Origin of the sequence: Pseudomonas sp. StFLB209 (assembly GCF_000829415.1) — a bacterium.
GTDB lineage: Bacteria > Pseudomonadota > Gammaproteobacteria > Pseudomonadales > Pseudomonadaceae > Aquipseudomonas.
Map to the genome: position 1 here is coordinate 3,170,344 of NZ_AP014637.1, position 228,942 is coordinate 3,399,285.

Here is a 228,942-nt window from a genome sequence, read left to right on the forward strand (position 1 = left end):
TTCCAGATACGCGGCGACCGGGTCGCTGCTCTTGGTGCCGAGCTTCCAGGCCGGGTTCGGCGTGGTCGGGCCGAGGATTACGTCGACCTCGGCAAAGGCGTTCATGAAGTCGTTCTTGATCAGCCGGCGGATCTTCTGTGCCTTGAGGTAATAGGCATCGTAGTAACCGGCCGACAGCGCATAGGCACCGACCATGATGCGGCGCTGCACCTCAGGGCCGAAACCTTCGCCACGCGAACGCTTGTACAGGTCGGTGAGGTCTTTGGGCTCTTCGCAGCGATGGCCGAAGCGCACGCCGTCGAAACGCGACAGGTTCGAGGATGCCTCGGCCGGCGCGATGACGTAATAGGCCGGGATGCCGTGCTGCAGATTCGGCAGGCTGATTGGCTTGACCACGGCGCCGAGCTTTTCCAGCTCCTTGACGCTGTCTTGCACCAGTTGCGCAATGCGCGGGTCCAGGCCAGCACCGAAGTACTCTTTCGGCAGGCCGATGCGCAGCCCCTTGAGCGAGTCGTTCAGGGTCGCGCTGTAGTCCGGCACCGGTTCATCGATGCTGGTGGAGTCTTTCGCGTCGAAGCCGGCCATGCCTTGCAGCAGCAGGGCGCAGTCTTCAGCGGTGCGGGCCAGCGGGCCGCCCTGGTCGAGGCTCGATGCGTAGGCAATCATGCCCCAGCGCGAAACACGACCGTAGGTCGGTTTCAGGCCGGTGAGGTTGGTCAGCGCAGCAGGCTGACGAATCGAGCCGCCGGTGTCGGTGCCGGTGGTCGCGGGCAGCAGGCGCGCGGCAACCGCCGCTGCGGAGCCGCCGGACGAACCGCCGGGTACGTGCTCAAGGCTCCAGGGGTTTTTCACCGCACCGTAGTAGCTCGACTCGTTGGCCGAACCCATGGCGAATTCGTCCATGTTGGTTTTGCCCAGCGTCACGGTGCCGGCTTTGGCGAGCTTTTCCACAACCGTGGCGTCGTACGGCGCCCGGAAGTTGTCGAGCATGCGCGAGCCACAACTGGTGCGCACACCCTGGGTGCAGAACAGGTCCTTGTGTGCCAGCGGGGCACCGAGCAGTGCGCCGGTTTCGCCGGCAGCACGCCGGGCATCGGCGGCCTGGGCCTGGGTGATGGCCAGGTCTTCGGTGACGGTAATGAAGCTGTTGATCTGCGGGTCGAGCTTATTGATGCGCTCGAGCAGGTTGCGGGTCAGCTCTTCAGAGGAGAATTTCTTGTCGGCGAGTCCGCGGGCGATCTCGGCCAGAGTCATTTGATGCATGCAGGCGCTTTCCCTTACTCGATGACTTTCGGTACCAGATACAGGCCTTGCTCGACCGCTGGGGCGATGGCCTGGTATTCGTCGCGATGATTCTGTTCGGTGACGGCGTCTTCGCGCAGGCGCTGCGAGGCTTCCAGAGGGTGCGCCAGCGGTTCGATGCCGTTGGTGTCGACCGCTTGCATCTGGTCGACCAGGCCGAGAATGCTGTTCAGTGCTTCGGTGGTGCGTGGCAAGTCGGCATCGTCAAGGCCCAGGCGGGCCAGATGGGCGATCTTTTCCACGTCGCTGCGTTCGAGCGCCATGAGAATTCTCCAGTGGGGTGCGAAGGATCAGGGTCCATGCACTGATTGCGGAACACAACGGCGATTTTGCGGTCCTAGAACCTCAAACGCGCAGGGTCGTGCTCGGAAAAACAGCCAATTTAACATATTGGCTCCTTGCCCAAAATCCCTGTCGTTGTTAGAGTTTGCCGCACTTTTTTACCCACGCGTTCCCTAGGGTCCCCTTCCCATGTTCAAGAAACTGCGTGGCATGTTTTCCAGTGATCTTTCTATCGACCTGGGCACTGCCAACACCCTTATTTACGTGCGTGAGCGCGGTATTGTCCTGAATGAACCCTCGGTTGTTGCCATCCGCACCCACGGCAACCAGAAGAGCGTCGTCGCTGTAGGTACCGAAGCCAAGCGCATGCTGGGCCGTACTCCAGGCAACATTGCTGCCATTCGTCCGATGAAAGATGGTGTGATCGCCGATTTCAGCGTCTGCGAAAAGATGCTGCAGTACTTCATCAACAAGGTTCATGAAAACAGCTTTCTGCAGCCAAGCCCGCGCGTGTTGATTTGCGTTCCGTGCAAGTCCACCCAGGTTGAGCGCCGCGCCATCCGTGAATCGGCACTCGGTGCCGGTGCCCGTGAAGTGTTCCTGATCGAAGAGCCGATGGCCGCTGCCATCGGTGCCGGCCTGCCGGTTGAAGAAGCCCGCGGCTCGATGGTCGTCGACATCGGTGGTGGTACCACCGAAATCGCCCTGATCTCGCTCAACGGCGTGGTCTATGCCGAATCCGTACGGGTTGGCGGTGACCGTTTCGACGAGGCCATCGTGACTTACGTGCGCCGTAACTACGGCAGCCTGATCGGCGAATCCACTGCCGAGCGTATCAAGCAGGAAATCGGCACCGCGTTCCCGGGTGGCGAAGTCCGTGAAGTTGACGTTCGTGGCCGTAACCTGGCCGAGGGCGTGCCGCGTGCCTTTACCCTGAACTCCAACGAAGTGCTTGAAGCCCTGCAGGAGTCGCTGGCGACCATCGTTCAGGCGGTCAAGAGCGCGCTGGAGCAATCGCCACCTGAGCTGGCTTCGGACATCGCCGAGCGCGGCCTGGTGCTGACCGGTGGTGGCGCCCTGCTGCGCGACCTCGACAAGTTGCTGGCCCAGGAAACCGGCCTGCCGGTAATCGTTGCCGAAGACCCGCTGACCTGTGTGGCTCGTGGCGGTGGCCGCGCGCTGGAAATGATGGACAAGCACTCCATGGACCTGCTCTCCAGCGAGTGATTCGTCGGACGTGCGCCAGCCACTTTTTGGTGAGGGGGTGCTTACAAAGTCGGCGAACCAAGGCAATACAAGGCGAAATTGGCCGAAAAAGCGGAGTTTACTGTAGTAAATGAGCATTTTGAGGTCGATTTCAACGCAGTATCGCCGAGTGCAGCCATGTTGTAAGCATCCTCTTGCAGGTAGCCCTTGTGCGACCTGTGGGCGCGCCCAACGCGCTTTTCATCTGTCCAGGCTTCTCTTGCTCATGAACATCCGCCAAGCCAGGCCCGCACCTTCGAGCGAATGCCCGAAAGGAGTGGCCTATTAAACCGCTTTTCGCCAAAGGCCCTTCGCTGGGTGTGCGTCTGCTCGTGCTGGCGGTGCTGTCTGTAACGCTGATGGTGGTGGACGCCCGTTTCACCCTGCTCAAGCCGGTGCGCAGCCAGATGTCGCTGGTGCTGATGCAGGCTTACTGGGTCGTCGATTTGCCACAGCGTCTTTATCAGGGCGTTGCCTCGCAATTTGGCAGCCGCACCGAGCTGCTCGCCGAAAACGAGAAACTCAAGACTGAAGCCTTGCTGCTGCAAGGGCGCCTGCAGAAACTGGCAGCCCTGACCGAGCAGAACGTGCGGCTGCGCGAATTGCTCAACTCCTCGGCGCTGGTCAACGAGAAAGTCGAGGTGGCCGAACTCATCGGCATGGACCCCAACCCGTTCACTCATCGCATCATCATCAACAAAGGCGAGCGCGACGGTGTGTTCCTCGGCCAGCCGGTGCTCGATGCCCGCGGGTTGATGGGCCAGGTGGTCGAGTTGATGCCTTATACCGCCCGGGTCCTGCTGCTGACCGACACCACTCATAGCATTCCGGTGCAGGTCAACCGCAACGGCTTGCGCGCTATCGCCAGTGGTACAGGCAACCCGGAGCGTCTGGAATTGCGGCATGTGGCCGATACCGCTGATATCAAAGAGGGTGATCTGCTGGTCAGCTCTGGCCTGGGCCAGCGCTTCCCGGCCGGTTATCCGGTGGCGACGGTCAAGGAAGTGATTCACGATTCCGGGCAACCGTTCGCCATTGTGCGGGCGGTGCCTACTGCCGCTTTGAATCGCAGTCGCTACCTGCTACTGGTGTTTTCTGACGGGCGTTCGCCTGAAGAGCGTGCCGCAGAGGCGGCCCAGGCCCAGGAAAGCCTGGACAGAAGCGAAGCCGCGGTAGCGCCTGCGACACCTGCCACTTACGCGCCGGTGCTGTCGAACATTCCGGGGGCGTTGTTGCCGTTCTACCCAGGCCCTATACCGGGCCTTGCGGCGCCGGCCACGCACAGCACGCCGCAGCCGGCCAGCCCTGCGCCGGCCAGCAGTCGCCCGGCCGCCAGGCCGGCGGCGAGCCCACCGGCAGCGGCCCCCGCGAACAGAACACCGTCCACCTCCCGGGAGCCTATTGATGGTTAGTCATGTATCCGGGCGCAATGGCTGGGTGGTCTGGCTGACGTTCGCCATCGGCCTGTTGCTCAGTATCGTACCGTTGCCACAGTTCATGGAGTTCTTCCGGCCCATGTGGCTGGCGCTGTTGATGACCTTCTGGGCGCTGACCCTGCCGCATCGCATCGGCATGACCACCGCCTGGTTGCTGGGGCTGATGGAGGATGTGCTGTATGGCACCTTGCTGGGCCAGCATGCATTGATCCTGACGCTGATCACCTGTCTGGTCATGGCCTTGCAGCAGCGCCTGCGGATCTACCCGATGTGGCAGCAATGCCTGATCCTGCTGGTGGTCTATGGCGTCGCGCAACTGGCCCAGTTGTGGCTCAGCGCGCTGACGGGCAATCGCCAGCCGACCCTGACCCTGGTCCTGCCGGCGCTGGTCAGTGCCTTGCTGTGGCCATGGATCAGCTATGGCTTACGCGGGCTGAGCAAACGCTTGAAAATCAATTAAGCCAGGCGCTCCAGGCGGGGCGTCGCTGACAAGGAGACGTCCTCATGCCACCTGTGCTTTACCTGGCTTCCGGTTCACCGCGACGTCGTGAGCTGCTGACCCAGATCGGCATCCCTTTCAACGTGCTGAGCGCGCAGATCGACGAAAGCCCTTTGCCTGATGAGCCACCGGCCAGTTATGTCGAGCGTCTGGCGCGGGGCAAGGCGGCGGCCGGCCTGGCCTTGCTCGACCATGAGCCTGCCTGTGTCATGGGCGCTGACACGGCAGTGGTGCTGGACGGTCGAATTCTTGGCAAACCGCAGGATGAGGCCGATGCCCTGGCCATGCTGGCTGCCTTGTCGGGGCGTGAACACCAGGTACTCACCGCCGTGGCGGTGCTTGATCGGCAGCGCTGCGAAAGTCGGGTGGTGAGCAGTCAGGTGCGGTTCAGAGCGATCAGCGCCGACCAGGCGCGGGCTTATTGGTCCACGGGCGAGCCGCAGGACAAGGCGGGCAGCTATGCGATTCAGGGGCTGGCAGCCATATTTGTCGAGGCCCTGCACGGCAGTTATTCCGCGGTTGTCGGCTTGCCGTTGTGTGAAACAGCAGACCTGCTGGGGCTTTTCGGCATACCCTGTTGGCAAGGCCCGGAAGGTGAGCAGCCATGAGTGAAGAAATCCTGATCAATATCACCCCCATGGAGTCCCGTGTGGCGGTGGTCGAAAACGGTGTTCTGCAAGAGGTCCACGTCGAGCGCACCCAGCGTCGCGGCATTGTCGGCAATATCTATAAAGGCAAGGTCGTCAGGGTCTTGCCCGGCATGCAGGCTGCCTTCATCGACATCGGCCTGGATCGGGCAGCATTCATTCATGCCTCGGAAATCTCCCTGCGCGAAGGCTCGGCGGTCGAGCCGATCAGCTCGCTGGTGCATGAAGGCCAGAGCCTGGTGGTCCAGGTCACCAAGGACCCTATCGGCAGCAAGGGCGCACGCCTGACCACGCAGTTGTCCATTCCGTCGCGCTATCTGGTGTATATGCCGCGCACCGCGCATGTCGGCATCTCACTGAAGATCGAAGACGAGGGCGAGCGCGAGCGCTTGAAAAAGGTGGTCAGCGACTGCGTCGAGCAGGAGGGCATCAAGGAGGCCGGCGGGTTTATCCTGCGTACCGCTGCCGAAGGCGCCGGTGCCGACGAAATCCTCATGGACATCCGTTACCTGCGCCGCCTGTGGGATCAGATCGGCGAGCAGATCAAGACCATCAGCCCGCCCAGCGTCATCTACGAAGACCTGGGTCTGGCGTTGCGTACTTTGCGCGACCTGGTCAGCCCGCGGATCGAGAAGATCCGCATCGACTCGCGGGAAACCTTCCAGAAGACCGGCCAGTTCGTCACTGAACTGATGCCCGAGATCGCCGATCGCCTGGAGCACTACCCCGGCGAGCGACCGATCTTCGATCTGTACGGCGTCGAGGATGAAATCCAGAAAGCGCTGGAGCGCAAGGTGCCGCTTAAGTCCGGCGGCTACCTGGTGGTCGATCCGGCCGAGGCAATGACGACCATCGACGTCAATACCGGTGCTTTTGTCGGTCATCGCAACCTTGAAGAAACCATCTTCAAGACCAATCTGGAGGCGGCCACCGCCATCGCCCGGCAACTGCGCCTGCGCAACCTGGGCGGCATCATCATCATCGACTTCATCGACATGGAAGACGTCGAGCATCAGCGTCAGGTGCTGCGCACCCTGGAGAAACAGCTCGAACGCGACCATGCCAAAACCAACATCATCGGCATCACCGAGCTTGGCCTGGTGCAGATGACCCGTAAACGTACCCGTGAAAGCCTGGAGCAGATCCTTTGCGAGCCCTGCCACTGCTGTCAGGGGCGCGGCAAGCTGAAAACGCCGGAGACCATCTGCTATGAGATATTCCGCGAAATCCTGCGTGAGGCCCGGGCGTATCAGGCGGTCGGTTACCGGGTGCTGGCCAACCAGCGGGTCGTTGACCGCCTGCTCGACGAAGAGTCGGGCAATGTCGCGGAACTTGAAGCCTTCATTGGCCGAACCATTCGCTTCCAGGTCGAGTCAATGTATTCCCAGGAACAATACGACGTTGTGCTGCTGTAGGAGCGGCTTTAGCCGCGACACGCGGACCCGGTGGGAAGAGCCGGCCGGCGCCCCGGTCTGCTCGCGAAGAGGCCAGTAAAGTCACAGCATCTGCTGCGAATGTGCTGCCGTCTTCGCCAGCAGAGTTGCCTCCCACCTAGATTTGTGTGCTTAACCGAACAGTATTGGCTTTAGCCGCGAACACCCTGCAAACAACCCGCCCAGCGTATCGATGCGAGTAACGTGTGACCAATGAGCAAACCTCGGCCCCGACTGCACTGGCCTGTATGAAACAACCCCCCATGCGACGGATTTTCGTCTGATGGGGCGTGTGCCTGGCCTGTTGGCAACCCTGACGCGTTGGGGGTTGAGCCTGTGTGCCTTGCTGTTGGTCCTGGCGGCCTTGTACGTCAGCCTTGGCCGGCAACTGGTGCCCATGGTCGCCGAATACCGTGCCGATCTTGAAAGCCGGGTCAGCAGCGCACTCGACATGCCGGTCAGCATTGGCAGCCTGGAAGGCCGCTGGAGCGGCTTCGCTCCGGTGTTGCTGGCCCATGATGTGATGGTTGGCTCAGGCGGCAATCAATTGCGCCTCGATCAGGTGCGGGTGGTGCCGGCGCTGTGGGCCAGCCTCAAGGCCCGGACGGTGCGTCTGGCGCATCTGGAAGTCAGCGGTCTGCAAGTGGTGCTCAGCCAGGCCGAAGACGGTCAGTGGCGCTTGCAGGGGCTGCCGGTCAAGGACGACACCCCGACCGATCCGACGCAGGTTCTCAACAGCCTGCAGCAGGTCGCGCATCTTTCGCTGCTCGACAGCCAGGTCACGGTGCAGCCGTTCCAGGCCAACCCGCTGACGTTCACCTACGTCAACCTGAGTCTGGTCAGCGGCAGCTGGCAGCAGCGCCTGGACGCCCGTTTGAATCTGCCAGATGGCCAGCCGCTGGCATTGAACGTAAAGGCCCGCGTCGATGCCAGCCGCTGGCGCGAAGCCCAGGCCGATGTCTATCTGAGCCTGCCACAGAGTGACTGGGCCAAATGGTTGCCCGGCAACCTGACCCGTGACTGGCATCTGCACACCCTGAAGGCCGGTGGCGAGTTCTGGCTGGGCTGGGACAAGGGCACAGTGCAGCGTGCAGCAGTGCGTCTCAATGCGCCGCAACTGGAAGGCGGTTACCAGCAGCACAAACCTGCGCGCATCGACAATCTGGCGCTCAATGCCTGGCTGGCGCGCAACGATCAGGGGATCCGGGTCACCCTCGGTTCGCTGGCCATGAGTCTGGGCGAGCAGCGCTGGGAGAGTCGGGTGCAGGTCCAGCAGCATCAGGCCCGGCCCGGCAGCGAGAATGAGGAACGCTGGCATGTCGAGGCCGACCGTCTCGACCTGACCCCACTGACCCCGCTGCTTCAGGCGCTGGCACCGATGCCCGATGGTCTGCGCGAGGTGGTCAAGCGCCTGCAGGTCACTGGCGGGCTGCGCAATGTGTTGCTCGACTGGCGGCCGCAGGCCAGCGGTGACGAGCGGCTGAGCTTTGCCGCCAACCTGGACCGGGTCGGTTTCGATGCCTACCACGGCGCGCCGGCCGTCGGTAACGTCAGCGGGGCGATCAGCGGTGATCTGGGCAAAGGCGAGCTGCGTCTGGCCACGGATGACTTCATGCTGCATCTGGACCCGATTTTCGCCAAGCCCTGGCACTACCTCAAAGCCAACGCTCGCCTGACCTGGACCCTCGATCAGGAGCGTTTCACCCTGATTGCGCCGTACATCAAAGTGCTTGGCGAAGAGGGCAAGATCGCGGCGGATTTCTTGATCCGTATTCATCTCAAGCCCGGTCATGAAGACTATATGGACCTGCGCGTCGGGCTGACCGACGGCGACGGCCGGTTTACCGGCAAGTACCTGCCTGCCGTCCTCAGCCCGGCGCTGGACCACTGGCTGCGTACCGCTATTGTGGCGGGAGATGTCAGGGAAGGGTTTTTCCAGTACCAGGGCTCGTTGCACAAGGACGCCAGCGACACCGCGCGGGTGATCAGCCTGTTCTTCGATGTGGGCAATGCAACACTGGATTTCCAGCCGGGCTGGCCGTTGCTGACCGGCATCGACGGCAAGGTGTATGTCGAGAACAGCGGGGTGCGGATCAAGGCCAGCAAGGGCCAGCTGCTCGATACCCGGGTCAGTGACGTGCGCGTCGAGGTGCCGCATGCGCCCAAAGGGCAGCCCAGCCATCTGTTGGTAGACGGCAAGTTTGCAGGCAGCCTGGTCGACGGTTTGAAAATCCTCCAGAGCGCGCCGCTTGGTACGGCGGCGACGTTTGCCGGTTGGCAGGGGCAGGGGCCGCTCAATGGCAGCCTGAAACTGGACATCCCGCTGGAGAAGGGCCTGGAGCCGAAGATCCTGGTGGATTTTGCCAGTGAGGGCGCGCAACTCAAACTGGCCGACCCGGTGCTGGACCTGACCCAGCTCAAGGGCGAGTTCCGTTTTGACAGCGCGCGGGGGTTGTCTGGCAAGGGTATCAGTGCTCAGGCGTTCGGTCGTCCGGTTACCGCCGAGATTGCCGCTGAAGGCAAGCCAGGCGCGAACGTCACGCGCATCACTGCCAATGGGCAGATTGCCTTGAAGCGTCTCACCGACTGGCTGAGCTTTACCCAGCCGCTACCGGTGTCGGGCGATATTCCCTACCAGTTGCAGTTGCTGCTCGATGGCGCGTCGACGCCGCTGTCGATCACTTCAAGCCTGCAAGGATTGGCAGTGGATCTGCCGGCCCCGTTCGGCAAATCCCGTGATGAAGCCCGCCCCAGTGAATTGCGGATGACCCTGCAAGGCAGCGAACGGCGTTTTGATGCGGCCTATGGTGAGCTGGCCAATCTGGCCTGGGCGGCGCCGGCCAGCAACCCGGCACAAGGCCGTGGCGAGCTGTTTATCGGCCAGGGCGGCGCAGTGGTGCCCCAGGCCAAAGGCTTGCGGATTACCGGCAGCCTGGCGGAACTGGACCTCAGCCCCTGGCAGGACATTGCTCAGCGCTACAGTGGCAACGACCCCGGCGGCAGCGCCCGACAGACCCTTGGCGGTGTGGATCTGCAGGTCGGCAGGCTGACCGCCATGGGCACCACCCTGGACCAGGCGCGGGTTCAGTTGGAGCGCAATGCTGCCGCCTGGCGATTGTCGCTGGACAGTACCCAGGCCAAAGGCAGTGCGCTGTTGCCCGATGCCAAAAACGCGCCGATCGACATCGCCATGCAGTATGTACGCTTGCCAGCGCCCGATCCTGACGCGCCGGTGGTGGAGAACCCGCCTGACCCGCTGGTGGATGTTGACCCGCGCAAGATTCCGGCACTGAACGTCAATATCAACCAGCTGTTCCAGGGCCAGCAACTGGTCGGCGCCTGGGCGCTGAAAATCCGTCCGACGCCGACAGGCTTGCGCTTGAGCGATCTGAGCCTGGGGCTCAAGGGCCTGTTGCTGGAGGGCGAGGGTGGCTGGGAAGGCGCGCCAGGGGCCAGCAGCAGTTGGCTCAAGGGGCATATGGCGGGCAAGAATCTGGGCGATGTGCTCAAAGCCTGGAATTTCGCCCCGACCGTGACCAGTCAGACGTTCGATCTGGACATCGACGGGCGTTGGCCCGGCTCGCCAGCCTGGGTCGGTCTGAAGCGTTACTCCGGCAGCCTGGATGCGACGCTGCGCAATGGTCAGTTCGTCGAGGTCGAGGGCGGTGCGCAAGCGTTACGGGTATTCGGCTTGCTGAATTTCAACTCCATCGGCCGTCGCCTGCGGCTGGACTTCTCCGACCTGTTGGGCAAGGGCTTGAGTTACGATCGGGTCAAAGGTCTGTTGGTGGCCAGCGACGGTGTCTATGTGACACGCAAGCCGATCACCCTGACCGGTCCGTCGAGTAATCTTGAGCTGGACGGCACCCTGGATATGGTCAAGGATCGGGTCGATGCCAAGCTGCTGGTCACTCTGCCGGTTACCAACAACCTGCCGATTGCCGCGCTGATTGTGGGTGCACCAGCCATCGGTGGTGCATTGTTCCTGGCAGACAAACTGTTGGGCGATCGTGTAGCACGCTTTGCCAGCGTCCAGTACAAGGTCGAAGGTCCCTGGAAGGAGCCGAAGATCACCTTCGACAAACCGTTCGAGAAGCCTCAGTAACCGTATTGCCGGAAAGGACTCAGGAGCAAGCCATGACATTTGCCGTCATTCAGATGGTCAGCCAGAGCGACATTGCAGACAACCTGCGCCAGGCCCGGCGCTTGCTGGAGCAGGCCGCCGGGCAGGGCGCCCGGCTGGCGGTGCTGCCAGAAAATTTCTCGGCACTGGGCCGGCGTGACGCTGCCGCCATTGGGCGTGCCGAGGCGTTGGGCAATGGTCCCATCCTGCCATGGTTGAAACAGGCCGCCCGCGACCTCAGGTTATGGATAGTCGCCGGCACCTTGCCGTTGCCGCCCGAGGGGCAGCCCGAGGGCAAGGTCACCGCCTGCTCGCTGCTGATCGATGAACACGGCGAACAGGCCGCGCGCTATGACAAGCTGCACCTGTTCGATGTGGATGTTACTGACAATCGCGGGCGCTACCGTGAGTCTGATGACTATGCTCATGGAGCCAACGTGGTGGTGGCCGACACGCCGGTAGGCCGGCTGGGCTTGAGCGTATGTTACGACCTGCGCTTTCCCGAGTTGTACACCGCCTTGCGTGAAGCGGGCGCTGAGTTGATTACCGCACCTTCGGCGTTCACCGCCGTGACCGGTGCGGCGCACTGGGAGGTTCTGATTCGCGCCCGCGCGATCGAGACCCAGTGTTACCTGCTGGCAGCCGCCCAGGGCGGCGTGCACCCCGGCCCACGGGAAACCTGGGGCCAGGCCGCGATCATCGACCCTTGGGGGCGGGTGCTGGCCGAGCAGGACAAAGGCGAAGCCGTGCTGTTGGCGCAGCGCGACAGTGAAGAACAGGCGTCCATACGGGCGCGGATGCCGGTGTCCAGTCACCGGCGCTTTACAGTGCAGGACGCGGTGCGGCCTGCTTCGGAGTGAATATGAGTGACGTGTCCTCAGTCAGCGAACACCTTCTGGCCCCTGGCGGGTTGAGCCTGGATAACCTGCAAGCGGTGCTGGGCGAGCTGGCCGGGCCGGGAATCGACGCAGCCGATCTGTACTTCCAGGGCATCATTTCCGAGTCCTGGGCGCTGGAGGACGGTATCGTCAAGGAAGGCAGTTTCAACATGGACCAGGGCGTGGGCGTACGTGCCCAGTCGGGAGAAAAAACCGGTTTTGCCTACAGCAACGCCATCAATCTGGAAGCCCTGACGGCCGCCGCAGGCGCCGCCCGCTCGATTTCCCGTGCCGGTCAGCAGGGCCGGGTCCAGGCCTTCACTGCCCAGGATGTGACTCGCTTGTACGCGGCGGATAACCCGCTCGAAGTGCTCAGCCGTGCGGAAAAAGTCGAGTTGCTCAAACGCATCGACATCGCCACCCGGGCCCTGGACCCGCGCATTCAGCAAGTGTCGGTGAGCATGGCCGGGGTCTGGGAGCAGATTCTGGTCGCCGCCGCCGACGGTAGCCTGGCGGCCGATGTGCGGCCGCTGGTGCGCTTCAATGTCAGCGTGATCGTCGAGCAGAACGGCCGCCGCGAACGCGGTGGTCACGGTGGCGGCGGACGTACCGATTACCGCTACTTCCTCAATGAAGACCGGGCCATGGGCTATGCCCGTGAAGCGCTGCGCCAGGCGCTGGTCAACCTCGAAGCGGTGCCGGCTCCGGCTGGCACCCTGCCGGTGGTGCTCGGCTCGGGCTGGTCCGGTGTGCTGTTGCACGAAGCCGTTGGCCACGGTCTGGAAGGCGATTTCAACCGCAAGGGCAGCTCGGCCTACAGCGGCCGGATTGGCGAAATGGTTGCCTCCAAACTGTGCACCATCGTCGACGACGGTACCCTGGCAGGTCGCCGTGGTTCGCTGAGCGTCGATGACGAAGGCACCCCGACCCAATGCACCACCCTGATCGAGAACGGCGTGCTCAAGGGCTACATGCAGGACAAGCTCAATGCACGGCTGATGGGCGTGGCGCGCACCGGTAATGGTCGTCGTGAGTCCTACGCGCACCTGCCGATGCCGCGCATGACCAACACCTACATGCTTGGCGGGCAGAGCGATCCACAGGAAATCATCGCCTCGGTGAAAAAAGGCATCTACTGCGCCAACCTTGGCGGCGGTCAGGTCGACATCACCAGCGGCAAGTTCGTGTTTTCTACCAGCGAGGCGTACCTGATCGAAGACGGCAAAATCACTACGCCGGTCAAGGGTGCGACCCTGATCGGCAACGGTCCGGAAGCCATGAGCCGGGTGTCAATGGTCGGTAACGACCTGAAACTGGACAGTGGTGTCGGGACCTGTGGCAAGGATGGGCAATCGGTGCCGGTTGGCGTGGGGCAGCCGACCCTCAAGCTCGATGCGATCACTGTTGGCGGCACCGGAGCCTGAGAGCAGGGCAGGAAAGGACGGGAACTAACGCAGGCCGCGCTGCAGCTCGTCCAGCTCGCGAATGTACTTGAAGATCTTGCGGCTGGAGGCTGGCGGTTTGTTGCGTGCCACCTCGTGCTGGGCCTGGCGGATCAGCGAACGCAGCTGCTGGCGATCGGCTTCGGGGTACTCGACGACGAATTTTTCCAGGTCGCCGTCGTCACCGCCAATCAGCCGGTCACGCCAGCGTTCAAGGGCGTGAAAGCGCTCGTTGTACTGACGGGTCGAGCTGTCGAGCTGGTCCACCAGCGCCAGAATGGCCTCCTGGTCCTGATCGCGCATCAGCTTGCCGATGAACAGGATGTGCCGTTTACGGGCGGCGTGAGCCGTGTGCTTGTGGGCCTCGGCCAGGGCCTTGCGCAAGCCGTCGGTCAGCGGCAGCTTGTCGAGCAGGTCGGGTTTGAAGGTGGTCAGGCGTTCGCCAAGCTCGACCAGAGCCTGCATCTCGCGTTTTACCTGGGTTTTGCTTTTCTCCCCGTCGAGGGAGTCGTCGTAAGAATCAACCATGGGGGCCGTCCGCAAATAAACGGCGCCATGATAACCACTCGGGGGCCGCTTGTCCGGTCCGCTCGGTATACGGGCCGTGCCGAAAGCAGAATTTGATGGAGAAAGTCATGAGTGCAACCCAAAGCGTCGGCCCGCAGGCCTTGTCGGCCCTTGAGCAGCAGGTTGAGCAGATCATTGCCGAAGCCCGGCGTCAGGGCGCCACGGCCTGCGAAGTGGCGGTATCCGTGGACCAGGGGTTGTCGACCTCGGTGCGTCAGCGCGAAGTCGAGACTGTTGAATTCAATCGCGATCAGGGCTTTGGCATCACCCTGTATGTCGGCCAGCGTAAAGGGTCGGCCAGCACCTCGGCAGTCGGCCCTGAAGCGATCCGTGAAACCGTCGCCGCAGCGCTGGCGATTGCCGAACACACTTCCGAAGACCAAAGCTCCGGGCTCGCCGATGCGGCGTTGATGGCTCGCGAGGTAAAGGATTTCGACCTCTACCATGCCTGGGATATCACCCCGGAACAGGCCATCGAAAAAGCGCTGATCTGCGAAGCGGCAGCATTTGATGCCGACAAGCGGATCAAAAACGCCGATGGCACCACGCTCAATACCCATCAGGGCTGCCGTGTGTACGGCAACAGCAACGGCTTTATCGGCGGTTACGCCTCGACCCGGCATAGCCTGAGTTGCGTGATGATCGCCGAAGATGGCGGCCAGATGCAGCGCGATTACTGGTATGACGTCAACCGTCAGGGCTCTTTGCTGAGCGATCCGGTAAGCATTGGACGCAAGGCTGCCGAGCGCGCAGCCAGCCGTTTGGGAGCGCGTCCAGTACCCACTTGCGAAGTACCGGTCCTGTTCAGCGCCGAACTGGCCGGCGGGCTGTTCGGCAGTTTCCTGGGCGCGATCTCTGGCGGTAACCTGTACCGTAAGTCCTCTTTCCTTGAAGGCGCGCTGGGCCAGCGGCTGTTCCCTGAGTGGCTGACCATCGATGAACGGCCGCACCTGATGCGGGCAATGGGCAGCGCCTCGTTCGATGGTGACGGCCTTGCTACCTACGCCAAACCGTTTGTCGAAAATGGCGACCTTGTGTCGTATGTGCTGAGCACCTATTCAGGTCGCAAACTGGGTATGCCCAGCACCGCCAACGCTGGCGGGGTGCATAACCTGTTCGTCAGCCACGGCAGCGAAGACCAGGCGGCACTGATCCGGCGTATGGGTCGTGGCCTGCTGGTTACCGAACTGATGGGCAGCGGCCTGAACATGGTCACCGGCGACTACTCGCGCGGTGCGGCCGGCTTTTGGGTGGAGAATGGCGAGATCCAGTTTGCCGTTCAGGAAGTGACGATTGCCGGCAACATGCGTGACATGTTCAGGCAGATCGTCGCCGTTGGCAGCGATCTTGAACTGCGCGGCAACATCCGCACCGGCTCGGTCCTGATCGAGCGCATGACCGTCGCAGGTAGCTGATAAACCACCGGTAGGAGCGACCTTGGTCGCGAATCCTCCAGACGCCCCATGTTTAACGTCTGCTGAAGATTCGCGAGCAAGCTCGCTCCTACCGATGTTCCCTCCCGAGTCGCTGCATACCCGCTGCTTTTTCCCCCTGAAATATCTATGGCGCACTCAGGGGGTTGTCTTGATTCTTAATCTCATTCAATAATGACTATCATTTCTTGGCTGGATGATGGGTCATGGGATCAGTGCTGCATGAACTACCTTATCTGGAGAACTGGCGTGAGCTGGGTCTGCGGATTCGTTGTGCGTTTGATCCTGACGAGCCGCGCCTGATCGAGCATTACCTCGCCGAAGGGCGCTATCTGGCGCGCTTTACCGCCACCCCCAAAGCGCTGGTCGCGCAATCCACGTTCCGGCTGTTGCTGGACACCGCCCGTGACACCGTACTGCCGTGGCATTGGCGCTGCCTGTGCCTGGACCAGGCCTGGCGGCCGTTGCGCGATCTCAAACTGTTGGCTGCAACCCAGACACAGCGTCACCAGTGGGATGCCTGTGTGCATGAGCTGGCGACCTGTGTGCTGCAACCGTCAATTTCTCTGACTGAACTGGTGCAAGGATATTCCGATGAGTAATACCCGTATCGAACGCGACAGCATGGGTGAACTGCAGGTCCCGGCCGAGGCCCTGTACGGCGCTCAGACCCAGCGTGCGGTAGACAACTTTCCGATCAGCCAGCAGCGCATGCCCAAGCAGTTCATCCGCGCCTTGCTGCTGGCCAAGGCCGCTGCTGCCAAGGCCAACCTGGAGCTTGAACAGATCAGCGAAGGGCAGAGCAAGGCGATTGTTCAGGCCGTCAATGATCTGCTGGGCGGCGATTTCATGGTGCATTTCCCGGTGGACATATTCCAGACCGGCTCGGGCACCAGTTCCAACATGAACGCCAACGAAGTGATCGCTACTCTGGCAACGCGCATCCTGGGCGACACGGTCAATGCCAACGATCACGTCAACTGTGGCCAGAGCAGCAACGACATTATCCCCACCACGATCCACGTCAGTGCTGCACTGGCGCTGCATGAGCATCTGCTGCCAGCGCTCAATCACCTGCTGCAAGTGACCGAACACAAGGCCGGTCAGGTGCATCAGTACGTCAAGACCGGCCGTACTCACCTGATGGACGCCATGCCAGTGCGCATGAGCCAGGTGCTCAACGGTTGGGCCCAGCAAGTGCGCGCCAATGTCGAGCACTTGCAGGCGTTGCAACCGGCCCTGCAGTCACTGGCTCAGGGCGGCACGGCGGTGGGCACCGGTATCAACGCCCATCCGGAGTTTGCCAAGCGGTTCAACGCCCACCTCAGTGCACTGAGTGGCGTGAGCTTTACGCCGGGCAAGGACCTGTTTGCCCTGATCGGCTCGCAAGACACGGCCGTGGCCGTGTCGGGCCAGCTCAAGGCCACTGCCGTGTCGCTGATGAAAATCGCCAACGACCTGCGCTGGATGAATTCCGGCCCACTGGCGGGCCTGGGTGAAATCGAACTGCAAGCCTTGCAGCCCGGTTCGTCGATCATGCCGGGCAAGGTCAACCCAGTGATTCCTGAAGCGACCGCCATGGTGGCTGCTCAGGTCATCGGCAACGATGCAGCCATCACCGTAGCGGGCCAGTCAGGCAACTTCGAACTTAACGTAATGCTGCCGATCGTGGCTTCGAATCTGCTCAGCAGCATTGAGCTATTGGCCAACTCCAGCCGCCTGTTGGCCGACAAGGCCATCGCCAGTTTCAAGGTCAATCAGGAAAAACTGCAGGAAGCGCTGTCGCGCAATCCGATTCTGGTGACCGCGTTGAACCCGATCATTGGTTATCAGAAAGCCGCTGAAATCGCCAAGAAGGCGTATCAACAAGGCCGGCCGATCATCGATGTCGCGCTGGAACATACCGACCTGCAACGCAGCCAGCTGGAAGTGTTGCTCAACCCTGAAAAACTCACCGCTGGCGGTATCTGAGCCGGCGCTCTGGAGGTAGACCATGCAGCATTGGAAACGCATCATCGAACAAGCCAATCGCTGTTTCAATCTCGGCGAGTGGGTTGAAGCTCGTGAGTTATACCTCCAGGCCCTGGCGCTGGCCCAGGTGCTGTTCGAGCGCTGGGCCGACCCCGACGAAGCGGTCGCCGCCTACGTCATCTCGCACCACAATCTGGCCGATCTACACTTGAGCCTGGGGCAGCCTGAAGAAAGTGCCGAGTACCTTTGCGCGGTGCATCAACGGTTGTTACAGGCCATTCAGGATTCGCGTCTGCCCGAGACGCTGCGCCAGGCGGCGCTGCGCCATAGCAACAAGACCTACGCCGAGCTGTTGAGCTTCATCAGCGAACATGGCGAGTACCCGCGCACCAACAGATTGCTGAACAGCGCCGGCGAACACAGCCGTTCGTCGCTGCATCACCATTCAGCCACTGGCCAATACCAAGGAGTCCATTGAAATGACCTATAGCCTGCCTGCCTTGCCTTACGCCTACGATGCGCTGGAACCGCACGTCGATGCGCAAACCATGGAAATCCACCACACCAAACACCATCAGACCTACATCAACAACATCAACGCGGCCCTGGAGCAGCCTGAATACGCCCAGTACAAAGAACTGAGCGTCGAGGACCTGGTGCGCAAGATCGCCAGTCTGCCAGAGGCTCTGCGCCCGGTGGTCAAGAACCATGGCGGTGGCCACGCCAACCACTCGCTGTTCTGGACCGTGATGAGTCCTGAAGGTGATCGCGAGCCCAAAGGCGAGCTGGCCAGTGCCATCGATGCGCAACTGGGCGGCTTTGCAGCGTTCAAAGAGGCTTTCACCAAGGCTGCTACTGTCCAGTTCGGCAGTGGCTGGGCGTGGCTGAGCGTTACCCCGGAGAAAAAGCTGGTGGTCGAGCACAGCGGCAACCAGGACAGCCCGTTGATGCACGGCAATACGCCGATTCTTGGCCTGGATGTCTGGGAGCACGCTTACTACCTGAAGTATCAGAACAAGCGGCCGGAGTACATCGCTGCCTTCTACAACGTCATCAACTGGGCTGAAGTGGCGCGCCGTTACGCTGCTGCGCTGGCCTGATCAACCCTTTGAGTCCTCAAGGCACGTCATGAGTCTGGAAATGTCGGTTACCAATCGTGTTCGCCTGTTTCGTCTGGCCTTCGGAAGCCTGCTGCTTCTGGGAGGGATTGCCTTGCTGACAGTCCAGGCACTGGACTGGGTGACACGTCTGTCCCTGGCATAAAGCCTCAGGCGCCCTGTGCCAGGACAGGGTGGCTGTGGTGGTGGCGGTCTTGCAGACAATAAAAACGGGGCGCTTATGGCGCCCCGTTTTTGTGTCCGGCTTTGTCATGCGGCAGATTATTCGCCTTCATCAAAATAATTGTTGATCAGCGCTACCAGCCCTTCGAGTGCCTGATCTTCCTGCTCGCCCTCGGTGAGCAGGTGAATTTCGGTGCCCTTGCCGGCGGCCAGCATCATGACGGCCATGATGCTCTTGCCGTCGACCATGCTCTCTGGGGTGCGGCCAACCCGGATCTGGCAGGGGAACTTGCCGGCGACGCCGACGAACTTGGCAGCAGCGCGGGCATGCAGGCCCAGTTTGTTGATAATGGTGATTTGACGAGCGGGCATCGCTGTGGAAGTCCTTCAACTGAGGTCGCGGTGACGAACCTGAACGTTCTTGAGTGATTGTTGCAGGACCTGGCCCAGGCGTTCGGTCAGATAGACCGAACGGTGATGCCCGCCGGTGCAGCCGATGGCGACGGTCACGTAGGAGCGGTTACTGGCGGCAAACCGCGGCAGCCACTTGTTGAGATGGGCGAAGATGTCCTGAAACATTTCTTCCACATCGGGCTGGGCCGCGAGGTATTCGGCTACCACCGGATCAAGCCCCGAATGCTCGCGTAGCTCCGGCTTCCAGTAGGGGTTGGGCAGGCAGCGCACGTCGAACACCAGATCGGCGTCCACCGGCATGCCACGCTTGAAGCCGAACGACTCGATCAGGAAAGCCGTACCGGGCTCGGGCTTGTTCAGCAGGCGCAGCTTGATGGTGTCACGCAACTGATAGAGGTTCAGGTGTGTGGTGTTGATCTTCAGGTCGGCCAGATCAATGATCGGCCCCAGCAGTACGCTTTCGTCACGTATGGCTTCGGCCAGCGAGCGCTGCGAGTTGCTCAGCGGATGGCGTCGCCGGGTTTCCGAGAAACGTTTGAGCAGGGTAGCGTCGTCGGCGTCCAGATACAGCACATCACAGTGGATGTGCCGAGCGCGTACCTCATCGAGGATCTGCGGGAAGCGGGTGAGGTGGCTGGGCATGTTGCGTGCGTCGATGGACACAGCCAGCAGCGGCTCGCTTTGTTCGGTATTGAGCAACGCGCGTTCGGCCAGTTCAGGCAGCAAGCCTGCCGGCAGATTGTCGACGCAGTAGAAACCGTTGTCTTCGAGCATGTCGAGCGCGGTGCTCTTGCCCGAACCGGAGCGGCCACTGACGATGATCATGCGCATGCTCACCGGCCTTTCAGTTCATCCAGCACGGCGTGATGAAGCGCCTCACCGCTGTGTGCCGCGCGCAGGCGCTCACGCACTTCGGCGCGGTCGAGCATGCTGGCGATCTGGCGTAACAGCTCCAGATGTTCATCGGTGGCAGCTTCGGGAACCAGCAACACGAACAGCAGATCGACCGGTGCGCCATCGATGGCGTCAAAATCAACCGGTGCTTCCAGGTGCAGGACAGCGCTCACCGGCGCGCTGCAGGCGGCGAGGCGGCAGTGAGGAATGGCAATGCCGTTGCCAAAGCCGGTCGATCCGAGCTTTTCGCGGGCGACCAGACTCTCGAATACGGTTTGAGTATCCAGCGTAGGTACTTCGCGGCCAATCAGGTTGGCAATCTGTTCGAGTACGCGTTTTTTACTGCCCCCCGGCACGTTAACCTGGGAACGGCCGGGGGTCAGGATGTCTTCAAGTCGGATCATGGATTGGGTGTGTTAGCGAGCGGTCGCACCTTTGAGGATGCTTTGCTGCTTTTCCTTATGCTTGAGCAATTGTCTGTCGAGCTTGTCGGTGAGCAGGTCGATGGCGGCATACATGTCGTCATGCTCGGCGTTGGCCACGACCTCACCGCCATGGATGTGCATGGTGGCTTCGATTTTCTGTTTCAGTTTCTCGACGGTCATGGTGACCTGGACATTGGTGATCTTGTCGAAATGTCCTTCGAGTTTTTTGAGTTTGAGCTCCACATATTCGCGCAGGGGCTTGGTCACTTCCAGTTGATGTCCACTGATATTGACTTGCATACAGCTTTCTCCTTTGCCTGTGCATAAAGGGGCAGGTCGACTACCTGCCTCTGGAACGCTGTGGCGCTCACCCGGCATCGACCCCAAACGAGGTCGTGCCCGGTAGCCGGTCAGTCACATCAGCCGCTTGCGTTCGCTCGATGGCGCAATGCCCAGCGATTCGCGGTACTTGGCGACGGTGCGACGGGCGACCTGAATGCCTTGTGCTTCCAGTAAACCAGCGATCTTGCTATCACTCAATGGCTTTTTCTGATTTTCCGCAGCAACCAGTTTCTTGATGATTGCGCGGATGGCTGTGGAGGAGCATTCACCGCCTTCGGAAGTGCTGACATGGCTGGAGAAGAAGTACTTCAACTCGTAGATGCCACGCGGGGTATGCATGAATTTCTGGGTGGTGACCCGGGAAATGGTCGACTCGTGCATGCCAACCGCTTCGGCAATATCGTGCAGCACCAACGGCTTCATGGCCTCATCGCCGTATTCGAGAAAGCCGCGCTGGTGCTCGACGATCTGGGTGGCCACCTTCATCAGGGTCTCGTTGCGGCTTTGCAGGCTCTTGATGAACCAGCGTGCTTCCTGCAACTGGTTACGCATGAAGGTGTTGTCGGCGCTGGTATCGGCACGGCGCACGAAGCCGGCATATTGCGGGTTGACGCGCAGGCGCGGCACCGCTTCCTGGTTCAGCTCCACCAGCCAGCGGTCGGTGTCCTTGCGCACGATGACGTCCGGCACCACATATTCCGGCTCGCTGGATTCGATTTGCGAACCCGGGCGCGGATTGAGGCTTTGCACCAGCTCGATGACCTGGCGCAGTTCATCTTCCTTGAGTTTCATGCGCCGCATCAGTTGCGAGTAGTCGCGGCTGCCCAACAAGTCGATGTAGTCGCTGACCAAGCGCTGCGCTTCAGCCAGCCAAGGGCTCTTGGCCGGGAGCTGGCGCAATTGCAGGAGCAGGCATTCGCTGAGGGTGCGCGCACCGACACCGGCCGGTTCGAACTGCTGGATGCGGTGCAGGACGGCTTCGATCTCGTCGAGTTCGATGTCCAGTTCAGGATCGAAGGCTTCCAGAAGTTCTTCCAGAGGCTCTTCCAGGTAACCCTGGCCATTGATGCAGTCGATCAGGGTGACGGCGATCAGGCGATCGGTGTCGGACATCGGCGCGACATTGAGCTGCCACAGCAGGTGGCTCTGCAGGCTTTCACCGGCCGATGTGCGGGTGGTGAAGTCCCACTCGTCATCGTCGCTGCCGGGCAGGCTGCTGGCGCTGGTCTGGTAGATGTCTTCCCACGCCGTGTCGACCGGCAGCTCATTGGGAATACGCTCGCTCCAGTCGCCTTCTTCAAGGTTGTCCACGGTCGTGGCGGTTTCCTGGAAGCTTGGTTCCGGCTGTTCGCTGGCCGGCTTGTTTTCGATATTGTCCGCCATCGGGTCGGAATTATCGAAGTCGTCGCCTTCTTCCTGGCGCTCCAGCATGGGGTTGGATTCCAGCGCTTCCTGGATTTCCTGCTGCAGGTCCAGAGTCGATAGCTGAAGCAAGCGGATAGCCTGTTGCAGCTGCGGTGTCATCGTCAGCTGCTGGCCCATTCTCAAGACTAGCGATGGTTTCATGGCAGTTGCTCAACACCTTCATTCGCCGGCGCGGGGAGCGCCATCCACTACAGGGCATCGATAGCTGTCGTGGGAAAGTGTCGGCAGGTTGCCAGCCTCGGATGCAGTCATCGGACCTGGAGAGCGGGCTCGAAAACACGCATTTACCCGTAGCTGATTGGCTTGGGAAAAACCGTGACTTTCGAGTGCTTTCGTCTTGCCTTGGCTGCGCTCGCTACGCTTTCTCACGGCCTCTGATCGATGCCGCCTTTATTAAGCAAGTTATATGCCTGAATTCTAAAGACTTGCCTAGAGCATCAGGACAAATAATCTGTTGTCAACAGCCAGTGTGTAACCAAGGGAGGTCTACAAACGGAACTCGTGGCCCAGGTACACCTCTTTCACCAGCTGGTTGGCCAGGATGGTTTCTGCATCGCCTTCGGCAATCAACTGGCCGTCGTTGACGATGTAGGCGGTCTCGCAGATGTCCAGGGTCTCGCGCACGTTGTGATCGGTGATCAGTACGCCGATGCCCTTGGCCTTGAGGTGGTGAATGATCTGCTTGATATCACCCACGGAAATCGGGTCTACCCCGGCGAAAGGCTCGTCGAGCAGGATGAACTTGGGGGCCGTGGCCAGCGCGCGGGCGATCTCTACGCGGCGACGCTCGCCGCCGGAGAGGCTCATGCCGAGGCTATCGCGGATATGGGTGATATGGAATTCCTGCAGCAGGCTTTCCAGTTCGGCGCGGCGTGCGGCGGCGTCCAGTTCCTTGCGGGTTTCCAGGATCGCCATGATGTTGTCGGCCACGGTCAGCTTGCGGAAGATCGAGGCTTCCTGTGGCAGATAACCGATGCCGGCGCGTGCGCGACCATGCATGGGTTGGTGGCTGACATCGAGGTCATCGATCAGCACTCGCCCCTGATCGGCCTGGACCAGGCCGACGATCATGTAGAAGCAGGTGGTCTTGCCGGCGCCGTTAGGGCCCAGCAGGCCGACGATCTGTCCGCTGTCAATGGACAGGCTGACATCGCGTACGACCTGGCGGCTCTTGTAGCTCTTGGCCAGATGCTGGGCTTTAAGCGTCGCCATTTACTGGGCCTTCTGCTGCTGTTCGGGTTTCTTTTTCGGCTGGATGACCATGTCGATGCGCGGACGTGGCGCAGTGACCTGGCTGCCGGTAGCGCGGCCGGCACTGACCACCTGGCGCACAGTGTCATAGACGATCTTCTCGCCTTCTGACGTGTTGCCGTCGTTGATGACCTTGGCCTTGTCGATCAGCACGATGCGATCCTGTGCTGCGTAGTACTGGATGGTCACTGCATAGGCCTGGACGATGGGTTTGTCCACCGAAGGCTTCTGCTCGTAGTAGGCCAGGTTGCCGACCGAGGTGAACACGTCGACTTCACCCTGGGCGTTACGGGTGATGGTCACGGTGTTGCCGGTGATCTTCATCGAGCCCTGGGTGATGATGACATTGCCCTTGTAGGTGGCGATGCCTTTTTTGTCGTCCAGCTGCGCGTCATCGGACTGAATGTGGATCGGCTGATCACGGTCAGTTGGCAGGGACCAGGCGCTCGCGCTTCCCAGTGCTGCGCTCAGGCCGAGCAAGAAAGGAAGGGTTTTAACGAGCCTCATACTGTCCTCTTACTTTGGACAGCAGGTCCATCCTGCCGTCTTTCAAATATGCTTTCATCCCTACAGCCGTGCTGACACCGCCGCCGGCGTCGATTCTAACGGCTTGCTCGGTCTGCGCATATTGCTTCTGTGGGAATACAGTCATTCGACTGCTGGTAATGATGGTCGCGCGCTGCTTTTCATCGGTGCGTGCAACGCGAACGTTGTCGATCAGTTCGACCTGCTCGCCACCGGGCGATACTTCGCCGCGGGCGCTCTGCACGTGCCATGGAAAGGCCGTGCCACGGTACATGTTCAGGTCCGGGCGGGTCAGCAGGGTGACATCGCTGGCCTTGACGTGCTCGACCTTGTCGGCGGTCATCTCGTACTGCACCTTTCCGTCGGGCAGGTACTGTACGCTGCGCGCATTGATCGCGTAGTAGTCGATGGCAGTCTCGTCGGCCTTCACGGCAGGCTGGTCCATGAAGCTTTCCGGACTGACGTTCCAGTAGCCGACGGCGGCCAGCAGCAACGCCAGCACGCCAAGGATCAGGAAAGTACGAATCTTCTTGCTGAGCATAAGTGGTGTCTACAGATAGGCGGCATGGGCCGCTTCAAGGTTGTTCTGCGCTTCAAGAATCAGCTCGCAGAACTCGCGGGCTGCGCCTTCGCCACCGCGTGCTCGGGTCACGCCATGGGCGTGCTGACGCACGAAAGTGGCGGCATTGGCCACAGCCATACCCAGCCCTACGCGGCGAATCACCGGCAAGTCTGGAAGATCATCACCCAGATAGGCGACCTGTTCGTAACTCAGGTTCAGTTCAGCGAGCAGTTGATCAAGCACCACCAGTTTGTCTTCGCGGCCCTGATACAGGTGGGCAATGCCCAGATTCTTTGCCCTGCGCTCGACCACCGGGGTCTTGCGCCCGCTAATGATAGCCGTTGTCACGCCTGAGGCGATGAGCATCTTGATGCCCTGGCCGTCGAGGGTGTTGAAGGTCTTGAATTCGCTGCCGTCTTCCAGGAAGTAGAGGCGCCCGTCAGTGAGGACACCGTCCACATCGAAAATGGCTAACTTGATGCCTTTGCCACGCTGCAGCAGTTGCTCGGTCATTGCGTTGTTCTCCATTACATCACCCCCGCACGGACCAGGTCCTGCAGGTTGAAGGCACCCACCGGGTGGTCTTGCCCATCGACCACGATCAGTGCGTTGATCTTGTGGTCTTCCATGATCTTCAGCGCTTCTGCGGCGAGCATTTCGCCGCGTACGGTCTTGCCGTGTACGGTCATGACCTCGTCGATGATCGCCTCGCGAATGTCGGTGGCACGATCCAGGGTGCGGCGCAGGTCACCGTCGGTGAAAATCCCGGCCAGTTTGCCATCGGCTTCGACGATCGCGGTCATGCCCAGGCCTTTGCGGGTCATTTCCAGCAGGGCATCGCGCAACGAGGTGCCGCGCGCCACTTTGGGCAGGGTGTCGCCGCTGTGCATCACGTGTTCGACCTTGAGCAGCAGGCGCCGCCCCAGCGCACCGCCCGGATGCGAAAAGGCGAAGTCTTCGGCGGTAAAGCCACGGGCCTCCAGCAGTGCAACGGCCAGCGCATCGCCCATCACCAGTGCCGCCGTGGTCGAGGAGGTCGGCGCCAGGTTGAGCGGGCAGGCCTCTTGGGCGACATGCGCATTGAGATTGACGTCGGCGGTCTTCGCCAGCGTCGACTCAGGGTTGCCAGTCAGGCTGATCATAGTGATGCCCAGGCGCTTGATCAGCGGCAGCAGGGTCACGATCTCGTGAGTCGTTCCAGAGTTGGACAGGGCGAGAATGATATCGTCACGAGTGATCATGCCCATGTCGCCGTGGCTGGCTTCGGCCGGGTGGACGAAAAACGCCGGGGTGCCGGTGCTGGCCAGGGTCGCCGCGATCTTGTTGCCAATGTGTCCGGACTTGCCCATGCCGACCACCACAACCCGGCCCTTGCTGGCCAGAATCAGCTCGCAGGCGCGCACGAAATCGGCGTCGATGTGTCCCAGGAGACTGTCGATCGCGTCTATTTCGAGACGGATGGTGCGCTGTGCGGATTGGATAAGGTCGCTGGATTGGCTCATGTCTGGATCGGTCAGCCTGGGAAAAGGCGGCGATTATAGCGGTATTGTCGATCCGGCTCACGCTCTGATCGTCGCAGTCATTCTTTAACGATGAGTCGGCTCAAGCGACTCAGTGTCTTAAGTGTTGTAACGGCATGTGAGTACAGGCGGTGGACGTCGGTTCCGTACTTGGGTGGCACGCAGCAGCGGTGGTATAGTTCGCGGCTTGTCCGGCCCGCCAGTATCGACGCTCCCGGCGCGGAGCAGGCTCGGCAGGTGTGGCCGTATTGCAAGGAGTTCAGATGAGTGCCGATGACGCGTACGCGGTCGAATTGAAGGGTGTCACCTTCAAGCGCGGTGCCCGCAGCATTTTCAACAATGTTGATATTCGTATTCCCAAAGGCAAGGTCACCGGCATCATGGGGCCTTCCGGTTGTGGCAAAACCACCTTGCTGCGCCTGATGGGCGCGCAATTGCGCCCTGACGCAGGCGAAGTGTGGGTCAACGGCCAGAACCTGCCGCAGCTGTCGCGCGGCGATCTGTTCGATGCGCGCAAGCGCATGGGAGTGCTGTTCCAGAGTGGCGCGCTGTTTACCGACCTTGATGTGTTCGAGAACGTCGCGTTTCCTCTGCGTGTCCACACCGAGCTGCCAGACGACATGATTCGCGACATCGTACTGCTCAAACTGCAGGCGGTGGGGCTGCGCGGCGCTGTCGAGCTGATGCCCGATGAGCTGTCCGGCGGCATGAAGCGTCGGGTCGCGCTGGCCCGGGCGATTGCCCTCGATCCGCAGATTCTCATGTATGACGAACCGTTCGTCGGTCAGGATCCCATCGCCATGGGGGTTCTGGTTCGCCTGATTCGCCTGCTCAACGATGCGTTGGGCATCACCAGTATCGTGGTTTCCCATGATCTGACCGAAACCGCCAGTATCGCCGACTACATCTATGTAGTGGGTGACGGCCAAGTGCTGGGGCAAGGTACGCCGCAGGAGCTGCTGGCGTCGGACAACCCGCGCATCCGTCAATTCATGACGGGCGAGCCGGACGGTCCTGTGCCTTTTCATTATCCGGCAGCGGATTTTCGCGACGATCTTTTGGGGACGCGCTGATGCGCAACAAATCAATCATCGAGCGTGTGCGCCTGCTTGGGCGCGCAGCCATCGACGTCATCACCGTGCTGGGGCGTTCCGGCATCTTTCTGTTCAATGCCTTGCTGGGGCGCGGCGGTATCGGCGGCGGTTTTCAATTGCTGGTCAAGCAACTGTACTCGGTCGGGGTGATGTCGCTGGTCATCATCGTCGTCTCGGGCGCGTTCATCGGTATGGTGCTGGCGCTGCAAGGCTTCAGCATCCTGACCAAGTACGGTTCCGAACAGGCGGTCGGGCAAATGGTTGCCCTTACCCTGTTGCGTGAGCTGGCGCCGGTCGTGGCGGCGCTGCTGTTTGCCGGTCGGGCCGGCTCGGCGCTGACTGCCGAGATCGGCAATATGAAATCCACCGAGCAACTGTCGAGCCTGGAAATGATCGGTGTCGACCCGCTCAAGTACATCGTTGCCCCGCGACTGTGGGCCGGCTTTATTTCATTGCCGGTGCTGACCATGATCTTCAGTGTGGTGGGTATCTGGGGCGGCTCCTGGGTCGCCATCGACTGGCTGGGAGTCTATGAAGGTTCTTTCTGGTCCAATATGCAGAACAGTGTTTCTTTCACTGACGATGTGCTCAATGGCCTGATCAAAAGCGTCGTATTTGCCTTGGTAGTGACATGGATCGCGGTTTTTCAGGGTTACGATTGCGATCCTACTTCCGAAGGGATCAGTCGTGCCACGACCCGTACCGTGGTCTACGCCTCACTGGCGGTGCTGGGCCTGGACTTTATTCTGACCGCCTTGATGTTTGGAGATTTCTGATGCAAAACCGCGCCATCGAAACCGGTGTCGGACTGTTCCTCCTGGCCGGCATCCTGGCCTTGCTCCTGCTGGCCCTGCGGGTCAGTGGTCTGAGCGCCAGTGCGACCAGCGACACCTATAAACTTTACGCTTACTTCGACAATATTGCCGGTTTGACTGTCAGAGCCAAGGTAAGCATGGCCGGTGTCACGGTGGGCCGGGTGACGGCGATCGATCTGGATCGCGATACCTTCACCGGGCGCGTGACGCTGGAAATCCAGAAGTCGGTGGATAACCTGCCGACCGATTCCACGGCATCGATTCTGACTGCGGGCCTGTTGGGTGAGAAATACATCGGTCTGAGTGTAGGAGGGGACGAGGCCCTGCTCAAGGATGGCGGTACGATCCACGACACCCAGTCGTCGTTGGTGCTCGAAGACCTGATCGGTAAATTTCTGCTCAACACCGTGAGTAAAGAAGCCAAATGAGGAGCTTTTCCATGATCTCTATTTTGCGTCGCGGTCTGCTGGTCCTGTTGGCAGCATTGCCAATGCTGGCCAGTGCAGCGGCTGCGCCCTCTGCGCACGACCTGATCAAAGGCACTACGGATCAGTTGCTGGGCGACCTGTCGGCCAACAAGGAGCAGTACAAGGCCAACCCCAGTGCTTTCTATGATGCGCTCAACCGCATTGTCGGGCCGGTGGTGGATGCCGATGGCATTTCACGCAGCATCATGACCGTCAAGTATTCGCGCCAGGCCACGCCTGCGCAGATGCAACGCTTCCAGGAGAACTTCAAGCGCAGCCTGATGCAGTTCTATGGCAACGCATTGCTGGAGTACAACAACCAGGGCATCACCGTAGCGCCGGCCAAGGATGAGAGTGGCGAGCGCACCAGCGTCGATATGCAGGTCAAGGGCAACAACGGCGCGGTCTATCCGGTTTCCTACACCCTTGAGAAGATCAATGGTGAATGGAAAGTGCGCAACGTGATCATCAACGGCATCAACATCGGCAAGCTGTTCCGTGACCAGTTCGCCGATGCCATGCAGCGCAATGGCAATAATCTGGACAAGACTATCGATGGCTGGGCCGGTGAAGTGGCCAAGGCCAAGGAAGTCACCGACGAAGCTTCGCAGAAGGCGGCGCAATGACCGAGTCGGCGGTGCGTCTTGTCGGCGCCGGCGAGCTGCGTCTGGTCGGTGTGCTCGACTACAGCACCGGTCCGCAGTTGCGCAAGCAGGGCGCGGCGCTAATTCGTTCCAGCAGCCTGCCGACACTGGTCATTGATTGTTCAGGTGTCAGCCACTCCAGCAGCGTCGGCCTGGCGCTGCTGTTGGGTTTCATGCGTGATGCGCAAAGTGCAGGCAAATCGGTCAGCGTTCACTCCATGCCAGCGGACATGCGCAAGATCGCCGAGGTATCGGGCGCCAGTGCGCTGTTTGACAATCATTCTCCCGCATGACCTTTACAGCCCCCTGTCTGCGTAAACCCCGGGCGGGGTTCGCATAGCAGGGGCTTTTTTGTATCATGGCCGACCCGCGCGCACAGAGCGCCGATCGAGGTTAAGCATGCAGGCTGTCGAAGTAAAAAGCTTCCTTGAAGCAAAATTGCCCGGAATCAAAGTGGAAGTCGAAGGCGAAGGCTGCAACTTCCAGCTCAATGTCATCAGTGATGAGTTGGCTGCCCTGAGTCCTGTCAAGCGTCAGCAACAGATCTACTCCCATCTCAATCCCTGGATCGCTGATGGCAGCATCCATGCGGTTACGATGAAATTTTTCAGCAGCGCGGCCTGGGCCGAGCGCGCCTGACCCTACCGGTGTCGAGATTGCAATGGATAAATTGATTATTACCGGCGGCGTCCGTCTGGACGGCGAAATTCGTATTTCCGGGGCCAAGAACTCGGCGTTGCCGATTCTTTCTGCAACCCTGCTCGCCGATGGGCCTGTTACGGTCCAGAACCTGCCGCATCTGCACGACATCACCACCATGATCGAGCTGTTCGGTCGCATGGGTATTGAGCCGGTGATCGACGAGAAGCTCAGCGTCGAGATCGACCCGCGCACCATCAAGACCCTGGTCGCGCCGTATGAGCTGGTCAAGACCATGCGCGCCTCGATCCTGGTGCTCGGCCCGATGGTCGCCCGCTTCGGTGAAGCTGAAGTGGCCTTGCCGGGCGGCTGCGCCATTGGTTCGCGTCCGGTTGACCTGCATATCCGCGGCCTGGAAGCCATGGGCGCGATCATTGACGTCGAAGGCGGTTACATCAAGGCTCGCGCCCCGGAAGGCGGCCTGCGTGGCGCACATTTCTTCTTCGATACCGTCAGTGTGACCGGTACCGAGAACATCATGATGGCCGCCAGTCTGGCCAAGGGCCGCACAGTGCTGCAGAACGCAGCCCGTGAACCTGAAGTCGTCGACCTGGCGAACTTCCTGATCGCCATGGGTGCCAACATTCAAGGTGCCGGTACCGACACCATCACCATTGACGGTGTCGAACGTCTGCATTCGGCCACCTACAAGGTGATGCCGGACCGTATCGAGACCGGTACGTACCTGGTGGCTGCGGCAATCACCGGTGGCCGGGTCAAGGTCAAGGACACTGATCCGACCATTCTCGAAGCGGTACTGCTCAAGCTGCAGGAAGCGGGCGCCGAAGTGACCACGGGTGACGACTGGATCGAGCTGAACATGCATGGTCGCCGTCCTAAAGCGGTCAATGTACGTACCGCGCCGTATCCGGCGTTTCCGACCGACATGCAGGCCCAGTTCATCTCCCTCAATGCCGTTGCCGAAGGCACTGGCGCAGTGATCGAGACGATCTTCGAAAACCGCTTCATGCACGTTTACGAAATGCACCGCATGGGCGCGCAGATCCAGGTCGAAGGCAATACCGCGATCGTCACCGGCACCGAAGTGCTCAAGGGCGCTCCGGTCATGGCCACCGACCTGCGTGCTTCGGCCAGCCTGGTGATCTCGGCGCTGGTTGCCGAAGGTGACACGCTGATCGACCGTATCTACCACATCGACCGTGGTTACGAGTGCATCGAAGAGAAGCTGCAGTTGCTGGGCGCGAAAATTCGTCGCGTACCGGGCTGACCTGCACGGCCCCGATGTCTCAACCATCGGGGCCGTGGTTTGACGACTGCGAGATTTCCATTACCCGGTTGCGCACTGACGGCGTGTATCGGGTAAGCTCTGGGGCTTGCCGCCAGGGCATGAGCTTCCTGATAAGGACCCGAGTTTTCCCATGCTGACCATCGCACTGTCCAAGGGCCGTATCCTTGACGACACCCTGCCGCTTCTCGCTGAGGCGGGCATTGTGCCGACCGAGAATCCGGACAAGAGCCGCAAGCTCATCATTCCCACGACCCAGGACGATGTTCGTCTGCTGATCGTGCGTGCCACCGATGTGCCGACCTATGTCGAGCATGGCGCGGCAGACCTGGGCGTCGCCGGCAAGGATGTGTTGATGGAATACGGCGGCCAGGGTCTGTACGAGCCCCTGGACCTGAACATTGCCCGTTGCAAGCTGATGACCGCTGGCGCGGTAGGTGCTCCAGAGCCCAAGGGGCGGCTGCGGGTGGCGACCAAGTTCGTCAACGTCGCCAAGCGCTACTACGCCGAACAGGGGCGTCAGGTCGACATCATCAAGCTGTATGGCTCCATGGAGCTGGCTCCGCTGATCGGCCTGGCCGACAAGATCATCGACGTTGTCGACACGGGCAACACCCTGCGTGCCAACGGTCTTGAGCCTCAGGAAATGATCGCGACCATCAGCTCGCGTCTGGTAGTCAACAAAGCGTCGATGAAGATGCAACACGCCCGCATCCAGTCGTTGATCGACACCCTGCGCAAGGCTGTCGAGTCGCGACACCACGGCTGACCTGATCACGCGATATTGCATCGCGTCCAGCTATCCGTGTCATAGCCAGATTTCTCAGGTGCCAGCGCGGATAGCTTGGTAGCTTATGGCTCCTGAGCATCCGCCAATAACAGAGACCCTCGCTATGACCACGTCCACTGCAATACGCCGACTCGATGCTGCCGATGCGGATTTCGCCCGACATCTGGATCATCTGCTGAGCTGGGAAAGCGTGTCTGACGAATCGGTCAATCAGCGCGTGCTGGATATCATCAAGGCCGTGCGTGAGCGTGGTGACGCCGCGCTGGTCGAGTTCACGCAGCGCTTCGATGCCCTGCAAGCCGGCTCAATGGCCGACCTGATTCTGCCCCGCGAGCGTCTGGAACTGGCCCTGACCCGTATCACGCCTGCTCAGCGCCAGGCGCTGGAAGTGGCTGCCGAGCGGGTGCGTAGCTATCACGAAAAGCAGAAGCAGGACTCCTGGAGCTACACCGAAGCCGACGGCACGGTGCTGGGCCAGAAGGTCACGCCGCTGGATCGTGCCGGTTTGTATGTGCCAGGCGGCAAGGCGTCCTACCCCTCATCGGTCCTGATGAACGCGATCCCGGCCAAAGTGGCCGGAGTGGCTGAGGTGGTCATGGTCGTGCCGACCCCGCGTGGCGAGATCAACGAGCTGGTGCTGGCGGCTGCCTGTATCGCCGGTGTGGATCGGGTGTTCACCATCGGCGGCGCCCAGGCTGTGGCGGCGCTGGCCTATGGCACTGAAAGTGTACCGCCAGTCGACAAGATCGTCGGCCCCGGCAATATTTATGTGGCCACTGCCAAGCGTCACGTATTCGGTCAGGTCGGCATCGACATGATCGCCGGCCCCTCCGAGATTCTGGTGGTCTGCGACGGTCAGACCGATCCGGACTGGATCGCCATGGACCTGTTCTCGCAAGCCGAGCACGATGAAGACGCTCAGGCCATCCTGGTCAGCCCGGACGCTGAATTCCTCGACAAAGTGGCGGCCAGTATCGAGAAGCTGCTGCCGACCATGGATCGTGCCACCATCATCGAAACCTCGATCAATGGCCGTGGTGCGCTGATCAAGGTTGCCGATATGCAACAAGCCATCGACGTGGCCAACCGCATCGCCCCGGAACATCTTGAATTGTCGGTTGAAGACCCGCAGGCCTGGCTGCCGCAGATCCGCCACGCCGGTGCGATCTTCATGGGTCGTCACACCAGCGAAGCACTGGGTGACTACTGTGCCGGCCCTAACCATGTGTTGCCGACTTCCGGCACCGCCCGTTTCTCGTCGCCGCTGGGGGTTTATGACTTCCAGAAGCGTTCGTCGATCATCTTCTGTTCGCCGCAGGGCGCCTCGGAGCTGGGCAAGACCGCTTCGGTGCTGGCCCGTGGCGAATCGCTCAGTGGTCATGCGCGCAGCGCCGAATACCGTATTACCGATACCGGCTTCAAGCCCGGGCTTAGCGAGCAAGGCGAGTAAACATGAGCAAATTCTGGAGTCCTTTCGTCAAGAGCCTGGTGCCTTATGTGCCGGGCGAGCAGCCCAAGCTGAGCAAGCTGGTCAAGCTCAACACCAACGAAAACCCTTACGGCCCGTCGCCAAAGGCGCTCGAAGCCATGCGCGCCGAACTCGGCGATGGCCTGCGTCTGTATCCGGACCCTAACAGCGACCTGCTCAAGCAAGCAGTGGCGGCTTACTACAAGGTGCAGCCCAATCAGGTGTTCCTGGGCAACGGCTCCGACGAAGTGCTGGCGCATATTTTCTATGGTCTGTTTCAGCACGACCAACCGCTGCTGTTCCCGGACATCAGCTACAGCTTCTATCCGGTTTACTGCGGCCTGTATGGGATTGCCCATGAAACCGTAGCGCTGGACGAGCAGTTCCAGATTCGTGTGCACGATTATGCGCGGCCCAACGGCGGGATCATCTTCCCCAACCCGAATGCGCCTACCGGCTGCCTGCTGGCCCTGGAAGCCATTGAGCAAATCCTCAAGGCCAGCCCGGATTCAGTTGTGGTCGTGGACGAAGCCTACATCGACTTTGGTGGCGAGACCGCCATTAGCCTGGTGGACCGCTACCCGAACCTGCTGGTGACCCAGACCCTGTCCAAGTCACGTTCGCTGGCCGGACTGCGGGTCGGCCTGGCGGTCGGCCATCCTGATCTGATCGAAGCGCTGGAGCGGGTCAAGAACAGCTTCAACTCCTACCCGCTGGATCGTCTGGCGATCGTGGGCGCCACTGCGGCGTTCGAAGATCAGGCGCATTTCAATACCACCCGCAACGCGGTGATTGCCAGTCGCGAAGCCTTGGTCGAGCAGTTGCAGGGCAAGGGCTTTGAAGTTCTGCCTTCGGCAGCCAACTTCATCTTCGCCCGTCACCCGCAGCATGATGCCGCAGGCCTGGCGGCGAAAGTGCGTGAGCAAGGGGTTATCGTGCGGCACTTCAAGCAGGAGCGGATTGCCCAGTTCCTGCGCATTACCATTGGCACGCCAGAGCAGAACCAGGCGTTGCTGGATGCGTTGAGCGATATCTGAGTGTCATCGGCCTTGGCCGCGAACCAGCAGGTTCGCGGCCAAGGCCGACACGGGTTATTGCGCGTTGGCGGCCGGGGTGTGGGCCGGGGCTGGAGCCGGTGGTGGACGAATCCCCACTTCTGCGGTCAGGCGCAGTTCCTTGTTATTGCGCAGCACATTGATCGCGATCTTTTCCTTTGGTCGAGCGCGGGCCAGCTGATTCATGGCGCGACGTCCGTCGGTGGCCACTTCATCATTGATGCTCAGAATGATATCGCCCAGTTGCAGGCCGGCCTTTTGCGCCGGGCCGTCGCGAAATACCGCAGATACCACCACGCCCTGACGGCCTTTGAGGCCATAGGACTCGACCAGATCGGCGGTCAGGTTCTGTACTTCAATGCCCAGCCAGCCGCGGATCACCTGACCATGCTCGATGATCGACTTCATCACATCGATCGCCAGTTTGGTCGGGATCGAGAAACCGATGCCTTGCGAGCCGCGTGACTCGGTAAAAATCGCGGTGTTGATGCCGATCAGGTTGCCGTTGGCATCAACCAGTGCGCCACCGGAGTTGCCGGGGTTGATCGCCGCGTCGGTCTGAATGAAGTCTTCGTAGGTATTGAGGCCCAACTGGTTGCGCCCGGTGGCGCTGATGATGCCCATGGTGACGGTCTGGCCGACGCCGAACGGGTTGCCGATCGCCAGTGCAACGTCGCCGATGCGAATGTTGTCAGAACGGGCAATGGTGATGGCCTGCAGGTTTTTAAGATCGATCTTGACTACTGCCAGGTCGGTTTCCGGATCGTTGCCGATGACCCGCGCCACGGTCTCACGACCGTCCTTGAGTGCCACGATGATCTGATCGGCGCCACTGGTTACGTGGTTGTTGGTGAGGATGTAGCCTTCCGGGCTCATCAACACGCCAGACCCCAGGCTCGATTCCATGCGCTTCTGTTTGGGCTGGTTGTCGCCGAAAAAGCGCCTGAATTGCGGGTCTTCGAACAGCGGGTTGGCCGACTTGTTGATCAGCCGGGTGCTGTACAGGTTGACCACCGCCGGTGCGGCAGCGCTGACCGCGTCGGCATACGACGAAGGGCCCTGCACAATCTGGGTGGATTGCGGTGCCTGTTGCAAATTGACGTCCAGACTGGGCAAACCGACCCATTGAGGAAAACGCTGGATGACCAGCAGGGCGACCAATACGCCTGCGAGCAATGGCCAGCCAAAATAGCGCAGTGCCTTTAGCATTGAGAGAAGATCCTGGGAGTGACAGGCGCAGAATTTATTAGCCGGGCTGCGCCATAATGGCGGGCATTATACGAGCACCGCAGGCGCTGTCTCGTATTACTCACGCAATTTAAGGTATCTATGTTGTGCTGACCGCGATACCGAACCGTTCATCGAGGAATCTTTCATGGCCGTAGCCCTCACCACCCTGGTTGAAGAAGCCGATCGCTACCTCAACAGCGCCCGGATCCAGGACTATTGCCCCAACGGCCTGCAGGTCGAAGGGCGCCCACAGGTCATGCGTATTGTCAGTGGTGTAACCGCCAGCCAGGCGTTGCTCGATGCCTCTGTCGAGGCCCAGGCCGATCTGGTTCTGGTCCATCATGGTTACTTCTGGAAAGGCGAGAATCCCTGCGTGGTGGGGATGAAGCAACGTCGCCTGAAGACCCTGCTCAGGCATGACATGAGCCTGCTGGCTTATCATCTGCCATTGGACGTGCACCCGGAAGTGGGTAACAACGTGCAGTTGGCGCGGCAACTGGATATCACGGTCGAAGGGCCGTTGAATCCCGCTGACCCCAAGGTGGTGGGGCTGGTCGGCTCGCTGGCCGAGCCGGTCAGCGCCCGTGACTTTGCCCGGCGCGTCCAGGAGGTACTGGGCCGCGAGCCGTTGTTGATTGAGGGCGACCGGATGGTGCAGCGCGTCGGTTGGTGTTCTGGCGGTGGCCAGGGCTACATCGACCAGGCGGTGCTTGAGGGGGTTGATCTGTACTTCAGCGGCGAAGCCTCCGAGCAGACGTTTCATAGCGCTCAAGAGAACGGCATCAGTTTCATTGCCGCCGGCCATCATGCCACCGAGCGTTACGGCGTGCAGGCACTGGGTGATTATCTGGCGCGGCGCTTTGCGCTGGAGCACATTTTCATCGACTGTCCCAACCCGGTCTGAGCCGCGACCCAGAGCGTGATGGTCAGGCAACCGGCTCGCAGGTCCAAACCGGCGGCTATATGGTTAGATCGTTTCGATCTATTGTGCTCACTGAAGTGCGGTGGTCGTGCATGATAAAGTGCGCGGCTCGAATACGGCCCGCCGGCCGCCACTGGACCGGGTCTGCCATTAAACGCGCCTTGTCGCGCGTGGTTGGTGCAGGCCTGACCACAATACATGCAATCCGTGAGTAGCCATGGTTGACAAACTGACGCATCTGAAACAGCTGGAGGCGGAAAGCATCCACATCATCCGCGAGGTCGCCGCCGAGTTCGATAACCCGGTGATGCTGTACTCGATCGGCAAGGACTCGGCCGTGATGCTGCATCTGGCACGCAAGGCCTTTTTCCCTGGCAAGCTGCCGTTCCCGGTGATGCACGTCGATACCCAGTGGAAATTCCAGGAGATGTACAGCTTCCGCGACAAAATGGTCGAGGAAATGGGCCTGGAACTGATCACCCATGTCAACCCGGAAGGGGTTGCCCAGGGAATCAACCCGTTCACCCACGGCAGTGCCAAGCACACCGACATCATGAAGACCCAGGGCCTCAAGCAGGCGCTGGACAAGCACGGTTTCGATGCCGCCTTCGGTGGCGCGCGCCGCGACGAAGAAAAATCGCGGGCCAAAGAGCGCGTTTACTCGTTCCGCGACAGCAAGCATCGCTGGGACCCGAAGAACCAGCGCCCGGAGCTGTGGAACGTCTACAACGGCAAGGTCAACAAGGGCGAGTCGATCCGCGTTTTCCCGCTGTCGAACTGGACCGAGCTGGACATCTGGCAGTACATCTACCTCGAAGGCATCCCGATCGTGCCGCTGTACTTCGCCGCCGAGCGTGAAGTCATCGAGAAGAACGGCACCCTGATCATGATCGACGACGAGCGCATCCTCGAGCACCTGTCCGAGGAAGAAAAGGCCCGTATCGTCAAGAAGAAGGTGCGCTTCCGTACTCTGGGCTGCTACCCGTTGACGGGCGCCGTCGAGTCCGACGCCGAAAGCCTGACCGACATCATCCAGGAAATGCTCCTGACCCGGACGTCCGAGCGTCAGGGCCGTGTCATCGACCACGATGGCGCAGGCTCGATGGAAGACAAGAAACGTCAAGGGTATTTCTGAGTTTCAAGTTACAAGCGGCAAGCTGCAAGTGGAAGCAGACTGAGTAGCTTCTGGATTTTGTGGATTGCCGCTTGCATTGCGACGACGCCTGGAAAAGGCCGGCAGTGAACGACCAACAGAATTTTTGACTAGTTGTACGCCGACAAGCTTGCCGCTTGAAGCTTACAGCTTGGAGCTTGAATGCAATGAGCCACCAATCCGATTTGATCAGCGAAGACATCCTCGCTTATCTGGCGCAGCACGAGCGTAAAGAGCTGCTGCGTTTCCTTACCTGCGGTAACGTCGATGACGGCAAGAGCACCCTGATCGGGCGTCTGCTGCACGACTCCAAGATGATCTACGAAGACCATCTGGAAGCCATCACCCGCGATTCGAAGAAGGTCGGCACCACCGGCGAAGAAATCGACCTGGCGCTGCTGGTCGACGGTCTGCAGGCCGAGCGCGAGCAGGGCATTACCATCGATGTGGCCTACCGCTACTTCTCGACTGCCAAGCGCAAGTTCATCATTGCCGACACCCCGGGCCACGAGCAGTACACCCGCAACATGGCCACCGGTGCCTCGACCTGCGACCTGGCGATCATTCTGGTCGACGCCCGTTACGGCGTGCAGACCCAGACCCGCCGCCACAGCTACATTGCCTCGTTGCTGGGCATCAAGCACATCGTGGTCGCGATCAACAAGATGGACCTCAAGGGCTTCGACGAGCAGGTTTTCGAGTCGATCAAGGCCGACTACCTGAAGTTCGCCGAGGCGATCAACCTGACCCCGAGCAGCCTGCACTTCGTGCCGATGTCGGCGCTCAAGGGCGACAACGTGGTCAACCGCAGCGAGCGTTCGCCGTGGTACACCGGCCCCGCGCTGATGGAAATCCTCGAAACCGTCGAGGTGGCCGCCGACCGCAACTTCACCGACCTGCGTTTCCCGGTGCAGTACGTCAACCGTCCGAACCTGAATTTCCGTGGCTTTGCCGGCACCCTGGCCAGCGGCATCGTGCACAAGGGTGACGAAGTCGTGGTGCTGCCGTCGGGCAAGAGCAGCCGGGTCAAGTCCATCGTCACCTATGAAGGCGAGCTGGAGCAGGCCGGTCCCGGCCAGGCCGTGACCCTGACCATGGAAGACGAAATCGACATCTCGCGTGGCGACCTGCTGGTGCATGCCGACAACGTGCCGCCGGTCACCGACCAGTTCGACGCGATGCTGGTCTGGATGTCCGAAGAGCCGATGCTGCCGGGCAAGAAATATGACATCAAGCGCGCTACCAGCTACGTGCCGGGCTCGATTGCCAGCATCACCCACAAGGTCGATGTGAACACCCTTGAGCACGGCGCCGCCAGTGCGCTGCAGCTCAACGAGATCGGCCGGGTCAAGGTTGCCCTCGATGCCTCCATCGCCTTGGACGGTTACGAAAGCAACCGCACCACCGGTGCCTTCATCGTTATCGATCGCCTGACCAATGGCACTGTTGGTGCCGGCATGATCATCGCGCAACCGGTGTTGCCACACGGTGGTAATGGCCAGCACGGCAAGCAGGCTCACGTTTCTACTGAAGAGCGCGCCCTGCGTCTGGGCCAGCAGCCTGCCACTGTGTTGTTCAGCGGCCTTTCGGGCGCCGGCAAAAGCACTCTGGCCTATGCCGTGGAGCGCAAGCTGTTCGACATGGGCCGTTCGGTCTACGTGCTCGATGGTCAGAACCTGCGTCATGACTTGAACAAAGGACTGCCGCAGGACCGTGCCGGACGTACCGAGAACTGGCGTCGTGCCGCCCATGTGGCGCGCCAGTTCAACGAAGCCGGCCTGCTGACCCTGGCCGCGTTCGTTGCGCCGGATGCCGAAGGTCGCGAGCAGGCCAAGGCGTTGATCGGCAAAGAGCGTCTGGTGACGGTCTACGTGCAGGCTTCGCCAAGCGCCTGCCGTGAGCGTGACCCGCAGGGTTTGTATGCTGCCAATGGCGATAACATCCCGGGCGAGTCCTTCCCGTACGACGTGCCGCTGGACGCCGATCTGGTGATCGATACCCAGCGCGTGAGTGTGGAGGAGGGCGTCAAGCTGGTACTGGACGTGCTGCGTAGCCGCGGCGCGATCTGATGCCCTATTGAGGCCAGGTGAGAGGCTCTGCTGGCGAAGACTGTGGTACCTCCACCATTGATTCGCCAGCTGGCCACTCCCATCGTATCGCTGAAACGGCACCAAAGAAAAAGCCCCCGGCCTTGCGGCGCGGGGGCTTTTTCATAACGGCGTACAGGTTACTTTTTCAAACCGTAATGCTCATCCAGCATGCCAGGGGAGTTTGGCGATTTGGGTGCGTAGTCTTTGGGCGCTTCGGTATCGCGTGGCGGAGTCAGCCGATCGCGTGGTGCGTGATGCGCCTCTGGGTGCATGGCGGCCAGCAGACGTTGACGGGTCAGCTCGTCCAGCGCCAGGCGGTTGGCGCCTTCAGCGAGGTGCTCCTGGACTTCCTGATACTGCTGGGTCAGCTTCTGAACCAGATTAGCCGTGCTGTTGAAGTGAGTGACCACCTCGTTCTGATAGGTATCGAAACGCTCCTGAACCTCATCCAGCTGACGCTGGGTGCTGTTCGGAACGGTGTTGGGCAGCAGACGTGCGACCAGGAAACCAATGACGACACCGGCAACCAGGGCAAGAGTCGGCAACAACCAAACTAAGAGCGAGTGTTCCACGAGTCCTTCCTCTATAAACGGCTTTGCATTACGTTAACGGCTGGAACCTGCGCTGTATAGCCGCGACGCGTCGCCGATATGCCAGGCACAGACAATCAGCTAGACGAGTTTACCCATTTCGGGGTCACGGAGTTCTTCACCGCTATGCGCGAAACCCCTGTTTTCATTGACGGCCCGCAGGGCCAGCTCGAAGCACTTTATCAGGACCTGCCCGATGCGAAAGGTGTGGCGCTGATTTGCCATCCCAACCCGGTGCAGGGCGGCACCATGCTCAACAAGGTGGTTGCCACCTTGCAACGTGCTGCCCGCGATGCCGGCTTGAGCACCTTGCGCTTCAATTATCGTGGAGTGGGCGCCAGCGCCGGCACTTCAGTCGCTGGCGCCGAAGAAATCGACGATGCCCGCGCCGCCGCTCGCTGGCTGCGCACGCAGCAGCATGAGCTGCCGCTCACCGTGTTTGGTTTCTCCTTTGGTGGGTATGTCGCCGGATCGCTGTGCGGCGAGCTGGAGGCCCGTGGCGAGGCTCTGGAGCATGTGTTTCTGATCGCACCGGCGGTGTCGCGCTTCAAGGATCACGACGCCCTGCCGCAGCAGGCGCCGCTGACCGTTATCCAGCCTGACGCCGATGAAGTCATTGCGCCTGCGCTGGTGTATGACTGGTCGGCCGTGTTGCCGCGCCCCCATGAGCTGCTGAAAGTGGCAGAATGCGGACACTTCTTCCACGGCAAGCTGACGGATCTGAAGGATCTGGTCATGCCCCGGCTCTCGAATTGATGCACTTCACTGATTAAGCGACCTGCCATGACCACTCGTATCCTGACCGGTATCACCACCACCGGCACTCCTCATCTGGGCAACTATGCCGGCGCGATTCGTCCGGCGGTTGTCGCCAGCCGCCAGCCTGGCGCCGATTCGTTCTACTTCCTGGCCGACTATCATGCCCTGATCAAGTGCGACGACCCGCAGCGCATCCAGCGTTCGCGCCTGGAGATCGCCGCCACCTGGCTGGCAGCCGGTCTGGACCCTGAGCGGGTGACTTTCTATCGGCAGTCGGACATCCCGGAAATCCCCGAGCTGACCTGGCTGCTGACCTGTGTCGCGGGCAAGGGCCTGCTCAACCGTGCTCACGCCTACAAGGCGTCGGTCGACAAGAACGTCGAAAGCGGCGAAGACCCCGATGCTGGTGTGACCATGGGCCTGTTCAGCTATCCGGTGCTGATGGCGGCCGACATCCTGATGTTCAATGCGCACAAGATTCCGGTCGGTCGTGACCAGATCCAGCATGTGGAAATGGCCCGCGACATCGCCCAGCGTTTCAACCACCTGTTTGGCAACGGCAAGGATTTTTTCGCCTTGCCTGAGGCGCAGATCGAAGAAACGGTGGCCACCTTGCCAGGCCTGGACGGGCGCAAGATGTCCAAGAGCTACGACAACACCATCCCGCTGTTCAGCAGCGCCAAGGACCTCAAGGACGCCATCTCGCGCATCGTTACCGACTCGCGGGCGCCGGGCGAGGCCAAAGACCCTGACAACTCGCACCTGTTTACCCTGTATCAGGCGTTTTCCACCGCCGAGCAGAGCGCAGCGTTCCGTAGTGAACTGCTCGAAGGTCTGGGCTGGGGCGAGGCCAAGAGCCGTCTGTTCAATCTGCTCGAGGAGCAGTTGAGCGAACCGCGGGAGATTTACCAGGGCTTGATCGCCCGGCCTGCCGACCTGGAAGACATTCTGCTGGCGGGCGCGCAAAAGGCCCGTCGCACTGCCACGCCATTCCTTGAAACCCTGCGTGAAGCCGTGGGCCTGCGTTCGTTCCGTTCGGTGCAGCAGAGCGCCGACAGCGGTAAGAAAAAGGCCGTCAAGGCGGCACGCTTCGTGAGTTTCCGCGAGGACGACGGCAGTTTCCGTTTCCGCCTGCTGGCCGCTGACGGTGAGCAATTGCTGTTGTCTCGCGCTTTTGCCGACGGCAAGGCGGCCGGTGCGGTCAGCAAACAGCTGCAACAGGGCGGCGCGCTGGATATCCGTGCCGAGGCCGACCGTTTCAGCCTGTGGCTGGACGACGCCTGTGTGGCTGACAGCCCGGGGTTCAAGGATACCGTGGCCCGCGATGCGGCCATCGAAACCCTCAAGTCGGCATTGGCTCCTCAACAGGACTGATTGCCATTCCTCGGGGCCGTCGCTAAAGTGTCGGCCCGCTTTTATTGCCCTGCTGACCAATTATGACGCCCCTGGAACGATATCAAGCCGATCTGAAACGCCCGGACTTCTTTCATGATGCCGCTCAGGAAAACGCTGTGCGTCACCTGCAGCGCCTGTACGACGATTTGATTGCCGCCCAGAACAGCAAGCCCGGCCTGTTCGGCAAGCTGTTCGGCAAGAAAGAGCCGGAGATTGTCAAAGGCCTGTATTTCTGGGGCGGTGTAGGTCGGGGCAAGACCTATCTGGTCGACACTTTCTTCGACGCGCTGCCGTTCGAGCAGAAGATGCGCACGCACTTTCACCGCTTCATGAAGCGCGTGCATGACGAGATGAAGACCCTCAAGGGTGAGAAGAACCCGCTGACCGTGATCGCCAAGCGTTTCTCGGAAGAAGCGCGGATTATCTGCTTCGATGAATTCTTCGTGTCTGACATTACCGATGCCATGATTCTTGGCACGCTGATGGAAGAACTGTTCAAAAATGGCGTTTCGCTGGTGGCGACCTCCAACATCGTGCCAGACGGTCTGTACAAGGACGGTCTGCAACGGGCGCGTTTCCTGCCGGCCATCGCGCTGATCAAGCAGCATACCGAGGTGGTCAACGTTGATAGTGGCGTGGACTATCGTTTGCGTCATCTGGAGCAGGCCGAGCTGTTTCACTTCCCGCTCGACGAGGCCGCAGAGCAGAGCCTGCGCGCCAGCTTCAAGGCGTTGACGCCCGACTGTGCACAGACCGTCGAAAACGACGTGCTGATGATCGAAAACCGCGAAATCCGCGCCCTGCGTACCTGTGACGATGTCGCCTGGTTTAACTTCCGTGATCTGTGTGACGGCCCGCGCAGCCAGAACGACTACATCGAACTGGGCAAGATCTTCCACGCCGTGCTACTCAGCGATGTGGAGCAGATGAGCGTGACCACCGACGACATCGCCCGGCGTTTCATCAACATGGTCGACGAATTCTACGATCGCAACGTCAAGCTGATCATCTCGGCCGAAGTCGAGCTCAAGGACCTGTACTCCGGTGGTCGCCTGAACTTCGAATTCCAGCGCACCCTCAGCCGCCTGCTGGAGATGCAGTCCCACGAATTCCTGGCGCGGGCGCACAAGCCCTGAAAGCAGTCGCAAGCTTCAAGCGGTAAGCTGCAAGAAGGAGCAAGAGCCGCACACGGTCTGCCTTGTTTCTTCTTGCAGCTTGAAGCTCACCGCTTGTAGCTGCTTCTACGCCGCCTGCTGGAATTGCTGGCGATACTGGTTCGGTGAAAGCTCTGTGTGCTGGCGAAACAGGCGGGCGAAGAAACTGGCGTCGTCGTAGCCCACTTCGTAGCTGATGGTCTTGATGCTCTTGCGCGTGGCCGAGAGCAGTCCTTTGGCTGTTTCGATGCGTAGCCGTTGCAGGTAGTGCAGCGGTTTGTCGCCGGTGGCTCCCTGAAAGCGGCGCATGAAATTGCGAATGCTCATGCCGTGTTCGCGGGCCACGTCCTCGAAACGGAACTTGTCGGCGAAGTGTTCTTCGAGCCAGTGCTGGATTTGCAGGATGATCATGTCCTGGTGCAGCTTCTGGCCGCCAAAGCCGATCCGCCCTGGCGAATAATTGCGCCGTACCTCATACAGGATGTCGCGGGCCACGGCCTGGGCCACGTTTGCACCGCAAAACCGCTCGATCAGGTAGATGTACAGATCGCACGCCGAAGTGCTGCCGCCTGCGCAATACAGGTTGTCAGCATCAATGATGTGTTTGTCCTGATTGAGCAGCACTTTCGGAAACCGCTCGGTGAACTCATTGAAGAACCGCCAGTAAGTGGTCGCTTCCTTGCCGTCGAGCAGGCCGCTGGCCGCCAGCCAGAACACACCGCTGGCTTCGGCGCACAATACTGCGCCTCTGGCATGTTGTTCGCGCAGCCATGGCAGCACCTGCGGATAGCGCTGGCAAAGTGCATCGAAGTCATCCCAGAAGGCGGGCAGTACAATGATGTCGCTGGACTCCAGGCCGCCGTCGACCGGCAGCATGACATCGCTGAAGCTGTTGACGGGCTGGCCGTCGGGGCTGACCAGGCGGATTTCGAAGGCAGGCTTGATGCCGTGGCCCAATTGTTTGCTGTAGCGCAGGCTGGCCAGATGGAAGAAATCCTTGGCCTGCATCAGGGTTGAGGCGAACACCCGGTCAATCGCCAGGATGCTCACACGCCGCAATACGGCGCAGGGTTGTATCGGCATGATCTTTGTTCTTATAGGTAATAGTGGTCAAACAACGGCTGGATCGTCTTATGTTTTGCCGGTCCTGTCCAGCCTGAAGGATCCCCTGTAACAATAACCATCAAGGCTCTGGCCCGCCGCTCATGTCCGGTGGTGAGGACAGGACGAAATTCCGGTTGAGCTTCTTGTTGCAGCCTGTATAATTCGCCACCTCTTGGTTGCGGGAGTGATGCCCCGTCGCTAAAGAATCTGCCGTATGCGGACGCGCTGACCCGAGCCCCCGATAGCGTCTGTTTCCGGCTGACTCCGGCTGGCCTGTTTGGCTTGTCAGAGAATGCACTATTCAGTAAGCTCCGCCGTCTATTTTTTTCAGGCGGCCCCTGAGGCTATAAAGAATGAAAACTTTTACTGCTAAACCGGAAACAGTTAAGCGCGACTGGTTCGTCGTCGACGCTGCTGGCCAGACCCTGGGTCGTCTGGCCACCGAAATCGCGAGCCGTCTGCGTGGCAAGCACAAACCGGAATACACTCCGCACGTTGACACTGGCGACTACATCGTCGTGATCAATGCCGAGCAGATCCGTGTTACTGGTGCCAAGTCTTCCGACAAGATCTACTACTCTCACTCCGGTTTCCCGGGCGGGATCAAATCGATCAACTTCGAAAAGCTGATCGACAAGGCTCCTGAGCGCGTGATCGAGACCGCGGTTAAGGGCATGCTGCCTAAGAACCCGCTGGGTCGCGACATGTACCGTAAGCTGAAAGTCTATGCGGGCGCTGTTCACCCTCATACTGCTCAGCAGCCCCAAGAACTGAAGTTTTAACGGAATAGTTGATTATGTCGGCGACTCAAAATTACGGCACTGGCCGTCGCAAGACCGCAACCGCTCGCGTTTTCCTGCGTCCGGGCACTGGTAACATCTCGATCAACAACCGTTCGCTGGACGTGTTCTTTGGCCGTGAAACTGCCCGCATGGTAGTTCGCCAGCCACTGGAACTGACCGAGACCACCGAGAAATTCGACATCTACGTCACCGTTATCGGTGGCGGCGTAAGTGGCCAGGCTGGCGCAATCCGCCACGGTATCACTCGCGCCCTGATGCAATACGACGAGTCGCTGCGCAGCTCCCTGCGTAAAGCCGGCTTCGTTACTCGCGACGCCCGTGAAGTTGAGCGTAAGAAAGTCGGTCTGCGTAAAGCGCGTAAGCGTCCGCAGTACTCGAAGCGTTAATTCGCTTTTACGCCTCAAAAAGAACGCCCGCTTCTTCGGAAGCCGGGCGTTTTTTTATGCCCCTCATTTATCTGTGTGGCAAATCGCCTCATTGTTGTAAGTCAATGTTTACAGCTATTCCTACCTTTTGAGGGGTCTTAAGACCTTGTTGACAGAAGGGGCTTTATTTACCATCCCGGCCACTTGGCAATGACTAGATTTTATCGTGCAGGTCTCTGATCAATCAGAGGCTGCAGTGGACGGGAGAGGGCGGAATGAGCAATGACGGCGTCAATCCAGGCCGGCGTCGCTTCCTGGTTGCAGCGACTTCGGTAGTCGGGGCAGCAGGGGCGGTAGGGGCTGCGGTCCCGTTCGTGGGGTCGTGGTTTCCCAGTGCCAAGGCCAAGGCCGCAGGTGCACCGGTGAAGGTCAATATCGGCAAGATCGAGCCGGGGCAGCAGATGGTCGCCGAATGGCGCGGTCAGCCGGTGTTCATTCTGCGCCGAACGCCGCAGATCCTCGCTGAGTTGAGCAAGCGTACTGCGCAGCTGTCGGACCCTGAGTCCAGGGCTTCGGTGCAGCCCGGATATGTCGACCAGGCGTTGCGCTCGATCAAACCGGAAATACTCCTGCTGGTCGGTCTGTGTACCCATCTGGGGTGCTCGCCGACCTTTCGTCCCGAAGTGGCGCCAGCCGACCTGGGTGCTGACTGGGTGGGCGGTTACTTCTGCCCCTGCCACGGGTCGCGCTACGACCTGGCTGGGCGGGTCTACAAGGCGCAGCCTGCACCATTGAATCTGCCGGTGCCGCCGCACAGCTACGAGTCCGAGACGGTCATTGTCATCGGCGTCGATCAGGAGAAAGCGTGATGAGCAAATTCATGGCATGGATCGATGCGCGGTTCCCGGCAACCCGGATGTGGGAAGAGCATCTAAGCAAGTATTACGCACCCAAGAATTTCAACTTTTTCTATTTCTTCGGCTCGCTGGCGTTGCTGGTGCTGGTCAACCAACTGGCCACCGGTGTCTGGTTGACCATGAACTACACGCCGACCGCCGAAGATGCCTTCGCGTCTGTCGAGTACATCATGCGTGATGTGGAGTACGGCGCCATCCTGCGTCTGCTGCACTCCACCGGGGCTTCGGCATTCTTTATCGTGGTCTACCTGCACATGTTTCGCGGCCTGCTGTACGGCTCTTACCAGAAGCCTCGTGAGCTGGTGTGGATCTTCGGTATGTTCATCTACCTGGCGCTGATGGCAGAGGCGTTCATGGGCTATCTGTTGCCCTGGGGGCAGATGTCCTACTGGGGGGCGCAGGTGATCATCTCGCTATTCGGTGCCATTCCTTTTATCGGCGACGCGCTGACCGAGTGGATTCGTGGCGATTATCTGATCTCCGGCATCACCCTCAACCGCTTCTTCGCCTTGCACGTGGTGGCCCTGCCGATCGTGATTCTCGGCCTGGTGGTTCTGCATATCCTGGCGCTGCATGAAGTCGGTTCGAACAATCCTGACGGCATCGATATCAAGAAGCTCAAGGACGAGAACGGCGTTCCGCTGGACGGTATCCCGTTCCATCCGTATTACACGGTCAAGGATATCGTTGGCGTTGCGGTGTTTCTCTTTGTGTTCTGCACCATTGTGTTCTTCTTTCCGGAAATGGGCGGTTACTTCCTGGAAAAGCCCAATTTCGAAGCGGCCAATCCGTTCAAGACTCCGGAGCATATTGCGCCGGTCTGGTACTTCACGCCGTTCTACGCAATCTTGCGCGCGATCCCGGACAAGCTCATGGGCGTTATGGCAATGGGCGCTGCGATTGCTGTGCTGTTTGTCCTGCCGTGGCTGGACCGCAGCCCGGTGCGTTCGATGCGTTACAAGGGCTGGCTGAGCCGGGTTTGGCTGGCGGTGTTCTGCGTGGCGTTTGTGACGCTGGGGGTGCTGGGGGTGTTGTCACCTACCCCGGGGCGCACATTGCTGTCGCAGATCTGCACCTTCCTGTACTTCGCGTATTTCATTCTGATGCCGTTCTATACCCGGCTCGAAAAAACCAAACCGGTTCCAGAGAGGGTGACAGGCTGATGAAAAAGCTATTCGCTGTATTGATGCTGGCTTGCCTGCCCATGCTGGCTCTGGCGGCCGGAGCGGGTCTGAAGCTGGAGCCGGTCGACATCGACGTCTCCGACAAGGCTGCGCTGCAGGACGGTGCGCGCACGTTCGTCAACTACTGCATGGGCTGTCATGGGGCCAAGTATCAGCGCTATGAGCGTGTGGCGGACGATCTGGGTATCGCGCACGAAACCATGTTGCAGATGCTGGTGTTTACCGGTGCCAAGATCGGTGACCATATGAAAAGCAGCATGCGCGCCGAAGACGCCAAGGCCTGGTTCGGCGCCGAGCCGCCCGACCTGACCCTGGTGGCGCGGGTGCGCGGTACCGATTGGCTATATAACTACTTGCGCTCGTTCCATGAAGACCCGTCGCGACCTATGGGGGTCAACAATCGGGTATTCCCTAATGTCGGTATGCCCAATGTGCTGGCCGGTCTGCAAGGGCGTCAAGTTATCGGTTGCAAGCAGGTGGCGCTGGAAGTGGACGGCAAGAAGCAATATGACCCGTTGAGCGGTTCGCCCCTGACCCACCAAGCCTGCGATCAGCTGACTGTTCTGCCAGGTACGGGCAGTCTCAATGAGGAGCAGTTCGATGAAAAAGTCCGCAACCTGGTGACCTTTCTGGCTTACTCGGCCAACCCGGTGAAGCTTGAGCATCAGCGGATCGGCACCTGGGTGCTGTTGTACCTCGCGTTCTTCTTTGTATTTGCCTGGCTGTTGAAGCGCGAGTACTGGAAAGATATTCACTGATCGGCGGGTTTTAGCCGTCAACCTGCGCGTCCCTGAGTGACTGTATTAAGAGAATCGCCGCAGTGCGGGTATAGTAGCGGGCCAGGATTGCAGATTTACCATCGGTAAATAAGCTATCTTGTGGCCCGCAACTGCTCGCTGCTGCTGACGATCACTTACTCAGGCATTGCGGGGCGCGTTTGCATTTGTATTACATAAATTTCTACAAGCGAGGAGGATCACCATGGGCGTGACCAATCGGTTGGCCTGTTATTCCGACCCCGCCGACCACTATTCCCATCGCGTACGTATCGTGCTCGCCGAGAAGGGCGTTGCTGCCGAGATCATCGATGTGGTGGCTGACCGGCTGCCTGCGCAATTGATCGAGGTGAATCCTTACGGCAGCCTGCCGACTCTGGTCGATCGGGACCTGGCGTTGTACGAGCCGACGGTGGTGATGGAGTATCTGGAAGAGCGTTATCCGCATCCGCCCTTGATGCCGGTCTATCCGGTGGCCAGAGCCAATACCCGGTTGCTGGCCCACCGGATCCAGCGTGACTGGTGTGCGCTGGTGGATCTGATCCTGAATCCGCGCAGCAAGGAAGGCGAGCGGGTACAGGCGCGCAAGGAACTGCGCGAGAGTCTGACAGGTGTCTCTGTGTTGTTTGCCGAGAAACCTTTTTTTCTCAGTGACGAGCAAAGTCTCGTCGATTGCTGTCTACTGCCCATACTCTGGCGTTTGCCGATATTGGGTATTGAATTGCCGCGGCACGCCAAGCCGTTGCTCGATTACATGGAGCGCCAGTTCGCGCGCGAAGCATTTCAGGCAAGCCTGTCTGCTGCTGAACGTGAAATGCGCTAAGGCTTAAGGAGCCGTTGATGAACTCCAGTCGCCCTTATCTGATTCGTGCTCTTTACGAGTGGATTGTAGATAACGATTGCACCCCGCATATCCTGGTCAATGCCGAGTATCCGTCGGTGCAGGTCCCCCAGGGCTTTGCCAATGATGGCCAAATCGTCCTGAATGTCTCCCCCAGCGCCGTGCGGCAGATGCACATGGACAACGACGCAGTCAGCTTTGAAGGCCGCTTTGGTGGTGTTCCACATACCCTGTATGTGCCTGTCGGCGCAATTCTGGGCATCTATGCCCGGGAGAATGGCCAGGGTATGGTCTTTGACATGGAGCCGGCTCTGGAAGAGCGTGATGTCGAAGAGATCGAAATGGATGAAGAGACTTCCCCCCCTGACAGCGAGCCGCCACGCCCCAGCGGCAGGCCAAGCCTGAAAGTGGTGAAATAAAAAAAAGGCGATCCGGTGGATCGCCTTTTTTATCTCTGTGCGCAGCCAGGGTCTGTTGCCGTTTCAGCGGTTGTGATGAAACGGCAACAGACCCCAATATCAGTCGATGTATTCGAAGAGTTTGACGATCTTTTGCACGCCCGCCACACCTTGAACCAGATTGGTGGCACGGTTGGCTTCCTGTTGGGTGACAAGGCCCAGCAAGTAGACGATGCCGTTCTCGGTCACGACCTTGATGCGTGAGCCGGGAATCGAGTTGTCGGTGAGCATCTGGCTTTTGATCTTGGTGGTCAGCCAGGTGTCGTTCTGGCGCGCCAGAAACGATGACGGTGCAATCACCTGCAGCTCGTTATTGACCTTCTTGACCCGTTGCACCGAAGCGGCGGCCTGTTCGGCGATGGTCTTGAGTTCGGCGCGTGGCGTCTGGCCAGCCAGCAGCACGATGCCGTTATAGCTGGTGACGACAATGTGCGAGCCTTCGGCCAGGTCCGGGTGGGCCTTGGAAATGTTGACGGCTGCTTTGGTCTCGATCAGCGAGTCATCGATCTTGCTGCCAAGGGTGCGCGTGCCCCGATCATCGTTGATCGGCTCGTCGCGGGTGGCGGTCAGCACCGAGCTGCAGCCGCCAAGGCCCAGGCACAGGGCCAGAAATACCAGGCTGAGACGATTAGGGGTCATTCTTCACTCCCGAACAATTGGCTGTCGATCAGATCGCAGAGGCAGTGGATCGCCAGCAGGTGGACTTCTTGAATTCGTGCGGTGACTTTCGCCGGTACGCGGATTTCCACGTCTTCGGGCAGCAGCAGCGAAGCAACATCGCCGCCGTCGCGTCCAGTCAATGCTACGACAATCATTTCGCGATCATGTGCGGCCTGGATCGCCTGAATAATGTTCGCCGAGTTGCCACTGGTGGAAATGGCCAGCAATACATCGCCAGGCTGACCCAGGGCGCGGATCTGTTTGGAAAACACTTCGTTGAAGCTGTAATCGTTGGCAATCGAGGTGATGGTCGAGGCATCAGTGGTCAGGGCGATGGCGGGAAGGCTCGGGCGTTCCCGTTCGAAGCGGTTAAGCAGCTCCGAAGAAAAGTGCTGGGCATCGCCCGCCGAGCCGCCGTTGCCGCACGCCAGCATCTTGCCCTCGTTGAGCAGGGCATTGACCATGACCTGGCTGGCCAGCTCGATATGCGGGGCAAGCACTTCCATCGCCTGCTGCTTGGTGTCGATGCTGGCCTGGAAGAGCCGGCGAATACGGGATTGCATGTCCATCAGGAGTGACCTTGGTTAGAGCATAAGCGGTTGTTCGGCCCTTTGCGGAGGGTTCCGCCGGCTGCCGGCACAACGAATGTGCAGCCCGCATAACAAGAGCAAAAAACGGTGTCGGGTGGTACTGGCATTCGAAAACAACAGCAGCCATGCGCTTCAGCTGTCGAATGCGCTTTTGAGCCAGTTCAGTGGAGCGGCACTCTCGGGCTCTCCATCAACTGCCACTACATCAAAGCGGCAAGGATGGTCGGCCCAGTGTGGTTCTTGCTGCAGGAACAACTGCGCGGTTGCGACGAGTTTTTCCTGCTTGCGCGCGTCGACACTTTCCAGCGCGCTACCCCAGCCGCGTTGGCGGCGATAGCGCACTTCGACGAATACTACTGTAGAGCCATCAAGCATGACCAGATCAAGCTCGCCGCGTCGGCAGGACCAGTTGCGTGTAATCAATTGCAGGCCCTGCTGCTGCAGGTGCTGCAGGGCGAAGGTTTCGGCCTCGTGCCCTGCAGTACTACTGCCTGATTTCAAGGCGCGGTGTCCGGCAGGCGCTGGACTTCGCCGTTGACGAACTCTGCCCACGGCAGTTGACGTTCGATGCGGCGGTTGGCATTCAGGCTCAGACTGCCGGACAGGCCGTCCAGGCGGCTGTCGGGCAGCGCCTTGAGCTGGGTCAGGCGTGGTGCCAGGCGATAGGCGTCGACGCCCATCGCATACAGGCGGCCCAGGCTGCTGGCGGCTTGCGGCCATTGAGTGACGACCTGCTGACGCAGCGGGTCATTGGCATTGAGCATCCATGGGGTGTCACAGAAGCGTACCCCGTTGAGATCGTTGTACTGGGCGCGATCATTGCTGTTGGTGAACAGTTGCGAAGTCGCATAGACCGGTACGTCGCCTGCGTACTGGAAAACCATGGTCGGTTTGATCTGCTGGGCTTGTTGCGGGGTGGCGACCAGGAACATGAAGTCGATGTCCTGGCGACGCGACGGTTGTGCAGCCACCTGGGCGCCGGTCGCAGCCTGCAGGCGCTGGGCGCGGCCTTCGCTGGAGCGCAGTTGGAACATGTCGGCGATCTGGCGGGCCAGATCCACTGGCTGGTCGATGCGCTCCACTGCCAGCAGGGTGCCGCCCTTGGCGCGCCAGCTGTTGTTGAATGCTGCCAGGACGCGATCGCCCCATTCACCTTTCGGAACCATGGCCACGGCGGTGCGCTTGCCTTCTGACCAGGCGCGGCGTGCCACTTCACGGGCTTCGTCTTCTGCGGCCAGGCCGAACTGGAACAGTTCTTGAGGACCGGCGGTGGCGCTGTCGCTGTAGTTCAGGGCCAGCGTGGAAATCGGCAATTGCGGGCGGGCACTGAGTTGCTTGACCAGTTCTTTCTCAAGGGGGCCGACCACCAGTTGCACGCCGGCGGCCTGGGCCTGACGGTAGAACTCATCCATCGAGGTGACGCGCGAGCTGTCGAACACCTGGATCGCTGGCGGGTTCTGACCGGCTTGCTGAGCCTGGTAATGCGCCGCCAGGAAACCTTCGCGCAGCGCTTTGGCCACATTGGCCAGCGGACCTTCCTGCGGCAGCAGCAGGGCGATGCGGGTCAGGGGTACGCTGGTCAGCGAACGCAGTTGTGCCAGTGCAGCTGGCAGTTGCTGTGCAGCAGGGTGCTGAGGGTTCTGGGCTTTCCAGCTATCGATCGCCGCCTGTTGCTGTTCCAGAGTGCCGGCGCTTTTGATCGCCCGGGCCAGGTTCAGCCAGCCGCTCAGGTCATCATTGCCGGTGCCTTGCAACTGCTCGGCGGGCAGGGCTGAAACCAGTTTCCAGATAGCATCGTTGTTGGCGCTCGCCTCATTGCCTTGCAGCAAGGGGCCTGCAAAGACCCGCTCACGGGCTGCTGGCAGGATCTGGCCATCGAGTTCCAGTGCGCGGGCATGGACCTGGTGGGTGCGGATCTGCTGTTCTACCGAGAGTTCTGCCAGGCGCTGCAGGCTAGGGTGCGACAGGGCTTCAAGGGCTGCCTTGGGCTGGTTGCGCCCCAGCGCCAGTTCTGCCGACAGGGTGCTGGCCAGAACCTGCAGCCCCGGCGGCAACTGGTCGATCTGGACCTGGGCCAGCAACTGTGCGGCACGGCCCGGGTTGCCCTGACGATTGGCAAGCTCTGCGGCGCTCAAGCGCAGCGTGGCCGCTTTGTCCGGTGTCTTGGCATTGGCCGCCTGTTCCAGCAACTGCTCAATGCTGGCGTCGGGGGTGCGAGGGAGTTCACCAAGGTTTGATGATGGTGAACCGGCGCAAGCTGCCAGCAGGGCGGCAAGGCAGAGGGCAGAGAACAGCCGCAGACTAGCGATCATGTATATGTTCCTGGTACTCAAGCAAATTAGCGGGGAATTGTACCCAACCACTGGCCGGGGTGCGACTTTAGGGTGCCTCTAAAAACTACCTGCGTTGCCATCACTGCGTTGAGAACAGGCTCGCAATGCTCATTGAGCGTTGTAAAGTCGTACGCGACTCCGACCATTGCGAGCCTGTTTTGCCTTGCGCTGGCTGCCTCGCCTACGGTTCAGGAGGCGCTCTGTAGTCTGTACAATGCCTTCTTTTTATAAATGTCTGGAGTCATGAGTATGAGGTTCGCGTTTTGACTGTCGCGCCCGCTTCGAATTCCGCCACCGGTTCGCTTTATGTCGTGGCTACCCCTATCGGCAATCTGGACGACATGAGCGTGCGGGCACTGAAGGTCCTGCGCGACGTCGCACTTATCGCTGCCGAGGATACCCGGCATTCATTGCGCTTGATGCAACACTTTGGCATAGCGACACCACTGGCGGCCTGTCATGAGCATAACGAGCGTAATGAAGGTAGTCGCTTTATCGAGCGCTTACTGGCGGGCGACGATGTTGCGCTGATTTCCGATGCGGGCACGCCGTTGATTTCCGATCCGGGCTACCACCTGGTCCGGCAGGCGCGTGCGGCAGGAATCAAGGTGGTCCCGGTACCAGGCGCTTGCGCGTTGATTGCGGCGCTATCGGCGGCCGGCTTGCCCTCGGACCGGTTCATCTTCGAAGGCTTTCTGCCAGCGAAGGCGGTGGGGCGCAAATCCAGGCTTGAGCAATTGCGTGAAGAGCCGCGGACCTTGATCTTTTATGAGGCGCCGCACCGGATCCTGGAGTGTCTGCAGGACATGGAAGCGGTGTTTGGCGAAGAGCGGCCAGCCGTGCTGGCTCGTGAGTTGACCAAGACCTTCGAGACCCTCAAGGGTCTGCCGCTGGCGCAGTTGCGATCGTTTGTCGAGGCTGACAGCAACCAGCAGCGCGGTGAGTGCGTTGTTTTGGTCGCCGGCTGGAGCGTAGCGCAGGAAGATGATGCGATCAGCGCCGAGGCGCGTCGGGTTCTTGATTTGCTCTTGCAGGATTTACCGGTCAAACGCGCTGCCGCGTTGGCAGCGGAAATTACCGGTGTGCGCAAGAATCTGCTCTATCAACTGGCGCTGGATAAACAGAAACAATGAGGCGTTTTTATTACAGGCACGTTCAACTACAAGCTTTTAAGGCTTGTTCTTGAACGCTTGTGCCGTTAACCTTGGCGCCGGAGAGTCGATTGGACAGTCGCTGCCTCTTGTTGTTCCGCAACAAGGGGGGGAGGAAAGTCCGGGCTCCATAGGGCGGAGTGCCAGGTAACGCCTGGGAGGCGCGAGCCTACGGAAAGTGCCACAGAAAATAACCGCCTAAGCACTTCGGTGCCGGTAAGGGTGAAAAGGTGCGGTAAGAGCGCACCGCACGTCTGGCAACAGTACGTGGCTAGGTAAACCCCACTCGGAGCAAGACCAAATAGGGTTCCAAGGCGTGGCCCGCGCTGGAACCGGGTAGGTTGCTAAAGACGTCCAGTGATGGCCGTCGTAGAGGAATGACTGTCCTCGACAGAACCCGGCTTACAGATCGACTCTCCACCTCCCACCTCCTTCTTTTTTCAGCTGCTTTGGGCAGTAGTGAACCCGTTCGAAATTTCAAAAAAATCTTAAACTTCATAAATCACTTTAAGTTTGATTCCTATCTCCATGACAAGCATCGCCTTGTTCATGTCCGGCTGCTCTGAAATTATCTGTTTCCCTCCTGTATCACTCCTAAATTGCCGTTATGTAAGGGTTTTCCTTCAGGTCGTGCCTTGACGGTGTGGTGGGCGCGTTCCTATAGTGTGCGCAAGTGGCAGAAAGTGGCACGAAGTGGGTTTTTCCAGCGCAAGAATATAGAATTCGGAGACTGCGCCTGTGTTCCGTGGTGCCAACGCGATCAATCTCGACGCTAAAGGTCGTCTCGCTATGCCGAGCCGGTATCGCGACGAGTTGGATTCGCGCAGTGGTGGCCAGTTGATAGTAACCATTGATGCCATAGATCCCTGCTTGTGCATTTATCCGCTGTCCGAGTGGGAACTGATTGAGGCGAAGCTGCGAGAGCTCGCCACCTTTCGTGAAGAAAACCGCCGTTTGCAGCGGCTATTGATTGGTAATGCGGTCGATCTTGAACTCGACGGCAGTGGACGTTTTCTGGTGCCGCCACGACTGCGCGACTACGCCAAGTTGGATAAGCGCGTGATGTTAGTTGGCCAGCTAAACAAGTTTCAATTGTGGGACGAGGACGCCTGGAACGCTCTTGCTGATGCGGACCTGGCGGCTATTCAACAACCCGGCGCGATGCCCGACGATTTACGTGACCTGATCCTGTGACTATGAATAGCGGTTTTACCCACATCACCGTACTGCTCGAAGAAGCTGTCGAGGCTTTGGCTGTGCGCGCCGATGGCTGCTATCTGGATGGCACGTTCGGTCGTGGCGGTCACAGTCGTCTGCTGCTCAGCCAGTTGGGGGCTGAGGGGCAGTTGTTAGGGTTCGACAAGGACCCGCAGGCGATTGCCACGGGGCAAACGCTGGCGGCCGAAGACGGCCGCTTTGTCATTGTGCAGCGCAGCTTTGCCGAGCTGGGGGCCGAGGTGGCCGAGCGCGGTTTGCAAGGCAAGGTCAGTGGCATTCTGATGGACCTGGGCGTCTCGTCGCCGCAGCTTGACGACCCGGAGCGCGGTTTCAGCTTCATGCATGATGGTCCGTTGGACATGCGCATGAATCCGGGGCAGGGCATCAGTGCTGCCGAATTCGTCGCCAGCGCACCTGCCGAAGAACTGGCGCGGGTGTTCAAGCAATACGGTGAAGAGCGTTTTGCCCGGCGGATGGCCAACGCTGTTGTCGAGCGGCGCCAGCTGCGTCCTTTCGAGCGTACCGCCGACCTGGCTGAGGTGCTCAAGGTCGCCAACCCGGCCTGGGAAAAGGGCAAGCATCCGGCAACCCGCGCTTTCCAGGGGTTGCGCATTCACGTCAACAACGAACTGGGCGACCTTGAAACCGGTCTTGAAGCGGCCATCGATGCCCTTGAAGTGGGTGGTCGTCTGGTGGTTATCAGCTTCCATTCTCTGGAAGACCGGATCGTCAAGCTGTTCATGCGCAAGCTGGTCAAGGGCGAGGCCGACAACCTGCCACGCAATCTGCCGGTGCAGGCCAAGGTTTTCGAGCCGCGCATCAGGCTGGTCGGCAAGGCGCAATTCGCTTCTGAAGCAGAAACCCGTGCCAACCCGCGTTCGCGCAGCGCTGTCATGCGTGTCGCGGAGAAGTTGCGGTGAGTCGCCTGTTCTTCAAGCCATTGCCTACCGGCAGCTTTTTCATGCTGCTGCTGTTCATCGCTGTGCTGGTGTCAGCCATTGGTGTTTCCTATAGCGCGCACTGGAACCGTCAGCTGCTCAACTCGCTGTATACAGAAACCAGTATTCGCGACAAGGCGCAGGCCGAGTGGGGACGACTGATCCTCGAACAGAGCACCTGGACAGCGCACAGCCGGATTGAAAACCTGGCCACCGAGCAGCTCAAAATGCGCATCCCCAATGCGGGTGAAGTGCGGATGGTGGCGCCATGATGAAGCTTGAAGGCGCTTTGTATCCGTGGCGTTTCCGCTTGGTCGTGGGTTTGTTGTGTCTGCTGGTGGCAGCGATCTCCTGGCGCATCGTCGACCTGCAGGTGGTCGAAAATACTTTCCTGCAAGAGCAGGGCGATGCGCGCAGCCTTCGTCACATTCCCATTCCTGCGCACCGTGGTCTGATCACCGACCGTAACGGCGAGCCCCTGGCAGTCAGTACGCCGGTTACCACCTTGTGGGCCAACCCCAAGGAAATGCTTCAGGACCGCAGCAAGTGGCCGCTGTTGGCACAAGCCCTGGGGCAGGATGCCAAGGCTCTGACTGAGCGTCTGGAGTCGCAGGCAGGCAAGGAATTCATCTATCTGGTGCGGGGCCTGACGCCGGAGCACGGCCAGGCTGTGCTTGATCTCAAGGTGCCAGGGGTCTACGGCATCGAGGAGTTCCGGCGCTTTTATCCGGCCGGTGACGTAACGGCACATATGGTCGGCTTCACCGACCTGGATGATCACGGCCGCGAAGGCGTCGAGCTGGCCTATGACGAGTGGCTGGCCGGTGTGCCTGGCAAGCGTCAGGTCATCAAGGACCGACGAGGGCGTCTGATCAAGGATGTCCAGGTTACCAAGAACGCCAAGGCCGGCAAGACCTTGGCGTTGTCTATCGACCTGCGTTTGCAGTACCTGGCGACTCGCGAATTGCGTAACGCGATCATCGAGAACGAAGCCAAGGCTGGCAGTCTGGTGATCATGGACGTCAAGACCGGGGAAATCCTGGCGATGGTCAACAGCCCGACCTACAACCCCAACAACCGCCGCACCATGGTGCCGGCCGCCATGCGTAACCGGGCAATCATCGACGTGTTCGAACCCGGCTCGACCATGAAACCGATCTCCATGGGCGCGGCACTGGAAAGCGGGCGCTGGAAGCCTACCGACAAGGTCGAGGTCTACCCCGGCACGCTGCAGATCGGTCGCTATACCATTCGTGACGTGAGCAAGACCGAGGGACCGGTGCTCGACCTGACCGGCATCCTGATCAACTCCAGTAACGTGGGGATGAGCAAGGTGGCCTTCGACGTCGGCGGCGAGGCGATTTTCCGTACCATGCAGCGCATGGGTTTCGGCCAGTACACCGGCCTGGGTTTCCCGGGTGAGCGGGTCGGCAACCTGCCCAACTACCGCGAGTGGCGCAAGGCTGAAACGGCGACCCTGTCTTATGGCTATGGCGTGTCGGTCACGGCCTTGCAACTGGCTCACGCCTACGGTGCGCTGGCCAACAATGGCCGGATCGTGCCGCTGAGCATTCTCAAGACCAACGCTGAGCCGACCTCGGTGCAGGCGATTCCCGAAGCCACTGCCAAGACCCTGCACACCATGCTGCAGGAGGTGATCGAGGACACCCGCGGCGTCTATCGCGCCCGTGTGCCGTCCTATCACGTCGGCGGCAAGAGTGGTACGGCGCGCAAGACCTCGATCGGCACCAAAGGCTATGCCGAGAATTCCTACCGCTCGTTGTTCGCCGGTTTCGGCCCGATGAGCAACCCGCGTTACGCCATCGTGGTGGTAATCGATGAACCGAGCAAAGGCGGCTACTACGGTGGTCTGGTCTCGGCTCCGGTGTTCAGCAAAGTGATGTCCGGAACCCTGCGACTGATGAACATTCCGCCGGATAACCTGGAACCCGAGCAGGCCGTCAAAGCACCGGTTGCCAAAGGAGGGCGTGGCTGATGTCTTTCAATCTGAGCAAGATCTTTCCGGGCACCGAGCGTGACCCGTTGATTCGCGAACTGAGCCTGGACAGCCGCAAGGTGCGTCCGGGAGACCTGTTTCTGGCGGTGCCGGGGCTTAAGGTCGACGGTCGTGACCATATCGCCGATGCCCTGCAACGTGGCGCCGCAGCGGTGGCTTATGAAGTTGAAGGCGCCAGTGTGCTGCCGATCACTGATGTGCCACTGATCCCGGTCAAGGGCCTGGCGGGGCAGTTGTCAGCGATTGCCGGACGTTTTTATGGCGACCCAAGCCGGCGCCTGAATCTGATTGGTGTCACGGGCACCAACGGCAAGACCAGCGTGACCCAACTGGTGGCTCAGGCACTCGACCTGCTGGGTCAGCGTTGCGGCATCGTCGGTACGCTGGGCACTGGTTTCTTTGAGGCGCTGCAGAGCGGCTTGCACACGACCCCTGATCCGATTGCCGTACAGGCGACTCTGGCGGACCTCAAGCACGCCGAGGCGCGCGCCGTGGCCATGGAGGTTTCTTCCCATGGCCTGGAGCAGGGCCGGGTCAAGGCGGTGGAGTTTGACGTGGCAGTGTTCACCAACCTGTCGCGCGACCATCTTGATTATCACGGCACCATGCAGGCTTACGGCGCCGCCAAGGCCCAGTTGTTCGCCTGGCCAGATCTGAGCTGCCGGGTGATCAACCTGGATGACGACTTTGGCCGCGAACTGGCCGACGCGCCGCACCTGTCAAAACTCATTACCTACAGCCTGCTCGACAAGAGTGCCTGGCTGTACTGCCGCGATGCGCGATTCGACGACGATGGCGTGCGCGCGACGCTGGTCACGCCGCAAGGCGAGCATCTCTTGCGTAGCAGCCTGCTGGGGCGTTTCAACCTGAGCAATCTGCTGGCGGCAATCGGTGCTTTGCTGGGCCTCGACTACGCCCTGGATGAAGTGCTCAAGGTGCTGCCACAACTGGTCGGGCCGGTCGGGCGCATGCAGCGCCTGGGGGGTGGTAACCAGCCGCTGGTAGTGGTCGATTACGCCCACACCCCCGATGCGCTGGAAAAGGTTCTTGAGGCTCTGCGGCCGCATGCCAAGGGGCGTCTGCTGTGCCTGTTCGGCTGTGGCGGTGACCGTGATCGCGGCAAGCGTCCGCTGATGGCCGAGGTCGCCGAGCGGCTGGCCGACGTAGTGCTGGTCACCGATGACAATCCGCGCAGCGAAGCCAGCGAACAGATCTTTGCTGACATTCGTCCGGGTTTCAGTGCGGCGGCTCCGGTGCGCTTTGTGGCCGGTCGCGGCCAGGCGATTGCCGAATTCATCGCCACCGCTCATGCCGAGGACGTGGTTCTGCTGGCCGGTAAAGGCCATGAGGACTACCAGGAGATCGATGGTCAGCGCCACCGGTTCTCGGATCTTGATCAGGCCGCTGCCGCGTTGGCCGGATGGGAGGCAGAGCATGCTTGAGTCGTTGCGTTTCAGTGACCTGCTGATCCCGCTGGATGCACAGCGTACCGGTGATGACTGCCTGTTCGGCGGCGTCAGTACCGACAGCCGCAATATTGCCCCGGGCCAATTGTTCGTGGCCCTGACCGGTCCGCGTTTCGATGGCCATGACTATCTGCAGCAGGTCGCCGCCAAGGGCGCGGTGGGGGCCTTGGTCGAGCGTGAAGTGGCGGGCGTGAATCTGCCGCAACTGGTGGTCCTCGATACCCGCAAGGCACTGGCTCAGTTGGGCGCGATGAACCGCAATGCGTTCGTCGACCGCCCTGTTGCCGCCGTCACCGGGTCCAGCGGCAAGACCACAGTCAAGGAAATGCTCGCCAGTATCCTGCGTACCCGCGGTCCGGTGCTGGCGACCCGTGGCAACCTGAATAACGATCTGGGTGTACCGCTGACGCTGCTCGAGCTGGCCCCGGAACATCGTGCAGCGGTCATTGAGCTGGGCGCATCGCGAGTAGGCGAGATCGCCTACACCGTGAGCCTGACCAAGCCGCACGTGTCCATCCTGACCAACGCCGGGACTGCCCATGTGGGTGAGTTTGGCGGGCCGCAAAAGATTGTCGAGGCCAAGGGCGAGATCATTGAAGGCCTCGATGCCCAAGGCGTTGCAGTCCTTAACCTTGATGACGCCGCCTACCCGGTCTGGCTGATTCGGGCCGGTGAGCGCAAGGTGTTGAGCTTCGCTCTGGAAAATCCTCAGGCAGATTTTCATGCCAGCGAACTGAGCCGTGACGTGCGTGGCTGCCCGGGCTTTACCCTCAATGGCCCGCAGGGATCGGCAGCGGTACAGCTTAATCTGCTGGGGATCCACAACGTGGCCAACGCTCTCGCCGCTGCGGCTGGCGCACATGCGCTGGGTGTCAGCCTCGACGGCATCGTCGCGGGCCTCAATGCCATGCAGCCGGTCAAGGGCCGCACCGTGGTGCACATGGCAGCCAATGGTCAGCGGGTCATCGATGACACTTACAACGCCAACCCGTCTTCGATCAAGGCTGCCACTGACCTGCTCGCAGGCTTCGCCGGCCGCAGGGTGCTGGTGCTGGGTGACATCGGCGAACTGGGCGACTGGGCCGAACAGGGCCACCGTGAAGTCGGTGCCCATGCCGTCGGCAAAGTCGATGCACTGTATGCCGTCGGTCCGTTGATGCTGCATGCGGTCAATGCCTTCGGTGCTGGCGCCCGTCATTTTGCAACCCAGGCCGAGCTGATCGCGGCACTGCATGGCGAACAAGATTCAAACACCACTTTATTGATCAAGGGATCGCGCAGCGCCGCCATGGAAAATGTCGTGGCGGCCTTGTGCGGTTCCAGCCTGGAGAAACATTAATGCTGTTGCTGTTGGCCGAATTTTTACAACAGTTCCATAAAGGCTTTGCAGTCTTCCAGTACCTGACCCTGCGCGGGATTCTCGGTGTGCTCACGGCCCTGAGCCTTTCTCTGTGGCTCGGCCCGTGGATGATCCGCACCCTGCAGATTCGCCAGATTGGTCAGGCTGTGCGCAACGATGGTCCACAATCGCATTTGTCCAAATCCGGCACCCCGACCATGGGCGGTGCGCTGATCCTTTCGTCGATTGCCGTCAGCACCCTGCTATGGGCTGACCTGGCCAACCGCTACGTCTGGGTGGTGCTGCTGGTTACCCTGCTGTTCGGTGCCATCGGCTGGGTCGACGACTACCGCAAAGTGATCGAGAAGAACTCGCGTGGCCTGCCGAGCCGCTGGAAGTACTTCTGGCAATCGGTGTTTGGCCTGTGTGCGGCGATCTTTCTGTACATGACCGCGCAATCGCCGGTCGAAACCACGCTGATCATTCCGATGCTCAAGGACATGCATTGGGAAATGGGCATCGGTTTCGTGATCCTGACCTACTTCGTGATTGTCGGCTCCAGTAACGCGGTCAACCTGACTGACGGCCTGGACGGCCTGGCGATCATGCCGACAGTGATGGTCGGTGGAGCGTTGGGTATTTTCTGCTACCTGTCGGGTAACGTGAAATTCGCCGAATACCTGCTGATCCCGTATGTACCTGGCGCGGGCGAACTGATCGTGTTCTGCAGTGCGCTGATCGGTGCCGGTCTGGGCTTTCTGTGGTTCAACACCTATCCGGCTCAGGTGTTCATGGGCGACGTCGGTGCACTGGCACTCGGCGCGGCGCTGGGCACCATCGCGGTCATTGTCCGTCAGGAAATCGTGCTGTTCATCATGGGCGGGGTGTTCGTGATGGAAACCCTGTCAGTGGTCATTCAGGTTGCATCCTTCAAGCTGACCGGTCGCCGCGTGTTCCGCATGGCACCGATTCACCACCACTTTGAACTCAAGGGCTGGCCCGAGCCACGCGTGATCGTCCGTTTCTGGATCATCACCGTGATTCTCGTGCTGATTGGCCTTGCCACACTGAAACTGAGGTAAACGCGAGTGTCTTTGATCGTTACCGACCAGTTCCGCATCGTTGTCGGCCTCGGCAAGAGCGGCATGTCCCTGGTTCGCTACCTGGCGAACCGGGGCATTGCCTTTGCCGTGGCTGATACGCGGGACAATCCACCGGAGCTGGCGACCCTGCGTCGTGAGTATCCGCATGTGGATGTGCGGTGTGGCGAGCTGGACGTCGAGTTCCTCTGCCGTGCCAGCGAGTTGTACGTGAGCCCGGGTCTGGCCCTGGCGACACCTGCCTTGCAGGCGGCTCAGGCACGCGGTGTGAAACTGTCGGGCGATATCGAGCTGTTTGCCCGCAATGCCAAGGCGCCGATCGTGGCAATTACCGGCTCCAACGCCAAGAGCACCGTGACCACCCTGGTTGGCGAGATGGCCGCCGCGGCTGGCAAGCGTGTTGCGGTGGGCGGCAATCTCGGTACTCCGGCACTGGACCTGCTCGACGACAGCGTTGAGCTGTACGTGATGGAGCTGTCGAGCTTCCAGTTGGAAACCACTGACCAACTGGATGCCGAAGTCGCCACGGTACTGAACATCAGTGAAGATCATATGGACCGCTACAGCGGTCTGCCGGCCTATCACCTGGCCAAACACCGGATCTTTCGGGGGGCCCGGCAAGTAGTGGTCAACCGTCAGGATGCCCTGTCGCGGCCGTTGATCGGTGAAGGGTTGCCGCGCTGGACCTTTGGCCTGAACACACCAGACTTCCATGCCTTCGGTATTCGTGAAGAAAACGGCGAAAAGTACCTGGCGTTCCAGTTCGAACTGTTGCTGCCGGTCAGCGAGCTGAAAGTGCGTGGGGCGCATAATCATGCCAACGCGCTGGCCGCCCTGGCCCTGGGGCACGCCGCAGGTTTGCCCATGGACGCCATGCTGAGCAGCCTGCGCAATTTCACCGGCCTTGAGCATCGCTGCCAGTGGGTGCGTGAGCGCGCCGGTGTGCAGTATTACAACGATTCCAAGGCGACCAACGTCGGTGCTGCGCTGGCCGCCATCGAAGGTCTGGGAGCCGACCTCGACGGCAAGCTGGTACTGATCGCCGGCGGCGACGGCAAGGGCGCCGATTTCAGTGCTCTGCGGGCGCCGGTTGCACAGCATTGCCGCGCTGTCGTGCTACTTGGCCGCGATGCCGGGCTTATCGCCCAGGCACTGGGTGATGAGGTCGTGCAGGTTCGGGTTGCGAGCCTGGAAGAAGCCGTACAGCGCAGCGCCGAACTGGCGCAGGCGGGTGATGTTGTGCTGCTCTCGCCAGCCTGTGCGAGTCTGGACATGTTCAAAAACTATGAAGAACGCGGACGCTTGTTCGCCAAGGCCGTGGAGGTGCTGGCATGATTTTCGGCATCTTCAAGCCTTACCCGTCGCCCTTGATAAGCGGGCGCGGCATCGACGTCGATTTCCCGATGCTCGCCGGTTGCCTGGCGTTGCTGGGGCTTGGGCTGGTGATGATTACCTCGTCGTCGTCGGAGGTCGCTGCGGCGCAGTCCGGCAACACGCTGTACATGATGACGCGTCACCTCATCTACCTGATTATCGGCCTTGGCGCCTGTGGCGCAACCATGCTGATCCCGGTTGCTACCTGGCAGCGCATGGGCTGGATGTTGCTGATCGGCGCATTCGGCCTGTTGCTGCTGGTACTGGTGCCGGGGATCGGCCGTGAGGTCAACGGCTCGATGCGCTGGATCGGCTTTGGTGCATTCAACGTACAGCCATCTGAAATCGCCAAGGTCTTCGTGGTGCTGTTCCTGGCCGGTTACCTGGTGCGCCGCCAGCAGGAAGTACGGGAGAGCTGGATGGGCTTCTTCAAGCCATTCATCGTGCTGCTGCCGATGGCGGGCCTGTTGCTGATGGAGCCGGACTTCGGTGCCACGGTGGTAATGATGGGCGCTGCCGCCGCGATGCTGTTCCTGGGCGGTGTCGGCCTGTTCCGTTATTCGCTGATGGTGGTGCTGGCCGTCGTCGCGGTCTTTGTGCTGGTTCAGGCCCAACCCTATCGTATGGCGCGCCTGACCAACTTCACTGACCCCTGGGCCGACCAGTTCGGCTCCGGCTACCAACTGACCCAGGCCCTGATTGCTTTCGGCCGCGGCGAATGGCTGGGTGTCGGCTTGGGTAACAGCGTGCAGAAGCAGTTCTACCTGCCCGAGGCGCACACCGATTTTGTGTTCTCGGTGCTGGCTGAAGAGCTGGGTGTGGTGGGCTCGTTGCTGACCGTCGGGCTGTTCCTGTTCGTCAGTATCCGCGGCATGTACATCGGCTTCTGGGCTGAGCGTGCCAAACAGTTTTTCGGTGCCTACACCGCTTATGGCCTGTCGTTCCTGTGGATCGGCCAGTTCCTGATCAACATCGGGGTAAACGTCGGTCTGTTGCCGACCAAGGGCCTGACCTTGCCATTTCTGAGTTATGGCGGCAGCTCGCTGGTCATCTGCTGTGCCAGCCTGGGCCTGTTGTTGCGCATCGAGTGGGAGTCGCGCAACAACATGGGCAGCGAGGAAACCGAGTTCAACGAAAGCGATTTTGCCGAGGAGCCTCCCCGTGGACGCTAATGTGCTGATCATGGCTGGCGGCACCGGCGGGCACGTGTTCCCGGCGCTGGCCTGCGCCCGTGAGTTCCAGAACCGTGGCTACAAGGTCCATTGGCTGGGTACCCCACGCGGCATTGAAAACGAACTGGTGCCGCAAGCCGGCCTGACGCTGCATCGTATCGATGCCAGTGGCCTGCGTGGCAAGGGCAAGCTGTCGCTGCTCAAGGCGCCGTTGATGTTGCTCAAGGCGCTGCTGCAGGCGCGCAAGGTGATGCGTCAGCTCAAGCCTGCCTTCGTGGTCGGCTTCGGCGGTTATGTCACAGGGCCCGGTGGTCTGGCCGCGAAAATGGCCGGTGTGCCATTGATCATTCACGAGCAGAACGCCGTGGCCGGTACTGCCAACCGCAGTCTGGCGTCCTTTGCCAGCCGGATCTGCGAAGCATTCCCGGACACTTTCGGGGCTTCGGACAAGCGTCGCACTACCGGCAACCCGGTACGGGTCGAGCTGTTCTTTGAAACCCCGCGCCAGCCGCTGGCTGGTCGCAAGGCACGCCTGCTGGTGCTGGGCGGCAGCCTCGGTGCTGAACCGTTGAACAAGCTGCTGCCCGAAGCGCTGGCCCTGCTGGCGCCAGAGCTGCGCCCCGAGGTCTTCCACCAGACCGGCAGGCAGCACGACCAGATCACCACCGAACGTTACCGCAACGCCGGTGTAGAGGCGCAGGTTGCGCCGTTCATCCAGGACATGGCGCAGGCTTATGCCTGGGCCGACCTGGTGGTGTGCCGCGCAGGCGCGTTGACCATCAGTGAGCTGGCCGCCGCCGGGCTGCCGTCGCTGCTGATTCCGTTGCCCCACGCGATCGACGACCACCAGTCCCGCAACGCTGATTATCTGGCCCGCGAAGGCGCTGCCTTCGTCATGCCGCAAGCGACAACTGGCGCCGCCGATATGGCCAGCCGCCTGAAAGAGGTTCTGATGCAACCCGAACAATTGAACAGCATGGCCCGCACCGCTCGCCGTCTGGCCAGGCCTGATGCCACCCGTACCGTTGTCGATACCTGTGTGGAGGTGGCCCGTGGTTGAGAATCAACGCGCCATGCCGCAACCGGAAATGCGCCGTATCCGCCGCATCCACTTCGTCGGTATCGGCGGTGTAGGCATGTGCGGCATTGCCGAAGTGCTGCTGAACCTCGGTTATGAAGTGTCCGGTTCCGACCTAAAGGGCTCGGCGGTGACCGAGCGCCTGAAGGCGTTCGGCGCGCAGATCTTCATTGGCCACCAGGCAGAAAACACGGTCGGCGCCGATGTGCTGGTCGTCTCAAGCGCCGTGAACACCTCCAACCCGGAGGTCGCCACCGCCCTGGAGCGGCGTATTCCTGTGGTGCCGCGTGCCGAGATGCTGGCTGAGCTGATGCGCTACCGGCACGGTATTGCCGTTGCAGGCACCCATGGCAAGACCACCACCACCAGCCTGCTGGCTTCGGTGTTTGCAGCAGGCGGCCTGGACCCGACATTTGTCATCGGTGGCCGTCTCAACGCCGCCGGCACCAACGCTCAACTGGGCACCAGCCGGTATCTGATTGCAGAGGCCGATGAGAGCGACGCCAGCTTCCTGCACTTGCAACCGCTGGTCGCTGTGGTCACCAATATCGATGCCGATCATATGGCGACCTATGAGGGTGACTTCAACAAGCTGAAGAAGACCTTCGTCGAGTTCCTGCACAACCTTCCGTTCTACGGTCTGGCAGTGATGTGTGTTGACGACCCTGTGGTGCGCGAGATTCTGCCGCAGGTCAAACGCCCGACCGTCACCTATGGCTTCAGCGAGACCGCTGACGTGCGTGCGATCAATGTCCGTCAGGAAGGTATGCGTACGTTCTTCACCGTGCTGCGCCGTGATCGTGAACCGCTGGATGTCTCGGTGAACATGCCGGGCAACCACAACGTGCTCAACTCGCTGGCAACCATCGCCATTGCCTCCGATGAAGGCATCAGTGACGAAGCGATCATCCAGGGCCTGTCGGGCTTTCAGGGAGTCGGCCGGCGCTTCCAGGTCTATGGCGAACTGCCGGTTGAAGGCGGTCATGTGATGCTGGTCGACGACTATGGTCACCACCCGCGTGAAGTCGCGGCGGTGATCAATGCTGTGCGTGGCGGCTGGCCGGAGCGGCGCCTGGTGATGGTCTATCAACCGCACCGTTTCAGCCGCACCCGTGACCTGTATGACGATTTCGTCCAGGTACTGGCCGAATCCAATGTGTTGTTGTTGATGGAAGTCTACCCGGCCGGTGAAGAGCCGATTCCGGGGGCCGACAGCCGCAACCTGTGCCACAGCATTCGCCAGCGCGGTCAACTCGACCCGATCTACATCGAGCGCGGTGCCGAACTCGCCCCGCTGGTCAAGCCGCTGCTGCGCGCCGGTGACATCCTGCTGTGCCAGGGCGCTGGTGATATCGGTGGGCTGGCCCCGCAACTGCTCAAGAGCCCGCTGTTCGCCGGGGCTGTGGTGGCGCCGACTGAAGGGAAGCTCAAATGACAGCCCTGAATGCATCCAACTTGCACTCCAGCCTGGCGCCGCAGAAGTTCGGCCGGGTGGCGGTGCTGTTCGGCGGCAAGAGCGCCGAGCGCGAGGTCTCGCTCAAGTCCGGGCGAGCCGTGCTCGGTGCCTTGCAGAGCGCTGGTGTGGATGCCTTCGGGATTGATGTCGGCGACGACCTGCTGCAGCGTCTGGGCAGCGAGAAGATCGATCGTGCGTTTATTGTGCTGCATGGTCGCGGCGGTGAAGACGGCAGCATGCAGGGCCTTCTGGAGTGCCTGGGCATCCCTTATACCGGCAGTGGCGTGCTGGCCTCGGCACTGGCGATGGACAAGCTGCGCACCAAGCAGATCTGGCAAAGCCTCGGCTTGCCGACACCCTTGCACCGCGTACTGGCCAGCGAAGATGACTGTATTTTTACAGCGACGGAACTGGGCCTGCCTTTGATCGTCAAACCGGCCCATGAGGGTTCCAGTATTGGTATGGCGAAAGTGAGCAGTGTCGAAGAGTTGGTCGCTGCCTGGAAAGTTGCCAGTACCTATGATTCACAAGTTATGGTCGAGCAATGGATCGAAGGTCCGGAGTTCACCGTTGCTTGTCTGCGTGGCCAGGTTCTGCCGCCAATTGGCCTGGGCACATCGCACAGTTTCTATGATTACGAAGCCAAGTATCTGGCTGACGATACTCAATACCGGATTCCGTCCGGGCTCAGTGAAGCTAAAGAGCATGAACTGCGCGACCTTACTGTGCGCGCTTGCGCGGCCGTGGGTGTCAGTGGCTGGGCCCGTACCGACGTGATGCAAGACGCCCAGGGCAAGTTCTGGCTGCTTGAAGTCAATACCGTCCCCGGCATGACTGACCACAGCCTGGTGCCGATGGCGGCAGCAGCGGCAGGCCTGGATTTCCAGCAACTGGTGTTGGCGATTCTTGCCGACAGCGTTCAGGAACGAGGTTAAGGGCATGCACGGCGCATCGGCACGTCATCAGCCCCCGGCCCCCGGTCGCAAACCGACGCCGCGTGGTGCCAGTCGCATGGTTGCCAAGGAGCCGCTGTCGGCCCGTGTGCCGCGCCCGGGTGCCGGATTTTTCAAGCGCCTGATGTGGCCGGTGCTGCTGGTGGGGCTGGGTTTTGGTACGTATGAGGGGGCACAGCGCCTGCTGCCTTATGTGGATCGGCCGATCAGCCGGATCAACGTGCAGGGCGATCTGAGCTATATCAGCCAGCAGGCTGTGCAGCAGCGCATCGCACCCTATGTAGCGTCGAGATTTTTTACCATCGACCTGGCCGGGATGCGCAGCGAGCTTGAACAGATGCCGTGGATCGCCCATGCCGAAGTGCGGCGGGTGTGGCCAGACCAGGTAGTGATTCGCCTGGAAGAGCAGTTGCCAGTAGCGCGCTGGGGTGATGAAGCGTTGCTGAACAATCAGGGGCAAGCGTTTACGCCGCGTGAGTTGTCCAACTATGAACACCTTCCGCAGTTGTTCGGCCCGCAGCGGGCGCAACAGCAGGTGATGCAGCAGTATCAGGTGTTGAGTCAGATGTTGCGGCCCTTGGGCTTTTCGATTGTGCGGCTGGAATTGCGCGAACGTGGCAGTTGGTTCCTGACCACCGGTGCCGGCAGTGCCGGTCCGGGTATCGAGTTGTTGTTGGGGCGTGATCACCTGGTAGAAAAGATGCGTCGTTTCATATCGATTTATGACAAGACGCTGAAAGAACAAATTACGAATATTGCGCGTGTCGACTTGCGCTATTCCAACGGCCTTGCTGTCGGATGGCGTGAGCAGATCGCGCCGGCGACGGACAAACCCGCCGTTGCGAAGAATTGACTAGAGGCTGAACCATGGCAAATGTGCAAAGCGGCAAAATGATCGTCGGGCTGGATATCGGCACCTCCAAGGTGGTGGCGCTGGTAGGCGAAGTCGCGGCCGATGGTTCGCTGGAAATCGTCGGGATCGGTACCCATCCGTCCCGCGGTCTGAAGAAGGGTGTGGTGGTCAATATCGAGTCCACCGTGCAATCGATCCAGCGCGCGATCGAAGAGGCGCAGATCATGGCCGGCTGCCGGATTCACTCGGCGTTCGTGGGCGTTGCCGGTAATCATATCCGCAGCCTGAACTCCCACGGCATCGTGGCGATTCGCGACCGGGAGGTCAGCTCTGCGGACCTTGAGCGAGTGCTGGACGCTGCCCAGGCGGTTGCCATTCCGGCTGACCAGCGGGTGCTGCATACCCTGCCGCAGGATTACGTGATCGACAACCAGGAAGGCGTGCGTGAGCCGCTGGGCATGTCGGGCGTGCGCCTGGAGGCCAAGGTCCATGTCGTCACTTGTGCGGTGAACGCGGCGCAGAATATCGAAAAATGCGTACGCCGCTGTGGTCTGGAAGTTGACGACATCATCCTCGAGCAACTGGCCTCTGCTTTCTCGGTGCTGACCGACGATGAAAAAGAGCTGGGCGTGTGTCTGGTGGATATCGGTGGCGGGACCACCGACATAGCGATCTTCACTGAAGGTGCGATTCGCCACACGGCGGTGATTCCGATTGCTGGCGACCAGGTCACCAATGACATCGCCATGGCCTTGCGTACGCCGACCCAGTACGCCGAAGAAATCAAGATTCGCTATGCCTGCGCCCTGGCCAAACTGGCCGGCGCTGGCGAAACCATCAAGGTACCGAGCGTGGGCGACCGTCCACCCCGTGAGCTGTCGCGTCAGGCCCTGGCAGAAGTGGTCGAACCTCGTTACGACGAGCTGTTCACCCTGATCCAGGCCGAACTGCGCCGCAGTGGTTACGAAGATATGATCCCGGCCGGCATCGTGTTGACCGGCGGGACCTCGAAAATGGAAGGTGCGGTGGAACTTGCCGAGGAAATCTTCCATATGCCGGTGCGCCTGGGCGTACCACATAGCGTCAAGGGATTGGCCGACGTCGTGCGCAACCCGATCTACTCCACGGGTGTGGGTTTGCTGCAGTACGGGCTGCAAAAACAGTCGGACGGCATTTCGCTGTCCGGCCTGGGCGTTGGTAACGGTACCTATGGCGATGAACCAAAGGCTCCCGTGCTCGAGCGCTTGAAGCGTTGGGTTCAGGGCAACTTCTGAATCCCGCGCTTGAAAGTGGTAAGCGGCAGGCGATAGGCAAACAAAATAGAGAGCTGAAGGAGAGGGAAAATGTTCGAACTCGTAGACAATGTCCCGCAGAGCCCGGTAATCAAAGTTATCGGTGTAGGTGGTGGTGGCGGCAACGCGGTCAACCACATGGTCAAGAGCAACATTGAAGGTGTCGAGTTCATCTGCGCCAACACTGATGCCCAAGCGCTGAAAAACATCGGCGCGCGGACCATTCTGCAACTCGGTACCGGTGTGACCAAAGGTCTGGGCGCCGGTGCCAACCCTGAAGTGGGCCGCCAGGCCGCACTGGAAGACCGCGAGCGCATCGCAGAAGTCTTGCAAGGCACCAATATGGTGTTCATCACCACCGGCATGGGCGGCGGTACCGGTACCGGTGCAGCGCCGATCATCGCGGAAGTGGCGAAGGAAATGGGTATTCTCACCGTTGCGGTGGTGACCCGTCCGTTCCCGTTCGAAGGCCGCAAGCGCATGCAGATCGCCGACGAAGGCATTCGCATGCTGGCTGAAAGCGTTGACTCGTTGATCACCATCCCCAACGAGAAGCTGCTGACCATCCTGGGTAAAGACGCCAGCCTGCTGTCGGCATTCGCCAAGGCTGACGATGTACTGGCAGGTGCCGTTCGCGGTATTTCCGACATCATCAAGCGTCCGGGCATGATCAACGTCGACTTCGCTGACGTACGTACCGTGATGAGCGAGATGGGCATGGCGATGATGGGTACTGGTGCTGCTACCGGCCCGAACCGCGCCCGCGAGGCCACTGAGGCGGCAATTCGCAACCCGCTGCTCGAAGACGTCAACCTGCAGGGCGCCCGCGGCATCCTGGTCAACATCACTGCAGGTCCGGACCTGTCGCTGGGTGAATACTCCGATGTGGGTAGCATCATCGAAGCGTTCGCCTCTGAGCACGCGATGGTGAAGGTCGGCACCGTGATCGATCCGGACATGCGCGACGAACTGCACGTTACCGTAGTGGCCACAGGCCTGGGTGCGCGTATCGAGAAGCCGGTCAAGGTCATCGACAACACCCTGCAGAGCGCGGCTCCTCAGGCCTCGATCCAGCAACCGGCGGCTGCTGTACGCGAGCCTGCGGCAGTGAATTATCGCGATCTGGAGCGTCCGACCGTCATGCGTAATCAGGCTCACGCCGGTGCCAGTGCTGCGACTAAACTCAATCCTAACGATGATCTCGATTATCTGGACATCCCGGCCTTCCTGCGTCGTCAGGCCGATTGATTGATGGAATTTATCAGAGCTATAAGGGCGATTGGTGTTCAGCAAAGGCGTGGTCTGCTATTATCGCCAGCCTTTGTTGATATCCGTTCGCAACTAGCGCTGAAGCGGCCAATACCATGATTAAACAACGTACCCTGAAAAATATTATCCGTGCCACAGGTGTCGGTCTGCATTCCGGGGAAAAGGTATACCTGACCCTCAAGCCTGCACCTGTGAACACCGGTATCGTCTTTATCCGTACCGACCTTGACCCCGTAGTGGAGATCAAGGCCTGGGCAGAGAGCGTCGGTGAAACCACGCTGTCGACCACCCTGGTTCAGGGCGACGTCAAGGTCGGCACTGTCGAGCACCTGCTGTCGGCCATGGCCGGTCTGGGTATCGACAACGCCTATGTCGAGCTGTCTGCGGCTGAAGTGCCGATCATGGACGGTAGCGCCGGTCCTTTCGTGTTCCTGATCCAGTCCGCTGGTCTGGAAGAGCAGGATGCGCCGAAGCAGTTCATCCGTATTCTGCGTGAGGTCACTGTCGAGGAAGACGGCAAGCGTGCCACGTTCGTGCCTTTTGAAGGCTTCAAGGTGAGCTTCGAGATCGATTTCGATCATCCGGTGTTCCGTGACCGTATCCAGACCGCCAGTGTCGATTTCTCCAGCACCTCTTTCGTCAAGGAAGTCAGCCGGGCTCGTACTTTCGGTTTCATGAGCGACCTGGAATACCTGCGCAAGCACAACCTGGGTCTGGGTGGCAGCGTTGAAAACGCCATTGTCGTCGACAAGGAAGGCGTTCTGAACGAAGACGGTCTGCGTTACGAAGACGAGTTCGTCAAACACAAGATTCTCGATGCCATCGGCGACCTGTACCTGCTGGGCAACAGCCTGGTGGGTGAGTTCCGTGGCTACAAGTCGGGCCACGCTCTGAACAACCGTCTGCTGCGCGCCCTTATCGCCCAGAAAGACGCTTGGGAAGTCGTGGTCTTTGAAGATGCCAGCACGGCTCCGATTTCCTACATGCGTCCTGTAGCGGCCGCATAGGTAACGGGTTAAAAGCTCTACTCTCTTTCCTTTCTTTAAGGGCTGCCTTCGGGCGGCCCTTTTTTTATCTTTTTTTCAGGCGCAGGGTGAGGTTGGACTATCTCTAGAGCCTGGACGAGCCAGCCTGCGCAAAGAAAAAGGCTGCCTTGCCAGCAAGCGCGATCGCTGGCCGACGGTAACGTTTCTAACCCGCTTCGACTCGCTGATGCTCGCTTTAATTAGTTGGCTATCAATAAGCCAGGTAGCGTGGCTTTTAATATTGTTTAATTTTAATAAGCCATCACTGTAAATGTGTGAAAAGTCAGAATGTTTTGTAGGAAAAGGATGACTGGTGTTCCTTTCGCCTTTGATCGGGTTTTTACAAATGGTAATGCTGTTATGATCGGCGCCACATACAGCACTACTCATCCTTCGAGGGGTCACGGTCGTTTCTCAAAAAAACGCTTCAATGCGTTTTTTCGGGCGGGCTTCCTGCATCCAGTTTTTGCGAGGGGGGTGGTTATTTCGATTTGAGAAAGGTGTCCAACTTGAATGCATGCAGTAGTGCCCTGGTCAGATTGAAGTCCAGAGAGGCATTGATCGGTATTGTCGGCCTCGGGTATGTCGGACTTCCGCTCATGTTGCGCTATAACATGATTGGCTACAGGGTTTTGGGTATTGATGTAGATGCGTCTAAAGTGGACGCGCTTAATGCCGGTCTGAGTTATATAGAGCACATACCGGGCTCTGCTATCACCCAGGCGCGCGCGTCAGGTTTCGAGGCTACTCTGGATTTTTCCCGTGCCGCGCAATGCGATGCACTTATTCTTTGTGTGCCCACGCCCCTGAACAAATATCGCGAGCCAGATATAAGCTTTGTGGTCAGCACTATCGATGCGATCAGACCTTACTTGCGCGAAGGGCAGGTGGTCTCCCTGGAGAGTACGACCTATCCTGGAACCACCGAAGAAGAACTGCTGCCGCGCATACAGGATGCAGGGCTGACAGTCGGTGAGCAGATCTTCCTGGTCTATTCGCCAGAGCGCGAAGATCCGGGCAATCCCGATTTCAGGACACAGACTATTCCCAAGGTCATTGGCGGGCACACGTCCCAATGCCTGGCCGTTGGCGTGGCGCTGTACGAGCAGGCTATCGACCAGGTGGTGCCGGTCAGTTCTACCAGAGCCGCTGAAATGACCAAGCTGCTGGAGAATATCCACCGCGCCGTCAACATCGGGCTGGTCAATGAAATGAAGATCGTGGCCGACCGCATGGGCATCGATATCTTCGAGGTGGTCGACGCTGCCGCCACCAAGCCGTTCGGTTTCACGGCGTATTACCCAGGGCCGGGGCTGGGCGGGCACTGCATTCCCATCGACCCTTTCTACCTGACCTGGAAGGCCCGCGAGTACGGCCTGCATACCCGGTTCATCGAGCTGTCGGGAGAGGTCAACAGGGCAATGCCCGAATACGTGGTCGGCAAGCTCATGGATGGCCTGAACGAGCGTGGCAAGGCGCTAAAGGGCTGCCGGGTGCTGGTCCTGGGCATCGCCTACAAAAAAAACGTAGACGACATGCGTGAGTCGCCCTCGGTGGAAATCATGGAGCTGATCGAGGCCAAGGGCGCGATGGTGGCCTACAGCGATCCCCACGTGCTGGTGTTTCCCAAGATGCGTGAACACTGCTTCGATCTGCACAGTGAACCGCTGACAGCGGCCAACCTGGCTTCATTCGATGCAGTACTGCTGGCGACCGATCATGCATGTTTCGACTATGAACTGATCCGTCAGCATTCACGCCTGCTGGTCGACAGCCGTGGCAAGTATCGCCAGCCCGAAGCCCATATCGTAAAAGCCTGACCCCTCTGGAGTTGTCCATGCAACGTTTTGCTCTACTCGGTGCTGCCGGCTACATCGCTCCTCGGCATATGCGTGCCATCAAGGAGACCGGCAATCAACTGGTCAGCGCCTGCGACATCAACGACTCGGTAGGTGTCATCGACAGCCTGTCGCCACACAGTGAGTTTTTCACCGAGTTCGAGCGCTTCTACGATCATGCCTGGTCGCTCAAGCGCCAGCCTGGCAAGGCCCTGGATTACGTCTCGGTGTGCAGCCCCAATCACCTGCACCACGCTCATATCAACGCCGGGCTGCGCCTGGGGTGTGACGTGATCTGTGAAAAACCGCTGGTACCCAGCTTGCATCTGCTCGACGACCTGGCGCACACCGAACAGCAGACCGGCCGCCGACTGTGGAACATTCTGCAACTGCGCCATCACCCGTCAATCATCGACCTCAAGGCGCGTGTCCAGGGCGGTGCTGCGCACAAGCACGAGGTCGACCTGACCTACGTCACCTCTCGTGGCAAGTGGTACATGGAGAGCTGGAAGGGTGACCCGCGCAAGTCATTCGGGGTGGCGACCAACATCGGCGTGCACTTCTACGACATGCTGCATTTCATCTTCGGCAAGCTGCAACGCAATGTCGTGCACTTTACCGACCCATCCAAAGCCGCAGGCTATCTGGAGTACGAGCACGCGCGGGTGCGCTGGTTCCTGTCAATCGATGCCAATGACCTGCCCGATGCGGTGCGGGGCAGTAAACCGACCTGGCGCTCGATCACTGTTGATGGCCAGCAAATCGAATTCTCCGAAGGCTTTACCGACCTGCACACCGTCAGCTATCAGAAGGTGCTTGCTGGTCAGGGTTATGGCATCGAAGACGCCCGGCACTGTGTCGAGACAGTCGAAGTTATTCGCAGCGCAACGCCCGTAACCGCGCGCGGTGGTGAGGGTCATCGCTTGTTGAACGGCCTGTTGGGTTGAGGTCGTGATGGCTATCGAGGTTCATTGCAGCGCCATTGTCGACGATGGCGCACAGATCGGAGAGGGCACGCGCATCTGGCACTTCGTGCATGTGTGTGCGGGCGCACGGATCGGCAAGCACTGTTCGCTTGGGCAGAACGTATTTGTCGGCAACCAGGTGCTGATCGGCGACCAGGTCAAGATCCAGAACAACGTCTCGGTCTACGACAACGTCACCCTGGGCGATGGTGTGTTCTGTGGCCCGAGCATGGTCTTTACCAATGTCTATAACCCGCGCTCGCTGATCGAGCGCAAGGCCGAGTACCGCAGCACCCAGGTCGGCAAGGGCGCGACCCTGGGGGCCAACTGCACCATCGTCTGTGGGGTGAGCATCGGCGAGTTTGCCTTTGTCGGGGCCGGTGCACTGGTCAATCGCGATGTCCCGGCCTATGCCTTGATCGTTGGCGTTCCAGGCCGGCAGATCGGCTGGATGAGCGAGTTTGGCGAGCCACTGGGGTTGCCTCTGGAGGGTCAAGGCCTGGCCCGCTGTGAACACAGCGGTGCCACTTACCGCCTGCGGGGCAGGCTACTGAACAAGGAGCCTGAAGCATGATCGAGTTCATCGACCTCAAGACCCAGCAGGCACGCCTCAAAGACCGAATTGATGCAGGCATTGCGCGGGTTCTGGCGCATGGTCAGTACATCCTTGGCCCGGAAGTGGCCGAGCTGGAAGAGAAGCTGGCCATGTTTGTCGGTGTCAGGCACTGCATCAGTGTGGCCAATGGCACCGACGCCCTGCAGATCGCCCTGATGGCTATCGGGGTCGGCCCGGGCGATGAAGTGATCACCCCTGGCTTTACCTACATCGCGACCGCTGAAACCGTTGCATTGCTGGGCGCCAGGCCGGTCTATGCAGATATCGACCTGTACACCTGCAACCTCGATCCTGCAACGCTTGAGGCGCTCATTACGCCGCGTACCAAGGCCATCATCCCGGTGTCCCTGTTTGGCCAGTGCGCAGACCTGGAGCGTATCAATGCCATCGCCGCAAAACATGGCATCACGGTCATCGAGGATGCGGCGCAGAGCTTTGGCGCGACCTACAGGGGACGTCGCTCCTGTGGGCTGACCCGTATCGCCTGCACCAGTTTTTTCCCGAGCAAGCCGCTTGGCTGTTATGGCGATGGCGGCGCCTTGTTTACGGATGATGACGAGTTGGCTGCGCTAGTGCGGCAGATTGCCCGGCATGGTCAAAAGCTGCGTTACCACCACATCCGGGTGGGCGTGAACAGCCGGCTTGACACCCTGCAAGCAGCGATCCTGTTATCCAAGCTGGAGATATTTCACCAAGAGCTTGAGTTGCGCCAGGTGGTCGCCGAACGCTACAGCACGTTATTGCAGGCCCACGGCGTCGATGGCGCGCCAGTGCTGGCTGCTGGCAATACCAGCGCCTGGGCGCAATACACGGTGCGGGTCGCCGACCGTGAAAGGGTCCAGCAGACCCTCATACAGGCTGGCATACCGACGGCCGTGCATTACCCGATACCGCTGAACCGCCAGCCTGCGGTGGCCGATCCTGCGGCGCACCTCCCGGTCGGCGATCAGTTGGCCAAAGAGATCCTGAGCCTGCCGATGCATCCCTATCTGGAAGAGTCGGTCCAGGTGTCGATTGTCACGGCACTGAAAACGAGTGTTTGCCCATGACCTGCAAAGTCCTCACCATCGTTGGCGCACGTCCGCAATTCATCAAGGCGGCGGCCGTATCCCGAGAGATTATCCGCCACCCAGGGCAGGTCGAAGAAGTGATGGTGCATACCGGCCAGCACTACGATCCCAACATGTCCCAGGTGTTTTTCGACGAGCTACACATCCCGGCGCCGCGCTACAACCTGGAAATCGGCGGGGGCAGCCATGGAGCAATGACCGGCCGTATGCTCGAAGGCATCGAGCGCATCCTGGTCGATGAGCAACCGGACTGGGTGCTGATCTACGGCGACACCAACTCCACGCTGGCCGGCGCATTGGCTGCTGTCAAACTGCATATCCCGGTAGCGCATGTCGAGGCCGGTTTACGCTCTTTCAATATGCACATGCCCGAAGAAATCAACCGGATTCTTGCCGATCGGGCCTCGCGTCTGTTGTTGTGTCCCACTCAAGGCGCCGTTGAAAACCTGCAGCGTGAAGGCATTGAGCAAGGCGTACACAACGTGGGCGACGTGATGTTCGACGTTGCCCTCTATTACCGGGAGCGGGCGAAATCACAAAGTCGGATTCTTGCACAACTGCGTGTAGATCCAGGCCAGTATGCCCTGGCCACGTGCCATAGGGCCGAAAATACCGACGACCCTCGGCGTTTGGGTGAGATCATGGCTGCGTTTTGCGACATTGCGCAGCAAATGCCAGTGGTATTGCCGTTGCATCCCCGCACTCGCAAGATGTTGCAGCATCACGGTTTGACAGACCTCCTGAAATCGCTGCATGTAATCGAACCACTGCCTTTTCTGGACATGCTTGCACTTGAGCTGTCGGCCAAAGTCATTCTTACCGACTCAGGAGGGATGCAGAAAGAGGCTTATTTCTGCGGTGTACCTTGTATCACCCTGCGTGATGAGACCGAATGGGTCGAAACGGTGCAGCTCGGATTCAACCAATTGGTCGGCGCGCATCGCGAAGCCATTGTCATGGCCGCCGAAAACTCCACGATGCCTCAGGAATGCACCCATGTTTATGGTGAGGGGCGTGCTGCCGAGCTGATTGTTTCGAGTCTGAGGTGTACCGCACCATGAATCCGATATTCATGATCTGGCATCATCAGCATGTTCTATGGGCGACGACAGTAACGGATATTCGCAGCCGGTTTATCGGCACGGTCTTCGGTGCTGCATGGATCATCATCTATCCGTTACTGTTTCTCGGGTTGTATGCGGTCGTTTACACCATGATTTACAAGGTGCGCGTTGCCCATTTCGGGACGTTTGACTATGTCCTGCTGATCTTCTGTGGCCTTGTTCCTTTTCTCGGTTTCGCTGAAGCCTTGGGCAGCGGTGTCGGATCGGTGCTGGGTAACAAAGGGCTCATCAAGAATACCTTGTTCCCGATCGAGTTGATTCCCGTAAAAGCGGTTCTGGCCAGTAGCGTGACCATGCTGGTCGGGCTGCTTATGTTGCTGTGTATCTTGTGGTACCGCGGAATTGTGCACAGCAGCCAGTTTTTGATTCCACTCATACTGGTTCTGCAGATCATGTTCACCATCGGCCTGATATGGATATTGTCAGCCATTAATGTGTTCGTTGCCGACCTGAGCCAGGTGGTCGGTGTGCTTATTCTGTTCTTGATGCTGGTGTCGCCCATTGCCTACACGCATGAAATGATCCCGAGTGAGCTGATCCCCTTCATGTATCCCAACCCCTTGTATTACTTGATCATGCTGTATCGCGATGCGGCATTTGTCGGTGATGTAAAAGTGGAGTTGCTGGGCATTTTTACAATCATCTCGGTCGCCACATTGCTGTTGGGTGGCTTTATTTTTTCTCGCTTGAAGCCGCTATTTTCCGACCATGTCTGAGCCCATTATTGAACTGGCCTCGATCGCCAAAATGTACAGGATCTTCCGCTCGCCTCGTCATCGAATGATCGAAGCGCTTGGCTTGCCGGTGGCACGTTCTGCATACGATGAGTTCTGGGCAACGCGTAACCTCACCTTGACGATCAACCCCGGTGAGCGTGTTGGCCTGATCGGGCGTAACGGTGCGGGCAAGAGTACCTTGCTCAAGTTGATCGCCGGCCTGATCCAGCCAACCGAGGGACATCTAAATGTAAGGGGCAAGGTCCAGGCGTTGATGGAACTTGGGACAGGATTTCATCCTGAGTTCACCGGACGCGCCAATGTCTTGTCATCTTTGGCCTATCAAGGTGTCACTGGTGCGCGTGCCAGGAAGCTTCTGGAAGATGTTCTGGATTTTGCCGAGCTCGATGAGTTCATTGATAAGCCGGTCAAGACCTACTCCTCAGGTATGTACTCACGGCTCGCGTTTGCTGCGGCCACAGCCGTGCGCCCGGAAATTCTGATCATTGACGAAATCCTGGGGGCCGGTGATGCCTACTTTGCAGGCAAGTCTGCCAAGCGCATGCGCGCCTTGACGGCCGAGGGCTCTACGGTCCTGTTTGTTTCTCACGACATGTCAGCCGTACAGATGATCTGTGACCGGGCGATCTGGATCGAGCGCGGGTGTATCGTCGCTGATGGTGATCCTATCGAGATCGGTCGTGCTTATGCAGCGTCAATTCGCAAACAGCAAGAGCTGCGTCTCAGGGCGATAAACCTGAAGCTCAGTCGTGGTGAACTCAGTGAGCTGCTGACTGATTCAGACCAGCATCGAGTATCGATTCTGCGCCTGATCTCGGCCAACGATACGGCACCTGTGAGCCCACTTGCCGTATATGAGGTCCGGCTTGAGCGTCATGCAGAGCTTATCGAGCGTGTGCGGGTCGGTGAGGCTCTGGACGATGACCGTAGCCAATGTGTGCATTTGCTCACCGCCCAAGGGTATACGAACTGGGGGCCACCAAAAAGAGACGTTAATGGTCTCGGTTTTCGTGAGTTCAAAGATTGCGGTGGCCAGTTCAGGCACGCCCCTATCAGTATCAAGGTTCCGCTCGGCCTTGGAGAACTGGCTGAGTACTCGGTCACTATCAGGCATCGCGGTGCGGCAGCAGGAGAAAACCTCTACTTGCAGATATTCGACGGGTTGGAATACGTCACTCTTGGATCTGTGAGTCCTGCCGATGAAGCGGGGCAAGTGATTAGCCAGCGTTTTGAATTGAGTGCACCTGCGCTCGTGCTTGTTGACGCCGATGCCGGGGTACCCAGCAAGCGCTCCGAATTTGAGTATGGTGAAGGCAGCGCCTGGATTGACGGAGTGGATTTTGTCGATCAAGAGCAAGTGTCGCGTTGTATCTTTTCGTTCGGTAAGTGCCTTGACGTCAACATCCGATGGGGAGCCAGAGCTGATATTCCGACCATGGCGTTTATCGTCTGCATATACGGTATGGATGGTCGCTGTATTTCCCAAGTGCTTTCACCGTTCGTCGCTGCTACGCCTGAGCACCGTTCAGGTCTGGTCAAGGCCCGGTTCGACCCTTTGCTGATCGGGGCAGGGGACTATGTCATTTCGATAGGGATTTTCGATGGTATGACCCCAGGGCATGCCCTTGGAGCACAACCACTTGATGTGCAAGACCGCATGTATCGTATTCGGGTCGTCGCTCCGGAAGATGAGCGCATGGAGAGAGGGATCGTGGTGCACCCTGTTGACTGGATCAGCCAGGAGACCAGTCAATGACCGAGCGCTCCGAGATCCTGTACTTCTCTCAGCATGACCTTTGGAACCGTAATGCGGTATCGGAGCAACTGGCAGTCGCCGATGATCTGATTGCCCTGATTCCCGAGGATGTTTCGAACATTCTCGATGCTGGATGCGGTAATGGCACTGTAACCAATAAGCTGTTTCCGCGTTGGGATGTGACAGGGTGCGATATCAGCGAATCCGCCGTCAGGCATCTTGAGGCGCCTGCCGTGATTGCGGACCTGTGTGCGATTCCCTTTGCTGACAAGCACTTTGATCTCACGCTATCGAGCGATGTCATCGAGCATCTGCCCGATGTCATTTATTCCCAGGCGTTGAAAGAAATCGCCCGGGTATCGGCGCGCTATATTCTGCTGGCTGTACCGTATCGAGAGCTGCTTGAGGGCGCGGTTATCAATTGCCCTGCCTGCGGACACCACTATCATGCCCATTTACATCAACGGGCTTATACCGTCGCCGATGTGGTGTCCCTGTTTGGCCCTGAATTTACAGCCATTGATATCCAGTTTTCCGGAGAGCGCTGGACATTTGCAGACCCTGAGCTGCTTAAACTGGCCCGTCAGCTTTCAGGATTGGACTACCCGTTCGAAGATGGGGTCTGTCCGCAATGCAGAGCGCGGCGCGGGGCTGTTGAGCAATCTGATCAAGCGCGACGGGTCTATCGGCAATTCGAATCTCTGCAAGCGATGTTGGTTGCGCAAGGCCTGCGTGAGTGTCCCCCTCGCAGTGAAATACTCGTGCTGTTCAAGCGTAATGCTCAGGATAAAAAATATACCATCACGCCTGGTTTTACGCGGTTGGGTGACGAACCCGGGATTCGGCTTGCCAGCGTTGTAGAACTTGCTGATCCGATCAATTACCCAAGTTGTGCATACCGTATCCAGAGCGAACCGGACTATTGTCTGCTGGTCCTCACCAAGCGTCCGTCCTTTCTTAAGTTGACGAGCGGTAACTTCGAGTCGCTTGAGATCTATGACCATGTCAGAGCGCATTATGTCCCCGTGACCAATGCCACACACTCGGTACTTGAATTGCCGGCTGTTCCATTTGGTCCTCATGGTTGTATCTTGCGGATTCTCCACCCCAGTGCAGAGCTAGGCTTCCAGCTGACCAGCCAATGTCAGGACTTGCTGGCTATAGTGAATTGTTGCCTGGGTGATGACCCGGTCATGGATCAGATAAAAGGTGATTCGGCCAGGTTGTCAGCACTTGCCGAGTCGCTTGAAACCGCTCGTAATGAACTCGAAGTCAGGGTTCAGGATAAAGACAAAGCATTCAATGATCTTCTGCAGTCGGCGATTAAAACCAATGAACTCGCCAACCGGATTGAAAGCAAGCGCGCTGATATTGAAGCGTGTTTTTCTCAGGTGAGTGAGGTGTTGACGGCCAAAGAGCGACAGATTGATGAACAGTGCAAGACGATTGAGGCTCTGTTGGGTGAGCAGCATCGGCTGACCTCGGAGCAGGTTCGTCTGAGCAATGAAAATGAGTCGCTGCGCCACTCCAATGAGGCGTTCCAGCTGCAGTATGAAAGCGCTGCGTTGAAGCTTGAGCATTTGTATGCCCAGGCACAACATCAGGAGCGCGCAGGGTTTGAACTGGAAGAAAAAAAGACTCGGCTGCTGGCCCGTGTTCAGGAGTTGAGTGTTGAAAACAATGAGCAGCACGTGCTTGTTGAGGCATTGAGTATCCATCTGGGAACCACCGGGCTGGCTGCGTCCGGGAAAGATAGAAAAGTGTTGGTTGTATCCCACATGTATCCGAGTCAAGCCAATCGGGTGGGCGGTATTTTTGTTCATGAGCAAGTGAAGGCGTTACGGGCACAAGGTGTTGATGCTCGTGTCGTCAGCGGCGAGCCTTTCTGGATAAATACGCTTGACCCGCGGCGGGTAAAACATGCATTGAGTATCTATAGGGCGCAGAATATTCGCGCTTGGGAACACTACGATAGCGTTCCGGTTATCCGTTTCCCGTACCTGGTGAGTGGCGCGCTGCCTTTTCAAACCCACGCAGCCACTTATACCCATGGGATGATGCGCCAGGCGAAATGGATCCGGGAAGATTTTCCTTTCGAGTTGGTCCATTCCCATACTGCCTATACGGATGGTACGGCAGGTCGCTGGCTGGCCAGAAAATTCAAGGTGCCATTTGTTATTACCGAACACACAGGCCCTTTCAATCTGTTGACGCGAACAGCTTATCTAAAACATATGACGCAAAAAGCACTGAATGCTGCTGATGCCATTGTGGCCGTAAGTTCTGCTTTGTGTCGTGATATCCAGAATCAGATTCGACTTGATTCGCCTGCCCGTCTAAGTGTTATCGCCAACCTGGTGAACACCGAATTTTTTCTGCCGCAGACCAGGCAACGTGATCAGTTGGTCAATATGCTATGGGTTGGACACTTTGTGCCTGTCAAGCGGGTCCCGGTATTAATCAACGCATTCGCACGAGCGCTCAACGATCATCCTCATTTACGCTTGCGGCTTGCTGGAGATGGCGAAGGGGTCGATGACGCGCAACAGAGGGTTCACGCTCTGGGCCTCGCCGATGTTGTGGAGTTTGTCGGTGCTGCGAGTCGAGAGCAACTGGTGCGCTATTACCGTGAGTGTGACTTTCTGGTTATTTCCAGTGAAAGCGAGACATTTGGCGTGGTGGCGATCGAGGCCATGAGTTGTGGTCGACCCGTGCTGACTTCCCGTTGTGGAGGTCCTGAAGATGTTGTGACGCATCCGCTGCTGGGTCTTACTGTTGGCCTTTCAGTCGAAGAGCTGGCTGAAGGCATGCTGGAAATGGCCAGTCATCGTGATCGATTCGATGAGCGTGTTATTAGAGCGGTGACCGAACTAAGGTTTTCCGCACCTCGTATTGCAGACAGGTTAATTGGCCTTTATTCAACGTTACTGGACAACCCTCGACACTCCGCTTGAGAGGGGAGTGTTTCGTTGGCAGGGCTGCTATGAGAGTGGCTTTGCTGCGCTATTTTTGAGGTGGTTATGAATAAGTACACTGTGCCGATAATTCTGGTGGCGCTGGTTGTCGCGTTTGCAGGGGTTGGTTATATCGGCTTGGGGGGCACTGGCAACCCGATATTTTCCTGGCAGGATGAACCGATCATCAGAATCAGTCCCGGTTCGGATGAGTCGGAGCATGTGGAGTATCCGTCGGTCTATAGCCTGGGTGAAGCGAGAGGGCTTTTATACTCTGCGTATGGCGATGATCAACGTTGGCGCATAAAGCTGGCGGTGGCGCAGACAGGCCATAATTTTGTGAGGCAAGGCAATATCTTTGATGAATCAAAGCTGCCTTTTAAAGGCGCCTATGCTTTTCCGTTTGTCAACGTTTCCAGTCGTAATGGCAAAGCTGTTTTCAATCTGTATTTTTCGGCTGCAGACGGTGATGAGCCTAGTCGCTATACCGCCGTTTACCACGCATTCAGTGATAATGGCTTGTCGTGGTCAGCCCCTGAAAAGCTGTTGGCCGATAATGCGCTTGATCCTGTTGTTGTCACGAGCAATGGCAAGGCGCTGATTGTCTATAGCAGTGTCATCAACGGAACGAACGTCATCAGGTCCGCAGTTTTGCTTACGGCAAACACCGCGCAGGATATCCGCACGGTTTATTCAGCTCCGAGCGGGTTCTATACCATGGGCGCTGTGACTATCGATAACAAACCTGTACTGATTCTGGAAACCGAAAAGAACTGGATTGCGTTGTGTTTCAATGCTTCTGGAGATTTGACGCAGGTCTCAACTAGTCCATTGCTTGAGTTTGAAAAAGGAACTGGCATTTTGTGGGATCGCTTGAAGTATGGCATGTCTTTTCATGAGGCCAGCTCACCGCCAGCGTTTTACTACAACGGCATTGCAGGGCATGGCGTGCCTGTAGGTGGGCAAATAGGCATCGGAACTTATGATCCTCACGCGCTGGCGAGCAAGCTTGATATGGCCGGTTGCAAATAAATACAGTGAATTGAACGAACTATTATGAATATACTCATGGCAACCGCCGACCATCTAATGATCGACAGGCGTATTCTGCAGGAAGCCAGAACGCTTGTCGGTCAGGGGCATCAGGTGATCCTGCTGGCGGGCTTTGAATGCCAGCGGCGTGAATCTTATGTTCATGATGGTATTAGAATTGAGCGTTTCGCTTTCGACTGGCAAGACTCGCGTTTTTCACGAATTGCCAGGCGTGTTCACTGGCTGCCCGGTTCTGGCATATACCGCCAGGCATGGCGTGTGTTTCGCGCCTGGGCCAATCGCTATGCAGCCCTTGATTCGTTTGAGTATTTCATTTTTGAACGAATGATGGAGTATCAGGTTGACCTTTTGCATGTGCATGACTTTCCCATGCTTGCCCCGGCGATCAAACTGGCAACTGCCCGCCAGGTCCCCCTGATTTATGATGCCCACGAGTTATATTATGCTCAGGTACAACTGCCCAAGGCTGTTCAAGCGCGCTACAAGAAGAAAGAAGCCGCGCTGATAAAAAAGGCGGATGTGGCAATTACGGTCAACCCTTATATCGCCAGGCTGATGGCTGATCGTTATTGCGTGCCGGCCCCGGAGGTCATCATGAATGCTGCGGCGCGAGTACCTGTGTTGCCGGGTTCGCCTTTGCGTGAGCGTTTTGGTCTCAGCGCAGATGCCAGGATTCTGCTGTATCAGGGTTGGATTTGCGAACATCGCGGCATTGAAAAAATTGTTCAGGCAGCGGCACGTTTTGACCATCAGATTTATTTTGTGATCGTGGGCTATGGCGCATTTGAAGACGCACTGAAGCATCAAGTTGCCGAGTTGAATCTTAGCCACCGTGTCTTGTTCTTCGGCGGTGTTGCGTCTGACCAGTTACACGCGCTGACCTGTGATGCCGATCTGGGGATCATTCCTTACCATGGCGTCGACGAGAATAACTACTTTTGCAGTCCCAACAAGTTATTCGAATTTGCGATTGCCGAACTTCCCTTTATCAGCAATGACTTGCCCTTTCTTCGTGATATTGCCAATCAATACGGTAACGGTGTGATGGCAGACCTTGGTTCACCTGAGGCCATTGCCGACAGTGTCAACCAGCTCTTTGCCGATGAGGCGCACCTGGCATTTTTGAAACGCGGCGCTGCGGTTGCTCGCGAGGATCTCAATTGGGACGTAGAAGGCCAGAAGCTACTGGCTATCTACCAACGATTTACAGGCTGATCCAGCGCTCTTTGCTTGGCTGTCGATTGCCCCGGATCAGTCTTTAATCCGTTTGACCTTAGGTGTTTTATGTGTGGAATCGCAGGGATTATCAGTATTTCGGGATCAGCTGAGTCGATCACGGATTCAACCCGTCGAATGATGAATGCCATTGCTCACCGTGGGCCGGACGGGGAAGGGCTATGGGTGGACTCTGCCCTGCCTGTAGCGTTGGGGCATCGCCGCCTGGCCATCATCGACCCCGAACACGGCAAGCAACCCATGCTCACCGCAGATGGGCGTTTTATCGTGGTGTTCAACGGGGCGATCTATAACTACCTGGAGTTGCGTCGTGAACTGATCGGCAAGGGCCACCCGCTTCACAGCTATTCGGACACTGAGGTCTTGCTGCACGCCTATCGCGAATGGGGCGAGTCGGTGGTGGATCACCTGGTGGGCATGTTCGCTTTCGCCATCTGGGACCGCCATGAACATAAACTGTTCTGCGCCAGGGACCGGATTGGCATCAAGCCGTTTTACTACCATTTTGATGGCAAGCGCCTGCTGTTCGCCTCCGAGATCAAGGCGATTCTGGCTGATGGCTCGGTGCCGGCCCAGGCTAGCCACCAAGGTTTGCAGGATTACCTGACCTTCCAGTTCTGTCTCGATCAGAAAACCCTGTTCAAAGGTATTGAAAAGCTCGAACCCGGTCATTGCCTGACGGCCTGGTATCAAGGCGATGCCCTCAGGATCCGCTGCCGCCAGTATTGGGATGTGCAGTACAACATCGACGAAGAACATGACGAGCGCTATTTCATCGATACGCTGTCAGGCCTGATCGACGATTCGATTCGCCTGCACCTGCGTTCGGATGTGTCATTGGGGGCCCACCTGTCTGGTGGTCTGGATTCAAGTGCCATCGTTTGCCTGGCCTCGCGCATGCTCGGCAGTGAGTCGATAAACACCTTTACCGGGGCGTTTCACGAAGGTCCGCAGTTCGATGAGACACGCTATGCCAAGGAGGTTTCGGCATTTGCCGGCACGGCCTACAACGAAGTCTACATTCCGGCCGGTGATGAATTGGCTGATCTACTGCCGCGTCTGATGCATTTCATGGACGAGCCGGTGGCCGGTCCAGGGGTGATTCCACAGTATTACGTTGCGCAACTGGCCAGCCAGCATGTGAAGGTCGTCATGGGCGGGCAGGGCGGTGATGAGCTGTTTGTCGGTTACGCCCGTTACATGGCGGCCTACCTGGAAAAGTGCCTGTCCGGGGCCATTTACCAGACTGCCAGCCAGCGGCGTTATGCGGTATCGCTGGAGTCAATCGTGCCTAACCTGCCGCTGCTGGCCAGCTATCAGCCGATGCTCCAGGGGTTGTGGAAGGATGGCCTGTTTGGCGCCCATGACCTGCGTTACTTCCGTTTGCTGGATCGCAGCGAGGGCATGAGCCAGCTGTTCAATCAGGACGTGTTGCGCGGTAATGGTGATTACTCGCCCTTGGCGTCGTTCCAGCGCATCTTCAACCGCGATGGGCTGCACTCGCTGGTCAACCAGATGACCTACTTCGACCTGAAGGGTTCGTTGCCAGCGCTGCTGCATGTCGAGGACCGCACCAGTATGGCGGCGTCCATCGAGTCGCGGGTGCCGTTGCTCGATCACCGGATTGTCGAGTTCATGGCGACCATCCCTCCCAACGTCAAGTTTGCCAATGGGCGGATGAAACACCTGTTCAAGGAGTCGGTGCGCAGCGCCGTGCCGACGAGCATTTTCGAGCGCAAGGACAAGATGGGGTTTCCGACTCCCTTGACCCAGTGGACCAAAGGTGTGGCCCGGGATTTTGTCCGCGACACCCTGCTTGGCCAGCGGGCCCGCCAGCGCGGCCTTTATAACGTGGCCGCGGTCGAAAAAGCCCTGGGTTGCGAGCGAGAGTTCGGCCGGGTGGTGTGGGGGCTGCTGTGTCTTGAACTGTGGCACCGCAACTTCATCGATGCAGATGCGTAGCCTGGAGGTGATTGAAATGCGCCGGGTGTTGATGCTCTGCAACGATCGGCAGATTGATCGACGGATCATATTGCAGGCCGACAGCCTGCAAGAGGCTGGTTGGCAGGTGACGATTCTGGCCATGCCGCTCGATGAAGCGGGTGCCCCGGACGACTCGCGAGTCTTGCGCATTGGTTCTGCCAGTGAGGCGGCAGCACGCCGTGAAAACCGCGTTCTGGAATTCTACCGCCTGGTGCGCCGTTACCTGCCGATGAATGGCTGGTTCATGCGGCTGCTGAAATCGGCGGCCTGGCGCTTTGTAGTCGATCAGGAGCGCTTCTATCTGAACCTGTTTCTGGCAACTGGCCGTAGGCATTTGGCCGAGGTGGTGGTTGCCCACGATCTGCCGATGCTGGCCGTCGGGCGTGCCTTGGCCGCCGAGTTTGGCGCCCGGCTGGTCTACGACAGCCATGAACTGTATTGCGAGCAGGAGTTTGCGCGCTGGCAGCGGGCAACCTGGGCACAGATAGAGCAACGACATATATCAGCCTGCGACCGGGTGATCACCGTCAACCCGTCGATTGCCGGTGAGTTGCAAAGGCGCTATGGGTTGGCCAGGGTGTCGGTCATCCATAACGCTGAGCGTATCGGCCCGTTGCCGCCGCGTTCCAACTACTTGCATGAGCATTTTGGCATTGCGGCCGGCCAGCGAATTCTGCTGTTTCAGGGCGGCTTGTCAGCCGGTCGCCATCTGGGGCAACTGGTGCAGGCCATGGCCTTGCTCAAGAGCAGCGATGTGCACTTGGTTCTGCTGGGTGATGGCCAACTGGCCGAGGCCCTGCAGCGCACGGTGGTCCGCCTGCGGCTACAGGATCGGGTGCATCTGCATCGGGCAGTGCCCCAGGCCCGGTTGCTGTCGATTAGCAGCGCGGCCGATGCCGGAATCATCCCTTATCAGCCCATTTGCCTGAACAACTATTACTGCACCCCTAACAAGCTGTTCGAGTTCATTGCGGCCGGCTTGCCAATCCTGGCCAGTGATCTTCCTGAACTGCGCCGCCTGGTCCATGACCAGCAGATTGGCAAGGTCGAGGACCTGAGCAGTGTGGCCCGTCTGGCGGCTGCAATCGATGATCTGTTCGCTGATCGACCCCGCTTGCAGGCCTGGCGCAATACCGTGGAACAGGTACGCCAGACTCAGAGCTGGCAGTGTGAAGGCGAGAAGCTCAAGCAGATCTATGAGGAACTCCGATGAAAGTCGCAGTGGTTTATCAGTATTACCAAGGCCATCAGGCGCCAGGGCATTCGCTGGTCTTCGAGTTGACCCAGCATTTGGCCGGGCAAGGGCATGAAGTGACGGTAGTATCCGGTGAGACCGGCTATATGCAGGCCGATCCGGCTGTGCTGCCCTGGTACCGGCGTCTGTTGCGCCGTGAGCGCGATGGGGCAGTCAAGGTTATTCGCACCTTCACCTATACCCAACTGCACCGTAGCTATTCAGGTCGCCTGCTCAGTTTTATCTCGTTTTCCCTGAGCGCTCCGCTGGGCCTGCTGGGCCTGCGCCGGCCGGACGTCGTACTGGCTTCCTCGCCGCCGATCTTCCCGATGTTTTCGACCTGGCTGGTATGCAAACTACGCGGTATCCCGCTGGTCCTGGAGGTGCGCGACCTGTGGCCGGAGTCTGCCGTGCAGATGGGGATCCTGCGCAACCGGCTGCTGATTTCAGTGATGTCATGGATGGAGCGGCTGCTCTATAACCAGGCGGTGCGAATTGTCGCGCTGACCACGGGAATACGCGATGACATCGTCGCCCGTGGCTGGCCCGCCGAAAAACTGCAGGTAGTGACCTGCGGCGTTGACCGCGACATGTTGTTTACCGACCTGCCGGCCGGGCAGCGGATACGCCGTCAATTGGGCTGGCAAGACTGCCATATCGTTCTGTACCTGGGGGCGATGGGCGAGGCCAATAATCTGGATGTGGTCCTCGATGCCGCACGCCAAAGCCACGGCAAGCCGGTGCGTTACCTGCTGATTGGTGATGGCATGCGCAAGCCCTGCATACAGGCGCGCGCACAGGCGCTTGGGCTCGATAACGTGCTGATTTTGCCGCCCATACCCAAGGATCAGGCGCGGGCCTACATTAACGCTGCCGACCTGTGTGTTGTCACGTTGCTGGATATTCCGCTGTTTCGGGGGGCAATCCCCACCAAACTGCTCGATTACATGGCCTGTGCGCGGCCAGTGTTGTGCGGCGTGGCCGGGGAGGCCGGACAAATCGTCAAGGCAGCTGGCGCCGGCCTGAACTTTTCCGCCAACGACGGCCAGCACCTTGCCGAGCTGATCGAGCAACTGCGCCATGATCCGGAAAAATGTTTGTTGATGGGCCGACGTGGCCAGGCCTATGTACGCGAGCACTTTGATGCAGCAGTCAACCGTCGGGCTATGGAACAGCTATTGCTGGATTCTTGCCGTGTGGCACTCAAGGCCCCTGCCAGTGGCTAATGACCAGCGCTATGGCTTGGGGTTGGCGTGGCTGGCCAGCCGTTCGAGGGCGGCGCGCAGTTTGGGGTCGCTGATACCCTCGGCAGTGGCCTGGATGTTTTCGGCAGCGCTGATCGACAAATCGATGGTATGGGTCGCTGCGCCCTGGGGCGGCGAGGGGGGCTGGACCTTGAACTGGATGCGCATCAGGCTGGCGAACTCGTCGAACATCGCCAGCTGGCGCTGCAGCCGCCGTTGCTGGTAACGCAAGCGCGTGGCCCAGTGGCCGTCGGTCACTACCAGCAGCAGACAACCTTCGCGCCAGGAGGCCACCCGGCAGTGTTCGCGGGCTGCCGGTTGCAACTGGCTTTCAAGCAGGCGCTGCAGATGGGTCAGGCGCTCGGCCTGGCGGAAGATCGCCCGTAGCGGCTTGGCGTCACGTAGCAGTACGGCAGGGGAGCGGGCGTCGAGGGGGCGGAAGGCCATTGATGCGTTGCCTTGGGAAAGCGAGGCTGCAATATTAACAGAAAGTGGCGTGCTTGCCCGGCGGGCTGCTGCTGTGCCGGGCTGCGAACGAGGCGGGTGACAAGTTTCATCAACGTCGAGCCTTGAAGTCGGATAAAAAGCCCCCATTGAAACACTGCCCCCTAACAGCGCTGTGCCAGCATCGTGGAATAACGCCACTTTCCTCACCATCGTTTCCGGGTAGAATGCTCGTTCGCATGCGACCATGAGGGTCGCACGGGCGACTCACGGGGCCGCCCTCCATTCCTATGTGTGGAAGATCCTGTCGATATGTTTGCGCCTTTGTTAAAAAAACTTTTTGGAAGCAAGAACGAGCGTGAAGTAAAGCGCATGCTCAAGACGGTACAGATCGTCAATGCCTTCGAAGAGAAAATGGTAGCTCTTTCGGACGAGCAACTGCGCGCCAAGACCGAAGAGTTCAAGGCCCGCATAGCGAAAGGCGAAACCCTCGATCAACTGCTTCCTGAAGCCTTTGCCGTTGCGCGTGAAGCCGGCAAGCGGGTGATGGGCATGCGCCACTTCGACGTCCAGCTGATTGGCGGCATGACCCTGCACGAGGGCAAGATCGCCGAGATGCGTACCGGTGAGGGCAAGACCCTGGTCGGTACTCTGGGTGTCTACCTGAACGCGCTGTCCGGCAAGGGCGTGCACGTGGTCACGGTCAACGACTACCTGGCCCGGCGTGACGCCAACTGGATGCGTCCGTTGTACGAATTCCTCGGCCTGACCGTAGGCATCGTCACGCCATTCCAGCCGCCGGAAGAGAAGCGCGCAGCCTACGCCGCCGACATCACCTACGGCACCAACAACGAATTCGGTTTCGACTACCTGCGCGACAACATGGCGTTCAGTGTCGAAGACAAATTCCAGCGTGAACTCAACTTCGCCGTGATCGACGAAGTCGACTCGATCCTGATCGACGAAGCCCGTACGCCGCTGATCATCTCCGGCCAGGCCGAAGACAGCTCGCGCCTGTACACCGAAATCAACCGCCTGATTCCAAAGCTGCGTCAGCACATCGAGGAAGTCGAAGGCCAGGTGACCCAGGAAGGCCACTTCAGCATCGATGAGAAAAGCCGCCAGGTTGAACTCAACGAGGCCGGTCACCAGTTCATCGAAGAGATGCTCACCGAGGCCGGCCTGCTGGCCGAAGGCGAGAGCCTGTACTCGGCGCACAACCTGGGCCTGCTGACCCACGTTTATGCCGGTCTGCGCGCGCACAAGCTGTTCAACCGCAACGTCGAGTACATCGTCCAGGACGGTCAGGTGCTGCTGGTTGACGAGCACACCGGTCGGACCATGCCCGGCCGTCGCCTGTCCGAAGGCCTGCATCAGGCCATCGAGGCCAAGGAAAACCTGAACATCCAGGCCGAGAGCCAGACCCTGGCATCGACCACCTTCCAGAACTATTTCCGCCTGTACACCAAACTTTCTGGCATGACCGGTACGGCAGACACCGAAGCGTTCGAATTCCAGCAGATTTACAACCTGGAAGTGATGGTCATTCCGCCCAACAAGCCGTTGGCGCGCAAGGATTTCAATGACCTGGTGTACCTGACCGCCGAAGAGAAGTACGCCGCGATCATCGCCGACATCAAGGCCTGTGTGGCCGAGAACCGGCCGATCCTGGTCGGTACCGCGACCATCGAGACCTCGGAACACATGTCGGCCCTGCTGCGCAAGGAAGGCATCGATCACAAGGTTCTCAACGCCAAGTTCCACGAAAAAGAAGCCGAGATCATCGCCCAGGCGGGCCGTCCGGGCGCGCTGACCATCGCCACCAACATGGCCGGTCGTGGTACCGACATTCTGCTCGGCGGTAACTGGGAAGTCGAAGTCGCCAACCTGGAGAACCCGACGCCTGAGCAGATCGCCCAGATCAAGGCTGACTGGCAGAAGCGTCACCAGCAAGTGATCGAGGCCGGTGGTCTGCATGTGATCGCCTCCGAACGTCACGAATCGCGTCGTATCGACAACCAGTTGCGCGGTCGTGCCGGCCGTCAGGGCGATACCGGTTCCAGCCGGTTCTACCTGTCGCTGGAAGACAGCCTGATGCGCATCTTTGCCTCTGACCGGGTGAAGAACTTCATGAAGGCGCTGGGCATGCAGTCTGGTGAGGCCATTGAGCACCGCATGGTGACCAACGCCATCGAGAAGGCTCAGCGCAAGGTCGAAGGCCGTAACTTCGACATCCGCAAGCAACTGCTGGAGTTCGACGACGTTGCCAACGAGCAGCGTAAAGTGATCTACCACATGCGTAACAGCCTGCTGTCGGCCACCAACATTGGCGACACCATTGCCGAGTTCCGCGAAGAAGTGCTGAACAACCTGATCAGCCAGCACATTCCACCGCAGTCGCTGCCCGAGCAGTGGGACGTGGCTGGCCTGGAATCTGCGCTGGTGTCGGACTTTGCCGTCAAGCTGCCTGTGCAGCAGTGGCTGGACGAAGACGACCACCTGCACGAAGAGACGCTGCGTGAAAAACTGCTGGCCGAACTGCTGACTGCTTACAACGAGAAAGAAGAACAGGCCAGTGCCGACGCGCTGCGCACCTTCGAGAAGCAGATTCTGCTGCGCGTGCTCGACGACCTGTGGAAAGACCACCTGTCGACCATGGATCACCTGCGCCACGGCATCCACCTGCGCGGTTATGCGCAGAAGAACCCGAAGCAGGAGTACAAGCGCGAGTCGTTCAACCTGTTCCAGGAACTGCTCGACTCGATCAAGCGCGACACCATCCGTGTGCTGTCGCACGTTCAGGTCCGCCGCGAAGACCCCGAGGAAGAAGAAGCCCGTCTGCGCCGCGACGCCGAAGAGCTGGCTCAGCGCATGCAGTTTCAGCATGCCGAAGCGCCAGGTCTTGAACAGGTAGCCGCTGGCGAGGTTGAGGAGGGCGCCGAGGTTGCTGTGGCCAGCGCGCCGGTGCGTAACGACCAGAAGCTGGGTCGTAACGAAGTGTGCTGGTGTGGTTCGGGCAAGAAATTCAAACACTGCCACGGTCAGATCAGTTAAGTTCTGAGCGTTTACACCCACGCCGCGACCGGTCTTGCCGTCGCGGCGTTTTACCATTGATCGCCGTACCGATGAGCGGACGGCGCAGATAAAGCTCAAGGAGCGCACGCATGGCTGTTGGTCTTGGTCCTTTGCCTACATTGCACCCGGTTCCCGGTTTTGAACTGGGTATCGCCTCGGCCGGTATCAAGCGTCCGGGGCGCAAGGATGTAGTGGTGATGCGCTGTGCCGAAGGCTCCAGCGTTGCCGGTGTCTTCACCCTCAACGCTTTTTGCGCGGCGCCGGTGATCATTGCCAAACAGCGCGTTCAGGGCAGCGTTCGCTACCTGCTGACCAACACCGGCAACGCCAACGCCGGCACTGGCGAGCCAGGTCTGATCGCGGCCAAGCGTACCTGCGACAAGCTCGCACAGCTGACCGGCGTGCCTGCTGAGGCCGTATTGCCATTCTCTACCGGTGTAATCGGTGAGCCGCTGCCGGTCGAAAAGATCGAAGGCGCTCTGCAGGCCGCCCTGGACGATCTGTCGGTCGACAACTGGGCTGCTGCTGCCACTGGCATCATGACCACTGATACTCTGCCCAAGGGTGCCAGCCGTCAGTTCCAGCACGAAGGCGTGACGGTCACTGTGACCGGCATCAGCAAGGGCGCGGGTATGATCCGCCCGAATATGGCCACCATGCTCGGCTACATCGCCACCGACGCCAAAGTTGCGCAGAGCGTGCTGAAGGACTTGATCCTCGACGGGTCGAACAAGTCGTTCAACCGCATCACCATCGACGGCGATACCTCGACCAACGACTGCTGCATGCTGATTGCCACGGGGCAGGCTGATGTACCAGAAATCAGTGAAGCCAAAGGGCCGTTGTTCGAGGCACTGAAAAAAGCCGTTTTCGACGTCTGCATGGAAGTGGCCCAGGCCATCGTCCGTGATGGTGAAGGCGCTACCAAGTTCGTGACTGTCGAAGTCAACGGTGGCGGCAACCACCAAGAGTGTCTGGATGTCGGCTACGCCGTAGCGCATTCGCCGTTGATCAAGACCGCACTGTTTGCCTCGGACCCGAACTGGGGCCGGATCCTGGCTGCCGTTGGCCGTGCTGGCGTGCCGGACCTGGATGTCAGCAAGATCGACGTGTTCCTCGGCGAAGTGTGCATCGCCAGCAAGGGTGGCCGCGCCGCGACCTACACCGAAGCCCAGGGCTCCGAGGTGATGGCCCGCGAAGAAATCACCATCCGCATCGAGCTGGGCCGTGGTGATTGCAGCGAGACCATCTGGACCACCGACCTGTCTCACGAGTACGTGAAGATCAACGCCGAATACCGCACCTGATTGGTAGCCGCTCCTGTCTGCTGTACAGGAGCGGCACATCGCCCATCCGGCTCAACCCTGTGAGCCATGTAACATGTCGCGGCACCTGATCGTTGGTCATCCGTGCGACTTCTGCTGGTTACTGCGCGCCTCACGTCCTGCGAGCGGCACTGCTGATGACCTTTCAGGTATACACCGACACCATTTACCAATGGCCTGCTTTCCAGCGCTGGTTGCAGGCAGGCCAGGAGGAACCCGAGTTGTGAAACGAGTCCACGTAGTGGCGGCCGTGATTCGCGGTCACGATGGCCGAATTCTCATTGCCCGACGCGCCGATACCCAGCATCAGGGTGGCCTGTGGGAGTTTCCCGGTGGCAAGGTCGAGCAGGGTGAAACACCGCGTGCCGCCCTTGGCCGCGAGTTGCAGGAAGAGCTGGGCATTCAGGTCGAGATGGCGCGGCCGTTGATCCGGATTGCCCACGATTATCCGGACAAGCATGTGTTACTGGATGTCTGGGATGTATCGGCATTCAGCGGTGAACCCCACGGCGCCGAAGGCCAGCCGCTGGCCTGGGTCGCACCTCGGCAGTTGGCCGATTACGAGTTTCCAGCCGCCAATGCACCGATCGTCGCGGCGGCTCGCTTGCCCAGCGAGTACCTGATTACTCCAGAGGGGCTGGAGAACGGCGAGTTGTTGCGCGGCATGCAAAAGGCCATCGCCCAGGGTGCCAAACTGCTCCAGCTGCGGGCGCCGCGTGGCTACGATCCGGCCTATCGCGACCTGGCGGTGGATGCCGTTGGCTTGTGCGCCGGCAAGGCGCAATTGATGCTCAAGGGGCCGTTGGAGTGGCTAGGCGACTTCCCGTCTGCCGGCTGGCACCTGACTGCCGAACAACTGCGTAAATACGCCAGCCGTGGCCGCCCGTTCCCGGTCGAGCGCTGGCTGGCCGCCTCGTGCCATAACGCTGAAGAACTGAGCCTGGCGACGCAGATGGGGGTGGACTTCGTCACCCTGTCGCCGGTGCAACCGACCCAGACCCACCCTGAGGCGCAACCATTGGGCTGGGAGCAGGCGACGCAACTGATTGCCGGTTTTGGCAAGCCTGTGTTCCTGCTGGGCGGGGTTGGCCCACAACATGTTCAGCGCGCCTGGGACTGCGGTGCTCAGGGTGTGGCCGGTATCCGCGCGTTCTGGCCAGCGGATAATTGATACCGGCTGTAGGACTAATGCCGATCAGTTAAGCGATTTCCGGCTCAGCTCGGTCTCGGTGGGAGGGGGCTAGCCGGGATGCCGGACCACCCCGAAAGGGCCAGTAAAACCGGCACATCTGCCGTGGATGTACCACTGCATTCGTCGGCAACCGGAGCGCCTGCCGGCCACTCCCACCGGATCGCGTTGATCCTTGACTGATCGGCATTAGCCTGTAGGACCGGCTTTAGCCGGAAAGCTTTTCGTTGCTAAAGCGGATCGTCGCCCGGCAACTCCTACGGTTTGGGCGCCGCCTGCCAGAGAATCTCTGCCACGCCCTGGCGGCGGGCGATCAGCCGGGCGGCGACGAACAACAGGTCTGACAGCCGGTTGATATAGGCCAGCCCCACGCCCTGCAACGGCTCGCTACTGTTGAGCTGCTGGCAGCGGCGTTCGGCGGTGCGCGCGGCGCTGCGGCACACATGGGCCTGAGCAATGAGTGCTGAGCCACCGGGCAGAATGAAATTCTCCAGCGGCCCCAGTTCTTCATTCCACAGGTCGATCGCGGCCTCCAGGCGTTCAATTTCGTTAGTGTCCAGCGCCTGATAGGCCGGCATCGCCAATTCACCGCCCAGATCGAACAGCCGGTGCTGGCAGGGCGCCAGAACCTGGATCAGTTCGGCCAGCGCCGGGTACTTCTCGCTCTGTTGCGTTAACCCCGCCAGCAGCAAGCCCAACTGACTGTTGAGGGTGTCGACCTCGCCAATGGCCTCGATACGCGGATGATCCTTGGGCACCCGGCGTCCGTCGCCCAGCCCGGTTTCACCACGGTCACCCTGGCGTGTGTAGATTTTCGACAGACGAAAGCCCATGTACGTCGCTCCTGATCAAAGCTTGCTGATGATGTGCGCCGGCACCATGACTTGATTGGCGTCCAGCGGCAGGCGCAGGGTGAAGCAGGTGCCCTGACCGATAGTCGACTGCACCTCCATCTGGCCCTTGTGGTTATTGGTGATGATGAAGTACGACACCGACAGGCCCAGCCCGGTGCCCTGGCCAATCTCCTTGGTGGTAAAGAACGGCTCAAAGGTGCGTTTGCGCACGTTTTCTGTCATTCCTATGCCGTTGTCTTCGACCTGGATTTCGGCCCACGGCGGGTTGAGCCGGGTTCTGAGGGTGATGCGACCCGGTTCGCTGTTTTCCGGGCGCTGGTGGATGGCCTGGGCTGCGTTCTTCAACAGGTTGAGCAGCACCTGCTCCAGCTCATTGGCGGTGCAGGGCACCGGCCCCAGTTGCGGATCAAACTGCCGAATGATGTGCTGGCCCTTGAAATCAAAGCCCACGGTCAGATCAAAGTCGTTGCTGGCGATCTCCAGCGCCTGGTCGATCAGCGCTGGCAGATCGCATGGCGCCAGTTGCCGATTGCTCAGGCGGCTGAAGTTGAGCATGTGGCTGACGATCTTCGCCGCCCGTGCACCGGCCTGCTGGATGCCGTCGAGCAACTGCGGGACCTCGCGGCCAATCAGGTATTGATTGACCAGTTGCAGGTCGATGCCGTCGCTCTGGGCTTGTTCAAGATTCTTCGGCAGGTCCGCAGACAACCGACGGCGGATGTTCTGCACATTGTGCAGGATCGCGCCCAGCGGATTGTTGATCTCATGGGCCATGCCGGCTGCCAGGCCGCCGACCGAGAGCATTTTCTCGGACTGCACCATCATCTCTTCCAGCGAGATGCGCTGGGTGATGTCATCGATACGGATCACCACGCCGCGGCCCGCATCGCCACTGAGCGGGTAGAAGGTCACTGCGTAATGGCGCGGGACATCGTGTTTGATCCAGGTCACCCGCTCGATCAGGGTGACCTTGTGTTGTTCTACGGTGTGTTTGAGTTGTGGCATGAACGCCCGCATCGGTTCGAAGGCGATGAAAATCGGCTGGTTGAGCGCTTCGTCCAGCGGCGTCTCCGATAGAAGCGTGGCTTGCTGATTCCACTGGGTGACGTAGAGCTGTTCATCCAGGGCAATCATCGCTGAGGGCATCGAGTCGATGATGCTGTTCAGGTAATTCTGAAATCCGGTGAGTTTCTTCTCGATCTTGCTGCGCACCTGGACTTCCAGCTCCAGCTTGCGGTTGGTGCGGCGGGTTTCTTCAGCCAACCCATGGGCCTGGTCGAATGCCTCCTGAGCATCATCGCGGGCGCGTTTGAGCTGCTGCTCCCGGGCTTCAATGCGCGCCAGCATGGTGTTGAACGCCGAGGCCAGGCTGCCGATTTCATCTTTGTTGCCCGTGCGCACCCGCAGTGCGTAGTTTTCTTCACGGGTCACCTGACGTGACAGTTGTTCAAGCTGGTAAATGGGCTCGGTGATCAAGCGGCGAATCTGCCGGGCCACCACGATCCACAGCAGGATACTGAAGATCAGGATGCCGACACTGGCGGTCAGCGTGCCGCTGTAGAACGCGCCGGGCAACTCGCTGCTGGCCACCAGCAACAGATGGCCAGGCGCCTGGTCGCCCTTGGGCACCGGGATCAGCTGGGTGCTGCGAAATTCGGTCAGGCGCCAGTTCTGGATCTCGTCATACAGCAGCGGCAGCTCCAGTGGATCGCCCTGCTGGTGTTGTGCCAGGCGAGTGCCGTCATTGTCGTAGACCGCCGCTGCGCGCAGCGGGCCGTAACTTTTCAGTTCGTGGAGCAAGGCCTGGGCGTCGGCGGGGGAGTTCAGCGCCCGCTCGTTGAGGTAAGCACTGCTAATCAAACGGCCGATGGTTTGCAGCGCTTGCGGCGCCATGGCTTCCTGAGAGATGTAATAGGCCGCGCTGATGAAGGTCAGGTTGGCGACCAGTAATACGGTGGTCAGCAGGACCAGCAGCGCGGCCAGCAGCTTCTGGCCTACCGGCAGGTTGTCTAGGCGCTGGCGCAGTTGCATAGGCACGTCACGGAGCGAGGATTGGAAAGCGCAGGGTAGCGCGGGCTAGTCGCTACGCAAACCCTTGCTGGCCAGATGTTGTGCCAGACGCCGGTGCAATTGCTGCAAATGAGGCAGCGCATATTGATGGCGCTGCGCCGCCGCACAGGCGTAACCGAGCAGGTAACTGATTTCGGTGCGGCGGCCGTGCGCGACATCCTGGTACATCGACGAGAAGTTCGCCGCCGTGGCCCGGATCACCCTCAGCACTTCTTCATGCAGATCGCTCGCGGCTGCCGGTTGGCCGCAACACTGCAGCAGGCCGGTCAGTTCATCGCACAGGGTCGCGACCTCGCAGGGGTGTTGCAACAGATCGCCGTTACGGCAGCTGTGCAGCACGGTCAGCGGATTGATCGCGCAATTGAGTGCCAGCTTGCGCCACAGGCGGGTCAGGATATCCGGGGTCCATTGGTGGGGGATGCCAGCGCTGTGCAGCTCTTCGAGCAGCGCCAGCGGTGGGGCAGGGTCGGCGGCATCGCCCAGCCAGGTGAAGCCGTGCCCGGCAAAGCGCACCTGCCAGTCGGCTTCGCGGAACGCGCCTTCGGTGCTGGAGGCGAAGATACAGCGTGCTTCGGGAATACGGGCCGCTACTGCCTCCTGGCTGCCCAGGCCATTCTGCAGCAGGATGACCTGCGCGCCGGGGACCAGGTGGCTTGCCAGTTGAGCAACGGCCTGCTCGGCATCGTAAGCCTTGCAGGCCACCAGCAGGCGTTCGATCGGTGCACGGTCATCGAGTGTCCGGGCGTCGATGGACAATCGCTCGCAACCCTCTTGAGTCACCAGAGTCAGATGACTGCCGTGGTTGCGATACTGCGCCAGGCGAGCTTGATCGCGCAGTATCAGGCAGACCGGCAAGCCGGCACGGGCCAACCGAGTGGCCCACAGTGTACCGAGGCTGCCGGCGCCGAGGATGTGCCAGGTCTTCATCAGCCGTTCGCAACCGAAAATGGGGTACAAGATGCACGCATGCAGATGAAGGCTCGCAGTAAAGGCTGGAAAAGTCCCGTTATAATGAGCGCTCTTTCGTACCGTCAAGTCACGCGTGTGGGTGAATTACCGAACACGCCGTTCATCTGGAGAAAATACATGCCTTCGTTCGACGTAGTGTCCGAATTGGATAAACACGAAGTCACCAATGCCGTCGACAACGCGATCAAGGAGCTGGACCGCCGTTATGACCTCAAGGGCAAGGGTTCTTTCGAATTCAACGATAAAGACCTGGTCGTGACCCTGACCGCCGAGGCAGAGTTTCAGCTCGAAGCGATGATCGAGATTCTCAAACTGTCGCTGGTCAAGCGCAAGATCGACGTCAAATGCCTGGAAGTCAAAGACCCCTACGCTTCCGGCAAGGTCAGCAAGCAGGAAGCGACCCTGCGCGAAGGCATCGACAAAGAGCAGGCCAAGAAGATCGTTGCCCACATCAAAGACTCCAAACTCAAGGTCCAGGCCGCCATTCAAGGCGAGCAACTGCGCATCACCGGCAAGAAGCGAGACGACCTGCAGGACGCCATCGCCCTGTTGCGTGCCTACGACGCTGAACTGCCGCTGCAATACAACAACTTCCGCGATTGAGTGTTCCGTCCGGCTGGCCTGCCAGGCCGGCCGGCTCAGCGCTTGATACTGGTCGGCCAGGGAACCCTGGCGGCCTGAGCGCGTCCCACGCAGCGTATCAGCCCTGAAACGACTCCTTTGCTCTGGTGCGGGAGGGTTTTGGCGTTGGCGAAAAACAGGTTTTAAGGAGTAGATGTATGGATTTGAATGCCGAAGTGGACCAGCTGTGGAAGATTTCCCAAGCCTGGATCCCGATGGTCATGCAATACGGCAGCAAACTGTTGCTGGCACTGGTGACCCTGACCATCGGCTGGTGGCTGATTAACCGTCTGACCGACCGGGTTGGCGCCTTGCTGGCGCTGCGTAATGCTGATCGGGCGTTGCAGGGCTTTGTCAGCAGTCTGGCCAATATTGCGCTCAAAGTAATGCTGGTCATCAGCGTGGCATCGATGATCGGTGTCGAAACCACCTCCTTCGTCGCGGCCATCGGTGCTGCCGGTCTGGCCATTGGCCTGGCGCTGCAAGGCAGCCTGTCGAACTTTGCCGGTGGCGTATTGATTCTGCTGTTCCGGCCGTTCCGTATTGGTGACTGGATCGAGTTCCAGAACATGGCTGGTACGGTTGATAACATTCAGATCTTCCACACCATCCTGCGCACCGGCGACAACCGTACCGTCATCGTACCCAATGGCGTGTTATCCAATGGAATCATCACCAATACCAACCGCCAGCCGACCCGCAAAGGCGTGTTCGACGTCAAGGTTGGTTACGACAGCGACCTCAAAGCCGCCCTGCAAGTGTTGCTGGAAATGGCCGACGACCCACGTGTGCTCAAAGACCCGGCGCCCCAGGCGGTGGTCAATGCCTTGGGCGACAACGCCATCGCCCTGCAACTGCGGGTATGGGCCAAAACCGGCGACCTCGGTGATGTGCTGTCAAAGTTCAACCTCGAAGCCCGCGACCGCCTCAAGGCGGCTGGCATTGAAATCCAGTACCAGCAACAAGTGGTGCAGTTGAGCAAGGGTTGAGATCGGTAACGGGCCACCGCAAGCTGCTCTTGCTGTAGCCGCTGCCGTTGATGTTGCTTTTGATCTTCAAGCCGAGATGGCACAGACGCCGCGAATCGGCGCCGGACGGAGGGAAGTCCGCCCGCAGGGCGGACCCAAACCAGAAGCAAGCGGTTTTCCCCTATTTTGCCAAGCTGTATAGACTGGAGACATGGTGGACACGTGTACGGGGACATGGTTGACACTTTCGGCAAGCACATTTGCCGGAATGTTTCGACCATGCCTTGGAACACGAGAGACGCCATGAGCCTGAAAGAAGAGTTCATTACCCTGGCGCGCCAGCCCAGCGCCAACATCAGAGCGCTATGCCGCCAGTACGGCATCAGCCCGCAAACGGGCTACAAGTGGCTCAGACGTTTTGAGCAAGACGGTGAGGAGGGCCTGAAGGAGAAGTCCCGCAGACCGGCTGCCAGCCCCACGCAAACGGCCCCCGGGCTTGAGGCGGAAGTCATTGCGCTACGCCAAGCTCACCCGGCATGGGGTGGTCGCAAGATCAGTCACGTGCTAGATCAGCGCATTTCGCCCAGCACCGTCACCAATGTTCTGCATCGGCATGGGTTGATAACACCTGAGGCCAGTGCCGCAGCCACCCCCTGGAAACGCTTCGAACATGAAGCGCCCAACGATCTGTGGCAGATGGATTTCAAAGGATATTTCCAAACAGGTCAGGGTGTTTGTCATCCGTTGACAATGATCGACGATCACTCGCGCTTCAACCTGGTGATTCAAGCTTGCGCGCATCAGCGTGGACCATTGGTTCAAGAGCACATGACGGAGGTATTTAGGCGCTATGGAATACCGTTGCAGATCAATGTCGACAATGGCGCACCCTGGGGAGCGCCTCGCAACCCCGGCGAGCTCACGCCCCTTGGCATCTGGCTTGTGCGACTGGGCATTCACCTTAGTTTCAGCCGCCCCAGGCACCCGCAAACCAACGGTAAGAACGAGCGTTTTCACCGAAGTTTCAAGGCTGAAGTCTTAAATGGTTGCACGTTCCGTAACCTGAATGAGGCCCAGCAGGCGTTTGATCAGTGGCGGGAGATCTACAACCATCGGCGCCCGCATGAAGCTCTGAATTACAAGACGCCCATGCATCGTTATCGCATCAGCCAGAGAGCGTTCCCCAGGCAGCTCGGCGAGTTTGAGTACGGCCCGGAGGATGTTTTGGTGAAGCCCTATGACAGCCAGTTCCGCTTCAAGAAGCGCTCGTTCCGCATCGCCCATGCCCTGTCGGGTCATACTTTGGCGCTGCGGCCGAGCAAGAAAGGGCCCGAGCACTTCGATGTGTTCTTCTGCCATCACAAACTAAGAACGATCGATTTCAACCAGCCCGATAGCAAGCGATAATGTGTCAACCATGTCCCCGCACACGTGTCAGCGATGTCTCCGGTCCGTACACCAAGCACAAAATAGGGTCGCCCGTCGGGGCGAAACCCGCAGTTCAGACAACCGCAGCAAAGACCCTTGTACAAAAAGAATAGTCTTCGGGGCTGAAGCTGCTCCTGCCGCGTTAAACCTCAGTCTTCTCAAGCGTCACGGCAGGCTTTTGCCGCAGCTCGCGGCTCCACTGCAAGATAATCATGATCAGCGTCGGCACCCCCAGAAGTGCCGTGATCAGGAAGAAATTGTGGTAGCCGAACTTCTCTACCATCACCCCTGAATAGCCGCCAATCAGGCGCGGCAGCAACAGCATGATCGAACTGAGCAACGCATATTGGGTCGCCGAGAAACTCAGGTTGGTCAGGCTCGACAGATACGCCACGAACGCCGAAGTCGCCAGTCCTGAACTGAAGTTGTCCAGCGAAATGGTCACCACCAGCATCTGCACATTCGGGCCCATGTCCGCGAGCATCAGAAACAGGATATTGGTCGCCGCCGAGGCCAGGCCACCAATGAACAGAATCGGCATGATGCCGAAACGTACGATCAGCAGCCCGCCCGCACCGGCGCCGATCAGGGTCATGATCAGACCGAAGATCTTGCTGACACTGGCGATCTGCTCCTTGGTAAAGCCCTGGTCGATATAAAACACATTGGCCATGACCCCCATCACCGTATCGGACATCCGGTAGGTTGCGATCAGCCCCAACAGCAGCAGCGCTTGCCAGCGATAACGCAGGATGAAGTCGTTGATCGGGGTCAGTACCGGCGCCAGGCCGCGACGGCCCATCGCCGACAGGCAAGCGCCGCTGAGCAGCGCGTAGAGGATGGCGCGCAGAAAGGCGCGGTCTTCCAGCAGCAGATCCACCCAGCCGACATTGCCGAACAGCACGCTGGCAAAGTCGGTGTTGTACAGCTGGGTAAACAGCGCCGGAACCGAGACCAGCAGCACGATCAAGACGAAAACCGAGGCCAACTGATGAATGAAACCGTAGCGCGCCGCCGACAACTGGGTACGCAGAGCCACCGGTGGCTCGCGCATGATGAACGTGGTGATCAGCGCCGGCAGCATCAACAGGCCGAATAACACATAGACGCCGGTCCAGGCCGAGTGCTTGTAGGCAAAGCCGGTAGAGCCAAAGCCCTCGGCGAAATACAGCGCGCCAGCGGTCGACAGCAGTGCGGCGACCCGATAACCGGACATGTAGCTGGCTGCCAGCGCGGCCTGCCGGGTGTCGTCGGCGATTTCCAGGCGATAGGCATCAATGGCGATATCCTGGGTCGCAGAGGCGAAGGCGACCACCACGGCAATCGCGATCAGCCAGGACAGATGCTGTTGCGGGTCGCAAAAACCCATGCCAATCAGCCCGAGGATCACCAGAATCTGCGAAAGCACCAGCCAGGAGCGGCGCCTGCCGAGTTTGCCGAGCATTGGCAGGCGCCACTGGTCGAGCAGCGGTGACCAGACCCATTTGAAGGCATAGGCCAGCCCGATCAGGCTGGCGTAACCGATGGTTTCCCGAGCAACCCCGGCTTCACGCAGCCATACCGACAGGGTCGAGAACACCAGCATATAAGGCAGACCGGCGGCAAAGCCGAGCAGTAGCAGCACGAGCGTCGATGGGCTGGCATAAGCGGCGAGCGCGGCGCGCCAGGTTTTACGGGGCATGAGCTAGGGACTGCCTCAGGTAACTGAAAAACAAAGGGCGCACTCTAACCTCACTGCTACATGGGACGCCAGCGATGGCGTTGCATATCGACCCGATTGTTGCGGATGGTAATGCCTTCGGCGCGTAACCGGGCACGCTGCTCGTCACCTGAGGCGGTGCCGGCTGGCAGGCTCAACCGGCCACCGGCCCCAATCACCCGGTGCCATGGCAGGCTGGAGCCTTGCGGCAACTGGCTCAGGGTTCGGCCGACCCAGCGTGCTGCCCGGCCCAGCCCGGCCAGTTGCGCCAGTTCCCCGTAACTGGTGACGCAGCCGGCCGGAATCTGGGCGAGCGTCAGGTACAGGGCGTCGCGGCGCAACTGGGCCGACGACGGTTCGGATTCAGAGGATGCAGGGGGCATGGTCACGGCGCTATCTTGTCCACCCGTGCAGGCTGCACAGAGATTCGAGTGTTTGAACTACAGACCGTTCGTGCGGTCATTGCTACTCGCGCCCGCGGTATTCGGTCTACTGGAGCGATCCGACGGATAATGCCTGAATTCTCCGCCAAACAGAGCCTAGTCGTTGCTTATGTTGTCCAGAACCCTGTTGTGCCTCGCCATCACTACCGCCTCCACGCCATTGCTCGCCGATACCGTCTGGTTGAAAAACGGTGACCGGCTGACCGGTACCATCAAGCTCTTCGACGGCGGCAAGCTGCTGCTGCAGACTGACTACGGCGGAGCGATCCCGCTGGACTGGAGCAAGATCAAGACCCTGGAAAGCAAGGAACCGCTGCTGGTCAAGCAGAACCAGTACACCGGCGAGGTGGCCAAGTCGCTGCAGGCCGGTGAAGACGGCCAAGTGGTACTGGCCAACGGCGATGCGCCCAAGACTGTCGAGCTGGCCAGCATCCAGCAAATCGTCAAGCCAAAACCGGTCATCACCGATCTGGTGTGGAAGGGCAACATTGACGCGGCAATCGATTTCCAGCGTGCGGAAAAGAATACCGATGACTATGCGGTGTCGTTCAAGACCACGGCGCGTCACGACCGCTGGCGGCACAACGCCAAGGGCGAGTACAACCGCGAGACTCAGGACGATGTGGTCAGCACCGACAACTGGAGCGCTGACTACTCGCTCGATTACTTCCTGACCGACAAGTTTTACTGGGACGGCCGGGTCAACTACAAACGCGACAAGATCGAAGACCTGAGCCGCGAGCGTACCGTCGGTACCGGTCCGGGTTATCAGTTCTGGGATGACGAGCTGGGTGCGTTCAAGGTCGGCGGGCTACTCAACCGCACCGACTACGAGTTCTCTAACGGCCAGAAAGAAAACTTCTATGCGCTGGCCGGGACGTGGGATTACAACCGCTACCTGGTTGGCAAGAAATTCGAGTTCTTCACCAACGGCGAACTGGGCAAACCGCTCAGTGGCGTGGCCGATTACTCGCTGGATGTCGAGGTCGGCCTGCGCTACAAGGTCACTGACTGGGCATCGCTGAACGTCAAGGCCGAGCGCGACATCATCAGCGGATCCAACGACGGTGATATCAACAAGACCCGCTACACCGCAGGTTTTGGGGTGACCTGGTAATACATCATTCGGGCGATGCCGGTGTCAGATCCGCATTGCCCCATCCACCTCCAGCACCCGTCCGCTGAAATAGTCATTTTCCAGAATGAATGCCACTGAGCGGGCGATCTCTTCGGGCTTGCCCATCCGCTTGAGCGGGATGGCCGAGGTCATCTTCTCGAGTGCTTCGGGTTTCATGCTGGCAGTCATTTCAGTCTCGATAAAGCCCGGCGCCACCGCGGCTACGCGAATACCGAAACGCGCCAGTTCCCTGGCCCAGGTCACGGTGGCGGCCACCACGCCGGCTTTGGAGGCGGCATAATTGGTCTGGCCAATGTTGCCGGCACGCGAAATTGAAGAAATATTCACGATCGCGCCCTGGCTCTGCTGTTCGACCATTTTTGCCGCCACCTCGCGGGTGCACAGGAATACACCGGTCAGGTTGACGTCGATCACCGATTGCCACTGGGCCAGGCTCATGGTGCTGATTTGTCCGTCCTTGACCTTGAGTAACATGCCGTCGCGCAAAATCCCGGCGTTGTTCACCAGGCCATGAATCGGGCCGAAGTCTTCTGCAATCCGCGTAACGGTGTCGATGACCTGCGTCTCGTTGGCGACGTTGCACAGGTAAGCGCGGACCTGCACGCCTTGGGTCGTGAGGCGGGTGACTGCCTGATCGAGTTTGGCCTGATCCAGGTCCAGCAGCGCCAGATTCGCGCCGCGCCCGGCCAGGTCGCGGGCCATGGCCAGTCCCAGACCCTGGCATCCACCGGTAATAATGATTAACTTGCCTTTCAGTTCCATAAACGTGCTCACTAGCAAATCATAGTGATGGCATGTCGGCCATGCCGGGGCTCGTGACAGGTATAGCAGCCCTTCGGCACTGCTGACTACCGGACCGGTAATAACTGATAGAGGAGTCATGATGAGCGGCAAAGCATCCAGGTCGGCGCGTGAGCTGTTGTTGCGCGAGTACCGCGGCGTGTTGTCCACGCATTCGAAGTCGATGCCCGGGTTTCCGTTCGGCTCGGTCGTCCCGTATTGCCTGGACGAGCAGGGCAGGCCGCTGATCCTGATCAGCCGCATCGCTCAGCACACTCACAACCTGCTCCAGGACCCCAAGTGTTCGTTGCTGGTGGGCGAGCGTGAGGCGGCCAACGTTCAGGCCGTGGGGCGCATTACCATGATGGCTGAAGGACACAAGCTGACCGACCCGGCCGCTATCGAGGCGGCCGCGCAGCGCTACTACCGCTACTTCCCGGAGTCGCAGAATTACCATAGTGCCCACGATTTCGACTTCTGGCTGCTGACGCCGGTCCGCTATCGCTATATTGGTGGTTTCGGTGCCATCCACTGGCTCGATGAGGTCGCGCTGGCCAACCCGTTCGCCGGGGCCAGCGAGACCGGTATGGTCGAGCACATGAATCAGGACCATGCGCAGGCCATTGCCCATTATGTGCAACTGGCCGGCCTGCCGCAGACCGAGCCGGCGCAGATGGTCGGCCTGGACAGTGAGGGCATGCACTTGCGCATCGGTCAGGCGCTGTACTGGTTGCCCTTTGCACAGGTTTGCAACACACCGACACAGGTTCGCGAAGCCTTGGTTTATCTGGCCCGCGCGGCAGAATGGCCGGTTCCCGAGTCGCCTGTGGCTTGATTTAACGACTTTCCGACATCACTTAAGGTCTACAGCAAGACGTTCTTGCGTAGAGGAAACTATTCGATGCGTGCTTTTCTGCTGCTGTTTTTATTGTTCCCGGTGCTTGAGCTGTTCGTTCTGGTAAAAGTCGGCATGTCCATTGGTTTTCTGTGGACATTCCTGCTGGTGCTGGCGACCTCCGCGCTTGGGTTCTTTGTGATGCGTGTCGCCGGTCTGGCCACCGCCCTGAGTGCGCGTGAGAGCCTGGCTCGCGGTGAATTGCCCGCACAGCAGATGCTGGAGGGGCTGACTGTCGCGGTCGGCGGTGGTCTGTTGCTGCTGCCGGGGTTCATCAGTGACGTGCTGGGCGTGCTGTGTCTGTTGCCGTTCACCCGTCGCCTGCTGATCGGCAAGCTGCGCAAGCGTGCCGAAGACCAGGCCATGCGCCAGCGTGCGTTTGCTGACGATCTGCGTCATCACCAGCATCCCGGCGCCGGTCAGCATGGGGCTATTCATCGGCCAACCCGTGAGCCCGATGTCATCGAAGGTGAGTTCGAGCATCGCGACAAGTAATCCCCCGTGTTCGCTCGATACGGCACCTTCGGGTGCCGTATGCGTTTGAGGCCGTTGTAAAATTTTTTTCGGGCTGCACTTGTAATCACCTGCGGCGCCCTTATCTATGTGTCACCGCAAGGTTTCTGGCTCAGACGCCAGACCGTTTTCTGCGGTTCGCCTATCGAACCGTAACCGGCAAGGCCGGATTTTTAACTCGCCGGTGCCTTCACCGGACTTACAAACACAATCAGGAGATCGACAATGAAGCTTCGTCCTCTGCATGACCGCGTCGTAATCCGTCGCAGCGAAGAAGAAACGAAAACTGCCGGTGGCATCGTGCTGCCAGGTTCGGCTGCCGAGAAGCCAAACCGTGGCGAAATCGTCGCTGCAGGTACCGGCCGTGTTCTGGACAACGGTGAAGTCCGTGCGCTGGCCGTGAAAGTGGGTGACAAAGTCGTATTTGGCCCTTACTCCGGCAGCAACACCGTGAAAGTAGACGGCGAAGACCTGCTGGTAATGAGCGAGAACGAGATTCTCGCGGTTATCGAAGGCTGAGTCTTCCCCGCTCAATTTCCCGCTACTACACAGTATTCAAGGAATAACGATCATGGCTGCTAAAGAAGTTAAATTCGGCGATGCCGGCCGTAAAAAAATGCTCGCAGGCGTTAACGTCCTGGCTGACGCAGTAAAAGCTACCCTGGGCCCGAAAGGCCGTAACGTGATCATCGAGAAGAGCTTCGGTGCTCCTCTGATCACCAAGGACGGCGTATCGGTCGCCAAAGAAATCGAACTGAAAGACCGCTTCGAAAACATGGGCGCGCAGTTGGTCAAGGACGTAGCGTCCCGCGCCAACGACGACGCCGGTGACGGTACCACCACCGCTACCGTACTGGCCCAGGCCATCGTCAACGAAGGCCTGAAAGCCGTCGCTGCCGGCATGAACCCGATGGACCTCAAGCGCGGCATCGACAAGGCCACTGCGGCCATCGTTGTTCAGCTCAAGGCGCTGTCCAAGCCTTGCACTGACACCAAGGCAATTGCCCAGGTGGGTACCATCTCGGCCAACTCCGACACTTCCATCGGCGACATCATTGCTGAAGCCATGGAAAAAGTGACCAAAGACGGCGTTATCACCGTCGAGGAAGGCTCGGGCCTGGAAAACGAACTGTCCGTCGTGGAAGGCATGCAGTTCGACCGTGGCTACCTGTCGCCGTACTTCATCAACAAGCCCGACACCATGGTTGCCGAGCTCGACAGCCCGCTGCTGCTGCTGGTTGACAAGAAGATCTCCAACATCCGCGAAATGCTGCCAGTGCTGGAAGCCGTTGCCAAAGCCGGCCGTCCGCTGCTGATCGTTGCTGAAGACGTCGAAGGCGAAGCCCTGGCGACTCTGGTTGTCAACAATATGCGCGGTATCGTCAAGGTTGCTGCGGTCAAGGCCCCAGGCTTCGGCGATCGCCGCAAGGCCATGCTGCAGGACATCGCGGTCCTGACCGGTGGCACCGTGATCTCCGAAGAGATCGGCCTGAGCCTGGAAAGCACCACTCTGGAGCACCTGGGTAACGCCAAGCGCGTTGTACTGAACAAAGAAAACACCACCATCATCGACGGTTCGGGCAACAAGACCGACATCGATGCGCGTATCGCCCAGATCCGTCAGCAGATCGGCGACACCAGCTCCGACTACGACAAAGAGAAACTGCAAGAGCGTCTGGCCAAGCTGTCCGGCGGTGTTGCTGTGATCAAGGTCGGCGCCGGTTCCGAAGTCGAAATGAAAGAGAAGAAAGCCCGCGTTGAAGACGCCCTGCACGCTACCCGTGCAGCCGTTGAAGAAGGCGTGGTACCTGGCGGTGGCGTGGCACTGGTCCGCTCCCTGCAGGCTATCGAAGGTCTGCAAGGCGACAACGCCGACCAGAACGTCGGTATCGCTCTGCTGCGTCGTGCCGTTGAAGCGCCTCTGCGTCAGATCGTTGCCAACTCCGGCGACGAGCCAAGCGTGGTTGTCGACAAGGTCAAGCAAGGTTCGGGTAACTTCGGTTACAACGCTGCGACCGGTGAATACGGCGACATGATCGACCTGGGTATCCTGGACCCTGCCAAAGTGACTCGTTCGGCTCTGCAAGCGGCTTCGTCGATTGCCAGCCTGATGATCACCACTGAAGCGATGATTGCCGATATCGCTGAAGACAAGCCTGCTGCAGGCGGTATGCCTGACATGGGCGGCATGGGTGGCATGGGCGGCATGATGTAAGCCAGCCTTACCCCTTTGCGTCACCGCAGAACCCCGCCTTGTGCGGGGTTCTTCATTTCTGCTGGCTGACCCGAAAAGCGTTTCAGCAGATTAATCGATACCCGGTGGCGGCTTGCACCGCGTTGGGGTATCTGCCTAAGCTGCGCCAGCCTTAATTGCATGCGGAGAGCCCTATGCGAATTCTTCTGGTCGAGGACAACCGCGATATTCTGGCGAACCTGGCCGACTACCTGAGTATGAAGGGATACACAGTCGATTGTGCCCAGGACGGCCTCTCGGGACTGCATCTGGCGGCGACCGAACACTATGACCTGATCGTGCTGGACATCATGCTTCCGGGCATTGATGGCTACACGCTGTGCAAGCGCCTGCGTGAAGATGCCCGCCGTGATACTCCGGTGATCATGCTCACCGCTCGCGATCAACTGGATGACCGTCTGCAAGGTTTCCGTTCGGGGGCCGACGATTATCTGCTCAAACCTTTTGCCTTGTCTGAACTGGCAGCCCGTATCGAAGCGGTGCTGCGTCGTGCCCAGGGGGGCGGTCGGCGTACCCTCCAGGTCGCTGACCTGGTCTACGACCTTGATACCCTGGAAGTCACCCGCGACGGGCGGATGCTCAAGCTCAACCCGGTGGGCCTCAAGCTGCTGGCGGTGTTGATGCAAAAGAGCCCGCACGTGTTACGTCGGGAAATTCTTGAAGAGGCACTGTGGGGCGACGACTGCCCGGACAGCGACAGCCTGCGCAGCCATGTTCACCAGTTACGCCAGGTGATCGACAAACCCTTTCCTAAAGCCTTGTTGCAGACTGTGCACGGTGTAGGCTATCGGTTGGCCGAGGGCCGGGATGGAGTTTAAGCAAAGTCTTGCCCAACGGATCATCATCGCCTTTGCGCTGATGAGTGCACTGGTGGCCGGATCCTTCGCCGTGGGCATTATCTCCACGGTTCACCTGGTCGAAGAAAAACTCATTTCCGCCGGCCTGGGCGGTGATCTCAATCGGCTGTTGCTGGCCGACAGCGTCAGCGACTGGAGCCATCGTCCGAAACAGGACCAACTGTTCTATTTCAGCAATGGTCCGGGCGATTTCGACCTGCCACAGGACATTCGTCATCTGGAGCCAGGCTTTCACGAAGTGTTTCGCGGACCGTCTTCCTATCACGCGATGATCGAAGTGGTCGACGGTCGGCATTATGCGCTGCTGCAGGACCAGAGCGATTTTGAAGAGCGCGAGCGCGTGCTGTTTGCCGTGGTGCTGGTGGGCTTCGTGCTGGCCCTGGCCCTGGCGGTATTCCTTGGCTGGGTGCTGGCCCGTCGGGTAATGGCACCGGTGGTGCGTCTGGCGCGTCAGGTGCGCCACCGCGACCAGTTGCTGGGCCTGGCTCCGCCTTTGGCACCCGATTATGCCGCCGATGAAGTGGGTGAGCTGGCGGGTGCGTTCGACGCCACACTGGGGCGTTTGCGTCAGGCGTTGACCCGTGAGCGGATGTTCACCAGTGATGTCAGCCATGAATTGCGCACACCACTGATGGTCCTGGCCAGCTCCTGCGAATTGTTACTGGAGAATCCGGCGCTGGACCAGCGTGCCCGGCGTCAGGTTGAGCGTATCGCGCGGGCCTGTGAAGAAATGCGCGACCTGGTGCAGACGTTCCTGATGCTGGCACGTACCCAGCGTGAAGATCCGACCATGACGCCAAGGGCCACGTTGACCGGCACCGCCGAGCAACTGATTGCCCAGTGGCGCGGGCCGATCGAAAGCAAAGGGCTGCAACTGATCTACAACCCGCCCGAGCCCGATCAGGTTTCTGATATCAGCTACAACGCGACCTTTTTGTTGGCGGTGATGGGCAATCTGTTGCGCAATGCGCTGCACTACACCGATCAGGGGTTCATCGCTTTGACCCTGCAGGGTGAAGGCTTTATGGTCGAAGACAGCGGCGTGGGCATTCCGGAAGAGAAGCGTGAGGCCATGTTCGAGCCTTTCGTACGGGGCAATGAGCAGCGCGGTGAAGGCCTGGGGCTGGGGTTGTCGCTGGTTCAGCGTATCTGTGCCAACCAGGGCTGGACCGTCAGCCTGAGCCCGATGGAGCCCAACGGCTGCCGGTTCAAGGTCAGCCTGGAGACTGCCAGGCCCTGAGGGACTGGCAGTGTTCTTCAAAGGCTCGTAACTACCTGTAATCTATAGAAACATTCCATGGGCTTGCGGGACTTTTTTTTCACATAAACATGACCTGATGCAGACGGACGGGCACCTATCGTGGCGCCATCTGAATCGGAGACGTTTATGAACAAGCGCATCGAACTGGAGTTTTCCAACAAATACGACGACAGCCACGCCCGCCAATATCTGGAAAAACATCGGAACGGTTTGTGGCGTCGCTTGTCCCATCAGCGCGACGAGCAGTTGGCCCGCAAGGCATTGCGCCTTGCCGGTGACCCTGGTCTGGTTCTGGATTTGCCTTGTGGCGCAGGGCGCTTCTGGCCATTGCTGGCAGAAAAACCAGAGCGTTTGATCATCGGTGCGGACAATTCGGCCGATATGCTCAGAACCGCGCGTCATGCTCAGCCGGAAGATGTCGTACAACGGGTACAACCTTTGCAGACATCAGCCTTTGCCATCGACCTGCCGGACAATGCAGTAGACAGCATCTTTTGCATGCGCTTGTTGCACCATGTTGGTCAGGCGCAGCATCGGGCTGCTCTATTACGGGAGTTTCACCGGGTCTCGCGAGACAGTGTCATCGTCTCGCTGTGGGTCGACGGCAATTTCAAGGCATGGAAACGCAAGCGTCTTGAGCGCAAGCGCAATGGTTCCGATACCCCGCAAAGTGGGGCCGACGGTTACCAGAACCGTTTTGTGTTACCGGCAGCAACGGTCGAGAAAGAATTTGAACAGGCAGGTTTCAACATCCAGAAGCGTCTGGACTTCCTGCCGATGTATGCGATGTGGCGAGTCTATCTACTACGCAAACAATAAAAGGATGGGCAGGTAATGGCCGGACAGATGACATTGGAAGTAGCTGACAGCAGCTTCGGACGCTTTTGGGGGCTGCGTGGCGAATGGGTTGAGCAGCCCAATGTGCGCCGCGGCGGTGAAAGCGGGGTGCAGCGGGTATGGGCCGATAACGGTCAACTGTTGTATGTCAAACGTCAGGCCGGGCATGTCTATCGCAGCTGGCGCTACCCTCTGGGCCGGCCTACAGTCCTGCGCGAGCAGGATGCTCTGGAAGGGTTGCGTAGCCTGGGCGTCAGTGTGCCGAACATTGTCTTTTGTGGCGCCGAACGCGACCAACAGGGGCAGTGGCGGGCGCTGCTGGTCACCGAGGCCTTGAACGGATTTGAAGAAATCGATCACTGGTATGCCTCAGGTGGTCGTGAGCGACACGGTGAACAAGTGCACGACCGCCTGCTCCAGGTACTGGCTGAAAGCCTGGCGCGGATGCACCGCGGGCGTTGGCAACACAGTTGCCTGTACAGCAAGCATGTTTTCGTGAAGGTCACCGGCGAAGGCGAGCAGGCCGAGGTTCAGGTGGCCTTGCTTGATCTGGAAAAAGCCCGCAAGCGCCTGACGGCTGGCCGGGCGGCCCGGCATGATCTGCGGCAGTTACGACGCCATTCGTCATTTAGCCTCTGCGACTGGGATAAGTTGATCTACTTTTACCAGACAGCGTTTGGCAGCGCTCTCAAGGGGTTAGGTTAATGAAACTAGAAATGGCTAGAGGTTTGTTTCTGGTTGCAGCCTTGGCGACTACCACCATGGCGGTCGCTGCATGGGAGCAACCCTCAACCAGGATACTCAGTACGCCTCATGGCGAAGGCTATTGCCCGTTGCCCCGGGCCGCCAAGCCGCTGCAAACGGCGCAGCCCGATCATGACTTTCTGCTGTTGCTGTACAGCTTGCTGCAAGGGACTGGTACGAAAAGCTGAACGCGCAGCTCTGAACATCTGGGCTCTGCGGCGCTACGCGCGACATCGTAGCGATGGCAATGCAGGTGGTTTTTAGAGGGGCCCTCCGAGCCTGTTTTGCGGGACCGCTATCGGTATTACGCTGGCGGTCTCGCCCTGGTTTTTAAAAGTGCTGTCTACTGAGTATTTGACCGGGGTGGTGTTCACGCCGGTGTTTGCCTTGCCTGCCCCTCACTCTCCGAATTTTCTTGAAAACTCTCATTGATACGCTGATAGAGCGGGTCAGGTTTCCAGTGTCGAGTAAATAACGTTTTACTCTGTGGAATATTCATACAAATATAAATACTGTTTCTTGCATATTAATAAATTTAAATATGCCATCGTTTTGTCCGGGTTAGTTGCTGACTCCTTTCTTATCTATTGTGTCAGAGCACAAGGAAACTCTCATGGGCCGGATCTGGACGAAACTGCTGATCGCGTTGCGCGGCGGCGCCAATGATACTGCCGAAGCCGTTATGGCTCGTCAGGCATTGCGTATCCTCGATCAGGAAATCTGCGCAGCAGAAGAGCAAGTCGGGGTCGGGCGCTCGAACTTTGCCAATCTGATGACTAAACAGATACTGGCCGCCAGGGAAGCCGAACAGACCCGTGAGCAACTGAACGAACTCACCAGGGTGGTCGGCAACGCGCTGGCAACCGGCGATAAGAAACTGGCCATGGATGTTGCCGGGAAGGTCGGCCGGCTTGAACTGTTGCTGATTGAAGACACCCGGATTGCCAACGAATATGCCAGGAGCGTTGATAACCTGCGTCAGGCACTTGAAATGAATGAAAGCAAACTTCGAGCGCTGAAAAAACAGATCGAACTCTTGCGCGACACCGACTTTGTCCAGCAGGCCCAGACCAGCCTTTCCACGTCACGTCGTGAACCGGCAGCACGCCTTCAGGTCGTGGCTGATACCCTCGATTCCATCCGTCAGCAGCAGCAGGAAACCGCAGCCCAGCTTCAGGCAGAAGAGATGCTGTGTTTGCGCGATCAGGATCTGGAGCGCCGCCTGCGCGACGCTTCGGTAATTTACGACCGTAGCAGTGCCAGCGCAGTGCTTGAGCGCATCAAGGCGGGTGCCGGTTTTCAGGTGTCCTGACAGCAGCCTGGATGTTTCGGAGCGGTGCGACGCTGCTATCAAGCCAGGTGCAGGTGGTTATCCCAGAACGCGCCAGGCAGCGCCAGTGGCTTGGGCTGCAAGGTTGCCTGACGGCAATCATAGAAACGGCAACGCCCCTGGCCAGAGGTCACCACAAAGCCGTCCTGTACGGCGCCGACGCCAGCACAGTCCGGCATTGAGGCATCCAGCTTCAGGGCGGCGCTGTCCAGATCCCAGATAAACAGCCGGTTGGCCCGCGGCGCGGTCAGGGCGACCAGCCGCAGTTCGTTATGAATCGCGACACTGGCGGTGTAGTGGTTCATGGCGCGCAATTGCTGTTCGGCCACGGCAAAGGGTTCGAACGGCTGTCCGGGCCGCTTGATCGCCAGCAACTCGGCCAACTCCTGCGAGTCCCCCATGAACTGCTGGCCGGCAACGATGGTGCCATCGCTGGCCACGGCCAGGTGCCGTACGCTGTTCATCTGCTGGCTCAGGGTTTCCTTGCTCAGCAGAGTGCCGTCACGCTGCATCAGCACCAGGCTCGGTTGCATGGCATCGAGGTTCATCTCGACCCGGCTTTCGGCTTCGGTGCGGATACCACCATTGGCGACGATCAGGGTTTCGCCATCCGGCATCCACGAAACCTGATGCGGACCAATACCATGAGTGGAAATTTCGCCACTGTGTTCCAGGCGCTGATTGACGAAACGATAGACCCCCAGCACACCCCGACCAGGATCACGCGTGTCGTTTTCCGTGGCGTACAGCCATTCACCGCTGCTGTGGATCACCGCATGGCCATAGAAGTGCCGGTTCGGCTGTGCGGTGATGGTTTGCAGCAATTTGCCGTCACGCAGGTCAATCAGGTAGCTCTGCGTGCCGGGGCGGCGGGCAATGAACACTGCCAGCGGCAGCTCGGGATGATTGATGATGTCGTGGCAGCGCTGGGCGACTTCAGTGGCGAACACCTGCTTGCCATCAAGCCGATAGCCCACGGCGTAGTGCTTGCCGTCGGCGTCATCGCGGGCGGACAGCAGCAAGGGGCTGCTGCCGTTTTGCCGGAACAGGCTCCAGCCACCGAGTGTGAATGCACTGAGCAGCAGGCTGCCTAGCGCCAGAGCCTGGCGTCGCAACATCATCTATCCCCTCTGCGTCAGTCGCCGTCGTTGGCGTTGAAGCCCAACTGAATGCCTAAAGCCTTGGCCAGCTCACCTTCATGCAGACGATGCACGACATTCAAGCTGTCGTAGAACGCATTGAGCTGCTGGCGCCCGGCCTCGCTGTCGAGCAGGTCAGCCAGTGGCGGAGTGAGTGCCGAGAGCAGTTTGCGGCTGTTCGCATAGGCAGCGTCGATCTTGTCGGCTAGCGGTTTCTGGTTGGCGGGCAGCAGGCCACGCAAGCCTTTGTTGTCCACCCCGGTCCAGACGCTTTCAGCGCTCAGCAGGCTGGCTTCCAGGCTGCTTAACGAGGCCTTGCTGCGCCACGAGTCGGCCTGGAATGGCTGCGGCACGCCCTTGGACTGACGGCCCAGCGGCGTACCGAGTTTCTTCTTCAGGGTATCGAGGGCTGTGACCTGCACGCGCAGTAGCTCGGCGATCGCCTCGTGGGAGTCGGCATAGCGGTTGTTGGGGAACTTGCTCAACTGCGCGAGCATGCCGTCGTTGCTGTTCCAGCCGTTGAGGATTTCTTCGGCGAGCAGTTTCTGCCTGGCACCAATGGCGGTCAGCAGCGGGCAATAACGGGCTTTGTGTTCGGCGCTGGCCATGTCGATGCCGGCATCGAACAAAATGTATTCATAGGCAGACAGACCCTGAACCACAACGCTGGCCTTGGTCAGCTCTTCAACGCTGACCGACGGCTGCGCAGTGACCAGTTGTTCAACCTGCCGGCCGACCAGGTTTTTCTTGTCAGGCCAGAATTGAACCTGCCAGGAGCGGTTGCCTTCAGCCAGCGGGCCGATCAACAACGGTTGCAGTTCGGCCCAGGTTTTCTGCGCTTTGAGGAAGTCAGCACGGGCAGTCTGCAAATCGGTCTTGCCTTCGCAGAACGCCAAAGCGCTGCTCGCCAGTTGGCGGTCGGCGTCTACCCAGCGACTGTAGGTCGGCAGGATCACCTGTTTGGCGATCGCAGCCGAAGTCACCGCCTGTGGATCGGCAGGTGTACAGGCGCCCAGCGCCAGGGCGGCAAGACTGGTGAACAACAGCTTGGGACGGAACATCTCCGGCTCCTTGAATTAAATTGACACAATCATAATGAATTAAGGAACGCCAGCAAGGCCGCGCGTTGTTCTGCGTCGAAAGCCAGCACCTGACGCTGGGCTGCCTGAGCCTCGCCACCGTGCCAGAGAATCGCCTCCAGCACATTGCGGGCACGGCCATCATGTAGCAATTGGGTATGGCCACTGACCGCCTGGGTCAGGCCCAGCCCCCACAGCGGTGGGGTGCGCCATTCGCGACCGGTGGCCTGGAACTCGGTACGGTTATCGGCCAGGCCTTCGCCCATGTCATGCAGCAACAGGTCGCTGTACGGGCGAATGATCTGGTTGGCCAGCTCCGGCTCGGCGGCATCGGCACGGGTGGTGAATTGCGGGGTATGGCATTGGTCGCAGCCGGCCTTGAAGAACAGGTTCTTGCCAGCCAGCACCTGCGCATCTTCGACGTCACGCCGGGCCGGTACGCCGAGGTTGCGGGTATAGAACTCCACCAGACGCAGGACGTTGTCGCTGACTTCCGGCTCGCCGTTCGGGCCATTGCCATTTGGCGCCTCCTTGCAGGCAGTTTGCGCCGTTGTACAGTCATCCATGGGACGCAGGTTTGTGGTCAGCCCCAGGTCACCGGAAAACGCATGCACATTCTGTTGGTTCAGGTTGGGCTGGCCGGCTTTCCAGCCGAAACGGCCCAGCGCGACTTGCTGACGGGCATCGTCCCAGACCCAGTTGGGACGCCCGGAAATGCCGTCGCCATTTTTGTCGTCAGGGTCGGCACCAGCCAGGATCGCCGCCTCGGGGATGGCTTCGAGCAGACCCAGGCCGATCATGGGCGGCGCTATGCGTGCGGAAACATGCGTGTCCGGATGCAACGGGCCGTAGCCCAGATGGGTGATGCTCAGGGTCGGCTGGCGCAGCTCGACCTCGCTGCCGTCACGAAACCTGACTACCAGCGGCTCGTACTTGACCCGGACTTTACCTTCCGGGGGTACACCGGGCACCGCCATATCTTGCAACTGGGTGCCATACACCGGCTCCGGTATTACGCCACCGCGCTGCAGCTGCTCTGCAGAGCCTGCGCTGTTGGGGATCGACAGCCTGACCAGCATTGACACCGCATTGCTGTCACCAGGCTCGGGCGGATGACCGCGACCATCGCGAATATGGCAGTTCTGGCAACCATTGGTATTGAATAACGGCCCGAGTCCATCGCGGGCGGTGGTGGTCGACGGTGCGATTACCCAAGGGTTGCGGAAGAAACTGTTGCCAACGCTGAAATCCAGCCGGCGTACCGGTGGCAGGTTGGCCGACGGCAGGGAAAAGGCATTCTGGTCGCTGCGATGCACCGTCGCCGCCCCTCCCGACAACACCTCGCCGGGCTCCGCCTGAGTGAAACGCGGCGCCTCATCGCACCCGCTCAGAGTCAGGGTCAACAGCAGAGCCAGAGATGTACGCAGTGGCGCAGTCATGTGAAATCTTTAAACAGCCGAAATTCAAGGCGAGCAAGCTTAACAGTCCTGTGGGGCAGGAATAAGAGGAGTTATCGTTAACGAGGGCTGGTGCAATTTGCTGTTACGAATTCTTTGCCGAATGTTGTTTGCGTTTCGTCGGTGTTGGCGCGGACAAGCCTTCAAAGTAATCAACCAATGTCTTGCCCCAGCGCAGCACTTTTTGAACCTCCTGACTCTGCTCCAGCAGTTCAGCACTGGGCTGTTGCCATTGCTCGGGCGGCAGCGGCCTGGACCATTGCGCAACCTCACGCGGCAGGCTTTTCCTCGGCAGGCCGTTGATCCAGGCTGCCAGGCGGCAGGGCAGGTGCCAGCCGCTGACACCCTGGATCAGCACGAAGCCGAGCAGGTAAACGAGGTAGTTGTGGTCTCTGCGGTAGACATAGCGGCACAGCTCAAAGTATTCCACCGTCCCTTCTTCGTACTTGGGGTCGATAAAGCGTCCCGGCAAGGCTTCGGGGCCTTCTTCCATATAGACCCGAATCGCCTCCCACTCGGCGATGGCAAAGGCTGGGCTGTAGCAGGCAATGTTTACCCACATTTGCTGGGTCGCTTCGCTATTGCGCAGGCAAAGCAGCAGTTCGTGGTTTTGCTGAGTGCCATATTTGCTCGGCACGAGACGGCTGCTGAGGCAGGCAATCACACTTTCCCAAGGGATGATGCAGGGTTTGTCACCGCGCTTGGCCACATAGGCCACTTCCCGCCGTTGACGGTTGAAGCGGATGGGCGGGATACGGGACAGGACCCAGATGGCGTGGAGGATGGGGAGGCCGGTGATTGATGCTATAAGTGCCAAAATAATCGGAAGGAAATTGCCTCCGGTGAACATAACTACAATGACTTCAAAAAAGGGACGATCCAATGCTATAACGCCGACCAAATCTAAACCCAGCGCAGTCAAGAAATAGAGAAGGCTTACTCCTAAAACGCTGCCTATGAAAAATCTGATGGAAAGCTCAAAAGAAGCTTTGCCTAGCATAAAGTCCATGTAGGTTTGGTTAGCGTTCTTTTGCAGTTCCCTGCCACTGAAAGGTTTGACTCCAGTCGGTAATGGCAGTGGCGCCAGATAAAAAACTTGCTGGTCTGGCTCGTGCTCAGTATCACCGGCACGCGGGAGGCGGTCGTATTTATTATCGGTTGTCATTGATGGGCTTTTCGCGGCTATCTTGGGGGAGATAATCAGGGGCGAGGACGATCGTTATTTGCTTTTTGCGTGACTTCTTTGACGAAGATTTTTTGCTCTTGGTCTCGGGCGGTGCGGACAGTTCTTTAAAGTAATCAACCAAGGTCTTGCCCCGATGCAGCACCTTGTGCACCTCTTTGCTCTGTTCAAGCAGCTCAGCACCGGGCTGTTGCCATTGCTCGGGCGGCAACGGCTTTGACCATTGCGCAACCTCACGCGGCAGGCTTTTCCTCGGCAGGCCGTTGATCCAGGCTGCCAGGCGGCAGGGCAGGTGCCAGCCGCTGACACCCTGGATCAGCACGAAGCCGAGCAGGTAAACGAGGTAGTTGTGGTCTCTACGGTAGACATAGCGGCACAGCTCAAAGTATTCCACCGTCCCTTCTTCGTACTTGGGGTCGATAAAGCGTCCCGGCAAGGCTTCGGGGCCTTCTTCCATATAGACCCGAATCGCCTCCCACTCGGCGATGGCAAAGGCTGGGCTGTAGCAGGCAATGTTTACCCACATTTGCTGGGTCGCTTCGCTATTGCGCAGGCAAAGCAGCAGTTCGTGGCTTTGCTGCGTGCCATATTTGCTCGGCACGAGACGGCTGCTGAGGCAGGCAATCACACTTTCCCAAGGGATGATGCAGGGTTTGTCACCGCGCTTGGCCACATAGGCCACTTCCCGCCGTTGACGGTTGAAGCGGATGGGCGGGATACGGGACAGGACCCAGATGGCGTGGAGGATAGGGAGGCCGGTGATTAGAAAAATACCTATTAAATAGGCAGGTGTAAAATAACCGTCGAACAGCAGAATATCTAGTCCCTCAAAAAAGGGACGATCAAAGTTGACAAAAGCATAGAGTCCAAGGGAAAAGCCAATAAGGAACAGGAATAGACTCATCCCCAAGACGCTGCCTATGAAAAACCTGATGGAGAGCTCAAAAGAAGCTTTGCCTAACATGAAGTCCATGTAGGTTTCGTTAGCGTTCTTTTGCAGTTCTCTGCAACTGAACGGCTTGACTCCAGTCGGTAATGGCAGTGGCGCCAGATAAAAAACTTGCTGGTCTGGCTCGTGCTCAGTATCACCGGCACGCGGGAGGCGGTCGTATTTATTATCGGTTGTCATTGATGGGCTTTTCGCGGCTATCTTGGGGGAGATAATCAGGGGCGAGGACGATCGCTATTTGCTTTTTGCGTGACTTCTTTGACAAAGACTTTTTGCTCTTGGTCTCGGGCGGTGCGGACAGTTCTTGAAAGTAATCAACCAAGGTCTTGCCCCGATGCAGCACCTTGTGCACCTCTTTGCTCTGTTCAAGCAGCTCAGCACTGGGCTGTTGCCATTGCTCGGGCGGCAGCGGCCTGGACCATTGCGCGACCTCACGCGGCAGGCTTTTCCTCGGCAGGCCGTTGATCCAGGCTGCCAGGCGGCAGGGCAGGTGCCAGCCGCTGACACCCTGGATCAGCACGAAGCCGAGCAGGTAAACGAGGTAGTTGTGGTCTCTGCGGTAGACATGGCGGCACAGCTCAAAGTATTCCACCGTCCCTTCTTCGTACTTGGGGTCGATAAAGCGTCCCGGCAAGGCTTCGGGGCCTTCTTCCATATAGACCCGAATCGCCTCCCACTCGGCGATGGCAAAGGCTGGGCTGTAGCAGGCAATGTTTACCCACATTTGCTGGGTCGCTTCGCTATTGCGCAGGCAAAGCAGCAGTTCGTGGCTTTGCTGAGTGCCATATTTGGTTGGCACGAGACGGCTGCTGAGACAGGCAATCACACTTTCCCAAGGGATGATGCAGGGTTTGTCACCGCGCTTGGCCACATAGGCCACTTCGCGACGCTGACGGTTGAAGCGGATGGGCGGGATACGGGACAGGACCCAGATGGCGTGGAGGATGGGGAGGCCGGTGATTGATGCTATAAGTGTCAGAATGAATGGAATGAACCCGCGGTCAGAGAACAATAAGCTGAGCGCTTCAAAGAAAGGGCGTTTAAATACAAAGAATATGTAAATGTCTAGACTCAGGGCTACCAGGAAAAAGATTAGGCTTACTCCCAGAACACTGCCAATAAAGAATCTGATGGAAAGCTCAAAAGAAGCTTTACCTAGCATAAAATCCATGTAGGTTTGGTTAGCGTTCTTTTGCAGTTCCCTGCCACTGAAGGGTTTGACTCCAGTCGGTAATGGCAGTGGGGCCAGATAAAAAACTTGCTGGTCTGGCTCGTCCTCGGTATCGCCGGCACGAGGGAGTCGGTCGTATTTATTATCGGTTTTCATTGATAAGCTTTCTGGTGATCTGGGTCGGAGGAAGTTCAGCTGTAATACTGGGCGGTACAATCAGCGGGGTGATCGATTTATTGAGCATGTCCTGAGTGAGCGTAACGCGATAATTCAGGTAGCCGGTGTCCGCATTAAGAAAGTCCTCGGCCAGCGCAGGCTTTACCGCCAGGCACAGCTCCAGAGTTACTTGATGTCCCTGAAGCTCCGTGGGAATGCTGAGTTGTAGAGTCAGTGGCATGATGCCTGCAATGCTCAGCATTTCCCGGAAAGACTCGCTGAACTCTCGTTTGTCCGGGCCGTTCAGCCAGGTGACTCTCCAGCGCAGCGAGTCGCTGTCCAGCGTGCCGGGTGTCATTGCTGGCAGGATTAACTGCAATACCCTGGCCGACTCTTGCGTGGCAGGGTCTTCTGCGATGCCTTTGTCGATGATCGTTGGGCGCAGGGTCGACTCTGCCAGTTTCTGCCGTGATTGAGCATCGCTCCATCCCTGAGGTTGAGTGCCCCATGCGCAGCCGACCAACCAGCGTTGCAAGTGGTCAAGATGGTAGAAGTTATAGAGAGCCTCGCCGGCCAGCTGTAGAGCCAGAGCGGCCAGCCCCCAAAGATTCAAGCGAGCGGAGAGACTTAAGAATCTGGTCCCTCGGGTAGCCCACGCCTGATTGGCCACCAGTTTTCGCTGTGACGGATCGGCTTTGAGGACTTCCCTCAGTAATCCACCAAATTCTTTAACCGCAGCGCCACTTTGAGTTACAGCGACTCCTGAGGCGATCAGGTCGCCGCTCAAGCCGATAAACGCAGCGGTGCGTTCTTCCCATGTGCCTGTGGATATTGCATCGCGCCACTTGTTCATATTTTTGCCGAGTATGTAGGCGGACGGTATGACGTTCAATATGGCCACGCCGCCACCGAGACCCAAGCCAAGTTTGCCTATCTTGACCGCAGGCAGAGCGCCTGCTGAGTGGCTGGCAAGCGTCGTTACTCTTGCCATTGCTCTATCCAGCATCGCAATGTTGGTCAGTTGGTAGACGGTCAGGCTACTATTGGTAAAGCTGATAAGTGCAACAGTTATCAGTATCAGATTTTGGCGGTACAGCTCTTCTTTTTCAGAGTCTTTCAGTACCGTTTCCACAGCCGCTTTCAAATTCATCAGTTGAAAAACGCTCAGTATCGAAGGCACCAACCCACTCTTGAACGCCGCCCGATAAGTTCCCGAAGTGCCGTATCCGCCAAGCGCCCCCGCCTGTACTCGACGAACCTCATCCTGCAAGGCCATGCGTTGTGACTCTGGCATATCCAGCCTGACCCCTATATACCCACTTGGTAAGGTATTGGTCGGTGATGTCGAGCTGTCGATCAAACGCCCCAACGCCCTTCGTTGATGGCGGACAGTTGAAAGTTTCTGCTGAACAAGGTGCCTTTCCTGTTTTATTTCATACCGCTCTTCAGGTGTCAGTCTTCGGCTCTGGGCGCGTTTTCTCAGACGGTTGGCCGTTCGGCGCAATTGCGTCTCTTCCTCCGTCCACTGATGAAAGCGCACCAAGCGCTGTTTGAACTCTGCGATATCCGACTCGTTGGCGATTTGCAGATGCAGGCCTTCGGTTTGCAGTGCGACCAGCATGCCAAGTCGTTGGGCGCGGTTGGTGGCTTGGGCCATCTTGTCCAGATGCGCTTTCAGGTCCTGGCTGTCGAGCAGTGACTGGGTTTGCGCGTGCCAGTCATTCAGGCTGTTGGCAATGGCGGGGATGTAGCTGGCCAGAACCCCCTGATGCAGCGCCTGCAACTGCGGTGGCAGGTTCAGGCTGGTGGACCAGTGGTTGTTCATGATCCGTTCGATTTGCGCGAGCCGGCTGCTGGCGTCGGCCAGGCCGGAGGTGAAGTTGCGCGTGTCGTCCAGCCACTTGGTCAGGTCGCCCACCTTGGTTTTCAGGTAGCTGACATCCAGTCGGGTCTGAAAAGCCGGCAAGATGAAGTGCGGATTGTTGTCAAAGAACTCGCCCACCTTGCGCAGGCCTTCGTCAGTGCGGCACAGGTCGCGCATGCAGTTTTGTTCGAGGCTCAGCGCGTGGTGCAGTTGCCCTTTGCGTTCTGCGGGGTTGAAGTACCAGGCGCTGCGATGAAATTCGCCGCTGGCAAACAGTTCGACACGATCTTCGCTCACCTCATCCAGACGCTGCTGCCAGCGCTTGAGGTGGGCACGTTCCTGTTGCAGATAGCTCTGCATCTCTTCATGGCGAACAAGGTCGTGAATACCTCTGGCGCCGATCCCAACACCATTCAAGACGCCCTGACTGGTGTCGTTGAGTGCCTCTATTTCACTTTTCAGGTCCTCATAACGCTGCTTGCCCAGCGCCTTGATCATCTCTTGCTGACGCAGGTCCATGGTTTGTCTGGCCAACTGCGTAGCAGGTGTCTGCATGGGAATGACTTCTCCCCGGTTTGAGTAAGTAATGCCGTGCCGATAGGGCGGTGTCAGGTCCTGGCGGTGTTCCCAGAGCCATTTGTTGCGGGCATTGACCCAGGCATAGATCCGCGTGCGCTCCTGTTCGGTGGTGGCGTGCAGCAGGAGGGGAAGGTCGGCCGGGGTCTTGCGCGCGGTGTGTTCACCCACGGTCATCAGGGTGTCGATGTAGCTGGCGGTGATGTAACGCAGTTCGTTGTCGTGCTCTTCGCGCCAATTGCTGATCCAATCGACGATCGTGTCTTGCTCCTGGGCCAGGTCCTGCAGAATGCCCAGGCTGTCTTCGAGCACCAGGTAGAGATGGTCGTGCTCGTAGCGGCTCACCAGAATCTGCTTCAGCTCACCGATATGGGCCTCACGAAACAGCCTCTGGTGCTCCCAGCAGTAGTCTTCACGCTCCTGTTCAGGCGTACCGGGTACGGCGCACTGGGCCGCAGGTGGTTCAGCGACTTCTGCCAATTGCAGCGCAACCTGCATCTCGACCCGTAGATGCTTGCCGCCATGCTGGCAGTCGGCCTTGGCCAGATGGATTTGTTGCATGAAGTAGTAGCGGTCTGCTGCGCTGTGCAGCACCTGTGAGCACTTGGCGGCGCTCCATTGCAGCTCGGCGTACGCCACATGCAACATGGCGTCTTTGGCGAAAATCAGCTCGGGTTCGCCAACCGGTGTCTGGCGCAGATCCTGAGTGACTTCGCCACCCCGCCACAGACATTCCTCCAATAGCCCGTCGGCAAGGCGGTATTCATGCAGCAGGCGGCTGCTTTCTTCAATGATGTACAGGTAGCCGTCGCGGACCAGGCGCAGACCCAGCGGCCTTTTGAGGTTTCGATAACGCTCGCCGTCGGGTTTGCTGTGCAGGCGCTCCACTCGCCCGTAACGAAGCGGGATCAGTTGCACCTTGTCCCCCGTCAGCGGGCAGGCACTGACGTTGTTCATCACGTCCAGATGACTTTTTGCCCGCGCCTCCCAGTAGGCTTTTTCCAGCGGGCTCAAGGTGGTTTTGCGACTCATGAGAGGGCTCCAGTACGCGCTCGTTCCACCACCAGGGCGTTGGCCTGCTGAATACGTTGGGAGTGAGTCAATGACGACACGTTGAGCACCAGTTGGCGGATATCGGCATGAGCTTCGGGTGGCTGGCGGTCGAGAAACTGGCTGACGTTGGCGTAATGAAACAGATCAATCTCGGTGCTGAAGCCCATTTCGCAGGCTTGCCGGGCAAGCCTGTACAAGTGCTGGTAGCGGTGCGCCAGGCTGGCGTCGGGCAAATAGTCGGGAAAGAACCGGTGCATGTGCTGCTCCAGTTCGACGACCTTGATGCGCAGGTCGGCGTCACCCAAGGCCTGGGTCTGGGCCGGGTTGAGGCAGTACAAGGCAGCGTTATGATCAGGTGCCGCGCAGCCCTCACGGACGTGGCGTATCCAGCGCTGATCGATGACGTCGACGGCGTACAACTGGTCGATTGGGCCGAACAGGCGGTTATCCGTGTGCCGGGGATACAGGCCAAACAGGGCGTTGGCGACGAGCGGGTCAGAGATATTCAGATAGGTCGGCTTACGTCCAGGCTCATCGACAAACAGCAGCCAGCGCAGATGCTGGAGCAGGGCGTCTGTCGTTGCCTGGCTGAACAGCAGTAAGCCCCACTCTTTGCCTGCCTGTTCGAGAAACAACTGATAGACCGGATCATGGCTGTCTGTAATCGCCGCCAGGTAGGGGGACTTGTCTACCAGGTCCTTGAAGCGGGTCATCAGAAACACCGGATGCGCATCAATATCGCCCCGACACTGGTAAAGCGTTTTGGCCAGTTGTGGGACGTTGACTGCGTTGAACAGCACAAAGGCGTTACAGCTTGACCAGGGAAGATTGGCGGGGCCGGATTCGAGTTCGGACATGGGCGCGGCTTCAAAAAATGCGAGAAGCGCGATAGTCGTCAGGGATGCGCAGGCGGGCAATGGGCTGTAGGTGCTTTAGGAATAGCCCTACAGTATTTGCAGAAAGGTCGCAGCCTGACGCGGCCAGTAAGCGTGTTCACAAACAAAAATGCCGGTCAGCGAACTGACCGGCATTGGATGACGCACCTTGCAACGTGATCAGAATTCGTGATCGGCGTTATCCGGGTTCAGGTCGGTGATGCCCAGCTTGCCAGCGGCTTGCTCGATGGCACCGGTCTGTTTGACCAAGGCTGCGATGGCGTCACGCACCACCTGGTTGCCTTCGGTGTTGCCGGCAGCGATCAACTGGTCGAAATGCTCGCCCTTGTTCGCGCGGTCAACCAGGACCTGCAGTTTGGCCTGGGTGCTGTCCAGGTCGGCGCGCAGGGTGGTGTCGGTGGCTGCATCGGCCTTGGCGACCAGCGACGACAGGCTCGGGCCGCTGATCTTGGTGCCGTCGGTACGGGTGTATTCGCCCAGGTAGACGTTACGGATACCCAGACCATTGTAGTAATGCGAGTTGTGGGTGTTGTCGCTGAAGCAGTCGTGCTCGTCTTCGCTGGAGTTGGCTTCCAGCGCGACTTTCATGCGCTCGCCGGCCAGTTCGCCGAGCGACAGGCTGCCCATGCCGAACAGGATCTTGCGCAGACCGTTTTCGCCGGACTCGCCTTCCAGGGTTGCACGGTAGTTGTCAGCAGCGCCCGGCTTCCAGTTGTTGACCATCTCTTCGAGGTCGGTTACCAGCAGCTCGGTCACCGCCTTCAGGTAGGCGCGGCGACGCTCATTGTGGCCGCCGGTGGCGCCAGCGCCTTCGAGGTAATCAGTGGCCGGACGCTCACCGGCACCAGGGCCGTTACCGTGCAGATCCTGACCCCACAGAAGGAATTCGATGGCATGGTAGCCGGTGGCAACGTTGGCCTCCGAACCGCCCAGTTCATTGAGGCTGGCCAGCGTCTCGGCAGTGATTTCCTTGACGTCTACCTTGTCTTCGCCTACCTGAATCTCGGTATTGGCGATGATGTTGGCGGTGGCGCCCGGGTTGCCCAGCGCGTGCTGGTAATCCTTGGCGACGTAGTCGATCAGGCCTTCGTCCAGCGGCCAGGCGTTAACCTGACCCTCCCAGTCATCAATGATGGTGTTGCCGAAGCGGAACACTTCGCTCTGCATGTAAGGCACCCGCGCAGCCAGCCACGCATCGCGAGCGGCCTTGAGGGTCTTGTCGTTCGGGGTGGCGAGGAATTCGTCGATGGCCGTCTGCAGCTTCTTGGCACCGGCTTCGGCGTCGCTGAACACCGCATAAACGATACCGGCGTAGTTGGCGACTACGGCTTTGGCAGCGGTTTCGTCCAGTTGCGAGGCAGAAGCGGCTGCCGGCGCGGCAGCAGGAGCCGCTGCGGCCGGTGCAGTGGCTGGAGCGGGGCTGGCGGCTGGCGCTGCTGCTTTGTCCTTGCCTTCGCCGCAACCGGCGAGAGAGATAGCGATGGCCAGCAGACTGGCATAAGCCAGGGGCGTACGAATCATGACGAAATCCTGCGTCTGGGAAAGGGGGGAGGGCGCCGGGCGCCCTGAAAACTGCGACATGATGCGAAAGATTTGCATTCGGTGTAAAGGCATAACGCCGGTAAACATTCGTGTTGGTCGCAAACGGATGTAACTAATGTTTACAGGATGGCGGGATACAGTGTGCCAGAGGTGTCTATCAGCGGGACTCAGAACGCTGGCGCACTGCTGCGTCTGGCCTGCTTCAGATAAGCCAGCAACTCACGACTCGGCAGCGGCTTGCTGTAGTAGTAGCCCTGGCCTTCATGGCAACCCTCGGAGATGACGTAAGCTTCCTGCTCGGCGGTTTCCACCCCCTCGGCGATGACCTGCATGCCCAGGCTCTTGCCCAGCTGGATGATGGCGCGCACGATGGTCGCATCATCATCGTCATCGATCAGGTCTTGCACGAAGCTCTTGTCGATCTTGATCTTGTCCAGCGGCAGGCTCTTGAGGTAACTCAGTGATGAGTAACCGGTGCCGAAATCGTCGATGGCAATCAGGGCGCCGGAGCGGCGCAGGCTTAGCAGGTGTTGTGCGGCAGTGTTGATGTCTTCCATCAGGCCGGTTTCGGTGACCTCCAGCTCCAGGCTGCGTGGCGGCAGGCGGTAGATTTGCAGCAGGTTGTTGACCACCCGCGGCAGCTCGCTGTGGTGCAACTGTACGGTCGACAGATTGACTGCCATGCGCAGTTCGCAGAAGCCTTGATCGTGCCATTCACGCAACTGACGGCAGGCCTGGTCGAGCACCCATTCACCGATGGCGATGATCGTGCCGTTCTGTTCCGCCAGCGGAATGAACACATCAGGCGGGACCATGCCGTGTTCCGGGTGCTGCCAGCGGATCAGGGCTTCAACGCCCATGATCGAATGATCGCGATAGCTGACCTGTGGCTGATAGACCAGATACAGCTGATTGCGCGGCAAGGCTTCGCGCAGGTCTTTTTCCAGTTCGCGGCGACGGCGCATTTCGCTGTCGACACTGGCGATATAGAACTGATAGCGGTTGCGCGAGCGGGTCTTGGCGAGGGTCATGGTCTGTTCGGCTTTTTGCAGCAGCTTTTCAGTGCTGTCGCCATCCTCTGGATAGAGGGTGATGCCGATGGTGGCGCGCAGGCGGATTTCCTGCTGTTCCAGCGCAAAGGGAGCTTCCAGGCCATCGAGAATGTTCTGGGCCAGCTCGGCGGCCTCATAGGGCTGTTCAATATCCGCCTGGACCAGTGCGAACTGGTCGCCGCCCAGCCTGGCCAGTGCCCCCAGCCGACCGCTGTGGGTCCGCAGACGATCAGCCAGGGCCAGCAGTAACTGGTCGCCAGCCTGATAGCTGAATTGCTCGTTGATACCCTTGAAGTCATCCAGGCCGACACAGAGCACCGCCACGCGGTGCTGCTGGCGGCCGGCGGCGTCCAGGATCTGATCCAGTTGCTGCTGCAATTGCAGGCGGTTGGGCAGCCCGGTGAGAAAGTCGTACTGGGCCATGCGTTGCAGGCTGTTTTCCGCCTCATGGCGCAGATGAGTATTGCGCTCTATGGAGGCCAGCAACTGGTTGGCGGTATTGATCCACAGGCCCAGCTCGTTTCTTTCGTGGCCTTTTAATTGAGGAAGCTGATGTTCGCTTGGCCGGTCAGGGTTGATCTCGGTCAGTGCCTCGATAATCTTCGATAGCGGTTTGGTGAGCATCCAGTGATAGACCAGATACAGCACCAACCCCATGGCCAGTGCGCGCAACGTCCCGGAGAGGAAGATGATCAAGGCGCTGGTCAGGAAGCTTTCACCATAGTGGGCGGTGTCAAGGGTGATGCGCAGGTCGCCGTAGTATTCACTGTACGGTGCACGGCCGGTCAGTTGGGTGGTGAAGCTGCGTTCCTGGCCAAGAATCAGGTCAGTCAGCCAACGGCTGGACGAACTTTTGAGGGGGCGTTCCTTTTCGGCCAGCAAGGTCTCGTTGGGGTGGCCGATTGAGGCCTGGCGCACCGAAGCGTCCTGAAACAGACCTTCAATGACCTGCATGCCCATTTCCCGGTCCAGGCTGTACACCGCTTGGGTCGACGGGTCGCGAAACATATCAAGGATGCGTTCGGCATCGGCGGCGACCGTCTGCCGCGTCTTGTAGGCATCGAAGACAATCTGGGCGCAACTCAACACAACGCCTACCAGCAGCGCTGAAAGCAGTACGACGCGCAAGAGCTTCACTGACAGGCTGTGTTTGAGTTCCAGCTTCAAGTGGTCATTCCTTAATCCGTTTCGGGAACCTAGCGTTCTTCGATAACCATTCGAACTGCCTGTGGTTCAAGGAGCGACTCATCAGGCTCGCCCACTCGCGACGTATGCCGACCGGTTTGCGGGAGTCGGGCATATCACTGTGTCGGACACACAGGTATGGAACTTGAGCGGGAACCAGCAAAATACAAAAAGTGACATTACTACGCTATCGCTTTCTGATGAGCTAAAAAGTGTGCCTCTATTCTAGTCTGTGACGGGCTGCTCAATCTTTTTCCCGTTTTTTTCATAACCCGCCTGCCAGAGCGTCCGGCGGTCACCGGTGTGCGCCAAGGCGCAAAAAAGGGTGCCAAAATGCAGACAACAAAAAACCCGGACGCGCCGGGTTTTTTGTTGGGGGAGCGGGGAATCAGGCAGCGTACTGCTGAGCCACGAAGTCCCAGTTGACCAGGTTCCAGAACGCTTCAACGTACTTTGGACGCAGGTTGCGGTAGTCAATGTAGTAAGCGTGTTCCCAGACGTCGCAGGTCAGCAGCGGGGTGTCGCCGTTGGTCAGCGGGTTGCCGGCACCGATGGTGCTGGCCAGCGCCAGGCTGCCGTCGGCTTTCTTGACCAGCCAGCCCCAGCCGGAACCGAAGGTGCCGATGGTGACCTTGCTGAACTCTTCCTTGAATTTTTCGAAAGAGCCGAACGAGCTGTTGATGGCATCGGCCAGTGCGCCGGTAGGCTCGCCGCCGCCATTTGGCGACAGGCATTCCCAGTAGAAAGTGTGGTTCCAGACCTGGGCCGCGTTGTTGAAGATACCGCCCGAAGAAGTCTTGATGATTTCTTCCAGGGTCTTGCCTTCGAACTCGGTACCAGGGACCAGGTTGTTCAGGTTCACGACGTAGGTGTTGTGGTGCTTGTCGTGGTGAATTTCCAGGGTTTCAGCGGAAATGTGCGGCAGCAGTGCGTCTTTGGCATACGGCAGCGGCGGCAATTCAAAAGCCATGGTCTATCTCCTTTCAGGTCGAGTGCGTCAATCGCTGGGCCGCTCACGGTGCGGCCGTTCAACAACGTTGCGCCGGGAGTTTTCCACTCTTATGCGGCGCAGGTCCCGGATCATAGCACCGGGCCTGCGGCTTAACCACGTAACAACTGTATGGAATAGAGGTTCCGCTGCCGTATCCAACGCACCCTTTAATCGATTCAAACATTGCGTATCAGTTGTATGGCGACACTGAACATCATCACCGCGACCATCAGGTCGACCAGCCGCCAGGTCGTTGGGCGGGCCAGCCAGGGCGCCAGCCATGCAGCCCCGATCGCCAGTGCGGAAAACCACATCAGCGATGCGCTGGCAGCGCCGGCAACATAAGCCCCCGGCACACTCTGCTGGGCCCCTAGCGAGCCGATCAACAGTACGGTATCGAGATACACATGGGGGTTAAGCAGTGTCACGGCCAGCGCGCTGAGCAGCACTGCCCGCCGCGAGCGCGTCCCCTGACCGGCACCGTGCGCCAGGCTCTGTCGGGCGCAGGCGCGGCGCAAGGCTTGCAAACCATACCAGGTGAGAAACAACACCCCGCCCCAACGGGCGACGGTCAGCAGGGTGGGGTTCTGCATCAGTACGCTGGCCAGACCGAACACGCCGACGGCGACCAGCACCGCATCGCAGAAGATGCACAGCAATGCCACCGGCACATGGTGCTCACGGCGCAATCCCTGGGCCAGAACAAAGGCATTCTGGGTGCCGATCGCCATGATCAGGCCGAGGGCGACCAGCAGGCCGTTAAAATAGCTTTGCCACATGATGAGAGTGTCCAGATCCGGGTTTTGACTGGCGATTCTGCGCAGATTGCCTGTATAAGAAAAATCAATCATCGTCATCACTCATTAGGAAAAATGATGTTCGATTACAAACTTCTCGCGGCGCTGGCAGCAGTGGTCGAACAGGCCGGTTTCGAGCGCGCAGCGCAGGTGTTGGGGTTATCCCAGTCAGCTGTCTCACAACGCATCAAGCTGCTGGAGGCGCGGGTCGGTCAGCCGGTGCTGGTGCGCACTACGCCGCCGGGGCCAACCGATATAGGCCGGCGCCTGCTCAACCATGTCCAGCAGGTGCGCTTGCTGGAGCGCGACCTGCAAGGCCAGGTTCCCAGCCTGGATGAAGACGGCCTGCCCGAGCGGCTGCGTATCGCACTCAATGCCGATAGCCTGGCCACCTGGTGGGCGGCGGCGGTGGGTGAGTTCTGTATTGCCCATCGGTTGATGCTGGACCTGGTGGTCGAGGATCAGGAGGTGGGCCTCAAACGCATGCGCGCCGGCGAAGTGGCAGCCTGTGTGTGTGCCAGCGAGCGGCCGGTGGCCGGTGCCCGCAGCCTGCGGCTGGGTGCGATGCGCTACCTGGCGTTGGCCAGCCCGCGCTTTATCGCCCGGCATTTTCCCGATGGCGTCGAAGCGGCGAAGCTGATTCAGGCACCGGTGCTGGTGTTCGGCCCTGACGACACCTTGCAGCATCGCTATCTGGCCTCACTTGGTCTGCACGACAGTTTCGAGCATCATTTGTGCCCGTCCTCGGAAGGCTTCGTGCGTATGCTGGAGGCCGGACTGGGGTGGGGGCTGGTGCCTGATCTGCAAGTGGTCGAACAGTTGCGCGGCGGACAACTGGTGGATCTGTTGCCCGGGCACAGTATCGAAGTGCCGCTGTACTGGCATCACTGGCGCAATGGCGGCCAGTTTCTGAACCGGCTTACCGAGCATCTGGCCCGACAGTCTGGTCAGTGGCTGGTGCCGTGATGGCGTTATAGAGCGTCACTGCACCCTTGTTTGAGGTTTCTCTCCAGGTTTGGGTTGAAAGGATAGGTAGATGAAGATTCTGGTCACCGGCGCGGGCGGCTTCATTGGCGGGCGCTTTGCGCGGTTCGCTCTGGAGCAGGGGCTCGACGTACGGGTCACTGCCAGGCGCAGTGAGGCCGTTGAGCAACTGATCAGCCTGGGGGCCGAGTTCATGCCCGCTGATCTGGCTGATGCCGAGCGGGTCAGGGCGCTGTGCAAGGAGGTCGATAGCGTTGTGCATTGCGCCGGTGCGGTGGGCTTCTGGGGGCGGCGCCAGGCGTTCATGCAGGCCAACGTGCAATTGACCGAAAATGTGGTCGAAGCCTGCCTGAAAGAAAAAGTCCGGCGGCTGGTCCATCTGTCTTCGCCGTCGATCTGTTTTGATGGCCGCTCGCACCGCGGTCTCAAGGAAGATCAGGTGCCGCGGCGGTTTGCCAATGCCTATGCCGCCACCAAGTACCTGGCGGAGCAAAAGGTCTTCGGCGCCCAAGAGTTTGGTTTGCAGACCATCGCCCTGCGTCCCCGGCTGGTGACGGGCGCTGGCGATCACAGTATCTTTGCGCGACTGATAAAAATGCAGGCCAAGAACCGCCTGGCGATCGTCGGTAACGGTTTGAACGTGGCGGATTTCACCAGCATCGGCAACCTCAACCAGGCATTGCTGCGTTGCCTTGAAGTCGGCAATGCGGCCCTGGGGCAGGTCTACAACATCAGCAACGGTCAGCCGGTGCCGCTCTGGGATGCGATCAACTACGTCATGCGCCAGATGCAGTTACCGCAGGTCAGGCGCTACCGCTCTGTCGGACTGGCCAGCAGCATGGCGATGCTCAACGAGGCCGTGTGCCTGCTTTGGCCTGGCCAGCCGGAACCCACGATGTCACGTCTGGGGGTGCAGATGATGAGCAAGGATTTCACCCTGGATATCAGCCGTGCCCGGCATTATCTGGGTTATGACCCGCAGATCAGCTTGTGGTCGGCGCTCGATGAGTTCTGTGCCTGGTCAAAGGCGGGGCATCTGTATCAAGGCTATTAACCGTAGCGCCGTATTCGGGCATTTATACTGCCTCGGGCTGGACCACTTTAAGGATTGAGTATGCGTAACGATCCACACGACGACATCGATGACATCCCCAGCCTGAGTGCCAGGGATGATGACGATGACGACTTCGTAACGGCCAAAGGCGCCCGTGAGCGCACCACGGTGTATTCCCGCGACACGCCAGTGGTCAAGGTCAGGCCCGCCAGCACCGGTGCGCTTTGGGCGCTGATCGGCGCGCTGGTAATTGCTTTTTGTGGCCTGGGTTGGTGGAGCTTTCAGCAGATTTCGCTGATGGAGCAGCAACTGGTGGCAACCCAGGAGAGCTTTGCCAGGATCAGCGAAGACGCGGCAGGCCGCCTGCAGGACATCTCCGGCAAGATAGTGGCCACCGAAGCGCTGAGCAGCGATGGCGAAGTCCTCAAGCAGCGTCTGGGCCTGCTGGAAGCGCAACTGCAAGACCAGGAAAAACAGCGCGAAAGCACCGAGGGCCAGCAGGGCAGCCTGGACAAGCGCCTTGAGCAGCTAGGTGGCCAGGCGACCCAGCAGCAGAGCGAACTGAGCCAGCTGCAGGAGCAGCTCAAGACGTTGCTGGCCGAACTTAACGCGTTCAAAACGGCCCTGCCTGAACAGCTCAAGGCGGCGCAGGGCGAGCAGGGTAAGTTCGATACCCAGCTCAAGGCGCTGGCTGCCGACGTTGCAGCGTTGAAGAAGCAGGGCAGTTCCACGGCTGCCATCGAGCGTCTGGAGCAGGAACTGCTGGTGCTCAAGAGCGAGCAGGAGAACCGTCCGGCGCCGAGCGCTGGCAATGGTCCGAATAACGCCGAGTTCGATGCGTTCCGCACCCAGGTCACCCGTAACATCAATGCCTTGACCAGCCAGTTGCAGAACCTGTCGCAGCGCATCGGGTCCGGGCAGTGATGGGCCCGCAGGCGTTGATCTGGTTGCGGTAGTTGGCGGTGCGTTACATATGTAGCGCACCGTGTCAGACAGGGTGTTTTATCGTGCGGCCATCCTCAACCAGATGGAGTTTCACCATATGCGCGAGAAGCCTCGGGGTTTAGCCCGAGGTCGAGAGCGCGGACGCCGCAGGCGTCCTGGTTGGGAGTCTGCTGTTGTTCGATGTATTGGCGCAGGATTTCAATCGGCGCACTGCCGCAGCTAGAAGCGAAGCAGGATGGCGGCCAGAGGACACCCCTTCGCTTGAGCCAGGGGTGGAAATCCCCCAACTGCTTACGCAGCAGTCTGGATGATACCCTCTGAGTGAAGCCACCCGATTCGACAACGCCACCCATAGCTTGAAAGACCAAACCATAATTCATGCCATGAACCACACCAAGACCCTCAAGCTCCGAATCAAAGACAAGCACGCGAAAACGCTGCTTGCGATGGCGCGTGAGGTCAATCTGGTGTGGAACTACTGCAATGAAACGAGTCATCGCGCCATCCGGGAACGCCACCAGTGGCTCTCCGGTTTTGACCTGCAAAAGATGACCAATGGATTAAGCAAATGCGACGGCGTGCAGATCGGCTCGCCAACCGTGCAGCAGGTTTGCGAGGACTACGCCAAGGCCCGTAAGCAGTTCAAGCGTTCCAGGCTCAATTGGCGGGTGTCCAGCAGGAGCAGCTCCAAATACAGCCTGGGCTGGATTCCATTCAAGGCTCGTGCCTTGCAATACAAGAACGGTCAGATTCAGTTCGCCGGGTTCAGGTTTGGCCTGTGGGACAGCTACGGTTTAAGCCAGTACGCCCTGCGGGCCGGAAGTTTCAGTGAAGATTCCAGGGGGCGCTGGTATCTCAATATCTGCGTGCAGGTTGAGAGCAAGCCGTGCAGCGGCATTGCCGCAGTTGGCATCGACCTGGGCCTTAAAGCGGCGGCGACAACGTCTGAGGGCCAAGTGCTGATAGGGCGCCAATATTGCACCCTGGAGCAGAAGCTGGGCATCGCTCAGCGTGCTGGCAAGAGGGCACGTGTTCGCGCCCTCCATGCCAGGATCAGGAACCGGCGCAAGGATGCGCAACACAAGTTCTCAACCGCCCTGGTTGAGCGCTGCGCCGCCATTTTCGTTGGCGATGTAGCCAGCGCAAAACTCGTAAAGACTCAAATGGCCAAATCCACGCTTGATGCAGGATGGGGCCAACTCAAGACAATGCTGGAGCAGAAATGCCAACGGGCAGGCGTTGTTTTTGAGGTTGTAGCCGAGCGCTATACCACCCAGACCTGCTCGTGCTGTGGAAGCATTTCCACCAGCAGTCCGAAAGGTAGAGCCGGTTTGCGAATAAGAGAGTGGACTTGCGTGTGCTGCGGTACAGCCCACGACCGCGATGTAAACGCGGCCCGGAACATTCTTGCGGCGGGGCATCGCCGTCTAGCGGTAGGAATCCCCGCTCTTTAGGGCGGGGAGGATGTCAAGATGAAAGGACCCAGTGCAATCAGCAGCCTCAATAAAAGCCTCGCCCCGCGCGTTCCTCCTGGCAAACCCAAACCGCCCGTTTCTACGAAACCTGCGCTGCCCAGGCCGCCGCTGCCAGGGGGCAGGCCAACCCCTGGCACTCAGCGTCCTGGGAGCCAGACGCCAGGTTCCGCCACTGCCGGTACCCGCCTTGTCATCCCGCCAAAACCGCAAAACAGCGCACCGGTGCCTGCACCGCGCAAGGCACCACCCCGCTCGATCACCACACCGGGCATGCTGCCCATGGTCAGCGGTACGCCGCGTAACCGGCTCGATGCCTCGACGCTGCCTGAATTGCCTGCCCGCCCGGCGCCGCTGGAAAACGTTCTGAACGTTACTGGTATCCTGGCCAATTTGGCGACAGTGGCCGGTGTGTTGTATCCGGTTGGCAGTGTCTTTCCTGATCGCGACACCGTGGTGTTACCCGATGGTGTCGTCATCGACAAACAGGCCCAGGCCGCCACCCACCCCAATGGTGCGGTGCAATATGCCGACGGCACCATCCTGCACCCCGACGGGATCAAGCAGTACCCCAATGGTGATATCGAAAATCCGGACGGTTCCTGGCGCAAGCAGGACGGGCCGATCTTTTACCCGGATGCCAATGGCCAGGAGCGCTGGCTGTACCCGGACGGCACCGTGACCGATACCGAGGGCAATGAGCTGGGGGTGATCGACCCTACCCAGGTGGCAGCCCTGTTCGAGGCTGTCGTGTGATCAAAGGCGCGGGTAGTCGATATAGCCAACCGGCCCTTTACCGTAGAACGTTTGCGGGTTGGCCTGGTTTAGCGGGGCATCCTGCGCCAGCCGCTCGGTCAGGTCCGGGTTGGCGATAAACGGCACACCAAAGGCCACGGCATCCGCCTTGCCGCTTTCGAGCCAGGCGGTGGCGCTGGCTTTGGTGAATTTCTCATTGGCGATGTACACCCCGCCAAAATCCTTTTTCAGGCGCGGCCCCAGGCTGTCGGCAGCTTCGTGCTCGCGCGAGCAGATAAAGGCGATGCCGCGCTTGCCCAGTTCTTTCGCCACATAGCTGAAGGTTTCGGTCAGGTTGTCATCGCCCATGTCGTGAGCATCGGCACGCGGTGCCAGATGCACACCGACCCGGCCTGCGCCCCAGACTTCGATCAGCGCATCGGTGACTTCCAGCAGCAGGCGTGCACGATTTTCCAGCGAACCGCCGTAGCGATCAGTGCGCAGGTTGGTGCTGGTTTGCAGGAACTGGTCGATCAGGTAACCGTTGGCGGCATGCAGTTCGACACCGTCAAAGCCTGCGGCCTTGGCGTTCTCTGCACCACTGCGATAGGCGTCGATGATGTCGCCGATTTCGGCCAGTTCCAGGGCGCGCGGTGTCGGGTAGTCTGCCTGCGGGCGTAACAGGCTCACATGGCCGGCTGGCTGAACCGCGCTGGGCGCCACCGGGGCTTCACCATTCAGATAAGAGGGGTGCGAGATGCGCCCGACATGCCACAACTGCACCACGATACGGCCACCGGCGCCGTGCACCGCTTTGGTGATATTGCTCCAGCCGCGCACCTGGTCGCTGGACCAGATGCCGGGGGTGTCAGGGTAGCCCACGCCCATCGGCGTTACGGAAGTGGCTTCGCTGATGATCAGGCCCGCCGAGGCCCGCTGCACGTAATACTCGGCCATCATTGCATTGGGTACCCGGCCTTCGTCGGCGCGGCAACGGGTCAATGGGGCCATGATGATGCGGTTGGGCAGTTGCAGCTCGCCCACGGTGATCGGGTCAAAGAGTGTAGTCATGCACGAAACCCTCTAATGGTTAATCTGTTGGTTTTTCAAAACACGCTGTTCAGCACGGGTTGTCGAGCTCTTGAACCAACGCGGCAATGAACGCCTGGATGGTGTCTTCATTGCGTTTGAAGAAATGCCACTGGCCGGCCTTTTTGCTGATGATCAGGCCGGCGCGTTGCAAGGTGGCAAGGTGCGCAGACACGGTCGATTGCGAAAGCCCGGTGCGCTGATCGATTTGCCCGGCGCATACGCCATGCTCATGGCAATGTTGCTGGGACGGAAAAAACGCCTCGGGGGTCTTGAGCCACACGAGAATGTCGCGGCGGACCGGGTGGGCCAGGGCTTTGATGATTTCGTCGAGGTCGATGTTCAGGGTCATTTTGAGAGTGCTGCGGTGCGTCTCGGTAGCGAGAACCATATATCGTTGTATCGCGATGTACAAATATCCAGAGTGACTAAGTACGGCATAAATCGGTATATCGGGTTATGACGATATAGAGGTGACCCTGGCGCTAAACCGGCGTAGGCTTGCAGCCATGAACTACCTCGCACATCTTCATGTTGGCGGTCAGCGTCCAGCGCAACTGCTTGGCAGCCTGTACGGTGATTTCGTCAAAGGAACCCTGGCCGGGCGTTTTGCTCCGGAGCTGGAGGCTTCGATTCGCCTGCATCGACGCATCGATGTCTTTACTGACCAGCACCCTTTGATCAAGGCAGCATTGGCCCGGTTCACTGAAGGCAATCGGCGCTATGCCGGGATCGCGCTGGATGTGTTCTTCGACCATTGCCTGGCCCGCGATTGGGCTCAGTATGCCGATGAGTCGCTGGATGACTTTACCGGCAAGGTCTATGGTTTGTTGGCTGCCGAGCCCGACTTGCCAGAGCGGCTGGCGTTGGTGGCACCGCGCATGGCGGCGCAGGACTGGTTGGGGTCATACCGCGATTATGAGGTCGTTGAGGCGGCCTTGAGTGGCATCGCCCGGCGCCTGTCGCGGCCTGCGGGCCTTTACGAAGCCATGCGTGAGTTGCCTGGCTTGTACCGGCCCTTGAGCGCCGACTTCAAGACCTTCTACCCATACTTGCAGGCATTTGCTCAGGCCGCTTTGGCCGACGAGGCGGCGACGGTGACGTCTTCGCTGGTCGTACCGAACAGCGCGTGCTGAACCGCCTGTTGCGCCTGGTAGGCCAGGGCGGCACGTTCCTGGCCGCTACTGGCAATCGGCTTGAGCAGGTGAATATGCACGTCGCTCTGTGGGTTGGCGAACAGGCGGCGGATGTGTGACAGCAGGTCATCATCACCGATAAACGGCGCAATCGGATCGGGTTGGCCATCGCGGCGGTATTCAATGGCCACCGGCTGCAGAGCCACTTCAGCTTCTATGGCACTGGCCAGCAAACGACCATGGAAGGTGCGCAAGGCGCGGCCATCGGTGGTGGTGCCCTCCGGGAAAATCATCAGCGGGCTGCCTTGTTGCAGCAAGCCGCTCATCTGGCGTTGCACCAGGCGGCTGTCACCGGCGCCGCGGCGGATGAACAGGGTGCCGGCCTTGAGCGCCAGCCAGCCGGCGATGGGCCAGGTGCGTACCTCGGCCTTGGACAGAAACGACAGCGGGGTCAGTTGGCCCAGCAGTGGAATATCGGTCCATGACACGTGATTGCAGACCCACAGCATCGGCTCGCGGGGCAACTCACCGTGTACCGTCACGCGAAACGGCAGGGCGTTGCTCAGACGTGCCATGAACCAGCGGCTGCAGTTCTGCCGCAGACGCATGGAGCCGCCGAGCCTGAGGCGTTCGAGTGTCGCCACCAGCGTTGCCAGCAGCAGGCCGGCCCCGATCACCAGCAACACACGGGCCACGCGCGCAAGGCTGCGCAGCCGGCTCATTACACGGCCGCCTTGAAATGGCGGGCGTAGCGCGGGCAGAGCTCATCGCGCTTGAGCAGGATGAACACGTCGGCCACCTGGAAATCCTGATCCCAGCATGGCTCGCCGCAGATCTTCGCGCCCAGCCGCATATAGGCCTTGAGCAAGGGCGGCATTTCGCAGATCACGTTGCCAGGTACATCCATGCTCGGCAGCGGGGTCTTGGGTTCGGCGCGCAGGTGTTCGGTGCACAGGTAGCGCTCGCGCAGCCGCTGCATGATCGCGTGGGCCTGTACGCCGCCGTCCTGCATCGGGATGCTGGCACACCCCATCAGGTAGCTGTAGCCGCCTTCGTTGAGCACTTCGGCCAGTTCGCTCCACAGCACGGCAATAGTGCCGCCGTTGCGGTAGGCCGGGTCGACACAGGTGCGCCCCAGTTCCAGGATCGGGCCTTGCAGATGGGCCAGGCCATGCAGGCTGAATTCTTCTTCGCTGTAGAAGCGTCCCAGCGTGCTGGCGGCTTTGTGATCCAGCAGGCGGGTGGTGGCCACCAGGCGCCCGGTGTTCAAGTCGCGTACGCCGATGTGCATGCAGTGGACATCATAGTCATCGACGTCCAGGCCCTGTTCAGCGCCTTTGAGCCGGGCGTTGAACTCTTCGCTGAATACGCTGAAGCGCAGTGCCTGGGCTTCGAGCAGGGCGCGTGGCCCGGCCAGGCGTTCGGCCTGCAGACGACGTTCGGAACTGTTGTCACGGATGCGGGCAATCTGGGTCATGCGAACTCTCCGGGAGCCAGCCATGCAAGGGGCCGGTCGACTGATTTGTCCAAGCGCATTGCTGTACTTGCAGGCTAGGGAGGTGCCGTGTCATGCCCGTGAAGATTTGGTGATGCTTGTGTTACGGCGCATTTCCTTGTCTTGACGAATCGGTTTTGTCATCAAAAGTTGCTAACGTCGCGCAAACCTCCAGTGGAACATTCCCTCATGGCAGCTCGCCTGGTCAGGCTCGGCCTGCTTCTTGTCTTGAATGTCGCCTGCGCCTTCAGCCATGCCGAGCAGTGGCCAGATGCGCAGTGGAGCCGCGCGCCTGTGGTGGCAACGCCGGCCCTTGGGGGGCTTGAAAGCTACGCGTTCCCTGCACGTGACGAGGTTGAGCGCAAAGGCGTGCGCAGCGATGCCTTGCTGGTCATCCGTGACGGGCAGATCGTCTACGAACGTTATGCCGGGGTGACCGGCGTGAACACACCACACCTGACCTGGTCGGTGAGCAAGAGCGTGCTGGCCACCTTGCTGGGCGTGGCATTCGGTGAAGGCCGGTTGCGCTTGCAGGACCCTGTCGCAAGATTTTATCCGCCGTTCAAGGCGCACCCGGATGTCACCCTGGCCGACCTGCTGCATTGGTCATCGGGACTCGACTGGCAGGAAGACTACGAGTACGCGCCGCTCAACTCTTCGGTGGTGGCGATGCTCTACACCCGTGGCCGGCAAGACATGGCCGGTTTTACCGCCAGCCATGCCAAGGCCTGGGCGCCAGGTACTGCATGGCGCTACTCCAGTGGTGACAGCAATGTGCTGGCGGCAGCATTGAAGGGCATGGTCGGCGAGCAGGCTTACCCCGACTACCCGTGGACGGCGCTGTTCGAGCCGCTGGGCATTAGCAGTGCGGTGTGGGAGCGCGATGCCAGCGGCACCTTTGTCGGTTCGTCCTACCTGTACATGACCGCCCGCGACCTGGCCCGGATCGGCTTGCTGATGCAGCGGTCCGGGCGCTGGCAGCAGCGACAGTTGGTGCCTCAGGCCTGGGTCGATTTTGTCCTGGCGCCCTTCGCCGGTCATAACGCCGAGGCGGGCAGCGAAGTCATTGGCGGGCATTGGTGGCTCAACCGCACCGCGTCCGGTGCTGCCGGGCCGTGGCCACAGGCACCGGCTGATACCTTTGCCGCGCTGGGGCATTGGGGGCAGGCCTTGTATGTGATCCCCAGTGCCGGGCTGGTAGTGGTGCGTTATGGCGACGACCGGGACGGCAGCTATCAGCACGCTGAACTCTTGAACCATGTACTGGCCGCGTTTGGCCCGCAGGCCCGCCCATGAGCCGTCAGAAAAACCTGATCCGCCGCCATCCGTTATTGAGCATGGTGCTGCCGGTGCTGATCGTGCTGGCGGTCTGGGCATGGCAGCATCGGGTCGCGCTACAGGTGTTTCCCGACATCATCAGTGCCTACACTGCCAAGGAGTACTGTTCGTGCCGCTATGTCACGGGCAACCCTGCCCAATACTGTCGCAGCTATGTGAAACAGTACCTGCCCGCCACCTTGCAGGAAGATCAGGCAACCCGTACCGTGACCGCCAGTGGCCTGGGGCGTAGCAGTCGGGCCATGTGGCTGGGGCAGCGACAGGGCTGTCGTCTGCTGTAGTTCTGGTAGCGAACCGGGCGGTTTGCCTGTGGTCTGACAGGCACAGACAAGCCACCTCAATGTGGCTGTCACTGCCTTTCTTTGCGGAGTCTGCATGCTCGAACGCCTTTGTCTTTTGCCCGCCCAGGCCAACGGGTATCCAGACAATGAATCCTTACGGTTGCCATTTACCGCAGGCCTCGATGCGCCGCGTTTCACGATGCCGGTGGGCGCCATGCTGATGTTCGCGGCGCACTGAGCATGGGCGGTGCGATTTTTCCGTGGCGCAAGGACAATCAGTTCGAACTGCTGATCGACGGTCCGGTATTTTTCCCACGCATGCTGGCCGCCATCGACAGCGCTGTGCAGCAGGTCGATCTGGAGTTGTATCTGGTCGAGGCGGGCGCGTGTGCCGAAACCGTGGTGCAGGCGCTGACGGCTGCCGCGCAGCGTGGGGTTATCGTTCGTTGTCTGTTCGATGGCTATGGTGCCCAGGCGTTTGGTAACGACTTGCGCCAGCGTCTGGAGAGTGCCGGGGTTATCCTGCGCTTCTACAACCCGATACGCTGGCAGCGTGGTTTGCGTAACTTCTACCGTGATCACCGCAAATTGCTGTTGGTCGACAAGCGCTTGGCGGTAGTCGGTGGTACCGGGGTCACTGATGAGTTCTGGGAGCCGCACAAACCGGTCAGCCAGTGGCATGAGGTGATGGTGCAGGTTCAGGGGCCGCTGGTGATCGACTGGCAGGCGTTGTTCGACCGGCAGTTTCACGTCAACGAACGGCGCACCGCCTGGCGACCCGAGCAGAATTTCGGCCTCACCCATTTACCCAGAGTCCCGACATCCGGGCAGGGCTTGGGGCGGGTGGCCTATGCCGATGCCCGCCAGCACCGTGACATTGTTCAGTCACTGGTCCGCGCCCTGCACAGCGGCCAGCGCCGTATCTGGCTGGCGACGCCGTATTTTCTACCGACCTGGCGTGTGCGCCGGGCCTTGCGCAAGGCGGCGCTGCGTGGCGTGGATGTGCGCCTGCTGCTGACCGGGCCGCGCACTGATCATCCTTCGGTACGCTACGCAGGTCATCGTTACTACCCAAGACTGCTGCGCGCCGGGGTGAAAATCTTCGAGTACCAGCCGTGCTTCCTGCACCTGAAAATGGTGTTGATCGACGACTGGACCAGCATTGGCTCGTGCAACTTCGACCACTGGAACCTGCGCTTCAACCTGGAAGCCAACGTCGAAGCCATCGACCCGGTCCTCACCGCACAAGTCAGTGCCAGCTTCAGCGCCGACTTTGCCAACAGCACACAGGTCACCCTGGCTGACTGGAAATCCCGGCCATTGTGGCGGCGAGTCAAACAGCGGGTCTGGGGCTGGCTGGACCGGCTGGTGGTCAATTTGCTGGACAGACGTGGTTGAACCGAAGTTGCCTGATGAGTTATGCCGTTGCCATCGCCCACGTTTTTAGAGGTGGCGCAGGATCACTCCTGCACAGCATTGCCGCTGGCAGGTCAATCAATTGAGCCTTCTCCCTCTCGGCATTGCCGATGGCCACCAGTTCACCGATCAAGACACGCCTGACCATGCGCATTGTCCCGAGTGGTCTAGCTGATCGCTTTTGGCAGCAACACCACCAGTGTTGCCAGCACCATCCTGTTGCTCGGCCACGCCCGATAACCTGACGGACCTGACCAGAAGGGAGAAGGGCTTGTCATCCCTGACACTTTTCCAGCACTGCGGCGCCAGTGTGCGAGCTGCCACGGCGCAGGTCTACTGACAGAAATGACAGGCCCTGACGGGCGGGCATAAAAAAGCCCGGCCATTTCTGGCCGGGCTCTACTCTGACGCAGTGCTTACTGCACCTCTACCGCCAGGCTGTCGCTGATCTTTTTCTGCCAGATCGCGGGACCGGTGATGTGCACCGACTCACCCTTGCTGTCCACCGCAACGGTGACCGGCATGTCCTTGACCTCGAACTCGTAGATCGCTTCCATGCCCAGCTCGGCGAAGGCAACCACTTTCGATTTGCGAATCGCCTGGGCCACCAGGTAAGCCGCGCCGCCGACCGCCATCAGGTAAACCGCTTTGTGATCCTTGATCGCGTCGATGGCAGCAGGGCCGCGCTCGGACTTGCCGATCATGCCCAGCAGGCCGGTCTGCTCAAGGATCTGACGGGTGAATTTGTCCATCCGCGTTGCGGTGGTCGGGCCAGCCGGGCCTACCACTTCTTCACGAACCGGGTCGACCGGACCGACGTAGTAAATGAAGCGACCCTTGAGGTCCACCGGCAGGCTTTCGCCCTTGTTGAGCATCTCGACCATGCGCTTGTGCGCGGCATCGCGGCCGGTGAGCATCTTGCCGTTGAGCAGCACGGTTTCGCCTAGCTGCCAGCTCTGTACTTCTTCCGGGGTCAGTGTGTCGAGGTTCACGCGGCGGGCCGACGGACCGGCTTCCCAGACGATTTCCGGGTAGGCGTCCAGCGACGGGGCTTCCAGTTCGGCCGGGCCGGAACCGTCGAGCACGAAGTGCGCGTGACGGGTGGCGGCGCAGTTGGGGATCATGCACACCGGCAGGGAAGCGGCGTGGGTCGGGTAGTCCATGATCTTGACGTCGAGCACGGTGGTCAGGCCGCCCAGCCCCTGGGCACCGATGCCCAACTGGTTGACCTTCTCGAACAGCTCCAGGCGGATCTCTTCGATGCGGTTCTGCGGGCCGCGGGCCTTGAGCTCGTGGATGTCGATGGATTCCATCAACACTTCCTTGGCCATCACTGCCGCTTTCTCTGCGGTGCCGCCGATGCCGATACCCAGCATGCCCGGTGGGCACCAGCCAGCACCCATGGTGGGTACGGTTTTCAGGACCCAGTCAACGATCGAGTCGGATGGGTTGAGCATGGCCATCTTCGACTTGTTTTCCGAGCCGCCGCCTTTGGCTGCAACGTCCACCTCGACGGTATTACCCGGCACGATGGAGTAATGAATGACCGCCGGAGTGTTGTCCTTGGTATTTTTGCGGCTACCGGCCGGGTCGGCCAGGATCGAGGCGCGCAGGACGTTTTCCGGCAGGTTGTAGGCGCGGCGTACGCCTTCGTTGATCATGTCGTCGACGCTCAGCGTCGCGCCATCCCAGCGCACGTCCATGCCCACGCGCACAAACACGGTCACGATACCGGTGTCCTGGCAGATCGGCCGGTGGCCGGTGGCGCACATGCGCGAGTTGATCAGGATCTGGGCAATGGAGTCGCGCGCTGCCGGAGACTCTTCACGCAGATAGGCTTCATGCATCGCCTGGATGAAGTCCACGGGATGGTAGTAGGAAATGAACTGCAGGGCGTCGGCAACGCTCTGTATCAGGTCGTCTTGCTTGATCACGGTCATGCAGCGCGCTCCTCTTCAGGGTCGGGAACATTGATTACGCTAATCGGCGTGGCTCTGGCGGCAGGTTAGGGCCGGTCCAGCGCGTTCGGTCTCACGTCGTAGCGGGCGCAAAAGGCGCGGCAGTATAACCCGCCCGGCCAGCCAACCTGTACAATCGCCGATATTTTTACCGGTGGTGTCAGGAATTCTCGATGCCCAATCTGCGAGTTGGTGAGCGGCGCTGGCCGGTCGATGTTGCCAGTAACCTGCTCGATGCACTGCATCAGGCCGGGATTGCCATTCCTTATAGTTGCCGGGCAGGCAGTTGCCATGCCTGCCTGGTGCGCTGCCTTGAAGGCGAGCCGCTGGATGCGCGCCCCGAGGCGCTGGCCGCCGCCAAACGAGAGCAGGGCTGGCGCCTGGCTTGTCAGTGTCGGGTGGTTGCCGACCTTGCCGTGGAAGTCTTCGACCCCTTGAAAGACGGCATGCCGGCGCAGGTCATCGGCTGTGACTGGCTCAGCGCCAACCTGTTGCGTCTGCGTCTGGAACCGCAGCGTATGCAGCGCTATCGCGCGGGGCAGCATCAAGTGCTGTGGAGTGCCAACGGCATCGCTCGGCCGTACTCACTGGCCAGCCTGCCCGGCGAAGACCCCTTTCTCGAATTTCATATCGATTGCCGCCATCGCGGGGCTTTTTGTTCGGCTGCGCGCCAGTTGCAGCCTGGCGATCATCTGCGCCTGGGTGAGTTGCGCGGCGGCGCTTTGCACTATGACCTGGACTGGCAGGAGCGCCCCCTGTTGTTGCTGGCGGGTGGCAGTGGCCTTGGGCCGTTGTGGGGCGTGTTGCGCGAGTCCTTGCGTCAGCAGCATCAAGGCAGTATTCGGGTTATCCACCTGGCGCATGACAGCACCGAGCACTATCTGGCCGGCGATTTGCGCCAGCTTGAGCAGCAACATCCGCAACTGCAGGTGCGGCTGGTCACTGCGGTCGAGTTGCAGGCGGCGTTGGCTGAACTGCGTTTGTTGGCGCGTCAGGCCGTGGCGTTGGTCTGTGGCAGCGCCGTCAGTGCCGAGACCTTTGCCAAGAGTCTTTACCTGGCCGGGGTCGCACGTAACCGGGTGCTGACGGATGTGTTTCTGGGGGCGGGCGATACGGTGCGCTGAGCACATGAAAAAGCCCCGGTCGCTCACGCGCCGGGGCTTTTTTCTACAACGTGCAGCCGTCTCAGACCAGCGGGTCGCCAACGTGCAGGATCTTCATGCCGTTGGTGCCACCGATGGTGTGGTAGCTGTCGCCCTTGGTCAGGATGACCCAGTCGCCTTGCTCGACCAGCCCGCGCTTGAGCAGCTCGTCTACCGCAGCCTGGCTGACCTGGCCTGGCGGCAGCGAAGCCGGATCGAACGGGATGGTGTACACGCCGCGGAACATGGCCGCACGGGCCTGAGTATCGCGGTGCGGAGAGAAGGCGAAGATCGGTACCGACGAGCGAATCCGCGACATGATCAGCGGGGTGTAGCCGCTTTCGGTCAGGGCGATGATCGCTTTTACGCCAGGGAAATGGTTGGCGGTGTACATCGCGGCCAGCGCGATGCTCTCGTCGCAACGGGTGAAGCTTTCGCCGATACGGTGCTTGGAGCTCTTGCCGGTTGGGTGACGTTCAGCACCCAGGCAGATACGTGCCATGGCCTGGACGGCTTCGACCGGATAGGAGCCGGCGGCACTTTCTGCCGAGAGCATTACCGCGTCGGTGTAGTCGAGCACGGCGTTGGCCACGTCGGAGACTTCAGCGCGGGTCGGCATCGGGCTGGTGATCATCGACTCCATCATTTGCGTGGCGACGATCACAGCCTTGTTGTGGGTGCGCGCATGGGCAATGATTTTCTTCTGCACGCCAACCAGCTCGGCGTCGCCGATTTCAACGCCCAGGTCGCCACGGGCAACCATGACTGCATCGCTGGCGCGAATCAGTGCATCGAGGGTTTCATCGTTGGCAACAGCTTCGGCGCGCTCGATCTTGGCCACCAGCCAGGCAGTGCCGCCGGCTTCATCGCGCAGCTGACGAGCGTATTCCATGTCTGAGGCGTCACGCGGGAACGACACGGCCAGGTAGTCCAGGTCCATCTCGGCGGCCAGCTTGATGTCACGCTTGTCTTTGTCGGTCAGGGCCGGCGCAGTCAGGCCGCCACCGAGGCGGTTGATGCCTTTATGGTCCGAAAGCGGGCCGCCGACCTGTACGGTGCAGTGCAGATCAGTGGCGGTCTGGGTATCGACACGCATGACCACGCGGCCGTCGTCCAGCAGCAGTACGTCACCCACGCCACAGTCTTTGACCAGGTCCGGGTAGTCGATACCGACGATTTCCTGGTTACCATCGGTCAGCGGGTGAGCGGTGGAGAAAGTGAACTTGTCACCGACCTTGAGCTCGATACGCTTGTCGGTAAATTTGGCGATACGAATCTTCGGACCTTGCAGGTCGCCCAGCAGTGCGACGAAGCGGCCGTGTCTGGCAGCGATCTCGCGGATCAGCTTGGCGCGAGCCTTGTGCTCGTCCGGGGTGCCATGGGAGAAGTTGAGGCGGGCAACATCCAGACCCGAGAGGATCAGTTGCTCGATGACTTCCGGCGAGTTACTCGCAGGGCCCAGTGTGGCGACGATTTTGGTACGGCGAACGGTCATGCACAAACTCCTTGATTGAAGCGCAGCGAGAGGCTACTCCTCTCTGGACCTGTAGTCATTGTTCCTTTGCACTACCTTGCTGTCATCAGACAGGGCAATCGTCTGACAGCTGGTTGATCAGGCGGGCTGAAGAAATTTGCATTGCCGCCGATATCAGGCACAGAACAGGAGATGACCCATGCGTATCTTGATGATTATCGTGTTGCTGGCCGCCGTCAGTGGTTGTACCCGTTGGGCGATGAACTCCAACCTCAACAGTGCTTACCGCGCCTATGACCGTGGCGACTGCGACAGTGCGCTGTTGTCCTTGTCCAAGGTGGATCGACAAAGCCGGGCGCGCCGTTATGTGCAGCCTGAGGTGTCGATGCTGCGTGGCCAGTGTCTGGAAAAACAAAAACTGTATGTCGATGCCGCGCAGACCTATCTGTTCATCATCAACCAGTATCCGGGCAACGAATATGCGTTCCGTGCCAGGGCGCGGCTCGATACGCTGGCGCAACTGGGCCACTACCCGCAACGTGAGCCGGCGAAAACTTTTCCTGCTTCACGCTAGTTACACCCGATTGGATGATTGGTACTGTAATCGGGTGGATCTAAATATAAATTGCGCTAGTCTGTGTGTTAACGGAATGAAAGGGCTGAAAAGCCCTGCATCCAGGGATTTTCATGCAGCGGGCCGGGGCACTCGTGCAGCGTTTACAACGTCATCATGAATGCCACCCGTGGTCATTGAAGGGGCTGCCATGCTTAAGGACAGAAGAATAGAACGGCACGAGCTGCAGTATTTTCTCCAGGTGTTCAATCGGTATACCGATCGACCCATGGGGTGTCTGGGCAACGTCTCCGAAGATGGATTGATGCTCATCAGCGATTTGCCGATGCTGGTGGGCGGGCGCTTCGACCTGCGTCTGAAAGTGCCGTCGGGCAACGACGGCTTTCGAATGGTCGATGTCAGTGCGACGTGCCAGTGGTGTCACGAGGACGTGACGCCGGGTTGTTATGACTCGGGGTTTCATATCCAGGAAGCGCCGCAGGAGTACTTCGATCTGATGCACAGCCTGCAGCATTATTTCAGCTTCTATCCTCTGGAAGCTTCAGCCTGATCGACAGCAGGCATGGGAGTGCGGCGTTATAGAACGCCGCCTTTCTTCAATCCCAGATAGCGGTTTATCAAATGCGCGCCGAGTTCTTCGGGGCGTACATCGATCACGGGTATCCCTAGCGCTTCGAGACGCTCGTGCAGGCTATTGCGAGAGTTGAGAAAGTCGACCGCACCACAGTAGGCCAGCGCCTGATCGTAGCGCTCGACCTGTTCTTCACGCAGGCGGTCCAGCACACTTTCGCGCAGGCTGGCGATCAGCACCCGGTGACGTTGGCCCAGTTGCCGTACGGCGCACAGCAGTTGTTCATCATCTTCATCGCGCAGGTTGGTGACCAGAATCACCAGGGCACGGCGTTTCTGCCTGCTCAATAGCTGCTGTACAGCGGCGTTGTAGTCAGCGGGGCGCCGGGTACTCTGCAGGTCGAACAGCGCGTTGAGCAACAGGTTCAACTGGCGCTGGCCCTTGCCGGGCGGCAGGTGGCGTTGCTGTTCGCCGGCAAAGGTCGACAGGCCGACTGCGTCGCCATGGCGCAGGGCGATGTGGCTGAGGAGCAGGCAGGCATTGAGGCCGTGATCGAAGTGCGCCAGCTCATCGTCCTGGCTGCGCATGCGCCGTCCGCAATCGAGCATCAGCATGATCTGCTGATCGCGCTCGTCCTGATATTCGCGGGCTATCGGTGTGCGATGCCGGGCAGTGGCTTTCCAGTCGATCTGCCGCAGGCTGTCGCCTTCACGAAACTCCCGTAACTGATGAAATTCCTGGCCCAGGCCACGGCGTTGCAATTGACGCACACCGATCTGACTCAGCCAGTTTTCGATACCCTGCAGCGGTCCGTCATAGAGACGGGCAAAGTCGGGATAGACCTTGACGGGGTCAGGCAGGGCCAGGTAACGGCGGCTTTCCCAGAGCTGCAGCGGGCTGTGCAGGATCACCTCGCAGCGTTCGAAGTTGAAGCGCCCGCGTTGCAGTGGACGCAAGCGCCAGTTCAGGCGTGCCGTCTGCTGAGGGGGCAGGTTCAGGTTTTGTGGCAGGTGTTCAAATTCCAGCCCGTCCGGTACATGGTCGAAGATGCGCAGTTGCATGACTGTGCCGGCGTCGTGTTGCACCTCCAGTTGCGCGTCGCTCCAGCGCCCCAGCGCCAGGCTGGCGGGCATATGCCGCTGCAGCCGCGGGGAGGGCAGGCGCGCAACCCGTACGGCGTCGAGCAAGGCGATGCCAAGCAGCGCCAGCAAGGTCGCCCAGTAGAGGGTGATGGCGAGTTCGGGAACCCTGATCGCCAGCGCAGACAGTATGCCCGGCACCAGAGCCAGGCTTGCCAGCAGGGCAAGTGCGCCCAACAGGCGCAGCGCAGGTCGCAGTCGCTGGGTCATAGGCGCGGAGCCGGGACCTGATCGAATATCTGGCGCAGAACCTGATCCACCGACAGGCCTTCCATGTCCAGTTCCGGAGCCAGGCGTACCCGGTGGCGCAGCACTGCCATGGCGCAGCTCTTGATGTCATCGGGGGTCACGAACTCACCGCCGCGCAGCAAGGCTCTGGCGCGTCCACCGCGTACCAGTGCGATGGAAGCACGGGGGCCGGCGCCCAGCGTCAGGCCTGCCCAGTTACGGGTTGCCCGGGCCAGCCGAACGGCGTATTCGAGCACTTGCTCATCGACTGGCAGTTCGCTGGCAACCTGTTGCAGCGTCTGCACTTCGTGGGGTTGCATCACCACCAGCAGAGGTTGTACGTCGAGCATGTCGGCGCGGCTTGAGCGGGTCACCTGGCGAACCATCTCGACCTCTTCATGGGCCTGTGGGTAGTCCATGTGCAGCTTGAGCATGAAGCGATCCAGCTCGGCTTCCGGCAACGGGTAGGTGCCTTCCTGTTCGATCGGATTCTGGGTGGCCAGTACCATGAAGGGCTGCGGGATAGGCAGGGTCTTGCCTTCCAGGGTGACTTGCCCCTCCTGCATGGCCTCAAGCAGCGCCGCCTGGGTCTTGGCCGGTGCACGGTTGATTTCGTCGGCCAGCAGCATATGGGTGAACAGCGGACCCTTGCGCAGTTTGAATTGTTCGCTCTGCAGGTCGTACACCGCGTGCCCGGTGACGTCACTGGGCATCAGATCCGGGGTGAACTGGATCCGGGCGAACTCGCCGCCAAGACAGCGCGCCAGCGCCCGTACCAGCAGGGTCTTGCCCAGTCCGGGAACGCCCTCGATCAGTACGTGGCCGCCACCGATCAGGGCGGTGAGTACGTCGTCGATCATGCTGTTCTGGCCAATCAGGGCTTTTTGCAGTTCACGACGCAAGGTCTGCGCCCGCTGGCTCGCCTGTTGGCGTTCAGCCGCTTGGGAAGAGGCCTGCAGCGGTGGCTTGTCAAGGTTTTCAACGGGATCAGACGGTGCGCTGTTGGACTCGCTCATAGGGCATTCCTGAGAGTTTGCAGATGGGCTACCTGACGGGTGAAGTCGGCGCTGGACAGGCGTTGCGCCGGACGCGGGCGCATCGCCAGGCTTATGGCACTGGTTGACTGGCGGCTGAGCCTGGCGAGAACCTGCCACTGTTCGGTGACAACCAGCGTCTCGAAGCCGGGGTGACGTTGACGGGCACGACGCAGGATGTCTTGTTGCAGGTTTTTCAGCAGCGCCTGTTGCCCGCGATGCCTCAGCAGGAAGTCGGCGCTGGCACGCAGGTGTTCGACCAGTTGCCGACGACCGGCAGGTGCCGGCCATTGCAGCGGCCCCTCACGCATTGCCACCCGCCATACGGCGAGCGCCAGCAGCAAGGCCAGGGTCACTATCGCCAGTGGAAAGTGACGCAGCAGCAAGCTCAGCAACGTATCGTGCCGGGCCTGGGCGATCAGCGTCACGCTGCTGTCCTGGGTCAGGTACCAGAGTAGCCAGGCGTTGTCGTATTCACCGATGCTGTGGTTGGTCCACAATTGTGAATCGGTAAGTACTGTGACCAGGCCGGCGCCATGCTCCAGTTGCAGCATGTGGGTGGCATTGGCACTGTTGGCCCAGTAGGCGGCCAGGTCTTGCGGGTCTTCCAGATGATAGGCCGGGTCGAAGCTCATGTAGGCCGGGGCATCTTCGTTTTCAAGATACAGCCGGGTCAGGTGTGGCCAGGGCGTCTTGGCCGGTGTGGGGCGCGCCATCGGAACGGCCGGTGCGCTGCCTGAATCCTCCGCTTGTGTCTTGGGCAGGTCGCGGGTCAATGACTGGCGAATCTGCAGACGGTCAAGCAGCAGGTCGCCGCTGCGTTGTTGCTGCTCGTCCCACAGTTGTTCGGCGACCACTACCAGATGACCACCTGCATCGGCCCAGGCCAGCAACGGGTCGACCTGCTCGGGCGTCATGCGCGAGCGATCATCGAGAATCAGCAGGGTCTGGCGCTGCGTTGTGGGTTCGGGCAGCTCGGTCCAGGTATCGGCTGAGCGAACCGTTATCGAGCGCTGGAGCAAGAACTGTTCGGCTGCCAGATAGGGGTTGGTCCTGGCTTCTGGCGACGGGCCGCGATCGATGGTTTCCTCGTAAGGTTCCAGCTGCCTGATGAACAGTACGATCACCACTGCCAGCACAACCGAGACCAGCAAGCCCGGCAGTAGATAGCCGCGCTTCATGGGCGTGCTCCGGTCTCGAACAGGCTGCGCCAGCGTTCACAAAGCTCGGGCAGTACATGCGCGGCGGGTAGCCGATGACCATAGGCAAGATTCTGCCAGTGCCCGGTCAGCTCATGGCTGAAGTCGCTCAGGGCCGGTTTGTTGAGGCTGGCGATGCGCTGCAGCGCCTGTTGTTCGGTATCGGCGCTTTTCAATGGCAGTTGGTAATCAGTGATCAAACGACTGAGCAAGGCCCGGTAAAGCAGGCTCAGAGCCTCACGAGGTTGGTCTGGCCAGAGCGCCAGGACAGTGCCTGCGATGTCGTCGGGTAAACTCTGGGCGCTGACTTGCAGACCGAATAACTGCGCCGGGGGATGGGCAGTGACTGGTTTGTCTCTGCCGGGTGAGGCGATGAACAACCGCAGCCACTGACGGTAGCGCCAGATCACCAGGCCCAGCAGGCCGATGGCCAGGCTCCACAGCAGGATCTCGAACAGATGGGCGAGTACGTTGGCGCCTTTGAGCAGGTGGTTTAGCCAGTCGAACCATGTTGATGGTGCTTGTCCCGCGGTGGGCGGTTGTTCCTGCGCCTCTGGAAGCCGCCAGCCGGTTACGGTTTCTGGGTTCTTGAAGGGCGGCTTCTCCAGCAGGTCAGTGATCGCCGCATGTGATTGCTGGCTGTTAAGCGGCTGGTGCGTCAGGCGCGTGCTCTGGGGCGAGGGCTGTACGGATTCCGGGGCAGGCGAGGCGTAGGCCCAACCGCTGTGCGGTAGCGCGCCCAGCAGCAATAATGCGCCGACCACCAGAGTTGCAGCGCTACCGGCCAGACGCTGGCGCAGGCGTTTGAACACCAGTTCGATATCCCAGGCTTCCAGCCGGGTACGGCGGTTGAGGTAGAGCATGAAACCACAAGACACGTAGACCGGCCCCCAGGCCATCAGGGCCACTGCGTACAAGAGGTTGAACAAATGATCGACCCACAGTAGCTGGTCATCGCTGCCCAATATCAGTAGCCAGCTCCAGTCGACATCCATCTGCCGAGGCATGAAGACATAGACCAGCATGATTGCTGCGGTGTACAGGACCAGCTCCAGGTGCGCGCCTGCCAGGGTCAGGCAACGCGCGGCACGGGTGTCTGCCTGACACAGCACCGCCAGACGCAGGCGACGTGCTTGGCCGCTCAGCCCTTCGAGTTGCTGGACCGGCAAGGTGAAACTGCGCAGCAGGCTCAGGCGGCGCCAGAGCAGGCTTGGCAGCAGCTCGCGCTTGAGCAGACCGGGCCAGGCCTTGAGTGCTTGCTTGAGGGTCGGCGTTGCGCCAAACAGGGCGCGTGACAGGATCCATAGTGGCAGTCGTTCGTAAAGCGGCTTGAACCACCAGAACAGCGCGATGACCACGCTGGGGTAATCCCATAGCACAAGGCTCAATACGCCAAGAATCGGCAGGGTGACCAATGCCCAGGACAGCATCAGCAGGCTCCGATGCCGGCCGGCCAGCAGGACACCCAGATCAAGGGCTTCCCAGGCCGGGCGCGGGCGGATGGCGATACTGGCGTCAGTCAGGCGCATGGGCGTTTTTTCCGGCAAGTAGCAGCCAGGCGGCCACCAGGCTCCACAGGATCCCGCCCGCCAGGTACTTGATCCATGGCGCAGGCCAGGTCATCGATGACCAGTAGGCTTCGATGAAGGCCGCGATCAGCAGCATGAACATGACCCCGCCCATCATTTGCACGCTTTGCCGGGCTGCGTTACGCAATGCCAGGGCGCGGGTCATGCGTCCCGGTGCCAGCAGCGCCCAGCCGAGTTTGAGGCCTGCTGCGCCAGCGATGACAATGGCGGTCAGTTCGAAGGCGCCATGGCCCGCGACGAATGGCCAGAAGGTCTGACCGTAGCCGATCTGGGTCAGGTGACCGGCCACTGCGCCGATCAGCAAACCGTTATAGACCAGGAAGAACAGGCTGCCCAGGCCGAGCAGCAAGCCGCTGGCGTAGGTCTGAAACGCGATGCCGATGTTGTTCATGATGTAGTAACCGAACATCACCCAGTCCTCGCCGGAGCCGCGTTCTGCCGGCACGCCGATGCGCCTTGAGCCCGGGTCGTACATGCCCTGCATCTGGTGCACCTGCTCCGGAGCGAGCACGCTGTAGACCATTGCAGGAACGGCATGCACGAGCAGGCCCATGCCCAGCAGGCAGGCGAAAAACAGCAGGGCCGAGACCGCCACAAACCGCCACTCGGCCCTGACCCTGCGGGGGAAACCTGCCAGTACGAAGGTCAGCATCGTCATCAACTGATTGCTGCGATGCCGGTACAGCTGCTGATGGCCACGCAATGCCAATTGCTGCAGCGAGTCGACCAGATAACTGCTGTAGCCACGCTCTCTGGCCAATGCGAGATGCTGGCAGATGCGTCGGTAATCCAGGCTGAAGGTCTCGCTGGCCGTGATGGTGCGAGCGTTTTTTTCGAGCAGGGTCAGACGCGTGGCGAAACGCTGCCAGTCGGCCTGATGAAGGTTTTCAAACAGGCTTTGTTTCATGGCGCCCCCAGCAGGCCACGGGCTATGCCGTTGATCCGGCTCGCCGCCTGCCCGGGCGCAACTTGCAGCGGCTCGGCCAGCAAGCCGGCCAGCTCTCGGGTTCGCGAGTCCGACAGCTCGCCCTGGCGCTCGGCAAAATCGAGGATGGCACGTTGTTCGGCCAGTTGCAGAGCGAACGGTGCAATAGCAGGCGGTGCATCGGGCAGCACCGGAGGTTGGCGCAGTGGTTCGTTATAGACCACCAGTGTGGCTGCTGCCAGGTCGCCCAAGCGTTTGAAGTGCGGGTGATTGAGGCATGCGAGGGCGCCTGCGGCATACCCGAAAGGCAGCATGTCGACCATGCGCAACAGATTACGGATCAGCGATGAGGTCCAGCCGACCGGTGTGCCATCGTCGTGAATGACTCGCAAGGCCATCATTTGCTTGCCCGGGGTGCGACCCTGATTGAGCACTTCGAACAACACCGGATACCACCAGTTGATCAGGAACAAGCCAATGGCCGACAGTCCCATGCCCAAATCACCGAACAGACTCAGGGCACCATAGCCGGTCAGTAGCAGCAGACCACGCAGCAACAGGTCGATGCTGAACGCCAGGGCACGCACTGTCAGGCCTGCCGGACGTAACAGCAAATCGATGCCTTCTGGCGTTTCAATCCCGAGCCGGGTGTCCAGAGGTGCTGCCTGCCTTGGCGAAACTGGAAACATGATGTGCGGTACTTGAGAGTAAAAGGAGAGGGGGGATTATGCTGCTGCCTTGCAAGGGGGTGTCTAAAAAACTGGGCGATTCCCGCATGCAGTGAACCTATCCTGACTGGCTTATCGAGGCAATGGGAATACGTCGATAGACAATGCAGGATATGTCCGTGTTCATTGTTGAATTTGGCAAATTAGCCATTTACGTGTTGATAGCCCTACACTTTATCGGTCTACCGTTCAGGAATAACCCGTGAATCCCAGCATCTTCTGGCACGACTACGAAACCACCGGCATCAACCCGCGCAGTGACCGACCGTTGCAGATGGCCGGGATCCGCACCGATGCCGAACTCAACGAAATCGGCGCTCCGGTCAACCTGTACTGCCAACCGAGCGACGATATCCTGCCGCATCCTGCGGCCTGCCTGGTCACAGGGATCACTCCGCAACGTCTGGCAGAGAAGGGCTTGTGCGAGGCCGACTTCATGACTCGTGTGCATGCCGAACTGGCGCAGCCAGGTACTTGTGGTGCGGGTTACAACACGTTGCGTTTCGATGATGAAGTTACCCGTTACAGCTTGTATCGCAATTTCTTTGATCCTTATGGCCGGGAATGGCAGGGCGGTAACAGCCGTTGGGATTTGATTGATGTTGTACGCGCTGCCTGTGCATTGCGCCCGCAAGGCATTGTCTGGCCTGAAGAAGAGGGGCGCATCACGCTCAAACTCGAACGCTTGACCGCTGCCAATGGTATTGAGCATGGTCAGGCTCACGATGCGTTGTCCGATGTGCGCGCCACTATTGCGCTTGCGCGGCTGATCCGTGAGCGTCAGCCAAAACTTTATGACTATCTGTTTACACTGCGCAGTAAGCAAAAGGTTCAAGAGCAGATTCGCTTGCTGCAACCTGTTGTGCATATATCCGGGCGTTTTTCGGCGGCCCGACACTATCTGGGGGTGGTGCTGCCTCTTGCCTGGCATCCGCACAATCGCAATGCGCTGATTGTCTGCGACCTGCACCTGGATCATTCGCCACTGCTGGCACTCGATGCCGATACGCTGCGCGAGCGGCTGTACAAGCGTCGTGAAGAGTTGGCGCAGGGAGAACTACCGGTTCCGCTGAAACTTGTGCATATAAATCGCTGCCCGGTGCTCGCACCGCTAAGTGTGTTGCGTGAAGAAGACCAGCAACGTTTGCAACTGGACATGACGCTGATTCGTGAACGGGCCACGGCATTGGTGCAGGAGCAGGAACTTTGGCAGCCGCGTTTGCAAAACCTCTATGGGCGTGAAGAGTTCACGGCTCAGCAAGATCCCGAGCAGCAGCTGTATGACGGTTTTATTGGTGACCGTGATCGAAGACTGTGTGAGCAAGTGCGTGAAGCCGAGCCGCAGCAATTGGCGCAACCGGTCTGGCCTTTTGATGACGCGCGTTTGCCGGAGCTGTTGTTTCGCTACCGGGCGCGTAACTTTGCCGAAACCCTGAATGCGCAGGAGCAGCAACGCTGGCTGGAGTTTTGCCAGGCACGTCTGACACGCCCGGAGTTCGGCGCTCCCAACACGCTGCAAAGCTTTACCAAGGCGCTGATCGAGTTGTCGCTCAATGCCAGGCCTGAGCAGTTGAAGGTATTGAGTCAGTGGCAGGATTATGTGCAGGTATTGCGAGGCCGGCTGGGGATCTGAAACGGGTTGGCCTGGAGGCGGTGCTTGCCTGAAGCCCGCTGTGAAGTTGAGGGCGCGGGTGAGTTTTCGTACATGCCTTGTAGGCTTATCAACAAAAGAGCGACCCTTAAGCTGTCAGCATATTGAACGTGTCATGATGTTTGTAAAAAGCAGGTAATAAAAAACGCCAGCGAGCTGGCGTTTTGCACTACAAGACGGTGATTAACCCAGCAGGGTCGACCAGCTTTCGACTTCGTCGCCGCCCCACTTGGCTTTCCACTCTTTCAGCGTTTTGTGGTTGCCGCCTTTGGTTTCGATCACTTCGCCATTGTGCGGGTTCTTGTACTGCTTGACTTTACGAGCGCGTTTGGTGCCGGTGGTTTTCACCACGCCACGAGGTGCCTTGTTAACTTTGGCATCCGGATCAAGCAGGGAAATGATGTCACGCAGGGATTTCTGGTACTCGCCCATGAGGGTGCGCAGTTTGCCTTCAAACTCCAGCTCGGCCTGCAATTTGTCATCTTGGGACAGATTTTTCAAACGGGCTTGCAGTTCTTTGATGGCTTCTTCAGTAGCGCGGTATTCGTTGATCAGCGACATGGGGTATACCTATGTTGGGAGGGGCGTCAGGGCTGCAGTCAGGTAATAATAGTCAGTGGACTTGAGCAAGTAAACATCAAATAGTTGTTTTGTCTGAAATAGCAGGTGATATACCGATTTCCTACAGAAAGCGAGAAACTAGGCGGCGGCCTAATTGACCTGAAAAGATGTTGCTTTAAGCAGTATTGGCGCGAGCCTGTGGCGGCTGAGGGCGGCAGAAATACCCGGCATCTTGTTGCATTAGTCTGCACCGCTCCTGCCGTGCCGAGGCTCTTTTAAGAATCCTTCATGAGTCCCTGAATGCACGGCTTCAGTGCACGAAAAGTACCGGTTAAATGGCGTTGTTTTCAGTGCTGGCGGAGTCTCGATGCAATGATGGCAAGGTGCAATTTGCGGCCGAAGGCCTTTTGCTATCCCTGGCGGTGTTTACATGACGTCATTACTGCAGTTTTGCCGCATAGCGGCTAGAATGGCCGCCTTTTTTACGTAGTCTGGAGTTTTGCCCATGCGCACTTTTCGCCTGGTGAGTGCTTGCCCGGACCGGGTCGGCATCGTTGCCAAGGTCAGTAACTTTCTGGCGTCCTACAACGGATGGATTACCGAGTCGAGTCACCATTCTGACAGTCTCAGTGGCTGGTTCTTCATGCGCCACGAAATTCGTGCCGACAGTCTGCCGCTGGACCTGGAAGGCTTGCGTGCAGCGTTTGCACCCATTGCCGAAGAGTTCTCGATGGAGTGGCGAATTACTGACTCGGCCCAGAAAAAGCGTGTGGTGCTGATGGCCAGCCGTGAGTCTCACTGCCTGGCGGACCTGCTGCATCGCTGGCACAGCGATGAACTGGACTGCGAGATCGCCTGTGTGATTTCCAACCATCAGGACCTGCGTGGCATGGTCGAGTGGCACGGCATTCCTTATCATCACGTACCTGTGGACCCGGCCAACAAGCAGCCAGCCTTCGCAGAGGTTTCTCGTCTGGTCGGTGAGTATCAGGCTGACGTCGTGGTCCTGGCCCGCTACATGCAAATCCTTCCGCCACAGCTGTGTCAGGAGTACGCCAACCAGGTGATCAACATTCACCACAGCTTCCTGCCATCGTTCGTGGGCGCCAAACCGTACCACCAGGCGGCGATGCGCGGCGTGAAACTGATTGGCGCCACTTGCCACTATGTAACCGAAGAGCTGGATGCCGGCCCTATCATCGAACAGGACGTCGTGCGTATCAGCCACCGTGAAAACATCGAGACGCTGGTGCGTCTGGGGCGTGATGTTGAGAAGCTGGTGCTGGCTCGCGGTTTGCGTGCTCACTTGGAAGACCGGGTGATGGTGCACGACAACAAGACCGTGATCTTCGACTGATTGCCGGTAACTCCTCCAGGCTCTGGCGGGTGGTGACTGATCGGTTTAAGGTCTGTCTTCCACTGCCGGAGCCAGGACATGAGCGATCCTCTGAATAAAGCCACTGCAAGCCCGCCCCCGGTGATCGGCGAAGGTTGCCTGAGTCGTTATGATCCCGATGCCTTGAGCCCCGAGGATGGCGCTGATTTTTCGGCAGCCGCCCAATTGTGGCGTCAGTTGCAAGAGGTTTCCAACGCCGCTGACAACGAGCCTCATTGCGATACCGAAGCCGATATCTGAGCACTCAGCCAGACGTATTTGGTCTGCGCTACACGACCTTGCTCAAGCAGTCTCTGCAGCGCTGCGAGCCAATATCGCCTTGCCAGCTCGTGATGCATGTCCACCGGATGCAGGCCCAGGCGAATGACCTGAGCCTGGCGCCACTGCGTTTCCTGCCAGCGATTGAACACCCATGAAGCCCCGCGTCGCCAGGCGCTGCGGGCACTCCATACCAGGCCCGGAGCCCGCAGCGCAGTGAAGTCTGGCAGGCGGTATAAGTGGTGCGGGCTGCTGGTGTAGCTCAGCGGTCGCTCGCGCAATGCCAGGCGAGTACCGGGGCTCATCAGCCAGGCCGGCGCCACGAATCCGTGCAGCGGCCATGCATGGCGCTGAAAAACGCCAATCCCGGCATCCAGGCGCATCGATGCCTGATCGTGCGATAACGAGTAGAACTCGCCCTCGCGGGTGTAAACCCGTCGCATCAGAAAATCAGCCGCATGGCGTGGTGGCGGGCCGGTATCGCAATGCTGATAACCGTGCAAAACCAATTCATCCCCGCGCGCCAGTCGCGTGTCGAGAAAATCAAGCAGTGCCGGGTCGTTGTCCAGAGGATTACGCTGATGAAAGTCCGGCACCACCAGCCAGGTCATCGCAACGCTGCCCAGTGCATCCACCGCCGCCACGAAAGGCAGGTAGCTGCGCCAGGTGCACGGCGCAACATCGTGCAGCACCAGCAGCAGGACTGATTGCTCAGCCATTGGCTGTCACTGGCAGATGGCTGCCCAGCACGGCCTGGTAGTGCTCAAGCAATCCGGCAACGACCCTGTCCCAGTTGTAATGTGCTTCGACATGCCGCCGGGCAATCTGCCCCACAGCCCTGACATCGTGTTCAAACAGCTCGCGTACCGCACTGGCCATGGCCTTGGGCTGATTGGCTGCGCACAGCAGGCCACATTCACCAGAGACGATCTCGCTGAACGCCCCGGCGTCGACGGCGACCACCGCAATGCCACTGGCCATGGCTTCGAGTATCACCAGGCCGAAGGTTTCCTGATCACCGGCATGCAACAGCGCGTCGGCACTGGCCAGCCATTGCGCGACCTCGGTTGCCTTGCAGAAGCGGCCGATCACCGAGACGTTGTCCGGCACTTGGGTCGGCATGTGCGAGCCTATCAGCAGCAAGTGGTAGCGCGGCCCGAGGTGTTTCATGCAGTGCAATAGAACATTGATGTTCTTCTCCCGGGAGCCGCGGCCGGCAAACACCAATAGCCGGGTATCCGGGCGCAAGCCCAGGCGTTGCCTCAGATCAGGGTCACGTCGGGTGGGGGCGAAGATCTGTAGATCAACACCCAGCGGTTGCACATGGACCTGTTCAAGGCCCATGCCGATCAGTTTGCTGGCCATGACCTGGCTGGGCGCCAGAATTCGGTCGAAGTTGCCATACAGCTTGCTGATGTAAGCCTGGGCGCTGCTGTTGATCCACTGGCCCATCCGGTTGCTGATTAGCAGAGGCAGATCGGAGTGATAAAAACCGATCACCGGCACATCGAGCTGACGCCGTGCATCCAGCGCGGCCCAGGCGGTCAGGTAAGGATCGCCGACTTCAATCAGATCCGGTTTGAGATTGTGCAGCATGGTTCGCCAGGGGCTGACCCGCAGTGGAAAGCGATAACCGTTGCCAAACGGTAATGGGGTTGCCGGAACCTGATGCACGCCGTCGTTGTGGCTGGAGCGCGCGCCAGGAATCAACAGGCTGTGTTGCACGCCTGGATAGTGTTGCAAACGCCGGTGTTTGGCATCCAGATAAGTGCGCACGCCACCGCTGGCCGGTGCGTAGAACATCGTCATGTCGGCGATATGCACGTGAGGGACTCCTCAGGTGAGTGGACCTCTCTTGCTGACCACCGGCAACTGCGGTTGTTCGTGACGACCGGCTACCGCCCGCCGGATGGCAGCCATCAGCCTCGAAGAGATGACGTAACGGGTCAATACTTGAGCAGATCCTGAACAAGAGGGGTGAAGTCATGCCCGATACTGTGCAACTGGTGCTGGGCGCAGATCCGTACGGACAACCGGTCGGTCAGGATCTGCGTCTGGCCAATCGACACGGGCTGATCGCTGGCGCGACCGGCACTGGCAAGACCGTCACTTTGCAGCGCCTGAGCGAAGCCTTCAGTGATGCCGGGGTGGCGGTGTTCGCCGCTGATATCAAGGGCGATCTGTGCGGCCTGGGCGCTGCTGGCAATGCGCAAGGCAAAGTGGCTGAGCGCATTGCCGGCATGCCCTGGCTGGGGCATCGGCCGCAAGGCTATCCTTTGGTACTTTGGGATATCGATGGCAAGTCTGGCCATCCACTGCGTACCACCCTCAGCGAAATGGGACCGTTGTTGCTCGGCAACCTGCTGGCGTTGACCGACAGTCAGCAGTCGGCGCTGTATGCCGCTTTCAAGGTCGCCGACCGGGAAGGTTTGTTGTTGCTGGATCTCAAGGACCTCAAGGCGCTGCTCAATCATCTGCGCGAGCACCCGAACCTGCTGGGCGAAGACGCGGCATTACTGACCGCGCCCTCCAGCCAGGCATTACAGCGCCGTCTGGCAGGGCTTGAGCAGCAGGGCGCCGAGGCGCTGTTTGGTGAACCGGCGTTACAGTTGCAGGACATTCTGCAGCCGGCCAGTGATGGTCGCGGGCGTATTCATTTGCTCGACGCCAGCCGCCTGGTGCACGAGGCACCGAAGGTCTATGCGACCTTTCTGCTCTGGCTGTTGGCCGAGTTGTTCGAGCAATTGCCCGAGCGCGGTGATGCCGATAAACCGGTGCTGGCGTTGTTCTTTGACGAGGCGCATCTGTTATTTGGCAATACACCGCAGGCGCTGCAGCAGCGGCTGGAGCAGGTGGTGCGATTGATCCGCTCCAAAGGTGTCGGGGTGTATTTCGTCACTCAGTCGCCCGGTGACTTGCCGGATGCGATTCTTGCTCAGTTGGGGTTGCGTATCCAGCATGGCCTGCGGGCTTTCACCGCCAAAGAACAACGCGCCTTGCGCGCCGTGGCTGAAGGTTTCAGGCCTAACCCGCAGTTCAACAGCCTGTCGGTACTGACGGAGCTGGGCATTGGTGAAGCACTGGTCGGTACGCTGCAGAGCAAGGGCACCCCAGCCATGGTACAGCGAGTATTGATTGCCCCGCCGCAGTCACGCATCGGTCCGCTTAATGAGTCTGAGCGAGCGGCATGGGTGCGCCAGTCTCCTTTGGCCGGGCACTATGACCAGGCATTTGATCGCGAGTCTGCCTATGAGCGGCTGGCGGTGCGCAGCGTGGCCGCGCCTGCTGGCGAACCGCCTGAGCCAACGGCATCGTCAGGTGCGGATGACTTCGGTGACAAGGCCGGGGCTTTTCTCGGCGCTCTGGCGGGCAGGGCAATGAAAAACGCCATGCGTCAGGCCGCCAATCAGTTGGGCCGTCAGTTGTTGCGTGGGGTTATGGGGTCATTGCTGGGCGCCAGCAAGAAGCGCCGCTGACAGCCTGACAGGCCCCCAGGCAGAACCTGGGGGCCTTGTGCGTCAGACCAGCGTCTTGGACGCCAGCCAGAACAGGCCGGCGGAAAGGGCGATGGTCGCTGGCAGGGTCAGGACCCAGGCCAGCAGGATGGTACGCACGGTGCTGGACTGCAGACCGCTGCGGTTGGCAACCATGGTACCGGCCACACCCGAAGACAGAATGTGGGTAGTGGATACTGGCAGGCTGAAGATGTTAGCCAGGCCAATAGCCGTTGCGGTCGTGATCTGGGCCGACATGCCTTGGGCATAGGTCATGCCCTGACGGCCGATTTTCTCGCCGATGGTCAGAACGACCCGTTTCCAGCCGACCATGGTGCCGATACCCAGCGCCAGGGCGACCGCCAGAATCACCCAGAACGGGGCGTATTCGGTGGTCGCAGTCAGGTCCTTGCGCAACTTGGCGAGGTCGGATTTCTCGCGGGCGGCCAGATCAGGCAGCTTGCTGACCTTGCGCGCAGTATCGTCCAGGCACAGCAAGTAACGGCGTACTTCGATACGGTCTTCAGCGCTCAGTGCCCGGTAGTCGGTCACCCCCTGAAGCTTGGCCAGCAGCGCATCAATGGTCGGTTCGGTCTGTTTGGGGTCGCATGCCGCGCTGGAAGGCAGGTCGCCTTTGTCGGTCTTGCCCATGGCGAGGAACTCGCCCAGAGTGGCATTGTTGCGCTGGTAGAACTGGCTCAGATGCAGGGTGGCGTCGCGGGTGCGCTCAATCTGATAAGTGGTGCTGTTCTGGTCGAGCACAAACTGTGCTGGCACGATACCGATCAGCACCAGCATGATCAGGCCGATGCCTTTCTGGCCATCGTTGGAGCCATGCACGAAGCTTACCGCCATGGCGGAAATCACCAGCACCAGGCGATTCCAGAACGGCGGGTGTTTCTTGTCGTCGAGTTCGCGGCGCTGCTCCGGGGTCTTGTGCATTTTCGACAGCGGGCGCCACCACTTCAGTACAAGCAGCACAAGGCCGGCAGCCAGAAAACCACCCAGCGGCGAGAACACCAGAGACATGCCGATATCGGCTGCCTTCTGCCAGTTGACGCCTTCGCTCACCGGGATGCCGTTGATCAGTGCATTGGCAAGGCCGACGCCGAGAATCGAACCGATCAGGGTATGCGAGCTGGAAGCCGGGATACCGAAGTACCAGGTGCCGAGGTTCCAGGCGATGGCGGCGGTCAGCAATGAAAAGACCATCGCCAGCCCGTGGCCGGTGTTGACGTTGATCAGCAACTCCACCGGCAGCAGGTGAACAATCGCATAGGCCACACCGACCCCGCCGAGCAATACCCCCAGGAAGTTGAAGACGCCGGAGGCGAAGACCGCCAGATGCGGTGGCATGGCCTTGGTGTAAATGACTGTCGCTACCGCATTGGCGGTGTCATGAAAGCCATTGATGAACTCGAACGATAGGACGAATGCCAGGGCGAGCAGCAGACTCACAAGCACCCAGGGATCAAGCCCGCTGAATAAATCGATCATGTAGGTTTTCTGATGCGTTCTGAAGGGGGCGAGATTATGACAGAAAAAATACACTTCGACGCACCGACTGCTGGTCGGTATCGATCAGATCTGTTTCGCGGTCATGACATCGCCGGTCCAGCAGGACAGTGGCAAGCATCAGAAAAGCGCCGGTGGGCTTACAACAGCCGGACGATCACTGCTCTTCTTTCAGTTCTTTTTCCATGCGTTGCAGTTCTTGCTTGAACGCCTGGTCCTGAACCGTGGCTCTTTTACGCCAGGGTTTGCGTTCCGGGTCCGGTTGTGCGGCGTAGGTAGTGACTTCGCCGCCATAAACCTCCTTGAATCGTTGTTCCTGGCGCTCAAGTTCCGCGCGCATTTCATCTTTAGTCACGATGTTACCTGGTCAAGTCAAATGAACTCTGGTGCAAACGTCAGGCATCGGGAATGTGCACTCGTTCAGTGTCCTTACAGGGCGATTGGCCAAGGGTATTGAACCATCGAGGCCCATTGGACACTTTGAACGTCATGCCACATTCGGTGGCTGGCGGCTACGGGCACCAGAAAAAAACATCTGTCGTAGCGACATGGGTATTTGCGCATCCGCGGGGCGGTTGCCGGGCTGGCTTGTGTCGGATCAACGCAACAGGGAATTGCGTGGCACATCGAAAAGGCGCTCAGGCCCTGAATGACACGATGGGCACCGTCACGGCACAAGGTATTGCCAACCAGATGAAAGCTACTATCTCCAAGAAGTCTGCGGACGTCAACTACAGGCACTGTCGTTTTCAGGATGCTTTGTTAGTGTTCGGCCTATTGAAGTTTATAGCGAACGCATCATGAAAGAACTTTCATGGCATCGAAGGTTGCAGTGAGCTTGCAAAAGAGGCAGAGCGCGGCGCAGCAGAGGGCAAATAAAAACGGCCTTGCTTCGTGGACAAGGCCGTTGCCTAGGACTTCTCAGTGGGTACCTGACCAGGATTTCCAAGAAGCCACTTCATGGCAGGCCTAAAGGTATAAGTATATTTGTCATGGGTCAATTGCGATTATCGGCCACTTGTTCGATAATCGGACGGTCTGACCTGTGCCCATCTGTAGTGTCCAGGCCTGAAACCGTTGATATACAAGGCCTGCAAGGGTAAGTCCGAGGTGTTGTCATGAATGAAGAACTGCGCAATTCTTTTGTCTCGCTGGCACCTCCGATCGTGGCTTCACCTGCGCGACGTATTCAGGCGCTGACCGGCGATCCTGATTTCATGACCTCGCTGGCTCGCGGCCTGGCGGTCATTCATGCCTTTCAAGAGCGCAAGCGTCACCTGACCATTGCCCAGATCAGCCACCGTACCGAGATCCCGCGTGCGGCAGTCAGGCGTTGTCTGCACACGCTGATCAAGCTCGGCTACGCAACGACGGACGGTCGCACCTACTCGCTGTTGCCTAAAGTCCTGACGCTGGGGCATGCCTACCTGTCGTCCACCCCGCTGGCAGTGTCTTCGCAACCCTATCTGGACCGCATGAGCGATCAGTTGCATGAGGCCTGCAATATGGCCACGCTGGAGGGCGAGGACATTTTGTATATCGCCCGCTCGGCGACCACTCAGCGCTTGATCTCGGTAGACCTCTCGGTGGGTGGGCGACTGCCGGCCTATTGCACGTCCATGGGGCGGATTCTGCTGGCGGCACTCGACGACGTGTCGCTGCGTGAATACCTCGACCATGTCGACCTGCAACCCAAAACCAGCCGGACCATCCGTACTGTTGAAGCGCTTTATGAATGCCTGCAGCAGGTTCGTCAGCAAGGCTGGTGCATTGTCGATCAGGAACTGGAGCAAGGCCTGCGCTCGATCGCCGTGCCGGTGTATGACGCTTCCGGCCAAGTACTGGCGGCACTGAACGTCAGCACCAGTGCCGCGCGAGTGGCGCGTAGCGAACTGGAACAGCGCTTTTTACCGATCATGCTCGACGCCAGCCGGGAACTGAGCGCGCAGATTTTTACCTGATTCGGTCGATCAAATTCGTTCGATTATCGAACGAATAATCGATTATCGGATTGTTTGCCTGGGTGCCTCGCGCATAACCTCATGTCCATCGCGGCGCGAATCAACGCGCCGATCATTGAACGTGATGTTTGGGTTCGGGAGCACCTCATGGCTGAAATCATGTCTTTACGCGATGCGGTGAAACAACTGGTCAACGATGGCGACACCGTTGCGCTGGAAGGTTTCACTCATCTGATCCCCTCGGCAGCGGGCCACGAAATCATTCGCCAGGGCAAGCGTGAGCTGACTCTGGTGCGGATGACTCCCGACCTGATCTACGATCAGTTGATCGGTGCCGGTTGCGTCAAGCGCCTGGTGTTTTCCTGGGGCGGTAACCCTGGGGTCGGTTCGCTGCACCGCCTGCGTGATGCCGTCGAAAAACAGTGGCCGCGGCCGTTGGAACTTGAAGAGCACAGCCATGCCGACCTGGCCAACGCTTACGTCGCCGGCGCATCGGGGCTGCCGTTCGCGGTACTGCGCGCCTACGCCGGTTCCGACCTGTCCAAAGTTAACCCGTTGATCAAGACAGTCACCTGTCCGTTCACCGGTGAAGTGCTGGCCGCCGTGCCGTCGGTGCGTCCGGACGTCACCGTGATCCATGCGCAAAAGGCCGACCGCAAAGGCAACGTGTTGGTCTGGGGTATTCTCGGTTCGCAGAAGGAGGCGGCCCTGGCGGCCAAGCGCTGCATCGTCACCGTCGAGGAGATCGTCGACGACCTGCAGGCGCCGATGAACGCCTGCGTGCTGCCAACCTGGGCGCTGAGTGCGGTCTGCCTGGTACCCGGCGGTGCGCATCCGTCCTACGCCCACGGCTACTACGAGCGTGACAACCGCTTCTATCAGGACTGGGACCCGATCGCCCGTGACCGTGAGACGTTCCAGGCCTGGATTGACCAATACATCCATGGCACAGCGGATTTCAGTGAATTTCAACGCAAGCTGGCCAGCGCCGCGGAGGCAAAGCAATGACTTACTCGACCAGTGAAATGATGACCATTGCCGCCGCGCGTCGTCTCAATAACGGCAGCGTATGCTTCGTGGGCATCGGCCTGCCGTCCAAAGCCGCCAACCTGGCGCGCCTGACTTCCAGCCCTGATGTGGTGTTGATCTACGAGTCAGGCCCGATTGGCGCCAAGCCGAGCGTGCTGCCGCTGTCGATCGGCGACGGTGAACTGGCCGAAACGGCTGACACCGTGGTGTCGACCAGTGAAATTTTCCGCTACTGGCTGCAAGGTGGCCGGGTCGACGTGGGGTTCCTTGGCGCGGCGCAGGTCGACCGCTTCGGCAATATCAACACCACGGTGGTCGGTGACTACCACGCGCCGAAAGTTCGCTTGCCGGGCGCAGGCGGTGCACCGGAGATCGCAGGTTCTGCCAAGTCGGTGCTGATCATCCTCAAGCAGTCACCGCGCTCGTTCGTCGAACGTCTGGATTTCATCACCTCCGTAGGCCATGGCGAAGGCGGCGACTCGCGCAAGCGTCTGGGTCTGCCAGGTGCCGGCCCGGTGGGGATCATCACCGACCTGTGCATCATGGAGCCGGAGCAGGGCAGCAACGAGTTCGTGGTTACTACCCTGCATCCAGGTGTAACCCGTGAGCAGGTGGTTGCAGCCACTGGCTGGCCGGTGCGCTTTGCTGAAAACGTAACGGTATCTGGCGAGCCGACCGAGGTTGAACTGGCCGCCCTGCGTGACCTGGAAGCCCGGACCGCGGCTGCTCATGGTCAAGTGGCAGGAGAAGCCTGATGCGTGATGTATTCATCTGCGATGCCATCCGCACGCCGATTGGCCGCTTCGGTGGCGGGCTGGCCGGCGTACGCGCTGACGATCTGGCAGCCGTTCCGATCAAGGCGTTGATCGAGCGTAATCAGTCGGTCAACTGGCAGGAGGTCGACGAAGTGTTTTTCGGCTGCGCCAACCAGGCCGGCGAAGACAACCGCAACGTGGCGCGCATGGCAGCGTTGCTGGCCGGCCTGCCGCCAAGCATTCCTGGGGTGACCCTCAATCGCCTGTGCGCATCCGGTATGGATGCTATCGGTACCGCTTTTCGGGCCATCGCTGCCGGTGAAATGGAGCTGGTGATTGCCGGTGGTGTGGAATCGATGTCCCGTGCGCCATTCGTAATGGGCAAGGCCGATGCGGCCTATTCGCGAGGCATGAAGCTGGAAGACACCACCATTGGCTGGCGCTTCATCAACCCGTTGATGAAGGCCCAGTACGGTGTCGATGCGATGCCGGAAACCGCCGATAACGTGGCTGACGATTACAACATTTCCCGCGCCGACCAAGACGCTTTTGCCTTGCGCAGCCAGCAACGTACGGCTGCGGCGCAGGCGGCAGGTTACTTTGCCGAGGAAATAGTGCCGGTACGCATTGCCCACAAAAAGGGCGAGACCATTGTCGACACCGATGAACACCCGCGTGCCGAAACCACGCTGGAGGCGCTGGCACGGCTCAAGCCGGTCAACGGTCCGGACAAGACCGTCACCGCCGGTAATGCTTCAGGGGTCAACGACGGTGCAGCGGCGTTGATCCTGGCGTCCGCCGAAGCGGTCAAGAAACATGGCCTGACCCCGCGTGCGCGGATTCTCGGTATGGCCAGTGCTGGTGTCGAACCCCGGGTCATGGGGATCGGCCCGGTACCTGCGGTGCGCAAACTGGTCGAGCGTCTGGGCATTGCGGTGACTGACTTTGACGTCATCGAACTGAACGAAGCCTTTGCCAGCCAGGGCCTGGCGGTGCTGCGCGAGCTGGGTCTGGCTGACGATGCGGCGCAGGTCAACCCTAACGGCGGCGCCATCGCCCTGGGCCATCCGTTGGGCATGAGTGGCGCGCGTCTGGTGCTGACGGCCTTGCATCATCTGGAAAAGACCGGTGGCCGCAAAGGTCTGGCGACCATGTGTGTCGGCGTGGGCCAAGGCTTGGCACTGGCCATCGAGCGCTGAGTTTCACGTTTCACCCGGCAATCCTCCAGATCCGGCCCTGGCTCCACGAACAGGCAGGCTCCGGGGCTGGCGGATTGCCCTTTCTGCTGGACTCCTCCTTCCTCAACGCAGGCTCTGGCCTGCGCTTTTTCCCGCCGGGATAGCTGCTCGCATTGAACTTTAGGTTCGATGAATGTGACCAATTGTTTCAGGGGTGGCCTCGTCTGCTCAGGGATGACGCTGCCGATATCACACGGGGAGACCAGCCAATGGCAACCACCATGCATTACACCGGCGAAGAGCGCCGCAAACGAATCTTCGCTATCGTGGGGGCCTCTTCGGGCAACCTGGTCGAATGGTTCGACTTCTATATCTACGCTTTTTGCGCCATCTACTTTGCGCCGGCGTTCTTTCCCTCCGACGACCCTACCGTGCAGTTGCTCAATACCGCTGGTGTCTTCGCTGCCGGATTTCTGATGCGGCCGATTGGCGGCTGGCTGTTTGGCCGGGTCGCCGACAAGCACGGGCGCAAGAACTCCATGCTGATTTCGGTGAGCATGATGTGTGCAGGCTCGCTGGTGATCGCCTGTTTGCCGACCTATGCCTCCATCGGCGCCTGGGCACCGGCCTTGCTATTGGTCGCGCGCCTGATCCAGGGATTGTCGGTCGGTGGTGAATACGGCACCACGGCAACTTACATGAGTGAAGTGGCCCTGCGCGGGCAGCGCGGCTTCTTTGCCTCGTTCCAGTACGTGACGCTGATTGGCGGTCAGTTGCTGGCGGTGCTGACGGTGGTCATTCTTCAGCAGTTTCTCAGCACCGAGGAACTGCGTGCCTACGGCTGGCGGATTCCGTTCGTGATCGGTGCCTGTGCGGCAGTCATTGCGCTGTTGCTGCGCCGCAGCCTGAACGAAACCACTACCGCCGAAAGCCGCGATGACAAAGACGCCGGCAGCGTGGCTGCGTTGTTCAAACACCATAAAGCAGCGTTTATCACGGTATTGGGTTACACCGCCGGTGGTTCGCTGATTTTCTATACCTTCACCACTTACATGCAGAAGTACTTGGTCAACACCGGTGGAATGGAGCCCAAGACCGCCAGCTTCATCATGACCGGGGTGCTGTTTTTGTACATGTGCATGCAGCCGCTGTTCGGCATGCTGGCCGATCGTATTGGCCGACGTAATTCGATGCTGTGGTTCGGCGCGTTGGGGACTCTGTGCACGCTGCCGATTCTGACCGCGTTGAAAAGCGTCGAAAGCCCGTTCATGGCGTTCGTGTTGATTACCCTGGCGTTGGCCATTGTCAGTTTCTATACGTCGATCAGCGGCCTGGTCAAAGCGGAGATGTTCCCGCCTCAGGTACGTGCGCTGGGTGTTGGCCTGGCTTATGCCGTGGCCAATGCAGTGTTTGGTGGCTCGGCGGAATATGTGGCGCTGAACTTCAAGAGCCAGGGGGTGGAAAACTACTTCTACTGGTATGTGACGATCATGATGGCCGTGGCGTTTCTGTTCAGCCTGCGGCTGCCGAAACAGCCGGCCTATTTGCATCATGATCATTGATTTGCAGTGCGCTGTGGCGTGAGCGATCCGCTACATGCCTTCAGAAAAAACAAACCCGCCACAAAAGGCGGGTTTGTTTTCACCCTATGCGCGAGAAGCCTCGGGGTTTAGCCCGAGGTCGAGAGCGCGGACGCCGCAGGCGTCCTGGTTGGGAGTCTACTGTTCTTCGATGTATTGGCGCAGGATTTCAATCGGCGCACTGCCGCAGCTAGAGGCGAAGCAGGATGGCGACCAGAGGACACTCCTTCGCTTGAGCCAGGGGTGGAAATCCCCGAACTGCTCACGCAGCCGTCTGGATGATACCCTCTGAGTGAAGCCACCCGATTCGACAACGCCACCCATGGCTTGAAAGACCAAACCATAATTCATGCCATGAACCACACCAGGACCCTCAAACTCCGAATCAAAGACAAGCACGCGAAAACGCTGCTGGCGATGGCGCGCGAGGTCAATATGGTGTGGAACTACTGCAATGAAACGAGTCATCGCGCCATCCGGGAACGCCACCAGTGGCTCTCCGGTTTTGACCTGCAAAAGCTGACCAATGGATTAAGCAAATGCGACGGCGTGCAGATCGGCTCGCCAACCGTGCAGCAGGTTTGCGAGGACTACGCCAAGGCCCGTAAGCAGTTCAAGCGTTCCAGGCTCAATTGGCGGGTGTCCAGCAGGAGCAGCCCCAAATACAGCCTGGGCTGGATTCCATTCAAGGCGCGTGCCTTGCAATACAAGAACGGTCAGATTCAGTTCGCCGGGTTCAGGTTTGGCCTGTGGGACAGCTACGGTTTAAGTCAGTACGCCCTGCGGGCCGGAAGCTTCAGTGAAGATTCCAGGGGGCGCTGGTATCTCAATATCTGCGTGCAGGTTCAGAGCAAGCCGTGCATCGGCACTGCCGCAGTTGGCATCGACCTGGGCCTTAAAGCGGCGGCGACAACGTCTGAGGGCCAGGTGCTGGTCGGGCGCGAATATCGCACCCTGGAGCAGAAACTGGGCATCGCTCAGCGTGCTGGCAAGAGGGCACGTGTTCGCGCCCTCCATGCCAGGATCAGGAACCGGCGCAAGGATGCGCAACACAAGTTCTCAACCGCCCTGGTTGAGCGCTGCGCCGCCATTTTCGTTGGCGATGTAGCCAGCGCCAAACTCGTAAAGACTCAAATGGCCAAATCCACGCTTGATGCAGGATGGGGCCAACTCAAGACAATGCTGGAGCAGAAATGCCAACGGGCAGGCGTTGTTTTTGAGGTTGTAGCCGAGCGCTATACCACCCAGACCTGCTCGTGCTGTGGAAGCATTTCCACCAGCAGTCCGAAAGGTAGAGCTGGTTTGCGAATAAGAGAATGGACCTGCGTGTGCTGCGGTACAGCCCACGACCGCGATGTAAACGCGGCCCTGAACATTCTCGCGGCGGGGCATCGCCGTCTAGCGGTAGGAATCCCCGCTCTTTAGGGCGGGGAGGATGTCAAAAACAGAAACTCAGAACAACTGCACCGAAGGTTTTTCCTTGGCCAGCGGCTGAATCTGCCCGCTGTTCTCGTACCAGCCGCCACCGAGCGCCTTGTACAGATTGACCTCACTGGTCAGCTGCGACAGACGATCAGTAATCAGCGTCTGCTGGGCACTGAACAACGAACGTTGTGAGTCCAGGAACGTCAGGTTGCTGTCGATCCCGATCCGGTAGCGACGTTCTGCGAGACGATAGTAGTCCTGACTGGCAGCCACGTAGTCACGCTGTGCCTGTAACTGCTCGTCATAGGTCTTGCGTGCTGCCAGGCCATCGGACACTTCCTGGAACGCCGTCTGGATCGCCTTCTCATAGTTGGCAACGTTGATCTCTTTCTGGATTTTCGAGTAATCCAGGCTGGCCCGCAGGTTGCCAGCGTTGAAGATCGGCAGGTTGATACTCGGCTGGAACAACCAGGTACCCGAACCACCCTTGAACAGCCCCGACAGATCAGGGCTGATTGATCCGGCATTGGCGGTCAGGCTGATGCTTGGGAAGAACGCTGCACGGGCTGCACCGATATTGGCGTTGGCCGCCTTGAGGTTATGCTCGGCCTGGAGAATATCCGGGCGGCGTTGCAGCAGATCCGATGGCAGGCCGGCCGGCATTTCGCTGAGCAGGTCGGCACTCAATGGCTGGGCTTCAGGCAGGTTGGCCGGCAGGCCGGTGCCCAACAGCAGGGTCAGGTTATTCTGATCCTGGGCAACCAGACGCTGATACTGGGCCAGCCGTGCCTTGGCGCTTTCCACCGACGTACGCGCCTGGCTCAGGTCCAGCGCCGAGGCCACACCCACTTCGTTGCTACGGCTGGTCAGACGCAGGCTTTCCTCATAGGTCTTGAGGGTGTCCTGGGTCAGCTTGAGCAGTTCCTTGTCGGCCTGCCAGGTCAGGTAAGCGTTGGCAACGCTGGCGACCAGGCTGATCTGGGTCGAGCGTCGCGCTTCTTCGCTGGCGAAGTAGGTCTGCAAGGCCTGTTCACTGAGGCTGCGCACCCGACCAAACAGGTCCAGCTCATAGGCGCTGACGCCCAGGGTGGCCGAATAGCTGCTGGTGATGCTCGACTGGCCGGTGCTGGACATGTCGGCCGGCATGCGCTGGCGACTGCCGCTGCCGGTGGCCGAGACCGCCGGGAACAGGTCAGAACGCTGAATGCGGTACTGCGCGCGATAAGCATCGATGTTCAACGCCGCGACGCGCAGGTCGCGGTTGTTTTCCAGCGAGGTCTGGATCAGTTGCTGCAACGCAGGGTCGCGGAAGAACTGCCGCCAGCCTTGTTCGGCTGCTGCCATGTTGGCCGCTTCGGCCGGCCCATAAGCCGGACCTTGCGGGTATTGCGCGGCCACCGGAGCGGCCGGCTGCTGATATTCGGGAATCAGCGAGCAGCCGCCGAGAATGAACGCGGTGACTGCCAGAGAGATCAGGGACTTGCTCATTGGCCAGCCTCATGCTGTGGAATGTTTTTCTGTTTGCTCTTGAACAGCCCCGAAATCGAGACAAAGAACAGCGGCACCCAGAAGATCGCCAAAACGACGGCGGTAATCATACCGCCAATTACGCCAGTACCAATCGAATGCTGGCTACCCGAGCCTGCGCCGCTGGCAATGACCAGTGGTACAACACCCAGAATAAACGCCATCGAAGTCATGATGATCGGGCGCAAACGCATCCGGCAGGCTTCGATTGTAGCCTCTACCAGGCCTTTGCCCTGTTCGTGCAGTTCCTTGGCGAACTCGACGATCAGAATGGCGTTCTTCGCTGCCAGACCCACTGTCACCAATAGCCCGACCTGGAAGAACACGTCATTGGACAAGCCGCGCAAGCTGGTTGCCATCAGTGCACCGATAACCCCCAGCGGTACGACCAGCATGACTGCAATCGGGATCGACCAGCTCTCATACAGGGCCGCCAGGCAGAGGAATACGACCAGCAGCGACAGGGCGTAGAGGGCCGGCGCCTGAGAGCCGGACAAGCGTTCTTCGTACGACAGGCCGGTCCAGGAGATACCGATGCCCGCAGGCAGATCCTTGGCCAGCCGCTCGATCTCGGCCATGGCCTGGCCGGTACTGTAGCCCGGTGCCGGAGTACCCAGTACTTCCTCGGCAGGTACACCGTTGTAACGCGACAGTTTTGGCGAACCAAACACCCACTCGCCGCTGCTGAACGCCGAGAACGGCACCATTTGCCCGGAGCCATTACGCACGTACCACTTGTTCAGGTCTTCAGGGGTCATGCGCGCATCGGCATTACCCTGCAGGTAAACCTTCTTGACCCGGCCACGATCAATGAAGTCGTTTACGTAGCTACTACCGAAAGCAATCGACAGGGTGCTGTTAATGTCCGCCAGGCTGATGCCCAAGGCGCGGGCGCGCTCGTCATCAATGCTGAGCTGATATTGCGGCTCATCGTTCAGGCCGTTGGGGCGTACACCCGCGAGGATCTTGCTTTGCGCTGCTGCCCCGAGCAACTGATTGCGTGCCTGCATGAGTTTGTCATGGCCGACACCGCCCTGGTCCTGCAGGTAGACGTCGAAACCGGTGGCGTTACCCAGTTCCAGTACCGAAGGCGGGACCACTGCGAACACCATTGCATCGCGCAGGGTAAAGAAGTAGCCCTGTGCACGCTTGGCCAGCTCGAACACGCTGTTGTGCGCGCCTTCGCGCTCACCCCACGGTTTAAGCAATACGAAGGCGATACCCGAGTTCTGGCCCCGGCCTGCAAAGTTGAAGCCGTTGACGGTAAACACCGACTGTACCGAATCGGATTCCTTGCTCAGCAAGTGCTCACGCATGGTGTCCATGACCTGCTGGGTGCGCTCGGCAGTGGAACCGGCCGGGGTCTGCACCTGCACGAACATCACGCCCTGGTCTTCCTCTGGCAGGAACGCGGCCGGGATGCGGTTGAACATCCAGACCATGCCGACGCAGATCAGTACGTAGCCCAGGTAGGCTGGCCACTTGTGCTTGAGCATCCCGGCCACGCCGCGCTCGTAACCGTGAACGCCACGGTCGAAGGTGCGGTTGAACCAGCCGAAAAACCCGCGTTTCTCCAGATCGTGGGAGTGGTCGATAGGTTTGAGCATGGTGGCGCACAGCGCCGGGGTGAAGATCAGTGCCACGATCACCGACAGGGCCATGGCCGAGACGATGGTGATCGAGAACTGCTTATAGATGACCCCGGTAGAACCACCGAAGAACGCCATGGGCAGCAGTACTGCCGACAGCACCAGGGCAATACCTACCAGCGCGCCCTGAATCTGCTCCATGGAGCGGATCGTCGCATCGCGTGGTGAGAGTTTATCTTCGATCATCACCCGTTCGACGTTTTCCACCACAACGATGGCATCGTCCACCAGCAAGCCGATGGCCAGTACCATACCGAACATGGTCAGGGTGTTGATGGTGAAGCCGAATGCCGCGAGGATACCGAAGGTGCCCAGCAGTACCACCGGCACAGTCAGGGTGGTAATCACCGTGGCGCGGAAGTTCTGCAGGAACAGGTACATCACCAGAAAGACCAGAACCACGGCTTCGAGCAGGGTGTGGACTACGCCGGAGATCGACTCGCTGACCACCGGGGTGGTGTCATACGGGAATACGACCTTCATGCCCGGCGGAAAGAACGGCTCCAGCGAGCTCACGGTCGCACGAATCGCTTTGGCCGTATCCAGGGCGTTGGCACCCGGTGCCAGTTTGATCGCCAGACCAGAAGCCGGTTTACCGTTGAACTGCGAGTCGACGCTATAGTTCTGTGCACCCAGGCCCACGGTCGCGACATCTTTCAAGCGTACTTGAGAGCCGTCGGTGTTGACCTTGAGCAGGATGTTTTCAAATTGCTCGGCAGTCTGCAGCCGGGTCTTGCCAATAATGGTCGCGTTGAGTTGCTGGCCCTGAACGGCTGGCAGGCCGCCCAACTGGCCGGAAGCAACCTGGACGTTCTGGGCACTGACCGCAGTCCTGACATCATCCGGGGTCAACTGAAAGTTGTTCAGCTTGGCCGGGTCGAGCCAGATCCGCATCGCATACTGGGCACCGAATACCTGGAAGTCGCCTACCCCTGAGGTCCGCGAAATAGGGTCCTGCATGTTGGAGACGATGTAGTTGGCCAGGTCTTCCTTGGTCAGGCTGCCGTCTTCAGATACCAGACCGATCACCATCAGGAAGTTTTTCACGGCCTTGGTAACGCGAATACCCTGTTGCTGCACTTCCTGCGGCAACAGAGGCGTGGCCAGGTTCAGCTTGTTCTGCACCTGAACCTGGGCGGTGTCAGGGTTGGTGCCTTGTTCGAAGGTCACGGTAATGGTCATGCTGCCGTCGGAGGTACTTTCCGAACTCACATAACGCAGGTTGTCGATGCCGTTGAGCTGCTGCTCAATGACCTGAACCACCGTATCCTGGACCGTCTGCGCCGAGGCACCCGGATAGGTGACCTGAATGGCGATGGCTGGCGGGGCGATGCTCGGGTACTGGTTGATCGGCAGCTTGAGAATCGACAGGCCGCCCACCAGCATGATCACCAAGGCGATCACCCAGGCAAAAATAGGGCGATCAATAAAGAATTTCGACATGGGTTACTCCCCTTGGCTGCCAGCGGCTTTGTCAGTGGCCGCAGCAGGTGCCGGGTTGGCGCCTTTGACGTTGGTCGCTTCGGATACTTTGACTTCGGCACCAGGCTTGACGTACTGCAGGCCCTCGGTGATTACCCGGTCACCTTCGCTCAGGCCTTTTTCGATCAGCCACTTGTCGCCCACGGTGCGGTTGGCCACCAGGGTGCGCAGCTCGACCTTGTTGTCCTTATTGACGACCAGTGCGGTCGGCGTGCCTTTCTGGTCGCGGGTCACGCCCTGCTGCGGCGCGAGAATGGCCTTGGCGTTAGTGCCCGCCTGTAACTGGGCGTGAACGAACATGCCTGGCAGCAGACGATGCTCAGGGTTTGGGAACACGGCACGCAGGGTGACCGAACCGGTGCCCTGGTCGACCGAAACCTCGGAAAACTCAAGCGTGCCTTCCTGCGGGTAGGCGCTGTTGTCTTCCAGGGTCAGCTTGACCTTGGCGGCATTGCTGCCGACTTTCTGCAACTTGCCGCTTTCCAGATCCGAACGCAGCTTGAGCATTTCGGCGGAGGACTGCACTACATCCACATAAATCGGGTCGAGCTGCTGGATGGTCGCCATGGCTTCGGTTTGCGCATTGCTGACCAGCGCACCTTCAGTCACCGAAGAGCGACCGATACGCCCGGAGATCGGCGCCAGGACCTTGGTGTAGCGCAGGTTGATCTCGGCGGTTTGCAGCGACGCCTGGGCTTCGCGGCTGGTGGCCACGGCCTGGTCGTATTCCTGGCGGCTGACGGCTTGCTCGTTGACCAGCAATTTGTAGCGGTCGGCCAGCGATTTGGCCGATTGCAGGGTGGCACGGGCGCTGTTGGCCGTGGCCTCGTACATGGCCGGATCAATCTGATAAAGCTGCTGGCCAGCCTTGACGTCGCCGCCCTCGGTGAACAGACGCTTGAGAATGATGCCGTTGACCTGTGGGCGTACTTCGGCCACCCGGAACGCGGTGGTGCGGCCTGGCAGCTCGGTGGTCAGGGTGTAGGGCTGTGCTTTGAGGGTAACAACGCCGACCTGAGGAGTCTGAGCGGGCGGGGCCGCTTCTTCCTTCTTGCTACAACCGCTGAGCAGTGTTGCCAGGGCGACGGCAGTGACCAGAACGGGAACAGCTGGCTTGAATTGCATGAAGATCCTCGGGGGCCGAAAGCCTTGATTGCTCAAGAAAGTAAAGGTGTAAAAAAATTTTGCAGCTAGATACGTAGCATGCTAATAAATATACTTACATTCACGGCTGTTTGTAAACAACCTGCCACTACGCTTCATGAAGCTGTAATCGCGATCGGGACAAGGCGTAACAAAGGCCGCCCGAGCACATCTCCAGGCCACGTGCAGCAAGGGCTGGAGCATTTTTAGAGGTTTTATGCCATGGTTCGTCGTACCAAAGAGGAAGCCCAAGTTACTCGCGCCCAGATTCTCGAGGCCGCCGAACAGGCGTTCTATGAGCGCGGCGTAGCGCGTACCACCCTGGCCGATATCGCCACCCTGGCCGGTGTGACGCGCGGTGCCATCTACTGGCATTTCACCAACAAGGCCGAACTGGTACAGGCCATGCTCGACAGCTTGCACGAGCCTCTTGAAGAAATGTCCCAGGCCAGTCTGAGCGAGGACGAGACCGACCCGTTGGGTTGCATGAAAAAGCTGCTGATTCATTTGTTTCGCCAAGTTTCCAGAGACCCTAAAACCCGGCGCATCAATGAGATCCTTTTCCATAAGTGCGAGTTCACCGATGAAATGTGCGACTTCCGCCGTCAGCGACGTGATAACGCTTTGTGGTGTAACGAACGTATCGGTCTTTCATTAAGCAATGCCGTGCGCAAGGGTCAGCTCCCGGCGGAACTGGACATCGACAAAGCCGCCATCGGCCTGCATGCCTTTGTCGATGGCATCCTTGCCCAGTGGTTACTGATACCTGAAGGTTTCTCGCTGGACCAGCAGGCTGAGCAATGGGTCGATGTGTGTATGGACATGCTGCGCTTCAGCCCCGCGTTGCGTATTGCTACGGTAGCCCCGGCAGTATTATCGGCCGGTTAACGGTTATAGCCGCTGTTGGCCAGCCTGTCATGGCAGATAGATGTCATTCGCGGCCACGCAGCATCTGATTGGGCATGGCCAGTGCGGCGGCCAGGCCCAGCAGGGCGATTGCCGCACTGACCATCAGCAACTGCCGGAAGGTCACCGCCAGCTCGGCCCGCAAAGCTTCAAGGGCCGGCCCGCTACTGGCGTTAAGGCTGTCGAGCAGGGCATTACCCGACTGTCCCTCGCCACCCAGGCTGCCAGCCCCCATATGTCCGATCCCGGTATCCTGCAGCATGGCCAGCAGCAGTGCCGACATCAATGCCACGCCCAGCGCCCCGCCCAACGAGCGGAACAGGTTGCTGGTGCTGGTCGCCACCCCGATATCCTTGGCCTGCACGGCGTTCTGGCTACCCACCAGCGAGGTGGGGAACTGCATGCCGGTGGCGATGCCGGTCAGGATCATGAACAGGCTGGTCAGCAGTACATCCTGCGGTGCACTGAAGGCCATGCCCATGATCGTCAGTGGCATCAGCAAGGCGCCACTGACAATCAGCGGTTTGTAGCGGCCGCTCAAGGAGGTATGACGCCCGGCACAGTAGGCGCCCAACGGCATGCCCATGGCCAGCGGCAGCAAATGCAGCGCTGCGCTGTCGGCGCCTGAACCGGTCAGCGTCTGATAGCGCAGCGGCATCAGGACGCTGAGGGAGATCGACTGGAAACTGGCAAAAAATACGGTGATCCAGCACAGCACTGCGCTGCGGCTGGCGAACAGATGCATCGGCAGCACCGGCTCGATGGCTTTGCGTTCGTAAGCAATGAACAGCGCCAGGCTCAGCAAGGCTATGCCGAGCAACCACTGCACCGGGCGGTCGTTCAACGCATGGCCCTGGCCGATCTGGGTGATGCCCAGTAACAGCGCGCTGAGGCCGATGATCATCAACATGCTGCCCAGATAATCGATCACCGGTTTGCGCTGCGGTGTTGGCAGACCCCTGAGGGTGCGCCGGGCGACCAGCCAGGCGGCGATGCCCAGCGGCAGGTTGATGAGAAACACCCAGCGCCACGACAGATACTCAGTCATCAGCCCGCCCAATACCGGGCCTGCGACGCTGGCCAAGGCGTACATACTGCTGAAATAACCCTGATAACGGCCGCGTTCACGAGGCGGGATTATGTCACCGATGATTGCCTGACTGACCGATACCATGCCGCCGGCGCCTATACCTTGCAGCACCCGGGCCAGAACCAGTTGTTCCATATTTTGCGCCAGTGCGCAAAACAACGAGGCGAGGGTGAACAGCGCAAGGCCGGTAAGCATCAGGCGCCTGCGCCCATAGAGGTCGCCCAGCTTGCCGTAGATCGGCACGGCTACGGTCATGGCCACCAGATAACCCGAGATCACCCAGGCCAGTAGCTCGACATCGTGCAATTGGCTGGAAATGGCAGGCAACGAAACGGCAACGATGGTTTGATCCAGCGCACTGAGAAAGATCGCCAGCATCAGGGCGAACAGAATGCTGCGAATTCCCGGCGTGGTTGCGGGTGTCGATGGGCTAGGGCAGGTCACGGCAAAACCTGAAGGCTGTTGTGCCCGCAGTCTATTGCGTTAGCTTGCTAATCGATAGCCCTGCGAAGTAATGCGTAGGTCGTCATCGCAATACCACGAGGGAAGCATTTGCCGGGGCGCAGTGGCCGAACATACAGACCACGCTATGTGGCGACAGGCGCGCCAGTTCAATGCGGTAGGCGCCTGCTGCGTAGAGCGCGACTACGGCGACAAGACCCAGTGCAGCCAGGCATTTTCTTGTTGTGACTCTCATAAGGCACCCCTTGGACCAACCGTGGAGTAGAGGAAGAGTTACTTAGAGTCTAGGCCATGCTGGCAAACCTGCTGGCACCGCAGGTTAGAATTGCAGCCCGATTTTCAGGACAGGCAAAAGATCCATGGCACGCAAGGTTTTCGAGTATTACGAAGCGGTCACCGCGATGATCCCGACCCAGGGCGGCTATCAGGCCGCAATCGCTGTCAAATCGCTGGAGGGCGGCGGTGCGCCACGTTTTCATGCGGTGTTGCCGGGTCAGCTGTTCAAGACTGCTGATGACGCTGACCAGGCTGCCAGCGACGAGCTGGAGCGCTTGCTCGACGTGGACGCTGACGCCGACCTGGTGTGGCGTCAGGTTTCCTGAGTCCGGGCTCAGACCACCGGGCGGTGCATCTTGAACAACGCTTCAGGGCCCAGTTGGAAGTAGTCCGCCGGTCCACCGCCTCGCAGAATCGGCTCGGCGGCAGCCGTGTCATAAATACCGTCCTTGAGTAGCCAGGTGGCGATATGGACGGCCACCACCTCGCCGAGAATCAGCCAACTGGGCACCGGTTCCTGATCTGCACGTTTGAGCTGGATGATTTGTGTCACCTTGCATTCGAATGACACCGGCGTCTCTTTGACTCTGGGCGTCGAGATCACCTGTGAAGGCAGGGGCGTCAGGCCGGCGAGACGAAATTCGTCGACCTCGGCCGGTACTGCCGCGCAGCTCTGGTTCATGGCCTCGGCCAGCGAGCGTGTGGCCAGATTCCAGACGAACTCACCGGTCTGCTCGATGTTGTTCAGGCTGTCTTTGCGGCCCACGCTGCTGAAGCCGATGATCGGCGGAGTGTAGTTGAAGGCATTGAAGAAGCTGTATGGCGCCAGGTTCAGAACCCCCTGGGCATCCTGAGAAGAAATCCAGCCGATGGGCCGAGGGCCGACGATGGCGTTGAACGGGTCGTGCGGCAGGCCATGGCCTTTAGCGGGTTCGTAAGAGTAAATCGCGTCTGACATGGCGGGTTTCCTTGCTGCCGGAGGACTGGTAAAGCCTATGGATTATCGCCTCACAGAGCCTGTCGAGGACAGGGACCGTGTTGGTATAAGCGTGGCCGATACTGCAGTACCGCAGAGTTTCATCAGTTCAGTCCTCGTGAAAGCCCGAAGCCAAAAAAATGCCAGTCAGGGGGGCTGACTGGCATACAAGGAGCATCAAGGGAGGAGGATGAAGCGATGAAGCAAATCAGATCAGGCGGTTAGCACCGACACGGTCAGCGCCATCGGCGGCCAGGCGGTTGGCGCCTACGTGGTCGGCACCGTCGGAGGTCAGGCGATTGGCACCTACGTGGTCGGCACCGTCGGAGGTGAGGCGGTTGGCGCCTACGTGGTCGGCACCGTCAGCAGCCAGACCTTGATCGGCGCTGCTATTGGTGTCCAGAACCGGCTGGCGGTTAGGGCCAACGTTGTCCGAGCCATCGGCTGCGATGTAGTCAGCGCTCAGAGGTTGTTGAACGGCATCAGTCACCGGCAGGGCGAAAGCGCTGGTAGCCATTACGGAGAAAGCGATGCTGGCAAACAGAGTGGTCTTTTTCATGATGGTAGCTCCAATTCGGGAAGTCGGTTCGGGTTCAGTTGTGTTCCCGGTATGGAGGCCATGTTACGTGTCCAAGGATTATTAAGAAGTTAATAGGGTTGTTAGCGATCATTGCTGAAAATGATAGTTGGCCTCGATGCCCGGTTTTCGGGCCTTGTACAAGAAATCGAACGCTTGACGTGCATTTTTCGGGATATCTCACGGGAAAGCACCTTGACAAATCAAGAAGCACTATTAAATCAAGGCCTGCGGGTTCAGCGCCGGCTCGTGCAGTGGCTGCTCGCTGAACGAAAAAGGGGCAGCCCACGCTGGTGGACTGCCCCCTGATATCACTGTGACGCTAGATCAGTCGGTCTCGATCCGCGAGTGCTTACGGGTGTCCTTCATAAAGATGTACACCAGCAGCGAGCAGGAAATACACGCCGTGACGTACCAGTAGTAGCCGCTTTCCATACCGATGCTCTTGAACCACAGGGCGATGAATTCGGCAGTGCCGCCAAACAGCGAGACGGTCAGGGCGTAAGGCAGGCCGACACCCAGGGCACGGATTTCGGCAGGGAACAGCTCAGCCTTGACCACGGCATTGATCGAGGTATAGCCACTGACGATGATCAGTGCGCCCATGATCAGGAAGAACGCGCCCCACCAGGTCTGGATGGTCTGCAGAGTGGTGAGGATGGGTACGGTGCACAGAGTCCCCAGTACGCCGAAGGCGATCAGGATTGGACGGCGGCCGATCTTGTCGGACAGCGCGCCGACCAGCGGCTGCAGACACATGAACAGGAACAGCGTCGCGGCCGAGATCATGGTCGAGTCGCTTTTGCTCATGCCTACGGTGTTGGCCAGGTACTTCTGCATGTAGGTGGTGTAGGTGTAGAACGCCAGGGTGCCGCCCATGGTCAGGCCGACCACGGTCGCCAGCTCTTTGGGATGACGCATCAGGGTGCGCATCAGGCTTTCCTTGGGTTCCTGTTTCTTCGCCTTGGTGAACGACTCGGTTTCTTCCATGCCGCGACGCAGGTACAGAGCTACCACCGCACACAGGGCACCGATGATGAACGGAATACGCCAGCCCCAGGAGTACAGCTGTTCCTCGGTCAGCGTCTGTTGCAGAACGATCAATACAGCCAGGGCGATGAGCTGGCCGGAAATCAGGGTCACATACTGGAAGCTGGAGAAGAATCCGCGACGCTCCTTGGTCGCCATCTCGCTGAGGTAGGTGGCCGAGGTGCCGTACTCGCCCCCGACCGACAGGCCTTGAAGCAGACGGGCGATGATCAACAGGATCGGCGCACCGATGCCGATGGTTTCATAACTTGGGGTCAGGGCAATGACCAGTGAGCCGAAGCACATCAGGATGACCGAGGCCATCAGTGCGGCCTTGCGGCCTTTGCGGTCAGCGTAGAGGCCCATCAGCCAACCGCCGATCGGGCGCATCAGGAAGCCTACGGCGAAGATCGCGGCGGTGTTGAGCAACTGTGCGGTCGTGTCGCCAGCAGGGAAAAAAGCCTTGGCAAAATACAGCGAAAAGGCCGCATAGACATACCAGTCGTACCATTCGACCATGTTGCCTACTGAACCACTGAAAATCGACTTCAGGCGCGAGGAGGTGGTTTTTTCGGAGGCAGAGGTGCCAGCCGACTCTGAGAGGGAGTTGGGGAGGGCCATAGTGATCCTTGTCCGGTCATTGTTTTTAGAAAGCCGTCGTGCAGCCTTATGACCCTTTTGCAGAACCTGTGCCACATAGAGAAAGCCCGGAATAGAGCCGTTATGGCAGTCCGGATAAGCAAGAATCCGCTTATTGACCGGCCAGCCATAAGCGGATTCTTGCTTATAAAAGCCTCAGCGACGGTGACGCTGCACGCAGCTATGCAGTCGTGCGCTGAGCTCTTCAACCCGGTAGGGCTTTGGCAACAAGTCAAAGCGCTCAGCCTGCTCATGGCTGACGTCGACAAACTCGGTGCTGTAACCGGTGGTGAGGATTACCGGCAGGTCTGGCCATTGGCGATGGATCTGTGCGCAGAGTTCGAGGCCGCTCATGCCGGGCATGGCGATATCGGAAAACACCACATGGAAATGTTCCGGGCGATTCTTCAGCTCCTGCAAGGCTTCACGGGCGCCAGGCACCCATAAGACTTTGAAGCCGGACTGTTCGAGCATGGCCGAAGTGTAGGTGCCGATCTCCGGGTTGTCCTCGACCATCAGCACCTGCAAACCACTTTCGCCAGCCGTGACGGTGGCCGGTTGGCGTGGGCGAGGCTGCGGGGCCTGGCGGGCACTGGGCAGGTAAAGCGTGAAGCGACTGCCATGGCCCAGCTCGCTGTCGACCACCACTTCGCCGCCAGACTGCTTGGCGAAGCCGAACACCTGTGACAGGCCAAGACCGGTGCCTTGGCCGGCGGCCTTGGTGGTGTAGAAGGGCTCGAAGATCAGGCTGAGTTGATCTGCAGCAATCCCGGCACCGGTGTCGGTCAGCGTGATGGTCACGTAATCGCCTTCGGCCAGGTCGGGTAATGGCGAGTCAGTCCGTGCATGCAGCCGTTCGACCTGAATCGTCAGTTGGCCCACGCCGGCCATGGCGTCGCGGGCATTGACCACCATGTTGACCAGCGCTGTGTCGAACTGGCTCTGATCGGCATAGATATAACAAGGTTCGGCGGGCAGCTCGATAGACACCTGAATGCGTGAACCGGTCAGGGTGTCCATCATTTCGCCAATGCGCGACACACATTCGTTGATGTCGAAGACTTCCGGCTGCAGCGCTTGACGGCGGGCGAAAGCCAGTAACTGGCCGGTCAGCCGGGCGGCGCGATCCACGGTACTGGAAATGGCCTGGACATACTTGACCCGCTTGGCTGGCGAAAGCTGCGACGATTTCAACAGGTCGGTACAGGACTTGATAATGGTCAGCAGATTGTTGAAGTCATGGGCCACGCCACCGGTCAACTGGCCGATGGCTTCGAGCTTCTGAGCCTGGCGCAAGGCTTCCTCGGAGATGCGCAAGGCCTCGCCTGCTTCTTCCTGATTCTGGATATCCCGGCCCACGGCATGGATGAATTGCTGGTCGGGTACGGCTGTCCAGGCAATGGTGCGATAAGCGCCATCGGCGCGCCGGTAGCGGTTCTTGAAGTCGGAAATGCTCTGCCCGCTCATGAGCTGAGCCATAGCCTCACGGGTGCCGGGCTGATCCTCAGGGTGCACAAGCGTCATAAAGTCGCTGCCCAGCAGTTGCTCTGGACTCCAGTTCAGCGCCGTATTCCAGGCAGGGTTGAGCGCATGGATGGTGCCGTCAAAGCGCGCGACCAGCATCAGGTCGGTAGACAGGCGCCAGATCCTGTCGTGCTCACGGGTGCGCTCTTGCACTTGCTGCTCAAGGGATTCATTAAGGGTGCGCAGCGCTTCTTCAGCTTCATACAAGGGCGTCATGTCACGTGAGACGCTGAGGATTTTTTCTGGCTTGCCGTCTCTGCCAAACACCGGGCTGACTTGTACGTGCCACCACTTCTCGCTGCCGCCCATGGTGCGGGCCAATCCACTGAAGCTGGAACTCTGGCCATTGCGCGCGGTGCTGATTGCCCGATGCACATCTGCCTGGCCCTGACCTTCCCAGAAATCCGGCCATGGGCAACCGCGGATGGCATTGAAGTCGCTGACCTCCATCAACCGCTGGCCACCTTCGTTCATGTAGCTCAGCCGTCCATCGAGGTCCATGAGTTTGATGCAATCATTGAGGCTGGCCAGCACCCTCTGCGAGAAGGCCAACTCTTCCTGCAGGCGAGTCTGGGCCTGGCGTTGTGCCGTTACGTCATGCACCACACAGAAGGCGCCGAGAACCTGGCCATCATCATCGGCAATTGGCGAGCAGGACAGTGACCAGCAACCGGGTACGGGGGAGTGGATCTGCAGCAATTCGCAACGGCTGGCCTGGCCAGTCAGGCTCTGGGCAATGAGCGGTTCGAGGTTGCCCCACGGCAGTTGGGGCAGCGCTGCGGCGGGATGACCCAGGGCCTGTTGCGCGGTCAGGCCCAGCAGCGCGCAGCCAGCATCATTGGCCAGCAGCAGATGCTGTGCGCCCCAGAACAGCAGCATCGGTTGTGGCGAGCAGAGGATCAGGTTCAGGCTGGCGGGCAAGGCAGGCGGCCAGTGTTCCTTTGGCCCCAGCGTACTGGCGCTCCAGTCATGTTCGCGGATAAAACGTCCGGCAGATGCATTCGCCATGGAGCTATTCAGGGAGGTGGTCACGGCAGGCACAGTCTCGAATCCAGCGCTATTGGCAGCAAGGCATTATCAGGTAACGGATAGTGGCATTATGCTTTGTCATTGGCTGTTGCCGCGACTGAAGGTGCCTTAAAGAAACATATCGCGCACCAGCCCATGCCTCTGCATCTTCTCGTTCAGAGTACGCCGCGGCAGTTGTAGTTCATTGAGCACCGCCTTGATGTCGCCTTTATGCCGGCTCAAGGCAGCACGCAGGCACTGGGCCTCAAAGGCCTCCTGCTGGTCGGCAAGCGATTGTGCTACCGCTTCGCTTGGTTGTGGATTGAGCCCCAGCGTTTCGCGCTCGGCGGCGTTGGCCAGTTCGCGGACATTGCCTGGCCAGTCGTGGCTGAGCAGGTTACCAAGCTGCTGGCCGCTGAGTTGCGGTGCCGGGCGGCTCAGCCGTTCGGCTGCGCTCTGGGCGAAATGATTGAACAACAGGGCGATGTCTTCGCGGCGTTCACGCAAGGGCGGCAGGCGCAGCTCGGCGACGTTCAGGCGATAGGCCAGGTCCTCGCGAAAACGTCCGGCCCGTGCCTCTTCAAGCAAGTCTGGCTTGGTTGCGGCGATGATCCGCACATCCACGGCAATGTTCTGGTTCGAGCCCAGACGTTGCAGTTGTCGGTCTTGCAGAACCCGCAGCAACTTGGCTTGTTGCGCCAGCGGCATGCTTTCGATCTCATCGAGAAACAGCGTACCGCCATGGGCATATTCGAGGCGGCCTATGCGTTTACCCTGGGCGCCGGTAAATGCACCGCTTTCGTGGCCGAACAGTTCGGCCTCGAACAGGTGCTCCGGAATGGCAGCGCAGTTCAGAGCGACGAATGGTTGAGCTGCCCGCGAGCCAAAGTCGTGCAGGCAGCGGGCGACCAGTTCCTTGCCGCTGCCTGTTTCGCCACGGATCAGCACATTGACCGGCATGTCGGCCAGTTCCAGCACTTGGCGGCGCAACGTCTGCAGCCCTGGCGAAACGCCCAGCAGCGTGGCTTCAAGCTGAGCCCGGGCGTCGGCCTGTCCGTGCAGGCGGCGATTTTCGAGGACCAGTTGGCGTTTTTCCAACGCGCGGCGCAGGGTGTCGAGCAAGGCCTGAGGGCTGAAGGGCTTTTCCAGAAAATCGTAGGCGCCGTTACGCATGGCTTCCACCGCCATGGGGACATCACCGTGGCCAGTGAGCAGAATCACTGGCAAGTCCTTGTCTATCGCGCGCAGGCGTGACAACAACTCAAGGCCGTCCATGCCGGGCATGCGCACATCGCTGAGCACCACACCTGGAAAGTGTTCCGGTAACTGGGCCAGGCATTCTTCGCCGCGTGGGTGCAGGCGCACTTCAAATCCTGAAAGCGTCAACCAGGGCTCGATGGCCTGGCGAATCGCGGCTTCATCATCCACGACAATCACTGAGTTGAGACTCATGGCTCCGACTCCAGAAAGTCATTGGGCAGGCTGAAACTGAACATGGCACCGCCAGCGACATTGCGCGCGCTCAGCTGCCCGCCCAGGCTGTGAATAATGGCGTAAGACACCGCCAGACCCAGACCCAGGCCGTCACCGACAGGCTTGGTCGTGAAAAACGGATCGAACAGGCTGGACAGGTGCGCGCTGTCGATCCCGGTCCCGGTGTCGGTCACACTCAGTTGCCATTGCTCACCGACCGCTTCGATCTTTACTTCCAGGCGCTTGCGTGGCCGCTCGCGCATGGCATCGAGCGCGTTGCGTAGCAGGTTGATCAACACTTGCTCGAGGCGAATGGCATCGCCGCGTACCCAGGCCGGTCGAGCCAGATGCAGGACGCATTCGATCTGTTCTTCGCGCAGGCGGGTGTCGAGCAGCAGCAGTGCCTGATCGACCACATGGGCCAGGTCCAGGCGTTCGCGTAGCCCGTCCGGGCTTTTGCGGGCAAAGGTTTTCAAGTGCCCGGTCAAGGCGGCCATACGGGTCAGTTGCTGATCGAGCAGCGCCAGCGCCTGATTGGCATCCTCGATACGACCCTGGTCAAGCAGCAGGCGCAACGTTGCCAGTTGCATGCGCTGGGCGGTCAGCGGCTGGTTGATTTCGTGGGCCAACGCCGCCGACATCTGCCCCAGTGCGGCGAGCTTGGTCGATTGCACAAGACCTTCCTGGGCCGTGCGCAGGTCACGGGTACGCTCTTGCACCAGCTGCTCCAGTTCATCGCGGCTACGCTCACGCAGGCGTGCCATGCGCCAGCGCTGGGAGAGGAACAGGCACAGGAACACCAGCGTCAGCCACAGCCCGGCGGCGGCCAGTGCGGCATTGCGCACATCTTCATTGGCGGCTTCAGGCTTGCGCAGCAGGTGCAGGGTCCAGTTTTCATCCGGCAGGCTCATGGACTGCCAGAGATAATCGGCCGTACCTGATGGTGCTTCGACCCGGCTCAGGTGGCTATTGGGGCCGAAGCGCTGCAACACGCGGCTGCGCAGTGGCGACAAGGGTTTTTTGTCGTACTGACGGGTGCTGAGCAATTCGGCGCGGTCTTCGACAGAAATCGGCAGCAGCTCGCGGTAGCGCCATTCAGGCTGGTTGGCCAGAAACGCAATGCCTTTGGTGTCGCTGACCATCAACAGGTCAGTGGTATTGAGTGCCCATTCGCGTTCCAGACTCGGGAACTCCAGCTTGACCACCATGGCGCCAATGAATTCGCCGTGGTCGTCGAGCACCGCGTTGGACAGGAAGTAACCCGGAATGCCGGTGGTCACACCAACGGCATAGAAACGGCCCACGCCTTTGGCGCGGGCTTGTGAAAAGTACGGACGAAAGCCGTAGTTGTTGCCGACGTAGCTCTGTGGCGTGCGCCAGTTACTGGCGCCCACTGCAACGCCATGGCGGTCCATCAGTTCAAGTGTCGATGAGTGGGCGGCGCCGTTGATGCTTTCCAGCTTGCGGTTGAGTTCGGCTTGCGCCTGCTCGCTGAGCGGACCACTGACGGCTGCCCGGATCTCGCTGTCCAGCGCCAGTACCGCCGGCAGGGCGCGATAGCGCTCGATCAGCGTGTGCAGGGTATTGGCGTACAACGACAGTTGCAGGTTGGCGCGGCGGGCCTCTTCGCTCAAAACATGCTGCTGCGCCTGGTGCATTGCCAGCCCCGCGCACAGCACCGCGCCGCTGACGATGATCAGAACATAGGTGAGCAGGCGCAGGGTACGCTGGGTAGAGGTCATGGACGGACTGCCTTGGCAAGGAACACTGGCAGCCAGGCCGCCAGTGTTTCGTCAAACGTCTTACAGCAGGGTGAAGCTGGCCTCTTTGATGTCGGCCGAATCCAGGCCGATCATCACTTTGAATTCACCGGCTTCGGCAGCGTACTTGAGTTTCTGGTCGTAGAACTTCAGGTCGTTTTCGCTCAACGTGAAGGTCACGACTTTTTCTTCGCCCGGCTCCAGGCTGACTTTCTCGAACCCCTTGAGCGCCTTGACCGGCTGGCTGACCGAAGCGGCGACGTCATGCAGGTACAGTTGCACGACGGTGGCGCCGGCGACCTTGCCGGTGTTTTTCAGGGTCACACTGGCAGTCAGCTTGTCCTGACGCTTGAGCCTGGCGGTGGACAACTTGACGTCAGACAGCTCAAAGCGGGTGTAGCTCAAACCGTAGCCGAACGGGAACAGCGGGCCCTGGGTCTGCTCCTCGAAGTACTGCGAGGTGTAGTTGCCCGGGTGGCCCGGCGTGTACGGACGGCCGGTGTTCAGGTGCGCGTAATACATCGGTAATTGACCCACCGAACGCGGGAAGGTCATCGGCAGTTTACCGGATGGGTTGTAGTCACCGAACAGCACATCGGCAATCGCGTTGCCGCCTTCGGTGCCGGAGAACCAGGTCTCCAGCATCGCGTCAGCCTGCTGCAGCTCTTCACCCAGCGCCAGCGGGCGGCCGTTCATCAACACCAGCACCAGCGGCTTGCCGGTTGCCTTGAGCGCCTTGATCAGGTCGCGTTGCTTGCCAGGGATGTACAGCGTGCTGCGGCTGGCTGACTCATGGGACATGCCGCGTGATTCACCGACTACCGCGACAATCACATCGGACTGCTCGGCGACCTTGACCGCTTCGTCGATCATTTCCTGGGCCGGACGCGGGTCGACTTCGATTTCTTTTTCGATGAAGTTCAGGTAATCGAGAACATACTCTTTGTCACTGACGTTGGCGCCACGTGCGTAAACCAGCTTGGCCTTGTCACCCACAGCGTTGCTCAGGCCTTCGTAGATCGTGACCGACTGGTGGGGGCGACCGGCCGCCGACCAACTGCCGAGCATGTCGAGTTTGCTTTGCGCCAGGCTGCCGATCACGGCAATGGTGCCCTGCTTTTTGAGTGGCAGCGTGTCGTTCTGGTTCTTCAGCAGAACCATGGTCTTGCGCGCCACATCGCGGGCTTCGGCGCGGTGCAGGCGGTCGTCCGAGTAGGTATCGGCAGGGTCGTCGGCGGCGTTGCCAATGCGCCGGTACGGGTCAGCGAACAGTCCCATGTCGTACTTGGCACCCAGCACTTCACGCACTGCGTTGTCGATTTCCGTGATCGAGACTTCGCCGTCCTTGACCAGGCCTGGCAAGTGCTCGCCGTAGGCTTCATCGTTCATGCTCAGGTCGACACCGGCCTTGATCGCCAGCTTGGCCGCTTCACGCTCGTCCTTGGCCACACCGTGCTTGATCAGCTCGCCGATTGCGCCATGGTCGCTGATGGTCACGCCCTTGAAGCCCCAGTCCTTGCGCAGCAGGTCTTGCATCAACCACAGGTTGGCGCTGGAGGGCACGCCATTGATCGAGTTAAGGGCAACCATCACGCCACCGGCCCCGGCATCGAGACCGGCACGATACGGCGGCAGGTAGTCCTGGTACATGCGCGTCGGGCTCATGTCCACGGTGTTGTAGTCGCGGCCGCCTTCAACGGCACCATACAGAGCGAAGTGCTTGACCGCTGCCATGATGCTGGTCTTTTCAGCCGGGTCCTTGCTCTGGAATGAGCGGACCATCACCTCGGAAATTTTCGACACCAGGTGGGTATCTTCACCAAAGCCTTCAGAGCTGCGGCCCCAGCGCGCGTCGCGGGATATATCGACCATCGGCGCAAAGGTCATGTCGATGCCGTCGGCGGCAGCTTCCTTGGCCGAAATACGCCCGCTCAGGGCGATGGCGTCCATGTCCCAGCTGGCCGCCATACCCAGGCTGATCGGGAAAATGGTGCGATGGCCGTGGACCACGTCGTAGGCAAAGAACATCGGAATTTTCAGCCGGCTCTTGGCCACTGCCGCTTCCTGCAGCGGGCGGTTTTCCGCGCGGGTGATGGAGTTGAACGTGCTGCCAATGCGGCCGGCGGCAATTTCCTTGAGAATCTTCGGTTGCGGCATCTCTTTGCTGATGCTGATCAGCCGCAGTTGACCGATTTTTTCATCCAGGGTCATTTGCTTCATCAGGTCATTGATGAAAGCATTCTTGGCTTGCAAAGGTGTTTGCTGCGAAGCTCTGGCCGGTGTAGCTGCCAGCGCCGTTTGACTGGTCAGAGCGACCGCCAGACCTATTAGGCACAACTTGTTCATGAATGATTTCTCAAGGCTTTTGCCGACAACTTGCATTGAATACCAGGCTTGCAGGTGGGGAATCTGAACCTTTGGCGTTATTGTCCGGACAGAGTGCAGGGTAGTCGTTGGGCTAATTGTTGCATCATGCTTCGCATAGACAACGGTTTTTGCCTGATACTCCGTGGTAGGCGCCAGATTATGCCGGGGAACTTGCCGTTTGGCTAAGGCACGTCGTTTCATGAAACGTAAAAACTACAAGAGGAGACCCGCCAGGATGCATCCAGAGGGTGACGCAAGTACCTCGAAGCTGTGCTGCAAAGCGGCAAGCGGCCCTGCACTGGTATACGATGTCCGGCTATGCGGGTCGTGTGTGCGGGTGAAGCCTTGAAGTTTGTGCTGGGATGGGTGCTGTGGTGCTGCATATGCAGCCAGGTGGTACGGGCCGATGAGCCCGCTTTGTTGTTTCCGCCGCTGACCGGTCGGGTGGTGGATGCTGCGCAGTTGCTTGACATGCCGACCACCGCACGGTTGTCGCAGATGTTCCAGGAGCATGAACAGGCGACCGGCGAACAGATCGTGGTGGTCACCCTGGTTGATCTGCAAGGCGCGACCATCGAAGAGTATGGTGTGCGCCTGGCCAAGACCTGGTCGATCGGCCAGAAGGGTAAACACAATGGTGTCCTGCTGATCGTCTCGCGGGACAACCGCAAGGTCCGCATCGAGGCCGGCAGTGGCCTGCGCGATCAGCTCAGTGATGCCCAGTCGGCGCTGATCATCAACATGCTGGTGACTCCCCAGTTCCGTGAGGGCAATTTTGCCACTGGCATCGAGCTAGGCTCGCAGGCCATCGTTACGGCATTGGGCGGGCATGTGCCGGATGGGCCTGAACCTGGTTCCGAAAATCTTTATCCAGGACAGCCTGCCAGCACCTTATGGCCGGCATTGCTGGTACTGGCAGCGCTGGTGCTGATGATGTCGACCTGCGCCATGACCAATCTGGGCCGGCGCATGCGTTTGAAAGGTAGCAGTGCGGCAACCCGGCATGATGACGATCAGGGGTTTGGCGGCGGTGGTGCCTCCGGCAACTGGTGAGTGTGACTCTGAAAGAGGGATACATGGCTTTACTCAGTGAGGATGAACAGCGGCAGGTCGCCGAGGCGATTGCCCGCGTTGAACAGCGCACCGATGCCGAACTGGTCACTGTGCTGGCGGCCAAGGCTGATGATTACGCTTACGTGCCATTGGTATGGGCCGGAGCCATGGCGCTGCTGGGGCCGGGTGTCTTCAACTATGTCACTGACTGGTTCAACGCCAGCCAGTTGGTGCTGGCCCAATTGGTCACATTTCTGCTGGTTGCGCTGGTGTGCCGTATTCCCCCGGTCACCAGCCGTTTGGTACCGTCCTCAGTGCGCCGCTGGCGGGCAGGCAACCTGGCCCGCCGGCAGTTTCTTGAACAGAACCTGCATACCGCGCCGGGCGGTACAGGAATTCTGCTGTTTGTATGTGAAGCCGAACGTTATGTCGAAATTCTCGTCGATCATGGCATTTCCAGTCGTCTCAACGACCAGACCTGGAAAGCCATGATCAACGTCTTTACCCAGCAGATACGCAACGGCCAGAACCTGAGTGGGTTTCTAGGCTGTATCCATGCCTGTGGCGAGCTGCTGGCCGACCATGTTCCGCGTACGCGTGCACACGCCGAGAGCGCCCGGCGCGTGGTGGTTCTGGTTTGATCGCAGGTGCCTGGCCGGCGGTTAAGACTGCCTTGTACTGGTTGCCTCACCTGCGCTTTTTAACGGCCTGTCAGAGTTCTCGTTGTATGCCGATGAGCTTGTTCAGATAAGCAATCAGCTCTTGCAGCTGTTGCTGAATCAGGCTGCTGGTGCGAGTGTCGGACAAGTAGCTGTCGCTAAACATATGCAGTGAATCAACCGCCTTGCGTGCTTCGGTTACCCAGGTTGTCTTGCCCTGGTCCAGGTCGGACAGTGCGCTCAATTGCAGCAGATCACGGCTGACCTCCTGGGCCAGTTGATTGATACGGGTCGATTCCCGGAGCAATTGATCGTAACGTGCCCGGAGTCTGTCGCGTTCTGTCGTCAGGTCCAGATAGCTCAGGCCTTTGCTGATCTCGTCCCGTAACTTCTCCAGGCGGGCGATGCCTGCATTGATTATGGCGACTTCAGCAATAGGTGTGCTGGTCAGTGCCGCCAGTTCTTCAGGGCTGGGCAACACATTCTTGAAAACGTCAGCCAGGTTGTTCTTCTCGTATGCCGTGATGGCCGCATCCAGGATTTGCTTGTCTTCCATCAGGGCGGCCATCTGTTTGCCGAGTTCGGTGATGCTTTCCTGATAGGTGTCGAGCCGGCTCTGTAGCGTCTGTTGCAGCCGCTCGCTCGCCGGTTTCAGATCGATTTGCGACAGGTCATCAATGCCTTGCAGCATGGCGCTTTCAGCCTGGCGCATGGTGTTGGCCAGTGCCAACAAGATGTGGGTACGTTGTGCCTCCACTTGCCGAAGCGCTTCCTGTTTTTGCTCGGCATGCAGGCTGGCATCAGACTCGATTTGCACGCGAAGCTGATCGGTTTGATTCAGGTTGATAGTACGTGCAGTAGACAATACCTTGTTGAGCTCTTTGCGAAACGTATAGCTCGCCTGGCTCACGGCCGCTTTAACGAACGGCAGCTTGTCTTTCATGACCGGTAGAAAATCAAGTGATAATGACTTGATCTGGTTATAGATAAGTGTCTGTGCCTCAGTCATGGCTTTTAAGTCAGGTGTTTTAAAAGTCTGCGAAACGGGAGCGAGCATGGTCATATCCTTGTACCGATAAGTGTCATTGGTTATTGAATTGTTCAAGCGCGCTGTTGAAAACAGCCAGCAACTTGTTGGTGAAGCCGTTGATGTCGTTCCAGGGGGTTACGACATTTGAGAATTTCAAGGCAAAGGTCAGCAGAGACTGGTTGTCTTCTATCGTCTCCAGTTCATTGGCAGCAGCCTGAATGTACTCAGACAACATCATCCAGATATCCCGCAGATTGACGGCACTGCGATGAGCATCGAGCATGCGGAACTGCATGTCCTCAAAGTAGATGGCAAGGCTTGCAACTGTATTGAGAAGCGGGCGCGAGACCTTCAGCTTTTCAAGGGCGGCGTCCTTCTCTTTCAACAGGCGATTTTTTGCCTTGCGGGCATCTTCGGCTTTTTTGCCAAATATACCGCCGGTGATAATCAGACCAAACGCTCCCCCTGGCGCACCGCTGAACGCCAGCGCTACATTCTTTTTGTACTCCGCTGCTTTTTCGGCGATCTGCTGGGTCAGGTCATCAATGTACCTTTCCAGTTCGGTGATTTCAGAGGCCAACCCGGACTGGTTTGCCTGATTGAATTTCTGATTGATGTCCGGAATCAGTGTCTGAGTCAACGTATTGGCGAAGACTTCAATGGAGTTGCTCAATGTGCTGGCGCTCTGGCGATGCTGCTCCACCTCGTCAGCGATGCTTTTCAGAAAGGCTGACAGCTCGTTGCGAATGCTCAGGTCCTGATCGTCGAGGGCCGACGGGTCGAGGTCATTGATGAACGCCACGCTCAGATCGGAAACCTTGAGTTTTAAACGTTGAGCGATGCTCATCTGCTCAATGCTTTCGATGATGGCGCTGCCGTTTTTGTAAAAGCTGCCCGCGAACCGGTCGATCGTGAAGGTCACGCTTTTTATGTTGTTTTCAATCGGGCTCCAGCTCAAGGCATGGTCGCGAATCTGGCGGTAGGTATGCAGTATGTCCTGAGGTTCAAGACCGGGTACGTTGCTTTTTTTAAAGCCCAAAGCGTGTTCTACACCGGTTAGCGTGACGGGCAGATTGAGGCTGTGCCGTTCATAACGCTTGATGTTGAAGATGTCTTCTTTGGTCAAGATCAGGGCCGGGCTGCGGCCTTCGAACTCTTCATCCAGCAGCGCTGTTTTTATATAGATGATCGGGATATCCGAGGGGGTGGCCTGGGTGTCATCGGATATCAGTGTTTTCAGCATCATGTGCACGTTCCTTGTGTTGATAAATGAAGTTGCTCCGTTGCTGATCTCGTTGCTGATCAACAATGTGGGTGAGGCTGTTTTATAAGTAACACGGGTGTTTGATGGGCGGCAATCATGGCGCTGTGTATAAACTGAGTGGCGTGTTTACTATTTGTTATATGTGTAACTTTTTAAATGGTCGCCATTGTGTTGCTGAAACTTCCGACAAAATAATGTCCCGTTTCCCGCCTTAAATGCTTAAACTGCGCACTGATTTTCAAGGTCCCGAAGGGACACCCGAGGCGTAGTCAATGTCAGTTTCCAACGATGCCGCTACCGGCTCTGTAGTGGATCAGCGTGCCCAATTCTTCACCTTGCTGGACGATTGCCTGGCGCAGAGTGCGCTGGTCAAGCTGGTCCTGGCCCGCTATGTCGGTGCCGAGACCGACCTGCAGCGTATCCTCATCGCGCCGGTGACCCTCAAGGGCCAGGCCTGCCTGTCGTTCGTGTACCGCTACAAGACCCGCGACATCACCAAGAATCATCCGCTGGCTGAGGCTGTGGCGCTGATCGCCGATCTGCTGCCAGGCTCGTTTCGCAATGCTCACCTGCTGTCGCTCAGCGATGAAGTGCAGCTGGAGTTCAGCAAGAAGGGCAAGGCCAATCTGTCACGCAGCCAGGCCGGGCAATCGCGTGTGGCACCTGCGGCGGCCCATGATCGGGAGAAAAAACGCTACCTGGAGCTGACCCGGCCGTTTCTCACCGACCTGGGCGTTACCAACCGCCAGCATGAATTGATTCCTGCCATGTCACGCAAGTGGAAGCAGATCAACAAGTTCATCGAAGTGTTCTCCCATGCCCTGGCTAGCTCGGCTATCCGCCTGGACAAGCCGGTGCGGGTGGCCGACTTTGGCTCCGGCAAAGGCTATCTGACCTTCGCGATCCACGATTACCTGCGCAATACCTTGCAGGTGCAGGGCGAGGTCACCGGTGTTGAGTTGCGCGAAGACATGGTCACCCTGTGCAACAACGCGGCCGCACGCCTGGAGCATCCGGGCCTGGTGTTTCGCTGTGGTGACGTGCGCAGTGTGGCGCCCAGCGAGCTGGAGGTGATGATCGCTTTGCACGCCTGCGATATCGCCACTGACTATGCGATTCACACTGGCATCCGCTCCGGGGCGGCGATCATCATGTGCTCGCCTTGCTGCCACAAGCAGATTCGCCAGCAGATCCAGAGCCCGGGCCTGCTGCAACCGATGCTGCAATATGGTTTGCACATGGGCCAGCAGGCCGAGATGGTCACCGACAGCCTGCGTGCCTTGCTGCTGGAGGCCTGTGGCTACGAGACCAAGGTCTTTGAGTTCATTTCGCTGGAGCACACCAACAAGAACAAGATGATCCTGGCCGTCAAACGCGCCGGGCCGGTTGATCCGGCGTCCATCCTGGCGCGCATTGGCGAACTGAAAAGCTTCTACGCCATCGACGAGCAGTGCCTGGAAACTCTGTTGCGGGCTGACGGCTACTTTAGCTGAGCTTCACTGTCGTAGCGGGCGCACTGACTACCGTAGTCTTGCGCCCGAGAATCACCGTACCGACCACCGCGGCGGCGAAAATCCAGGTCACCGGCTCGACCTGTTCGCCGAACAGCAGGGCCGACAGGGCGATGGTGAAGAAAATCTGCAGCAACTGAATCTGGCTGACCCGGGAGATGCCGCCCATTGCCAGCCCCGAATACCAGGCAAAAAAGCCCAGAAATTGCGAAAACAAGGTGACGTAACCGAACGCCCACCAGGCTTGCGGCGAAATCGCGCCCTGGTGCTGGCTGGCCAGCCAGGCCACTGGCCCCAGCAGAAGCGGGAACGACAGCACCAATGCCCAGCAGATCACCTGCCAGCCGCCCATCTGCCGTGCCAGCCGCCCACCTTCGGCATAGCCCAGGCCACCGACGGCTACTGCAGCTAACATCCACAGGTCGCCCAACTGGATGCTGCCGGCACCATTGATCAATGCGTAGCCCAACACCAGGGCGCTGCCCAGCGCCGCGCAGCCCCAGAACGAGCGTGATGGACGTTCGTGAGCCAGCCAGGCGGCATAGAGGGCGACGAACAAGGGCTGGATGCCATTAACCAGCGCGGCATGCGAGGCCGGCAGGCTCTGCATGGCCCAGGCCGACAGCACCGGAAAGCCGACAATCACCCCCAGCACCACCAGCAGCAGGCCTTTGAGCTGGGCGAAGGTGGGCAGCTTTTCGCGGCGCCACAACAGCAGCAGTGCCGCCGGAATCGCCGCCAGCAAGGCGCGGCCCATGCCGTTGAGCAGTGGATGGATGTCCTGAACCACGATGCGTGTCATCGGCAGGGTCAGGCTGAAAATGATCACGCCCAGCAGGCCCAGGGCCATACCGGTATTTTCACGAGAAGACATGGGAAACGCCAAATGCCAGAAGAGAACAGGATCGTCATCAGGCCATAGAACCGGCGGCCGTGCCTTCTACAGCTAGCGGCAGATTGAGCAGTACAGTTAGGAACTCTGGCTGGCGAGCGGGAAACTGTTCATTGAGCTGAATCAATACCTTTGTCATGCACTACGGCGATGCTGGAGGCCTGTCACGTCAGGAGAGTCAGCATGAGCAGCACCTTTTTTATTCCAGCAGTGAACCTGATCGGTGCCGGCTGTATAAATGAGGCGATGGACGCGATCGGTAAATACGGTTTGCTCAAGGGGTTGATCGTGACCGATGCGGGGCTGGCCAAGGCCGGCGTGGCCAGTCGGGTCGCGGGTCTGTTGGTCGAGCAGGGGATCGATTCGGTGATCTATGATGGCGCCCGGCCCAACCCGACCATTGCCAATGTTGAGCAAGGTCTGGCGCTGCTCCAGCAACACGGGTGTGATTTCGTCATTTCTCTGGGAGGCGGCTCGCCCCACGACTGTGCCAAAGGCATTGCCCTGTGTGCCAGCAATGGCGGGCATATCAGCGATTACGAAGGCGTTGACCGTTCTGCACGTGCGCAGTTACCGCTGGTGGCGATCAACACCACCGCCGGTACAGCCAGTGAAATGACGCGGTTCTGCATCATTACTGACCAGACCCGGCACGTGAAAATGGCGATCATCGACCGCAATGTCACGCCGATCCTGTCGGTCAATGATCCGCAAATGATGGTGGGTATGCCGCCAGCGCTGACGGCCGCCACCGGCATGGATGCGCTGACCCATGCAATCGAAGCGTACGTTTCCACGGCTGCCACGCCGATTACCGACGCCTGTGCCTTGAAAGCCATCGGCCTGATTGCAGGTAACCTGCTGCGTGCCGTAGAGCAGGGCGATGACCTGCAGGCGCGGGAGAACATGGCCTATGCCCAGTTTCTCGCTGGTATGGCATTCAACAACGCCTCGCTGGGGTATGTGCATGCCATGGCGCACCAGTTGGGCGGCTACTATGATTTGCCCCACGGAGTGTGCAATGCGGTCTTGCTGCCCCATGTGCAGCGCTTCAATGCCTCGGTCAGCGCTGTGCGATTGACTGATGTGGCGCACGCCATGGGCGAAAGCATTCGCGGTTTGTCCCCCGAAGCCGGTGCCCAGGCGGCGATCCGGGCGATCAGCGAGTTGTCTGCCAGCGTCGGCATACCTGCCGGGCTGAGCGAGCTGGGGGCATTGGCAGCCGACATCCCGATTCTGGCCGCCAACGCGCTGAAGGACGCCTGCGGGCTGACCAATCCACGACCTGCCGATCAGCAGCAGATCGAAGACATTTTCCGCCAGGCCCTGTGACCTTACCGGCAGCCGGTGGCGGGTTCAAACCACGGCCGGGTGCCCTGCAAGAGGGATTCTTGATGAGCATAACCTCCATGGACATTTGCCAGGCCGCCGAACGACTCGAAGGCTTTGTTGGCTATCACCGCAAGATCCAGACATATATCGTGCGCTTCAGCGAAGACTCGTTCGGCATGGATGTCGATGAACACAGCATCACACCAGTGCGTGAGTTCGTCTGGACGGGCGCTGAAGGCTCGCCCATGACGCTGGACCGCGAACGGCTGCAGATGCTGGTCAACCAGAACATCGACAGCCGCCTGGGCATCAGTGAACCACTGCGTGTCTATTTGCACCGCCATGACCTGCCACCGATTCGCGCCGAGCGTTTGCTAAAGGCGGGCTGAGCAGTTTAATGAAGCGCCTGCTGGGTCTGGCGCACCAGAGCCAACAGGTAAGGTGCTCCCTGCTGGCTGATGGCCTGGCGCAGAACCTTTTCCGAAACCGTGGCGCCGTTGTGGCTGGCGGCGCGGCAGTAGCGATAGACCCGGTCGACGATCTGTTGCTGGTCAGGTGCTTCAGGCAGCGCCGCAGCGGCCTGTACCAGTAACAGATAGCGCAGGGCGAGGGTGCGGATTGCCAGGGTCGCAGCCCATTCGACCAGGGTCACACCATAATCCTGACCGGCGCTGGTGGTGGAAATGAAGGGAAAACCGGTGCGGGTCATCTCGGCAGCCATAAAGCGTTTGAGTACCGGTTCCAGCGCTGCGCCTGCCGCGCTGTAGGCCAGTTCGCGTACCTGCGGTTTAAGGTTCACGCGGTTGTGTTGCGGGGTTTGGCCAGCTTCGATGTCGATGGCGGCCATCACGCTCTGGCGCAAACTGTCTGGCACGAACGGTGCCTGAGTGATTTCGAACAGCACCAGCAGCAGTGGATCGGTGACGATGAGGGCCGGATCGGCGGCCGGTAACTTGTAGCCCCGAGTCAGCGGCGCAGCCGCTGCACCCCATTGTGCATAAGGCACCTGGTTCAGTTGCCCGACCAGCTCATACAGTTGCACGAGAACGTCACCGGCGGATCGCTGCGAACCGAGCACCAGCTCATTGAAGAAATTGACCGTGCTGACCCAGCCCTGATCATCGAGGCCGTCAAAGGTGCTCAGGCTGCTGGCTGAAGAGCGATAGTCATCCTCAAGCTGTTCTTCGAGCTGGAACGGTGCGTCACTGAACAGCACCAACCGGGTCACCTCCGGGCAGCTCATGGTTGCCGACTTGACGGTCAGCTCATTGATACGCCGGTACATGCGCGGGTAGGTCGAGCAGATGTCCGGCAGGGCCGGTTCACCGCGTGCCGCATGAATCGAGCAACGACCGTGCTGCAGGGCCAGGCACTGATTGTGGTCATTTTTCTTTATCCGGTAGTCGTCATGCTCCCGGGCGATCAGGTTGAGCAATTCGGGCGCCGTCTGGCCTGCGCGTTCTACCCAGCGCGGTGTCACGGCGATGGGCCAGTTCTGACAGCACGTGTCTTCACACTGTTCGGCCAGGCAGGAAAACGACTGGATGTACTGGAACGCCTTGACGGGCAGAGTGGCCATACACACCTCAAGCAGAAGGATCGCTTAAAGCCCCCTGAGTGGCGCTGTGGAGCGGGTGGTTCCATTGGCTTTGAGCTTTGAAGGGTATCTACGAAATGACCGCACTCGCCAATATGGTGTTGAAATCGCGCAGGCTGCCTCGCTTACGTTTTTTCAGGCACCCTTGGGTCAAACGCTTTGCGGCCTGGCTTGATGGCATCTCAGGCACCAGACCACGCCTGTTACCAGCAGGACAATGGCTGACCACTGCATTGCATCCGGCCAGTGCCCCTCCCACACAAAGCCCAGCAGTAACGCGGCCAGTGTTTCGATGACCAGCACCTGGCCACTGAGTGCCAGTGGCAGCAGGCGACTGGCCTGATTCCACAGTGCCCCGCCAAGCAGCGAAGCGAGCAGGGCCACGCCGCCGGCAACCATCAGATGGCTGAGCCACTTCTGGGGATCATGGTGGGTTATCTCCGGCCCCAACAGGGGAATGGCCAGCAGCAGGGACTGGGCGCCGGTCATGACGCCGGCCAGTAACGCCCAATCGTAGGCTGATACGCCCGGCATGCGATTCAGGCGTCGGGCATTGCTGACCGCGAACCAGCTCCAGGTCAGCAATGCGCCGAAGGCACAGAGCAGGCCGGGGCCGATATGGGCTGACTGGCCAGCAGCGCCGGTTTGCAGGGTGTGCAGGCTGATCAGCGCCGCTCCCGCACCGGCGCAGCACAGTGATGGTGCCAGACGACGCAAGGGGACGGCCTGGTCATCATTGCGCCCGGCCAGCGCAACCAGCACTGGAATCAAGCCGACGATCAGTGATGTGGTGGCGACTCCGGCCAGTTGTACGCCGCTGCCGACCAGTGTGTAGTACAGCAGATTGCCGATCAGGCTCAGCCAGAATAACGAAATCCAGTCTTCGCGACGCAATGCGGCGTACGCGATGCGCCAGCGCGGTGTCAGCAACACGGCGCAAATCAGGCCGTAGCAAAGAAAACGCAGGATGGCGAACTGGGCGCCAGACAGTTCCGGTGCGAGCTTGGGGCCGAGAAATATCACCCCCCAGCATAATCCGGCGCCAACCCCATAAAACATGCCCTTGAGCACAACCCGATCTGCCAGCATGAGCCTGTCGCCTTATTCAAATGCAAGGCTGCGAGTCTAGGTGGGGGGAGCGGGTGGATATTGCTCGAAAATTCCGGATTTTTTACCCAGGCTGTTTTTACCGGGGTGATTTCATGCCAGTGGTTTTGCGCCAGACGGCCGGTGTGGTACCGCACTGCCGGCTCATTGCTCTGGTCAGCGCTGCCTGGTCGCAAAAGCCGCAGCGCAGGGCAATCTCGGCAATCGGCAGGTGCGTATCGGTCAACCAGCGCTGGGCTTGGCGCAAGCGAACCTGAGTCAGCCAGGCTTGCGGGGTGGTATCGAGCAGTTCACGAAAGCGCAGGTGTAATTGGCTCAGGCTGACGGCCGCGAGGCTCGCCATCGCTTCATTGCTCCAGGCTGCGGCCGGATTGGCCTGTACTTGCGCAAGCAGGCGCTGGAGACCTCCAGTTGCCGATTGAGGCCCGGCGGCGAGTGCGGACAGTAGCAGCGGTGCGAGTTGCTCGGCGTGATTGATCAGGGCTTGACTTCCTGCCAGCTCGGCAAATTCAATCAGTCGTCTGGCGGCTGGCGAAACAGGCACATAAATGCGTTGGGCCAACGTGTCGAGGGCTTTGTCCTGCAACCAACTGCTCGGGCAGTCGAGCACCAGAAAACAGCTGTCTGCATCCGCCTGTTGCGCGTGTGCCATGCCGGGGGCCACCAGTGCTGCCGTTGAGGTGTCGAGCCTGGCGCCATGACCTTGTACTTCTATTTCCATCCGCCCATGGATCGGCAGCACCAATTGCGTAAATGCGTGCTGGTGGTGAGGGGATTCACCCTGATAACGGCGAATGGTCAGAACTGGGCTCATGGCACCCTGTTGCAGATAGTCAAAAGTCTGGTTGGCTGAATTTACCATAGCCATCTGCCTGATGGTTCCGGTTCCGCCATGAGCGGCCGGCCGGCTCTTCCCACTTGGTCCGCAATGCTTGTCTGAACAATATTAGGCTTACCCGCGAATCTGCTTCCACTCCAGCCCGTAGCGTGCCAGGTATTTGCGTAACCGGTCGGCGTCGTTGGGGTTGGCCTTGCCCTGGCGGGACACGCCAAACAATTTGCGCCCGGCATCGGACAGGCTGCCTGCGTGGCGGCAGACGTCGATCACCGCCTTGAGTTGCAGGCGGTCGAACAGGTCCAGCTCAAGGTCGTCTTGCAGCAGCGGTTGCAGGTCGTCCTGTTCGGCAACCAGGCCCCAGGCATAGCTCAGGCGCTGGATTTCTTCCTCGACCTGGCTCTGGTCGATGCGCCCGCTGTCGGCCAGGGTCGCCATGCGCGTGATCGACGCTGAAAGCTCACGGAAATTGCCCAGCCAGGCGGCTTGGCTGGAACTGGCGAAATCCAGGTAGCGGCGCCGCGCTTCAAGGTTGAAGCGAACCAACCGGCCCTGCTCGCGGGCATGACGTTCCAGTTCGAAGTCGATGTTCGGTTCTATGTCTTCGCGGCGGCCACTCAGGCCGGGGAGGTTGAAGGTCCACAGGTTGATCCGCGCATACAGGTCCTCACGAAACAGCCCTTGGGCCACTCGCTCGCGCAGGTCACGATGGGTGCCGGCGATGATCAGAAAGTCGCTGTCGACCTCTTTGTCCGAACCCATGGGGAAGAAGCGTTTTTCTTCGATGGCTTTGAGCAGCATGGCCTGTTCATCGGCGCCCAGTTCGCCGATCTCGTCGAGAAACAGCATGCCGCCGTCTGCCGCACGCAGCAGGCCGTCGCGGGCATTCTGGGCGCCGGTGAACGCGCCTTTGATATGGCCGAACAGTGCCGACATGGCGCCGTCGCCGCGCAAGGTCGCGCAGTTCACTTCCACGAAACGGCCCTGCACCTGATGCCGGCTGCGCTTGAGCTCAAAGATGCGCCGGGCCAGAAACGACTTGCCGGCACCGGTCGGGCCGATAAGCAACATCGGTGCGGTGGAGCGCAGCGCGACCCGCTCGATCTGTTCGATGGTTCGGTTGAAGGTGGTGCTGCGGGTGGCAATGCCTGACTTGAGAAACGCCAGGCCTTCCAGGCGCTTGCCGGCGAAGCGCGAAGCGATGTGGTCGTAGCGCGACAGGTCCAGGTCGATGATCGAGTGGGTACCCGGTGCGCGCAGATCCGGTTCCAGACGGCGGGCAGGTGAGGTCTGCACCAGGCGCGCCGGCAGGTAGCGAGCCTCTGTGAGCAGAAACCAGCAGATCTGCGCCACGTGGGTGCCGGTGGTGATGTGGATCAGGTAGTCCTCATGCTCGGTGTCGAAGGCATACGCTGCGGCGAAGTCATGCAGGGCGCCATACACCTCCTGAAAGTCCCAGGGATTTTTCAGGTCCATCGGCTGCAGGCGGACTTCAGTCTCCGGCGAGACCTGACGGATGTCATCGGCCACGCGCTGGGCCAGGCTAACGTCACGGGCGTCGATGCTGTGGATCAGCTCCAGGCGATCAATCAGCAGGTCCGGTTGCTGGCACAGGCCGACAGTAGGCCGCCAGACGGACCAGCGGTTGGCGCCTTTGCCGACCCGGTCAAGCTTGGAGCCGATAAACCCTACAGCCACAGTGCGCTTGCCTGGCATTTTTATCCTTTTAGATAAATGACGATAACCAAGGATAATTTTTGCCGGCGGTTTTGTCTCGCTGACGGACCAATAAAATTCATCTTTTAAAATTAATTCGTTATTAATCAAATACTTATAAATTTATTTAGAGTGATTTTCGAAAGCTGGCACAGCGGCTGCAATACCTCTGATAACAACGGAACATCAGAGCGAGACGCCAAGATGGCCAACTTCAAACTGTTCAATCGCCAGGCGGCGACCTTACCGGTCACTGATACTTTCAATGCAAGCCAGGCGCCGGCCTATGCCTACAACGCCCGTCACAAGCTGGCACAACTGGCGGTGACCGGTTGCCTGAACCAGACCTTCCATGCCTCGGCCCAGGCCCAGCTTGACAGCGTGCTGCAACTGGTCGCTGAGCTGGACAGCCGCTACGTGGCCAAGGCGGCGGTGTATGCCCGCCAGCGAGGACACATGAAGGACATGCCGGCACTGCTGTTGGCTGCGCTGGTGGCTCAGCGCTCGGCGCTGGTGCCCGAACTGTTCGCTCAGGTGGTGGACAGCGGCAAGATGCTGCGCACCTTCGTGCAGATTCTGCGCAGCGGCGTGACCGGGCGTCGCTCCCTGGGCTCGCAGCCCAAGCGTCTGGTGCAGGACTGGCTGAACAATGCCAGCGAGTACCAGTTGTTGCAGGCATCGGTAGGCACTCAGCCTTCGCTGGCTGATGTGGTGAAGATGGTCCACCCCAAACCTGCCGAAGCCTGGCGTGCCGCGTTCTTTGCCTGGTTGCTCGGCAAACCGGTGGATGTGCAGGCCTTGCCGGAGCTGACCCGTGACTTGCTGGCGTTTCGCAGCGGTGCCACGACCGAGGTGCCAGCGGTGCCATTGCAGTTGCTCGGCAATGAAACCCTCAGTGCCGAACAATGGGCTGAGCAGGCCCGATACATGGGCTGGCAGGCATTGCGGATGAACCTCAATACCCTGGCGCGGCATGCTGCGTTCCAGGTGCCGGGATGCGCTGAGCAAGTGGCGGCGCGGCTGGCCGATGCTGCACAGGTGGCCAAGGCGCGGGTCTATCCGTACCAGTTGCTGGCCGCTTACCGAATGGCCGGCGACGAAGTCCCGCAGGTGGTGCGTGAGGCTTTGCAAGAGGCGCTGGAGTTATCGCTGGCCAACGTGCCGACGCTGCCGGGCGCGGTGGTGGTCTGCCCGGATGTGTCCGGTTCGATGCACAGCCCGGTCACCGGCTATCGGCAGGGCGCGACCACGGCGGTGCGTTGCATTGATGTGGCCGCACTGGTCGCCGCCGCCGTGCTGCGCAAGCAGCCCAAGGCCCGGGTGTTGCCGTTTGAGTTCGAGGTGGTCAAGGTCAGGCTCAACCCGCGTGACAGCGTGATGAGCAACGCACAGAAGCTGGCCTCGATTGGCGGTGGCGGCACCAATTGTTCGGCACCGCTGGCGCGCCTGGCTGATGAAAAGGCCAGGGTCGATACGCTGATCCTGGTCTCGGACAACGAGTCATGGATCGATGCGCGGCGCCATGGTGCCACCGAGACCATGCGCCAATGGGAGCGCATCAAGCGGATCAATCCGCAGGCGCGGCTGGTGTGCATCGACATGCAGCCCGGCGCGACCACCCAGGCGCCAGAGCGTGAGGATATCCTCAACGTCGGCGGCTTCAGTGATGCGGTGTTCGATGTGATCGAGCAGTTCGCCCTGGGCCAATATGCTGCCCGGCACTGGGTGCGGGCCATCGAAACCTGCGGGACCGGCTTGGGCCGGAAATGAGTTTTTTGCTTCACCGGTGCTGAATGCTGACGGGACTACATTCCAAGACGTCTCGTCAAACCCTGGTCAGCGCCTGTGAACGGCACGAATGCCGGTGGCTGTACATCTGGTTTAGCCGGTTCGATTCCGGCAGCAGGTCCTGGACCTGCTTTCAGTCACCCCCTTTAGTCGTGCCACTTTTTTGAATTTGCCCGGCGAATGCCGGTGGAACTACAGGATGCCGAGGTCGCGGGTTCGATCCCCGCCCGCCGTGAGGCGGTAGCTCAATGGCAGAGCGCGGTACATGTTTCACCCCCTTTTGTCGCCTTGAGGCTGTGAATAGACGCCGAGTAATCGGCCAATTAGAGAAGAACCCGATCATGCAAGAGAAAACCTTTCAGCTACTCGAAGTCGCCAACGGCAAGCCCATCAAGATGTGGACCCAGGGCGTACCGGTAGAAAGCGAAGCCCGTGAGCAGTTGATGAACACCGCGAAGATGTCGTTCATCTTCAAGCACCTGGCGGTGATGCCGGATGTGCACCTGGGCAAGGGCTCGACCATCGGCAGTGTGATCCCCACGGTCGGGGCGATCATTCCTGCGGCAGTCGGTGTGGACATCGGCTGCGGCATGATTGCCGCGCGCACCACGCTGACTGCCCAGGACCTGCCGGATAACCTGCATGGCTTGCGCAGTGCGATCGAGAAGGCCGTGCCGCACGGGCGTACTTCCGGTCGCGGAGGACGCGACAAAGGCGCCTGGGAAAATGTGCCGCAGCAGGCCGATGACGCCTGGGGTGCGCTGGCCAGCCGCTTCAAGTTGATCACCGACAAGAACCCGCAACTGAGCAAGACCAATAACCGTAACCACCTGGGAACCCTGGGCGGCGGTAACCACTTTGTCGAGGTGTGCCTTGATGAGGCCAACCGGGTCTGGTTCATGTTGCACAGTGGCTCGCGCGGGGTGGGCAATGCCATCGGCAACCTGTTCATCCACAAGGCTCAGGAGGATATGCGTCAGCACATCGCCAATTTGCCGGACCGTGACCTGGCGTATTTCGAGGAAGGCAGCCAGCACTTCGACGATTACGTCGAGGCGGTGGGGTGGGCCCAGGATTTCGCCCGGCAGAACCGTGCGCTGATGATGCAGGCGGTGATCCATGCCACCCGGCAGGTCATCAGCAAGCCCTTTGAGGTGGCACTGGAGGCGGTGAACTGCCACCACAACTATGTGCAGAAAGAGCGGCACTTTGGCCAGGACGTGTTTATCACCCGTAAAGGCGCGGTATCAGCGAAAAAGGGCGAGTTGGGCATCATTCCAGGCTCGATGGGCGCCAAGAGCTTCATTGTCCGCGGTCTGGGTAACGAGGAGGCGTTTTGCTCGTGCAGCCACGGCGCCGGGCGAACCATGAGCCGTACCAAAGCCAAAAAGCTCTTCACCGTCGAGGACCAGATTCGCGCCACCGCCCATGTCGAGTGCCGCAAGGATGCCGATGTGATCGATGAGATTCCGATGGCCTACAAGGACATCGACCAGGTCATGGACGCCCAGCGCGAACTGGTGCAAGTGCTGCACACCCTGCGTCAGGTGGTGTGCGTGAAAGGGTGAGCTGGGCTCATGAAATGCACCGCACCGAGCGCCACTCGCGTTGCCGCCAGATGCCTGAGCGGCACGCCTGGGCTGCCGGCTTGGGTAAAGGCCGGCGGCCTTGATCGAATCAGAGGGAACGATGAAAAACGTCATTGAACTGGACGGCGCCATCGGCGGCGGGCAGGTGCTGCGCAGTGCCTTGAGCCTGTCGATGATCACCGGCCAGCCGCTGCATATCCACAATATCCGCGCCCGGCGCAGTCGGCCCGGACTGTTGCGTCAGCATCTGACAGCGGTACTGGCAGCGGCCGAGATCTGCACTGCACACACCGAAGGTGCGCAGTTGCATTCTCAATCGCTGAGCTTTGTACCCGGCCCGGTCCGTGGCGGTGATTACCGCTTCAGCATCGGCACTGCCGGCAGTTGCAGCCTGGTATTGCAGACCCTTTTGCCTGCGCTGCTACAGGCACCTGCACCTAGCCGGGTGAATGTCACGGGCGGCACCCATAACCCGCTGGCACCACCGGCGGATTTTCTCCAGCGGGCCTTTGTGCCGTTGTTGCAGCGTATGGGCGCGCAGGTCGAGCTTGAGTTGCTGCGCCATGGTTTTGTGCCGGCCGGTGGTGGTGAGCTACAGGCAATCATTCAGCCTTCGGCCTTGCAGCCGCTGCAACTGAACGAGCGTGGTCGCGTGCTGGCGCGGCGTGCCACGGCGCTCAGTGCCGCAGTGGCCGGGCATGTGGCCGAGCGTGAACTGGGGCGGGCGGCCAGGCGGCTGGACCTGCAGCCGGCAGAGTTGTTGCGCCAGGTGCTGGATGCCGAACGCGGACCGGGCAATGCCCTGTTGCTGGAGTTCACCTGCGAGCACCTGACTGAGCTGTTCAGTGCGCTGGGTCAGGCCAGCCTGCGGGCCGAGAAGGTCGCTGACCTGGCGGTGGACGGCGCACGGCGCTGGCTGGCCAGTGAGGCGGCGGTGGCTGAGCATCTGGCCGATCAATTGCTGTTGCCCATGGCGCTGGCCGGCGGCGGCAGCTTTAGCACCACGCATGTGAGCGAGCACTTGCAGAGCAATATCAGCGTGATCGAGTGTTTCTTGCCGGTACGTTTCGAATGCAGGGAATTGTCCAGCGACTTGTTGCAGGTGCAATGCTTGAAGACCACCGGCACTTGACCCATGCCTGATCGGCGCTAAAGTGTGGCGCTTGTTTCCTCCGATTGAGGTGTTCGTCCGATGCGCTATTGATGCCGCCGTCCTTTGACGGCTCGTTTAACTAGCCCGCTTTGCTGCGGGGTGTTTTCGGCATCTGTGGAGTTCATATGACGGGCCCTTGTCTGACGCTTGATAGCGTTTGTTTTGTGTTGCCTGATGGCAGACCGCTTTTTACGCATCTCAGTGCACAGTTCGACCAGCAGCCGACCGGGCTGGTGGGGCGCAATGGTGTCGGCAAAAGCATGCTGGCGCGGATTCTTGTCGGCCAGCTTCAACCTGCCAGTGGCCGTTGCCTGCGCAGCGGGCGGGTGCATTACCTGGCCCAGCAGGCCAATGGCGCCTGTGTCGCCGAACTGGCCGGTGTGCAGACGGTGCTGGAGGCGTTGCAGCGCATTGAGGCCGGTAGCACGGCCATTGAGGATTTCGACGCCGTCGGCGAGCGTTGGGATATTCGTCAGCGCCTGGAGCAGGCGTTGCAATCGGTTGGCCTTGGGCATCTGCAAGCCACCACCCCGGCGTCTGAGCTCAGCGGGGGCCAAGCCATGCGCGTGGCGCTGCTGGGCGCGATGTTGTCGCAGGCTGATTTTCTGATTCTCGACGAGCCGAGCAACCACCTTGATGCGTCGAGCCGAGCGGCGCTGATCGAGCAACTGCAACGCTGGCCGGGCGGTTTGCTGGTGATCAGTCACGACCGGCAGTTGCTGGGGGCCATGCAGCGCATCGTCGAGCTGACCCCCTCGGGGCTGCACAGCTATGGCGGCGATTACCCGCACTACGTCCGCTGCAAGGCCGCCGAACAGCACGGTGCCGAACAGCACTTGCAACAGCGGCGTCTGGAGCTCAAACGCGGCCAGCAAGCGCTGCGTGAGCAGCAGCAATGCCAGCAGCGCCGTCAGGCGCAAGGCCGGCGCCAAGGGCGCGAGGCCAATCAGGCCAGGATCCTGCTGGGCCGCCAGAAGCAGCGCAGCGAACAGTCGGCAGGCCGACAACAGCAACGGCAACTGGACGAGACCGCCCGCCTGGCAGCCAATGTCCGTGAGGCCGCCAGGCAACTGGACGACGAGCGGCTGATCAACCTGCACGTTCCACCGGTCGATACGCCGCCGCAACGTTGGGTGGCCGAGTTGCTTGATGTCGAACTGGCGCATGTCCCGGTCAGGCAACAGATCAACCTGGCCCTGCGCAGCGGTCAGCGGCTGGCAATCAGCGGGCCGAACGGTTGCGGCAAATCTAGTCTGTTACGCCTGCTGGCCGGTCAGCAGGCACCGCTGGCAGGGCATTGTCGGGTGTCAGTCGCCAGCGTGCTGCTGGATCAGCCACTGAGCCTGTTGCTGCCGCATCGTTCGGTGCTTGAGCAATTGCAAGCGCTGAACCGGCGCGAGCCGCAAGCTGTGCTGCGCATGCGTCTGGCGCAGTTGGGGCTTGATGCGCAACAGATCCTGATGCCCAGCGCCCGGCTCAGCGGTGGCGAACAGGTCAAGGCCGCGCTGGCGTTGGCCCTGTACGCCGAGACGCCCGCGCAACTGCTGTTGCTCGACGAACCGGGCAATCACCTGGACCTGCCGTCCCTTCAGGCGTTGGAAGCCATGCTGCGGGCTTATACCGGGACACTGGTGGTGGTCTCCCATGACCCGGTTTTCAAGGCAGCACTGGCATTGGACAGTGAGTTTATGGCGAGCACTGACGGCTGGCAGATGGGTTAGCGGTGGTGTATATAAAAGAGATTCACAAATGATATTTGTTTCTATTTAATACGCGCACTCCGCCTATTTCTCCTCTTCAGGTACACCCGCATGCGGCATTTTTCACGCCCCCTCGTCTCGGCTGCCCGTGGTACGGCCATTGGTTTACTGGCTATCAGCCCGGCGGTCATGGCCGACAACAGCCCGACGTCGGCTGGCCAGGCACTGGAGCTGCCCGATACCACTGTCCAGTCCAGCTATGAACAGACCTCCAGCACCGCCCCGTTCACCGGTTACAAGGCTGACCGCGCGCAAAGTGCGACCAAGACCAATACCCCGCTGAACGAAACGCCGCAAACGGTGAGTGTGATCGGCAGCGAGCAGTTGCGTGACCAGAACGCCCAGTCGCTGGCCGAGAGCCTGCGCTATACCGCCGGGGTCAATGCCGGCCAGCGCGGGCGCCGGGGGCTGGATGACTTTATCGTGCGCGGCTTCGTCCAGAGTGCCTACAAGTTCGTTGATGGCATGCGCATGGATTCGGACATGTGGATCCAGAGCGACCCGTTTGCCTTCGAACGCATTGAAGTGCTCAAGGGGCCGGCCTCGATTCTGTATGGCCAGATCGCACCGGGCGGGGTGATCAACCAGGTCAGCAAGCGGCCCACCGATCAGCCACAGGCCGAAGTGGGCATGGGCCTGGGTAACTACGGCCAGCGCAAATACACCGCCGATCTGTCTGACAGCCTCAATGCCGATGCCAGCCTGCGCTATCGTCTGGTGGCGCTGTACTCCTCCAGCGATGACATCGTCGATCACGTCGACCGCGACCGCAGTTACATCGCCCCGTCGCTGACCTGGGACATCAATGACGACACCAGCGTGACCCTGCTGGCCAGTTACCAGAAGAGCCACTATGTGCCGATCCGTGGCCTGCCGGCTGAGGGCACCGTGCTCGCTAACCCCAACGGCAAGATCGACCGCGACCGTTTTGTCGGGGTGCCGGGCATCGACAACTACACCACCGAGCAGCGGATGTTCGGCTATGAGCTGGAGCATCGGTTCGCACCCAACGTCAGCTTCCGCCAGAAGCTGCGCTACAACGAATACGACCTGGACGGCGCGTTCGCCAGCCCCACCTCGCTGGCCGCCAACAAGCGCAACTACAACCGCCAGATCCAGTGGCGAGATGTCAAAGGTGAAGTGTTCACCATGGATAACCAGCTCAACGTGCAGTTCGACAGTGGCCCGCTGAGCCACGACGTATTGGTTGGGCTGGACTGGTTCGACTTCCATACCGATGACACCCGTCACACCTCGACTCTGGCGGCGATCGACCTGTACAACCCGTCTTACAACGTGACGCCCGGAGCAAAGACTTTTCAGGCTGCCACCAGCGGCACCGAAGACCTGCTGCAGCGCGGCCTGTACCTGCAAGACCAGATCAAGTTCGGTGACGGCTGGAACCTGCTGCTGGGCTTGCGCCACGATGACTCGGAACTCAAGTCCCATCGCGGCACGACCCGCACCACCACTGACGAGAACGCCACCACCGGCCGGGTGGGGCTGTTGTACGCCTTCGAGAGCGGCTGGTCGCCGTACATCAGCTATAGCGAGTCGTTCGTGCCGGTCACTGGCAGTGATTTCAGTGGCAAGGCCTTCGAGCCGGAAACCGGTGAACAGGTCGAGGCCGGCATCAAGTACCAGTCGCCGAGCAAGGCCTTCGATGTGACGTTCGCGGTGTATGACCTCAAGCGCCAGAACGTCACCACCACCGACCCGAACAACAGCGGTTTCAGTGTGCAGGTGGGTGAACAGCGCCACCGCGGCGCTGAAGTCGAGTTGCATGGCCAGTTGACCGATAAGCTCGACCTGGTGGCGACCTATAGCTATATCGACGCCGAAATCACCAAGAGCAACGATGACTTCCAGGGCAATCGCCCGGTGCAAGTGCCCGAACACATGGCCAATGCCTGGCTGCGTTATGACCTCTCCAGCCTGCTGCCGGGCCTGGGAGTCGGTGCCGGAGTACGTTACATCGGTGAACAGGCCGGCGATCAGGCCAACAGCTTCAATTCGCCCGAGTACACCCTGTACGACATGATGGTCGACTACAAGACCGGCCCATGGCGCTTTGCGGTCAATGGCAGCAACCTGAGCAACAAGGATTACACCGCCAGCTGTGCCAGTACCTCGCAGTGCTTCCCGGGTGATCCGCGCATGCTGATGTTCAGCACCAGCTACCGCTTCAGGTAATTGCCGGGGAGGGGGCGGTTACATGCTGTGGGTGCAAGCAGCGCCGCGTGACAGTCTGCCGGTTTACCGGGCCTGATCGGAAACATAGCCTGCCGGGCGCTTCACTATGAAGTGCCCGCATGCAGTTTCATCAGATCAAGGACCTTTCATGAAAACCACCCGTTCACTGCTGCTCGGCCTGTTGGCCCTGTTCGGCGCCACGACTGCCGTAGCTCAGGTCAAATTCGCCAATTCCGGTGCCAGCGGCTTTCCCATTTCCGATGCTGTCCAGGTTGGCAATACCCTCTATCTGTCTGGCCAGTTAGGGATGCTGCCAGGCACCGGCAAGCTGGCCAGCGGCGGCATCGAAGCCGAGTCGCGCCAAGCCATGGATAACATCCAGCGTATCCTGCAAAGCCATGGCCACAGCATGCAGGACGTCGTCAAATGCACGGTGTTTCTGGCCGATATTGCCGAGTTCGGCCAGTTCAACGAGGTCTACACCCGCTACTTCGAAGCTGACCGTTATCCGTCCAGAAGTGCTTTGGGCGGTATCAGTCTGGTGAAGGATGCGCGGGTAGAAGTGGAGTGTCTCGCCGCCAAGGGGTGAGCCACCGTCAGCCGCGCCGCCTGGTCGGTGCGGCTCAAGCGCTTTTCAGACCGGTGCCGGGCGGTTGATTTCCACCGTCACATGCACCAGCTCTTGATGGATCGACAAGGCATTGCGCACCGTTTCTGCTTCCAGCGGCTCGTTACAGGCCAGGCTCAGCATGCAGGCGTACTGGTCCTTGCCGACCCGCCATACATGCAGGTCTGTCAATGTCGAGCTGACCGGCAACTGTTCGATCACCTCGCGCACCTCGGCCACCACCGGTGCCTGCATTTCTGCATCCAGCAGCACCCGTGCGGTGTCACGCAACAAGCCTTTGGCCCATACCCCCACCAGTATCGCGCCGACAATGCCCATTACCGGGTCCAGCCAGCCGGCTGCCCAGAATTTGCCGGCCAGCAGGGCGATGATCGCCAGCACCGAGGTCGCTGCATCGGCCAGGACATGCAGATAGGCCGAGCGCAGGTTCAGGTCGTGGTGATGCTGGCCGTGGTCATGAGGGTGGTCATGGCCGTGATGGTGATGGTCGTCACGCAGCAACCAGGCGCACAGCAGATTCACTGCCAGCCCCGCCACGGCAATGACGATGGCTTCGTCGTAGTGGATTGGCCCGGGATACAGCAGCCGCTCGACGGACTGAAAGACCATCAGCCCGGCCACGCCGAGCAACAGGATGGCACTGGTGTAGCCACCCAGAATCTCGATTTTCCAGGTGCCGAAGGTGAAGCGCGGGTCACTGGCCAGCCGTCGCGAGGCCGCATAGGCGAACAGCGACAGGCCCAGTGCCAGGGTATGGGAACTCATGTGCCAGCCATCGGCGAGCAATGCCATAGAATTGAATTGCCAACCACCCACGATTTCCACGAGCATCATCACTGCCGTGATCCACATGGCGATTCGCGTCTTGCGTTCGGCTGACAGATCGGGCTGGTGAAACTCATGCGAATGCAGGCAATGCCCGGTGTCACGAGTGATCATGAGCAGCGTGCTCCAGAAATGAAGTTTTATACTATACCCCAGTATAGTTTTAGGAAGGCTAATGGCTCATACCGTAAAGGGCAAGAAGCAGTTGCTGACCCGGGTCCGCAAGATCCGTGGCCAGGCCAATGCATTGGAAACTGCGCTGGAAGATGAAAAAGACTGTATGGCGATCCTGCAGCAGATTGCGGCGATTCGCGGCGCGGTCAACGGCTTGATGGCCGAGGTGATGGATGGGCACATTCGCGACCACCTCGGCGATGCCGAGCTGAGCGCTGAACAACGTCAGGTCGAAATCGAGCAGATTTCCACATTGTTGCGTTCGTATCTGAAATGAACTGACAGCCAATCTGCGCAAGTAAGTTAAAGGAATAACAATGCAAACGATTTTCCTGAATCTGGGCCGGCTGATTCCCGTCTGGCTGTTTTTCGGTGTGCTGTTCACGGCGCTTGGTTATCCCGGCTACAGCCATCTCGACCAGGCCATGAGTCAACTGGGTGCGCAGGGCGCTGCTACTCACGGCTACTCGCCATGGGTCAACAACTACCCGCTTGGCGTGTTGTTCGTGCTGTTTGCCTTGGGTGTGAGCCAACGTTTTCGCGGGTCGCGTCTGGCGCAGCTGAGCGCCGCGCTGATTGCGCTGCATGGTCTGGCCAGTTTTGCCACCGGCTACTTTGCCTGTGATCAGGGCTGTGCACCTGAGCAGCCGTCCTCATCCCAACAACTGCACAACCTGGCCGGGCTGGTCATGTTCCTGTCGCTGACCCTGGCCAGTGCCCTCTGGATCTTGCTGGGCAAACGGTTGCTGCACTCTCGCGGCTTTGGCGGTTATTCCGCGCTCTGTACCGTGCTGGCGCTTGTGAGTGTGGCGTTTATGGCTCAAGCGCTGGAGGCCGGGCATCTATTTGGTCTGTATCAGCGGCTCAACTACGGCGTGTCGGTCCTGTGGTTGGCGGGCCTGGCGCACATGGCACTGGGTTCGAAGCGGCCCGGTTTAAAGTTCGATATCCGCCGGTCAGCCTGAAGCCGGGCTTGTTGATCAGGACATTTGCCAATCCGGGCGGCGGCAGGCAGCATGCGCGGCGTGACCGATCCAACGGCGCCTGAGCTGAGGTTGAAGATGTTCTTGAAGTGGACGCAGAGGCTGCTATTGCCTCTGGCATTGATGTCGATCCCGGTGCTCGCTGCCGAGCAAACCGTGCAGGTCCCAGGTCCTTTGGGGGCGCTCTCGGGCAGCCTTGTTGCTGTCGCCGACCCGCAGGCCCCGGTGGTGCTGATCGTGCCAGGCGCAGGCCCGACTGACCGCGACGGTAACAATCCGCTGGGCATTCGTGCCGCCACCTACCGGCTGCTGGCCCAAGGGCTGGCCGGGCAAGGCATCAGCAGCTTGCGCATCGACAAGCGCGGGCTGTTTGGCAGCCGCGCAGCGATTGCCAATCCCAATCAGGTGACCGTTCAGGACTACGCCAGCGATGTGCGCTTATGGATGAGCTATCTGGCCCAGCGTGAACGCTATCGCTGCGTCTGGTTGCTGGGCCACAGTGAGGGCGGCCTGGTCGCCATGTTGGCGGCGCAGAACAACCCGGACCTGTGCGGGGTGATCCTGCTGGCCGCCCCCGGCCGACCGATGGGGCAGGTGTTGCGCAGCCAACTGGCCCGCAACCCGGTCGAGCGCAAGCAACTGGACGCCGCGCTGGCGGTGATCGACTCGCTGGAGCGCGGGGTGCCGGTGGCTGAGGTGCCGGGCGTGTTGCAACCGTTGCTAAGACCTGAGGTGCAGAGCTTTCTGATCAGTGGCTTCGCGCTCGACCCGGCGCAGTTGCTGTCGCGGGTCAACAAGCCAGTGCTGATCCTGCAGGGTAACAGCGACCTGCAGGTCGGGATCAACGACGCCGAGGCGCTGCATGCGGCCCGGCCGGGCTCGGTGTTGCGTATCCTGGCGGGCGTCAATCATGTGTTCAAGGCGGTACCGCAAGGCGATCATGAAGCCAATGTCGCGGCCTATGGCGACCCTGATCTGCCACTGGCCAGTGGCGTGATCGAGCCCATTGTGCAGGTGATCCATGGCGCCGCGCACTGATTGGGTCGTGCACAGCGGTCACTCCTCCAGGGTCGAGCGCATCGAGGCGTTTTTCGGTGGTCACGGTTACGACCCGCACCGCCACGATACCTACGCGATTGGCCGTACCTTGTCAGGGGTGCAGAGTTTTCTGTACCGCAAAAGCCTGCGTCACAGCCTGCCGGGCGGCACCATGGTGTTGCATCCCGATGAATTGCACGACGGCATGGCGGGCACCGAAGAGGGCTTTCATTACCGGATGATTTATATCGAGCCGGTGTTGATCCAGCAGATTCTAGGCGGCCAGCCATTGCCGTTTATCAAGGGCGGCCTGTCGACCGATCCGCGTTTGTACCGGGCCAACGAAACGTTCATGCAGGCCATGGATTGCCCGCTGGAGCCGCTGCAAGAACAGGACGCGCTGTTCGACCTGGCCCAGGCGCTGCAAGCGGTGTCCGGTCACCCCAAGGGCCGACGCAGTTTCGATTATCAGGCCGCCGAGCGCGCTCGCGAGTACATCCATGATTGTCAGGGCGGCCAGGTGAGCATGGATGAACTGGAGCGGGTCAGCGGCCGCGAGCGCTGGAGTCTGTCGCGTGACTTTCGTGCGCTGTACGGCACCAGCCCCTATCGCTACGTGACCCAGCGCCGCCTGGCGCTATGTCGGCAACTGCTGCGCTCGGGCTTTACCCTGGTCGATGCGGCGCTGGCGGCCGGCTTCTTCGACCAGAGCCATATGACCCGGCACTTTGTACAGTGTTATGGGTTGTCGCCGTCGCGCTGGTTGAAGATGCAAGGCTGAGGTTGCAGGATCGTACAAGAAGCCAGCGTCCTGGCCTCATTAAGCTGACACCACGCAATCAGCCAGGAGTGTCAGTCCATGAATCCGCTCAACACGCAATCGATCAACCTGCTGCACAAGGTCTCGCTACTCAACGAGCAGTGGTCACCCCGAGTGGTGGCCGAGATGAACGACTACCAGTTCAAGGTGGTGCGCATTCAGGGCGAGTTCATCTGGCATTGCCATGCCGAGACCGACGAAACCTTTCTGGTGCTCGACGGTAATCTGCGCATCGATTTTCGTGACGGGCATGTGCTGTTGGGCGCTGGCGAGCTGTACGTGGTGGCTAAAGGTGTCGAGCATAAACCGTACGCCGAGCACGAGGTCAAACTGCTGCTCATCGAACCTCGCGGGGTGCTCAACACCGGGCATGAAGGTGGCGAGCGCACCGCGCAGAACGACGTGTGGATCTGACGGGCCCACCTCAATACTGTTCGATTAGGCGCTTTATGTCCCCGGTGGGAGCTACCTTGGTAGCGAAGAGGCCAGTAAAAACACTGCATCTGCTGTGAATGTGCCGCCGCCTTCGCCAGCAAGCTGGCTCCCACTGGTCTAACTGACAAGTATTGGATTTAACCTCGGTTCAGGGTGGCGTTGGCATGGCGGATGAATTCGTCAGCGCTTACTTCACCGGTGATGCGCGCCTCGCGGCGTTCCTTGCCATCCGGGCCGATCCACAGCAGGGTCGGCGGCCCCAGTACTTCAAAGCGCTTGAGCAGCGCCTGGCTGGCGGTATCGGCGCGGGTGACATCAGGTTTTACGATGCGCACGCCACTGAGACTGGCCTGTACCTCAGGGTTGGCGAACACCTTGGTTTCCATGGTTTTACAAGACACGCACCAGTCGGCGTAATAGTCGACCAGCACCCACTGGCCCTGATTACGCGCTTGAGCCAGTTGCTCTTCAAGCGCCTGCAGTGAGTCGAGTTTTTGACTGGCAGGCGCACTGCTGAGCAGCGGCGCGCTGCGGCCGGCATACACCGAAAGTGGCTGCCAAGGATCACTCGCGCCGCCCGCAGCGCCGACCAGCATCAGCACGCCCCACACCCCCAATACACCGGCAGCGGCGCGGCCTGCTGCTCGGCGAGCGCTGCGCTGCCTGGCCAGATCGCGCAGCCAGGCTGCGAGCATGATTGCCAGCACGCCCCACAGCCCCAACCACAAGGTATCAGCCAGCAGCGGGCGGGCGACCAGCAGTGCGGTGGCAAGAAACACATAGCCGAACAGCGCCTTGAGCTGTTCCATCCACGCCCCAGGCTTGGGCAGCAAGCGATTGCCTACGGTGACCAGCAACAGCAGCGGCAGGCCCATCCCCAGACCCAGCGCAAACAACACCAGGCCACCGTGCAGGGCACTGCCGCTTTGCGCAATGAACAGCAGCGCGGCGGCCAAGGGGGCGGTCATGCACGGGCCGATCATCAGCCCGGAAAACAGCCCGAGCAGGCCGGCACTCAACACACTGCCGCCGCGTTGCTGCTGGCTGGCACTGTCGAGCCGGTCACGCAAGAAGGCGGGCAGTTGCAGTTCGAACAGACCAAACATCGGTAAGGCCAGGATGACGAACAGCAGGGCAAAACTGCCCAGCACCCAGGGTTGTTGCAGCGCCGCCTGCAGGTTGGCGCCGAGCAATGCTGCCGCCACGCCCATGGCGGCGTATACCAGTGCCATGCTCAACACATAGACACCGGCCAGCAACAACCCCTGACCGGGTGCAGTGCCTTTGCCGACCACAATCGCGGCCAGGATCGGCAGCATGGGCAGTGAGCAGGGCGTGAAGGCCAGCATCAGGCCCAGGCCGAAGAATATCAACAGGCTCCAGCTCAGGGTCTGCTGCTCCAGCATTCCGGACAGCGCCTGATCTGTGGCCTGTAATGGCGGTTTTTCAGCCGGGTCTGCCTGCAAGGCCACTTCCCGGCTTTGCGGCGGGTAACACAGGCCGGCGTCTGCGCAGCCCTGCCAGCTCAGCTTTACCAAACTGGCCGAACCCGGCGGGATGCTCAGGCTTAAGCTGTGACGATAGACCTCGCTGTCGCCAAAGTAGTCATCATGATGAGCCTCGCCTTCTGGCAACGAAGGCATTTGCTCAGGCGTCAGCCCAGAGAATTGCAGGCGCTGCTTGTACAGGTAATAGCCCGGGGTTATTCGCCAGTACAGCTGGGTCGAACCATCGGCTTGCGCATCGATACTCAAGGCAAAGGCCTGGTCGGCGGGCAAAAACTCAGCCTGCCGGCTGCCCAGCAACCCGTTGGCCGATACCACGCTAGAAAACAGCAGCACGATTAGCAACATCAATGTACGCATGGGAGCCCCTGTTTCAGTCACGGTGGACGGGCAGCATGCGAGTGAGGCATTAACAGCGGGTTAATAGCGGGCGATGCAGTGTTTTACGGCGCGGACATGTCCGATAATGCCGTCTTAATCGAAATGGCCGATGATTGGCTGATATTGATACCGGAGTTGCCCCATGCACGTATTGCTGATCGAAGACGATGCGCTGATCGCCAGTGGTATCGTGGCCGGGCTCAATGCCATGAGTCTTACCGTGACCCATGTGGCCGATGCACGCAGCGCCGAGGCCAGCCTGCGCATGGGGCATTTCGACGTGTTGATTCTCGATCTGGGCCTGCCCGATGAAGACGGCATACGTCTGCTGCAACGCCTGCGCCAGCAGGGCATGGAGTTGCCGGTGCTGATCCTCACAGCACGCGATGCGGTCACCGACCGGGTCACCGGTCTGCAGGCCGGTGGCGATGATTATCTGCTCAAACCCTTCGACCTGCGCGAACTGGCAGCGCGCCTGCATACGCTGGTGCGCCGTGCCGCCGGGCGCAGTGTGAACATCGTCGAGCATGGCCCGTTACGCTTCGATCCGGGGACGTGCCAGGCCTGGCTTGACAGTGAGCCGGTGCATTTGCCACGCCGTGAACTGGCACTCTTGCAGGTGCTGCTCAACAACCCGACCCGGGTGCTCAGCAGCGACAACCTCAAAGATGCCCTGTACGGCTTCAGCGAAGACGTCGAGAGTAACGCGCTGAACGTGCACATCCATCATCTGCGGCGCAAGCTCGGCAACAGCATTATCGAAACCGTGCGCGGGCTGGGCTATCGATTAGGCCCGGCCGGTCGAGAAGTGGAGTCATGAGTCTGCGCCTGCGCCTGACCCTCATGCTGGGCTCGTTTTTCGTGCTGCTCTGGCTGTTGGCGGCAGCCTGGATGTTACAGAACCTGCACGGGCAGATGATGCGCTCGCTCGATGGCCGGCTGGAGGCATCGGCGCATATGGTCGCGAGTCTGTTTGCCCAGTTGCCCCATATTCAGGATAAGGACGGTTCGCGCGTGCCGATCAGTGCCGAGCAACTGGCGGTGGCCAACGGTATGGCCTGCCAGGTCAGCTCCTTGCGTGGTGAGGTGCTGCTCAGCAGCCAGACCGCTCCTGATCAGGCCCTTGAGCCCGAGGCTCACGGTTTTAGTCAGCAGGTGATCGAAGATGTCGTATGGCGCACCTTTACCCTGGTCGCGGGGAATTTACGCATCACCACAGCTGACAAACTCAATGACCGCGACCATCTCAATCGCTCGGTGCTGTTCGCCGCCGCCTTGCCGGTCCTGGTCGCCTTGCTGGGCAGTCTGGCGCTGTTGTGGTTCTGTGTCGGGCAGGGACTCAAGCCTTTGCAGGTCATGCGCGAAGCCTTGACCCGGCGCGACGCCGACTCGTTACATCCCTTGCAGATGGGCGCTCTGGCCGGTGAACTGCAACCGCTGGTCGACACCCAGAACCAATTGTTTGCGCGCATTGCCCAGACCATCGAGCGCGAGCGGCGTTTCAGCGGCGATGCGGCCCATGAGTTGCGCAGCCCGCTGACCGCGATCAAGACCCACCTGCAAGTGGCAAGGATGGTGCACGGCGAAGACGACCCGTCGTTGGCCCATGCCGAGGCTGGAGCCGATCGCCTGCAACGCACCCTTGAGCAATTGCTGTTGCTGGCACGGGTCGAAGGCAGCCAGGACTTTAACGATGGCATGCAGGGTTCGGCCGAGGACGTGGCACGCATGGCCATTGCCGATATCGACCCGGCGCAGCGCCCGCGAGTGGTCCTGCAACTGGCGGCCGACTTGCCCGCCGCGCCGATTCAGGCGCCGGTCACGCTGGTGGTGTCGGCGCTGCGCAACCTGCTGGAAAACGCCCTGCGTCACTCCTCGGCGCAAAGCCCGGTCGAGTTTTGGGTGCGTCACAGCGAGGCGGGGTTGCAGTTCTGCGTGTCTGACCGGGGACCGGGAATGGCGCAAGAGCAGATCCCCAACATGACCCGGCGCTTCTGGCGCAAGACCGGCAGTGACGGCAGTGGCCTTGGCCTGTCGATCGTCGAAGCCATTGCCGAGCGTTGCGGCGGCAGTCTGGTGTTCAGCAATCGGGCCGATGGGCTGGAGGTGACGTTCAGCCTGCCTGAGTCGTTGACTGCCAAGGATTATTGAAGTCGCCTTTCCAGCATACATTTTGGTTGATGAATCAATTCATCAATTGCTTCAATTTATGACATGTCATGCCGATAGCCTCTCAATATCAATCGAAGGGATCGGCAATGATGGGACTGCGTAACTTTGGTATTGCACCACGAGCGTCGATTTTTTTCGGCATCATGGCGTTGCTGGTCCTTTTTCTGGGGCTGATGAGTCTCAATAAAATGTCCAGCCTTTACGACGCCACGACGAGCATTGCTCAGGACAGCCTGAAACCGACTCGGATCCTCGGTGAGCTGGCCGATACCACCACCCGCCTGCGTACTGTTTCGTACGTTATCCAGGTAGGTCGCTCGCAGGCAGACATTGATAAAGGCGAAGCGCGTCTTGAGGTGCTGACCAAAAAGGTCAACGCCAGTATGGACGAGTATGCGCCTTTGGTAGGCAGTGCCGAAGAGGCCGATAAATTTCGTCAGCTCAAAGAAGCACTCGCTAATTATCTGCTTGCGCAGGACACGCTGCGCAAAGCATCCATTGACAAGCGTGACGGAGAAATTCTGGGCCTGATCAATGGTGATCTGAAGCGTTACTCCGATCAGATGGCGCCGTTGATTCAATGGTTGCTGGACGTGAATCGCCAGGACTCTGACAAGGCTGTTGCCGATGCCGCTGACCAGTATCTATCGGCGCGTAACATTGTTATCACCGTGCTGGTGCTGGCTGCGATCATGACGGCCCTGCTCGCGGTGGTTTTTACCCGCAGCATTGTGCGTCCTCTGGATGAAGCCGTGCAGGCTGCCGAAACAGTGGCCAGCGGCGATCTGACGCAAACTGTCGAGCCCGATGGCCATGATGAGGTTTCGCGCTTGCAGCAGGCATTGCGGAAGATGCAAATGAATCTGCGCGATACCTTGCAGCAGATTTCCGGGTCGGCAACGCAGGTGGCTTCTGCTGCCGAAGAACTCAATGCCGTCACCGAGGAAGGGTCACGTTCGTTGCAGCAGCAAAGCAACGAGATAGAGCAAGCGGCTACCGCAGTAAATGAAATGACGGCAGCGGTCGAAGAAGTGGCCGGCAACGCGGTCAGCACCTCTACGGCGTCGCAACAATCCAGTACCTCTGCGTTGCATGGCCGTCAACGTGTGCAAGAGACCGTCGCTGCCATCCAGAAAATGAACGAAGACGTCGGCAACACTGCTGATCAGATACGCAACCTCGCTGAACAGACGCGTGACATCGGTAAAGTACTGGATGTCATCCGGGCCATTGCCGAACAAACCAACCTGTTGGCACTCAACGCGGCTATCGAAGCGGCAAGGGCGGGGGAAGCCGGGCGCGGTTTCGCGGTCGTCGCCGATGAAGTGAGGGCTCTTGCCCATCGTACTCAGCAGTCGACCCAAGAGATCGAGGTGATGGTCGGGGGCATCCAGCAAGGCAGCAGCCAGGCGGTCGTTTCGATGCAGAACAGCAACGCCCGTGCTCAGGCCACTCTGGATGCCGCTCGAAGTGCTGGCGAGGCTCTTGAGGAGATTACCAAGAGCGTCAACCTGATCTCCGATCGTAACCTGGTGATCGCCAGTGCAGCCGAAGAGCAGGCACAGGTATCGCGAGAGGTTGATCGTAACCTGGTCAATATCCGTGACCTGTCGCTGCAATCTTCGGCCGGAGCCAAACAAACCAACTCCGCCAGCCAGGAGTTGTCGCGGTTGGCTGTCGATCTCAATCAAATGGTGGGTCGCTTCAAACTTTGAAGTCGTCCAGTACCGGAGCGGGGCATGTAAACCTTCTGGCACTCTGTTGCTTGAATCCATCAAGAGCAGAGGATTATTGCTATGGTGATCCTACCGTGCCATGCCAGAAGGAAATCCCATGAGTTTTTCGCTGCTCAGTCGTTATGCGTTCTTTGTCTGCTGCGTCGTGTTTACCCTGGCGACCCTGCCGTTCGTGCACCAGCATGAATGGCTCTGGATATTCACCCTGGTGCTGGGGTTGTTGAGCCTGCAGGGCATCTTTGATCTTTTACAGTCGCGTCATGCTGTACGGCGCAACTACCCGATTCTTGGCAACATCCGCTACCTGATCGAAGGCATCCGCCCGGAGATTCGCCAGTATCTGCTTGAAGCCGACGACGAGGCCACGCCGTTTTCCCGCGCCCAGCGCGCGCTGGTTTACTCCCGGGCCAAAAGTGAAGCCTCGGACAAACCGTTCGGCACCTTGATGAACGTCTACCAGACCGGCTACGAATTCATCAGCCATTCGATGCGCCCCGCGCCCTTGTCAGACCCTGAAAGTTTTCGGGTCGAGATCGGCGGGCCGCAATGCACGCAGTCTTACTCGGCTTCGGTGTTCAACATCTCGGCCATGAGCTTCGGCTCGCTCAGCGCCAACGCGATTCGCTCGTTGAACAAAGGCGCGAAGATGGGCCATTTTTCCCATGACACCGGTGAGGGCAGCATCAGCCCTTACCACCGCGAGCACGGTGGTGATCTGGTCTGGGAACTGGGCAGTGGCTACTTCGGCTGCCGGACAGACGACGGCAAGTTCGATGCCGAGAAATTCGCCCGCCAGGCCGGCGACCCCCAGGTGAAGATGATCGAGATCAAGCTCAGCCAGGGCGCCAAGCCCGGCCATGGCGGGATCTTGCCCAAGCACAAGGTTACCCAGGAAATCGCCAGCACCCGTGGCGTGCCGATGGGCCAGGACTGCATCTCACCATCGAGCCACAGCGCCTTCTCCACGCCGCTGGAACTGATGCACTTCATTGCCCGGCTGCGTGAGTTGTCCGGCGGCAAGCCCGTGGGTTTCAAGCTGTGCCTGGGCCACCCCTGGGAGTTCATGGGCATCGCCAAGGCCATGCTGGAAACCGGCATCCTGCCAGACTTCATCGTGATCGATGGTGCAGAGGGCGGCACTGGCGCCGCGCCAGTGGAGTTCACCGATCACCTTGGCGTGCCGATGCGCGAAGGCCTGTTGTTCGTGCACAACACCTTGGTGGGTATCAACCTGCGCGACAAAATCAAACTCGGCGCCAGCGGCAAGATCATCAGCGCCTTCGATATTGCCAGTGTCCTGGCCATCGGCGCCGACTGGGGCAACGCCGCACGCGGCTTCATGTTCGCCATCGGCTGCATCCAGTCCCAGTCGTGCCACACCAACAAATGCCCGACCGGTGTCGCCACCCAGGACCCGCTGCGCCAGCGCGCGCTGGTGGTCGAAGACAAAGCGACCCGGGTCTATAACTTCCACCGCAGTACCTTGAAGGCCCTGGCCGAAATGCTCGCCGCCGCCGGTTTGACCCATCCACGGCAACTGACCGCACGGCATCTGGTCCGGCGCATGTCTGCCACAGAGGTCAAGCTGTTCTCGCAAATGCATGTGTTCCTCAAGCCTGGAGCATTGCTTGGCGGCCACGTTGAGGGTGAGTTTTACGAGCGGATGTGGCGGGCGGCGCGGGCCGACAGCTTTGATCCGATGCCGGCCGATGAAACGGCGATGGAGCCTACACTGGTGGGGCAGGCGCGGGCCTGACCGGCGGCTTTTTCCGGATC

General features: G+C 59.8%; 204 protein-coding genes, 1 other RNA gene and 3 pseudogenes (1 of these 208 only partly in view). 130 read left to right on the forward strand and 78 right to left on the reverse strand.

The genetic code is table 11. The features are described from left to right. On the reverse strand, nt 1-1,263 hold the 5' portion of the coding sequence (gatA, locus tag PSCI_RS14105; RefSeq protein ID WP_045487839.1) for an Asp-tRNA(Asn)/Glu-tRNA(Gln) amidotransferase subunit GatA. 189 nt of this gene lie to the left of the window's left edge; the window shows 1,263 of its 1,452 coding nt (coding positions 1-1,263); it begins with the start codon at nt 1,261-1,263; its stop codon lies off the left edge, out of view. Nucleotides 1,264-1,277: 14 nt separating this feature from the next. Further along, nucleotides 1,278-1,565: an Asp-tRNA(Asn)/Glu-tRNA(Gln) amidotransferase subunit GatC gene (gene gatC / locus PSCI_RS14110; RefSeq protein ID WP_045487841.1), complete on the reverse strand. Its 288-nt coding sequence runs from the start codon at nt 1,563-1,565 to the stop codon at nt 1,278-1,280. A gap of 208 nt (nt 1,566-1,773) precedes the next feature. Here gatC and mreB point away from each other — a divergent pair, with 208 nt between their 5' ends. The 8 genes from mreB (at nt 1,774) to tldD (ending at nt 13,269) form a co-directional block, all read left to right on the forward strand. After that, entirely contained in the window at nt 1,774-2,811 is a 1,038-nt protein-coding gene (mreB, locus tag PSCI_RS14115; protein ID WP_045487844.1) for a rod shape-determining protein MreB, read from the forward strand. Between the two features lie 350 nt (nt 2,812-3,161). Continuing rightward, a complete protein-coding gene (gene mreC / locus PSCI_RS14120) occupies nt 3,162-4,241 on the forward strand; it encodes a rod shape-determining protein MreC (RefSeq protein ID WP_045494316.1) in 1,080 nt (359 codons plus the stop codon). After that, nucleotides 4,234-4,725, forward strand: coding sequence for a rod shape-determining protein MreD (gene mreD, locus PSCI_RS14125; RefSeq protein WP_045487847.1), 492 nt, complete (start codon nt 4,234-4,236; stop codon nt 4,723-4,725). The genes mreC and mreD overlap by 8 nt, the downstream gene beginning before the upstream one ends. Nucleotides 4,726-4,769: 44 nt before the next feature. Beyond that, on the forward strand, nt 4,770-5,372 hold the full coding sequence (locus PSCI_RS14130; RefSeq protein WP_045487850.1) for a Maf family protein: 603 nt from the start codon (nt 4,770-4,772) through the stop codon (nt 5,370-5,372). After that, a complete protein-coding gene (gene rng / locus PSCI_RS14135; protein ID WP_045487853.1) occupies nt 5,369-6,826 on the forward strand; it encodes a ribonuclease G in 1,458 nt (485 codons plus the stop codon). The genes PSCI_RS14130 and rng overlap by 4 nt, the downstream gene beginning before the upstream one ends. A gap of 301 nt (nt 6,827-7,127) precedes the next feature. Further along, on the forward strand, nt 7,128-10,949 hold the full coding sequence (locus tag PSCI_RS14140; protein WP_045487856.1) for a YhdP family protein: 3,822 nt from the start codon (nt 7,128-7,130) through the stop codon (nt 10,947-10,949). A 32-nt stretch (nt 10,950-10,981) separates the two neighbouring features. After that, nucleotides 10,982-11,827, forward strand: coding sequence for a carbon-nitrogen hydrolase family protein (locus tag PSCI_RS14145; RefSeq protein WP_045487859.1), 846 nt, complete (start codon nt 10,982-10,984; stop codon nt 11,825-11,827). A 2-nt stretch (nt 11,828-11,829) separates the two neighbouring features. Continuing rightward, nucleotides 11,830-13,269, forward strand: a complete 1,440-nt coding sequence (tldD, locus tag PSCI_RS14150) for a metalloprotease TldD (RefSeq protein WP_045487862.1) — start codon at nt 11,830-11,832, stop codon at nt 13,267-13,269. 24 nt (nt 13,270-13,293) lie between these two features. On the opposite strand, the gene yjgA is transcribed toward tldD, so the two are convergent. Continuing rightward, nucleotides 13,294-13,815, reverse strand: coding sequence for a ribosome biogenesis factor YjgA (yjgA, locus tag PSCI_RS14155; protein ID WP_045487864.1), 522 nt, complete (start codon nt 13,813-13,815; stop codon nt 13,294-13,296). Between the two features lie 107 nt (nt 13,816-13,922). On the opposite strand from yjgA, the gene pmbA reads away from it, so the two are divergent. The 5 genes from pmbA (at nt 13,923) to PSCI_RS14180 (ending at nt 18,358) form a co-directional block, all read left to right on the forward strand. Further along, nucleotides 13,923-15,269, forward strand: a complete 1,347-nt coding sequence (pmbA, locus tag PSCI_RS14160; RefSeq protein ID WP_045487867.1) for a metalloprotease PmbA — start codon at nt 13,923-13,925, stop codon at nt 15,267-15,269. Between the two features lie 224 nt (nt 15,270-15,493). Beyond that, entirely contained in the window at nt 15,494-15,889 is a 396-nt protein-coding gene (locus tag PSCI_RS14165) for a hypothetical protein (protein WP_045487870.1), read from the forward strand. Beyond that, entirely contained in the window at nt 15,882-17,258 is a 1,377-nt protein-coding gene (locus PSCI_RS14170) for a class II fumarate hydratase (protein WP_045487873.1), read from the forward strand. Before PSCI_RS14165 ends, PSCI_RS14170 begins: the two co-directional genes overlap by 8 nt. 22 nt (nt 17,259-17,280) lie before the next feature. Beyond that, entirely contained in the window at nt 17,281-17,736 is a 456-nt protein-coding gene (locus tag PSCI_RS14175) for a tetratricopeptide repeat protein (protein WP_045487876.1), read from the forward strand. 1 nt (nt 17,737) lies between these two features. Beyond that, on the forward strand, nt 17,738-18,358 hold the full coding sequence (locus PSCI_RS14180) for a superoxide dismutase (protein WP_045487879.1): 621 nt from the start codon (nt 17,738-17,740) through the stop codon (nt 18,356-18,358). Nucleotides 18,359-18,637: 279 nt separating this feature from the next. Here PSCI_RS14180 and PSCI_RS14185 read toward each other — a convergent pair whose 3' ends face one another. The 10 genes from PSCI_RS14185 to PSCI_RS14230 form a co-directional block, all read right to left on the reverse strand. Beyond that, nucleotides 18,638-18,910 (reverse strand): HPr family phosphocarrier protein, encoded by a 273-nt coding sequence (locus PSCI_RS14185; protein WP_045487882.1) that lies wholly within the window; start codon nt 18,908-18,910, stop codon nt 18,638-18,640. 15 nt (nt 18,911-18,925) lie between these two features. Then, nucleotides 18,926-19,783 carry an RNase adapter RapZ gene (gene rapZ / locus PSCI_RS14190; protein WP_045487885.1) on the reverse strand — a complete coding sequence of 286 codons (858 nt, stop codon included), beginning with the start codon at nt 19,781-19,783 and terminating at the stop codon, nt 18,926-18,928. A gap of 2 nt (nt 19,784-19,785) precedes the next feature. Then, nucleotides 19,786-20,250, reverse strand: coding sequence for a PTS IIA-like nitrogen regulatory protein PtsN (gene ptsN, locus PSCI_RS14195; RefSeq protein ID WP_045487888.1), 465 nt, complete (start codon nt 20,248-20,250; stop codon nt 19,786-19,788). Nucleotides 20,251-20,262: 12 nt separating this feature from the next. After that, on the reverse strand, nt 20,263-20,571 hold the full coding sequence (gene hpf / locus PSCI_RS14200; protein ID WP_045487891.1) for a ribosome hibernation-promoting factor, HPF/YfiA family: 309 nt from the start codon (nt 20,569-20,571) through the stop codon (nt 20,263-20,265). Between the two features lie 114 nt (nt 20,572-20,685). Then, complete coding sequence (locus PSCI_RS14205; protein ID WP_045487894.1) at nt 20,686-22,179, reverse strand: RNA polymerase factor sigma-54; 1,494 nt, start codon at nt 22,177-22,179, stop codon at nt 20,686-20,688. Between the two features lie 345 nt (nt 22,180-22,524). Continuing rightward, nucleotides 22,525-23,250 (reverse strand): LPS export ABC transporter ATP-binding protein, encoded by a 726-nt coding sequence (gene lptB / locus PSCI_RS14210; protein ID WP_045487896.1) that lies wholly within the window; start codon nt 23,248-23,250, stop codon nt 22,525-22,527. Continuing rightward, nucleotides 23,251-23,796, reverse strand: a complete 546-nt coding sequence (gene lptA / locus PSCI_RS14215) for a lipopolysaccharide transport periplasmic protein LptA (protein ID WP_045487898.1) — start codon at nt 23,794-23,796, stop codon at nt 23,251-23,253. It abuts the gene before it with no gap. Next, complete coding sequence (gene lptC / locus PSCI_RS14220) at nt 23,783-24,355, reverse strand: LPS export ABC transporter periplasmic protein LptC (protein ID WP_045487900.1); 573 nt, start codon at nt 24,353-24,355, stop codon at nt 23,783-23,785. Before lptC ends, lptA begins: the two co-directional genes overlap by 14 nt. Before the next feature lie 9 nt (nt 24,356-24,364). Next, nucleotides 24,365-24,889, reverse strand: coding sequence for a KdsC family phosphatase (locus PSCI_RS14225; protein WP_045487902.1), 525 nt, complete (start codon nt 24,887-24,889; stop codon nt 24,365-24,367). Between the two features lie 14 nt (nt 24,890-24,903). Next, nucleotides 24,904-25,878 (reverse strand): KpsF/GutQ family sugar-phosphate isomerase, encoded by a 975-nt coding sequence (locus PSCI_RS14230; RefSeq protein ID WP_045487904.1) that lies wholly within the window; start codon nt 25,876-25,878, stop codon nt 24,904-24,906. Between the two features lie 281 nt (nt 25,879-26,159). Here PSCI_RS14230 and PSCI_RS14235 point away from each other — a divergent pair, with 281 nt between their 5' ends. The 10 genes from PSCI_RS14235 (at nt 26,160) to hisC (ending at nt 34,156) form a co-directional block, all read left to right on the forward strand. Continuing rightward, nucleotides 26,160-26,969, forward strand: a complete 810-nt coding sequence (locus PSCI_RS14235) for an ATP-binding cassette domain-containing protein (protein ID WP_045487906.1) — start codon at nt 26,160-26,162, stop codon at nt 26,967-26,969. After that, the gene (mlaE, locus tag PSCI_RS14240) at nt 26,969-27,766 is read left to right on the forward strand and encodes a lipid asymmetry maintenance ABC transporter permease subunit MlaE (protein WP_045487908.1); all 798 of its coding nucleotides are present in this window, start codon (nt 26,969-26,971) and stop codon (nt 27,764-27,766) included. Before PSCI_RS14235 ends, mlaE begins: the two co-directional genes overlap by 1 nt. Then, nucleotides 27,766-28,233 (forward strand): outer membrane lipid asymmetry maintenance protein MlaD, encoded by a 468-nt coding sequence (mlaD, locus tag PSCI_RS14245; RefSeq protein WP_045487911.1) that lies wholly within the window; start codon nt 27,766-27,768, stop codon nt 28,231-28,233. The genes mlaE and mlaD overlap by 1 nt, the downstream gene beginning before the upstream one ends. Before the next feature lie 11 nt (nt 28,234-28,244). Next, the gene (locus tag PSCI_RS14250) at nt 28,245-28,898 is read left to right on the forward strand and encodes an MlaC/ttg2D family ABC transporter substrate-binding protein (RefSeq protein WP_045487913.1); all 654 of its coding nucleotides are present in this window, start codon (nt 28,245-28,247) and stop codon (nt 28,896-28,898) included. Then, complete coding sequence (locus tag PSCI_RS14255; RefSeq protein ID WP_045487915.1) at nt 28,895-29,209, forward strand: STAS domain-containing protein; 315 nt, start codon at nt 28,895-28,897, stop codon at nt 29,207-29,209. Before PSCI_RS14250 ends, PSCI_RS14255 begins: the two co-directional genes overlap by 4 nt. A gap of 106 nt (nt 29,210-29,315) precedes the next feature. Beyond that, nucleotides 29,316-29,555, forward strand: coding sequence for a BolA family protein (locus PSCI_RS14260; RefSeq protein WP_045487916.1), 240 nt, complete (start codon nt 29,316-29,318; stop codon nt 29,553-29,555). Between the two features lie 22 nt (nt 29,556-29,577). Continuing rightward, nucleotides 29,578-30,843 carry a UDP-N-acetylglucosamine 1-carboxyvinyltransferase gene (gene murA, locus PSCI_RS14265; protein ID WP_045487918.1) on the forward strand — a complete coding sequence of 422 codons (1,266 nt, stop codon included), beginning with the start codon at nt 29,578-29,580 and terminating at the stop codon, nt 30,841-30,843. A gap of 151 nt (nt 30,844-30,994) precedes the next feature. Then, nucleotides 30,995-31,630 (forward strand): ATP phosphoribosyltransferase, encoded by a 636-nt coding sequence (hisG, locus tag PSCI_RS14270; protein ID WP_045487919.1) that lies wholly within the window; start codon nt 30,995-30,997, stop codon nt 31,628-31,630. A gap of 124 nt (nt 31,631-31,754) precedes the next feature. Beyond that, complete coding sequence (gene hisD / locus PSCI_RS14275; RefSeq protein ID WP_045487921.1) at nt 31,755-33,101, forward strand: histidinol dehydrogenase; 1,347 nt, start codon at nt 31,755-31,757, stop codon at nt 33,099-33,101. 2 nt (nt 33,102-33,103) lie between these two features. Beyond that, entirely contained in the window at nt 33,104-34,156 is a 1,053-nt protein-coding gene (gene hisC, locus PSCI_RS14280; RefSeq protein WP_045487924.1) for a histidinol-phosphate transaminase, read from the forward strand. Between the two features lie 54 nt (nt 34,157-34,210). Here hisC and algW read toward each other — a convergent pair whose 3' ends face one another. Next, the gene (gene algW, locus PSCI_RS14285) at nt 34,211-35,383 is read right to left on the reverse strand and encodes a Do family serine endopeptidase AlgW (protein ID WP_045487926.1); all 1,173 of its coding nucleotides are present in this window, start codon (nt 35,381-35,383) and stop codon (nt 34,211-34,213) included. 166 nt (nt 35,384-35,549) lie between these two features. Here algW and PSCI_RS14290 point away from each other — a divergent pair, with 166 nt between their 5' ends. The 3 genes from PSCI_RS14290 (at nt 35,550) to cysN (ending at nt 39,548) form a co-directional block, all read left to right on the forward strand. Next, the gene (locus PSCI_RS14290) at nt 35,550-36,308 is read left to right on the forward strand and encodes a Nif3-like dinuclear metal center hexameric protein (RefSeq protein WP_045487928.1); all 759 of its coding nucleotides are present in this window, start codon (nt 35,550-35,552) and stop codon (nt 36,306-36,308) included. A gap of 235 nt (nt 36,309-36,543) precedes the next feature. Next, complete coding sequence (cysD, locus tag PSCI_RS14295; protein ID WP_045487930.1) at nt 36,544-37,461, forward strand: sulfate adenylyltransferase subunit CysD; 918 nt, start codon at nt 36,544-36,546, stop codon at nt 37,459-37,461. 185 nt (nt 37,462-37,646) lie between these two features. Beyond that, a complete protein-coding gene (gene cysN / locus PSCI_RS14300; RefSeq protein WP_045487932.1) occupies nt 37,647-39,548 on the forward strand; it encodes a sulfate adenylyltransferase subunit CysN in 1,902 nt (633 codons plus the stop codon). Nucleotides 39,549-39,706: 158 nt separating this feature from the next. Here cysN and PSCI_RS14305 read toward each other — a convergent pair whose 3' ends face one another. After that, the gene (locus PSCI_RS14305) at nt 39,707-40,141 is read right to left on the reverse strand and encodes a YhcB family protein (RefSeq protein ID WP_045487934.1); all 435 of its coding nucleotides are present in this window, start codon (nt 40,139-40,141) and stop codon (nt 39,707-39,709) included. Nucleotides 40,142-40,285: 144 nt separating this feature from the next. Here PSCI_RS14305 and PSCI_RS14310 point away from each other — a divergent pair, with 144 nt between their 5' ends. The 3 genes from PSCI_RS14310 to zapE all read left to right on the forward strand — a co-directional run bounded on the left by PSCI_RS14310 (nt 40,286) and on the right by zapE (nt 43,449). After that, complete coding sequence (locus PSCI_RS14310; RefSeq protein ID WP_045494319.1) at nt 40,286-40,915, forward strand: alpha/beta hydrolase; 630 nt, start codon at nt 40,286-40,288, stop codon at nt 40,913-40,915. Nucleotides 40,916-40,942: 27 nt separating this feature from the next. Next, nucleotides 40,943-42,292 (forward strand): tryptophan--tRNA ligase, encoded by a 1,350-nt coding sequence (locus tag PSCI_RS14315; RefSeq protein ID WP_045487936.1) that lies wholly within the window; start codon nt 40,943-40,945, stop codon nt 42,290-42,292. A gap of 62 nt (nt 42,293-42,354) precedes the next feature. Then, entirely contained in the window at nt 42,355-43,449 is a 1,095-nt protein-coding gene (zapE, locus tag PSCI_RS14320; protein WP_045487938.1) for a cell division protein ZapE, read from the forward strand. A gap of 105 nt (nt 43,450-43,554) precedes the next feature. On the opposite strand, the gene PSCI_RS14325 is transcribed toward zapE, so the two are convergent. Then, the gene (locus PSCI_RS14325) at nt 43,555-44,451 is read right to left on the reverse strand and encodes a GlxA family transcriptional regulator (protein WP_162484354.1); all 897 of its coding nucleotides are present in this window, start codon (nt 44,449-44,451) and stop codon (nt 43,555-43,557) included. A 473-nt stretch (nt 44,452-44,924) separates the two neighbouring features. Between PSCI_RS14325 and rplM the strand changes: the two genes are divergently transcribed. The 7 genes from rplM to PSCI_RS14360 all read left to right on the forward strand — a co-directional run bounded on the left by rplM (nt 44,925) and on the right by PSCI_RS14360 (nt 49,876). Then, nucleotides 44,925-45,353: a 50S ribosomal protein L13 gene (rplM, locus tag PSCI_RS14330; protein WP_045487943.1), complete on the forward strand. Its 429-nt coding sequence runs from the start codon at nt 44,925-44,927 to the stop codon at nt 45,351-45,353. A 14-nt stretch (nt 45,354-45,367) separates the two neighbouring features. Next, complete coding sequence (gene rpsI / locus PSCI_RS14335) at nt 45,368-45,760, forward strand: 30S ribosomal protein S9 (protein WP_045487946.1); 393 nt, start codon at nt 45,368-45,370, stop codon at nt 45,758-45,760. A 254-nt stretch (nt 45,761-46,014) separates the two neighbouring features. After that, complete coding sequence (petA, locus tag PSCI_RS14340) at nt 46,015-46,608, forward strand: ubiquinol-cytochrome c reductase iron-sulfur subunit (protein WP_045487949.1); 594 nt, start codon at nt 46,015-46,017, stop codon at nt 46,606-46,608. Beyond that, a complete protein-coding gene (locus PSCI_RS14345; RefSeq protein WP_045487951.1) occupies nt 46,608-47,819 on the forward strand; it encodes a cytochrome b in 1,212 nt (403 codons plus the stop codon). The genes petA and PSCI_RS14345 overlap by 1 nt, the downstream gene beginning before the upstream one ends. Further along, a complete protein-coding gene (locus PSCI_RS14350) occupies nt 47,819-48,598 on the forward strand; it encodes a cytochrome c1 (protein WP_045487954.1) in 780 nt (259 codons plus the stop codon). The genes PSCI_RS14345 and PSCI_RS14350 overlap by 1 nt, the downstream gene beginning before the upstream one ends. Nucleotides 48,599-48,821: 223 nt before the next feature. Further along, nucleotides 48,822-49,439, forward strand: a complete 618-nt coding sequence (locus PSCI_RS14355; RefSeq protein ID WP_045487957.1) for a glutathione S-transferase N-terminal domain-containing protein — start codon at nt 48,822-48,824, stop codon at nt 49,437-49,439. Nucleotides 49,440-49,456: 17 nt separating this feature from the next. Beyond that, on the forward strand, nt 49,457-49,876 hold the full coding sequence (locus PSCI_RS14360; RefSeq protein WP_045487960.1) for a ClpXP protease specificity-enhancing factor: 420 nt from the start codon (nt 49,457-49,459) through the stop codon (nt 49,874-49,876). Between the two features lie 99 nt (nt 49,877-49,975). Here PSCI_RS14360 and PSCI_RS14365 read toward each other — a convergent pair whose 3' ends face one another. The 4 genes from PSCI_RS14365 to PSCI_RS14380 form a co-directional block, all read right to left on the reverse strand. Then, nucleotides 49,976-50,554, reverse strand: a complete 579-nt coding sequence (locus tag PSCI_RS14365; RefSeq protein WP_045487963.1) for a BON domain-containing protein — start codon at nt 50,552-50,554, stop codon at nt 49,976-49,978. Then, nucleotides 50,551-51,144, reverse strand: a complete 594-nt coding sequence (locus PSCI_RS14370) for a phosphoheptose isomerase (RefSeq protein WP_045487965.1) — start codon at nt 51,142-51,144, stop codon at nt 50,551-50,553. Before PSCI_RS14370 ends, PSCI_RS14365 begins: the two co-directional genes overlap by 4 nt. A 153-nt stretch (nt 51,145-51,297) precedes the next feature. Further along, nucleotides 51,298-51,666: a YraN family protein gene (locus tag PSCI_RS14375; protein WP_045487968.1), complete on the reverse strand. Its 369-nt coding sequence runs from the start codon at nt 51,664-51,666 to the stop codon at nt 51,298-51,300. Beyond that, entirely contained in the window at nt 51,663-53,477 is a 1,815-nt protein-coding gene (locus tag PSCI_RS14380) for a penicillin-binding protein activator (RefSeq protein WP_045487971.1), read from the reverse strand. The genes PSCI_RS14375 and PSCI_RS14380 overlap by 4 nt, the downstream gene beginning before the upstream one ends. A 284-nt stretch (nt 53,478-53,761) precedes the next feature. Between PSCI_RS14380 and rsmI the strand changes: the two genes are divergently transcribed. From rsmI to PSCI_RS14530, 31 genes are all read left to right on the forward strand, one after another. Continuing rightward, entirely contained in the window at nt 53,762-54,631 is an 870-nt protein-coding gene (gene rsmI, locus PSCI_RS14385; protein WP_045487974.1) for a 16S rRNA (cytidine(1402)-2'-O)-methyltransferase, read from the forward strand. Between the two features lie 81 nt (nt 54,632-54,712). Continuing rightward, nucleotides 54,713-55,070, forward strand: an RNA gene (gene rnpB, locus PSCI_RS28345) — RNase P RNA component class A. 317 nt (nt 55,071-55,387) lie between these two features. Continuing rightward, a complete protein-coding gene (gene mraZ / locus PSCI_RS14390) occupies nt 55,388-55,843 on the forward strand; it encodes a division/cell wall cluster transcriptional repressor MraZ (RefSeq protein ID WP_045487977.1) in 456 nt (151 codons plus the stop codon). A gap of 2 nt (nt 55,844-55,845) precedes the next feature. Further along, nucleotides 55,846-56,787, forward strand: coding sequence for a 16S rRNA (cytosine(1402)-N(4))-methyltransferase RsmH (rsmH, locus tag PSCI_RS14395; RefSeq protein WP_144403380.1), 942 nt, complete (start codon nt 55,846-55,848; stop codon nt 56,785-56,787). Continuing rightward, nucleotides 56,784-57,077: a cell division protein FtsL gene (gene ftsL, locus PSCI_RS14400; protein ID WP_045487983.1), complete on the forward strand. Its 294-nt coding sequence runs from the start codon at nt 56,784-56,786 to the stop codon at nt 57,075-57,077. The genes rsmH and ftsL overlap by 4 nt, the downstream gene beginning before the upstream one ends. Continuing rightward, nucleotides 57,074-58,801: a peptidoglycan D,D-transpeptidase FtsI family protein gene (locus tag PSCI_RS14405; RefSeq protein WP_045487985.1), complete on the forward strand. Its 1,728-nt coding sequence runs from the start codon at nt 57,074-57,076 to the stop codon at nt 58,799-58,801. Before ftsL ends, PSCI_RS14405 begins: the two co-directional genes overlap by 4 nt. Then, nucleotides 58,801-60,264, forward strand: coding sequence for a UDP-N-acetylmuramoyl-L-alanyl-D-glutamate--2,6-diaminopimelate ligase (locus tag PSCI_RS14410; protein ID WP_045487988.1), 1,464 nt, complete (start codon nt 58,801-58,803; stop codon nt 60,262-60,264). Before PSCI_RS14405 ends, PSCI_RS14410 begins: the two co-directional genes overlap by 1 nt. Further along, nucleotides 60,257-61,627: a UDP-N-acetylmuramoyl-tripeptide--D-alanyl-D-alanine ligase gene (locus PSCI_RS14415; RefSeq protein ID WP_045487990.1), complete on the forward strand. Its 1,371-nt coding sequence runs from the start codon at nt 60,257-60,259 to the stop codon at nt 61,625-61,627. The genes PSCI_RS14410 and PSCI_RS14415 overlap by 8 nt, the downstream gene beginning before the upstream one ends. Continuing rightward, nucleotides 61,627-62,709 carry a phospho-N-acetylmuramoyl-pentapeptide-transferase gene (gene mraY / locus PSCI_RS14420; protein WP_045487992.1) on the forward strand — a complete coding sequence of 361 codons (1,083 nt, stop codon included), beginning with the start codon at nt 61,627-61,629 and terminating at the stop codon, nt 62,707-62,709. The genes PSCI_RS14415 and mraY overlap by 1 nt, the downstream gene beginning before the upstream one ends. 6 nt (nt 62,710-62,715) lie before the next feature. Then, nucleotides 62,716-64,062, forward strand: coding sequence for a UDP-N-acetylmuramoyl-L-alanine--D-glutamate ligase (gene murD / locus PSCI_RS14425; protein ID WP_045487994.1), 1,347 nt, complete (start codon nt 62,716-62,718; stop codon nt 64,060-64,062). Next, nucleotides 64,059-65,273, forward strand: coding sequence for a putative lipid II flippase FtsW (ftsW, locus tag PSCI_RS14430; protein ID WP_045487997.1), 1,215 nt, complete (start codon nt 64,059-64,061; stop codon nt 65,271-65,273). Before murD ends, ftsW begins: the two co-directional genes overlap by 4 nt. Continuing rightward, nucleotides 65,263-66,333, forward strand: a complete 1,071-nt coding sequence (gene murG, locus PSCI_RS14435) for an undecaprenyldiphospho-muramoylpentapeptide beta-N-acetylglucosaminyltransferase (protein WP_045488000.1) — start codon at nt 65,263-65,265, stop codon at nt 66,331-66,333. Before ftsW ends, murG begins: the two co-directional genes overlap by 11 nt. 13 nt (nt 66,334-66,346) lie before the next feature. After that, entirely contained in the window at nt 66,347-67,786 is a 1,440-nt protein-coding gene (gene murC, locus PSCI_RS14440) for a UDP-N-acetylmuramate--L-alanine ligase (protein WP_173426716.1), read from the forward strand. After that, nucleotides 67,783-68,742: a D-alanine--D-alanine ligase gene (locus PSCI_RS14445; protein ID WP_045488005.1), complete on the forward strand. Its 960-nt coding sequence runs from the start codon at nt 67,783-67,785 to the stop codon at nt 68,740-68,742. The genes murC and PSCI_RS14445 overlap by 4 nt, the downstream gene beginning before the upstream one ends. A 4-nt stretch (nt 68,743-68,746) precedes the next feature. Then, the gene (locus PSCI_RS14450) at nt 68,747-69,613 is read left to right on the forward strand and encodes a cell division protein FtsQ/DivIB (protein WP_045488008.1); all 867 of its coding nucleotides are present in this window, start codon (nt 68,747-68,749) and stop codon (nt 69,611-69,613) included. A 14-nt stretch (nt 69,614-69,627) separates the two neighbouring features. Beyond that, nucleotides 69,628-70,887 (forward strand): cell division protein FtsA, encoded by a 1,260-nt coding sequence (gene ftsA, locus PSCI_RS14455; RefSeq protein WP_045488010.1) that lies wholly within the window; start codon nt 69,628-69,630, stop codon nt 70,885-70,887. 69 nt (nt 70,888-70,956) lie between these two features. Next, nucleotides 70,957-72,153, forward strand: coding sequence for a cell division protein FtsZ (gene ftsZ, locus PSCI_RS14460; protein ID WP_045488012.1), 1,197 nt, complete (start codon nt 70,957-70,959; stop codon nt 72,151-72,153). A gap of 116 nt (nt 72,154-72,269) precedes the next feature. After that, nucleotides 72,270-73,181, forward strand: a complete 912-nt coding sequence (lpxC, locus tag PSCI_RS14465) for a UDP-3-O-acyl-N-acetylglucosamine deacetylase (protein WP_045488015.1) — start codon at nt 72,270-72,272, stop codon at nt 73,179-73,181. A gap of 527 nt (nt 73,182-73,708) precedes the next feature. Further along, nucleotides 73,709-75,019, forward strand: a complete 1,311-nt coding sequence (gene wbpA / locus PSCI_RS14470; protein WP_144403250.1) for a UDP-N-acetyl-D-glucosamine 6-dehydrogenase — start codon at nt 73,709-73,711, stop codon at nt 75,017-75,019. A gap of 17 nt (nt 75,020-75,036) precedes the next feature. Next, nucleotides 75,037-75,984: a Gfo/Idh/MocA family oxidoreductase gene (locus PSCI_RS14475; protein WP_045488021.1), complete on the forward strand. Its 948-nt coding sequence runs from the start codon at nt 75,037-75,039 to the stop codon at nt 75,982-75,984. A 7-nt stretch (nt 75,985-75,991) separates the two neighbouring features. Further along, a complete protein-coding gene (locus tag PSCI_RS14480) occupies nt 75,992-76,576 on the forward strand; it encodes an acyltransferase (protein ID WP_045488023.1) in 585 nt (194 codons plus the stop codon). Next, entirely contained in the window at nt 76,573-77,667 is a 1,095-nt protein-coding gene (locus PSCI_RS14485; RefSeq protein WP_045488026.1) for a DegT/DnrJ/EryC1/StrS family aminotransferase, read from the forward strand. The genes PSCI_RS14480 and PSCI_RS14485 overlap by 4 nt, the downstream gene beginning before the upstream one ends. Further along, on the forward strand, nt 77,664-78,749 hold the full coding sequence (wecB, locus tag PSCI_RS14490) for a non-hydrolyzing UDP-N-acetylglucosamine 2-epimerase (protein WP_045488030.1): 1,086 nt from the start codon (nt 77,664-77,666) through the stop codon (nt 78,747-78,749). The genes PSCI_RS14485 and wecB overlap by 4 nt, the downstream gene beginning before the upstream one ends. Next, on the forward strand, nt 78,746-79,528 hold the full coding sequence (locus PSCI_RS14495) for an ABC transporter permease (RefSeq protein ID WP_045488033.1): 783 nt from the start codon (nt 78,746-78,748) through the stop codon (nt 79,526-79,528). The genes wecB and PSCI_RS14495 overlap by 4 nt, the downstream gene beginning before the upstream one ends. Further along, nucleotides 79,521-81,305 carry an ABC transporter ATP-binding protein gene (locus tag PSCI_RS28225; protein WP_052483403.1) on the forward strand — a complete coding sequence of 595 codons (1,785 nt, stop codon included), beginning with the start codon at nt 79,521-79,523 and terminating at the stop codon, nt 81,303-81,305. Before PSCI_RS14495 ends, PSCI_RS28225 begins: the two co-directional genes overlap by 8 nt. After that, nucleotides 81,302-84,259 (forward strand): glycosyltransferase, encoded by a 2,958-nt coding sequence (locus PSCI_RS14505; RefSeq protein ID WP_045488036.1) that lies wholly within the window; start codon nt 81,302-81,304, stop codon nt 84,257-84,259. Before PSCI_RS28225 ends, PSCI_RS14505 begins: the two co-directional genes overlap by 4 nt. 66 nt (nt 84,260-84,325) lie before the next feature. Next, the gene (locus PSCI_RS14510; protein WP_045488039.1) at nt 84,326-85,291 is read left to right on the forward strand and encodes a hypothetical protein; all 966 of its coding nucleotides are present in this window, start codon (nt 84,326-84,328) and stop codon (nt 85,289-85,291) included. A 36-nt stretch (nt 85,292-85,327) separates the two neighbouring features. Further along, nucleotides 85,328-86,527, forward strand: a complete 1,200-nt coding sequence (locus tag PSCI_RS14515; RefSeq protein WP_045488042.1) for a glycosyltransferase — start codon at nt 85,328-85,330, stop codon at nt 86,525-86,527. 69 nt (nt 86,528-86,596) lie between these two features. Next, complete coding sequence (gene asnB, locus PSCI_RS14520) at nt 86,597-88,510, forward strand: asparagine synthase (glutamine-hydrolyzing) (protein ID WP_045488045.1); 1,914 nt, start codon at nt 86,597-86,599, stop codon at nt 88,508-88,510. Further along, nucleotides 88,497-89,744, forward strand: a complete 1,248-nt coding sequence (locus tag PSCI_RS14525; protein WP_045488047.1) for a glycosyltransferase — start codon at nt 88,497-88,499, stop codon at nt 89,742-89,744. Before asnB ends, PSCI_RS14525 begins: the two co-directional genes overlap by 14 nt. After that, nucleotides 89,741-90,991: a glycosyltransferase family 4 protein gene (locus PSCI_RS14530; protein ID WP_045488049.1), complete on the forward strand. Its 1,251-nt coding sequence runs from the start codon at nt 89,741-89,743 to the stop codon at nt 90,989-90,991. The genes PSCI_RS14525 and PSCI_RS14530 overlap by 4 nt, the downstream gene beginning before the upstream one ends. Nucleotides 90,992-91,000: 9 nt before the next feature. On the opposite strand, the gene PSCI_RS14535 is transcribed toward PSCI_RS14530, so the two are convergent. Further along, nucleotides 91,001-91,456 (reverse strand): DUF721 domain-containing protein, encoded by a 456-nt coding sequence (locus tag PSCI_RS14535; protein WP_045488052.1) that lies wholly within the window; start codon nt 91,454-91,456, stop codon nt 91,001-91,003. Between the two features lie 309 nt (nt 91,457-91,765). On the opposite strand from PSCI_RS14535, the gene secA reads away from it, so the two are divergent. From secA to PSCI_RS14550, 3 genes are all read left to right on the forward strand, one after another. Further along, a complete protein-coding gene (gene secA / locus PSCI_RS14540) occupies nt 91,766-94,507 on the forward strand; it encodes a preprotein translocase subunit SecA (protein WP_045488054.1) in 2,742 nt (913 codons plus the stop codon). A 110-nt stretch (nt 94,508-94,617) separates the two neighbouring features. After that, on the forward strand, nt 94,618-95,835 hold the full coding sequence (gene argJ / locus PSCI_RS14545; RefSeq protein WP_045488057.1) for a bifunctional glutamate N-acetyltransferase/amino-acid acetyltransferase ArgJ: 1,218 nt from the start codon (nt 94,618-94,620) through the stop codon (nt 95,833-95,835). A 241-nt stretch (nt 95,836-96,076) separates the two neighbouring features. Next, on the forward strand, nt 96,077-97,024 hold the full coding sequence (locus tag PSCI_RS14550) for a Nudix family hydrolase (protein ID WP_045488060.1): 948 nt from the start codon (nt 96,077-96,079) through the stop codon (nt 97,022-97,024). A gap of 275 nt (nt 97,025-97,299) precedes the next feature. Here PSCI_RS14550 and PSCI_RS14555 read toward each other — a convergent pair whose 3' ends face one another. From PSCI_RS14555 to PSCI_RS14565, 3 genes are read right to left on the reverse strand one after another with little or no spacing between them, the layout of a single operon-like run. Continuing rightward, the gene (locus PSCI_RS14555; RefSeq protein WP_045488062.1) at nt 97,300-97,875 is read right to left on the reverse strand and encodes a cob(I)yrinic acid a,c-diamide adenosyltransferase; all 576 of its coding nucleotides are present in this window, start codon (nt 97,873-97,875) and stop codon (nt 97,300-97,302) included. 15 nt (nt 97,876-97,890) lie between these two features. Next, nucleotides 97,891-99,927 (reverse strand): sensor histidine kinase, encoded by a 2,037-nt coding sequence (locus PSCI_RS14560; protein WP_045488065.1) that lies wholly within the window; start codon nt 99,925-99,927, stop codon nt 97,891-97,893. A gap of 45 nt (nt 99,928-99,972) precedes the next feature. Then, a complete protein-coding gene (locus PSCI_RS14565; protein WP_144403381.1) occupies nt 99,973-100,896 on the reverse strand; it encodes a putative 2-dehydropantoate 2-reductase in 924 nt (307 codons plus the stop codon). Nucleotides 100,897-101,052: 156 nt separating this feature from the next. Here PSCI_RS14565 and PSCI_RS14570 point away from each other — a divergent pair, with 156 nt between their 5' ends. From PSCI_RS14570 to PSCI_RS14580, 3 genes are all read left to right on the forward strand, one after another. Beyond that, entirely contained in the window at nt 101,053-101,538 is a 486-nt protein-coding gene (locus tag PSCI_RS14570; RefSeq protein WP_045488069.1) for a YajQ family cyclic di-GMP-binding protein, read from the forward strand. A gap of 176 nt (nt 101,539-101,714) precedes the next feature. After that, nucleotides 101,715-102,545, forward strand: a complete 831-nt coding sequence (locus tag PSCI_RS14575) for a mechanosensitive ion channel family protein (protein ID WP_045488072.1) — start codon at nt 101,715-101,717, stop codon at nt 102,543-102,545. Nucleotides 102,546-102,803: 258 nt separating this feature from the next. Further along, nucleotides 102,804-103,931, forward strand: a complete 1,128-nt coding sequence (locus tag PSCI_RS14580; RefSeq protein ID WP_045493659.1) for an IS481 family transposase — start codon at nt 102,804-102,806, stop codon at nt 103,929-103,931. Between the two features lie 163 nt (nt 103,932-104,094). Here the strand turns inward: PSCI_RS14580 and PSCI_RS14585 are convergent, their stop codons facing one another. Further along, complete coding sequence (locus PSCI_RS14585) at nt 104,095-105,633, reverse strand: AmpG family muropeptide MFS transporter (protein ID WP_045488075.1); 1,539 nt, start codon at nt 105,631-105,633, stop codon at nt 104,095-104,097. A 56-nt stretch (nt 105,634-105,689) separates the two neighbouring features. Then, nucleotides 105,690-106,034, reverse strand: coding sequence for an MGMT family protein (locus PSCI_RS14590; protein WP_045494328.1), 345 nt, complete (start codon nt 106,032-106,034; stop codon nt 105,690-105,692). A 169-nt stretch (nt 106,035-106,203) separates the two neighbouring features. On the opposite strand from PSCI_RS14590, the gene PSCI_RS14595 reads away from it, so the two are divergent. Further along, entirely contained in the window at nt 106,204-107,211 is a 1,008-nt protein-coding gene (locus PSCI_RS14595; RefSeq protein ID WP_045488078.1) for a DUF481 domain-containing protein, read from the forward strand. Nucleotides 107,212-107,235: 24 nt separating this feature from the next. On the opposite strand, the gene PSCI_RS14600 is transcribed toward PSCI_RS14595, so the two are convergent. Then, nucleotides 107,236-107,994 carry an SDR family oxidoreductase gene (locus tag PSCI_RS14600; RefSeq protein ID WP_045488080.1) on the reverse strand — a complete coding sequence of 253 codons (759 nt, stop codon included), beginning with the start codon at nt 107,992-107,994 and terminating at the stop codon, nt 107,236-107,238. 121 nt (nt 107,995-108,115) lie between these two features. On the opposite strand from PSCI_RS14600, the gene PSCI_RS14605 reads away from it, so the two are divergent. The 10 genes from PSCI_RS14605 (at nt 108,116) to PSCI_RS14650 (ending at nt 116,685) form a co-directional block, all read left to right on the forward strand. Continuing rightward, on the forward strand, nt 108,116-108,847 hold the full coding sequence (locus tag PSCI_RS14605) for a HugZ family pyridoxamine 5'-phosphate oxidase (protein WP_045488083.1): 732 nt from the start codon (nt 108,116-108,118) through the stop codon (nt 108,845-108,847). Nucleotides 108,848-108,913: 66 nt separating this feature from the next. Beyond that, nucleotides 108,914-109,402, forward strand: a complete 489-nt coding sequence (locus tag PSCI_RS14610) for an FxsA family protein (protein ID WP_045488086.1) — start codon at nt 108,914-108,916, stop codon at nt 109,400-109,402. A gap of 243 nt (nt 109,403-109,645) precedes the next feature. Continuing rightward, a complete protein-coding gene (locus PSCI_RS14615; RefSeq protein WP_045488088.1) occupies nt 109,646-109,939 on the forward strand; it encodes a co-chaperone GroES in 294 nt (97 codons plus the stop codon). A 52-nt stretch (nt 109,940-109,991) separates the two neighbouring features. Continuing rightward, a complete protein-coding gene (gene groL, locus PSCI_RS14620) occupies nt 109,992-111,635 on the forward strand; it encodes a chaperonin GroEL (RefSeq protein WP_045488091.1) in 1,644 nt (547 codons plus the stop codon). Nucleotides 111,636-111,808: 173 nt separating this feature from the next. After that, nucleotides 111,809-112,492 carry a two-component system response regulator ColR gene (gene colR / locus PSCI_RS14625; RefSeq protein ID WP_045488094.1) on the forward strand — a complete coding sequence of 228 codons (684 nt, stop codon included), beginning with the start codon at nt 111,809-111,811 and terminating at the stop codon, nt 112,490-112,492. Beyond that, the gene (locus PSCI_RS14630) at nt 112,482-113,771 is read left to right on the forward strand and encodes a sensor histidine kinase (protein ID WP_045488097.1); all 1,290 of its coding nucleotides are present in this window, start codon (nt 112,482-112,484) and stop codon (nt 113,769-113,771) included. Before colR ends, PSCI_RS14630 begins: the two co-directional genes overlap by 11 nt. Nucleotides 113,772-113,918: 147 nt before the next feature. Beyond that, the gene (locus PSCI_RS14635; protein ID WP_045488101.1) at nt 113,919-114,611 is read left to right on the forward strand and encodes a class I SAM-dependent methyltransferase; all 693 of its coding nucleotides are present in this window, start codon (nt 113,919-113,921) and stop codon (nt 114,609-114,611) included. Between the two features lie 27 nt (nt 114,612-114,638). Beyond that, on the forward strand, nt 114,639-115,334 hold the full coding sequence (locus PSCI_RS14640) for a lipopolysaccharide kinase InaA family protein (protein ID WP_442965447.1): 696 nt from the start codon (nt 114,639-114,641) through the stop codon (nt 115,332-115,334). Next, nucleotides 115,334-115,561, forward strand: a complete 228-nt coding sequence (locus tag PSCI_RS29520) for a hypothetical protein (protein WP_045488108.1) — start codon at nt 115,334-115,336, stop codon at nt 115,559-115,561. The genes PSCI_RS14640 and PSCI_RS29520 overlap by 1 nt, the downstream gene beginning before the upstream one ends. Before the next feature lie 425 nt (nt 115,562-115,986). Beyond that, on the forward strand, nt 115,987-116,685 hold the full coding sequence (locus PSCI_RS14650) for a PspA/IM30 family protein (protein ID WP_045488112.1): 699 nt from the start codon (nt 115,987-115,989) through the stop codon (nt 116,683-116,685). A 38-nt stretch (nt 116,686-116,723) separates the two neighbouring features. Here the strand turns inward: PSCI_RS14650 and PSCI_RS14655 are convergent, their stop codons facing one another. From PSCI_RS14655 to PSCI_RS14710, 12 genes are all read right to left on the reverse strand, one after another. Beyond that, a complete protein-coding gene (locus tag PSCI_RS14655; RefSeq protein WP_045494331.1) occupies nt 116,724-117,821 on the reverse strand; it encodes a DUF1513 domain-containing protein in 1,098 nt (365 codons plus the stop codon). Nucleotides 117,822-117,838: 17 nt separating this feature from the next. Beyond that, nucleotides 117,839-118,903, reverse strand: coding sequence for an imelysin family protein (locus tag PSCI_RS14660; protein ID WP_045488116.1), 1,065 nt, complete (start codon nt 118,901-118,903; stop codon nt 117,839-117,841). Between the two features lie 29 nt (nt 118,904-118,932). Further along, nucleotides 118,933-120,360, reverse strand: a complete 1,428-nt coding sequence (locus PSCI_RS14665) for a di-heme oxidoreductase family protein (protein WP_045488118.1) — start codon at nt 120,358-120,360, stop codon at nt 118,933-118,935. A 103-nt stretch (nt 120,361-120,463) separates the two neighbouring features. Next, nucleotides 120,464-121,543: a DUF6708 domain-containing protein gene (locus tag PSCI_RS29800; protein ID WP_231906419.1), complete on the reverse strand. Its 1,080-nt coding sequence runs from the start codon at nt 121,541-121,543 to the stop codon at nt 120,464-120,466. Continuing rightward, nucleotides 121,530-122,690, reverse strand: coding sequence for a DUF6708 domain-containing protein (locus tag PSCI_RS29805; RefSeq protein WP_231906422.1), 1,161 nt, complete (start codon nt 122,688-122,690; stop codon nt 121,530-121,532). Before PSCI_RS29805 ends, PSCI_RS29800 begins: the two co-directional genes overlap by 14 nt. Further along, nucleotides 122,677-123,837, reverse strand: coding sequence for a DUF6708 domain-containing protein (locus tag PSCI_RS29810; protein ID WP_231906424.1), 1,161 nt, complete (start codon nt 123,835-123,837; stop codon nt 122,677-122,679). Before PSCI_RS29810 ends, PSCI_RS29805 begins: the two co-directional genes overlap by 14 nt. Beyond that, nucleotides 123,824-127,291, reverse strand: coding sequence for a toxin VasX (locus PSCI_RS14685; RefSeq protein WP_177328607.1), 3,468 nt, complete (start codon nt 127,289-127,291; stop codon nt 123,824-123,826). Before PSCI_RS14685 ends, PSCI_RS29810 begins: the two co-directional genes overlap by 14 nt. A 14-nt stretch (nt 127,292-127,305) precedes the next feature. Then, nucleotides 127,306-128,187, reverse strand: a complete 882-nt coding sequence (locus PSCI_RS14690; protein ID WP_045488124.1) for a DUF4123 domain-containing protein — start codon at nt 128,185-128,187, stop codon at nt 127,306-127,308. A gap of 198 nt (nt 128,188-128,385) precedes the next feature. Continuing rightward, nucleotides 128,386-129,747 (reverse strand): imelysin family protein, encoded by a 1,362-nt coding sequence (locus PSCI_RS14695; protein ID WP_045488127.1) that lies wholly within the window; start codon nt 129,745-129,747, stop codon nt 128,386-128,388. A 188-nt stretch (nt 129,748-129,935) separates the two neighbouring features. Further along, complete coding sequence (locus PSCI_RS14700) at nt 129,936-131,987, reverse strand: putative bifunctional diguanylate cyclase/phosphodiesterase (protein WP_045488129.1); 2,052 nt, start codon at nt 131,985-131,987, stop codon at nt 129,936-129,938. 406 nt (nt 131,988-132,393) lie between these two features. Beyond that, the gene (locus PSCI_RS14705; protein ID WP_045488132.1) at nt 132,394-132,975 is read right to left on the reverse strand and encodes a superoxide dismutase; all 582 of its coding nucleotides are present in this window, start codon (nt 132,973-132,975) and stop codon (nt 132,394-132,396) included. A 197-nt stretch (nt 132,976-133,172) separates the two neighbouring features. Continuing rightward, nucleotides 133,173-133,775, reverse strand: a complete 603-nt coding sequence (locus tag PSCI_RS14710; RefSeq protein ID WP_045494343.1) for a LysE/ArgO family amino acid transporter — start codon at nt 133,773-133,775, stop codon at nt 133,173-133,175. Nucleotides 133,776-133,868: 93 nt separating this feature from the next. Here PSCI_RS14710 and PSCI_RS14715 point away from each other — a divergent pair, with 93 nt between their 5' ends. The 3 genes from PSCI_RS14715 (at nt 133,869) to PSCI_RS14725 (ending at nt 136,755) form a co-directional block, all read left to right on the forward strand. After that, nucleotides 133,869-134,759, forward strand: a complete 891-nt coding sequence (locus PSCI_RS14715) for a LysR family transcriptional regulator ArgP (protein ID WP_231906426.1) — start codon at nt 133,869-133,871, stop codon at nt 134,757-134,759. Nucleotides 134,760-134,829: 70 nt separating this feature from the next. Beyond that, on the forward strand, nt 134,830-135,831 hold the full coding sequence (locus PSCI_RS14720) for an NAD-dependent epimerase/dehydratase family protein (protein WP_045488136.1): 1,002 nt from the start codon (nt 134,830-134,832) through the stop codon (nt 135,829-135,831). 60 nt (nt 135,832-135,891) lie between these two features. Beyond that, the gene (locus PSCI_RS14725) at nt 135,892-136,755 is read left to right on the forward strand and encodes a hypothetical protein (protein WP_045488138.1); all 864 of its coding nucleotides are present in this window, start codon (nt 135,892-135,894) and stop codon (nt 136,753-136,755) included. A gap of 179 nt (nt 136,756-136,934) precedes the next feature. Here the strand turns inward: PSCI_RS14725 and PSCI_RS29095 are convergent. After that, nucleotides 136,935-137,125, reverse strand: a pseudogene (locus PSCI_RS29095) (transposase); the annotation flags it as partial. A gap of 34 nt (nt 137,126-137,159) precedes the next feature. Here PSCI_RS29095 and PSCI_RS14730 point away from each other — a divergent pair. Together PSCI_RS14730 and PSCI_RS14735 are read left to right on the forward strand one after the other, a co-directional pair. After that, complete coding sequence (locus PSCI_RS14730) at nt 137,160-138,230, forward strand: RNA-guided endonuclease InsQ/TnpB family protein (protein ID WP_084709970.1); 1,071 nt, start codon at nt 137,160-137,162, stop codon at nt 138,228-138,230. Between the two features lie 243 nt (nt 138,231-138,473). Further along, nucleotides 138,474-139,004 carry a hypothetical protein gene (locus PSCI_RS14735; protein ID WP_144403251.1) on the forward strand — a complete coding sequence of 177 codons (531 nt, stop codon included), beginning with the start codon at nt 138,474-138,476 and terminating at the stop codon, nt 139,002-139,004. On the opposite strand, the gene PSCI_RS14740 is transcribed toward PSCI_RS14735, so the two are convergent. Continuing rightward, on the reverse strand, nt 139,005-140,054 hold the full coding sequence (locus PSCI_RS14740; RefSeq protein ID WP_045488140.1) for an alkene reductase: 1,050 nt from the start codon (nt 140,052-140,054) through the stop codon (nt 139,005-139,007). A gap of 49 nt (nt 140,055-140,103) precedes the next feature. Then, on the reverse strand, nt 140,104-140,418 hold the full coding sequence (locus tag PSCI_RS14745) for an ArsR/SmtB family transcription factor (RefSeq protein ID WP_045494352.1): 315 nt from the start codon (nt 140,416-140,418) through the stop codon (nt 140,104-140,106). 163 nt (nt 140,419-140,581) lie between these two features. Between PSCI_RS14745 and PSCI_RS14750 the strand changes: the two genes are divergently transcribed. Next, on the forward strand, nt 140,582-141,208 hold the full coding sequence (locus PSCI_RS14750) for an acyl carrier protein phosphodiesterase (protein WP_045488143.1): 627 nt from the start codon (nt 140,582-140,584) through the stop codon (nt 141,206-141,208). Here the strand turns inward: PSCI_RS14750 and PSCI_RS14755 are convergent. Then, complete coding sequence (locus tag PSCI_RS14755) at nt 141,139-141,930, reverse strand: lysophospholipid acyltransferase family protein (protein WP_045488146.1); 792 nt, start codon at nt 141,928-141,930, stop codon at nt 141,139-141,141. The genes PSCI_RS14750 and PSCI_RS14755 overlap by 70 nt on opposite strands. Then, nucleotides 141,930-142,685 (reverse strand): L-ornithine N(alpha)-acyltransferase, encoded by a 756-nt coding sequence (gene olsB, locus PSCI_RS14760; protein ID WP_045488149.1) that lies wholly within the window; start codon nt 142,683-142,685, stop codon nt 141,930-141,932. The genes PSCI_RS14755 and olsB overlap by 1 nt, the downstream gene beginning before the upstream one ends. A gap of 207 nt (nt 142,686-142,892) precedes the next feature. Here olsB and PSCI_RS14765 point away from each other — a divergent pair, with 207 nt between their 5' ends. The 4 genes from PSCI_RS14765 (at nt 142,893) to PSCI_RS14775 (ending at nt 145,720) form a co-directional block, all read left to right on the forward strand. Then, on the forward strand, nt 142,893-143,999 hold the full coding sequence (locus tag PSCI_RS14765) for a serine hydrolase domain-containing protein (RefSeq protein ID WP_045488152.1): 1,107 nt from the start codon (nt 142,893-142,895) through the stop codon (nt 143,997-143,999). After that, nucleotides 143,996-144,322 (forward strand): hypothetical protein, encoded by a 327-nt coding sequence (locus PSCI_RS14770; RefSeq protein ID WP_045488155.1) that lies wholly within the window; start codon nt 143,996-143,998, stop codon nt 144,320-144,322. The genes PSCI_RS14765 and PSCI_RS14770 overlap by 4 nt, the downstream gene beginning before the upstream one ends. A gap of 94 nt (nt 144,323-144,416) precedes the next feature. After that, the gene (locus tag PSCI_RS29435; RefSeq protein WP_158497587.1) at nt 144,417-144,560 is read left to right on the forward strand and encodes a hypothetical protein; all 144 of its coding nucleotides are present in this window, start codon (nt 144,417-144,419) and stop codon (nt 144,558-144,560) included. A gap of 2 nt (nt 144,561-144,562) precedes the next feature. Further along, nucleotides 144,563-145,720, forward strand: a complete 1,158-nt coding sequence (locus PSCI_RS14775; RefSeq protein ID WP_045488157.1) for a phospholipase D-like domain-containing protein — start codon at nt 144,563-144,565, stop codon at nt 145,718-145,720. 434 nt (nt 145,721-146,154) lie between these two features. Here the strand turns inward: PSCI_RS14775 and PSCI_RS14780 are convergent, their stop codons facing one another. Further along, on the reverse strand, nt 146,155-147,678 hold the full coding sequence (locus PSCI_RS14780; RefSeq protein WP_045488160.1) for a fumarate hydratase: 1,524 nt from the start codon (nt 147,676-147,678) through the stop codon (nt 146,155-146,157). 191 nt (nt 147,679-147,869) lie between these two features. Here PSCI_RS14780 and PSCI_RS14785 point away from each other — a divergent pair, with 191 nt between their 5' ends. After that, on the forward strand, nt 147,870-148,820 hold the full coding sequence (locus PSCI_RS14785; protein WP_045488163.1) for an iron-sulfur-binding ferredoxin reductase: 951 nt from the start codon (nt 147,870-147,872) through the stop codon (nt 148,818-148,820). Nucleotides 148,821-148,881: 61 nt separating this feature from the next. On the opposite strand, the gene pyk is transcribed toward PSCI_RS14785, so the two are convergent. Further along, nucleotides 148,882-150,333, reverse strand: a complete 1,452-nt coding sequence (gene pyk / locus PSCI_RS14790) for a pyruvate kinase (protein WP_045488166.1) — start codon at nt 150,331-150,333, stop codon at nt 148,882-148,884. Between the two features lie 178 nt (nt 150,334-150,511). On the opposite strand from pyk, the gene PSCI_RS14795 reads away from it, so the two are divergent. Both PSCI_RS14795 and PSCI_RS14800 read left to right on the forward strand, forming a co-directional pair. Further along, nucleotides 150,512-150,886 (forward strand): tetratricopeptide repeat protein, encoded by a 375-nt coding sequence (locus PSCI_RS14795; protein ID WP_045488169.1) that lies wholly within the window; start codon nt 150,512-150,514, stop codon nt 150,884-150,886. A gap of 190 nt (nt 150,887-151,076) precedes the next feature. Next, nucleotides 151,077-151,436: a PilZ domain-containing protein gene (locus PSCI_RS14800; protein WP_045494355.1), complete on the forward strand. Its 360-nt coding sequence runs from the start codon at nt 151,077-151,079 to the stop codon at nt 151,434-151,436. A gap of 26 nt (nt 151,437-151,462) precedes the next feature. Here PSCI_RS14800 and PSCI_RS14805 read toward each other — a convergent pair whose 3' ends face one another. From PSCI_RS14805 to PSCI_RS14830, 6 genes are read right to left on the reverse strand one after another with little or no spacing between them, the layout of a single operon-like run. After that, on the reverse strand, nt 151,463-152,794 hold the full coding sequence (locus PSCI_RS14805) for a DUF58 domain-containing protein (protein ID WP_045494358.1): 1,332 nt from the start codon (nt 152,792-152,794) through the stop codon (nt 151,463-151,465). Between the two features lie 8 nt (nt 152,795-152,802). Then, on the reverse strand, nt 152,803-153,840 hold the full coding sequence (locus PSCI_RS14810; RefSeq protein WP_045488172.1) for an AAA family ATPase: 1,038 nt from the start codon (nt 153,838-153,840) through the stop codon (nt 152,803-152,805). Then, entirely contained in the window at nt 153,837-155,039 is a 1,203-nt protein-coding gene (locus PSCI_RS14815) for a DUF4350 domain-containing protein (protein WP_045488175.1), read from the reverse strand. The genes PSCI_RS14810 and PSCI_RS14815 overlap by 4 nt, the downstream gene beginning before the upstream one ends. Beyond that, the gene (locus PSCI_RS14820) at nt 155,036-156,586 is read right to left on the reverse strand and encodes a DUF4129 domain-containing protein (RefSeq protein WP_045488178.1); all 1,551 of its coding nucleotides are present in this window, start codon (nt 156,584-156,586) and stop codon (nt 155,036-155,038) included. Before PSCI_RS14820 ends, PSCI_RS14815 begins: the two co-directional genes overlap by 4 nt. Beyond that, nucleotides 156,573-157,553: a stage II sporulation protein M gene (locus PSCI_RS14825; RefSeq protein ID WP_045488180.1), complete on the reverse strand. Its 981-nt coding sequence runs from the start codon at nt 157,551-157,553 to the stop codon at nt 156,573-156,575. Before PSCI_RS14825 ends, PSCI_RS14820 begins: the two co-directional genes overlap by 14 nt. Next, nucleotides 157,550-158,260 (reverse strand): RDD family protein, encoded by a 711-nt coding sequence (locus tag PSCI_RS14830; protein ID WP_045488183.1) that lies wholly within the window; start codon nt 158,258-158,260, stop codon nt 157,550-157,552. The genes PSCI_RS14825 and PSCI_RS14830 overlap by 4 nt, the downstream gene beginning before the upstream one ends. A gap of 241 nt (nt 158,261-158,501) precedes the next feature. Here PSCI_RS14830 and sbcB point away from each other — a divergent pair, with 241 nt between their 5' ends. Then, the gene (gene sbcB, locus PSCI_RS14835; RefSeq protein ID WP_045488186.1) at nt 158,502-159,932 is read left to right on the forward strand and encodes an exodeoxyribonuclease I; all 1,431 of its coding nucleotides are present in this window, start codon (nt 158,502-158,504) and stop codon (nt 159,930-159,932) included. 201 nt (nt 159,933-160,133) lie between these two features. Here sbcB and mvaT read toward each other — a convergent pair whose 3' ends face one another. Beyond that, nucleotides 160,134-160,511: a histone-like nucleoid-structuring protein MvaT gene (mvaT, locus tag PSCI_RS14840; RefSeq protein WP_045488190.1), complete on the reverse strand. Its 378-nt coding sequence runs from the start codon at nt 160,509-160,511 to the stop codon at nt 160,134-160,136. Between the two features lie 505 nt (nt 160,512-161,016). On the opposite strand from mvaT, the gene purU reads away from it, so the two are divergent. Continuing rightward, nucleotides 161,017-161,868 (forward strand): formyltetrahydrofolate deformylase, encoded by an 852-nt coding sequence (purU, locus tag PSCI_RS14845; protein WP_045488193.1) that lies wholly within the window; start codon nt 161,017-161,019, stop codon nt 161,866-161,868. Between the two features lie 78 nt (nt 161,869-161,946). Next, entirely contained in the window at nt 161,947-162,147 is a 201-nt protein-coding gene (locus PSCI_RS14850; protein WP_045488195.1) for a hypothetical protein, read from the forward strand. On the opposite strand, the gene PSCI_RS14855 is transcribed toward PSCI_RS14850, so the two are convergent. Both PSCI_RS14855 and PSCI_RS14860 read right to left on the reverse strand, forming a co-directional pair. After that, nucleotides 162,120-162,884 (reverse strand): DUF2334 domain-containing protein, encoded by a 765-nt coding sequence (locus PSCI_RS14855; protein ID WP_045488198.1) that lies wholly within the window; start codon nt 162,882-162,884, stop codon nt 162,120-162,122. The genes PSCI_RS14850 and PSCI_RS14855 overlap by 28 nt on opposite strands. Further along, nucleotides 162,877-163,974 carry a glycosyltransferase family 4 protein gene (locus tag PSCI_RS14860; protein ID WP_045494361.1) on the reverse strand — a complete coding sequence of 366 codons (1,098 nt, stop codon included), beginning with the start codon at nt 163,972-163,974 and terminating at the stop codon, nt 162,877-162,879. The genes PSCI_RS14855 and PSCI_RS14860 overlap by 8 nt, the downstream gene beginning before the upstream one ends. 176 nt (nt 163,975-164,150) lie before the next feature. On the opposite strand from PSCI_RS14860, the gene PSCI_RS14865 reads away from it, so the two are divergent. Beyond that, nucleotides 164,151-165,641: a helicase HerA-like domain-containing protein gene (locus tag PSCI_RS14865; RefSeq protein ID WP_045488201.1), complete on the forward strand. Its 1,491-nt coding sequence runs from the start codon at nt 164,151-164,153 to the stop codon at nt 165,639-165,641. 42 nt (nt 165,642-165,683) lie between these two features. On the opposite strand, the gene PSCI_RS14870 is transcribed toward PSCI_RS14865, so the two are convergent. Together PSCI_RS14870 and PSCI_RS14875 are read right to left on the reverse strand one after the other, a co-directional pair. Then, nucleotides 165,684-167,156: an inorganic phosphate transporter gene (locus tag PSCI_RS14870; RefSeq protein ID WP_045488204.1), complete on the reverse strand. Its 1,473-nt coding sequence runs from the start codon at nt 167,154-167,156 to the stop codon at nt 165,684-165,686. Nucleotides 167,157-167,331: 175 nt separating this feature from the next. Next, complete coding sequence (locus tag PSCI_RS14875; protein ID WP_045488206.1) at nt 167,332-167,529, reverse strand: hypothetical protein; 198 nt, start codon at nt 167,527-167,529, stop codon at nt 167,332-167,334. Nucleotides 167,530-168,292: 763 nt separating this feature from the next. Between PSCI_RS14875 and pcaR the strand changes: the two genes are divergently transcribed. The 5 genes from pcaR to PSCI_RS14900 all read left to right on the forward strand — a co-directional run bounded on the left by pcaR (nt 168,293) and on the right by PSCI_RS14900 (nt 173,659). Next, nucleotides 168,293-169,135: a pca regulon transcriptional regulator PcaR gene (gene pcaR / locus PSCI_RS14880; protein ID WP_045488209.1), complete on the forward strand. Its 843-nt coding sequence runs from the start codon at nt 168,293-168,295 to the stop codon at nt 169,133-169,135. Between the two features lie 147 nt (nt 169,136-169,282). Then, nucleotides 169,283-170,143, forward strand: coding sequence for a CoA transferase subunit A (locus PSCI_RS14885; protein ID WP_045488212.1), 861 nt, complete (start codon nt 169,283-169,285; stop codon nt 170,141-170,143). Further along, nucleotides 170,140-170,919: a CoA-transferase subunit beta gene (locus PSCI_RS14890; RefSeq protein ID WP_045488215.1), complete on the forward strand. Its 780-nt coding sequence runs from the start codon at nt 170,140-170,142 to the stop codon at nt 170,917-170,919. Before PSCI_RS14885 ends, PSCI_RS14890 begins: the two co-directional genes overlap by 4 nt. After that, on the forward strand, nt 170,916-172,118 hold the full coding sequence (gene pcaF / locus PSCI_RS14895; RefSeq protein WP_173426718.1) for a 3-oxoadipyl-CoA thiolase: 1,203 nt from the start codon (nt 170,916-170,918) through the stop codon (nt 172,116-172,118). The genes PSCI_RS14890 and pcaF overlap by 4 nt, the downstream gene beginning before the upstream one ends. Before the next feature lie 248 nt (nt 172,119-172,366). Beyond that, nucleotides 172,367-173,659 (forward strand): MFS family transporter, encoded by a 1,293-nt coding sequence (locus PSCI_RS14900; RefSeq protein ID WP_045488221.1) that lies wholly within the window; start codon nt 172,367-172,369, stop codon nt 173,657-173,659. A gap of 156 nt (nt 173,660-173,815) precedes the next feature. Here PSCI_RS14900 and PSCI_RS29815 read toward each other — a convergent pair. Next, nucleotides 173,816-174,009: pseudogene (locus PSCI_RS29815) on the reverse strand (transposase); the annotation flags it as partial. Nucleotides 174,010-174,031: 22 nt separating this feature from the next. On the opposite strand from PSCI_RS29815, the gene PSCI_RS14905 reads away from it, so the two are divergent. Next, nucleotides 174,032-175,102 (forward strand): RNA-guided endonuclease InsQ/TnpB family protein, encoded by a 1,071-nt coding sequence (locus tag PSCI_RS14905; protein ID WP_084709974.1) that lies wholly within the window; start codon nt 174,032-174,034, stop codon nt 175,100-175,102. 27 nt (nt 175,103-175,129) lie between these two features. On the opposite strand, the gene adeC is transcribed toward PSCI_RS14905, so the two are convergent. From adeC to PSCI_RS14920, 3 genes are read right to left on the reverse strand one after another with little or no spacing between them, the layout of a single operon-like run. Beyond that, on the reverse strand, nt 175,130-176,590 hold the full coding sequence (gene adeC, locus PSCI_RS14910) for an AdeC/AdeK/OprM family multidrug efflux complex outer membrane factor (RefSeq protein ID WP_045488224.1): 1,461 nt from the start codon (nt 176,588-176,590) through the stop codon (nt 175,130-175,132). Continuing rightward, entirely contained in the window at nt 176,587-179,721 is a 3,135-nt protein-coding gene (locus PSCI_RS14915) for an efflux RND transporter permease subunit (protein ID WP_045488226.1), read from the reverse strand. The genes adeC and PSCI_RS14915 overlap by 4 nt, the downstream gene beginning before the upstream one ends. A gap of 3 nt (nt 179,722-179,724) precedes the next feature. Further along, complete coding sequence (locus PSCI_RS14920; RefSeq protein WP_045488228.1) at nt 179,725-180,885, reverse strand: efflux RND transporter periplasmic adaptor subunit; 1,161 nt, start codon at nt 180,883-180,885, stop codon at nt 179,725-179,727. A gap of 240 nt (nt 180,886-181,125) precedes the next feature. Between PSCI_RS14920 and PSCI_RS14925 the strand changes: the two genes are divergently transcribed. Next, nucleotides 181,126-181,791, forward strand: a complete 666-nt coding sequence (locus PSCI_RS14925) for a TetR family transcriptional regulator (protein WP_045488231.1) — start codon at nt 181,126-181,128, stop codon at nt 181,789-181,791. Nucleotides 181,792-181,834: 43 nt separating this feature from the next. On the opposite strand, the gene PSCI_RS14930 is transcribed toward PSCI_RS14925, so the two are convergent. Then, nucleotides 181,835-183,343, reverse strand: coding sequence for an MDR family MFS transporter (locus PSCI_RS14930; protein ID WP_331711506.1), 1,509 nt, complete (start codon nt 183,341-183,343; stop codon nt 181,835-181,837). Nucleotides 183,344-183,720: 377 nt separating this feature from the next. Between PSCI_RS14930 and PSCI_RS14935 the strand changes: the two genes are divergently transcribed. Further along, the gene (locus tag PSCI_RS14935; protein ID WP_045488234.1) at nt 183,721-183,963 is read left to right on the forward strand and encodes a hypothetical protein; all 243 of its coding nucleotides are present in this window, start codon (nt 183,721-183,723) and stop codon (nt 183,961-183,963) included. A gap of 8 nt (nt 183,964-183,971) precedes the next feature. Here the strand turns inward: PSCI_RS14935 and PSCI_RS14940 are convergent, their stop codons facing one another. From PSCI_RS14940 to bglX, 7 genes are all read right to left on the reverse strand, one after another. Next, nucleotides 183,972-184,595 carry a flavin reductase family protein gene (locus PSCI_RS14940; protein WP_045488237.1) on the reverse strand — a complete coding sequence of 208 codons (624 nt, stop codon included), beginning with the start codon at nt 184,593-184,595 and terminating at the stop codon, nt 183,972-183,974. Between the two features lie 226 nt (nt 184,596-184,821). After that, nucleotides 184,822-185,172 (reverse strand): hypothetical protein, encoded by a 351-nt coding sequence (locus tag PSCI_RS14945; protein ID WP_045488240.1) that lies wholly within the window; start codon nt 185,170-185,172, stop codon nt 184,822-184,824. Nucleotides 185,173-185,517: 345 nt separating this feature from the next. Continuing rightward, nucleotides 185,518-186,840 carry an MFS transporter gene (locus tag PSCI_RS14950; RefSeq protein ID WP_045488242.1) on the reverse strand — a complete coding sequence of 441 codons (1,323 nt, stop codon included), beginning with the start codon at nt 186,838-186,840 and terminating at the stop codon, nt 185,518-185,520. Nucleotides 186,841-187,014: 174 nt separating this feature from the next. Next, on the reverse strand, nt 187,015-189,390 hold the full coding sequence (locus tag PSCI_RS14955) for a hybrid sensor histidine kinase/response regulator (RefSeq protein WP_045488245.1): 2,376 nt from the start codon (nt 189,388-189,390) through the stop codon (nt 187,015-187,017). 129 nt (nt 189,391-189,519) lie between these two features. Further along, the gene (locus PSCI_RS14960) at nt 189,520-190,842 is read right to left on the reverse strand and encodes a sigma-54-dependent transcriptional regulator (RefSeq protein ID WP_045488248.1); all 1,323 of its coding nucleotides are present in this window, start codon (nt 190,840-190,842) and stop codon (nt 189,520-189,522) included. Then, nucleotides 190,839-192,605, reverse strand: coding sequence for an ATP-binding protein (locus tag PSCI_RS14965; protein WP_045488251.1), 1,767 nt, complete (start codon nt 192,603-192,605; stop codon nt 190,839-190,841). The genes PSCI_RS14960 and PSCI_RS14965 overlap by 4 nt, the downstream gene beginning before the upstream one ends. 60 nt (nt 192,606-192,665) lie before the next feature. Continuing rightward, nucleotides 192,666-194,969, reverse strand: coding sequence for a beta-glucosidase BglX (bglX, locus tag PSCI_RS14970; RefSeq protein ID WP_045488254.1), 2,304 nt, complete (start codon nt 194,967-194,969; stop codon nt 192,666-192,668). Nucleotides 194,970-195,308: 339 nt separating this feature from the next. Between bglX and PSCI_RS14975 the strand changes: the two genes are divergently transcribed. Together PSCI_RS14975 and PSCI_RS14980 are read left to right on the forward strand one after the other, a co-directional pair. Beyond that, nucleotides 195,309-196,043, forward strand: a complete 735-nt coding sequence (locus tag PSCI_RS14975; protein ID WP_084709978.1) for a TPM domain-containing protein — start codon at nt 195,309-195,311, stop codon at nt 196,041-196,043. A gap of 23 nt (nt 196,044-196,066) precedes the next feature. Continuing rightward, a complete protein-coding gene (locus PSCI_RS14980; protein ID WP_045488257.1) occupies nt 196,067-196,684 on the forward strand; it encodes a TPM domain-containing protein in 618 nt (205 codons plus the stop codon). A gap of 70 nt (nt 196,685-196,754) precedes the next feature. Here PSCI_RS14980 and PSCI_RS14985 read toward each other — a convergent pair whose 3' ends face one another. Both PSCI_RS14985 and PSCI_RS14990 read right to left on the reverse strand, forming a co-directional pair. Beyond that, complete coding sequence (locus tag PSCI_RS14985) at nt 196,755-197,759, reverse strand: alpha-xenorhabdolysin family binary toxin subunit B (RefSeq protein WP_144403253.1); 1,005 nt, start codon at nt 197,757-197,759, stop codon at nt 196,755-196,757. Nucleotides 197,760-197,784: 25 nt separating this feature from the next. Further along, entirely contained in the window at nt 197,785-198,978 is a 1,194-nt protein-coding gene (locus tag PSCI_RS14990; RefSeq protein ID WP_084709980.1) for an alpha-xenorhabdolysin family binary toxin subunit A, read from the reverse strand. A gap of 290 nt (nt 198,979-199,268) precedes the next feature. Here PSCI_RS14990 and PSCI_RS14995 point away from each other — a divergent pair, with 290 nt between their 5' ends. After that, nucleotides 199,269-200,489, forward strand: a complete 1,221-nt coding sequence (locus tag PSCI_RS14995; protein WP_045488264.1) for a class I SAM-dependent methyltransferase — start codon at nt 199,269-199,271, stop codon at nt 200,487-200,489. Here the strand turns inward: PSCI_RS14995 and PSCI_RS15000 are convergent. Next, the gene (locus PSCI_RS15000) at nt 200,482-201,381 is read right to left on the reverse strand and encodes a DMT family transporter (RefSeq protein WP_045488266.1); all 900 of its coding nucleotides are present in this window, start codon (nt 201,379-201,381) and stop codon (nt 200,482-200,484) included. The two genes, PSCI_RS14995 and PSCI_RS15000, sit on opposite strands and share 8 nt — an antisense overlap. Before the next feature lie 201 nt (nt 201,382-201,582). Between PSCI_RS15000 and yiaY the strand changes: the two genes are divergently transcribed. Both yiaY and PSCI_RS15010 read left to right on the forward strand, forming a co-directional pair. Then, nucleotides 201,583-202,731, forward strand: a complete 1,149-nt coding sequence (yiaY, locus tag PSCI_RS15005) for an L-threonine dehydrogenase (RefSeq protein ID WP_045488268.1) — start codon at nt 201,583-201,585, stop codon at nt 202,729-202,731. A gap of 62 nt (nt 202,732-202,793) precedes the next feature. Beyond that, on the forward strand, nt 202,794-203,120 hold the full coding sequence (locus PSCI_RS15010; RefSeq protein ID WP_045488270.1) for a DUF2025 family protein: 327 nt from the start codon (nt 202,794-202,796) through the stop codon (nt 203,118-203,120). Between the two features lie 5 nt (nt 203,121-203,125). Here the strand turns inward: PSCI_RS15010 and fliB are convergent, their stop codons facing one another. From fliB to rtcR, 4 genes are all read right to left on the reverse strand, one after another. Beyond that, a complete protein-coding gene (gene fliB, locus PSCI_RS15015; RefSeq protein WP_045488273.1) occupies nt 203,126-204,310 on the reverse strand; it encodes a flagellin lysine-N-methylase in 1,185 nt (394 codons plus the stop codon). Nucleotides 204,311-204,478: 168 nt separating this feature from the next. Continuing rightward, nucleotides 204,479-205,417, reverse strand: coding sequence for a DMT family transporter (locus PSCI_RS15020; RefSeq protein ID WP_045488276.1), 939 nt, complete (start codon nt 205,415-205,417; stop codon nt 204,479-204,481). Nucleotides 205,418-205,514: 97 nt separating this feature from the next. Next, nucleotides 205,515-206,249: an AraC family transcriptional regulator gene (locus PSCI_RS15025; protein WP_045494375.1), complete on the reverse strand. Its 735-nt coding sequence runs from the start codon at nt 206,247-206,249 to the stop codon at nt 205,515-205,517. A gap of 138 nt (nt 206,250-206,387) precedes the next feature. After that, nucleotides 206,388-207,986, reverse strand: coding sequence for an RNA repair transcriptional activator RtcR (gene rtcR / locus PSCI_RS15030; RefSeq protein ID WP_045488282.1), 1,599 nt, complete (start codon nt 207,984-207,986; stop codon nt 206,388-206,390). Nucleotides 207,987-208,190: 204 nt separating this feature from the next. Here rtcR and PSCI_RS15035 point away from each other — a divergent pair, with 204 nt between their 5' ends. From PSCI_RS15035 to PSCI_RS15060, 6 genes are all read left to right on the forward strand, one after another. Beyond that, nucleotides 208,191-209,756, forward strand: coding sequence for a TROVE domain-containing protein (locus PSCI_RS15035; RefSeq protein ID WP_045488287.1), 1,566 nt, complete (start codon nt 208,191-208,193; stop codon nt 209,754-209,756). 359 nt (nt 209,757-210,115) lie between these two features. Beyond that, nucleotides 210,116-211,342 carry an RtcB family protein gene (locus PSCI_RS15040; RefSeq protein WP_045488290.1) on the forward strand — a complete coding sequence of 409 codons (1,227 nt, stop codon included), beginning with the start codon at nt 210,116-210,118 and terminating at the stop codon, nt 211,340-211,342. 121 nt (nt 211,343-211,463) lie between these two features. Next, complete coding sequence (rtcA, locus tag PSCI_RS15045) at nt 211,464-212,495, forward strand: RNA 3'-terminal phosphate cyclase (RefSeq protein WP_045488293.1); 1,032 nt, start codon at nt 211,464-211,466, stop codon at nt 212,493-212,495. Between the two features lie 146 nt (nt 212,496-212,641). After that, nucleotides 212,642-214,237: an ATP-binding cassette domain-containing protein gene (locus PSCI_RS15050; protein ID WP_045488296.1), complete on the forward strand. Its 1,596-nt coding sequence runs from the start codon at nt 212,642-212,644 to the stop codon at nt 214,235-214,237. Nucleotides 214,238-214,327: 90 nt separating this feature from the next. After that, on the forward strand, nt 214,328-216,469 hold the full coding sequence (locus tag PSCI_RS15055) for a TonB-dependent siderophore receptor (protein ID WP_197540950.1): 2,142 nt from the start codon (nt 214,328-214,330) through the stop codon (nt 216,467-216,469). Between the two features lie 148 nt (nt 216,470-216,617). Then, nucleotides 216,618-217,058 (forward strand): RidA family protein, encoded by a 441-nt coding sequence (locus tag PSCI_RS15060; RefSeq protein ID WP_045488299.1) that lies wholly within the window; start codon nt 216,618-216,620, stop codon nt 217,056-217,058. Between the two features lie 45 nt (nt 217,059-217,103). On the opposite strand, the gene dmeF is transcribed toward PSCI_RS15060, so the two are convergent. Continuing rightward, nucleotides 217,104-218,036: a CDF family Co(II)/Ni(II) efflux transporter DmeF gene (dmeF, locus tag PSCI_RS15065; RefSeq protein WP_045488302.1), complete on the reverse strand. Its 933-nt coding sequence runs from the start codon at nt 218,034-218,036 to the stop codon at nt 217,104-217,106. A 61-nt stretch (nt 218,037-218,097) separates the two neighbouring features. Between dmeF and PSCI_RS15070 the strand changes: the two genes are divergently transcribed. From PSCI_RS15070 to PSCI_RS15090, 5 genes are all read left to right on the forward strand, one after another. Beyond that, nucleotides 218,098-218,373 (forward strand): metal/formaldehyde-sensitive transcriptional repressor, encoded by a 276-nt coding sequence (locus PSCI_RS15070; RefSeq protein WP_045488305.1) that lies wholly within the window; start codon nt 218,098-218,100, stop codon nt 218,371-218,373. A gap of 40 nt (nt 218,374-218,413) precedes the next feature. Next, nucleotides 218,414-219,061, forward strand: a complete 648-nt coding sequence (locus PSCI_RS15075) for a DUF998 domain-containing protein (protein ID WP_045488307.1) — start codon at nt 218,414-218,416, stop codon at nt 219,059-219,061. Between the two features lie 96 nt (nt 219,062-219,157). Then, complete coding sequence (locus tag PSCI_RS15080; RefSeq protein ID WP_084710240.1) at nt 219,158-220,117, forward strand: alpha/beta hydrolase; 960 nt, start codon at nt 219,158-219,160, stop codon at nt 220,115-220,117. Continuing rightward, nucleotides 220,101-220,898 carry an AraC family transcriptional regulator gene (locus PSCI_RS15085; RefSeq protein ID WP_045488309.1) on the forward strand — a complete coding sequence of 266 codons (798 nt, stop codon included), beginning with the start codon at nt 220,101-220,103 and terminating at the stop codon, nt 220,896-220,898. The genes PSCI_RS15080 and PSCI_RS15085 overlap by 17 nt, the downstream gene beginning before the upstream one ends. 78 nt (nt 220,899-220,976) lie before the next feature. After that, nucleotides 220,977-221,351: a cupin domain-containing protein gene (locus PSCI_RS15090; protein ID WP_045488311.1), complete on the forward strand. Its 375-nt coding sequence runs from the start codon at nt 220,977-220,979 to the stop codon at nt 221,349-221,351. A gap of 158 nt (nt 221,352-221,509) precedes the next feature. Here PSCI_RS15090 and dsbD read toward each other — a convergent pair whose 3' ends face one another. After that, nucleotides 221,510-223,237: a protein-disulfide reductase DsbD gene (gene dsbD, locus PSCI_RS15095; protein WP_084709982.1), complete on the reverse strand. Its 1,728-nt coding sequence runs from the start codon at nt 223,235-223,237 to the stop codon at nt 221,510-221,512. Between the two features lie 163 nt (nt 223,238-223,400). Here dsbD and PSCI_RS15100 point away from each other — a divergent pair, with 163 nt between their 5' ends. From PSCI_RS15100 to PSCI_RS15115, 5 genes and pseudogenes are all read left to right on the forward strand, one after another. Next, nucleotides 223,401-224,078: a response regulator gene (locus tag PSCI_RS15100; protein WP_045488315.1), complete on the forward strand. Its 678-nt coding sequence runs from the start codon at nt 223,401-223,403 to the stop codon at nt 224,076-224,078. Further along, nucleotides 224,075-225,409, forward strand: a complete 1,335-nt coding sequence (locus PSCI_RS15105; RefSeq protein WP_045488318.1) for an ATP-binding protein — start codon at nt 224,075-224,077, stop codon at nt 225,407-225,409. The genes PSCI_RS15100 and PSCI_RS15105 overlap by 4 nt, the downstream gene beginning before the upstream one ends. 110 nt (nt 225,410-225,519) lie before the next feature. Then, a pseudogene (locus PSCI_RS30190) lies at nt 225,520-226,290 on the forward strand (MCP four helix bundle domain-containing protein); the annotation flags it as partial. Beyond that, the gene (locus tag PSCI_RS30195; protein ID WP_442965473.1) at nt 226,288-227,145 is read left to right on the forward strand and encodes a methyl-accepting chemotaxis protein; all 858 of its coding nucleotides are present in this window, start codon (nt 226,288-226,290) and stop codon (nt 227,143-227,145) included. The pseudogene PSCI_RS30190 and the gene PSCI_RS30195, both read left to right, overlap by 3 nt. Before the next feature lie 118 nt (nt 227,146-227,263). After that, nucleotides 227,264-228,922 carry an FMN-binding glutamate synthase family protein gene (locus PSCI_RS15115; RefSeq protein ID WP_045488321.1) on the forward strand — a complete coding sequence of 553 codons (1,659 nt, stop codon included), beginning with the start codon at nt 227,264-227,266 and terminating at the stop codon, nt 228,920-228,922. Nucleotides 228,923-228,942 lie beyond the last annotated feature (20 nt).

What these genes read in the sequence shown, in the direction of transcription:
- PSCI_RS14290 (WP_045487928.1), top strand. Translation starts at nt 35,550, where the DNA reads ATGGCCGTAGCCCTCACCACCCTGGTTGAAGAAGCCGATCGCTACCTC.
- PSCI_RS15085 (WP_045488309.1), top strand. Translation starts at nt 220,101, where the DNA reads ATGGCGCCGCGCACTGATTGGGTCGTGCACAGCGGTCACTCCTCCAGG.
- PSCI_RS14775 (WP_045488157.1), top strand. Translation starts at nt 144,563, where the DNA reads ATGGGCGGTGCGATTTTTCCGTGGCGCAAGGACAATCAGTTCGAACTG.
- PSCI_RS14980 (WP_045488257.1), top strand. Translation starts at nt 196,067, where the DNA reads ATGGCTTTACTCAGTGAGGATGAACAGCGGCAGGTCGCCGAGGCGATT.
- PSCI_RS14585 (WP_045488075.1), bottom strand. Translation starts at nt 105,633, where the DNA reads ATGCCCCGTAAAACCTGGCGCGCCGCGCTCGCCGCTTATGCCAGCCCA.
- PSCI_RS14185 (WP_045487882.1), bottom strand. Translation starts at nt 18,910, where the DNA reads ATGCCCGCTCGTCAAATCACCATTATCAACAAACTGGGCCTGCATGCC.
- PSCI_RS14815 (WP_045488175.1), bottom strand. Translation starts at nt 155,039, where the DNA reads ATGAAGCGCGGCTATCTACTGCCGGGCTTGCTGGTCTCGGTTGTGCTG.
- ptsN (WP_045487888.1), bottom strand. Translation starts at nt 20,250, where the DNA reads ATGATCCGACTTGAAGACATCCTGACCCCCGGCCGTTCCCAGGTTAAC.
- PSCI_RS14405 (WP_045487985.1), top strand. Translation starts at nt 57,074, where the DNA reads ATGATGAAGCTTGAAGGCGCTTTGTATCCGTGGCGTTTCCGCTTGGTC.
- PSCI_RS14315 (WP_045487936.1), top strand. Translation starts at nt 40,943, where the DNA reads ATGACCACTCGTATCCTGACCGGTATCACCACCACCGGCACTCCTCAT.
- PSCI_RS14510 (WP_045488039.1), top strand. Translation starts at nt 84,326, where the DNA reads ATGAATAAGTACACTGTGCCGATAATTCTGGTGGCGCTGGTTGTCGCG.
- dmeF (WP_045488302.1), bottom strand. Translation starts at nt 218,036, where the DNA reads ATGATCACTCGTGACACCGGGCATTGCCTGCATTCGCATGAGTTTCAC.
- bglX (WP_045488254.1), bottom strand. Translation starts at nt 194,969, where the DNA reads ATGAACAAGTTGTGCCTAATAGGTCTGGCGGTCGCTCTGACCAGTCAA.
- PSCI_RS15000 (WP_045488266.1), bottom strand. Translation starts at nt 201,381, where the DNA reads ATGTCTTCTCGTGAAAATACCGGTATGGCCCTGGGCCTGCTGGGCGTG.
- PSCI_RS14955 (WP_045488245.1), bottom strand. Translation starts at nt 189,390, where the DNA reads ATGGCGAATGCATCTGCCGGACGTTTTATCCGCGAACATGACTGGAGC.
- gatC (WP_045487841.1), bottom strand. Translation starts at nt 1,565, where the DNA reads ATGGCGCTCGAACGCAGCGACGTGGAAAAGATCGCCCATCTGGCCCGC.
- PSCI_RS14925 (WP_045488231.1), top strand. Translation starts at nt 181,126, where the DNA reads ATGGTTCGTCGTACCAAAGAGGAAGCCCAAGTTACTCGCGCCCAGATT.
- PSCI_RS14870 (WP_045488204.1), bottom strand. Translation starts at nt 167,156, where the DNA reads ATGATCGATTTATTCAGCGGGCTTGATCCCTGGGTGCTTGTGAGTCTG.
- dsbD (WP_084709982.1), bottom strand. Translation starts at nt 223,237, where the DNA reads ATGCGTACATTGATGTTGCTAATCGTGCTGCTGTTTTCTAGCGTGGTA.
- PSCI_RS14360 (WP_045487960.1), top strand. Translation starts at nt 49,457, where the DNA reads ATGAACTCCAGTCGCCCTTATCTGATTCGTGCTCTTTACGAGTGGATT.
- hisD (WP_045487921.1), top strand. Translation starts at nt 31,755, where the DNA reads ATGACCACGTCCACTGCAATACGCCGACTCGATGCTGCCGATGCGGAT.
- PSCI_RS14450 (WP_045488008.1), top strand. Translation starts at nt 68,747, where the DNA reads ATGCACGGCGCATCGGCACGTCATCAGCCCCCGGCCCCCGGTCGCAAA.
- PSCI_RS14575 (WP_045488072.1), top strand. Translation starts at nt 101,715, where the DNA reads ATGGATTTGAATGCCGAAGTGGACCAGCTGTGGAAGATTTCCCAAGCC.
- mreD (WP_045487847.1), top strand. Translation starts at nt 4,234, where the DNA reads ATGGTTAGTCATGTATCCGGGCGCAATGGCTGGGTGGTCTGGCTGACG.
- pcaR (WP_045488209.1), top strand. Translation starts at nt 168,293, where the DNA reads ATGAATGAAGAACTGCGCAATTCTTTTGTCTCGCTGGCACCTCCGATC.
- adeC (WP_045488224.1), bottom strand. Translation starts at nt 176,590, where the DNA reads ATGAGCAAGTCCCTGATCTCTCTGGCAGTCACCGCGTTCATTCTCGGC.
- PSCI_RS14250 (WP_045487913.1), top strand. Translation starts at nt 28,245, where the DNA reads ATGATCTCTATTTTGCGTCGCGGTCTGCTGGTCCTGTTGGCAGCATTG.
- ftsA (WP_045488010.1), top strand. Translation starts at nt 69,628, where the DNA reads ATGGCAAATGTGCAAAGCGGCAAAATGATCGTCGGGCTGGATATCGGC.
- groL (WP_045488091.1), top strand. Translation starts at nt 109,992, where the DNA reads ATGGCTGCTAAAGAAGTTAAATTCGGCGATGCCGGCCGTAAAAAAATG.
- PSCI_RS15040 (WP_045488290.1), top strand. Translation starts at nt 210,116, where the DNA reads ATGCAAGAGAAAACCTTTCAGCTACTCGAAGTCGCCAACGGCAAGCCC.
- PSCI_RS14260 (WP_045487916.1), top strand. Translation starts at nt 29,316, where the DNA reads ATGCAGGCTGTCGAAGTAAAAAGCTTCCTTGAAGCAAAATTGCCCGGA.
- PSCI_RS14780 (WP_045488160.1), bottom strand. Translation starts at nt 147,678, where the DNA reads ATGACCGTGATCAAGCAAGACGACCTGATACAGAGCGTTGCCGACGCC.
- PSCI_RS14175 (WP_045487876.1), top strand. Translation starts at nt 17,281, where the DNA reads ATGCAGCATTGGAAACGCATCATCGAACAAGCCAATCGCTGTTTCAAT.
- PSCI_RS14495 (WP_045488033.1), top strand. Translation starts at nt 78,746, where the DNA reads ATGAATCCGATATTCATGATCTGGCATCATCAGCATGTTCTATGGGCG.
- PSCI_RS14310 (WP_045494319.1), top strand. Translation starts at nt 40,286, where the DNA reads ATGCGCGAAACCCCTGTTTTCATTGACGGCCCGCAGGGCCAGCTCGAA.
- PSCI_RS14740 (WP_045488140.1), bottom strand. Translation starts at nt 140,054, where the DNA reads ATGACTACACTCTTTGACCCGATCACCGTGGGCGAGCTGCAACTGCCC.
- mreB (WP_045487844.1), top strand. Translation starts at nt 1,774, where the DNA reads ATGTTCAAGAAACTGCGTGGCATGTTTTCCAGTGATCTTTCTATCGAC.
- PSCI_RS14855 (WP_045488198.1), bottom strand. Translation starts at nt 162,884, where the DNA reads ATGGCTGAGCAATCAGTCCTGCTGCTGGTGCTGCACGATGTTGCGCCG.
- PSCI_RS14715 (WP_231906426.1), top strand. Translation starts at nt 133,869, where the DNA reads ATGATGTTCGATTACAAACTTCTCGCGGCGCTGGCAGCAGTGGTCGAA.
- PSCI_RS14890 (WP_045488215.1), top strand. Translation starts at nt 170,140, where the DNA reads ATGACTTACTCGACCAGTGAAATGATGACCATTGCCGCCGCGCGTCGT.
- rtcR (WP_045488282.1), bottom strand. Translation starts at nt 207,986, where the DNA reads ATGCCAGGCAAGCGCACTGTGGCTGTAGGGTTTATCGGCTCCAAGCTT.
- PSCI_RS29810 (WP_231906424.1), bottom strand. Translation starts at nt 123,837, where the DNA reads ATGAAAACCGATAATAAATACGACCGACTCCCTCGTGCCGGCGATACC.
- PSCI_RS14940 (WP_045488237.1), bottom strand. Translation starts at nt 184,595, where the DNA reads ATGTCAGACGCGATTTACTCTTACGAACCCGCTAAAGGCCATGGCCTG.
- PSCI_RS14630 (WP_045488097.1), top strand. Translation starts at nt 112,482, where the DNA reads ATGGAGTTTAAGCAAAGTCTTGCCCAACGGATCATCATCGCCTTTGCG.
- PSCI_RS14165 (WP_045487870.1), top strand. Translation starts at nt 15,494, where the DNA reads ATGGGATCAGTGCTGCATGAACTACCTTATCTGGAGAACTGGCGTGAG.
- lptC (WP_045487900.1), bottom strand. Translation starts at nt 24,355, where the DNA reads ATGCTCAGCAAGAAGATTCGTACTTTCCTGATCCTTGGCGTGCTGGCG.
- PSCI_RS15060 (WP_045488299.1), top strand. Translation starts at nt 216,618, where the DNA reads ATGAAAACCACCCGTTCACTGCTGCTCGGCCTGTTGGCCCTGTTCGGC.
- PSCI_RS14205 (WP_045487894.1), bottom strand. Translation starts at nt 22,179, where the DNA reads ATGAAACCATCGCTAGTCTTGAGAATGGGCCAGCAGCTGACGATGACA.
- PSCI_RS14355 (WP_045487957.1), top strand. Translation starts at nt 48,822, where the DNA reads ATGGGCGTGACCAATCGGTTGGCCTGTTATTCCGACCCCGCCGACCAC.
- PSCI_RS14230 (WP_045487904.1), bottom strand. Translation starts at nt 25,878, where the DNA reads ATGAGCCAATCCAGCGACCTTATCCAATCCGCACAGCGCACCATCCGT.
- pyk (WP_045488166.1), bottom strand. Translation starts at nt 150,333, where the DNA reads ATGACCGTTCGCCGTACCAAAATCGTCGCCACACTGGGCCCTGCGAGT.
- PSCI_RS14350 (WP_045487954.1), top strand. Translation starts at nt 47,819, where the DNA reads ATGAAAAAGCTATTCGCTGTATTGATGCTGGCTTGCCTGCCCATGCTG.
- PSCI_RS14590 (WP_045494328.1), bottom strand. Translation starts at nt 106,034, where the DNA reads ATGCCCCCTGCATCCTCTGAATCCGAACCGTCGTCGGCCCAGTTGCGC.
- PSCI_RS15075 (WP_045488307.1), top strand. Translation starts at nt 218,414, where the DNA reads ATGCAAACGATTTTCCTGAATCTGGGCCGGCTGATTCCCGTCTGGCTG.
- argJ (WP_045488057.1), top strand. Translation starts at nt 94,618, where the DNA reads ATGGCTGTTGGTCTTGGTCCTTTGCCTACATTGCACCCGGTTCCCGGT.
- purU (WP_045488193.1), top strand. Translation starts at nt 161,017, where the DNA reads ATGCGCACTTTTCGCCTGGTGAGTGCTTGCCCGGACCGGGTCGGCATC.
- petA (WP_045487949.1), top strand. Translation starts at nt 46,015, where the DNA reads ATGAGCAATGACGGCGTCAATCCAGGCCGGCGTCGCTTCCTGGTTGCA.
- PSCI_RS14145 (WP_045487859.1), top strand. Translation starts at nt 10,982, where the DNA reads ATGACATTTGCCGTCATTCAGATGGTCAGCCAGAGCGACATTGCAGAC.
- hisC (WP_045487924.1), top strand. Translation starts at nt 33,104, where the DNA reads ATGAGCAAATTCTGGAGTCCTTTCGTCAAGAGCCTGGTGCCTTATGTG.
- PSCI_RS14810 (WP_045488172.1), bottom strand. Translation starts at nt 153,840, where the DNA reads ATGAGCGAGTCCAACAGCGCACCGTCTGATCCCGTTGAAAACCTTGAC.
- PSCI_RS14370 (WP_045487965.1), bottom strand. Translation starts at nt 51,144, where the DNA reads ATGGACATGCAATCCCGTATTCGCCGGCTCTTCCAGGCCAGCATCGAC.
- PSCI_RS29520 (WP_045488108.1), top strand. Translation starts at nt 115,334, where the DNA reads ATGAAACTAGAAATGGCTAGAGGTTTGTTTCTGGTTGCAGCCTTGGCG.
- colR (WP_045488094.1), top strand. Translation starts at nt 111,809, where the DNA reads ATGCGAATTCTTCTGGTCGAGGACAACCGCGATATTCTGGCGAACCTG.
- PSCI_RS15115 (WP_045488321.1), top strand. Translation starts at nt 227,264, where the DNA reads ATGAGTTTTTCGCTGCTCAGTCGTTATGCGTTCTTTGTCTGCTGCGTC.
- zapE (WP_045487938.1), top strand. Translation starts at nt 42,355, where the DNA reads ATGACGCCCCTGGAACGATATCAAGCCGATCTGAAACGCCCGGACTTC.
- PSCI_RS14865 (WP_045488201.1), top strand. Translation starts at nt 164,151, where the DNA reads ATGCCCGATACTGTGCAACTGGTGCTGGGCGCAGATCCGTACGGACAA.
- PSCI_RS29435 (WP_158497587.1), top strand. Translation starts at nt 144,417, where the DNA reads ATGCTCGAACGCCTTTGTCTTTTGCCCGCCCAGGCCAACGGGTATCCA.
- PSCI_RS14995 (WP_045488264.1), top strand. Translation starts at nt 199,269, where the DNA reads ATGTCAGTTTCCAACGATGCCGCTACCGGCTCTGTAGTGGATCAGCGT.
- lptA (WP_045487898.1), bottom strand. Translation starts at nt 23,796, where the DNA reads ATGAGGCTCGTTAAAACCCTTCCTTTCTTGCTCGGCCTGAGCGCAGCA.
- PSCI_RS14530 (WP_045488049.1), top strand. Translation starts at nt 89,741, where the DNA reads ATGAAAGTCGCAGTGGTTTATCAGTATTACCAAGGCCATCAGGCGCCA.
- PSCI_RS14755 (WP_045488146.1), bottom strand. Translation starts at nt 141,930, where the DNA reads ATGAGCCGGCTGCGCAGCCTTGCGCGCGTGGCCCGTGTGTTGCTGGTG.
- PSCI_RS14785 (WP_045488163.1), top strand. Translation starts at nt 147,870, where the DNA reads ATGCCCAATCTGCGAGTTGGTGAGCGGCGCTGGCCGGTCGATGTTGCC.
- mlaD (WP_045487911.1), top strand. Translation starts at nt 27,766, where the DNA reads ATGCAAAACCGCGCCATCGAAACCGGTGTCGGACTGTTCCTCCTGGCC.
- yjgA (WP_045487864.1), bottom strand. Translation starts at nt 13,815, where the DNA reads ATGGTTGATTCTTACGACGACTCCCTCGACGGGGAGAAAAGCAAAACC.
- ftsW (WP_045487997.1), top strand. Translation starts at nt 64,059, where the DNA reads ATGATTTTCGGCATCTTCAAGCCTTACCCGTCGCCCTTGATAAGCGGG.
- PSCI_RS15100 (WP_045488315.1), top strand. Translation starts at nt 223,401, where the DNA reads ATGCACGTATTGCTGATCGAAGACGATGCGCTGATCGCCAGTGGTATC.
- lpxC (WP_045488015.1), top strand. Translation starts at nt 72,270, where the DNA reads ATGATTAAACAACGTACCCTGAAAAATATTATCCGTGCCACAGGTGTC.
- PSCI_RS14690 (WP_045488124.1), bottom strand. Translation starts at nt 128,187, where the DNA reads ATGTCCGAACTCGAATCCGGCCCCGCCAATCTTCCCTGGTCAAGCTGT.
- PSCI_RS14225 (WP_045487902.1), bottom strand. Translation starts at nt 24,889, where the DNA reads ATGACCGAGCAACTGCTGCAGCGTGGCAAAGGCATCAAGTTAGCCATT.
- mraY (WP_045487992.1), top strand. Translation starts at nt 61,627, where the DNA reads ATGCTGTTGCTGTTGGCCGAATTTTTACAACAGTTCCATAAAGGCTTT.
- mvaT (WP_045488190.1), bottom strand. Translation starts at nt 160,511, where the DNA reads ATGTCGCTGATCAACGAATACCGCGCTACTGAAGAAGCCATCAAAGAA.
- PSCI_RS14505 (WP_045488036.1), top strand. Translation starts at nt 81,302, where the DNA reads ATGACCGAGCGCTCCGAGATCCTGTACTTCTCTCAGCATGACCTTTGG.
- fliB (WP_045488273.1), bottom strand. Translation starts at nt 204,310, where the DNA reads ATGGCCACTCTGCCCGTCAAGGCGTTCCAGTACATCCAGTCGTTTTCC.
- PSCI_RS14915 (WP_045488226.1), bottom strand. Translation starts at nt 179,721, where the DNA reads ATGTCGAAATTCTTTATTGATCGCCCTATTTTTGCCTGGGTGATCGCC.
- PSCI_RS14960 (WP_045488248.1), bottom strand. Translation starts at nt 190,842, where the DNA reads ATGAGTCTCAACTCAGTGATTGTCGTGGATGATGAAGCCGCGATTCGC.
- rng (WP_045487853.1), top strand. Translation starts at nt 5,369, where the DNA reads ATGAGTGAAGAAATCCTGATCAATATCACCCCCATGGAGTCCCGTGTG.
- PSCI_RS14655 (WP_045494331.1), bottom strand. Translation starts at nt 117,821, where the DNA reads ATGTTGCGACGCCAGGCTCTGGCGCTAGGCAGCCTGCTGCTCAGTGCA.
- PSCI_RS14795 (WP_045488169.1), top strand. Translation starts at nt 150,512, where the DNA reads ATGCGTATCTTGATGATTATCGTGTTGCTGGCCGCCGTCAGTGGTTGT.
- PSCI_RS14615 (WP_045488088.1), top strand. Translation starts at nt 109,646, where the DNA reads ATGAAGCTTCGTCCTCTGCATGACCGCGTCGTAATCCGTCGCAGCGAA.
- PSCI_RS14365 (WP_045487963.1), bottom strand. Translation starts at nt 50,554, where the DNA reads ATGACCCCTAATCGTCTCAGCCTGGTATTTCTGGCCCTGTGCCTGGGC.
- PSCI_RS14600 (WP_045488080.1), bottom strand. Translation starts at nt 107,994, where the DNA reads ATGGAACTGAAAGGCAAGTTAATCATTATTACCGGTGGATGCCAGGGT.
- PSCI_RS14660 (WP_045488116.1), bottom strand. Translation starts at nt 118,903, where the DNA reads ATGTTCCGTCCCAAGCTGTTGTTCACCAGTCTTGCCGCCCTGGCGCTG.
- PSCI_RS14635 (WP_045488101.1), top strand. Translation starts at nt 113,919, where the DNA reads ATGAACAAGCGCATCGAACTGGAGTTTTCCAACAAATACGACGACAGC.
- PSCI_RS14415 (WP_045487990.1), top strand. Translation starts at nt 60,257, where the DNA reads ATGCTTGAGTCGTTGCGTTTCAGTGACCTGCTGATCCCGCTGGATGCA.
- PSCI_RS15020 (WP_045488276.1), bottom strand. Translation starts at nt 205,417, where the DNA reads ATGCTGGCAGATCGGGTTGTGCTCAAGGGCATGTTTTATGGGGTTGGC.
- PSCI_RS14580 (WP_045493659.1), top strand. Translation starts at nt 102,804, where the DNA reads ATGCCTTGGAACACGAGAGACGCCATGAGCCTGAAAGAAGAGTTCATT.
- PSCI_RS14705 (WP_045488132.1), bottom strand. Translation starts at nt 132,975, where the DNA reads ATGGCTTTTGAATTGCCGCCGCTGCCGTATGCCAAAGACGCACTGCTG.
- PSCI_RS15010 (WP_045488270.1), top strand. Translation starts at nt 202,794, where the DNA reads ATGAGCATAACCTCCATGGACATTTGCCAGGCCGCCGAACGACTCGAA.
- cysD (WP_045487930.1), top strand. Translation starts at nt 36,544, where the DNA reads ATGGTTGACAAACTGACGCATCTGAAACAGCTGGAGGCGGAAAGCATC.
- rpsI (WP_045487946.1), top strand. Translation starts at nt 45,368, where the DNA reads ATGTCGGCGACTCAAAATTACGGCACTGGCCGTCGCAAGACCGCAACC.
- hpf (WP_045487891.1), bottom strand. Translation starts at nt 20,571, where the DNA reads ATGCAAGTCAATATCAGTGGACATCAACTGGAAGTGACCAAGCCCCTG.
- PSCI_RS14640 (WP_442965447.1), top strand. Translation starts at nt 114,639, where the DNA reads ATGACATTGGAAGTAGCTGACAGCAGCTTCGGACGCTTTTGGGGGCTG.
- hisG (WP_045487919.1), top strand. Translation starts at nt 30,995, where the DNA reads ATGCTGACCATCGCACTGTCCAAGGGCCGTATCCTTGACGACACCCTG.
- PSCI_RS14170 (WP_045487873.1), top strand. Translation starts at nt 15,882, where the DNA reads ATGAGTAATACCCGTATCGAACGCGACAGCATGGGTGAACTGCAGGTC.
- lptB (WP_045487896.1), bottom strand. Translation starts at nt 23,250, where the DNA reads ATGGCGACGCTTAAAGCCCAGCATCTGGCCAAGAGCTACAAGAGCCGC.
- PSCI_RS14485 (WP_045488026.1), top strand. Translation starts at nt 76,573, where the DNA reads ATGATCGAGTTCATCGACCTCAAGACCCAGCAGGCACGCCTCAAAGAC.
- PSCI_RS14515 (WP_045488042.1), top strand. Translation starts at nt 85,328, where the DNA reads ATGGCAACCGCCGACCATCTAATGATCGACAGGCGTATTCTGCAGGAA.
- PSCI_RS14820 (WP_045488178.1), bottom strand. Translation starts at nt 156,586, where the DNA reads ATGCGCCTGACTGACGCCAGTATCGCCATCCGCCCGCGCCCGGCCTGG.
- PSCI_RS14140 (WP_045487856.1), top strand. Translation starts at nt 7,128, where the DNA reads ATGGGGCGTGTGCCTGGCCTGTTGGCAACCCTGACGCGTTGGGGGTTG.
- PSCI_RS14665 (WP_045488118.1), bottom strand. Translation starts at nt 120,360, where the DNA reads ATGACTGCGCCACTGCGTACATCTCTGGCTCTGCTGTTGACCCTGACT.
- PSCI_RS14975 (WP_084709978.1), top strand. Translation starts at nt 195,309, where the DNA reads ATGCGGGTCGTGTGTGCGGGTGAAGCCTTGAAGTTTGTGCTGGGATGG.
- PSCI_RS14535 (WP_045488052.1), bottom strand. Translation starts at nt 91,456, where the DNA reads ATGGCCTTCCGCCCCCTCGACGCCCGCTCCCCTGCCGTACTGCTACGT.
- PSCI_RS14595 (WP_045488078.1), top strand. Translation starts at nt 106,204, where the DNA reads ATGTTGTCCAGAACCCTGTTGTGCCTCGCCATCACTACCGCCTCCACG.
- murC (WP_173426716.1), top strand. Translation starts at nt 66,347, where the DNA reads ATGCCGCAACCGGAAATGCGCCGTATCCGCCGCATCCACTTCGTCGGT.
- cysN (WP_045487932.1), top strand. Translation starts at nt 37,647, where the DNA reads ATGAGCCACCAATCCGATTTGATCAGCGAAGACATCCTCGCTTATCTG.
- PSCI_RS14730 (WP_084709970.1), top strand. Translation starts at nt 137,160, where the DNA reads ATGAACCACACCAAGACCCTCAAGCTCCGAATCAAAGACAAGCACGCG.
- PSCI_RS14560 (WP_045488065.1), bottom strand. Translation starts at nt 99,927, where the DNA reads ATGCAACTGCGCCAGCGCCTAGACAACCTGCCGGTAGGCCAGAAGCTG.
- PSCI_RS14765 (WP_045488152.1), top strand. Translation starts at nt 142,893, where the DNA reads ATGGCAGCTCGCCTGGTCAGGCTCGGCCTGCTTCTTGTCTTGAATGTC.
- PSCI_RS14770 (WP_045488155.1), top strand. Translation starts at nt 143,996, where the DNA reads ATGAGCCGTCAGAAAAACCTGATCCGCCGCCATCCGTTATTGAGCATG.
- PSCI_RS15035 (WP_045488287.1), top strand. Translation starts at nt 208,191, where the DNA reads ATGGCCAACTTCAAACTGTTCAATCGCCAGGCGGCGACCTTACCGGTC.
- ftsZ (WP_045488012.1), top strand. Translation starts at nt 70,957, where the DNA reads ATGTTCGAACTCGTAGACAATGTCCCGCAGAGCCCGGTAATCAAAGTT.
- PSCI_RS14605 (WP_045488083.1), top strand. Translation starts at nt 108,116, where the DNA reads ATGAGCGGCAAAGCATCCAGGTCGGCGCGTGAGCTGTTGTTGCGCGAG.
- PSCI_RS14950 (WP_045488242.1), bottom strand. Translation starts at nt 186,840, where the DNA reads ATGGCCCTCCCCAACTCCCTCTCAGAGTCGGCTGGCACCTCTGCCTCC.
- PSCI_RS15080 (WP_084710240.1), top strand. Translation starts at nt 219,158, where the DNA reads ATGTTCTTGAAGTGGACGCAGAGGCTGCTATTGCCTCTGGCATTGATG.
- PSCI_RS29805 (WP_231906422.1), bottom strand. Translation starts at nt 122,690, where the DNA reads ATGACAACCGATAATAAATACGACCGCCTCCCGCGTGCCGGTGATACT.
- PSCI_RS15105 (WP_045488318.1), top strand. Translation starts at nt 224,075, where the DNA reads ATGAGTCTGCGCCTGCGCCTGACCCTCATGCTGGGCTCGTTTTTCGTG.
- PSCI_RS14800 (WP_045494355.1), top strand. Translation starts at nt 151,077, where the DNA reads ATGCTTAAGGACAGAAGAATAGAACGGCACGAGCTGCAGTATTTTCTC.
- PSCI_RS14725 (WP_045488138.1), top strand. Translation starts at nt 135,892, where the DNA reads ATGCGTAACGATCCACACGACGACATCGATGACATCCCCAGCCTGAGT.
- PSCI_RS14945 (WP_045488240.1), bottom strand. Translation starts at nt 185,172, where the DNA reads ATGAAAAAGACCACTCTGTTTGCCAGCATCGCTTTCTCCGTAATGGCT.
- algW (WP_045487926.1), bottom strand. Translation starts at nt 35,383, where the DNA reads ATGCTAAAGGCACTGCGCTATTTTGGCTGGCCATTGCTCGCAGGCGTA.
- PSCI_RS15025 (WP_045494375.1), bottom strand. Translation starts at nt 206,249, where the DNA reads ATGAGCCCAGTTCTGACCATTCGCCGTTATCAGGGTGAATCCCCTCAC.
- PSCI_RS14345 (WP_045487951.1), top strand. Translation starts at nt 46,608, where the DNA reads ATGAGCAAATTCATGGCATGGATCGATGCGCGGTTCCCGGCAACCCGG.
- PSCI_RS14825 (WP_045488180.1), bottom strand. Translation starts at nt 157,553, where the DNA reads ATGAAACAAAGCCTGTTTGAAAACCTTCATCAGGCCGACTGGCAGCGT.
- PSCI_RS14750 (WP_045488143.1), top strand. Translation starts at nt 140,582, where the DNA reads ATGAACTACCTCGCACATCTTCATGTTGGCGGTCAGCGTCCAGCGCAA.
- PSCI_RS14380 (WP_045487971.1), bottom strand. Translation starts at nt 53,477, where the DNA reads ATGATCGCTAGTCTGCGGCTGTTCTCTGCCCTCTGCCTTGCCGCCCTG.
- PSCI_RS15055 (WP_197540950.1), top strand. Translation starts at nt 214,328, where the DNA reads ATGCGGCATTTTTCACGCCCCCTCGTCTCGGCTGCCCGTGGTACGGCC.
- PSCI_RS14610 (WP_045488086.1), top strand. Translation starts at nt 108,914, where the DNA reads ATGCGTGCTTTTCTGCTGCTGTTTTTATTGTTCCCGGTGCTTGAGCTG.
- murA (WP_045487918.1), top strand. Translation starts at nt 29,578, where the DNA reads ATGGATAAATTGATTATTACCGGCGGCGTCCGTCTGGACGGCGAAATT.
- rtcA (WP_045488293.1), top strand. Translation starts at nt 211,464, where the DNA reads ATGAAAAACGTCATTGAACTGGACGGCGCCATCGGCGGCGGGCAGGTG.
- olsB (WP_045488149.1), bottom strand. Translation starts at nt 142,685, where the DNA reads ATGACCCAGATTGCCCGCATCCGTGACAACAGTTCCGAACGTCGTCTG.
- PSCI_RS14130 (WP_045487850.1), top strand. Translation starts at nt 4,770, where the DNA reads ATGCCACCTGTGCTTTACCTGGCTTCCGGTTCACCGCGACGTCGTGAG.
- yiaY (WP_045488268.1), top strand. Translation starts at nt 201,583, where the DNA reads ATGAGCAGCACCTTTTTTATTCCAGCAGTGAACCTGATCGGTGCCGGC.
- secA (WP_045488054.1), top strand. Translation starts at nt 91,766, where the DNA reads ATGTTTGCGCCTTTGTTAAAAAAACTTTTTGGAAGCAAGAACGAGCGT.
- PSCI_RS14900 (WP_045488221.1), top strand. Translation starts at nt 172,367, where the DNA reads ATGGCAACCACCATGCATTACACCGGCGAAGAGCGCCGCAAACGAATC.
- PSCI_RS14710 (WP_045494343.1), bottom strand. Translation starts at nt 133,775, where the DNA reads ATGTGGCAAAGCTATTTTAACGGCCTGCTGGTCGCCCTCGGCCTGATC.
- rplM (WP_045487943.1), top strand. Translation starts at nt 44,925, where the DNA reads ATGAAAACTTTTACTGCTAAACCGGAAACAGTTAAGCGCGACTGGTTC.
- PSCI_RS14905 (WP_084709974.1), top strand. Translation starts at nt 174,032, where the DNA reads ATGAACCACACCAGGACCCTCAAACTCCGAATCAAAGACAAGCACGCG.
- asnB (WP_045488045.1), top strand. Translation starts at nt 86,597, where the DNA reads ATGTGTGGAATCGCAGGGATTATCAGTATTTCGGGATCAGCTGAGTCG.
- PSCI_RS14695 (WP_045488127.1), bottom strand. Translation starts at nt 129,747, where the DNA reads ATGATTCGTACGCCCCTGGCTTATGCCAGTCTGCTGGCCATCGCTATC.
- PSCI_RS30195 (WP_442965473.1), top strand. Translation starts at nt 226,288, where the DNA reads ATGAATCTGCGCGATACCTTGCAGCAGATTTCCGGGTCGGCAACGCAG.
- PSCI_RS15090 (WP_045488311.1), top strand. Translation starts at nt 220,977, where the DNA reads ATGAATCCGCTCAACACGCAATCGATCAACCTGCTGCACAAGGTCTCG.
- PSCI_RS14650 (WP_045488112.1), top strand. Translation starts at nt 115,987, where the DNA reads ATGGGCCGGATCTGGACGAAACTGCTGATCGCGTTGCGCGGCGGCGCC.
- PSCI_RS14255 (WP_045487915.1), top strand. Translation starts at nt 28,895, where the DNA reads ATGACCGAGTCGGCGGTGCGTCTTGTCGGCGCCGGCGAGCTGCGTCTG.
- PSCI_RS29800 (WP_231906419.1), bottom strand. Translation starts at nt 121,543, where the DNA reads ATGACAACCGATAATAAATACGACCGCCTCCCGCGTGCCGGTGATACT.
- PSCI_RS14965 (WP_045488251.1), bottom strand. Translation starts at nt 192,605, where the DNA reads ATGACCTCTACCCAGCGTACCCTGCGCCTGCTCACCTATGTTCTGATC.
- rsmH (WP_144403380.1), top strand. Translation starts at nt 55,846, where the DNA reads ATGAATAGCGGTTTTACCCACATCACCGTACTGCTCGAAGAAGCTGTC.
- pmbA (WP_045487867.1), top strand. Translation starts at nt 13,923, where the DNA reads ATGAGTGCAACCCAAAGCGTCGGCCCGCAGGCCTTGTCGGCCCTTGAG.
- PSCI_RS14830 (WP_045488183.1), bottom strand. Translation starts at nt 158,260, where the DNA reads ATGTTTCCAGTTTCGCCAAGGCAGGCAGCACCTCTGGACACCCGGCTC.
- PSCI_RS15050 (WP_045488296.1), top strand. Translation starts at nt 212,642, where the DNA reads ATGACGGGCCCTTGTCTGACGCTTGATAGCGTTTGTTTTGTGTTGCCT.
- PSCI_RS14570 (WP_045488069.1), top strand. Translation starts at nt 101,053, where the DNA reads ATGCCTTCGTTCGACGTAGTGTCCGAATTGGATAAACACGAAGTCACC.
- PSCI_RS14985 (WP_144403253.1), bottom strand. Translation starts at nt 197,759, where the DNA reads ATGCTCGCTCCCGTTTCGCAGACTTTTAAAACACCTGACTTAAAAGCC.
- PSCI_RS14480 (WP_045488023.1), top strand. Translation starts at nt 75,992, where the DNA reads ATGGCTATCGAGGTTCATTGCAGCGCCATTGTCGACGATGGCGCACAG.
- PSCI_RS14410 (WP_045487988.1), top strand. Translation starts at nt 58,801, where the DNA reads ATGTCTTTCAATCTGAGCAAGATCTTTCCGGGCACCGAGCGTGACCCG.
- PSCI_RS14445 (WP_045488005.1), top strand. Translation starts at nt 67,783, where the DNA reads ATGACAGCCCTGAATGCATCCAACTTGCACTCCAGCCTGGCGCCGCAG.
- PSCI_RS14555 (WP_045488062.1), bottom strand. Translation starts at nt 97,875, where the DNA reads ATGGGCTTTCGTCTGTCGAAAATCTACACACGCCAGGGTGACCGTGGT.
- rapZ (WP_045487885.1), bottom strand. Translation starts at nt 19,783, where the DNA reads ATGCGCATGATCATCGTCAGTGGCCGCTCCGGTTCGGGCAAGAGCACC.
- PSCI_RS14525 (WP_045488047.1), top strand. Translation starts at nt 88,497, where the DNA reads ATGCAGATGCGTAGCCTGGAGGTGATTGAAATGCGCCGGGTGTTGATG.
- PSCI_RS15070 (WP_045488305.1), top strand. Translation starts at nt 218,098, where the DNA reads ATGGCTCATACCGTAAAGGGCAAGAAGCAGTTGCTGACCCGGGTCCGC.
- mlaE (WP_045487908.1), top strand. Translation starts at nt 26,969, where the DNA reads ATGCGCAACAAATCAATCATCGAGCGTGTGCGCCTGCTTGGGCGCGCA.
- PSCI_RS14885 (WP_045488212.1), top strand. Translation starts at nt 169,283, where the DNA reads ATGGCTGAAATCATGTCTTTACGCGATGCGGTGAAACAACTGGTCAAC.
- PSCI_RS14235 (WP_045487906.1), top strand. Translation starts at nt 26,160, where the DNA reads ATGAGTGCCGATGACGCGTACGCGGTCGAATTGAAGGGTGTCACCTTC.
- wecB (WP_045488030.1), top strand. Translation starts at nt 77,664, where the DNA reads ATGACCTGCAAAGTCCTCACCATCGTTGGCGCACGTCCGCAATTCATC.
- PSCI_RS14990 (WP_084709980.1), bottom strand. Translation starts at nt 198,978, where the DNA reads ATGATGCTGAAAACACTGATATCCGATGACACCCAGGCCACCCCCTCG.
- PSCI_RS14860 (WP_045494361.1), bottom strand. Translation starts at nt 163,974, where the DNA reads ATGACGATGTTCTACGCACCGGCCAGCGGTGGCGTGCGCACTTATCTG.
- PSCI_RS14850 (WP_045488195.1), top strand. Translation starts at nt 161,947, where the DNA reads ATGAGCGATCCTCTGAATAAAGCCACTGCAAGCCCGCCCCCGGTGATC.
- PSCI_RS28225 (WP_052483403.1), top strand. Translation starts at nt 79,521, where the DNA reads ATGTCTGAGCCCATTATTGAACTGGCCTCGATCGCCAAAATGTACAGG.
- PSCI_RS14475 (WP_045488021.1), top strand. Translation starts at nt 75,037, where the DNA reads ATGCAACGTTTTGCTCTACTCGGTGCTGCCGGCTACATCGCTCCTCGG.
- PSCI_RS14935 (WP_045488234.1), top strand. Translation starts at nt 183,721, where the DNA reads ATGGCACGCAAGGTTTTCGAGTATTACGAAGCGGTCACCGCGATGATC.
- PSCI_RS14720 (WP_045488136.1), top strand. Translation starts at nt 134,830, where the DNA reads ATGAAGATTCTGGTCACCGGCGCGGGCGGCTTCATTGGCGGGCGCTTT.
- tldD (WP_045487862.1), top strand. Translation starts at nt 11,830, where the DNA reads ATGAGTGACGTGTCCTCAGTCAGCGAACACCTTCTGGCCCCTGGCGGG.
- PSCI_RS14920 (WP_045488228.1), bottom strand. Translation starts at nt 180,885, where the DNA reads ATGCAATTCAAGCCAGCTGTTCCCGTTCTGGTCACTGCCGTCGCCCTG.
- PSCI_RS14180 (WP_045487879.1), top strand. Translation starts at nt 17,738, where the DNA reads ATGACCTATAGCCTGCCTGCCTTGCCTTACGCCTACGATGCGCTGGAA.